229 protein-coding genes, 9 tRNA genes, 12 pseudogenes and 2 riboswitches (1 of these 252 cut by a window edge) are annotated in these 230686 nt (G+C 46.0%); of the genes and pseudogenes, 170 read left to right on the top strand and 80 right to left on the bottom strand.

What is annotated here, in order from left to right; genetic code table 11:
- The 4 genes from srfAB to ACWHAR_RS16100 all read left to right on the top strand — a co-directional run.
- Positions 1-7141 carry the 3' portion of a surfactin non-ribosomal peptide synthetase SrfAB gene (srfAB, locus tag ACWHAR_RS16115; protein ID WP_057766253.1) on the top strand. 3620 nt of this gene lie to the left of the window's left edge, so the window shows 7141 of its 10761 coding nt (coding positions 3621-10761); its start codon lies off the left edge, out of view; its stop codon occupies positions 7139-7141.
- A 34-nt stretch (positions 7142-7175) separates the two neighbouring features.
- Positions 7176-11012 (top strand): surfactin non-ribosomal peptide synthetase SrfAC, encoded by a 3837-nt coding sequence (gene srfAC / locus ACWHAR_RS16110; RefSeq protein ID WP_032872840.1) that lies wholly within the window; start codon positions 7176-7178, stop codon positions 11010-11012.
- 19 nt (positions 11013-11031) lie between these two features.
- On the top strand, positions 11032-11763 hold the full coding sequence (gene srfAD, locus ACWHAR_RS16105) for a surfactin biosynthesis thioesterase SrfAD (protein ID WP_007609310.1): 732 nt from the start codon (positions 11032-11034) through the stop codon (positions 11761-11763).
- A 121-nt stretch (positions 11764-11884) separates the two neighbouring features.
- Positions 11885-13195: an aminotransferase class I/II-fold pyridoxal phosphate-dependent enzyme gene (locus tag ACWHAR_RS16100; protein WP_032872843.1), complete on the top strand. Its 1311-nt coding sequence runs from the start codon at positions 11885-11887 to the stop codon at positions 13193-13195.
- A 35-nt stretch (positions 13196-13230) separates the two neighbouring features.
- Here the strand turns inward: ACWHAR_RS16100 and ACWHAR_RS16095 are convergent, their stop codons facing one another.
- The 6 genes and pseudogenes from ACWHAR_RS16095 to ACWHAR_RS16070 form a co-directional block, all read right to left on the bottom strand.
- Entirely contained in the window at positions 13231-13905 is a 675-nt protein-coding gene (locus tag ACWHAR_RS16095; protein ID WP_007410244.1) for a 4'-phosphopantetheinyl transferase family protein, read from the bottom strand.
- 98 nt (positions 13906-14003) lie between these two features.
- On the bottom strand, positions 14004-14651 hold the full coding sequence (locus ACWHAR_RS16090) for a YczE/YyaS/YitT family protein (RefSeq protein WP_007609337.1): 648 nt from the start codon (positions 14649-14651) through the stop codon (positions 14004-14006).
- Positions 14652-14732: 81 nt separating this feature from the next.
- Entirely contained in the window at positions 14733-15476 is a 744-nt protein-coding gene (tcyC, locus tag ACWHAR_RS16085) for a cystine ABC transporter ATP-binding protein TcyC (protein WP_007609342.1), read from the bottom strand.
- A gap of 12 nt (positions 15477-15488) precedes the next feature.
- Entirely contained in the window at positions 15489-16193 is a 705-nt protein-coding gene (locus tag ACWHAR_RS16080; protein WP_032872846.1) for an amino acid ABC transporter permease, read from the bottom strand.
- A pseudogene (tcyA, locus tag ACWHAR_RS16075) lies at positions 16180-16976 on the bottom strand (cystine ABC transporter substrate-binding lipoprotein TcyA). Before tcyA ends, ACWHAR_RS16080 begins: the two are co-directional and overlap by 14 nt.
- Before the next feature lie 129 nt (positions 16977-17105).
- The gene (locus ACWHAR_RS16070) at positions 17106-17978 is read right to left on the bottom strand and encodes a LysR family transcriptional regulator (protein ID WP_032872848.1); all 873 of its coding nucleotides are present in this window, start codon (positions 17976-17978) and stop codon (positions 17106-17108) included.
- Positions 17979-18071: 93 nt separating this feature from the next.
- Between ACWHAR_RS16070 and ACWHAR_RS16065 the strand changes: the two genes are divergently transcribed.
- From ACWHAR_RS16065 to ACWHAR_RS16050, 4 genes are read left to right on the top strand one after another with little or no spacing between them, the layout of a single operon-like run.
- A complete protein-coding gene (locus ACWHAR_RS16065) occupies positions 18072-18686 on the top strand; it encodes a non-oxidative hydroxyarylic acid decarboxylases subunit B (protein ID WP_087920750.1) in 615 nt (204 codons plus the stop codon).
- Positions 18687-18688: 2 nt separating this feature from the next.
- Positions 18689-20110, top strand: coding sequence for a phenolic acid decarboxylase BsdC (gene bsdC, locus ACWHAR_RS16060; protein WP_007609358.1), 1422 nt, complete (start codon positions 18689-18691; stop codon positions 20108-20110).
- Positions 20111-20127: 17 nt separating this feature from the next.
- On the top strand, positions 20128-20355 hold the full coding sequence (locus tag ACWHAR_RS16055; RefSeq protein ID WP_007410250.1) for a non-oxidative hydroxyarylic acid decarboxylases subunit D: 228 nt from the start codon (positions 20128-20130) through the stop codon (positions 20353-20355).
- Positions 20355-20816: a hypothetical protein gene (locus ACWHAR_RS16050; protein ID WP_032872850.1), complete on the top strand. Its 462-nt coding sequence runs from the start codon at positions 20355-20357 to the stop codon at positions 20814-20816. The genes ACWHAR_RS16055 and ACWHAR_RS16050 overlap by 1 nt, the downstream gene beginning before the upstream one ends.
- A 42-nt stretch (positions 20817-20858) precedes the next feature.
- Here ACWHAR_RS16050 and ACWHAR_RS16045 read toward each other — a convergent pair whose 3' ends face one another.
- The gene (locus ACWHAR_RS16045) at positions 20859-22337 is read right to left on the bottom strand and encodes a peptide MFS transporter (protein ID WP_032872853.1); all 1479 of its coding nucleotides are present in this window, start codon (positions 22335-22337) and stop codon (positions 20859-20861) included.
- Between the two features lie 278 nt (positions 22338-22615).
- Between ACWHAR_RS16045 and ACWHAR_RS16040 the strand changes: the two genes are divergently transcribed.
- Positions 22616-24361: a right-handed parallel beta-helix repeat-containing protein gene (locus ACWHAR_RS16040; protein WP_032872855.1), complete on the top strand. Its 1746-nt coding sequence runs from the start codon at positions 22616-22618 to the stop codon at positions 24359-24361.
- A gap of 92 nt (positions 24362-24453) precedes the next feature.
- Here the strand turns inward: ACWHAR_RS16040 and ACWHAR_RS16035 are convergent, their stop codons facing one another.
- On the bottom strand, positions 24454-24675 hold the full coding sequence (locus tag ACWHAR_RS16035; RefSeq protein WP_032872857.1) for a hypothetical protein: 222 nt from the start codon (positions 24673-24675) through the stop codon (positions 24454-24456).
- 121 nt (positions 24676-24796) lie between these two features.
- Between ACWHAR_RS16035 and gerKA the strand changes: the two genes are divergently transcribed.
- From gerKA to ACWHAR_RS15985, 10 genes are all read left to right on the top strand, one after another.
- Complete coding sequence (gerKA, locus tag ACWHAR_RS16030) at positions 24797-26437, top strand: spore germination protein GerKA (RefSeq protein ID WP_032872859.1); 1641 nt, start codon at positions 24797-24799, stop codon at positions 26435-26437.
- Positions 26424-27650 carry a Ger(x)C family spore germination protein gene (locus ACWHAR_RS16025; RefSeq protein WP_032872862.1) on the top strand — a complete coding sequence of 409 codons (1227 nt, stop codon included), beginning with the start codon at positions 26424-26426 and terminating at the stop codon, positions 27648-27650. The genes gerKA and ACWHAR_RS16025 overlap by 14 nt, the downstream gene beginning before the upstream one ends.
- Before the next feature lie 24 nt (positions 27651-27674).
- Positions 27675-28793, top strand: coding sequence for a GerAB/ArcD/ProY family transporter (locus ACWHAR_RS16020; protein WP_032872864.1), 1119 nt, complete (start codon positions 27675-27677; stop codon positions 28791-28793).
- A 168-nt stretch (positions 28794-28961) separates the two neighbouring features.
- The gene (locus ACWHAR_RS16015; protein ID WP_029326230.1) at positions 28962-30287 is read left to right on the top strand and encodes an LLM class flavin-dependent oxidoreductase; all 1326 of its coding nucleotides are present in this window, start codon (positions 28962-28964) and stop codon (positions 30285-30287) included.
- Between the two features lie 13 nt (positions 30288-30300).
- On the top strand, positions 30301-30792 hold the full coding sequence (locus tag ACWHAR_RS16010) for a GNAT family N-acetyltransferase (protein ID WP_003156352.1): 492 nt from the start codon (positions 30301-30303) through the stop codon (positions 30790-30792).
- 28 nt (positions 30793-30820) lie between these two features.
- Complete coding sequence (locus tag ACWHAR_RS16005; RefSeq protein ID WP_032872866.1) at positions 30821-31612, top strand: amino acid ABC transporter substrate-binding protein; 792 nt, start codon at positions 30821-30823, stop codon at positions 31610-31612.
- Positions 31613-31634: 22 nt separating this feature from the next.
- Positions 31635-32309 (top strand): amino acid ABC transporter permease, encoded by a 675-nt coding sequence (locus ACWHAR_RS16000; RefSeq protein WP_007410261.1) that lies wholly within the window; start codon positions 31635-31637, stop codon positions 32307-32309.
- 13 nt (positions 32310-32322) lie between these two features.
- Complete coding sequence (locus tag ACWHAR_RS15995) at positions 32323-33072, top strand: amino acid ABC transporter ATP-binding protein (protein WP_032872867.1); 750 nt, start codon at positions 32323-32325, stop codon at positions 33070-33072.
- A gap of 17 nt (positions 33073-33089) precedes the next feature.
- Positions 33090-34241, top strand: coding sequence for a M20 peptidase aminoacylase family protein (locus ACWHAR_RS15990; RefSeq protein WP_032872869.1), 1152 nt, complete (start codon positions 33090-33092; stop codon positions 34239-34241).
- A complete protein-coding gene (locus ACWHAR_RS15985) occupies positions 34238-35584 on the top strand; it encodes an MmgE/PrpD family protein (protein WP_032872872.1) in 1347 nt (448 codons plus the stop codon). The genes ACWHAR_RS15990 and ACWHAR_RS15985 overlap by 4 nt, the downstream gene beginning before the upstream one ends.
- A gap of 103 nt (positions 35585-35687) precedes the next feature.
- On the opposite strand, the gene ACWHAR_RS15980 is transcribed toward ACWHAR_RS15985, so the two are convergent.
- Together ACWHAR_RS15980 and ACWHAR_RS15975 are read right to left on the bottom strand one after the other, a co-directional pair.
- Positions 35688-36371, bottom strand: a complete 684-nt coding sequence (locus ACWHAR_RS15980) for an ABC transporter ATP-binding protein (RefSeq protein WP_032872874.1) — start codon at positions 36369-36371, stop codon at positions 35688-35690.
- 14 nt (positions 36372-36385) lie between these two features.
- Positions 36386-37816, bottom strand: a complete 1431-nt coding sequence (locus ACWHAR_RS15975) for an ABC transporter permease (protein ID WP_032872876.1) — start codon at positions 37814-37816, stop codon at positions 36386-36388.
- A 212-nt stretch (positions 37817-38028) separates the two neighbouring features.
- On the opposite strand from ACWHAR_RS15975, the gene ACWHAR_RS15970 reads away from it, so the two are divergent.
- The 4 genes from ACWHAR_RS15970 to ACWHAR_RS15955 all read left to right on the top strand — a co-directional run bounded on the left by ACWHAR_RS15970 (position 38029) and on the right by ACWHAR_RS15955 (position 41536).
- Positions 38029-38712: a response regulator transcription factor gene (locus ACWHAR_RS15970; RefSeq protein WP_032872879.1), complete on the top strand. Its 684-nt coding sequence runs from the start codon at positions 38029-38031 to the stop codon at positions 38710-38712.
- Positions 38699-40132, top strand: coding sequence for a sensor histidine kinase (locus tag ACWHAR_RS15965; RefSeq protein ID WP_161503657.1), 1434 nt, complete (start codon positions 38699-38701; stop codon positions 40130-40132). Before ACWHAR_RS15970 ends, ACWHAR_RS15965 begins: the two co-directional genes overlap by 14 nt.
- 152 nt (positions 40133-40284) lie before the next feature.
- On the top strand, positions 40285-41433 hold the full coding sequence (locus ACWHAR_RS15960; protein WP_007410270.1) for a Rap family tetratricopeptide repeat protein: 1149 nt from the start codon (positions 40285-40287) through the stop codon (positions 41431-41433).
- Positions 41417-41536 carry a PhrC/PhrF family phosphatase-inhibitory pheromone gene (locus ACWHAR_RS15955; protein WP_003156334.1) on the top strand — a complete coding sequence of 40 codons (120 nt, stop codon included), beginning with the start codon at positions 41417-41419 and terminating at the stop codon, positions 41534-41536. The genes ACWHAR_RS15960 and ACWHAR_RS15955 overlap by 17 nt, the downstream gene beginning before the upstream one ends.
- 150 nt (positions 41537-41686) lie before the next feature.
- On the opposite strand, the gene ACWHAR_RS15950 is transcribed toward ACWHAR_RS15955, so the two are convergent.
- The gene (locus ACWHAR_RS15950; protein ID WP_369878517.1) at positions 41687-41797 is read right to left on the bottom strand and encodes a YjcZ family sporulation protein; all 111 of its coding nucleotides are present in this window, start codon (positions 41795-41797) and stop codon (positions 41687-41689) included.
- 79 nt (positions 41798-41876) lie between these two features.
- On the bottom strand, positions 41877-43241 hold the full coding sequence (locus ACWHAR_RS15945; protein ID WP_007609394.1) for an aspartate kinase: 1365 nt from the start codon (positions 43239-43241) through the stop codon (positions 41877-41879).
- 413 nt (positions 43242-43654) lie between these two features.
- Between ACWHAR_RS15945 and ACWHAR_RS15940 the strand changes: the two genes are divergently transcribed.
- From ACWHAR_RS15940 to ACWHAR_RS15925, 4 genes are read left to right on the top strand one after another with little or no spacing between them, the layout of a single operon-like run.
- Positions 43655-44608, top strand: a complete 954-nt coding sequence (locus tag ACWHAR_RS15940) for an ABC transporter permease (protein ID WP_032872883.1) — start codon at positions 43655-43657, stop codon at positions 44606-44608.
- Complete coding sequence (locus tag ACWHAR_RS15935; RefSeq protein ID WP_014416905.1) at positions 44598-45545, top strand: iron chelate uptake ABC transporter family permease subunit; 948 nt, start codon at positions 44598-44600, stop codon at positions 45543-45545. Before ACWHAR_RS15940 ends, ACWHAR_RS15935 begins: the two co-directional genes overlap by 11 nt.
- The gene (locus tag ACWHAR_RS15930; RefSeq protein ID WP_007609404.1) at positions 45539-46297 is read left to right on the top strand and encodes an iron ABC transporter ATP-binding protein; all 759 of its coding nucleotides are present in this window, start codon (positions 45539-45541) and stop codon (positions 46295-46297) included. The genes ACWHAR_RS15935 and ACWHAR_RS15930 overlap by 7 nt, the downstream gene beginning before the upstream one ends.
- A 21-nt stretch (positions 46298-46318) precedes the next feature.
- The gene (locus tag ACWHAR_RS15925; protein ID WP_003156329.1) at positions 46319-47263 is read left to right on the top strand and encodes a siderophore ABC transporter substrate-binding protein; all 945 of its coding nucleotides are present in this window, start codon (positions 46319-46321) and stop codon (positions 47261-47263) included.
- Between the two features lie 41 nt (positions 47264-47304).
- Here the strand turns inward: ACWHAR_RS15925 and ACWHAR_RS15920 are convergent, their stop codons facing one another.
- The 4 genes from ACWHAR_RS15920 to ACWHAR_RS15905 form a co-directional block, all read right to left on the bottom strand.
- Complete coding sequence (locus tag ACWHAR_RS15920; protein WP_045555063.1) at positions 47305-48729, bottom strand: MDR family MFS transporter; 1425 nt, start codon at positions 48727-48729, stop codon at positions 47305-47307.
- 17 nt (positions 48730-48746) lie between these two features.
- A complete protein-coding gene (locus tag ACWHAR_RS15915; RefSeq protein WP_032872887.1) occupies positions 48747-49622 on the bottom strand; it encodes a TetR/AcrR family transcriptional regulator in 876 nt (291 codons plus the stop codon).
- A 160-nt stretch (positions 49623-49782) separates the two neighbouring features.
- Positions 49783-50529 carry an oxygen-insensitive NADPH nitroreductase gene (gene nfsA / locus ACWHAR_RS15910; RefSeq protein ID WP_032872890.1) on the bottom strand — a complete coding sequence of 249 codons (747 nt, stop codon included), beginning with the start codon at positions 50527-50529 and terminating at the stop codon, positions 49783-49785.
- A gap of 16 nt (positions 50530-50545) precedes the next feature.
- Positions 50546-50833, bottom strand: a complete 288-nt coding sequence (locus ACWHAR_RS15905; RefSeq protein ID WP_032872892.1) for a putative quinol monooxygenase — start codon at positions 50831-50833, stop codon at positions 50546-50548.
- A 141-nt stretch (positions 50834-50974) separates the two neighbouring features.
- Here ACWHAR_RS15905 and ACWHAR_RS15900 point away from each other — a divergent pair, with 141 nt between their 5' ends.
- Positions 50975-51289: an ArsR/SmtB family transcription factor gene (locus ACWHAR_RS15900; protein ID WP_032872895.1), complete on the top strand. Its 315-nt coding sequence runs from the start codon at positions 50975-50977 to the stop codon at positions 51287-51289.
- A 27-nt stretch (positions 51290-51316) separates the two neighbouring features.
- Here the strand turns inward: ACWHAR_RS15900 and gabR are convergent, their stop codons facing one another.
- Positions 51317-52726: a MocR-like transcriptional regulator GabR gene (gene gabR, locus ACWHAR_RS15895; protein WP_032872897.1), complete on the bottom strand. Its 1410-nt coding sequence runs from the start codon at positions 52724-52726 to the stop codon at positions 51317-51319.
- A 107-nt stretch (positions 52727-52833) separates the two neighbouring features.
- Here gabR and gabT point away from each other — a divergent pair, with 107 nt between their 5' ends.
- From gabT to gdh, 4 genes are all read left to right on the top strand, one after another.
- Positions 52834-54141, top strand: coding sequence for a 4-aminobutyrate--2-oxoglutarate transaminase (gene gabT / locus ACWHAR_RS15890; protein WP_032872899.1), 1308 nt, complete (start codon positions 52834-52836; stop codon positions 54139-54141).
- A gap of 104 nt (positions 54142-54245) precedes the next feature.
- Positions 54246-55634, top strand: coding sequence for a succinate-semialdehyde dehydrogenase (gene gabD / locus ACWHAR_RS15885; protein WP_032872902.1), 1389 nt, complete (start codon positions 54246-54248; stop codon positions 55632-55634).
- Between the two features lie 154 nt (positions 55635-55788).
- A complete protein-coding gene (locus tag ACWHAR_RS15880) occupies positions 55789-56652 on the top strand; it encodes a RhaT/GlcU family sugar-proton symporter (protein WP_003156317.1) in 864 nt (287 codons plus the stop codon).
- Between the two features lie 20 nt (positions 56653-56672).
- Complete coding sequence (gene gdh / locus ACWHAR_RS15875; RefSeq protein ID WP_007609424.1) at positions 56673-57458, top strand: glucose 1-dehydrogenase; 786 nt, start codon at positions 56673-56675, stop codon at positions 57456-57458.
- A gap of 45 nt (positions 57459-57503) precedes the next feature.
- On the opposite strand, the gene ACWHAR_RS15870 is transcribed toward gdh, so the two are convergent.
- From ACWHAR_RS15870 to ACWHAR_RS15860, 3 genes are read right to left on the bottom strand one after another with little or no spacing between them, the layout of a single operon-like run.
- Positions 57504-58115: a YcnI family copper-binding membrane protein gene (locus tag ACWHAR_RS15870; RefSeq protein ID WP_007410287.1), complete on the bottom strand. Its 612-nt coding sequence runs from the start codon at positions 58113-58115 to the stop codon at positions 57504-57506.
- 12 nt (positions 58116-58127) lie between these two features.
- Entirely contained in the window at positions 58128-59756 is a 1629-nt protein-coding gene (locus tag ACWHAR_RS15865; RefSeq protein ID WP_032873155.1) for a copper resistance CopC/CopD family protein, read from the bottom strand.
- 32 nt (positions 59757-59788) lie between these two features.
- Positions 59789-60361 carry a DeoR family transcriptional regulator gene (locus ACWHAR_RS15860; protein ID WP_007609432.1) on the bottom strand — a complete coding sequence of 191 codons (573 nt, stop codon included), beginning with the start codon at positions 60359-60361 and terminating at the stop codon, positions 59789-59791.
- Positions 60362-60536: 175 nt separating this feature from the next.
- On the opposite strand from ACWHAR_RS15860, the gene ACWHAR_RS15855 reads away from it, so the two are divergent.
- From ACWHAR_RS15855 to ACWHAR_RS15835, 5 genes are all read left to right on the top strand, one after another.
- Positions 60537-60878 (top strand): hypothetical protein, encoded by a 342-nt coding sequence (locus tag ACWHAR_RS15855; RefSeq protein ID WP_007609433.1) that lies wholly within the window; start codon positions 60537-60539, stop codon positions 60876-60878.
- Positions 60879-61052: 174 nt separating this feature from the next.
- Complete coding sequence (locus tag ACWHAR_RS15850) at positions 61053-62492, top strand: PTS mannitol transporter subunit IICB (protein WP_014720723.1); 1440 nt, start codon at positions 61053-61055, stop codon at positions 62490-62492.
- A 25-nt stretch (positions 62493-62517) separates the two neighbouring features.
- Positions 62518-62949, top strand: coding sequence for a PTS sugar transporter subunit IIA (locus ACWHAR_RS15845; protein WP_012116817.1), 432 nt, complete (start codon positions 62518-62520; stop codon positions 62947-62949).
- Between the two features lies 1 nt (position 62950).
- A complete protein-coding gene (locus ACWHAR_RS15840) occupies positions 62951-64072 on the top strand; it encodes a mannitol-1-phosphate 5-dehydrogenase (protein ID WP_032872904.1) in 1122 nt (373 codons plus the stop codon).
- Positions 64073-64140: 68 nt separating this feature from the next.
- Positions 64141-64536, top strand: coding sequence for a 3-hydroxyacyl-ACP dehydratase FabZ family protein (locus tag ACWHAR_RS15835; protein ID WP_032872906.1), 396 nt, complete (start codon positions 64141-64143; stop codon positions 64534-64536).
- Positions 64537-64574: 38 nt separating this feature from the next.
- Here ACWHAR_RS15835 and ACWHAR_RS15830 read toward each other — a convergent pair whose 3' ends face one another.
- Positions 64575-64739: a hypothetical protein gene (locus ACWHAR_RS15830; protein ID WP_003156294.1), complete on the bottom strand. Its 165-nt coding sequence runs from the start codon at positions 64737-64739 to the stop codon at positions 64575-64577.
- A gap of 127 nt (positions 64740-64866) precedes the next feature.
- On the opposite strand from ACWHAR_RS15830, the gene ACWHAR_RS15825 reads away from it, so the two are divergent.
- From ACWHAR_RS15825 to ACWHAR_RS15785, 9 genes are all read left to right on the top strand, one after another.
- The gene (locus ACWHAR_RS15825) at positions 64867-65616 is read left to right on the top strand and encodes a Cof-type HAD-IIB family hydrolase (protein WP_032872909.1); all 750 of its coding nucleotides are present in this window, start codon (positions 64867-64869) and stop codon (positions 65614-65616) included.
- Positions 65617-65822: 206 nt separating this feature from the next.
- Positions 65823-66587, top strand: coding sequence for a 5-oxoprolinase subunit PxpA (locus tag ACWHAR_RS15820; protein WP_032872912.1), 765 nt, complete (start codon positions 65823-65825; stop codon positions 66585-66587).
- A gap of 22 nt (positions 66588-66609) precedes the next feature.
- Entirely contained in the window at positions 66610-67824 is a 1215-nt protein-coding gene (locus tag ACWHAR_RS15815; RefSeq protein ID WP_029326223.1) for an NRAMP family divalent metal transporter, read from the top strand.
- A gap of 4 nt (positions 67825-67828) precedes the next feature.
- Positions 67829-68623 (top strand): putative hydro-lyase, encoded by a 795-nt coding sequence (locus tag ACWHAR_RS15810; protein ID WP_032872915.1) that lies wholly within the window; start codon positions 67829-67831, stop codon positions 68621-68623.
- Positions 68624-68652: 29 nt separating this feature from the next.
- Complete coding sequence (gene pxpB / locus ACWHAR_RS15805) at positions 68653-69384, top strand: 5-oxoprolinase subunit PxpB (protein ID WP_032872918.1); 732 nt, start codon at positions 68653-68655, stop codon at positions 69382-69384.
- 2 nt (positions 69385-69386) lie between these two features.
- Positions 69387-70394 carry a 5-oxoprolinase subunit C family protein gene (locus ACWHAR_RS15800; protein WP_014720726.1) on the top strand — a complete coding sequence of 336 codons (1008 nt, stop codon included), beginning with the start codon at positions 69387-69389 and terminating at the stop codon, positions 70392-70394.
- Between the two features lie 17 nt (positions 70395-70411).
- Positions 70412-71161, top strand: a complete 750-nt coding sequence (locus ACWHAR_RS15795) for an IclR family transcriptional regulator (RefSeq protein ID WP_032872921.1) — start codon at positions 70412-70414, stop codon at positions 71159-71161.
- 64 nt (positions 71162-71225) lie between these two features.
- Entirely contained in the window at positions 71226-71867 is a 642-nt protein-coding gene (locus tag ACWHAR_RS15790) for a GDSL-type esterase/lipase family protein (RefSeq protein ID WP_032872923.1), read from the top strand.
- 195 nt (positions 71868-72062) lie between these two features.
- Complete coding sequence (locus ACWHAR_RS15785; RefSeq protein ID WP_369719110.1) at positions 72063-72278, top strand: YczI family protein; 216 nt, start codon at positions 72063-72065, stop codon at positions 72276-72278.
- Here ACWHAR_RS15785 and ACWHAR_RS15780 read toward each other — a convergent pair.
- Positions 72249-72569, bottom strand: a complete 321-nt coding sequence (locus tag ACWHAR_RS15780; RefSeq protein ID WP_003156282.1) for an antibiotic biosynthesis monooxygenase family protein — start codon at positions 72567-72569, stop codon at positions 72249-72251. The genes ACWHAR_RS15785 and ACWHAR_RS15780 overlap by 30 nt on opposite strands.
- Positions 72570-72725: 156 nt before the next feature.
- Here ACWHAR_RS15780 and ACWHAR_RS15775 point away from each other — a divergent pair, with 156 nt between their 5' ends.
- The 9 genes from ACWHAR_RS15775 to ACWHAR_RS15735 all read left to right on the top strand — a co-directional run bounded on the left by ACWHAR_RS15775 (position 72726) and on the right by ACWHAR_RS15735 (position 83850).
- Positions 72726-74729: a penicillin-binding transpeptidase domain-containing protein gene (locus tag ACWHAR_RS15775; protein ID WP_032872925.1), complete on the top strand. Its 2004-nt coding sequence runs from the start codon at positions 72726-72728 to the stop codon at positions 74727-74729.
- Positions 74730-74843: 114 nt separating this feature from the next.
- Positions 74844-75746 (top strand): aldo/keto reductase, encoded by a 903-nt coding sequence (locus ACWHAR_RS15770; RefSeq protein ID WP_014416927.1) that lies wholly within the window; start codon positions 74844-74846, stop codon positions 75744-75746.
- A 299-nt stretch (positions 75747-76045) separates the two neighbouring features.
- Positions 76046-78130, top strand: coding sequence for a BglG family transcription antiterminator (locus ACWHAR_RS15765; RefSeq protein WP_032872927.1), 2085 nt, complete (start codon positions 76046-76048; stop codon positions 78128-78130).
- Positions 78131-78352: 222 nt separating this feature from the next.
- Positions 78353-79867: a class I adenylate-forming enzyme family protein gene (locus tag ACWHAR_RS15760; protein ID WP_032872929.1), complete on the top strand. Its 1515-nt coding sequence runs from the start codon at positions 78353-78355 to the stop codon at positions 79865-79867.
- Between the two features lie 158 nt (positions 79868-80025).
- Entirely contained in the window at positions 80026-80886 is an 861-nt protein-coding gene (locus ACWHAR_RS15755; RefSeq protein WP_023356711.1) for an SDR family oxidoreductase, read from the top strand.
- Positions 80887-80898: 12 nt separating this feature from the next.
- On the top strand, positions 80899-81402 hold the full coding sequence (locus ACWHAR_RS15750; protein WP_032872931.1) for a D-lyxose/D-mannose family sugar isomerase: 504 nt from the start codon (positions 80899-80901) through the stop codon (positions 81400-81402).
- A gap of 87 nt (positions 81403-81489) precedes the next feature.
- On the top strand, positions 81490-82113 hold the full coding sequence (locus ACWHAR_RS15745; RefSeq protein WP_032872933.1) for a GNAT family N-acetyltransferase: 624 nt from the start codon (positions 81490-81492) through the stop codon (positions 82111-82113).
- Between the two features lie 6 nt (positions 82114-82119).
- A complete protein-coding gene (locus ACWHAR_RS15740; RefSeq protein WP_003156270.1) occupies positions 82120-82542 on the top strand; it encodes a pyridoxamine 5'-phosphate oxidase family protein in 423 nt (140 codons plus the stop codon).
- Between the two features lie 498 nt (positions 82543-83040).
- Positions 83041-83850 carry a lipid II flippase Amj family protein gene (locus ACWHAR_RS15735; protein WP_032872935.1) on the top strand — a complete coding sequence of 270 codons (810 nt, stop codon included), beginning with the start codon at positions 83041-83043 and terminating at the stop codon, positions 83848-83850.
- A 37-nt stretch (positions 83851-83887) separates the two neighbouring features.
- Here the strand turns inward: ACWHAR_RS15735 and ACWHAR_RS15730 are convergent, their stop codons facing one another.
- Positions 83888-84178 carry a DUF3817 domain-containing protein gene (locus ACWHAR_RS15730; RefSeq protein WP_003156265.1) on the bottom strand — a complete coding sequence of 97 codons (291 nt, stop codon included), beginning with the start codon at positions 84176-84178 and terminating at the stop codon, positions 83888-83890.
- 175 nt (positions 84179-84353) lie between these two features.
- On the opposite strand from ACWHAR_RS15730, the gene ACWHAR_RS15725 reads away from it, so the two are divergent.
- From ACWHAR_RS15725 to ACWHAR_RS15675, 11 genes and pseudogenes are all read left to right on the top strand, one after another.
- A complete protein-coding gene (locus ACWHAR_RS15725; protein WP_003156263.1) occupies positions 84354-84788 on the top strand; it encodes an Lrp/AsnC family transcriptional regulator in 435 nt (144 codons plus the stop codon).
- A 63-nt stretch (positions 84789-84851) separates the two neighbouring features.
- On the top strand, positions 84852-87038 hold the full coding sequence (locus tag ACWHAR_RS15720) for a DNA topoisomerase III (protein ID WP_029326219.1): 2187 nt from the start codon (positions 84852-84854) through the stop codon (positions 87036-87038).
- 233 nt (positions 87039-87271) lie between these two features.
- Positions 87272-88357 carry a hypothetical protein gene (locus ACWHAR_RS15715; RefSeq protein WP_032872937.1) on the top strand — a complete coding sequence of 362 codons (1086 nt, stop codon included), beginning with the start codon at positions 87272-87274 and terminating at the stop codon, positions 88355-88357.
- Positions 88338-89186, top strand: coding sequence for a diguanylate cyclase domain-containing protein (locus ACWHAR_RS15710; protein WP_032872939.1), 849 nt, complete (start codon positions 88338-88340; stop codon positions 89184-89186). Before ACWHAR_RS15715 ends, ACWHAR_RS15710 begins: the two co-directional genes overlap by 20 nt.
- Positions 89176-90903 carry a DUF2334 domain-containing protein gene (locus tag ACWHAR_RS15705; RefSeq protein WP_032872941.1) on the top strand — a complete coding sequence of 576 codons (1728 nt, stop codon included), beginning with the start codon at positions 89176-89178 and terminating at the stop codon, positions 90901-90903. The genes ACWHAR_RS15710 and ACWHAR_RS15705 overlap by 11 nt, the downstream gene beginning before the upstream one ends.
- Complete coding sequence (locus ACWHAR_RS15700; RefSeq protein WP_032872943.1) at positions 90896-92158, top strand: glycosyltransferase family 2 protein; 1263 nt, start codon at positions 90896-90898, stop codon at positions 92156-92158. Before ACWHAR_RS15705 ends, ACWHAR_RS15700 begins: the two co-directional genes overlap by 8 nt.
- Before the next feature lie 5 nt (positions 92159-92163).
- Positions 92164-94269, top strand: a complete 2106-nt coding sequence (locus tag ACWHAR_RS15695) for a cellulose biosynthesis cyclic di-GMP-binding regulatory protein BcsB (RefSeq protein ID WP_032872945.1) — start codon at positions 92164-92166, stop codon at positions 94267-94269.
- Between the two features lie 134 nt (positions 94270-94403).
- A riboswitch (cyclic di-AMP (ydaO/yuaA leader) is annotated at positions 94404-94550 on the top strand.
- 156 nt (positions 94551-94706) lie between these two features.
- Positions 94707-96527: an APC family permease gene (locus ACWHAR_RS15690; RefSeq protein ID WP_032872947.1), complete on the top strand. Its 1821-nt coding sequence runs from the start codon at positions 94707-94709 to the stop codon at positions 96525-96527.
- A 53-nt stretch (positions 96528-96580) separates the two neighbouring features.
- Positions 96581-97025: pseudogene (locus ACWHAR_RS15685) on the top strand (NUDIX hydrolase).
- Positions 97026-97082: 57 nt separating this feature from the next.
- Positions 97083-98804, top strand: a complete 1722-nt coding sequence (locus ACWHAR_RS15680; RefSeq protein ID WP_014304370.1) for a pyruvate oxidase — start codon at positions 97083-97085, stop codon at positions 98802-98804.
- Positions 98805-99217: 413 nt separating this feature from the next.
- Positions 99218-99478: pseudogene (locus tag ACWHAR_RS15675) on the top strand (peptidoglycan-binding domain-containing protein); the annotation flags it as partial.
- A 35-nt stretch (positions 99479-99513) separates the two neighbouring features.
- On the opposite strand, the gene ACWHAR_RS15670 reads toward ACWHAR_RS15675, so the two are convergent.
- Together ACWHAR_RS15670 and ACWHAR_RS15665 are read right to left on the bottom strand one after the other, a co-directional pair.
- Positions 99514-100071 (bottom strand): hypothetical protein, encoded by a 558-nt coding sequence (locus ACWHAR_RS15670; protein WP_032872951.1) that lies wholly within the window; start codon positions 100069-100071, stop codon positions 99514-99516.
- A 63-nt stretch (positions 100072-100134) separates the two neighbouring features.
- A complete protein-coding gene (locus ACWHAR_RS15665; RefSeq protein WP_049589365.1) occupies positions 100135-100584 on the bottom strand; it encodes a hypothetical protein in 450 nt (149 codons plus the stop codon).
- 663 nt (positions 100585-101247) lie between these two features.
- Between ACWHAR_RS15665 and ACWHAR_RS15660 the strand changes: the two genes are divergently transcribed.
- Both ACWHAR_RS15660 and ACWHAR_RS15655 read left to right on the top strand, forming a co-directional pair.
- Positions 101248-102378, top strand: a complete 1131-nt coding sequence (locus ACWHAR_RS15660) for a Rap family tetratricopeptide repeat protein (protein ID WP_032872953.1) — start codon at positions 101248-101250, stop codon at positions 102376-102378.
- On the top strand, positions 102378-102512 hold the full coding sequence (locus ACWHAR_RS15655) for a hypothetical protein (protein ID WP_255322095.1): 135 nt from the start codon (positions 102378-102380) through the stop codon (positions 102510-102512). Before ACWHAR_RS15660 ends, ACWHAR_RS15655 begins: the two co-directional genes overlap by 1 nt.
- A gap of 392 nt (positions 102513-102904) precedes the next feature.
- Here the strand turns inward: ACWHAR_RS15655 and ACWHAR_RS15650 are convergent, their stop codons facing one another.
- The 5 genes from ACWHAR_RS15650 to ACWHAR_RS15630 all read right to left on the bottom strand — a co-directional run bounded on the left by ACWHAR_RS15650 (position 102905) and on the right by ACWHAR_RS15630 (position 106620).
- A complete protein-coding gene (locus tag ACWHAR_RS15650) occupies positions 102905-103135 on the bottom strand; it encodes a hypothetical protein (protein ID WP_032872955.1) in 231 nt (76 codons plus the stop codon).
- A gap of 380 nt (positions 103136-103515) precedes the next feature.
- Positions 103516-104073 carry a hypothetical protein gene (locus ACWHAR_RS15645; protein WP_032872960.1) on the bottom strand — a complete coding sequence of 186 codons (558 nt, stop codon included), beginning with the start codon at positions 104071-104073 and terminating at the stop codon, positions 103516-103518.
- 95 nt (positions 104074-104168) lie between these two features.
- Positions 104169-104747 (bottom strand): hypothetical protein, encoded by a 579-nt coding sequence (locus tag ACWHAR_RS15640; RefSeq protein WP_171006740.1) that lies wholly within the window; start codon positions 104745-104747, stop codon positions 104169-104171.
- Positions 104748-104970: 223 nt separating this feature from the next.
- Positions 104971-105237, bottom strand: a complete 267-nt coding sequence (locus tag ACWHAR_RS15635; protein ID WP_007609521.1) for a hypothetical protein — start codon at positions 105235-105237, stop codon at positions 104971-104973.
- A 105-nt stretch (positions 105238-105342) separates the two neighbouring features.
- Positions 105343-106620, bottom strand: a complete 1278-nt coding sequence (locus ACWHAR_RS15630) for an Nramp family divalent metal transporter (protein ID WP_087920751.1) — start codon at positions 106618-106620, stop codon at positions 105343-105345.
- A gap of 656 nt (positions 106621-107276) precedes the next feature.
- Here ACWHAR_RS15630 and ACWHAR_RS15625 point away from each other — a divergent pair.
- Positions 107277-107630, top strand: a complete 354-nt coding sequence (locus ACWHAR_RS15625; protein WP_038457007.1) for a hypothetical protein — start codon at positions 107277-107279, stop codon at positions 107628-107630.
- A 58-nt stretch (positions 107631-107688) separates the two neighbouring features.
- Here the strand turns inward: ACWHAR_RS15625 and ACWHAR_RS15620 are convergent.
- The 3 genes and pseudogenes from ACWHAR_RS15620 to ACWHAR_RS15610 all read right to left on the bottom strand — a co-directional run.
- A pseudogene (locus ACWHAR_RS15620) lies at positions 107689-107904 on the bottom strand (DUF2188 domain-containing protein); the annotation flags it as partial.
- Between the two features lie 57 nt (positions 107905-107961).
- The gene (locus tag ACWHAR_RS15615; RefSeq protein ID WP_032872965.1) at positions 107962-108369 is read right to left on the bottom strand and encodes a DUF5360 family protein; all 408 of its coding nucleotides are present in this window, start codon (positions 108367-108369) and stop codon (positions 107962-107964) included.
- Entirely contained in the window at positions 108366-108731 is a 366-nt protein-coding gene (locus tag ACWHAR_RS15610) for a DMT family transporter (RefSeq protein WP_007609539.1), read from the bottom strand. The genes ACWHAR_RS15615 and ACWHAR_RS15610 overlap by 4 nt, the downstream gene beginning before the upstream one ends.
- Before the next feature lie 166 nt (positions 108732-108897).
- Between ACWHAR_RS15610 and ACWHAR_RS15605 the strand changes: the two genes are divergently transcribed.
- The 4 genes from ACWHAR_RS15605 (at position 108898) to ACWHAR_RS15590 (ending at position 111004) form a co-directional block, all read left to right on the top strand.
- Positions 108898-109704 carry an EcsC family protein gene (locus ACWHAR_RS15605; RefSeq protein WP_032872967.1) on the top strand — a complete coding sequence of 269 codons (807 nt, stop codon included), beginning with the start codon at positions 108898-108900 and terminating at the stop codon, positions 109702-109704.
- A 99-nt stretch (positions 109705-109803) separates the two neighbouring features.
- The gene (gene gsiB, locus ACWHAR_RS15600; RefSeq protein ID WP_007609544.1) at positions 109804-110175 is read left to right on the top strand and encodes a glucose starvation-inducible protein GsiB; all 372 of its coding nucleotides are present in this window, start codon (positions 109804-109806) and stop codon (positions 110173-110175) included.
- Between the two features lie 134 nt (positions 110176-110309).
- Positions 110310-110651, top strand: a complete 342-nt coding sequence (locus ACWHAR_RS15595; RefSeq protein ID WP_014304387.1) for a cupin domain-containing protein — start codon at positions 110310-110312, stop codon at positions 110649-110651.
- On the top strand, positions 110645-111004 hold the full coding sequence (locus ACWHAR_RS15590; protein ID WP_032872968.1) for a DUF4937 domain-containing protein: 360 nt from the start codon (positions 110645-110647) through the stop codon (positions 111002-111004). The genes ACWHAR_RS15595 and ACWHAR_RS15590 overlap by 7 nt, the downstream gene beginning before the upstream one ends.
- A 35-nt stretch (positions 111005-111039) precedes the next feature.
- Here ACWHAR_RS15590 and ACWHAR_RS15585 read toward each other — a convergent pair whose 3' ends face one another.
- Positions 111040-111861 carry a manganese catalase family protein gene (locus ACWHAR_RS15585; RefSeq protein WP_014416954.1) on the bottom strand — a complete coding sequence of 274 codons (822 nt, stop codon included), beginning with the start codon at positions 111859-111861 and terminating at the stop codon, positions 111040-111042.
- A gap of 83 nt (positions 111862-111944) precedes the next feature.
- On the bottom strand, positions 111945-112997 hold the full coding sequence (locus ACWHAR_RS15580) for a TRAP transporter substrate-binding protein (RefSeq protein WP_032872970.1): 1053 nt from the start codon (positions 112995-112997) through the stop codon (positions 111945-111947).
- An 80-nt stretch (positions 112998-113077) separates the two neighbouring features.
- On the opposite strand from ACWHAR_RS15580, the gene ACWHAR_RS15575 reads away from it, so the two are divergent.
- From ACWHAR_RS15575 to ACWHAR_RS15540, 8 genes are all read left to right on the top strand, one after another.
- Positions 113078-114700, top strand: a complete 1623-nt coding sequence (locus ACWHAR_RS15575; RefSeq protein ID WP_032872971.1) for an ATP-binding protein — start codon at positions 113078-113080, stop codon at positions 114698-114700.
- A complete protein-coding gene (locus ACWHAR_RS15570) occupies positions 114675-115346 on the top strand; it encodes a response regulator (RefSeq protein WP_003156219.1) in 672 nt (223 codons plus the stop codon). Before ACWHAR_RS15575 ends, ACWHAR_RS15570 begins: the two co-directional genes overlap by 26 nt.
- 108 nt (positions 115347-115454) lie before the next feature.
- Positions 115455-116711, top strand: a complete 1257-nt coding sequence (dctP, locus tag ACWHAR_RS15565) for a C4-dicarboxylate transporter DctP (RefSeq protein WP_032872974.1) — start codon at positions 115455-115457, stop codon at positions 116709-116711.
- Positions 116712-116896: 185 nt separating this feature from the next.
- Positions 116897-117946, top strand: coding sequence for an AI-2E family transporter (locus ACWHAR_RS15560; RefSeq protein ID WP_007410215.1), 1050 nt, complete (start codon positions 116897-116899; stop codon positions 117944-117946).
- A gap of 101 nt (positions 117947-118047) precedes the next feature.
- On the top strand, positions 118048-118974 hold the full coding sequence (locus ACWHAR_RS15555; RefSeq protein WP_032872976.1) for an ABC transporter ATP-binding protein: 927 nt from the start codon (positions 118048-118050) through the stop codon (positions 118972-118974).
- Positions 118967-119734: an ABC transporter permease gene (locus ACWHAR_RS15550; protein ID WP_032872978.1), complete on the top strand. Its 768-nt coding sequence runs from the start codon at positions 118967-118969 to the stop codon at positions 119732-119734. The genes ACWHAR_RS15555 and ACWHAR_RS15550 overlap by 8 nt, the downstream gene beginning before the upstream one ends.
- Positions 119735-119828: 94 nt before the next feature.
- Positions 119829-120164 carry a hypothetical protein gene (locus ACWHAR_RS15545; RefSeq protein ID WP_032872980.1) on the top strand — a complete coding sequence of 112 codons (336 nt, stop codon included), beginning with the start codon at positions 119829-119831 and terminating at the stop codon, positions 120162-120164.
- 114 nt (positions 120165-120278) lie between these two features.
- Positions 120279-121424 carry an acyl-CoA dehydrogenase family protein gene (locus tag ACWHAR_RS15540; protein WP_032872982.1) on the top strand — a complete coding sequence of 382 codons (1146 nt, stop codon included), beginning with the start codon at positions 120279-120281 and terminating at the stop codon, positions 121422-121424.
- Positions 121425-121450: 26 nt separating this feature from the next.
- Here the strand turns inward: ACWHAR_RS15540 and fbpB are convergent, their stop codons facing one another.
- Together fbpB and ACWHAR_RS15530 are read right to left on the bottom strand one after the other, a co-directional pair.
- The gene (fbpB, locus tag ACWHAR_RS15535) at positions 121451-121597 is read right to left on the bottom strand and encodes a Fur-regulated basic protein FbpB (protein ID WP_003156206.1); all 147 of its coding nucleotides are present in this window, start codon (positions 121595-121597) and stop codon (positions 121451-121453) included.
- Entirely contained in the window at positions 121584-121763 is a 180-nt protein-coding gene (locus ACWHAR_RS15530) for a Fur-regulated basic protein FbpA (RefSeq protein WP_032872984.1), read from the bottom strand. Before ACWHAR_RS15530 ends, fbpB begins: the two co-directional genes overlap by 14 nt.
- Positions 121764-121978: 215 nt before the next feature.
- Here ACWHAR_RS15530 and ACWHAR_RS15525 point away from each other — a divergent pair, with 215 nt between their 5' ends.
- Positions 121979-122872: a cation diffusion facilitator family transporter gene (locus ACWHAR_RS15525; protein WP_032872987.1), complete on the top strand. Its 894-nt coding sequence runs from the start codon at positions 121979-121981 to the stop codon at positions 122870-122872.
- Here the strand turns inward: ACWHAR_RS15525 and ACWHAR_RS15520 are convergent.
- Positions 122869-123186 carry a thioredoxin family protein gene (locus ACWHAR_RS15520; protein ID WP_003156200.1) on the bottom strand — a complete coding sequence of 106 codons (318 nt, stop codon included), beginning with the start codon at positions 123184-123186 and terminating at the stop codon, positions 122869-122871. The two genes, ACWHAR_RS15525 and ACWHAR_RS15520, sit on opposite strands and share 4 nt — an antisense overlap.
- A 153-nt stretch (positions 123187-123339) precedes the next feature.
- On the opposite strand from ACWHAR_RS15520, the gene ACWHAR_RS15515 reads away from it, so the two are divergent.
- From ACWHAR_RS15515 to ACWHAR_RS15495, 5 genes are all read left to right on the top strand, one after another.
- Positions 123340-124425 carry a D-alanine--D-alanine ligase gene (locus ACWHAR_RS15515; protein ID WP_032872989.1) on the top strand — a complete coding sequence of 362 codons (1086 nt, stop codon included), beginning with the start codon at positions 123340-123342 and terminating at the stop codon, positions 124423-124425.
- A gap of 76 nt (positions 124426-124501) precedes the next feature.
- On the top strand, positions 124502-125872 hold the full coding sequence (locus ACWHAR_RS15510) for a UDP-N-acetylmuramoyl-tripeptide--D-alanyl-D-alanine ligase (protein WP_032872991.1): 1371 nt from the start codon (positions 124502-124504) through the stop codon (positions 125870-125872).
- A gap of 330 nt (positions 125873-126202) precedes the next feature.
- Positions 126203-127687: a degradosome RNA helicase CshA gene (gene cshA, locus ACWHAR_RS15505; protein ID WP_032872993.1), complete on the top strand. Its 1485-nt coding sequence runs from the start codon at positions 126203-126205 to the stop codon at positions 127685-127687.
- A gap of 115 nt (positions 127688-127802) precedes the next feature.
- On the top strand, positions 127803-128282 hold the full coding sequence (locus ACWHAR_RS15500) for a PH domain-containing protein (protein WP_032873159.1): 480 nt from the start codon (positions 127803-127805) through the stop codon (positions 128280-128282).
- Entirely contained in the window at positions 128272-129738 is a 1467-nt protein-coding gene (locus ACWHAR_RS15495) for a PH domain-containing protein (RefSeq protein ID WP_032872995.1), read from the top strand. The genes ACWHAR_RS15500 and ACWHAR_RS15495 overlap by 11 nt, the downstream gene beginning before the upstream one ends.
- Here the strand turns inward: ACWHAR_RS15495 and ACWHAR_RS15490 are convergent.
- Complete coding sequence (locus tag ACWHAR_RS15490) at positions 129735-130334, bottom strand: rhomboid family intramembrane serine protease (protein WP_032872997.1); 600 nt, start codon at positions 130332-130334, stop codon at positions 129735-129737. The genes ACWHAR_RS15495 and ACWHAR_RS15490 overlap by 4 nt on opposite strands.
- Positions 130335-130426: 92 nt before the next feature.
- Here ACWHAR_RS15490 and acpS point away from each other — a divergent pair, with 92 nt between their 5' ends.
- From acpS to ACWHAR_RS15420, 14 genes are all read left to right on the top strand, one after another.
- Positions 130427-130792: a holo-ACP synthase gene (gene acpS, locus ACWHAR_RS15485; RefSeq protein ID WP_007609580.1), complete on the top strand. Its 366-nt coding sequence runs from the start codon at positions 130427-130429 to the stop codon at positions 130790-130792.
- Between the two features lie 164 nt (positions 130793-130956).
- Positions 130957-131964 (top strand): LolA family protein, encoded by a 1008-nt coding sequence (locus ACWHAR_RS15480; protein WP_032872999.1) that lies wholly within the window; start codon positions 130957-130959, stop codon positions 131962-131964.
- 116 nt (positions 131965-132080) lie between these two features.
- A complete protein-coding gene (alr, locus tag ACWHAR_RS15475; protein ID WP_032873001.1) occupies positions 132081-133250 on the top strand; it encodes an alanine racemase in 1170 nt (389 codons plus the stop codon).
- 119 nt (positions 133251-133369) lie between these two features.
- Positions 133370-133651 (top strand): type II toxin-antitoxin system antitoxin EndoAI, encoded by a 282-nt coding sequence (gene endB, locus ACWHAR_RS15470; protein WP_003156188.1) that lies wholly within the window; start codon positions 133370-133372, stop codon positions 133649-133651.
- 5 nt (positions 133652-133656) lie between these two features.
- Complete coding sequence (gene ndoA, locus ACWHAR_RS15465; protein WP_003156187.1) at positions 133657-134007, top strand: type II toxin-antitoxin system endoribonuclease NdoA; 351 nt, start codon at positions 133657-133659, stop codon at positions 134005-134007.
- Between the two features lie 117 nt (positions 134008-134124).
- Entirely contained in the window at positions 134125-134946 is an 822-nt protein-coding gene (locus ACWHAR_RS15460; protein WP_003156182.1) for an STAS domain-containing protein, read from the top strand.
- 4 nt (positions 134947-134950) lie between these two features.
- The gene (gene rsbS, locus ACWHAR_RS15455) at positions 134951-135316 is read left to right on the top strand and encodes an RsbT antagonist protein RsbS (RefSeq protein WP_003156180.1); all 366 of its coding nucleotides are present in this window, start codon (positions 134951-134953) and stop codon (positions 135314-135316) included.
- A 2-nt stretch (positions 135317-135318) separates the two neighbouring features.
- Entirely contained in the window at positions 135319-135720 is a 402-nt protein-coding gene (locus ACWHAR_RS15450) for an anti-sigma regulatory factor (protein ID WP_003156178.1), read from the top strand.
- Positions 135721-135731: 11 nt separating this feature from the next.
- On the top strand, positions 135732-136739 hold the full coding sequence (locus tag ACWHAR_RS15445) for a PP2C family protein-serine/threonine phosphatase (RefSeq protein ID WP_007609589.1): 1008 nt from the start codon (positions 135732-135734) through the stop codon (positions 136737-136739).
- 63 nt (positions 136740-136802) lie between these two features.
- Positions 136803-137132 (top strand): anti-sigma factor antagonist RsbV, encoded by a 330-nt coding sequence (rsbV, locus tag ACWHAR_RS15440; RefSeq protein WP_003156176.1) that lies wholly within the window; start codon positions 136803-136805, stop codon positions 137130-137132.
- Positions 137129-137611 (top strand): anti-sigma B factor RsbW, encoded by a 483-nt coding sequence (gene rsbW, locus ACWHAR_RS15435; protein ID WP_007609591.1) that lies wholly within the window; start codon positions 137129-137131, stop codon positions 137609-137611. Before rsbV ends, rsbW begins: the two co-directional genes overlap by 4 nt.
- Positions 137577-138365 (top strand): RNA polymerase sigma factor SigB, encoded by a 789-nt coding sequence (sigB, locus tag ACWHAR_RS15430; protein WP_032873003.1) that lies wholly within the window; start codon positions 137577-137579, stop codon positions 138363-138365. Before rsbW ends, sigB begins: the two co-directional genes overlap by 35 nt.
- Positions 138365-138967, top strand: a complete 603-nt coding sequence (locus ACWHAR_RS15425; protein ID WP_007410234.1) for a PP2C family serine/threonine-protein phosphatase — start codon at positions 138365-138367, stop codon at positions 138965-138967. The genes sigB and ACWHAR_RS15425 overlap by 1 nt, the downstream gene beginning before the upstream one ends.
- Positions 138968-139039: 72 nt before the next feature.
- Positions 139040-141199: a Tex family protein gene (locus tag ACWHAR_RS15420; RefSeq protein ID WP_032873005.1), complete on the top strand. Its 2160-nt coding sequence runs from the start codon at positions 139040-139042 to the stop codon at positions 141197-141199.
- A gap of 9 nt (positions 141200-141208) precedes the next feature.
- Here ACWHAR_RS15420 and cmpA read toward each other — a convergent pair whose 3' ends face one another.
- Positions 141209-141322 carry a cortex morphogenetic protein CmpA gene (cmpA, locus tag ACWHAR_RS15415; protein ID WP_003156164.1) on the bottom strand — a complete coding sequence of 38 codons (114 nt, stop codon included), beginning with the start codon at positions 141320-141322 and terminating at the stop codon, positions 141209-141211.
- 99 nt (positions 141323-141421) lie between these two features.
- Between cmpA and ACWHAR_RS15410 the strand changes: the two genes are divergently transcribed.
- The 10 genes from ACWHAR_RS15410 (at position 141422) to ACWHAR_RS15365 (ending at position 145193) form a co-directional block, all read left to right on the top strand.
- On the top strand, positions 141422-141871 hold the full coding sequence (locus ACWHAR_RS15410) for a SprT family protein (protein WP_029326211.1): 450 nt from the start codon (positions 141422-141424) through the stop codon (positions 141869-141871).
- 135 nt (positions 141872-142006) lie between these two features.
- Positions 142007-142081, top strand: a tRNA-Asn gene (locus ACWHAR_RS15405).
- A 3-nt stretch (positions 142082-142084) separates the two neighbouring features.
- Positions 142085-142175, top strand: a tRNA-Ser gene (locus ACWHAR_RS15400).
- A 19-nt stretch (positions 142176-142194) separates the two neighbouring features.
- Positions 142195-142269: transfer RNA gene (locus ACWHAR_RS15395), tRNA-Glu, on the top strand.
- An 11-nt stretch (positions 142270-142280) separates the two neighbouring features.
- Positions 142281-142355 (top strand) — tRNA-Gln (locus ACWHAR_RS15390).
- 33 nt (positions 142356-142388) lie between these two features.
- A tRNA-Lys gene (locus ACWHAR_RS15385) sits at positions 142389-142464 on the top strand.
- Positions 142465-142472: 8 nt separating this feature from the next.
- Positions 142473-142554 (top strand) — tRNA-Leu (locus ACWHAR_RS15380).
- Positions 142555-142622: 68 nt separating this feature from the next.
- A tRNA-Leu gene (locus ACWHAR_RS15375) sits at positions 142623-142706 on the top strand.
- 230 nt (positions 142707-142936) lie between these two features.
- Positions 142937-143695 (top strand): hypothetical protein, encoded by a 759-nt coding sequence (locus ACWHAR_RS15370; RefSeq protein WP_032873007.1) that lies wholly within the window; start codon positions 142937-142939, stop codon positions 143693-143695.
- Complete coding sequence (locus ACWHAR_RS15365) at positions 143688-145193, top strand: P-loop NTPase family protein (RefSeq protein ID WP_032873009.1); 1506 nt, start codon at positions 143688-143690, stop codon at positions 145191-145193. Before ACWHAR_RS15370 ends, ACWHAR_RS15365 begins: the two co-directional genes overlap by 8 nt.
- Positions 145194-145522: 329 nt before the next feature.
- Here ACWHAR_RS15365 and ACWHAR_RS15360 read toward each other — a convergent pair whose 3' ends face one another.
- Positions 145523-146041: a hypothetical protein gene (locus tag ACWHAR_RS15360; protein WP_032873014.1), complete on the bottom strand. Its 519-nt coding sequence runs from the start codon at positions 146039-146041 to the stop codon at positions 145523-145525.
- A gap of 11 nt (positions 146042-146052) precedes the next feature.
- A complete protein-coding gene (locus ACWHAR_RS15355; protein ID WP_032873017.1) occupies positions 146053-147774 on the bottom strand; it encodes a ribonuclease YeeF family protein in 1722 nt (573 codons plus the stop codon).
- 516 nt (positions 147775-148290) lie between these two features.
- Between ACWHAR_RS15355 and ACWHAR_RS15350 the strand changes: the two are divergent.
- From ACWHAR_RS15350 to ACWHAR_RS15315, 8 genes and pseudogenes are all read left to right on the top strand, one after another.
- Positions 148291-148446 (top strand): annotated as a pseudogene (locus ACWHAR_RS15350) (tetratricopeptide repeat protein); the annotation flags it as partial.
- A pseudogene (locus ACWHAR_RS15345) lies at positions 148424-148488 on the top strand (phosphatase RapI inhibitor PhrI); the annotation flags it as partial. The pseudogenes ACWHAR_RS15350 and ACWHAR_RS15345, both read left to right, overlap by 23 nt.
- Positions 148485-148625 (top strand): annotated as a pseudogene (locus ACWHAR_RS15340) (IS1595 family transposase); the annotation flags it as partial. The pseudogenes ACWHAR_RS15345 and ACWHAR_RS15340, both read left to right, overlap by 4 nt.
- A gap of 673 nt (positions 148626-149298) precedes the next feature.
- A pseudogene (locus ACWHAR_RS15335) lies at positions 149299-149708 on the top strand (BCCT family transporter); the annotation flags it as partial.
- Positions 149709-149746: 38 nt separating this feature from the next.
- Positions 149747-151150 (top strand): MFS transporter, encoded by a 1404-nt coding sequence (locus tag ACWHAR_RS15330; RefSeq protein WP_032873021.1) that lies wholly within the window; start codon positions 149747-149749, stop codon positions 151148-151150.
- Positions 151151-151489: 339 nt separating this feature from the next.
- Entirely contained in the window at positions 151490-151804 is a 315-nt protein-coding gene (locus ACWHAR_RS15325; protein ID WP_072588824.1) for a MarR family winged helix-turn-helix transcriptional regulator, read from the top strand.
- A 160-nt stretch (positions 151805-151964) separates the two neighbouring features.
- Positions 151965-152316, top strand: a pseudogene (locus ACWHAR_RS15320) (cystatin-like fold lipoprotein); the annotation flags it as partial.
- A 125-nt stretch (positions 152317-152441) separates the two neighbouring features.
- The gene (locus ACWHAR_RS15315; protein WP_032873026.1) at positions 152442-152867 is read left to right on the top strand and encodes a MaoC family dehydratase; all 426 of its coding nucleotides are present in this window, start codon (positions 152442-152444) and stop codon (positions 152865-152867) included.
- A gap of 262 nt (positions 152868-153129) precedes the next feature.
- On the opposite strand, the gene ACWHAR_RS15310 is transcribed toward ACWHAR_RS15315, so the two are convergent.
- From ACWHAR_RS15310 to ACWHAR_RS15300, 3 genes are all read right to left on the bottom strand, one after another.
- Positions 153130-153471, bottom strand: a complete 342-nt coding sequence (locus ACWHAR_RS15310; protein WP_012116882.1) for an MmcQ/YjbR family DNA-binding protein — start codon at positions 153469-153471, stop codon at positions 153130-153132.
- 54 nt (positions 153472-153525) lie between these two features.
- Positions 153526-153720 carry an AAA family ATPase gene (locus ACWHAR_RS15305; protein ID WP_045555027.1) on the bottom strand — a complete coding sequence of 65 codons (195 nt, stop codon included), beginning with the start codon at positions 153718-153720 and terminating at the stop codon, positions 153526-153528.
- 93 nt (positions 153721-153813) lie between these two features.
- Complete coding sequence (locus tag ACWHAR_RS15300; RefSeq protein WP_015239220.1) at positions 153814-154257, bottom strand: Rrf2 family transcriptional regulator; 444 nt, start codon at positions 154255-154257, stop codon at positions 153814-153816.
- A 197-nt stretch (positions 154258-154454) separates the two neighbouring features.
- Between ACWHAR_RS15300 and ACWHAR_RS15295 the strand changes: the two genes are divergently transcribed.
- Positions 154455-155093, top strand: coding sequence for an NAD(P)-dependent oxidoreductase (locus tag ACWHAR_RS15295; RefSeq protein ID WP_014416975.1), 639 nt, complete (start codon positions 154455-154457; stop codon positions 155091-155093).
- A gap of 605 nt (positions 155094-155698) precedes the next feature.
- Here the strand turns inward: ACWHAR_RS15295 and ACWHAR_RS15290 are convergent.
- Positions 155699-156694 (bottom strand): fatty acid desaturase, encoded by a 996-nt coding sequence (locus tag ACWHAR_RS15290; protein WP_202596927.1) that lies wholly within the window; start codon positions 156692-156694, stop codon positions 155699-155701.
- Between the two features lie 184 nt (positions 156695-156878).
- Between ACWHAR_RS15290 and ACWHAR_RS15285 the strand changes: the two genes are divergently transcribed.
- Entirely contained in the window at positions 156879-156977 is a 99-nt protein-coding gene (locus ACWHAR_RS15285; protein WP_074534332.1) for a molecular chaperone TorD family protein, read from the top strand.
- Between the two features lie 446 nt (positions 156978-157423).
- Positions 157424-157627: a cold shock protein CspC gene (gene cspC / locus ACWHAR_RS15280; protein WP_003156143.1), complete on the top strand. Its 204-nt coding sequence runs from the start codon at positions 157424-157426 to the stop codon at positions 157625-157627.
- Between the two features lie 632 nt (positions 157628-158259).
- Here the strand turns inward: cspC and ACWHAR_RS15275 are convergent.
- Complete coding sequence (locus tag ACWHAR_RS15275) at positions 158260-158721, bottom strand: CarD family transcriptional regulator (RefSeq protein ID WP_032873030.1); 462 nt, start codon at positions 158719-158721, stop codon at positions 158260-158262.
- A gap of 488 nt (positions 158722-159209) precedes the next feature.
- Here ACWHAR_RS15275 and ACWHAR_RS15270 point away from each other — a divergent pair, with 488 nt between their 5' ends.
- The 8 genes and pseudogenes from ACWHAR_RS15270 to ACWHAR_RS15235 all read left to right on the top strand — a co-directional run bounded on the left by ACWHAR_RS15270 (position 159210) and on the right by ACWHAR_RS15235 (position 164460).
- Positions 159210-159470: a metal-sensitive transcriptional regulator gene (locus tag ACWHAR_RS15270; protein ID WP_014416981.1), complete on the top strand. Its 261-nt coding sequence runs from the start codon at positions 159210-159212 to the stop codon at positions 159468-159470.
- 161 nt (positions 159471-159631) lie between these two features.
- Positions 159632-160114, top strand: coding sequence for a DsrE/DsrF/DrsH-like family protein (locus ACWHAR_RS15265; RefSeq protein ID WP_032873032.1), 483 nt, complete (start codon positions 159632-159634; stop codon positions 160112-160114).
- Between the two features lie 44 nt (positions 160115-160158).
- On the top strand, positions 160159-160527 hold the full coding sequence (locus ACWHAR_RS15260; protein WP_014416982.1) for a rhodanese-like domain-containing protein: 369 nt from the start codon (positions 160159-160161) through the stop codon (positions 160525-160527).
- Positions 160528-160592: 65 nt separating this feature from the next.
- Complete coding sequence (locus ACWHAR_RS15255; RefSeq protein WP_032873034.1) at positions 160593-161162, top strand: sulfurtransferase TusA family protein; 570 nt, start codon at positions 160593-160595, stop codon at positions 161160-161162.
- A pseudogene (locus tag ACWHAR_RS15250) lies at positions 161128-162292 on the top strand (MBL fold metallo-hydrolase). Before ACWHAR_RS15255 ends, ACWHAR_RS15250 begins: the two are co-directional and overlap by 35 nt.
- A gap of 33 nt (positions 162293-162325) precedes the next feature.
- Positions 162326-162553 (top strand): sulfurtransferase TusA family protein, encoded by a 228-nt coding sequence (locus tag ACWHAR_RS15245; protein WP_003156135.1) that lies wholly within the window; start codon positions 162326-162328, stop codon positions 162551-162553.
- A gap of 59 nt (positions 162554-162612) precedes the next feature.
- On the top strand, positions 162613-163389 hold the full coding sequence (locus ACWHAR_RS15240) for a sulfite exporter TauE/SafE family protein (protein ID WP_029974195.1): 777 nt from the start codon (positions 162613-162615) through the stop codon (positions 163387-163389).
- 390 nt (positions 163390-163779) lie between these two features.
- Positions 163780-164460 carry an aspartate/glutamate racemase family protein gene (locus ACWHAR_RS15235; RefSeq protein ID WP_032873039.1) on the top strand — a complete coding sequence of 227 codons (681 nt, stop codon included), beginning with the start codon at positions 163780-163782 and terminating at the stop codon, positions 164458-164460.
- A 104-nt stretch (positions 164461-164564) separates the two neighbouring features.
- On the opposite strand, the gene ACWHAR_RS15230 is transcribed toward ACWHAR_RS15235, so the two are convergent.
- The 3 genes from ACWHAR_RS15230 to cotR all read right to left on the bottom strand — a co-directional run bounded on the left by ACWHAR_RS15230 (position 164565) and on the right by cotR (position 166760).
- Entirely contained in the window at positions 164565-165134 is a 570-nt protein-coding gene (locus tag ACWHAR_RS15230; protein ID WP_032873041.1) for a DUF2812 domain-containing protein, read from the bottom strand.
- Positions 165121-165438, bottom strand: a complete 318-nt coding sequence (locus ACWHAR_RS15225) for a PadR family transcriptional regulator (protein WP_012116900.1) — start codon at positions 165436-165438, stop codon at positions 165121-165123. The genes ACWHAR_RS15230 and ACWHAR_RS15225 overlap by 14 nt, the downstream gene beginning before the upstream one ends.
- 356 nt (positions 165439-165794) lie before the next feature.
- Positions 165795-166760: a sporulation hydrolase CotR gene (gene cotR / locus ACWHAR_RS15220; RefSeq protein ID WP_032873043.1), complete on the bottom strand. Its 966-nt coding sequence runs from the start codon at positions 166758-166760 to the stop codon at positions 165795-165797.
- Between the two features lie 190 nt (positions 166761-166950).
- Here cotR and ACWHAR_RS15215 point away from each other — a divergent pair, with 190 nt between their 5' ends.
- From ACWHAR_RS15215 to ACWHAR_RS15195, 5 genes are all read left to right on the top strand, one after another.
- Entirely contained in the window at positions 166951-167427 is a 477-nt protein-coding gene (locus ACWHAR_RS15215; protein ID WP_007609648.1) for a DinB family protein, read from the top strand.
- Between the two features lie 35 nt (positions 167428-167462).
- On the top strand, positions 167463-167828 hold the full coding sequence (locus ACWHAR_RS15210; protein ID WP_017419204.1) for a cupin domain-containing protein: 366 nt from the start codon (positions 167463-167465) through the stop codon (positions 167826-167828).
- Between the two features lie 162 nt (positions 167829-167990).
- The gene (locus tag ACWHAR_RS15205; protein ID WP_017419203.1) at positions 167991-168176 is read left to right on the top strand and encodes a hypothetical protein; all 186 of its coding nucleotides are present in this window, start codon (positions 167991-167993) and stop codon (positions 168174-168176) included.
- 250 nt (positions 168177-168426) lie between these two features.
- The gene (locus ACWHAR_RS15200) at positions 168427-168726 is read left to right on the top strand and encodes a hypothetical protein (protein WP_032873045.1); all 300 of its coding nucleotides are present in this window, start codon (positions 168427-168429) and stop codon (positions 168724-168726) included.
- Between the two features lie 399 nt (positions 168727-169125).
- The gene (locus ACWHAR_RS15195) at positions 169126-170472 is read left to right on the top strand and encodes an FAD-binding oxidoreductase (protein ID WP_032873047.1); all 1347 of its coding nucleotides are present in this window, start codon (positions 169126-169128) and stop codon (positions 170470-170472) included.
- A 106-nt stretch (positions 170473-170578) separates the two neighbouring features.
- Here ACWHAR_RS15195 and ACWHAR_RS15190 read toward each other — a convergent pair.
- Positions 170579-170986, bottom strand: a pseudogene (locus ACWHAR_RS15190) (VOC family protein).
- 192 nt (positions 170987-171178) lie between these two features.
- On the opposite strand from ACWHAR_RS15190, the gene ACWHAR_RS15185 reads away from it, so the two are divergent.
- Both ACWHAR_RS15185 and ACWHAR_RS15180 read left to right on the top strand, forming a co-directional pair.
- Entirely contained in the window at positions 171179-172120 is a 942-nt protein-coding gene (locus tag ACWHAR_RS15185) for a cation diffusion facilitator family transporter (protein WP_032873049.1), read from the top strand.
- A 55-nt stretch (positions 172121-172175) separates the two neighbouring features.
- Entirely contained in the window at positions 172176-173213 is a 1038-nt protein-coding gene (locus tag ACWHAR_RS15180) for a flavin-containing monooxygenase (RefSeq protein WP_032873051.1), read from the top strand.
- A 98-nt stretch (positions 173214-173311) separates the two neighbouring features.
- Here ACWHAR_RS15180 and ACWHAR_RS15175 read toward each other — a convergent pair whose 3' ends face one another.
- Entirely contained in the window at positions 173312-174013 is a 702-nt protein-coding gene (locus tag ACWHAR_RS15175; protein WP_223204431.1) for a hypothetical protein, read from the bottom strand.
- Positions 174014-174417: 404 nt separating this feature from the next.
- On the opposite strand from ACWHAR_RS15175, the gene ACWHAR_RS15170 reads away from it, so the two are divergent.
- Positions 174418-174951: a cupin domain-containing protein gene (locus ACWHAR_RS15170; protein WP_032873054.1), complete on the top strand. Its 534-nt coding sequence runs from the start codon at positions 174418-174420 to the stop codon at positions 174949-174951.
- A 258-nt stretch (positions 174952-175209) separates the two neighbouring features.
- Here ACWHAR_RS15170 and ACWHAR_RS15165 read toward each other — a convergent pair whose 3' ends face one another.
- Complete coding sequence (locus ACWHAR_RS15165; RefSeq protein ID WP_370465914.1) at positions 175210-175704, bottom strand: DinB family protein; 495 nt, start codon at positions 175702-175704, stop codon at positions 175210-175212.
- A 247-nt stretch (positions 175705-175951) separates the two neighbouring features.
- On the opposite strand from ACWHAR_RS15165, the pseudogene ACWHAR_RS15160 reads away from it, so the two are divergent.
- From ACWHAR_RS15160 to ACWHAR_RS15140, 5 genes and pseudogenes are all read left to right on the top strand, one after another.
- Positions 175952-176746: pseudogene (locus ACWHAR_RS15160) on the top strand (dihydrodipicolinate synthase family protein).
- Positions 176747-176889: 143 nt separating this feature from the next.
- Complete coding sequence (locus tag ACWHAR_RS15155; RefSeq protein WP_108017287.1) at positions 176890-177087, top strand: hypothetical protein; 198 nt, start codon at positions 176890-176892, stop codon at positions 177085-177087.
- A 155-nt stretch (positions 177088-177242) separates the two neighbouring features.
- On the top strand, positions 177243-178292 hold the full coding sequence (locus ACWHAR_RS15150) for a Cfr family 23S rRNA (adenine(2503)-C(8))-methyltransferase (protein ID WP_032873058.1): 1050 nt from the start codon (positions 177243-177245) through the stop codon (positions 178290-178292).
- A 110-nt stretch (positions 178293-178402) separates the two neighbouring features.
- On the top strand, positions 178403-178786 hold the full coding sequence (locus tag ACWHAR_RS15145) for a hypothetical protein (protein ID WP_032873060.1): 384 nt from the start codon (positions 178403-178405) through the stop codon (positions 178784-178786).
- A 114-nt stretch (positions 178787-178900) separates the two neighbouring features.
- Complete coding sequence (locus ACWHAR_RS15140; protein WP_032873063.1) at positions 178901-179863, top strand: arsenic resistance protein; 963 nt, start codon at positions 178901-178903, stop codon at positions 179861-179863.
- A gap of 58 nt (positions 179864-179921) precedes the next feature.
- Here the strand turns inward: ACWHAR_RS15140 and ACWHAR_RS15135 are convergent, their stop codons facing one another.
- Positions 179922-180971 carry an NAD(P)-dependent alcohol dehydrogenase gene (locus ACWHAR_RS15135; protein ID WP_032873065.1) on the bottom strand — a complete coding sequence of 350 codons (1050 nt, stop codon included), beginning with the start codon at positions 180969-180971 and terminating at the stop codon, positions 179922-179924.
- 159 nt (positions 180972-181130) lie between these two features.
- Here ACWHAR_RS15135 and ACWHAR_RS15130 point away from each other — a divergent pair, with 159 nt between their 5' ends.
- Positions 181131-181535, top strand: a complete 405-nt coding sequence (locus ACWHAR_RS15130) for a MerR family transcriptional regulator (RefSeq protein WP_032873067.1) — start codon at positions 181131-181133, stop codon at positions 181533-181535.
- 224 nt (positions 181536-181759) lie between these two features.
- Entirely contained in the window at positions 181760-183049 is a 1290-nt protein-coding gene (locus ACWHAR_RS15125) for a Na+/H+ antiporter NhaC family protein (RefSeq protein WP_032873069.1), read from the top strand.
- A 30-nt stretch (positions 183050-183079) separates the two neighbouring features.
- On the opposite strand, the gene pdxR (ACWHAR_RS15120) is transcribed toward ACWHAR_RS15125, so the two are convergent.
- Positions 183080-184462, bottom strand: coding sequence for a MocR-like pyridoxine biosynthesis transcription factor PdxR (gene pdxR / locus ACWHAR_RS15120; RefSeq protein WP_032873071.1), 1383 nt, complete (start codon positions 184460-184462; stop codon positions 183080-183082).
- A gap of 118 nt (positions 184463-184580) precedes the next feature.
- On the opposite strand from pdxR (ACWHAR_RS15120), the gene ACWHAR_RS15115 reads away from it, so the two are divergent.
- Positions 184581-185201 carry an FMN-binding negative transcriptional regulator gene (locus tag ACWHAR_RS15115; protein ID WP_007609692.1) on the top strand — a complete coding sequence of 207 codons (621 nt, stop codon included), beginning with the start codon at positions 184581-184583 and terminating at the stop codon, positions 185199-185201.
- Between the two features lie 47 nt (positions 185202-185248).
- Here ACWHAR_RS15115 and ACWHAR_RS15110 read toward each other — a convergent pair whose 3' ends face one another.
- Positions 185249-185611 carry a hypothetical protein gene (locus ACWHAR_RS15110; protein WP_032873073.1) on the bottom strand — a complete coding sequence of 121 codons (363 nt, stop codon included), beginning with the start codon at positions 185609-185611 and terminating at the stop codon, positions 185249-185251.
- A gap of 214 nt (positions 185612-185825) precedes the next feature.
- A complete protein-coding gene (locus ACWHAR_RS15105; protein WP_032873076.1) occupies positions 185826-187016 on the bottom strand; it encodes an MFS transporter in 1191 nt (396 codons plus the stop codon).
- A 258-nt stretch (positions 187017-187274) separates the two neighbouring features.
- Between ACWHAR_RS15105 and ACWHAR_RS15100 the strand changes: the two genes are divergently transcribed.
- Positions 187275-187853: a TetR/AcrR family transcriptional regulator gene (locus ACWHAR_RS15100; protein WP_007409331.1), complete on the top strand. Its 579-nt coding sequence runs from the start codon at positions 187275-187277 to the stop codon at positions 187851-187853.
- Between the two features lie 77 nt (positions 187854-187930).
- Here ACWHAR_RS15100 and ACWHAR_RS15095 read toward each other — a convergent pair whose 3' ends face one another.
- Positions 187931-188815 carry a DMT family transporter gene (locus tag ACWHAR_RS15095; RefSeq protein ID WP_032873078.1) on the bottom strand — a complete coding sequence of 295 codons (885 nt, stop codon included), beginning with the start codon at positions 188813-188815 and terminating at the stop codon, positions 187931-187933.
- A gap of 128 nt (positions 188816-188943) precedes the next feature.
- Here ACWHAR_RS15095 and pdxR (ACWHAR_RS15090) point away from each other — a divergent pair, with 128 nt between their 5' ends.
- On the top strand, positions 188944-190332 hold the full coding sequence (gene pdxR / locus ACWHAR_RS15090) for a MocR-like pyridoxine biosynthesis transcription factor PdxR (protein ID WP_032873080.1): 1389 nt from the start codon (positions 188944-188946) through the stop codon (positions 190330-190332).
- A 65-nt stretch (positions 190333-190397) separates the two neighbouring features.
- Here the strand turns inward: pdxR (ACWHAR_RS15090) and ACWHAR_RS15085 are convergent, their stop codons facing one another.
- The 5 genes from ACWHAR_RS15085 to ACWHAR_RS15065 are packed head-to-tail and all read right to left on the bottom strand — an operon-like array spanning position 190398 to position 192715.
- Positions 190398-190697 (bottom strand): spore coat protein, encoded by a 300-nt coding sequence (locus ACWHAR_RS15085; RefSeq protein WP_014417026.1) that lies wholly within the window; start codon positions 190695-190697, stop codon positions 190398-190400.
- Between the two features lie 15 nt (positions 190698-190712).
- A complete protein-coding gene (locus ACWHAR_RS15080; protein ID WP_029974162.1) occupies positions 190713-190910 on the bottom strand; it encodes a hypothetical protein in 198 nt (65 codons plus the stop codon).
- 18 nt (positions 190911-190928) lie between these two features.
- Positions 190929-192065, bottom strand: a complete 1137-nt coding sequence (locus tag ACWHAR_RS15075) for a zinc-dependent alcohol dehydrogenase (protein ID WP_014417028.1) — start codon at positions 192063-192065, stop codon at positions 190929-190931.
- Positions 192066-192083: 18 nt separating this feature from the next.
- The gene (locus tag ACWHAR_RS15070) at positions 192084-192452 is read right to left on the bottom strand and encodes a spore coat protein (protein ID WP_032873082.1); all 369 of its coding nucleotides are present in this window, start codon (positions 192450-192452) and stop codon (positions 192084-192086) included.
- A gap of 17 nt (positions 192453-192469) precedes the next feature.
- Positions 192470-192715 carry a hypothetical protein gene (locus ACWHAR_RS15065; protein WP_032873084.1) on the bottom strand — a complete coding sequence of 82 codons (246 nt, stop codon included), beginning with the start codon at positions 192713-192715 and terminating at the stop codon, positions 192470-192472.
- Between the two features lie 412 nt (positions 192716-193127).
- Here ACWHAR_RS15065 and ACWHAR_RS15060 point away from each other — a divergent pair, with 412 nt between their 5' ends.
- From ACWHAR_RS15060 to ACWHAR_RS15050, 3 genes are all read left to right on the top strand, one after another.
- Positions 193128-194345, top strand: coding sequence for a sensor histidine kinase (locus ACWHAR_RS15060; RefSeq protein WP_032873086.1), 1218 nt, complete (start codon positions 193128-193130; stop codon positions 194343-194345).
- Complete coding sequence (locus ACWHAR_RS15055) at positions 194338-194973, top strand: response regulator transcription factor (RefSeq protein ID WP_032873088.1); 636 nt, start codon at positions 194338-194340, stop codon at positions 194971-194973. The genes ACWHAR_RS15060 and ACWHAR_RS15055 overlap by 8 nt, the downstream gene beginning before the upstream one ends.
- A gap of 98 nt (positions 194974-195071) precedes the next feature.
- Positions 195072-197225, top strand: coding sequence for an MMPL family transporter (locus ACWHAR_RS15050; RefSeq protein WP_032873090.1), 2154 nt, complete (start codon positions 195072-195074; stop codon positions 197223-197225).
- Positions 197226-197258: 33 nt separating this feature from the next.
- Here the strand turns inward: ACWHAR_RS15050 and ACWHAR_RS15045 are convergent, their stop codons facing one another.
- The 4 genes from ACWHAR_RS15045 to ACWHAR_RS15030 all read right to left on the bottom strand — a co-directional run bounded on the left by ACWHAR_RS15045 (position 197259) and on the right by ACWHAR_RS15030 (position 201520).
- Positions 197259-197981: a gamma-glutamyl-gamma-aminobutyrate hydrolase family protein gene (locus ACWHAR_RS15045; RefSeq protein ID WP_032873092.1), complete on the bottom strand. Its 723-nt coding sequence runs from the start codon at positions 197979-197981 to the stop codon at positions 197259-197261.
- A gap of 126 nt (positions 197982-198107) precedes the next feature.
- Entirely contained in the window at positions 198108-199736 is a 1629-nt protein-coding gene (abc-f, locus tag ACWHAR_RS15040) for a ribosomal protection-like ABC-F family protein (protein WP_032873094.1), read from the bottom strand.
- 276 nt (positions 199737-200012) lie between these two features.
- Positions 200013-200540 carry a GNAT family N-acetyltransferase gene (locus ACWHAR_RS15035; RefSeq protein WP_032873096.1) on the bottom strand — a complete coding sequence of 176 codons (528 nt, stop codon included), beginning with the start codon at positions 200538-200540 and terminating at the stop codon, positions 200013-200015.
- 125 nt (positions 200541-200665) lie between these two features.
- Complete coding sequence (locus ACWHAR_RS15030) at positions 200666-201520, bottom strand: YitT family protein (protein ID WP_032873098.1); 855 nt, start codon at positions 201518-201520, stop codon at positions 200666-200668.
- A gap of 282 nt (positions 201521-201802) precedes the next feature.
- On the opposite strand from ACWHAR_RS15030, the gene ACWHAR_RS15025 reads away from it, so the two are divergent.
- Both ACWHAR_RS15025 and ACWHAR_RS15020 read left to right on the top strand, forming a co-directional pair.
- Entirely contained in the window at positions 201803-202936 is a 1134-nt protein-coding gene (locus tag ACWHAR_RS15025; RefSeq protein ID WP_014304447.1) for a glycerol dehydrogenase, read from the top strand.
- Between the two features lie 146 nt (positions 202937-203082).
- Positions 203083-204294: a Bcr/CflA family efflux MFS transporter gene (locus ACWHAR_RS15020; protein ID WP_032873100.1), complete on the top strand. Its 1212-nt coding sequence runs from the start codon at positions 203083-203085 to the stop codon at positions 204292-204294.
- Positions 204295-204322: 28 nt separating this feature from the next.
- On the opposite strand, the gene fabF is transcribed toward ACWHAR_RS15020, so the two are convergent.
- Complete coding sequence (fabF, locus tag ACWHAR_RS15015) at positions 204323-205558, bottom strand: beta-ketoacyl-ACP synthase II (RefSeq protein WP_032873102.1); 1236 nt, start codon at positions 205556-205558, stop codon at positions 204323-204325.
- Between the two features lie 108 nt (positions 205559-205666).
- On the opposite strand from fabF, the gene ACWHAR_RS15010 reads away from it, so the two are divergent.
- On the top strand, positions 205667-206506 hold the full coding sequence (locus tag ACWHAR_RS15010) for a helix-turn-helix transcriptional regulator (RefSeq protein WP_032873104.1): 840 nt from the start codon (positions 205667-205669) through the stop codon (positions 206504-206506).
- Between the two features lie 41 nt (positions 206507-206547).
- On the opposite strand, the gene ACWHAR_RS15005 is transcribed toward ACWHAR_RS15010, so the two are convergent.
- Both ACWHAR_RS15005 and ACWHAR_RS15000 read right to left on the bottom strand, forming a co-directional pair.
- A complete protein-coding gene (locus ACWHAR_RS15005; RefSeq protein WP_032873106.1) occupies positions 206548-207291 on the bottom strand; it encodes a sulfite exporter TauE/SafE family protein in 744 nt (247 codons plus the stop codon).
- A 151-nt stretch (positions 207292-207442) separates the two neighbouring features.
- Positions 207443-207901, bottom strand: coding sequence for a GNAT family N-acetyltransferase (locus tag ACWHAR_RS15000; RefSeq protein WP_032873108.1), 459 nt, complete (start codon positions 207899-207901; stop codon positions 207443-207445).
- Between the two features lie 121 nt (positions 207902-208022).
- Between ACWHAR_RS15000 and ACWHAR_RS14995 the strand changes: the two genes are divergently transcribed.
- The 4 genes from ACWHAR_RS14995 (at position 208023) to ACWHAR_RS14980 (ending at position 211542) form a co-directional block, all read left to right on the top strand.
- The gene (locus ACWHAR_RS14995; RefSeq protein ID WP_032873110.1) at positions 208023-208844 is read left to right on the top strand and encodes a MerR family transcriptional regulator; all 822 of its coding nucleotides are present in this window, start codon (positions 208023-208025) and stop codon (positions 208842-208844) included.
- Between the two features lie 214 nt (positions 208845-209058).
- A complete protein-coding gene (locus ACWHAR_RS14990; RefSeq protein ID WP_032873112.1) occupies positions 209059-209931 on the top strand; it encodes a DMT family transporter in 873 nt (290 codons plus the stop codon).
- 175 nt (positions 209932-210106) lie between these two features.
- The gene (locus ACWHAR_RS14985; protein WP_032873114.1) at positions 210107-210724 is read left to right on the top strand and encodes an NUDIX hydrolase; all 618 of its coding nucleotides are present in this window, start codon (positions 210107-210109) and stop codon (positions 210722-210724) included.
- Positions 210725-210759: 35 nt separating this feature from the next.
- On the top strand, positions 210760-211542 hold the full coding sequence (locus ACWHAR_RS14980) for a class I SAM-dependent methyltransferase (protein ID WP_032873116.1): 783 nt from the start codon (positions 210760-210762) through the stop codon (positions 211540-211542).
- A gap of 47 nt (positions 211543-211589) precedes the next feature.
- Here the strand turns inward: ACWHAR_RS14980 and ACWHAR_RS14975 are convergent, their stop codons facing one another.
- Positions 211590-212648: a tartrate dehydrogenase gene (locus ACWHAR_RS14975; protein WP_032873118.1), complete on the bottom strand. Its 1059-nt coding sequence runs from the start codon at positions 212646-212648 to the stop codon at positions 211590-211592.
- A 182-nt stretch (positions 212649-212830) separates the two neighbouring features.
- Between ACWHAR_RS14975 and ACWHAR_RS14970 the strand changes: the two genes are divergently transcribed.
- Complete coding sequence (locus ACWHAR_RS14970; protein ID WP_032873120.1) at positions 212831-213517, top strand: GntR family transcriptional regulator; 687 nt, start codon at positions 212831-212833, stop codon at positions 213515-213517.
- Positions 213518-213658: 141 nt separating this feature from the next.
- On the top strand, positions 213659-214852 hold the full coding sequence (locus ACWHAR_RS14965; RefSeq protein WP_032873121.1) for a macrolide family glycosyltransferase: 1194 nt from the start codon (positions 213659-213661) through the stop codon (positions 214850-214852).
- Between the two features lie 57 nt (positions 214853-214909).
- On the opposite strand, the gene ACWHAR_RS14960 is transcribed toward ACWHAR_RS14965, so the two are convergent.
- Positions 214910-215164, bottom strand: coding sequence for a hypothetical protein (locus ACWHAR_RS14960; RefSeq protein WP_032873123.1), 255 nt, complete (start codon positions 215162-215164; stop codon positions 214910-214912).
- 231 nt (positions 215165-215395) lie between these two features.
- Between ACWHAR_RS14960 and ACWHAR_RS14955 the strand changes: the two genes are divergently transcribed.
- Both ACWHAR_RS14955 and ACWHAR_RS14950 read left to right on the top strand, forming a co-directional pair.
- Positions 215396-215665 (top strand): hypothetical protein, encoded by a 270-nt coding sequence (locus ACWHAR_RS14955; RefSeq protein WP_032873126.1) that lies wholly within the window; start codon positions 215396-215398, stop codon positions 215663-215665.
- 136 nt (positions 215666-215801) lie between these two features.
- Positions 215802-217160 (top strand): serine hydrolase, encoded by a 1359-nt coding sequence (locus tag ACWHAR_RS14950; protein WP_032873129.1) that lies wholly within the window; start codon positions 215802-215804, stop codon positions 217158-217160.
- A 52-nt stretch (positions 217161-217212) separates the two neighbouring features.
- On the opposite strand, the gene ACWHAR_RS14945 is transcribed toward ACWHAR_RS14950, so the two are convergent.
- Entirely contained in the window at positions 217213-217386 is a 174-nt protein-coding gene (locus ACWHAR_RS14945) for a hypothetical protein (RefSeq protein WP_007409301.1), read from the bottom strand.
- A 196-nt stretch (positions 217387-217582) separates the two neighbouring features.
- Here ACWHAR_RS14945 and ACWHAR_RS14940 point away from each other — a divergent pair, with 196 nt between their 5' ends.
- Positions 217583-218149 carry a YdhK family protein gene (locus ACWHAR_RS14940; protein ID WP_032873132.1) on the top strand — a complete coding sequence of 189 codons (567 nt, stop codon included), beginning with the start codon at positions 217583-217585 and terminating at the stop codon, positions 218147-218149.
- Between the two features lie 51 nt (positions 218150-218200).
- On the opposite strand, the gene ACWHAR_RS14935 is transcribed toward ACWHAR_RS14940, so the two are convergent.
- The gene (locus tag ACWHAR_RS14935; RefSeq protein WP_032873135.1) at positions 218201-219361 is read right to left on the bottom strand and encodes an MFS transporter; all 1161 of its coding nucleotides are present in this window, start codon (positions 219359-219361) and stop codon (positions 218201-218203) included.
- 54 nt (positions 219362-219415) lie between these two features.
- A riboswitch (purine riboswitch) is annotated at positions 219416-219515 on the bottom strand.
- 178 nt (positions 219516-219693) lie between these two features.
- On the opposite strand from ACWHAR_RS14935, the gene ACWHAR_RS14930 reads away from it, so the two are divergent.
- The 3 genes from ACWHAR_RS14930 to ACWHAR_RS14920 all read left to right on the top strand — a co-directional run bounded on the left by ACWHAR_RS14930 (position 219694) and on the right by ACWHAR_RS14920 (position 222422).
- Positions 219694-220410 carry a GntR family transcriptional regulator gene (locus tag ACWHAR_RS14930; protein ID WP_007409298.1) on the top strand — a complete coding sequence of 239 codons (717 nt, stop codon included), beginning with the start codon at positions 219694-219696 and terminating at the stop codon, positions 220408-220410.
- 121 nt (positions 220411-220531) lie between these two features.
- Positions 220532-221218: a FadR/GntR family transcriptional regulator gene (locus tag ACWHAR_RS14925; RefSeq protein ID WP_032873138.1), complete on the top strand. Its 687-nt coding sequence runs from the start codon at positions 220532-220534 to the stop codon at positions 221216-221218.
- On the top strand, positions 221208-222422 hold the full coding sequence (locus ACWHAR_RS14920; protein ID WP_012116961.1) for a CynX/NimT family MFS transporter: 1215 nt from the start codon (positions 221208-221210) through the stop codon (positions 222420-222422). Before ACWHAR_RS14925 ends, ACWHAR_RS14920 begins: the two co-directional genes overlap by 11 nt.
- A 59-nt stretch (positions 222423-222481) precedes the next feature.
- Here ACWHAR_RS14920 and ACWHAR_RS14915 read toward each other — a convergent pair whose 3' ends face one another.
- The 6 genes from ACWHAR_RS14915 to ACWHAR_RS14890 form a co-directional block, all read right to left on the bottom strand.
- A complete protein-coding gene (locus tag ACWHAR_RS14915) occupies positions 222482-222796 on the bottom strand; it encodes a DMT family transporter (protein WP_032873141.1) in 315 nt (104 codons plus the stop codon).
- A complete protein-coding gene (locus ACWHAR_RS14910; RefSeq protein ID WP_003156023.1) occupies positions 222796-223125 on the bottom strand; it encodes a DMT family transporter in 330 nt (109 codons plus the stop codon). Before ACWHAR_RS14910 ends, ACWHAR_RS14915 begins: the two co-directional genes overlap by 1 nt.
- 76 nt (positions 223126-223201) lie before the next feature.
- Complete coding sequence (locus ACWHAR_RS14905; protein ID WP_007409294.1) at positions 223202-223783, bottom strand: TetR family transcriptional regulator; 582 nt, start codon at positions 223781-223783, stop codon at positions 223202-223204.
- A gap of 116 nt (positions 223784-223899) precedes the next feature.
- Entirely contained in the window at positions 223900-225462 is a 1563-nt protein-coding gene (locus ACWHAR_RS14900; RefSeq protein ID WP_007409293.1) for an APC family permease, read from the bottom strand.
- Between the two features lie 237 nt (positions 225463-225699).
- The gene (locus ACWHAR_RS14895) at positions 225700-226554 is read right to left on the bottom strand and encodes a manganese catalase family protein (RefSeq protein WP_032873144.1); all 855 of its coding nucleotides are present in this window, start codon (positions 226552-226554) and stop codon (positions 225700-225702) included.
- Between the two features lie 111 nt (positions 226555-226665).
- Entirely contained in the window at positions 226666-227133 is a 468-nt protein-coding gene (locus ACWHAR_RS14890; RefSeq protein WP_032873147.1) for an SRPBCC family protein, read from the bottom strand.
- Between the two features lie 127 nt (positions 227134-227260).
- On the opposite strand from ACWHAR_RS14890, the gene ACWHAR_RS14885 reads away from it, so the two are divergent.
- The 4 genes from ACWHAR_RS14885 (at position 227261) to ACWHAR_RS14870 (ending at position 230572) form a co-directional block, all read left to right on the top strand.
- On the top strand, positions 227261-228262 hold the full coding sequence (locus ACWHAR_RS14885) for an NADPH:quinone oxidoreductase family protein (RefSeq protein ID WP_032873150.1): 1002 nt from the start codon (positions 227261-227263) through the stop codon (positions 228260-228262).
- Between the two features lie 429 nt (positions 228263-228691).
- Positions 228692-230110, top strand: coding sequence for a sugar porter family MFS transporter (locus tag ACWHAR_RS14880; protein ID WP_032873152.1), 1419 nt, complete (start codon positions 228692-228694; stop codon positions 230108-230110).
- A 303-nt stretch (positions 230111-230413) separates the two neighbouring features.
- A tRNA-Arg gene (locus ACWHAR_RS14875) sits at positions 230414-230490 on the top strand.
- Positions 230491-230498: 8 nt separating this feature from the next.
- Positions 230499-230572, top strand: a tRNA-Gly gene (locus ACWHAR_RS14870).
- The last annotated feature ends 114 nt before the right edge of the window (positions 230573-230686 follow it).

Raw genomic sequence — 230686 nt, 5'->3', positions numbered from 1 at the left:
GCTGCCAAAGATTCATTATAAGGATTTTTCAGTCTGGCAGCGTGAAAAAGCAAATCTCGATCAGCACGAAGCCTACTGGCTTGAGACGTTCAAAGGCGATCTGCCGGTGCTGGATCTGCCGCTTGATTTCCCGCGTCCTGCCGAGCGCAGTTTTGAAGGGGAACGCGTCATCTTCGGGCTTGATAAACAGGTGACGGCGCAGATTAAGAAGCTGCTGGCTGATACGGATACGACGATGTACATGTTCTTGTTAGCCGCTTTTCAAGTGCTGCTGTCCAAATATTCGGGGCAGGAAGACATCATAGTCGGGTCTCCGGCGGCCGGTAGACAGCATCCTGATCTCCAAGACGTGCCGGGCATGTTTGTCAACACAGTTGCGCTTCGGTCGCATCCTGCCGGCAAAAAAACGTTCAAACAATTTCTGGATGAGGTGAAAACAGCGAGCCTTCAAGCTTTTGAGCATCAAAGCTATCCGCTTGAAGAATTAATTGAAAAACTGCCGTTAATGAGGGACACAAGCCGGAGTCCGCTGTTCAGCGTGTTATTTAATATGCAGAACATGGAGATCCCGGCCCTGCGGCTCGGAGATTTGGAGATTTCTTCATACTCCATGCATCATCATGTCGCTAAATTTGATCTTTCCTTAGAAGCGGCTGAACGCGGAGAAGAGGTCGGATTGAGCTTTGATTACGTGAAAGCCTTATTTGCGGACGAAACCATCCGCCGCTGGAGTGCTCATTTTGTCAATCTGATTAAAGCCTGCGCTGAAAATCCGGATATTCAGCTGGCCGACGCAAGCCTGCTGTCCGCTCCTGAACGGGAAGCGCTCCTTTCTGATGAAAAACGTACGGAAGCGGATCTGCCTGAGGGCACTTTTGTTTCGCTGTTTGAACGGCAAGCGCAAAAAACGCCTGATCTCACGGCGGTTGCGGGCGGAACAAGTCTGACATATCGTGAGCTTGATGAACGCTCGAACCGGTTTGCCCGCCACCTTCAGGCTTGCGGAACGGGCAGTGAGGACATCGTGGCCATTATGATGGATCGTTCGGCCGACTTGATTACCGCGATTCTCGGCGTCATGAAAGCCGGAGCGGCATTTCTCCCGATTGATCCGGAGACTCCTGAAGAGAGAATCCGCTACTCTCTCGAAGACAGCGGAACGAAGCTTCTGGTCGTCAATGAGAGAAACATGACCGCGGCCGCCGTTTATAAAGGAAAAACGGTCGTAATGGAAGACGGAGAATGGCAGAACGAAAGCGCCGACCGGCTTGAAACGAAGCCCGGCGCCGACCAGCTTGCATATATCATTTATACTTCGGGAACAACGGGCAAACCGAAAGGCGTCCAGCTGGAGCACCGCAATCTAATCAATTATGTCACATGGTTCAGCCGTGAAGCCGGTTTGACCGAAGCTGACAAATCCGTGCTGCTGTCTTCTTACGCATTTGATCTCGGCTATACGGCTATATTCCCTATTCTTCAGGCGGGCGGCGAGCTGCACATTGTGCCGAAAGAGACGTACACCGCGCCTGATCAGCTTGGTGAGTATATACAGAAAAACGGCATTACGTATATGAAACTGACGCCGTCATTGTTCCATATGATCGTCAATACAGCCCGTTTTGCGGCAGAACGCCGTTTCAGCCCGCTTCGTTTAGTGGTGCTCGGCGGAGAAAAGATCATCACGTCCGATGTCCGCAAGTTTCATGACGTATACGCCCATACCGACTTCATCAATCACTACGGGCCGACGGAAACGACGATCGGCGCCATTGCCGGACGGATCAATATGGAGCGCCTTGATCAATATGAGCAGCGTCCCGTCATCGGCCGCCCGATCGCGAATACCGGCGCGCTTGTATTGGACGGAGCAATGCAGCTCGTTCCTCCGGGCGCAAGCGGCGAGCTTTATATTACCGGGAAGGGGCTTGCAAGAGGATATCTTCACCGTCCGCAGCTGACGGCGGAGAAATTTCTCTCAAATCCTTTTTCACCGGACAGCCTGATGTACAAAACGGGAGATGTCGTCCGCAGGCTTCCTGACGGGACGATTGAATTTATCGGCCGTGCGGATGATCAGGTGAAAATCCGGGGCTACCGCATTGAATTAAAAGAGATTGAAACCGTGCTGTTAAGCGTAAACGGCATTCAGGAGGCGGTCGTTCTCGCAGTCAGCGAAGGCGGGCTGCCGGAACTGTGCGCGTACTATAAAGCCGGCAGCGAGCTGAAAGGCTCTGAGCTTCGTAAACAGCTTTCCGAAACACTGCCGTCTCATATGCTTCCGGCCTATTTCGTGCAGGTAGACCGCATTCCGCTCACAGCCAACGGAAAAACTGATAAAAACGCCCTGCCGAAACCGGGCGTCAGCCAAACGGCGCAAACAGTTTCAGCCTTGCCGGAAACGGAATTGGAGGAAAAGCTGTGCCGCATTTGGAAACAGACACTCGGTACGGATACGCTCGGCATCGACGATAATTTCTTCGATTACGGCGGGCACTCTTTAAAAGGCATGATGCTCCTCGCCAATATTCAGGCTGAACTGGACAAAACGGTTCCGTTAAAAGCGCTGTTCGAACAGCCGACTGTCCGCCTGCTTGCCGCATATATCGAAAAATCGGCGGTATCTGAGGGATATCGGGTGATCACACCGGCAGACAGTGCAGACGCGTACCCGTTATCATCCGCCCAAAAACGGATGTACGTCCTGAACCAGCTTGACCGGGAGACAATCAGCTATAATATGCCGTCCGTTCTTCTGATGGAAGGAGAAGTCAATATTTCAAGGCTTCAGGAAGCCCTCAATCAGATGATCAATCGCCACGAGTCTTTGCGGACGTCCTTTATCGATCAAAACGGCCGCCCGATGCAGCAGATCGCAGAACAGGCTGACATCGACCTGCACATCTTTGAAGCAGCGGACGAGGAGAAAGCGGATCTTATCATTCAGGCATTCATTAAGCCGTTTGATCTGAGCGCGGCTCCGCTCATTCGGACCGCTCTTGTCAGACTGAATGAAAAGAAACATCTGCTGCTGCTGGATATGCATCATATTATTGCCGACGGCGTGTCCAGAAGCATGCTGGTCAAAGAGCTCGCTCACCTTTATAAAGGGGGAAGTCTGCCGTCGCCGAACCTGCACTATAAAGACTTCGCCGTCTGGCAGAATGAACCTGAGCAGGCCGAACGGATGAAAGACAATGAGCGTTATTGGCTCTCCGCATTTTCCGGCGAGCTTCCTGAATTGAATCTGCCGACCGATTTCCCCCGTCCGCCGGTCCAAAGTTTTAAAGGACAATCCGTCCGTTTCAGAGCGGGGTGTGAAACGGAAAAAGCGGTGCGTGAATTAATGGAATCATCGGGAGCGACTCTTCATATGGTGCTTCACGCCGCGTTCCATGTCTTTTTGAGCAAAATCACGGGGCAGCGCGACATCATTATCGGCTCGGTGACCGCCGGAAGAACGAGCGCCGAAGTTCAGGAAATGCCGGGGATGTTTGTCAATACGCTTGCGCTTCGCAATGAAACGCGCAAAGAGCAAACCTTCGCCGGGCTGCTCGAACAGGTGAAACAAACCAATCTCGACGCGCTGGCGCATCAGGATTATCCGTTTGAGGATCTGATCGGAAAGCTTGACCTGCCGAGAGACATGAGCCGCAACCCGTTGTTCCAGGTGATGGTGACGACAGAAGATCCGGATAAAGAAACACTGGAACTGGAGAACCTGCGCATCACTCCGTATGAGTCGAACCAAGGCACGGCGAAATTCGATCTGACACTCGGCGGGTTTACGGATCAAGAAGGCCTCGGCCTTCAGTTTGAATATGCGGCTGATCTGTTTAAAAAAGAAACAATTGAAAAGTGGAGCGCCGGGTTCCTGCGGATTCTGAAGCAAGCGGCAGAAAGCCCGGACAGAAAGCTGCCTGAGATTTCACTGATCAGCGATGCTGAAAAACAAGCTCTCCTTGATGCATGGAAAGGAAAAACAATTTCTGTGCCGCGGGACAAAACGGTTCACCGTCTCTTTGAAGAAACGGCCGCCCGCTACGCGAACCGGCCGGCCGCGGCATACAACGGCGCGAAATGGACGTACGGCGAGCTGAACGCAAGGGCGAACCGCATCGCACGCATTCTCATGGACTGCGGCGTCACGGCTGACAAACGTGTCGGCATTTTGACGAAACCGTCCTTGGAAATGGCCGCGGGTGTACTCGGCGTCCTGAAAGCGGGCGCGGCATTTGTGCCGATTGACCCCGACTACCCGGAAGAGCGCATCAGCTACATTCTGCAGGACAGCGGCGCCAAGCTCCTTCTCACACAGGAAGCGCTGGACGTACCGGAAAGCTACAACGGAGAAACGATTCTGCTTGACGGCGGACGCTCCATTCTGAGCCTGCCGCTTGATGAAAACGATGAAGCGAACCCGCAGACGGAAACAACGGCGGATCATCTCGCTTATATGATTTACACGTCAGGAACGACCGGGCAGCCGAAGGGTGTCATGGTCGAACACCATGCGCTGGTGAACCTGTGCTTCTGGCATCACGACGCATTCGCCATGACGGCGGATGATAAAAGCGCCAAATACGCGGGCTTCGGTTTTGACGCCTCCATCTGGGAAATGTTCCCGGCATGGACCATCGGCGCGGAGCTTCACGTCATTGACGAAGCGATCCGGCTGGATATCACCCGCTTAAATCACTATTTCGAGGAGAACGGCGTGACCATCACCTTCCTGCCGACGCAGCTGGCCGAACAATTTATGGAGCTGGAAAATACCTCTCTCCGCATGCTTCTCGTCGGCGGCGACAAGCTGAAGCGGGCGGTGAAACAGCCGTACACGATCGTCAACAACTACGGACCGACGGAAAACACCGTCGTCGCGACAAGCGGCGTCATCAATCCGGAGGAAGGATCGCTTTCGATCGGACGGGCGATTGCCAATACGAGAGTTTATATTCTCGGCGACGGCGATCAGGTGCAGCCGGAAGGCATTGCCGGTGAATTGTGTGTGGCCGGCCGCGGTCTGGCGCGCGGATACCTGAACCGTGAAGAAGAAACGGCGAAGCGGTTTACCGCAGATCCGTTCGTGCCCGGCGAGCGCATGTACCGGACCGGCGACCTCGTCAAATGGAACGCGCAGTGCGGCATTGAATACATCGGCCGTATCGACCAGCAGGTCAAAGTGAGGGGCTACCGGATCGAGCTTTCAGAAATCGAAGTCCGCCTCGCCCAGCTTGCGGACGTTCACGACGCAGCGGTGACGGCCGTGGAAGACAAAGCGGGCAATACCGCGCTTTGCGCCTATGTCGCGCCTCGGCAGGACGATATTGAAGCGCTCAAATCCGCGCTGAAAGACACGCTGCCTGACTACATGGTGCCGGCGTTCTGGGTGGAGATGGACGAGCTTCCGGTCACCGCAAACGGAAAGATTGACAAAAAAGCCCTGCCGGCACCGGACATTGAAGCGGGAAGCGCCGCTTACAAAGCGCCGGAAACGGAGATGGAGACGCTGCTTTCTGACATTTGGCAGGAAGTGCTCGGTCTTGACCAGATCGGCGTAAGCGATAATTTCTTCACGCTCGGCGGCGATTCGATCAAAGGCATCCAAATGGCGAGCCGTCTGAACCAGCATGGCTACAAGCTGGAGATGAAGGATCTCTTCCAGCATCCGACCATCGAAGAGCTCGTCTCTTATGTGGAGCGGACGGAAGGCAAGCAGGCCGACCAGGGACCTGTCGAAGGCGAAGCGGAGTTAACGCCGATCCAGCGCTGGTTCTTTGAACGAAACTTTACCGACAAACACCACTGGAACCAATCCGTCATGCTTCACGCGAAAGACGGCTTTGATCCGGACCTGGTGGAAAAAACCCTGCAAGCATTGATTGAACACCATGATGCGCTCCGCATGGTTTACCGTGAAGAAAGGGAAGGCATCATTCAGACATACCTCCCTGTCACAGAATGCAAGGCAAGCTTTGACATCGTTGATCTGTACGGAACTGACGAGGATATGCTGAAAAGCCAGATTCAGCGGCTTGCCGATCATCTTCAGGGAAGTCTGGATCTGGAGAACGGTCCGCTGTTAAAAGCGGAGCAATACCGGACAGAACTAGGCGATCATCTGTTAATCGCGATTCACCATCTCGTCGTGGACGGGGTTTCATGGAGAATTCTGCTTGAGGATTTCGCTTCAGGTTATAAACAGGCGCAGCAGCAAAACAGCATCGTCTTCCCGCAGAAAACCCACTCCTTTAAAGATTGGGCGGAGGCGCTGAACACATTTGCGCAATCAGAAGAGCTGAAAAAGCAGGCGGATTATTGGGCGCAGGCAGATGCGGAAGAACTCCAGCCGCTGCCGAAAGATCATGATCCGAACAAACGGCTCGTCAAACATACGGCGGCCGTGAAATGTGAATTGACTGAGGAAGAAACGGCGCAGCTGCTCACAGATGTTCATCATCCGTACGGAACGGAAATCAACGACATTCTGCTCAGCGCGCTCGGCTTAACGATCGGTGAATGGACGGAAAACGGCAAAGTCGGCATCAACTTAGAAGGACACGGCCGGGAAGAAATCATACCGAATGTCAATATTTCACGGACGGTCGGCTGGTTTACGGCCCAATATCCTTTGATTCTGCAGATCAGCAAGGAAGACGGCGTCTCTTCCGTCATTAAAACGGTAAAAGAGACGGTGCGGCGCGTTCCTGATAAAGGTGTAGGATACGGGATTCTCCGGTATCTGTCATCCGATAAAACAGAAAGAGGCGTCACGCCTGAAATCAGTTTTAACTACTTGGGGCAGTTTGACAATGAAGTGAAAACGGAATGGTTTGAGCCGTCTCCATACGATATGGGACGTCAAGTCAGCGAAGAGTCAGAGGCGTTATACGCACTGAGCTTCAGCGGGATGGTTACAGGCGGCCGCTTCGTCATTTCTTGCTCATACAATCAGGAAGAATATGAAAGAAGCACCGTCGAAACACAGATGCAGCGGTTTAAAGACAATCTCTTAATGATCATCCGCCATTGCACGGCCAAAGAGGAGAAAGAATTTACGCCGAGCGATTTCAGCGCGCAGGATCTTGAGATGGATGAAATGGGAGACATCTTTGACATGCTTGAGGAGAATTTAACGTGACAAAAACAGATCACAGAAGGGGGGAGCGGAGCAGATGAGCCAGTTCAAAAAAGATCAAGTTCAGGACATGTATTATTTGTCGCCGATGCAGGAGGGAATGCTGTTTCATACTCTCCTGAATCCCGGCCAAAGTTTTTACATCGAACAAATGACAATGAAAGTAAAAGGCAGCTTGAATATCAAATGCCTTGAAGAAAGCATGAATGTGATTATGGACCGGTACGATGTATTTCGTACCGTGTTCATTCACGAAAAAGTAAAAAGGCCGGTCCAAGTCGTATTGAAAAAACGGCAGTTTCAGATAGAAGAAATCGATCTGACACATGTAACGGACAGCGAGCAAACAGCCAAAATCAATGAATACAAAGAACAGGATAAGATCAAGGGCTTTGATTTGACGCGGGATATTCCGATGCGGGCAGCCATTTTTAAAAAATCGGAAGAAAGCTTTGAATGGGTGTGGAGCTACCACCACATCATTTTGGACGGCTGGTGCTTCGGCATCGTCGTGCAGGATCTGTTTAAGGTATACAATGCCCTGCGCGAACAAAAGCCGTACAGCCTGCCGCCGGTCAAACCGTATAAAGACTATATCAAGTGGCTTGAAAAGCAGGATAAACAAGCATCACTGCATTACTGGCGCGGGTACTTAGAAGATTTTGAAGGACAAACGACATTTGCGGAGCAAAGAAAGAAACAAAAGGACGGCTATGAGCCGAATGAGCTGCTCTTCTCACTGCCGGAGGAGGAAACAAAAGCATTTACCGAGCTTGCAAAATCGCAGCATACCACTTTGAGTACGGCGCTGCAGGCGGTTTGGAGTGTATTAATCAGCCGCTACCAGCAGTCCGGCGATTTGATCTTCGGCACAGTCGTTTCCGGGCGTCCCGCAGAAATCAAAGGCGTTGAACATATGGTCGGGCTGTTTATCAATGCTGTTCCGAGGCGGGTGAAGCTGTCTGGGGATACCACATTTACCGGCTTGCTCAAGCAGCTGCAGGAGCAATCGCTGCAGTCTGAGCCGCATCAATATGTGCCGCTCTATGACATCCAAAGCCAAGCCGATCAGCCAAAGCTGATTGACCACATCATTGTGTTTGAAAATTATCCGCTTCAGGATGCAAAAAATGAAGAGAACAGTGAAAACGGCTTTGATATGGAGGATGTACACGTTTTTGAGAAATCGAATTATGATCTCAACCTGTTGGCTTCTCCAGGTGATGAGATGCTGATTAAGCTTGCCTATAACGGGAATGTGTTTGATGAGGCGTTTATCCTGCGCTTAAAATCTCAGCTTCTCACAGCGATTCAGCAGCTCATCCAGAAGCCGGATCAGCCTGTCAATACGATCAGACTTGTTGATGAAAAGGAAAGAGAGCTTCTGCTTACCGGCTTAAACCCGCCGGCTCAGACTCATCAGGCGAAGCCTCTGACGGATTGGTTCAAGGAAGCGGTGAATGTAAATCCTGATGCGCCGGCGCTTACGTATTCCGGCCAGACTCTTTCCTACCGTGAATTAGATGAGGAAGCGAACCGTCTTGCGCGCCGTTTGCAAAAGCAAGGTGCGGGCAAAGGCTCCGTTGTCGCGTTGTACACGAAGCGCTCGCTTGAACTGGTGATCGGCATTCTCGGCGTATTAAAAGCGGGAGCGGCTTATCTGCCGGTTGATCCGAAGCTGCCGGAAGACCGAATCTCGTATATGCTGGCTGACAGTGCGGCAGCCTGTCTGCTGACACATCAGGAGATGAAAGAAAAAGCGGCTCAGCTGCCGTATACAGGAACAACACTCATCATCGATGATCAAGCACGGTTTGAGGAACAGGCAAGCGATCCTGCAGCCGCAATTGATCCCGATGATCCGGCGTATATTATGTATACATCCGGCACAACCGGAAAGCCGAAGGGCAATATCACCACTCATGCCAATATTCAAGGATTGGTCAAGCATGTAGATTACATGGCATTTTCTGAAAAAGATACGTTCTTATCTGTTTCCAATTACGCCTTTGACGCATTTACCTTTGATTTCTACGCATCAATACTGAATGCGGCACGGCTCATTATCGCAGATGAACATACACTGCTTGATACAGAACGGCTCACTGATCTGATCCGGCAGGAGAATGTCAATGTCATGTTTGCGACAACCGCACTTTTTAATCTTCTCACCGATGCGGGAGAGGAGTGGCTGAAGGGGCTTCGCTGTGTGTTATTCGGGGGTGAGCGCGCGTCTGTGCCTCACGTCAGAAAGGCGCTTGAGATCATGGGGCCTGGTAAGCTGATTAATTGCTACGGGCCGACTGAGGGAACGGTGTTTGCGACAGCTCACGTCGTGCATGATATCCCGGATTCCATTTCCTCATTGCCGATCGGAAAGCCGATCAGCAATGCAAGTGTTTATATTCTTAACGGGCAAAATCAGCTTCAGCCATTTGGAGCTGTCGGTGAACTGTGCATCAGCGGAATGGGTGTATCAAAAGGGTATCTGAACCGTCATGACCTGACGAAGCAAACGTTTATTCCAAATCCGTTCAAGCCGGGAGAAACGCTTTACCGCACAGGGGATTTAGCACGCTGGCTGCCGGATGGAACAATTGAATACGCCGGGCGTATTGACGACCAGGTCAAAATACGCGGACACCGGATTGAGCTTGAAGAAATCGAAAAGCAGCTGCAGGAATACCCGGGTGTGAAAGATGCGGTCGTTGTTGCGGACCGCCATGAGTCCGGAGATGCATCAATCAACGCCTACCTCGTGAACCGGACGCCGCTTTCAGCTGAAGACGTAAAGAGGCACTTGAAAAAACAGCTTCCTGCTTACATGGTGCCGCAAACCTTTACTTTCTTAGAGGAGCTTCCGTTAACGACAAACGGGAAGGTCAATAAACGGCAGCTGCCGAAACCGGATCAGACTCAGGCGGCGAAAGAATGGATCGGGCCTCGAAATGCGACGGAAGAAACAATTGCGCACATCTGGTCCGACATTCTCGGCAGACAGCAGATTGGGATTCATGATGATTTCTTCGCGCTCGGAGGCCATTCCTTAAAAGCGATGACAGCAGCGTCGCGCATTAAAAAAGAGCTAGGTACGGACATTCCGGTGCAGCTGTTATTCGAAGCGACGACAATCGCAGACATTGCCGGTTATCTGCTTCACGGTGAAGAAAAAGGTATGAAAGATCTCACCATCATGAATAAAAATCAGTCTGACACACTGTTTACGTTCCCGCCGGTTCTCGGTTACGGGCTGATGTACCAGCCGCTGGCAAAACAGCTGTCCGGCTATCGAATCTGTGCGTTTGATTTTATCGAGGAAGACAACCGCATCGAACGCTACACAGAGCTGATCAATCAGCTCCAGCCGGAAGGACCGGTCAAGATGTTCGGATACTCGGCAGGCTGTACGCTCGCCTTTGAAACGGCCAAACGGCTTGAAGCCGAAGGACGTAAAGTGGAGCGGCTGATCATGGTTGATTCTTATAAAAAACAAGGCATCAGCGACTTAGAAGGCCGCACCGTAGAAAGTGATGTCCAGGCGCTGATGAAGGTAAACAGGGACAATGAAGCGCTGAATAACGAAGCCGTCAAAGAAGGGCTCGCCAAAAAAACAAACGCGTTTTATTCTTATTTCGTGCATACCGTCAGCACCGGCACGGTCAAAGCGGATATAGATCTATTAACGTCAGAACCGGACTTTGCGATGCCGCCGTGGCTCGCTTCGTGGGAGGAAGCCACGACAGGTGAATACCGTGTGAAAAAAGGCTGCGGCACGCACGCAGAAATGCTTCAGGGAGAATGTCTCGAAAGGAATGCGGCATATTTGCTCGAATTCCTAAGGAAGGAACATCTGAAGCTGACAACTTCACGATAGAAAAGGAGGAAGCCCGCCAATGGTCCAGCTCTTTAAATCGTTCGATACCACAGAAAAAACGCAGCTTATCTGTTTTCCGTTCGCAGGAGGCTATTCCGCATCATTCCGCCCGCTCCACACCTATCTTCAAGGTGAGTGTGAGATGCTTGCCGCGGAACCGCCGGGACACGGAACAAATCAAATGTCCCCCGTTGAGGATTTTGAACAGCTTGTCAGTTTATACAAGCAGGAGTTGAATCTCCATCCTGACCGCCCGTTTGTGCTGTTCGGCCACAGTATGGGAGGCATGGTCGCTTTCAGGCTGGCGCAAAAGCTGGAGCGGGAGGGCATTTACCCGCAGGCCGTGATCATCTCAGCCATTCAGCCGCCGCATGTGGAAAGGAAAAAAGTGTCTCATCTTGATGATGAAAAATTTCTCGCCCATATTATCGAGCTTGGCGGAATGCCGCAGGAGTTAGTGGAGAATAAGGAGGTCATGTCATTTTTCCTGCCTTCTTTCAGATCCGACTACCGCGCGCTTGAAAGCTTCCGTCCGTCTGATTCTCACATGATTCAATCACCCGTCCATATTTTTAACGGGCGGAAAGATAAAAAATGTATCAAAGATGCGGACGGATGGAAAAAATGGGCCGACAATCCCGTATTTCATGAGTTTTCGGACGGCCACATGTTCATATTAAGTGAAACTGAAAAAGTGGCGGAACGAATCTATGAGATTATTAACAGGAGCACGGCAGGCCAATTGTTATAGGATATGACAGACAGCATTTGCTGTCTGTTTTTTGTAACAAAATCCGCCCGCGCGTTTTCTCATTTATCAAAAATTTTATGTTATGATTTGATGGAATATAATTTTGAAGGGATTGTCGTACATGAATGATGCAGCAAAAGAGCTGAACAGAACATTATCTGAAGAAAACCCGCACGTGCTTCATATGCTTTCTGATTTGGGCAGAGAGTTGTTTTATCCGAAAGGGGTGCTGACACAATCGGCTGAAGCGAAAGCCAGGGCCGGAAAGTATAATGCCACGATCGGGATTGCCACCTCACAAGGCGAGTCCATGCACTTTTCCCATATTCAAGAGACACTGTCCGCCTATAACCCCGATGATATCTACGATTATGCTCCGCCGCAGGGAAAAGAGCCGCTCAGACAGGAATGGCTGAAAAAAATGCGTCTCGAAAATCCTTCATTAGCCGGCAAAGACATCAGCACGCCGATCGTGACAAACGCTTTAACACACGGGCTGAGCATCGCCGCCGACTTGTTCGTCAATGAAGGGGATACACTGCTTCTGCCTGATAAATATTGGGGAAATTACAATTTCATTTTCGGTGTCCGGCGCAAGGCATCCATTGAGACATACCCGCTTTTTCAGCAGGATGGGCGTTTTAATGCGGCGGGGCTGTCCGAGCTGCTGAAAAAGCAGGAAGAAAAGGCGATTGTTGTGCTGAATTTCCCGAATAATCCGACAGGCTATACGCCGGGGGAAGAGGAAGCGTCAGAAATCGTCAGCGTGATCTTGGAGGCGGCGGAGGCCGGCAAAGAGATTGTCGTGCTCGTAGACGATGCGTATTACAATCTGTTTTACGATGAAACTGCCATTCAGGAATCCATCTTCAGCAAACTCGCCCAAGTGCACGACCGGGTGCTTTGCGTGAAAATAGACGGCGCGACGAAGGAAAATTACGCGTGGGGCTTCCGCGTCGGTTTTATTACGTACAGCACAAAAAGCGAAAAAGCGCTGCGCGTGCTCGAGGAAAAAACAAAAGGGATTATCAGGGGGACGATTTCAAGCGCCCCGCATCCGTCCCAAACGTTTATGCTGCGGGCGATGCAGTCACCGGAATACGAGAAAGAAAAATCGCTGAAATATAACATCATGAAAAAACGGGCTGACAAAGTGAAAGCCGTTCTTGCAGAAAACAAGCACTATGATGACGTATGGACGCCTTACCCGTTTAACTCTGGTTATTTCATGTGTGTCCGGCTGAAAGACATAAACGCCGGCGAATTGAGATTGTCGTTGCTTGAAAAGAGAGGAATCGGGACGATATCCATTAATGAAACCGATTTGCGAATCGCATTTTCATGTGTTGAAGAGGAACACATCGCGGATCTGTTCGAAGAAATTTATCAGGAAGCAAAGCAGCTGCAGAAACAGGCGGAAATATCAGGCTGACAAAAAAGGAGGGGGACACCCTCCTTTTTCTATGCTTACAGCAGCTCTTCATACGTTTTCATCTCAATCCCGTCACAAAAATCGGGATGCGCCGCACAAACGGCCAGCTTATACTCCTCGTCAGCCTCATATGTGCGGATGAAACAAGGTTCATGTCCGTCCGGGAGCTCAATGGACACATGGCCGTCGTCTTTGAGGCGGACGCTGAATGAATCAAGCGGCAGGGAAAGCCCTTTTCCGGCCTGTTTGATAAAGCTTTCTTTCATCGACCACAGGTGGTAAAAATAATCGGTCTGCTGATCGGGGTGTTTCGCTTGCAGATCACTGTATTCCGTCGGCGAAAAAAACCGTTTGGCGATATCAATCGTGCCGGGCTTCATTTTTTCAATATCAATGCCGATCGGTTTTGAATCAACGGCGCACACGATCCAGCGACCGGAGTGGGAAATATTAAAGTGCATGTCCGGAAGCGCGGGGATGTACGGCTTTCCGTATTCCTGAACGCTGAATGAAATCCCGGCCGGATCAAGTCCGTAAGCCTTCGCCGCAGCGGTGCGGATCAGCATGTCGCCGATCAAGGTGCGGTGAGCATCCTCCTTATGGTAAAAGCGCCGGCATTTTTCCCGCTTTTCGGCGGACACGGCCGCCATCATCCGATCCTCTTCCCCTGCAGAAAGCGGGCGGTCCATATATACTCCGTAAATCTTCATGTCCAGATCCTCCGTCTGAAAATATTGTCAAAACCATCCTATCATATCAGACGAAAGCTGTCCGAAAATAAAAAAACAAAACCGTTTCGGCTTTGTTTTTAATGAACGGACGTTGCCCGCCCGGAGATCGCGTATGTTAACAGTTTAGAGGATTGCGGCAAAGAAAAACGCAGAATCAGCCCCGTCAAAACAGCCGTAATAATGGTTCCGGCGCCGATCGGTCCGCCCATCATCCAGGCTGCGGCAAGAATCGTCAGCTCAATGCCGTTCCGCACCCATTGCACGTTCCAGCCCGTTTTTTCAGATATCAGCATCATCAGAGAGTCCCGGGGGCCCGCGCCGAGCCCTGCTGATACGTAAATACCGACGCCGCACCCGATCAGCAGCAATCCGATAGAAAAACACACGGCCGCTAAGGAAAAAGCGTGCGTCTCAGGAAGCAGAAACGAAAAGAAATCAATAAACATTCCCATCAGCACCATGTTTAAGATAGCGCCGATTTTCGGGAGTGTCCTCGTGAACAGGCAGGTTAAAGCCACAATGACCGCGCCGACCACGATGGACCATTGGCCGACAGAAAGACCGAAATGCTGAAAAAGCCCATAATGAAAGGCATCCCAAGGGCTGATGCCGAGAGCTTTTCCTTTAATGGTTAACGATACCCCGAAAGACAAAATCAACAGACCAGCAAAATAAAACGTCCAGCGCATCAAGAATTCCCGCTTCAAAGAGGTCCCTTCTTTCATAAAATTTCATTAATTGTCATTGTAGCATAACCGCCAAAAAAAAGAAGAAGCGAAATCAGTGTTTCGCTTCTTCTCCCGCTCCTACAAAGGATTCAGTATACGATTTAAAAACCGCTGCGTGCGTTCTTCTTTCGGCGCGGAAAAGATGTGGGCCGGCGGTCCTTGTTCCACAATGACGCCGCCGTCAATGAAGATGACTTCATCGGCCACTTCCTGCGCGAATTTGATTTCATGGGTGACGACGACCATCGTCCAGCCTTCGTTCGCCAGATCCTTAATCACTTTGAGCACCTCGCCGACCAGCTCCGGATCGAGCGCTGACGTCGGTTCGTCAAACAGCATCAGCTCGGGCTGAATCGCAAGCGCGCGGGCGATGCCGACACGCTGCTGCTGACCGCCGGAAAGCTGGAACGGATATAAATCCATTTTGTCTTTCAGTCCGACTTTTTCCAGAAGCTCGATCGCTTCTTTTCTGACTTGCTCCTTGTCGCGCTTTTGCACTTGAACGGGTCCTTCCATGACGTTTTCAAGCGCCGTGCGGTGAGGAAACAGATGATACGCCTGAAAGACCATGCCTGATTTGCGGCGGAGGCGAAGAATATCAGCCTGCTTCACTTTTTTGGAGAAATCTATTGAAAAATCGGAGAATGCCAGCTCGCCGCGATTGGGGATCTCAAGCGCGTTCAGACAGCGCAGAAGCGTCGTTTTTCCTGAACCGGACGGCCCCAGAATGGCGATGACTTTCCCTTTTTCTATCTCCATATCTATCTTTTTTAAAATTTCATTCTGTCCGAATGATTTATTTAATCCTTTGACGGAAAGCATATCGAAACCTCCTTATTTGGCCACATAACGGTCGAGACGCCGTTCGATCACGTGCTGTACGATTGACAGCAAGAAGCAGATGATCCAATAAATAAAGGCGGCTTCAATATAGATGACCAAGATTTGATCAAGGTTTTGCGCGCCGATTTCCTGCGCTTTTCTGAACAGCTCCGCGACGAGAATCTGTGAGGCGAGAGATGTATCCTTGATCAGGCTGATAAATGTATTTGATAATGGCGGAATGGACACGCGAAACGCCTGCGGCAGGATCACGCGGAACAATGTCTTGCGATAGGTCATGCCGATCGTATAACCGGCTTCCCATTGCCCTTTCGGCACGGATGAAATAGATGCCCGGATGATTTCAGAAGCGTAGGCGCCCACGTTTAATGAAAACGCGATGACTGCGCTTGGGAAAGGGTCCAGCGTAATATTAAATGTCGGGAACAGATAAAAAATGATGAACAATTGAACGAGAAGAGGAGTGCCGCGCACCGCTGATACGTATACGCTGAACACCCATCTCAATGGTTTCATATTTGACATTCTGGCGAGCGCCGTCATCAGCGCGATGATCATTCCGAAAATAAAGGAAAGAATGGTAAGGGGAATCGAGTAATAGATTCCCCCGGAAAGAATCGGCCAGAATGACTGCTGCACCAAATCCCAAGGAATGGCTGTTGCAATCACGGGCTCCGGCAAGTTACTTAGAAACATCTTCGCCGAACCATTTTTTGGCTATTTTAGAAAGAGTCCCGTCCTCTTTCATTTCTTTTAACGCCTTGTTGACGTGAGTCACAAGTTCGCCGCTTCCTTTTCGGAATGCGAAATACGTTTGCTGCGGCTGGCCTGCTTCAAACGCGATTTTCACGTTTTTATTGCCGGACGTTTTTAAGTAGTTCAGTACGGCAAGCTTATCGTTGTAAGTCAGATCAGCGCGGCCCTGCTGAATGAGCTGAAGGGATTGCGCATGCCTTCAACGCCTTCAATTTTCGCGCCGGCTTCTTTCGCTAATTTATTGTAATTGCTTGTTAATGACTGAGCCGCTGTTTTTCCTTTGACATCAGCCTCTTTCGCAATCGTGCTGTCTTTTTTCGTCACGACGACTGCATTTGACGTTGTGTATTTATCAGAAAAATCATATTGGTTCTCACGGCCTGTTTTGCCGACTTGGTTGGCGACGACGTCAAACCGTTTCGCGTTTAAACCGGCAAACATGCTGTCCCATTGTGTTTCTTTAAAGTCAGCTTTCAGACCGAGGCGTTTCGCCACTTCTTGAATCACTTCAACATCATATCCGGTCAGTTTGTCAGTCTTTTTATCATGGAAGGTAAACGGTTCGTACGTTCCTTCTGTACCGACGGTCAGTACGCCTTTTTTCTTGACAGAAGCCCAAAGATCGCCGTCTTTTGACTTAGATCCGCTGTCCTGTGAGTTTCCGCAGGCTGCAAGCATTGCGATGCTGACCATCATGAACAAAGCGAATAATGCTTTTTTCATCTTCTTTATTCCCCACTTTTCTGAGTAGTTTTATTGAGAAAAAATAGCTCCCAATTGTAAAGGATAACTTTTTTTTAGTATGAGTCAAGTAATTGGTTTTCATGAGCGGGAATTCTTCGTGTTCCGGGATCAAAATAATTCCAAAAACTGTCTGACAGGCTTCGGCAGGTAGCTGTCTTTCCTCCAGATGACGGCCGGTGTCATGACAAACGGGTTGTCTTCGATGATAACCGTTTTGACATGCGAGCGCATATGGACGGGAATCATCGTCAAAGGCAGAATTGTGGCGCCGAACCCTGATGATACGAGGCTCAAGAGCGTCGCGGAGTCATGGCATTCACAGACAACCTGGAGGTCGAGACCGTACTGTTCACAAACTTGGAGGACTTGGTCATACACACCTCTTCCATTGACGGTGCGCAAAAGGATCAGAGGCAAAGAGGCGATGTCATTCAGTTTAATCGTTTCTCCGCACATTCGTTTTGAATGCTCGGACAGCACCAATACACACGGAATGTCTTCAAGCTCCTTCGATTCAATGCCGTCGTTTTTAATCAAGGTGGTGGTGACGGCGGCGTCAATCTGCCGGGTTTCCAGAAGCTCAAGCAGTGAGACGGGTTCATCTTCCCAAATGTTAAAGGTGAGATGCGGAAACCGCTCTTTCATCTGTGACACTTTCTCAAGCATGAGCGCTGCGCAGTAAATGGTTGACCCGACGGCAAGTGTCCCGGCCACTTCTTCCTTCAGCTCTTGTACCTCGATAATGGCATCCTCAAACTTATGAAGAATCTCTTTCGCTCTTTTCAAAAAGACATTTCCTTCATATGTAAGGGTCATTTGTTTCTTTTTATTGCGGTCAAACAGAATGACGCCCAATTCTTCTTCGAGCTGTTTCAGCTGTCTGCTTAAAGGCGGCTGTGCCATATGGAGCTTTTTGGCGGCCGTCGTGATTTTCTGCTCTTGGGCAATGGTGATGAAATAACGCAATTGCCGGATATCCATGAGAACGCTCGCTCCTTTCTTTTATACCTTTAAGGTATGATACATAGATTTAACGAATATTTTTCATATGGATATATCAGGAGTATGATGGTTTTGACACCACATTTCAAGCGTAAAGGAGGGGTCAATATGAAGCTCGTCATCGGAATGACCGGGGCAACGGGAGCCATATTCGGGATCAGGCTTTTAGAATATTTAAAAGCCGCGGAGATCGAAACCCATCTTGTCGTTTCTCCTTGGGCAAATGTCACCATTACACATGAAACCGATTATACGTTAAAAGATGTCGAGAAACTCGCATCCTATACGTATTCTCACAAAGACCAGGCAGCGGCGATTTCAAGCGGTTCGTTTGAAACGGACGGGATGATCATCGCTCCGTGCAGCATGAAATCACTGGCAAGCATCCGCACCGGAATGGCTGACAATCTGCTGACAAGGTCGGCTGACGTCATCCTGAAGGAGCGGAAAAAACTTGTGCTGCTGACAAGAGAAACACCGCTCAGCCAAATTCATTTAGAAAATATGCTAGCGCTTACAAAAATGGGTTCCGTCATTCTTCCGCCGATGCCGGCATTTTATAACAAGCCGGCTGACATGGATGAATTGATCGACCATATTGTGTTCCGGACGCTCGATCAGTTCGGTATCCGTCTGCCGGAAGCGAAACGGTGGTACGGAATTGAAAAACAAAAAGGAGGAATCTGATAATGGCCTATCAGGATTTTAGGGAATTTCTCGCCGCTCTTGAAAAAGAAGGGCAGCTCTTAACAGTAAACGAAGAGGTGAAACCGGAGCCGGATCTGGGCGCCGCAGCGCGTGCAGCCAGCAATCTCGGGGATAAAACCCCTGCGCTTTTGTTTAACAATATTTACGGACATCACCATGCGCAGGTGGCTCTGAATGTCATCGGCTCGTGGCCGAATCACGCGATGATGCTCGGCATGCCGAAAGATACGCCTGTAAAAGAACAATTCTTTGAGTTTGCCAAACGGTACGATGCATTTCCGGTGCCGGTCAAACGGGAAGAAACCGCGCCGTTTCATGAAAATGAAATAACGGAAGATATCAATCTATTTGACATCCTTCCGCTATTCAGAATCAACCAGGGGGACGGCGGCTACTATTTGGATAAAGCGTGTGTCATTTCCCGCGATCTTGAAGATCCGGACAATTTCGGCAAGCAAAATGTCGGCATTTACAGAATGCAGGTAAAGGGAAAAGACCGTCTCGGCATTCAGCCCGTGCCTCAGCATGATATTGCGATTCATCTTCGCCAAGCTGAAGAACGCGGCGTGAATCTTCCCGTTACGATCGCGCTTGGCTGTGAGCCGGTGATTACGACGGCTGCGTCAACTCCGCTGTTATACGATCAATCCGAGTATGAAATGGCCGGCGCGATTCAAGGGGAGCCCTACAGAATCGTCAAATCTAAATTGTCTGATTTAGACATCCCTTGGGGCGCTGAAGTCGTTCTGGAAGGAGAGATCCTTGCGGGAAAACGGGAATACGAAGGACCTTTCGGTGAGTTCACGGGCCATTATTCAGGCGGCCGCAGCATGCCGGTGATCAAAATCAAACGGGTATATCATAGAAACAATCCGATTTTTGAACATTTATACTTAGGCATGCCGTGGACGGAGTGCGATTATATGATCGGCATTAATACGTGCGTGCCGCTTTACCAGCAGCTCAAGGAAGCTTATCCGAACGAAATTGTCGCCGTGAATGCGATGTATACGCACGGGCTGATCGCCATTATTTCCACGAAAACGCGCTACGGCGGATTTGCCAAGGCGGTCGGCATGCGCGCCCTGACCACGCCGCACGGACTCGGCTACTGCAAAATGGTCATTGTCGTGGATGAAGATGTCGATCCGTTTAACCTGCCGCAAGTCATGTGGGCGCTCTCAACGAAAATGCATCCGAAACACGATGCAGTCATCATTCCTGACCTGTCCGTCCTTCCGCTTGACCCGGGGTCTGATCCGGCAGGGATGACACACAAAATGATTCTTGACGCCACAACGCCTGTCGCGCCGGAAACAAGAGGCCATTATTCGCAGCCGCTTGATTCTCCGCTGACAACGAAAGAGTGGGAACAAAAACTGATGGACTTAATGAATCAATAAGAAAGGATGAGGTTGCAATGAAAACATGCCCGCGCTGTGAATCGAAAAAAGGAGAAACCGTCAGCCAATCGCCGGTCAAAGGCGCTTGGGAAATTTACCAATGCCAAACCTGCTTTTTCACATGGAGATCCTGTGAACCGGAAAGCATCACGAATCCGGCGGCATTCAACCCGGCATTTAAAATTGATCCGAAAGAAACGGAGACGGCCGCACATGTTCCCGCTGTCCCGGAAAGAAAAGCGTAATGCTGACGGAGCACTTGCCGAAGGCGCTTTACACGCTTTTAGACGGGATGGAGCTTGAAAAAAAGCAGCACGACGCGTTTGTGCTGCAATCTGTGACAAAAGAAGGCCGTCCGCACGCGGCTATGATCAGCGCCGGTGAAATCGTGGCTGTGAGCAGAACAAATCTCCGGCTCGCCTTATGGAAAAACACGACGACCGTAAAAAGCCTGCTGCATTCGGGACAAGCTCTTTTCATCGCCTGGCACGGAGGAGCCGCATATTACGTCACATTGGAATGTGAGGCGCTTCCGCCGCTGAAAGAGGCGAAACACGAGCGGGAACGGTTCAGCTGCCGCGTGATCACCGTCAAGGAAGATCGGGCGAAATACGCGGATCTGACATCCGGACCGGCCATCCAGCTCCACGAACCGGAAGATGTCTTGAAGAGATGGAGAGAAACACTTGAGGAGTTAAAACGATAGACGCATAAAAAAAGCCTGCGGACGATTCCGCAGGCTTTTTTTTTATTGTACGCCTTTCATCGCCCGTTTAATAACGGGAGATAGAAGAATCAAAATAATACCAAGAATGATCGAAATAAGACCGATTGAGCCGAAGTAGGCCGCTTCAGAAATCTTATCAAACAAACCGACTACTTTTGCGTTCAGGGCTTGACCGCAGGCGTTTGTTAAAAACCACATGCTCATCGTCTGCGCTGAGAAAGCGGCAGGCGCAAGTTTCGTTGTGACGGATAAACCGACCGGTGAAAGGCAAAGCTCACCAAGCACAACCAAAAGGAAGCTGAGCACAAGCCAAAGCGGGCTCACAAGCTCGCCGCTTCCGCCCATAACCGGAAGCACCATGACTAAAAATGATAATCCGGCAAGGATAATGCCGATCGCGAATTTAATCGGTGTTGAAGGCTGGCGTTTGCCGAGCTTCATCCAGATCCACGCGAACACCGGCGCGAAAATAACGATGAATAACGGGTTCAGAGACTGGAACCATGAAGACTCAAGATGCATGCCCGCAAAGGAAAGTCTCGTGCGCTGATCCGCATATAAAGCAAGAATCGTCGCGCCCTGCTCCTGAATCGCCCAGAACATTGCGGCTGCAATAAACAGCGGAACATAAGCCGCAAGCCGTGATTTTTCCGTTTTCGTCGCTTTTTTGCTCGTGAACATCACGATAAAGTAAATAACCGGAATGACAATGCCGAGGATACTGACGGTGTCAATCACACGCTGGATCGTCAGCCAGCCGGTTTGAATCAGAACGACGATAACGGCTGCTGCGATGACCACTCCGATTCCCGTGCCGATCACTGATGATTTAGAAATCGGATTCGGTACATTGGAGCCTGCTTTGCCGAGGTATTTCTTTCTCGTAAGAGCGAAAACAATCAGTCCGAGGAACATACCGGCCGCGGCGCATCCGAAGCCTAAGTGGTAGTTGTACTTCTGTCCGAGTGTTCCGACAATTAGCGGCGCAAGCAATCCGCCGAGGTTGATCCCCATGTAAAAGATGCTGAAACCTGAGTCGCGGCGCTCGTCTTCCTTCGTATATAAATCTCCGACAACGCTGGATACGTTTGGTTTAAGCAGGCCGGTTCCGATAATGATCAGAGCCATGCTGGTAAAAAACGCCGCCGTGCTGCCAGGGAAGGCAAGAGCGATGTGCCCGAACATAATTAAAATTCCGCCGTAAAATACGGTGTTTGCCGTGCCGAATACCCGGTCGGCCAGCCATCCGCCGATGACGCTCGACATGTATACGAGAGACCCGTATATGGACATGATGGCAACTGCGGTCGTTTTATCAAAGCCGAGACCGCCATGAGCGACTTCCGTGTATAAATAGTAAAGCAATATGGCTCTCATACCATAGTAGGAGAAACGCTCCCAAAATTCGGTGAAAAACAGTGTAAACAAGCCGCGGGGATGACCGAAAAAGCCTCTTTGCGGCACAGTTTCTGTTATAGAGTCCTTATCAATAGATGCCACCTGAGCCAACCCTTTCTTAAAAAAGTGTATTACAAAAATCATATTCTTATATAATACTTGTGTCAATATAATTTATACTGAATTCAAAAAATTCCAGAATGAAAAGATATTAAAACGTTGAATATAGACGAATCTTCCTAATTCCAATGACTTATTTTGTTATATTATCTGACGAAACTATCTTTATAAACTTTTTTAATAAAATTTAAAGTATGTACAGGCGGAGCGGGATATGGCGGAATAAGATGACAATAAGAGAGGAAGGAGGAGATTATTACTTGCCGAATTGTATATTGGATATTACGGATTGCGGTGTGGCGGCAGACGGAAAAACCGACGTGACGGTAGCCATCAATCAATGCTTGGCCAGGGCCGTAAGCGAAGGCTGTCATACAGTGTTTTTTCCGCCCGGAACGTATAAAATCAACGGCACGCTTGGCGGGGACAGAAGCCAGCCGTTTCGGAACGCCGGGATTAACGTGCCGAGCCATCTCACCATCGTTTTAGATCCGGAATGCACGATTAAAGTGGCGCCGAACAGCTCCTGGGGCTACTCGGCTTTCTATATAGGCAGGCGTGAAAATGTCACCATCACCGGCGGCCGGATCATCGGGGAACGGGATGAACACACGTATACCAATGTCCCTTTGCGGTCGACCCATGAATGGGGGTTTGGAATCTGTATTGAAGGCAGCAGCAATGTGCTGATCGAAAATGTGAAGATTTCGGATTTTACGGGAGACGGCATAATTGTCAGCCCGCTCGGGTTAAAAACAAACAGTGATTACGAAACTTCAGAACAGGTGACCATCCGCCGCTGTGAGGTCAGGCAGTCAAGGCGGAACAACATTTCAATCACCGGCTGCAATACCGTTACGGTGGAAGAATGCGTGATTGAAGACGCCGGGCAAGGGAACGGAACGGCTCCGAAATTCGGAATCGATATTGAATCGTACGGAGAAGGCGATATTGATTATGAGGAAGCTCTTCATATTACGGTCCGCAACAACTTCTTCTCCGGAAACGCCGCAAGCTCAGTCACCAATTTTAACGGATATAATGTGTTAATTGAAGGAAATCATTCCGATAACACAATCAGCTACGGGTATGGGGCACATACCGTCATTTCGGGGAATGTCTTCTTTCGGTCAGACGGCGGCTCAAGAACCGCAGTCGCCGGACAAGGTGTGTCACAGGGACAGGACAGCAGCAATGCCGTCATTTCCAACAATCTGATTACCGGTTTTTCCACCGGAATAGATGTAAGGGGAAAAAGCGTCCTCGTCACCCACAACAAAATCAATCAATTTGAAAATACGGGCATCTCCGTCTATCAGGCAGAAGATGTGACCGTTGACGGCAATGTCATTGAAAACGGACGTTCCGAAACGAGACGAAGCACGGGGATGCGGGCGACGCTGTCGGAAAACGCCGTTTTTACGAATAACACTCTGAATCAGGTGACAGACGGAATCAGCATGTCGGCCGGCAATATCACCGTAAAACAAAATGTGCTGAAATCGTTCAGCCGGGGCATATGGGTCACAGGCGGAAATGCCGTTATTGAAGGAAATACGCTCATTCCGAATGCGTATCAGGGCGCCGCGGAGTCCTATGCCGTATCTGTAACAAATGAAGCCAGGGCTGTCATCAAAGGCAATCTCTTTAAGAACTATAAAAACTATCCCGTATTCAGTTCAACATCCTTGGGAACCTCTGTCATCAGCAACCGCTTTGAATCATCACCGCTCGTCGTTACCGTGTATCTGAACTCAGGCACGCATGAAGTCATAGACAATACGCTCACGATCAACCGAACGGCGGGCAGCCCGATCGGCATCTATCTGAACGGAGCCTCCAATTCCCTCGTGTCGGGCAATACCATCAACAACCTTTCCGCCGCTTCTGCTTCCGCCATCCAAACCAATTCCTCCGCAAGCACCAAAATCATCGGCAACCGCATAATCAGAGGCGTCATTGTGAAACACACGACAGATACGGAAAGCGGAAATATCGTCATCTGAAAACAATCTGCGCCGGAAAAATAAAAAGAACACATGAACTCCGAGAGAAGGAGGGATGTGTTCTTTTTTGACACAATACAGCCGTGCGCCTGTCAGGCATCTTTTTTACCTGATTTATATAAAGCGATCATTTCTCTGATTAAAAAGAGGGCGAATAAAAACAGCATCAGCCATTCTGAGAAGGTGGTCAATTTAAAAGCGGACAGGTTGTTTTGGACCGCTCCATAGAAACTGAAACCTTGTAGCATATCCATCGCGAGTGAAATCACCAGCAAGGCAGCCAGCAAAAAAAATGAAACTCCCAATATTTTCATGAGCAACACTCTCCCTTTTTATCCTTTTCGATTACGCAAAATTTATACAGACTTTCCGCCGTGCATAATCTTTTGCCGTACAGGAAGAATATGAAAAAAACGAGGAAAGGTTTTTTGCGATATGCCGCCATTTTTTAAGCAGAAGAAACAAAAAAAAGCCGATCAAAACGACCGTGACAATGAAGACAGAAAAGAAGCGGCCAGCCAGCCGGACAAAGAGCGGGATGAGCCGATCTCCCTCAGCTTAAAGCAAAATATGAAGAAGCTGTCTGAGAGGTTCGGCAACAGTGCCGATGTCGTCATCCGCCGGCTGAAAATCGGAAAAGAAGAGCTTCCGGCCGCAATTGTGTATATCGCCGGTTTGGTAGACGAACAGCTTGTCAGCCAATCCCTTCTGGAGGATTTAATCGACATCCCGTCCGTTCAGCCGGAACAAGCGGTCTGCCTGATATACGATAAAACGCTTGCGATCGGCGGGGTGAAAGAGGAGGAAAAATGGAAAAGTCTTTATGCCGGGCTGGTGGCGGGCAGCACGCTCATTTTTGTCGACGGGGCTGACAAGGCGCTGATCGCCAGCACGGAAGGGGGAGAGCACCGGTCCATTCAAGAGCCGAGCACTCAGGTCTCTTTCCGCGGCCCGCGGCAGGGATTCACTGAATCTCTGCAAACCAATATTTCCATGATCCGCAGGTATGTAAAAACGCCTGATGTATGGGTTGAAAAAATGGAGATCGGACACGAAACGAATACGGATGTCGCGCTGATGTATATTAACGGAATTTGCGATAAAAAGCTGATTAAGGAAGTCCGCAAGCGGCTGAAGCACATTGACATCGACAGCATTCTGGAATCCGGCTACATTGAACAGCTCATTGAAGACGCGCCGTTTTCTGTGTTCCCCACCGTATATCATACGGAGCGGCCGGACGTTGTGGCGGGGAATCTGCTGGAAGGACGATTTGCGATTATAGTGGACGGAACGCCGTTCGTTCTCCTCGCGCCGGCCTTATTTATTCAATTTTTTCAATCGGTTGAGGATTATTATTCACGATTTGATATCGCCACCAGCATCAGGGTGCTGCGGGTTTTGATCTTCTTCATTTCACTGGTGGCGCCGGGGATTTATGTGGCGGCGACGACCTTTCACCAGGAAATGATTCCGACGCAGCTGCTGATTGTCATCGCGGCCCAGCGGGAGACGGTGCCGTTCCCGGCCGTGATTGAAGCGCTGACGATGGAAGTGGCCTTTGAGATTCTCAGGGAGGCGGGTGTCCGGCTTCCGAGAGTTGTCGGCTCCGCCGTTTCCATAGTCGGAGCGCTTGTCATCGGCCAGGCCGCCGTACAGGCCGGCATTGTTTCCCCGGCCATGGTTATCGTCGTCGCCCTGACGGCGATTGCCAGCTTTGCGACCCCGGCTTTTGACATGGCGATATCTGCGCGGCTGATCCGGTTTCTCTTTATTCTGTCGGCGGCGGTCATGGGATTTTACGGGCTGATTCTGGGCATTATCATGATGTTTGTCCATCTGTGCGGCCTGCGTTCATTCGGATTTCCGTATATGTCCCCGCTCGCTCCTTTAACCCCGGGCGGACTGAAGGATTCCCTCCTCCGCGCTCCGTTATGGGCGGATGAAAAAAGGCCGGGACTGCTCGTGCAGGAAAACAACAGGCGCCAAGGGGAACATCAAAGACCGAAACCGGAGACATCCAGAGGAATGGTTAATAAAGATGTAGAAGAGGGCGACGGTAATGAAAAGACGTAAATGGATGCTTATCCTTTGTACGATGGTTTCCCTTATGTTTGTATCCGGATGCTGGGATAAAAGGGAGCTGACCGATTTAGCGGTGATCTCCGCCATCGGTATTGACCGGACCGAAACGGGAAAGTACGTCCTTCACTTTCAAATTATCAATCCGGGAAACGTGGCCGGCGGTCTGCAGGGCGGCGGAGCGGGAGACCGGCCTCCGGTTTCCGTCTATTCGGTGTCCGGAGACAATTTGACGGAAGCTTTGAGAAAAGGCTCGATGAAAGTGTCCAGGAGGCTCTATTTTGCGCATACAAATCTCGTGGTGTTCAGTGAAAAACTGGCGAAAGAGGAAGGGCTCAGTTTTATTCTGGACAATCTTGACCGCGACACCGAATTCAGGACGACCGCAACCGTTGTGATTGCGCATAATTCCAAGGCGGAAGACATTATTAAAGTGCTGACGCCGATTGATAAAATCCCTTCCAATAAAGTGAACAAGACGCTCAGCTTCACGCAGGAACAATACGGCAGAGTCATTAAAACCAGCCTTCAGGACGTTCTGATTGATCTCGCTTCTCCGACCGGGTCGCCGTTTATTCCTGGTTATGAAATGCACGGAGACGATAAAGCCGGTCCTACGATGGAAAATACGCAGACAACTGAACCGAAAGCAGTGCTGTCAGCGGACGGACTGGCGGTGTTCAAAAAGGATGGGAGGCTGGATTACTGGATTGAGGATGACGACAGTGTGGGGGCTGTATGGCTGCTCAATAGGATCAAGCATACGTTCATCAATGCGGATTGGAAGAACGTGAAGCATGCAATCAGTCTGCAGGTCACCCGCCAGAATACAAAGGTGACGGCCACTTTTCCGAACGGAAAACCGCATATTCACGTGCATGCTCAGGTCGAGGGGCTGGTGGACGCTGTCAGATACCCTTTCCATCTGTCTGATCCGCAAGTGCTGATGACGATGCAAAAGGCGCTCAGCGTGCAGCTTGAGAAAGATATCACCAAATCGATTGAAGATATAAAAGCCCATAAGAATGACTTCGTCGGCTTCGGAGACCTGATCTATCGGAAGCATCCGGACAAATGGAAAAAGTTCAAAGGGAAGTGGGATGAAGAATATTTCCCAAATCTCCCCGTAGATGTCAAAACGGAAGTCATTATCAGAAGAACGGGCTTGCGGAATAATCCTCTCTCAGACAAGCTTGAGCATGATTGATTTGAGGAGAAAGGAGCGAAGCGTATGGAAAATGCGAAAATCGGCACGCGTCAGCTGTTTATTATGATCATTTTGTTTGAATTGGGCAGTTCGTTATTGATCCCGCCGGGCACGATGGCCGGGCGGGATGCGTGGCTGTCCGTGCTTCTCGGGTGCGTTACCGGTCTCGGACTTTTCTACGTTTATCAGGCGCTGTATCAATTTTTTCCTGAGTCTTCTCCGAGAGATTACATGAACGAACTGATCGGCAGACATCTGAGCTGGGCGGTCTCCCTTCTTTATATTCTCTATTTTGCTTATATCGCCGCCCGCGTATTGCGGGATTTTGGCGAAATGCTTGTCACCTTCGCCTATCAGGACACGCCGATTTTAATTGTGAATGCCATGCTGATGATCGCCGCGATATTTGCGGTCAGAAAGGGAATTGAAGTGATAGCGAGAGCCGGCGAGCTGCTGTTTGGCATTATGTATTTCCTGACAGCCGTCGGGCTGATCCTCATTATCAGCTCAGGCACGATAAACCTCAGATTTCTCCAGCCCGTTTTAGCGGAGGGTGCAGGAACGGTCATTTATTCCGTGTTTAAACAGACGATGTTCATCCCGTTCGGTGAATTAATCGTGTTTGTCATGATTTTCCCTTATTTAAAAGATCGGAAAAAGGTGAAGAAAACCGGATTTATGGCGATTATCATCAGCGGGCTGTTTTTGGCGATGTCAGTGGCGATTAATATTTGTGTGCTGGACGTCAACTTAATGCTCCGCTCTCAATTTCCGCTGCTGAGCACCATACAGACAATTAAAGTGGAAGAGTTTTTAGACCGGCTGGATGTCTTTTTCATGCTCGTGCTCGTCATCGGCGGTTTTTTCAAAGTCAGCCTTTTTACATATGCGGTTGTCGTGGGCGTGTCCACGCTGTTTAAAGAAAAAAATCCGTCCCAGCTGGCCTTCCCGGTCGGATTGGGGGTGCTGATTCTCTCCATCAGCATCGCAAGCAATTTTTCGGAACACATGAATGAAGGCTTAAACATTGTGCCGATCTATATTCATCTTCCGTTTCAAGTGCTGTTCCCCGTTTTGCTGCTTATCATTGCCGTTATTAAGAAAAAGGTCAAAGGGACCGTCTATACAGTTTCGAAGAAATAACCCGGCCGGTGCGCCGGGTTATTTTAAATATCATGATTTTTGTCTTAATGCATTGACAAACTTGCCTGACAATTGTACATTTTGATTTATTCTTATAAAATTACTAGGAAATATAGGTTTAGTGGTGTTAATGTTTTCCGAACCGTATTTCAGAATAGAAGGAGATCCATCATGACAAAGAAAAAAGAAATCAAACTCGGTGTGTTTCTCGCGGGCACCGGCCATCATGTCGCTTCTTGGAGACATCCTCAGGCACCGGCGGACGCGAGCATGAATTTGGATTATTTCAAAGAACTGGCGAAAACAGCTGAGCGGGGGAAATTGGACATGCTGTTTTTGGCGGACAGTTTATCAATAGACGGCAAATCACATCCGAATGTGCTGACGCGCTTTGAGCCGTTTACGCTGCTGTCGGCGCTCGCTCAGGTCACATCCCGCATCGGTCTGACGGCGACCGCATCTACCACATACAGCGAACCGTTCCATATCGCGAGACAATTTGCATCGCTTGATCATCTTTCCAACGGCCGTGCGGGCTGGAATGTCGTCACATCTTCGATTGAATCGACCGCGCTTAATTTCAGCGGCGAAAAGCATCTTGAGCACCATCTCAGATATCAGCGCGCGGAAGAATTCGTTGAAGTCGTCAAAGGATTATGGGATTCGTGGGAGGAAGACGCCTTTATCCGTGACAAAGAATCAGGAGCATTTTTCGATAAAGACAAAATGCATGAATTGAACCATAAAGGAACATATTTCTCCGTGAGAGGGCCGTTAAATGTCGCCCGCACACCACAAGGGCGCCCAGTCATTATTCAGGCCGGATCATCAGGAGACGGAAAAGCGCTGGCAGCCAAAACGGCGGAAGTCATTTTCACCGCGCAAAATCATTTGGAGTCCGCGCAGGAATTCTATCAATCTATTAAAGAACAAGCGGCTTCTTTCGGCCGTGATCCTGAAAAAATCGCGATCATGCCGGGAATTTTTCCCGTTATTGCCGATACCGAAGAAGAAGCGCAGGCAAAATATGAAGAGCTCCAAGACCTCATCATTCCGTCTGTCGGCCTGAACATTCTGCAAAACTATCTGGGCGGCGTCGACCTTTCCGCCTGCCCGCTTGACGGCCCGCTGCCTGAATTGGATGCGGATGCGTCGAATGCCGTTAAAAGCCGGTTCAAGCTCGTTCAGGAGATGGCCAAACGCGATAACATGACCATCCGCGAGCTGTACAAATATGTGGCGGGTTCAAGAGGCCATCATATCTTTGTCGGAACGCCGGAACAGCTTGCCGATAAGATGGAAGAATGGGTCGGAAAACAAGCTTGTGACGGTTTCAACATCATGCCGCCGCTTTTGCCTGAAGGTCTCACTCTTTTTGTAGACAAAGTGATTCCAATTTTACAAGAACGGGGCGTGTTCAGAAAAGAGTATGAAGGAACGACGCTCAGAGAACATTTCGGACTGGAAAAACCGGCAAACCGATATGCCGACTAAAGGAGGGCTCATCATGTCAAGACAATACCGGCTCGCAACGGAGGCAGACGCTGATGAGCTGCTTTCACTGACACTGCGGGCGTATGAACCGATCCGCAAGCTCGGCATCAACTTTGCCGCAGCAACGGCGGATAAGGAGCTCGTTTTGAATAACATACAAAAAAACGCCTGTTACGTTTTGGAGGAAGACGGACGGATTCTGGCGACGATTTCTCTGCGGATGCCGTGGGGGCCGAATCCCGGGCCGTACGGTGTCCCTCATATTTGGTGGTTCGCCGTCGATCCTGAAACCGGAAAAAAAGGGACGGGCTCAGACATGCTGGAGTGGCTGGAGAATACAGTGCTCCGCGATACATTAAAAGCGCCTTTCGTGTCACTAGGCACAGCGGACAAGCATCCGTGGCTGATCGGCATGTACGAGCGGAAAGGCTACGTCCGTGCAGGCGAAAAGGATTTAGGAAAAGGGCACATCACCATTTATTTAAAAAAACAATTGCAGGATTAACATTTTAATAGGAAAAGGCGGGATTTCAATGAAGAAGAAAACATGGGCTTTGCTGCTGTCTGCCGCGCTTTTGGCGGTCTTAACAGCATGCGGAAACGGAAACGAAAGCGAAGGCGGCGATAACGTACTGCATGTAGGCGCCACGGGGCAAAGCTATCCGTTCGCATATAAAGAAAACGGCAAGCTGACCGGCTTTGACGTGGATGTCATGGAAGCCGTCGCGAAAAAAATCAACATGAAACTGGACTGGAAGCTGCTTGAATTCAGCGGTCTGATGGGAGAGCTCCAGACCGGCAAACTCGACACCATCTCAAACCAGGTCGCTGTCACGGACGAACGCAAGAAAACGTATAACTTCACAGAACCGTATTCGTATGCGGGCACTCAAATCGTCGTCAAAAACGATAACAAAGACATCAAATCAGTCAACGATCTAAAAGGAAAAACAGTGGCGGCCGTTCTGGGCTCAAACCACGCGAAAAACCTTGAGAGCAAGGACCCGGATAAAAAAATCAACATTAAAACGTATGAAACACAAGAAGGTACGCTGAAAGACGTGGCTTACGGACGGGTTGACGCTTATGTGAACAGCCGCAGCGTCCTGATCGCCCAGATCAAAAAGACAGGTCTGCCTCTGAAATTAGCAGGAGACCCGATTGTCTATGAAAAAGTCGCTTTCCCGTTTGCGAAAGATGCGGCTCACGATAAAATCCGCAAAAAAGTAAACAAAGCCATTGAAGACCTGCGAAAAGACGGCACGCTGAAAAAGCTGTCTGAAAAGTATTTTAAAGAAGACATCACAACGGAAGCAAAGCATTAAGAAACGGCGGTGAAAATCGAGAATGAACAGCATTGATTGGGGATTTATGTTTTCAGCTTTTCCCGCGTTAATCGAAGCCTTGCCGATCACATTACTAATGGCCGTCGCGGCCATGGTATTTGCCGTGATCGGCGGCCTTATATTAGCGCTTATCACAAAAAATCGTGTTCCTGTGCTTCACCAGCTGTCAAAGGTGTATATTTCATTTTTCCGGGGCGTGCCGACGCTCGTGCAGCTTTTCTTAATTTATTACGGCCTGCCCCAGCTCTTTCCCGGAATGAGCAAGATGACGGCGTTAACTGCGGCGATTATCGGGTTAAGCCTGAAGAATGCCGCCTACTTGGCTGAAATCTTCCGCGCGGCGCTCAACTCAGTCGATGAGGGGCAGCTTGAAGCCTGTCTGTCTGTCGGAATGACAAAATCCCAGGCGTACAGACGGATCATTTTCCCGCAAGCCGTCAGAAACGCGCTTCCCGCGACGGGAAATACGTTTATCGGCCTGTTAAAGGAAACATCGCTCGCCTTTACATTAGGAGTGATGGAAATGTTCGCCCAAGGAAAAATGTACGCATCAGGCAACCTCAAATATTTTGAGACGTATTTAGCCGTCGCGGTCATGTACTGGATTCTTACGATTATTTACAGTGTGCTGCAGGATCTGCTCGAACGGGCGATCAGCAAGCCTTATCGCACATAGGAGGAGGCTCAGGATGATACAAGTCAGACATATTCGAAAAGCATTTAAAGACCTTACCGTACTTGACGGGATCGATCTTGAGATCAAAAGCGGCGAAGTCACGGCCATCATCGGCCCGTCAGGCTCGGGAAAATCAACGCTCCTCCGTTGTTTGAATCTGCTGGAGCGCCCGGATGACGGCATCATTGAAATCGGTGATGCAAAACTGAATGCAGCGTCCTATTCGCGCAAAGACGTTCATAAGCTTCGCCAGCAGACGGCGATGGTGTTTCAGAATTACAACCTGTTCAAAAACAAAACCGCCCTGCAAAATGTGACAGAGGCGCTGATCACCGCGCAAAAGAAACCGAAAAAAGAAGCGGAACAGATCGGTATGGATCTGCTGCGGCAAGTCGGTTTAGAACACAAAGCGGACAGCTACCCGATTACGATGTCGGGCGGGCAGCAGCAGCGGATCGGGATTGCGCGCGCCTTGGCCGTTGATCCTCACGCGATTTTACTGGATGAACCGACTTCGGCCCTTGACCCTGAGCTTGTAGCCGGGGTGCTCCAAGTCATCAAATCAATTGCCGAAAAACAGACAACCATGATCATCGTCACGCATGAGATGACTTTTGCTCGTGAAGTGGCCGACAAAGTTATTTTTATGGCAGACGGACGCATCATCGAACAGGGAACGCCGGAAGAGCTGTTTGACAATCCGCAGAACGAACGGACGAAAAAATTCATTAAGCAAGTGGGAGAGCCCGCCGAACTTGTCTAAGAAGGGAAGAAGAAGAAATGGCAAATGAAACGTATGAATCATTAAACAAACGTTTAATCAATATCCGCCGCGACCTTCATGAACACCCTGAGCTGTCAGGCGAGGAATACGAAACGACGAATAAAATCCGCCGCTGGCTGGAGGAAGAAGGAATCACGGTTCTTGATATGCCGAAACTTCAAACCGGAGTGATCGCTGAAATCAAAGGAGACAAAAGCGGCCCCGTCATCGCCGTCAGAGCGGACATCGACGCATTGCCGATCGAAGAGAAAACAAACCTTCCGTTTGCTTCGCGCAACAGCGGCGTGATGCACGCCTGCGGCCATGATTTCCATACGGCATCTATCCTCGGCACGGCTTTTTTATTAAAAGAGAGAAAGCATGAGCTGAAAGGAACGGTGCGGTTTATTTTTCAGCCCGCGGAAGAAATCGCCGCCGGAGCAAGACAGGTCATTGAAGCCGGCGCGCTTGACGGTGTATCGGCGATATTCGGCATGCATAACAAACCTGACCTCCCCGTCGGTACGGTCGGTCTGAAAGAAGGCCCGCTGATGGCGAGTGTCGACCGCTTTGAAATCACCGTTAAAGGAAAAGGCGGCCACGCCGGAATCCCTGATAACAGCATTGATCCGATTCAGGCGGCAGGGCAGATTACCGGCGGCCTGCAATCAGTTGTCAGCAGAAATATCAGCTCGCTTCACAATGCCGTCGTCAGCATCACAAGAGTTCAAGGCGGCAGCTCTTGGAATGTCATCCCGGACCATGTTGAAATGGAAGGCACCGTCCGGACGTTTCAAAAGGATGCGCGTGACGCTGTTCCGAAACATATGAAGCGGGTTGCCGAAGGAATCGCAGCCGGGTTCGGGGCAGAAGCCGAATTCCGTTGGTATCCTTACCTTCCGACAGTGATGAACGACGCCCGTTTCATCCAGGCGGCGGAACAAACGGCTGAAGATCTCGGGCTTCAGACCGTTCGGGCAGAACAGTCGCCCGGCGGCGAAGACTTCGCGTTATATCAAGAAAAAATCCCCGGCTTTTTCGTCTGGATGGGAACAAACGGAACAGAAGAATGGCACCATCCCGCCTTCACACTCGACGAAAAAGCGCTCCCGGCAGCGGCTGAGTTTTTCGCCCGGCTTGCCGTCAATGTATTGGAGCAGACGGAATGAATACGGAAAATCTGACGGCCGGGCTTGCTGAGGCCGTCATGTCGTCTGTGCCGGAAACATCCGCTGAAGCGATGAAAGAAGCGCGCAAAGGACTGCTTGATTTTACAGCGGCAGCTTTTGCGGGGAGACGGGATAAAGGAGTTGAAAAGCTGGTAAAACTGGCCGAAGAAGAAGGCGGGGTGCCGATAGCGCCGCTTATCGGCAGAAATCAAAAAACCACGCCGTCCCAATCCGCGCTCATTAACGGATTCATCGCACATGCGCTTGATTTTGACGATGTTCATTCTGATGTAAGAGGACATCCGAGCGCAGTCATCCTCCCGGCTTTGATTGCAGCCGCATCAGCCGGCCGTATAGACAAGGGCCGCTTTCTCGGTGCTTATGTGACGGGAATCGAAGTGATGGCGCGGATCGGCGAGTCAGCTGGAAGGCATCATTACGAGAAAGGCTGGCACAATACAGGAACGTTAGGTGCCATTGCGGCCGCATGCGCCGTCGGATTCGCGGAGAATCTGAATCAAATCCAATTGCAGAAAGCAATCGGGTTTGCGGCCGCCCGTTCCGGAGGCATGAGAGTGCAATTCGGGACAGAAATGAAGCCGCTCCACGCAGGACTGGCCGCTCAAGCCGGATTGTTCGCCGTAAAGCTTGCAAAGGCCGGTTTCGGCGGCTCAGTTCATGCGCTCGACGGGGAGAAAGGTTTTTTCGGACTGTACGGCGATCTTGAACGGGCAGAAACCCTGCTTGTAAACAGGTGGGGAAACCCTTGGCGGATTGTGAGCCCGGGACTTTGGTTTAAGGTTTATCCGTTTTGCTCGGCGGCTCATCATGCGGCGGACGCCATTCTCAAGCTGAAGGCCGAACATGGTCTCACTTTCGGCCAAACGGAACGGATCGACGTGATTTATCCGCCGGGCGGGGACGCCGCATTGACAGAACGGCGTCCGAAAACAGGCGAAGCGGGAAGATTCAGCGTGGAATATGTGATCACCTTAGCTTTGCACGGTAAGGATTTTTCAGTTGAACATTTCACATCCGAGCCGATTCCTGAATCCTTTCAAAAAGGATTTGAGCGGATTCACCGCAGCTGCGATGACCAAATTCAGCCGGCTGAAAACGCCGTTCCGAAGGGCCGTTTTACAATTGTACGGGTTACGGCTTCCGGCGGTCATGTCTATGAAACACGTATCGACTGTCCGAAGGGAGCGCCGGGAAACGGCCTTTCTGAAAAAGACATTGAAGACAAACTCCGGCTCGCTTTGCCGGGGGAAGAGGAAAAGGCGGAAGAATTGATCAAAGCAGCCGGACAATCAAATATTGACCGTTATTTACAGCTGATATAAATAAAAAGAGCGAGGGGATGCAGCCCTCGCTCTTTTTACGTTCACTTCTATTGAATAGGGGGATATAGGGTGCGCCCCTGTCTGCGCTGGCAGGGGCGCGGTATCAGGAAACGGCCGTGCCGTTTTCTTTGACCGTGAAACTTCCTCTTGATAAGCGGATGTTGATATCAGACACTTTGGCAATTTGTTCGTCGTGCGTCACCATGATGACGCATTTGCCGTCTTTATGTGCCAAGTCCTGAAAGAGCCGGACGATTTCCTTTGACGTATCCTCGTCGAGATTTCCCGTCGGCTCGTCCGCGCAAATCAAATCCGTGTCACAGCAGAAAGCCCGCGCAATTGAAACGCGCTGCTGCTGTCCGCCGCTTAATGTCAGCACTCGCTGACGGGCCTGCTGTTCGGTGATGCCGACTTTTTTCAGCATGCTGAGCGCGAACGCATCTTTGTTGTTCTCCTTAGAGCCGGTGATCTCCATCGCTGTTGTGACATTCTGGAGCGCCGTCATATACGGGATCAGATGATAAGATTGAAAGACGATAGAGACATATTGATTTCTGAATTTGGTTAATCCGATTTTGGAGATGTCTTCTCCGTTATAAAGGATGCTTCCCTCTTTAGGTGTATCAAGGCCGCCCGCCAGAGACAGAAACGTTGTTTTCCCCGTCCCGGAGGCGCCGACAATTGTATAAAACTTCCCTTTTTCAAAGCTGATCGTTATATCCTGAAACAGCGGCTGTGATTTGTCTTGGTACCAGTAGCCGGTCTGTTGAAAGGTTAATAGGCTCATTATGCTGCCTCCTCTTATTCCTGCTTGGTCAGGATCGTTTTAGGGTGAAGCCGCATGACTGATACAGACGGCAGTAATGTGGCGATGACGGCAATTGCGACGCCGATCCCGCCAAGAATCAGAAGGTCATTCAGCGAGACGTTTACCTGCATTGTACTGATGACATCCGCGCCGGATGAATGCTGACCGAACAAGCCGCCTCCCCGCGGCATTTCTCCGCCGCCCCAGCCGCTTGTTTGCTGCTGTGAATCATCGGCTGAGCTGACCTGCTGGGAAAGAAGCTGATTTCCGAGCTGATTCGCCACAAGGCTGCCCGTGACGGATGCGATCCCGATGGCAATAACGGCGACAACCAGAATTTCCGTTAAGAATTGTCCGATGAGCTTCCAGCGCTTTTCGCCGATCGCCATCAAGACACCCATTTCATACTTGCGTTCCCTGATCGACATCATCACGATCAACCCGAGAATGACCGCGCCCGCGATGGATACAAGGTATACCACGTTTTTAGAAAATGACGCGACATTTTCAATCGGACCGGCCATTTGCTGATACACCTGATCATTTGTCGTCAGCGCGTAGGTTTTATCATCTATAGATGTTTTTTTCGCAGCCGCAACGAATGAGTCAATATATTTTGCATCATCCATATAATAAACGGCTGAGCTGATTTTGTTTTTGTTATCAGACCCTTTTAACGCCGCCGCGGCGGTGTAAGGCGTGTAGATTTTATTGTCAGGATTTAAGAATGAAAAATGCTGTGCCTGATCGTCTCCTGATGATGTTGTTTTATAGATTCCCACAATTTTAAGCTTCGTTTTCAAAGAATCATCCGCTGCTGAGGAAACGGTAATGGAGCCGCCGACTTTCAGCTTATTTTGGTCTGCCAGCGTTTCATTAATCACGGCGACTTTTGCGTCCGCATCTGTTTTTGTGATAGCGCGTCCGTCAGTGATTTTTGAACTCCCGCCTGTGAAATCATCAAGCAATGCCGTAGAGAGCACGCCTTCGATCGAGATATCCGCTGAAATCATCTGTCTTCCGCCGCCTTGAAAACGGCCGGCGCCGGAACTGGCTGATTCGCCTGAGCTTTTTATCGCATCAAAGCTTTCTGCATTTGCTGACGCTGTCGTGAGGAAGTTGTAATTTTTAACATGCTGTAAAGATGTAAGCTTCTTGGCATCTGAGACGGAAATCGGCGTTGATTCAAACGTCCTCTTTTCACCGTCTTTTTGCTGCTGCGCCATTTGCTTTTGGCGGTCAGCCTGGAGTGTGACGCTCCCGCCGAGCTGCTGCCTTGCCAGTTCGCTTGATTTCTTTGCCGCTGACTGGATCGTAAGACCGGACAGGACAAAAATGCAAATCACTGAAAACACAACCAGCTGCAAAAATGTTTTTCCCTTTTTTTCCTTCATGCTCCAAAAGGCTCTTTTTATAAAGTTCATGTCTGTTCCTCCGTGTGGGTGTCAGATCTTGTAAAACCGGCCTTCTTTAGCACCGGTCATCCGATATGTATATAGTAGGAGAAATGTATGAAAAAAATATGAACAAACTATTTCCGGGTGATGAAATAAAAACTAACAATTGTGAAACCCGAAAACATCCGAGTAAAATGGTGCTATTATAAGAAAAAGCGTCAAGATAAGCGGAGGAACCAATGAAGATATTAATGATAGAAGACAATATAAGCGTATGCACCATGACGGAAATGTTCTTTTTTAAAGAAGGGTTTGAAGCCGAATTTGTCCATGACGGAGTGGAAGGCTATCAGCGGTTCACGGAAGAGGACTGGGATTTGGTCATTCTGGACATTATGCTTCCATCCATGGACGGAGTGACGATCTGCCGGAAAATAAGAGAGACGAGCAGTGTGCCGATTATTATGCTGACCGCAAAGGACACGGAGTCTGATCAGGTGATCGGGTTTGAAATGGGGGCCGACGATTATGTCACCAAGCCGTTCAGCCCGCTGACACTAGTAGCGCGGATTAAAGCGGTGATCAGAAGATACCGGGCGACGGGGCAGGCCGTAAAAAGTGACGAATTGATCGAAACGGCGTGTTTTTCAATCAATAAGAAGACGCGGGAAGTGTTTCTGCACGGAAAACCTGTCGAGAATCTGACGCCGAAGGAATTCGATCTGCTCTTTTATCTCGCACAAAATCCGCGCCAGGTCTTTTCGAGAGAGCAGCTGCTTGAGCAGGTGTGGGGCTATCAATTTTACGGCGATGAACGTACGGTTGATGTTCATATTAAACGGCTGCGCAAAAAACTGTCCAGTGAGGAAAAACCGTTTTTATACACGGTGTGGGGGGTAGGATACAAATTTGATGAGGATTAAATACTTATATCAGCTGCTGTTAAGCCATGTCAGCATTTTGATTTTGGCCTTTTTCATCATCATTTCCCTGTTTTCGCACTTTGTGAAAGATTTTGCGTATCAAAATAAAGTGGATGAGCTGTCATCTTACGCGCAGCAGATCACAAGTGAGCTGAACGGCCGCGATCTTGATCTGCGCCGCCTGTATCCGTATCAGGACATGTTAAAAACGCGCGAGACCAGGTTTATTATTTTTGATGAACATCAGCGGCCTTACTTTTTTCCTGACGATATGCCGCCGCGCGAGAAGCTGAAAAGTAAAGAGTGGCACATGCTGAAGCAAGGGAAAACCGTTCAGATCAGAGCGGAGATGAACCGTTTTAATACGGAAGGCTTAGAAGTATCGCTTGTCGCAAAGCCGCTTTTTATCAACGATCAATTTAAAGGGGCGGTGCTGTTCGTGTCTCCCGTCAGAGGTGTCGAGCAGATGATCAGCCAGGTCAACCGCTATATGATTTACGCGATCATCAGCACCCTTATCATCACGATTCTGCTGAGCTGGCTTTTATCTAAATTTCACGTCAAGCGGATTCAGACATTGAGGGATGCGACCGGAAAAGTGGCATCAGGTGATTACGATATTTCGCTCAAGAACAGCGGCGGCGATGAAATCGGCATGCTGGCGTCCGATTTCAACACCATGGCCAAAAATCTGAAGCAATCGAGAGAGCAGATTGACCGCCTTGAAAAGCGGAGGCGCCAATTTATCGCCGATGTCTCCCATGAGCTGAGAACACCTTTGACGACCATTAACGGACTTGTGGAGGGGCTTAACAGCAACACCATCCCGGAAAAAGATAAAGAGAAATGCTTCTCGCTGATCAGCGAAGAAACGAAGCGGATGCTCAGGCTCGTGAAAGAAAACCTGGATTATGAAAAAATCAGATCCCAGCAAATCAAACTGGACAAGCTCAGTCTGCCGCTCATCGAGGTGTTTGAAATTATTAAAGAGCATCTCAATCAGCAGGCGGAGAAAAAACAAAATCAGCTGCGGATTCAAGTGGAGGACGGCGTCAAAGTGTTCGCCGATTATGACAGGCTGATCCAGATTCTCGTCAACATCACGAAAAACAGCATTCAATTTACGCAAAAGGGAGACATCACGCTGCGCGGGTATGAAGGCTATAAAGAAACGGTGATTGAAATCGAAGACACCGGGATCGGCATCTCCAAAGAGGAAATTGAGCATATATGGGAGCGGTTTTATAAGGCGGACGTGTCCAGAACGAATACGGCATACGGCGAATACGGACTCGGCCTTTCCATCGTCAGGCAGCTCGTCGAAATGCACAAGGGCACGATAGATATTGACAGCGAAAAAGGAAAAGGCACGACCTTTACAATCCGCCTTCCGCTGAATACGAAAAATGAATCATCTTGAAACCGGCGGTCCCGTCTGGCCGCCGTCTGTTTTAACTCCACTCGGAAAATTGCGCTCTGCCGAAACAAAGTTTGCGTGTTTTTCGGGATGGAAAGAGACGGAAACGTGATAAAATAACTGGTAAACAGGTCTTGGATGGGGAGGGTGAAGGAATGAAGAGCGGGTTAATTCCTTCTTCAGCAGTCGGGCAGAAAATTAACGAGTGGTACCGATACATCAGAACATTCAGCGTGCCGGATGCGGAGATCTTGAAGGCCGAGATCAAACAAGAGCTTGACCATATGGAGCCTGATTCGAACTTAGTGCTTTATTATTCCCTCATGGAATTTCGCCATCAGCTGATGCTGGACTACTTGGAGCCGCTGGAAAAACTGAAGATAGAAGACCAGCCGACCCTGTCGGAAATTCTTGATAACATTGATAACAGCCAGGCCGGCCTCAAGGGGCTTCTCGATTATTACGTCAATTTTTTCAAAGGCATGTTTGAATTTGATAAAAGAGAATTTATCTCAGCGATTACATATTATAAACAAGCTGAGAAAAAACTGGCCTTCGTATCGGACCATGTGGAACGGGCGGAGTTTTATTTTAAAGTGGCCGAAGCTTATTATCATATGAAACAAACGTATTTTTCTTTGATACATATAAAAAACGCTTATGAAATTTACGTGGAGCAGGACACATATAACGTCCGGATTATTCAATGCCATTTTGTATTCGGCGTCAATTTAATGGATGAAAGGCGCTTTGAACAGGCGGCCAAACATTTTCAGCACGCTCTGCAAATGGCCGAAAAAGAACAAAAAGCGCAGCTTGTCGGGAGGGCGCTGTATAACCTCGGACTGTGCTACTACAATCAGGACCGCATCGGCGAAGCGATTCCGTACTTTGAACGGGCGGTTGATACATTTGAATCACAAAGAATCGTCAATTCTCTTCCTCAAGCATATTTTCTAATCACACTCATTTACTTTAAACTCGGAAAAAAAGAAAAAGCGTCGGAATATCACAAGCGGGGATATGAATATGCTAAAGAAACAGACGATCCCGTTTACACGGTAAAATTCGAATGGCTGCAGGCTCTGTATCAGGCGAAACCGGATGAGGAAACAATCAGCGCGTGTTTCCGTTACCTGGAAGATAAAAATTTATACGCCGATATAGAGGATTTAGCACTAGAAGCAGCTAAATATTACTATGAACAAAATTGCTTTAAGATTTCTTCTGACTATTTTCTGAAAGTCGAAGAGGCAAGGAAACAAATACAAAGGAGTGAGGGTTTGTATGAAATTGAAATCTAAATGGTTTGTTATTTGTTTAGCAGCCGCCGCGATTTTTACAGTGACAGGAGCAGGCCAGACAGATCAGGCTGAATTCCATGTAGCTGAAAGAGGAATGACGTGAGAAGAAAATAGCCTGAACAAAGGAAAAGACTGCCCCGAGAATGTTCCCGGCAGTCTTTTTTTTGCGCGGCCGGACTCGGACAGCGGCGGAAAACAAAAGAAAACGCCGCAGGTCAAAACCTGCAGCGTCCTCATATAGACGGAGCGATGCTTAGAAACCGCCAACGAAGGCAGTACCAACAATAATCAACAGGATAAATAAAACAACGATCAAAGCGAAAGAGCTGACTCCTGAATATCCTGACATGAGCTTCACCTCCATATTGTCTATACCATACAATATGTAAAAGAAGCTGCTTTGTAAGGGATATTAGTGGACAAGAGAAAAAAGAGGCGGTGTCCTATGAGAGTAAGACTCCGGCAAAAAATTCGTCATACAGTGCCCGCACCGCGTGTCTTTCCTGTTCTTCTTTCACTCCGAACATCATACTGACTTCCGATGACCCTTGATTGATCATCTCGATGTTGACGCCGGCTTCCGACAGTGCTTTGGATGCCCTGGCGGTTGTGCCGACATTATGGCGCATCGCTTCCCCGACGACCATAATCAGCGCCAGATTATGCCTGACTGTGACCTCATCTGCTTGAAGTTCCTGCTTCAGACGGGTGACGAGCCTGTGTTCCAGTTCTGAGTCCATCTGATTGTGCCGGAGGATGATCGTGATGTCGTCAATGCCGGATGGAACGTGTTCATACGTCAATCCTTCTTCCTCCAAAATGTGAAGGGCTTTGCGGCCGAAACCGATTTCCCGGTTCATTAAATATTTGCTTATGTAAATGCTGCAAAAGCCCGTGTCGCTTGCGATGCCGATGACTGGCCCGTTCGTATTGTCACGGCTGCTGACGACGCGTGTTCCTTTCGCATCCGGATTATTCGTATTCTTAATCTGAACGGGGATGCCGGCCCGAAATGCGGGAATCAGCGCTTCATCATGAAAAACGGAAAATCCGGCATAGGAGAGCTCACGCATTTCCCGATACGTCAGTTCGTTAATTTCTTTCGGATGCCGCACGATTGACGGGTTGACGGAATAGACGGCGTCCACATCAGTAAAGTTTTCGTACAGGTCGGCTTTTAAGCCGCTGGCGAGAATGGAGCCGGTAATATCAGAACCGCTCCGGGAAAACGTCACAATCTCATGTTCCTTCGTGTAACCGAAGAATCCCGGAAAAATGATCAAGCCTTCACGGTTTCTCAGGCGGTACAAATGATCATAAGACTCAGGGAGCACCTGCGCGCTTCCGGGTTCATTCGTCACAAACAGCCCCGCTTCTTTCGGACTTACATATTCCGCTTTCACGCCCTGGCGCCGGAAGTAGGCTGCGATCAGCTTCGCGTTGTTGTCCTCGCCGCTCGCCTTCACCGCATCCATATATTGTTCGGGATTGGTTTTACAGCTGTTTAAGAGAGCGAATAGGTCACTGCGAATTCTTTCTATAATAGAGAAATCCAGGTTCAGCTCACGCGCGATGGCGGCGTACCGCTCAATGACCGTTTCGGCAAGCTCGGGCGCTGCACCTTTTTGTAAATAATGCTCCGCACAGCGGATTAACAGATCCGTCACCTTTGTATCGTCCGAGAAGCGTTTTCCCGGTGCCGATACGACGACGGCTTTCCGCGCGGGATCAGCCGTCACGATTTGAAACACTTTCTCAAGCTGGGCTCCTGACGCAAGAGAGCTGCCTCCGAATTTTACAACTTTCATGATTTACATCCCCTAATATTTAAATTTTCTCACAAATTTAATTTTTATTATCTCTCTTTCAAACATGTAAATCAAGGATTTTTTCTACGTGGGGAGAACATTTGTATTTACATGGAGGAATTTTTCCTCTGTTTGTCAGATTTGTTTCCCTCAAGCGTGTCATCATGTGCAAAAAATGATAAGCAGCCAAATGAAGGTTATAGAAAATCCTGCAAATTCTTGATAGACTGATTGTAAGACAATTTAGTGTACGGCCCGCGGATGACCGCTTTTGAAAGCAAAACTGTATTGACTGCGCTTGGAAAGATGATAAGATTATAATTGTCGTTGATAATGATAATCATTACGAGTGGGATATATGGGAGTTGTTTGGCAATCAGTCATACCGTTTGTGATGGGTGCAGGGAGGCAGCATGAAGCTACGTTACTTACTTTTGCTACTGGCGGTTTTGGCGTGTACTTCTATATTTATCGGTGTAGAAGATTTGTCGCCGCTGGATATTTTTCATTTAAATAAAGAACAGGCAGGTACATTGTTTGACAGCCGGCTGCCGCGTTTGGTGAGCATTATCATCGCCGGCATGAGCCTGAGCATCTGCGGATTAATCATGCAGCAGATCAGCCGGAATAAATTTGTATCGCCGACGACTGCGGGAACGATGGACTGGGCAAGGCTCGGAATTTTGATTTCATTAATGCTTTTTACATCAGCCAGTCCGCTTGTGAAAATGTCTATCGCTTTCGTTTTCGCGTTGGCGGGAAATTTCCTGTTCATGAAAATTCTCGAGAGGATCAAGTTTAATGATGCGATTTTTATTCCTCTCGTCGGTTTAATGCTTGGGAATATCGTCAGTTCAGTCGCCACGTTTATCGCATATAAATACGACCTGATCCAAAACCTGTCGTCCTGGCTGCAGGGGGATTTCTCACTGGTCGTCAAAGGCCGGTATGAGCTTTTATATCTGAGTATCCCGCTGGTGATCATCGCTTATGTGTATGCGGATAAATTTACGGTGGCGGGAATGGGAGAGAGCTTTTCCGTCAATCTCGGCCTAAAATACAAACGCGTCGTCAATATCGGTCTGATTATCGTGTCGCTCATCGCTTCACTGGTGATCCTGACCGTCGGGATGCTGCCGTTTCTTGGTTTGATCATTCCCAATATGGTGTCGATTTACAAAGGGGACAACCTGAGGAGCAGCCTGCCTCACACCGCTCTGCTGGGCGCTGTTTTTGTGCTGTTTTGCGACATTTTGGGAAGGGTGATCATCTTCCCGTACGAAATTTCCATCGGCCTGATGGTCGGTGTTATCGGCAGCGGCATCTTCCTGTATATGCTGTTAAGGAGAAAAGCATATGAGTCATAATAAAAAAATTACGCTGCTGGCGGCGCTCGCCATGATATGTATCGGATTCTTCCTGTTCTACGGACTGGGCAATTGGGAATACTCCCTGCCGAGACGATGCTTCAAAGTGCTTGCCATGATGCTCACCGGAGGAGCGATCGCGTTTTCAACGGTCATCTTCCAGACGATTACAAATAACCGCATACTGACACCGGGCATTTTAGGCCTCGATTCCCTGTATATGCTCATTCAGACCGTCATCGTGTTCCTGTTCGGTTCAATGAATATCGTCATGATGAACAAAAATCTTAATTTCGTCATCTCCGTCGGGCTGATGGTGCTCTTGTCACTCGTTTTGTACCAGCTCATGTTTAAAGGCGAGGGGCGGAACGTGTTTTTCCTTCTGCTTGTCGGCGTCGTGTTCGGCACGCTGTTCAACAGTCTGTCATCCTTTATGCAGATGCTGATTGATCCGAATGAGTTCCAGGTTGTTCAGGACAAAATGTTTGCCAGCTTTAACAATATCAACACCGATCTTTTATGGTTTGCCGGTGCTGTCTTTCTTCTGACAGGCATTTATGTCTGGCGGTTCACGCGGTTTTTTGACGTGCTGTCCCTCGGCAGGGAGCACGCCGTCAACCTGGGGATTGATTACGATAAGCTTGTGAAACAGATGCTCATTGTCGTCGCCATTCTTGTGTCTGTCTCTACGGCTCTTGTCGGGCCGATTATGTTTTTAGGACTGCTTGTCGTCAATCTGGCGAGAGAGTTTTTAAAAACCTACAGGCACACGTATTTAATCGCGGGTTCTGTCCTGATCAGCATCGTCGCGCTCGTCGGGGGCCAGTTCGTCGTGGAGAAAGTGTTCACATTTTCCACGACGCTGAGCGTCATCATTAATTTTGCCGGCGGGATTTATTTTATCTATCTGCTGTTAAAGGAGAATAAATCATGGTAGAGGTCAGAAATGTAAGCAAACAATACGGAGGGAAAACCGTCCTTGAGAAAACGTCTCTATCCATTCAAAAGGGCAGGCTCACCTCATTTATCGGTCCGAACGGCGCGGGGAAAAGCACGCTGCTGTCTATCATGAGCCGGCTGATTAAGACGGATTCCGGGGAAATCACGGTCGACGGGCAAGAGATCGGGGCCTGCAAAAGCAACGATCTGGCAAAAAAAATCAGCATCTTGAAGCAGACGAACCAAATCAATATCAGACTGACAATTAAAGACCTGGTCAGCTTCGGCAGATTTCCGTATTCCCAAGGGAAACTGACGGATGAAGATTGGGTGCATATCAACCAGGCCCTCAGTTATATGAAGCTGGATGATTTAAAGGATAAATACCTCGATCAGCTCAGCGGAGGCCAGTGTCAGAGGGCGTTTATCGCGATGATCATCGCTCAGGATACGGACTATATTTTTCTCGATGAGCCGCTGAACAATTTAGATATGAAGCATTCCGTTGAAATGATGAAGCTGTTGAAGCGGCTTGTGGAAGACTTCGGAAAAACGGTCGTCGTAGTGATTCACGATATCAACTTCGCATCCGTGTATTCAGACCATATCGTCGCACTGAAAAACGGACGGATCGTCAAAGAAGGGCCGGCGGAGGAGATCATTGAAACCTCCGTGCTTGAAGATATTTATGATATGACCATCCCGATTCAAGAGATTGACAGTCAGCGGATCGGTGTGTACTTTTCTTAAAAACCAGATGAGGTGAAAATCATGAAAAAATTCGCATTGCTATTCATTGCGCTCGTTACGATTTTTGTTGTTTCTGCATGCGGAAACGGGGACAAAACATCAGGCAAATCAAAAGAAACAATCACAATCAAAGATGATCTGAACAAAGAAGGAGTCAAAGTGCCGAAGAATCCGAAAAAAGTCGTCGTATTCAACTTCGGAATGCTGGACACGATGGATGAACTCGGTTTACAGGATCACGTGGCGGGGCTTCCGAAACAAAACCTTCCAAAATACTTATCTTCATATAATAGTGATAAATACGCCAATACCGGCGGTTTAAAAGAACCGGATTTTGAAAAAGTCGCGGATATTGATCCGGATTTAATCATTATCGCCCACAGACAATCTGATTCTTATAAAGAGTTCTCAAAAATCGCGCCGACGATTTATCTTGATGATGACTATACAAACTACGTTGACAGATTCAAGCAAAACACCGAAGTGATCGGCAAAATCTTCAACAAAGAAAATGAAGTGAAAGATAAGCTTGCGAAAATTGACAAATCCATTGCCGATCTGAAGAAAAAGACAAGCAGCACGGATAAAAACGGGTTAGTGGTGATGGCGAACGACGGCAAAATCAGCGCGTTCGGATCTAAATCAAGATACGGCTTCATTCATGATGTGTTCGGCGTCAAACCGGCTGACAAAAACATCGAAGCCTCATTGCACGGACAAAGCATTTCCTATGAATATATCGCCAAAACAAACCCTGATTACATGTTTGTCGTTGACCGCGGAACAGCGATCGGCACAAAATCTTCAACAAAACAAGTGGTTGAAAATGATTATGTAAAATCGGTGAAAGCTGTGAAAAACAACCATGTTGTCTACCTTGATTCAGCTACATGGTATTTATCAGGAGGCGGCCTGGAATCCATGGCTCAGATGGTGAAAGAAGTAAAAGACGGAATCGAGAAGTAAAAAAAGAACCCGGTCACATACGTGATCGGGTTCTTTTTGGTTTACCGCGTAACGGCCTGCTGCTGCTCGGGCTGACGCGGTTTTTTCTTTAATGTAAAAGATAAGAGGAAGCCGGCCAGCGCGATGCAGGCGGCTACGACAAATGCCGCATTCATGCCGTGCAGGGCGGCGTTTCCCGGAGTTGACGCATTGGCGTGTGCGGCCTGGCTGCTCATCACGGAAACTAAAAGCGCCGTACCGATAGAACCCCCGACTTGGCGGACGGTATTGTTCATGGCTGTGCCGTGCGGAATTAAGTGGCGCGGCAGGGCGTTGATTCCCGCTGTCGTCACCGGCATCATAATCATGGCTGTTCCCAAAAGCCGCGCGGTATAAACGACGACAATCCAAATGAGAGACGTCGAGTCTGTCAGATTCATAAACGGAAGGGACGTGAGCAGGATGATGAAGAATCCGGTCATCGCAAGGCCTTTTCCGCCGATTCTGTCAAACACCCGGCCGATAAACGGAGACATCATTCCCATCACAATCGCGCCCGGCAAAAGCATTAATCCGGTATCAAACGCGGATACGCCCCGGACTTTTTGCGTGTAAAGCGGGAGAATGGTTTCTGTTCCGATCAGCAGCGCGAAGACAAGCGTTCCGAGCAGGGTGGTCAGGCTGAAAATCCCGAAAGAAAACACGCGGAATTCCAGCATCGGTTTTTTGAGCTTCATCTGTCTTGCGATAAAGAAAATCAGCGCGGCCGCTCCGACAAGCAGCGAAGTCAGCACTTCAGCACTGGTCCACCCTGATGAACCGGCGCTTGAGAAGCCGTAAAGCAGGCCGCCGAATCCGAGGGTCGATAAGATCACGGATAAAATATCAATCTGTGTTTCTCGTAATGTCGTGACGTTTTTCATCAGAATAATCGCTAAAAGCAAATCGATGACCGCGATCGGGAAGATAATATAAAACAAAGACCGCCAAGAGAATGCTTCGACCGCCCATCCGGAAAGCGTCGGGCCGATCGCCGGCGCGAACGAAATAACCAAGCCGACCATACCCATGGCGCGGCCGCGCTTTTCCATCGGGAAAATCGTGAGAAATACCGTCTGCATGAGAGGCAGCATAATCCCGGCGCCGGCCGCCTGAATAATCCGGGCCGTTAAGAGCACCGGAAAATTCGGGGCGAATGCGCCGACAATGGTGCCCGCCGTGAAAATACTCATGGCGGAAATCAAGAGGGTGCGGCTCGTAAATTTCTCTATTAAAAATGCGGTAATCGGAATCAAAATCCCGTTCGTCAGCATAAACGATGTTGTCAGCCATTGTGCTTTGTTGGCGTCTATATTGAAGTCATTCATAATGTGCGGCAGCGCCGTGATAAGCAGTGTCTGGTTCAAAATGGCGACGAACGCTCCCGCCAAAAGAATCCCGACAATGACAGAGCGTTTGTATGGTGCAGTTTCAATACTCTTATTCAAGCTGATTCCTTCTTTCTTTATAGTTTGAGCAATGTTTTAACGGCTGCAAGCGGCTGGTGCAGCGGTCCGGCCTGCTCCAAATAACCGATGAGCGCTTTTATAAGAAAATCCCGCGGCTGTTTGTCCGCTGATTCTTTCTCCAGCATAGCCGCCGCGGAAGCGAGTCCTGCGACGTCATATTTTTCCTCCGGAAGGACTGAGACCGCTTCTTTCAGTTCCTTCAGGCTTTCAGCCAGCAATACGGTTTTGTCTTTCGGCTCAAATGAGGAAGCGGAGGCGATATAAAGGTCAATCATCTCCTGAGGCAATGCGGTTTCGGTTGTCCTGTTTTCGACGATGAGATTGAGATGGCGGATGATAAACTCCGTGAGCGGCTCCAGGGCGAGCGGTTCTTTTTCCAGCTTAATCAGCGTGATGCATTCTCTCAGGAGCCCCTGCAGGACGATCACCAGCTCCCATACATAAGGAATAATGTCTTCGCCGTACGTCTGAATCAGTGAATCGCGATGCCAGCAGATAAAGGTGGAGCGGGCTCTGTGGATATGCCGCTTTACCCGCTCATTAATGGAAGAGGGGCTTCCGTACATCAGCATATTAAAAAACTGCTGATTGCGCCTGAAGCCTTCAAGCTCAGCCATCAGTTTTTTGGCAAACCGTTCCTCAGGGGAGAGGCTTGTTTCTTCATTCAATAATGAAGCGGCGGCTACCATCTGTTTCTGGTTAAAATCGAGCAGCTCCAGGAGCAGGTCTTCCTTTGATTCAAACAGCTTATATAAAGATGCTTTGGAGACTTTGCACTCCTCTGCGATCGCCTGCATCGAAACCGACGAAAAGCTTTTCCCGGAAAAAAGCTTCCTTGCCGCCAGCAGAATATCCGTTTTCTTATCATTCATAAGCCCAGATTCCTTCTTTCGTCACAATAGAAAACCCATCGGTTCACAGAAAACCAATGAGTATATGATGAAAATATTAACAAAAATTTTTACATAGTGTCAACGCTTTTGTTTGAGAAATAGAAAAAACCTGCCGGAGTGTTCCGGCAGGCTGATACGTTTATTTATCCGTCTTAAATCCTTGTTTTTCAAGCATTTCACGAATGTGAGGATAATAAACCTGCTTATAGTAGGAAGTGATACCTTGTGACCAGTTTCTTGTTTCCTGTCCGTCGGTGCGTTTTTTCATGTATTCGGACATCTGCTTGTCATAGGCCTCGATATGGGTTCTTAAATCTTCTTCTTGATACGTTTCATGATGCAGAACGGCTGCTTGCGGCAGACGCGGTTTTTTCGCGGAGCGGTCTGCCGGATGGCCGATGACGAGACCGGAAACCGGGAAAACGTATTTCGGAAGTTTCAGCAATTCAATGAGTTCGTCCGGCTTGCCGCGCACGGCGCCGATCGGCACAGTGCCGAGTCCCATTGATTCAGCCGCAGCCGTTGCCGTACCCAGCGCAATCCCGACATCTACGGCTCCGACTAGAACGGACTCTAAACCGTTCGTGATCTCAAGCGGTGTATCATTATATTCTTCAAGCGCAATTTTGGCGCGGTTAAAATCAGCGCAGAATAAAAGGAAAACCGGCGCTTGGTCAATCCACGGCTGGCCGCCCGCCAATTCGGATATTTTTTTCTTCCGTTCCTTATCTTTCACCGCGATAACGGTAAATTGCTGACCGTTAATGGAAGTCGGCGCTGCCTGAGCGGCTTGGATGATAAGATCCAGCTGTTCATCCGATACGGTTTCATCTGTGTAGCTGCGGATGGAACGGTGGTCTGTTAATAATTGAAGGACTTCGTTCATGTCATTCATCCTTTCGTTACTCTGACAGTTCTGTGCGGACGACGTCAAGCGGCGCACTCAGCACTTCTTTCGCTTTTGCCACGAATCCTTGGAAATGGTCAGTTGCGTTATGGAATTTCATCGCTTCTTCATCTTTCCATTGTTCAAGCATGACGAATGTATTCTCCTCACCGACTTTTTCGAAAAGATCGTATTGCACATTTCCTTCTTCCGCGCGTGAATGCTGAAGAAGTGATTGCGCTTCTCCTAAAAATTCCTCGCGTTTATCCGCTTTTACTTTCATGTAAGCCTGTAAGACGATCATTGTTATTCCTCCTGATTGGGTTAATTTGTTATAGTTCGAATATTATCGAACTAACTGTAACATGTTTCATTGCGAAAGGTAAAGGAAAAACCCTCACCGCCTAAATTGTCACCCGCCGCTTTTATGTGTTACATTTGACTCATGAACATTCCAAACCATCCTGAAACCGAACGCTTACAGCTGACAAAGGTTCTTCATGCTCTGAGTGATCCGCTCCGCTTAGAGCTGGTCAAACAATTGGCGGAAACAACAGAAAAAACGTGCGGAACCTGCGCTGATGTCCGGGTCGCTAAATCAACGCTGTCCCATCACTTCAAAGTGCTGCGGGAAGCGGGGATCGCCCAAGTGCGCATAGACGGGAAGCACCGTTATTATTCCCTGCGCAAAGATGATTTACAAGCGGTGTTTCCCGGCCTGCTGGAGGCGATTTTGCAGACAGAACCGGACCGCTGGTAAATAAGTCCCCGAATTCCGGGGGTTTTTTTATGCGCCGAAAACTGCCCGGTAAAGCCTGAGGACGCCTTCTTGAATATCGCTCTCCTTCAGACGGGCGAACCCCAGGATAAGCTGCGGTTTGTTTGAATCGCCTCCCGCTTTCAGACGGAACCGGCTCATCGCAAACAGATCGAGCTGTTCTGCATCCGCCCGTGCCAATATCTCTTTTTCTGAACGGGCGCAGTCAAACTCCGTGACAAAATGAAGCCCCGCATTGGCGCCCTTTACACTTATTCTTTCTCCGAATGTTTCTTCCAAAGCCGAAATGAGGCGTTCCCGCATGTTCTTATAATGCTGCTTCATCTTTTTAATATGTTTCTGATATTCACCTGAATCGATAAATTCTTTCAGCGCGAGCTGGGCAAGCGTACTGCACGTATGCAGGTCATACGTTCTCTCTTTGAACGTCCGCAAAAGCCCGGGCGGCAGAACCATATAGCTGATGCGCAGACCTGGGAAAAGGGATTTTGAAAAGGTCCCCATGTAGATGACATTTTGAAACCGATCAAGGCTTTGAAGCGCCGGTATCGTATCGGCGTCATATTTAAATTCACTGTCATAATCATCTTCAATGATGAAGCGGCCGTTCTGTTCGGCGGCCCAGTTTAAAAGCTGAATCCGCCGGGAAGCCGGCATGATCACGCCTGAGGGGAATTGATGGGAAGGCGTGGTGATCAATACAGAGGGCCGGCGCTTTTCGATTTCGGCCATGGACATGCCTTTCTCATCAAGGCCGATCGTTGCTGTCTTTTTCCCGAGGTTTTGCAGCAGCCGGTACATCCTCATATATCCCGGGTTCTCCATGGCGTAGAGCGCGTCTTTTGGCAGCAGTTCCGTCAGCAGCTGCACCAGCATTTGCGTGCCCGCCCCGAGCACGATTTGTTCCGGGCGGCATGTAACGCCCCTTGTCAGGGAAATAAGCCGCGAAATTGTTTCACGGACTTCATATAAACCTTGCGGATGGACGAGTTCACCGAGTGTATGAAATGAACGGGCGGCTGCTTTATGCTCACAGCGGAACCAGCTTTTCAGGGGGAAATGCGCCGTATCCACGCTCATATGAGAAAACGAAATCCAGCCGCTTTTATCCGTCTCCCGCTCTTTCAAATCATCCGGCAATAGGAGCGAAGGCGCTTCTTCATGATAAACCGTATCAATTTCCTCCACGAAAAAACCTTTTCTTTCGACCGCATATAAATAACCTTCCGAAAGCAGCTGCTGATAAGCTGAATTCACTGAATTCACGCTGACCTTCAGCGTCTCGGCAAGCTCCCGTTTAGACGGCACCTTTGTATGAGGCATCAGGCTGCGCTTCAAAACGGCCGCTTTTATGTGCTGATAGATCTGCTGATAGATATAATCCGCCGTTTCCGAATGATCAATGGAAATCGTCAGCATCCAGACCCTGCCCCTTTCTGATACCATGGATAAATTGATTTTGGTACTTTTCATCATACCAAAAAGAAGTCAGAATGATAAGAAAACAATGCAGGGGGATGGAATCTATGAGCCAAACAGCATCATCAGAAGTGACAACTGCCCAGTGGCAGCAAAAACGGGATCAATTCGTTTCCAAGGGGGTCGGCAACGGAAACCGCGGCATGGCGGTAAAAGGGGAAGGGGCGCTTTTGTACGATTTGGACGGCAGACGATTCATTGATTTTGCCGGAGCGATCGGAACGCTGAATGTCGGCCATTCCCATCCGAAAGTGGTGGAGGCCGTGAAGAAACAGGCGGAGGATCTGATTCACCCGGGTTTTAACGTTATGATGTATCCGTCTTATATTGAGCTGGCCGAAAAACTTTGCGCCCTTGCGCCGGGAGATCATGCGAAAAAAGCGATTTTTCTCAATTCGGGGGCGGAAGCGGTGGAAAACGCCGTGAAAATCGCGAGAAAATATACGAAGCGCCAGGCTGTCGTGTCATTTACAAGAGGGTTCCACGGCCGCACGAACATGACGATGAGCATGACGAGCAAGGTGAAGCCTTATAAATACGGTTTCGGCCCATTTGCCTCAGAGGTGTATCAGGCGCCGTTTCCTTACTATTATCAAAAGCCGGCCGGCATGAGCGACGAGCAGTATGACGACTTTATCATCAGCGCTTTTGAGGATTTCTTTATCGCCGCAGTTGCACCGGAAACCGTCGCCTGTGTCGTAATGGAGCCGGTTCAGGGAGAAGGCGGCTTCATCATTCCGTCAAAACGTTTCGTCCAGCACGTCGCCGCTTTTTGTAAAAAACACGGCATTGTTTTTGTAGCGGATGAGATTCAGACCGGTTTTGCCAGAACGGGAACGTATTTTGCGATTGAACATTTCGGAGCCGTTCCGGATTTGATCACCGTTTCCAAATCACTTGCGGCCGGATTGCCGCTGAGCGGCGTCATCGGCCGGGCGGAAATGCTTGATGCCGCCGCGCCGGGTGAACTCGGGGGCACATATGCGGGAAGCCCGCTCGGCTGTGCGGCTGCGCTTGCGGTCTTGGATATTATTGAAGAAGAAGGGCTGAATCAGCGTTCCGAGGAGATCGGCCGGATCATTGAGCATCAAGCGCTCGAGTGGAAAAAAGAGCATGCCTGCATCGGAGAAGTGCGCAGACTCGGCGCGATGGCGGCCATCGAAATTGTCAAAGATCCGGACACGCGGGAACCGGACAAAGCAAAAGCCGCGGCGATCGCTAAAACGGCGAACGAGAACGGGCTGCTGCTGCTGACGGCCGGCATAAATGGCAACATTATCAGATTCCTGACGCCGCTTGTCGTGACGGATGAGCAGCTCAAAGAAGGCCTTTCCATTATCGAAGCAGCTCTGTGAGTTCAATTATTGGAATGCCGGCGGATGTGTCTGCTATCATGAAAGTATAGATACATCAACAAGCATTCAATGGCTTTACTATAGCAGAGAAAGGAATGTTCAATATGCCAGAACAATTAACAGTGTACAACCCGGCAACGGGAGAGGCGATCGAAAGCATCCCCCAGCAGACGGCCGAAGATGTTGAAAAAGCGATTGAACGTTCACATCAAGCGTTTCAATCATGGTCCAAAACATCAGCGGGAGAACGTGCCTCACTTTTGAGAAAATGGTATGAGCTGATTGTTGAAAATAAAGAAGAACTTGCGGAATTAATTACGAAAGAAAACGGCAAACCGTACGAAGAAGCGGTCGGAGAAGTTTTATACGGCGCCGGCTATATTGAATGGTTCGCCGAAGAAGCAAAACGGATTTACGGCAGAACCGTACCTGCGCCGACAACGGGCAAACGGATTGTCGTCACCCGTCAGGCGGTCGGCCCGGTAGCCGCAATCACGCCGTGGAATTTCCCAAATGCGATGATTACAAGAAAAGCCGCGCCGGCTTTGGCAGCAGGCTGTACGTTCATCATCAAACCGGCGGAGGATACGCCGCTTTCCGCTTACGCCCTTGCGCGTCTCGCATATGAAGCGGGAATTCCGAAGGACGTGATGCAAGTGGTGATCGGTGACGGAGCCGAAATCGGAAACGTCTTTACCAGCAGCCCGAAAATCCGTAAAATTACCTTCACCGGCTCAACGCCTGTCGGCAAAATCCTGATGAAAAACAGCGCCGACACCGTAAAACATATGTCAATGGAGCTTGGCGGACATGCGCCGCTGATCGTGGATGAAGACGCTGATCTTGATCTGGCGGTAGCCCAAACAATGGCCTCTAAATTCAGAAACGCCGGCCAAACTTGCGTCTGTGCGAACCGGCTGATCGTACACGAATCCGTGAAAGACGAGTTTGCGAAAAAACTGAGTGAAGAAGCTGCGAAACTCAAAGTCGGAAACGGTCTTGAAAAAGGCGTAAACGTCGGCCCTGTCATCAACAAAAAAGGCTTCGATAAAATCGTCGGCCAAATTAATGACGCCGTGGAAAAAGGCGCAAAAGTGCTGACGGGCGGAACGTATGACCAAAACGATGAAAAAGGATGCTATTTCGTGACGCCGACCGTGCTTTCAAATGTAGATACATCCATGAACATCATGCATGAAGAAACATTCGGCCCGGTTGCGCCGATCGTTACGTTCTCAGATATTGATGAAGCGATCAAGCTTGCGAACGATACGCCGTTCGGGCTTGCGGCTTATTTCTTCACAGAAAACTACCGCCGCGGCATTTATATTTCTGAACAGCTTGAATACGGCATCATCGGCTGGAATGACGGCGGTCCGTCCGCGGTTCAAGCGCCGTTCGGAGGAATGAAAGAAAGCGGCATCGGCCGTGAAGGCGGTACGGAAGGCATTGAACCGTACCTGGAAACCAAATACATGTCTATCGGACTTTAATGAGCCGAAAAGAAAGCCCCGCTACTAAGCGGGGCTGTTTTTATTGAGCGGTCTGCCGGTGAATATCGCCGGCAGGCTTTTTTGATCTTGCGGGAATAATCGGTTCGATTCCAGACAAAATAACAGCAAATACGATTGAAAGAAGGTCGCCATCATGGATATATTACTGGCTCTTCTCCCGGCTTTATTTTGGGGGAGCATCGTGTTATTTAACGTTAAATTAGGCGGCGGGCCTTACAGCCAGACGCTGGGAACGACAATCGGGGCGCTCATCGTTTCGTTTGTGCTGTATCTGTTTGTCCACCCGGTGCTGTCTGGGCGCATTTTTATTGTCGGCATCATCTCGGGGCTGTTTTGGTCGCTCGGCCAAAGCAATCAGCTTAAAAGCATACAGCTGATGGGCGTTTCAAAAACGATGCCGATATCAACGGGAATGCAGCTCGTCTCGACTTCTTTGTTCGGTGTGATCGTATTCAAAGAATGGTCAACCCCGATCGCGATTACGCTGGGTATTCTCGCCCTTATTTTTATCATCATCGGGATTGTGCTCACATCTTTAGAAGATAAAAAGGGGCGGGCGGACGGAGAACCGGGAAACTTAAAAAAAGGCATTGTCATCCTGCTGATCTCCACGCTCGGTTATTTGGTCTATGTCGTCGTCGCCCGGCTGTTCGGCGTATCCGGATGGTCAGCGCTTCTGCCGCAGGCAATCGGGATGGTCATCGGCGGACTGCTCCTGACGTACAAGCATAAACCGTTTAATAAGTACGCCCTCAAGAACATTCTGCCGGGAATCATCTGGGCGCTCGGGAATATGTTTCTGTTCATCTCACAGCCGCGCGTCGGAGTTGCGACAAGTTTTTCCCTTTCTCAAATGGGAATCGTCATCAGCACGCTCGGCGGAATCTTCATTCTCCGTGAGAGCAAAACGAAGCGTCAGCTGGTCGCGATTGCCATCGGGATTATCCTGATCATTGTGGCCGCGGTATTCTTAGGCGTTGCGAAATCAAATTCATAACATATGCAGGAGGTTTGAACATGTACACGGATTTAAAGGGAAAAGTCGTTGCCATTACGGGAGCTTCATCAGGATTAGGAAAAGCGATGGCGATCCGCTTCGGACAGGAGCAGGCGAAAGTCGTGGTTAACTACTATAGTAATGAAAAAGACGCCCAAACCGTTAAAGAAGAGATTCAAAAAGCGGGAGGCGAAGCGGTCATCGTTCAAGGAGACGTCACAAAAGAAGAAGATGTCAAAAACATCGTGCAGACCGCGGTGAAGGAATTCGGCACATTGGATGTCATGATCAATAACGCCGGCATGGAAAATCCGGTTCAGTCACATGAAATGCCGCTTAAAGACTGGAACAAAGTCATCAATACCAATCTGACCGGCGCTTTCTTAGGAAGCCGCGAAGCCATTAAATATTACGTAGAGAATGATATTCAAGGAAACGTCATTAACATGTCAAGCGTACATGAAATGATTCCATGGCCGCTGTTTGTTCACTACGCGGCGAGTAAGGGCGGCATCAAATTGATGACGGAAACGCTGGCGCTTGAGTACGCGCCGAAGCGCATCCGTGTTAACAATATCGGACCGGGAGCCATCAATACGCCGATCAACGCGGAAAAATTTGCGGATCCCGTTCAGAGAAAAGATGTGGAAAGCATGATTCCGATGGGATATATCGGTGAGCCGGAAGAAATCGCGGCTGTCGCCGTCTGGCTTGCTTCGAAGGAATCAAGCTACGTGACCGGCATTACGCTGTTTGCTGACGGAGGAATGACCAAATATCCGTCATTCCAGGCAGGCCGCGGATAAGAAAAAAAGCGATCGCAGGCTCTTTAGAGCCGGATCGCTTTTTGCTTACGCGCGTTTTTTCTTTACAAGCGCCGCGATGGAAAGGATAATCGCCGCAGCTGACAGAACGATGGCCGCAATATCAAGCGCTGATACGCCGGATTTGCTTTCTTCGTTTGACTGTTCAGCTCCGTGCGCATCCGTCACGCTGGCCGATTTCGTGATTTTCGTAATCGAGTGGGGCGTGTCGGCTTTCTCATCACCCGTCCATTCTACAATGCTGCCGTCTTTGTAATATTGGTAAGCGTCCCAAGCGGCATCTCCGCTCTTTTCAGGATTTTTCGCAACGAACGTGAACTGCTGGAATTGGCCGGGCTGAATGCCGCCGTCCTTTGCTTCCCAAGTGACGGAGACCGCTTTGTCATCATGTTTGGATACGGATGTTTTCCAGCCCGGAATCGGCTGATATTGCTGAAATTCAACGCCGGCGGGCATTTTCAGCACGACTTTCGTTGTCGGCTCATTCTTTTCCACAGGCACTTTCATCGTGTATGTTTCCCAAGAACCGGCCGCGGATTCCGCGGGTTTGACTGAGACGTGGGCGCTTGCTGTCGCCGTAAAACCGACGAGTGACAGGGTCACGGCGGATATGAATAATAAAGCCTTTTTTTTCAACATGAGATACACTCCTTAGTTTGTCGTTGAGAATATTTGGTTGATTTCATTAAAATCGTTTGTCAGCCCGTGGACTTTGATCTTCCAGTTTCCCTTTTCGGTGATGGACAGGTTGGCGGCTTCAAATGTGCCTTCCTTCGTCTTCTTCAAATCAAAGGTGCTTTCATGCTGTTTGCCGCTGAAGCCCGTCTGGTAAACAGTGACCGTAAATTGCTGAATGTCTTTTACCAAGCTGCCGTTGTGATCGGTGACAATGACTTGAAATTCATTTTTACCCGGCTGGTTCGGCGTAATGTGCAAGGACAGGGTTTCCCCGTTTCCGATCGTTTCTGAGCCGTTAAAAGGCAATGGCGCAGGCGGCGGCGGACTGGGCAGGCTTGTGAAGACGGCGGTTGTAAATAACACCGCAATGCCTAGTGCCCATTCGGCCTTTATCGTTGCGCTGATGCTCCTTTTTCTGCTGAACTTCGTCATCCATACGTGAACGGCGCCGAGCACAAGCACGATGACAAACAGTCCGATTTTCAAAAGGAGCGTCTTACCGTAAGCAGTGTGAAAGAGTGAATCAAACGTGCGGATAATGAAAAATCCGTTCAGCACGCCTGAAAATAACAGCACACCGACAGAGGCGAACGCCCAAGGAGAAAACCGTCTGACCGTTTCCCAAGCGATGGTTTTATCGGGTTTTCTCCACTCTGATGAAAGAAGCAGCACAAGCGCGGCGATACCGCCCATCCATACAGACGCGGCCGATAAATGGAGAAAGTCCATCGCGATGCCGACCGCTTTTTCGTCGATAACCGCCGCATGCCCGGCGAATGCTTTTGCCAAAAGCGAAGCGAAGAAGAATAACAGCGGCGCCGTCCAGTACGCAAATGACCGGAATGCTTTCTTCTTCAACAGCGGGATCATGGACAGGGCGAGCAGGATAAATAAGCTGATCTGGATCATCCAGACGTACCCGCCTGCCGTTTTCAGAAGCGTTTCTTTTACATAGTCCGGCTGAAACGCGGCGCTCCAAGCGCCGCCCGCGTTTTCTTTCGTCTGGATCGGGAGCTGGCAGATAAGCGCGAGCCCCGTTAAACATAAAGAAATCACGAGCAGCTTTACAGTTCGTTTTGCTTTTGATGAATCTTTATTATTTCTGTACCAAAACAGATGGAAAAAAGCCGTGCCGATAAACAGGGAGAGAGCGGTGTACAAAATACCGCGGTCGATGGCCGCTTCGGGATGAAGCGCCGCTTGCGATGATGTCTGCTCCTGAAGTTCTCCGCCGGCTTTTCCGATACTGAAAGGGATGACGCCGGATACCGGATGTCCGTCGGCCGATACCGCGTTCCATTCCGCTCTGTAAATATCATGCGGCAGATTATTTTTCAATGCCGCGGTCATGATGCGGGCATTATTTTTTTGAATCACCGTTTTGCCCGCGTCAACCCGTTCGCCGGATGAATTATAGACCTTAATGGAGTGGAATCCTTCTTCAATCTGTTCATTAAACTCAATTTCAATCTGCTTCGGCGCTTGTTTTAATTCGCTGTTCTCACCCGGATTTGAGTTTGTGATGTAGGCGTGGGCGAAGCTTGTTTTCGGAATCAAAACAAGGAACAGCAAAAAGATGAGCCAGCGTTTGTTCTGTCTCATGGATGATGACACCGCCTTCCGGTTGGTTGTTGTTATGTCTTGCTGCAGGTGCATCCCTTCTGCCTGTCGTGTAAGATGATGTCCGCCGCCTCGTCAAAGGTGCAAATGACCCCGCCGAATCCTTTTTGAAACCGTTCTGCGTAATCAAGCGTTGAGAAGGGAATCGCCTGAGGCCGGCAGCAGTGAAGGTCAATATCGGCATGGACTAAAAAGTATGCGGAAGCGGCCGTCAGCGTCGTCTGGAGAAGAAAATCTTTACAAATGACATGGGACACTTCTTCCTTTTTATCCTCATACCGCAAAATCGCGCAATGAATGCAGCACATCTGCTCAACGGCTTGTGAAACGGTAATAAGCTGAACAGAATACGAATGCTGAATCGGCCGCAGGCAATAGCCGCATTGATTGGCGCTTCGTTCTGAAGCGGGAGGGAGCGTAATGCCGCCGGGTGTCCGGATAATCCGGTTTGCATCCGCCAGCTGATTGACGTCTCTGTACACGGTCATCTCGGAGACGCCGAATCTCTCGCTTATGTCAGAGATTTTCAGCGCGCCCTCTTCTTTCAGCCATTCAAGCAAGGTTTGCTGTCTGTGAATCGGAAGCAATTCTGCATCCTCCTTTTTATACGAATGAGTGATGAACCTCCCTCTAAGAGTAGATGTTTTCACAAATGCACACAAGAGCCTGATGATAAAATATGTGAAAAAATGTTGAACAATCACAATGTAAAAGACGTAGTCAGACTCTGTTATAATAGAAGAGTTGAATGGAGGAATAAACATGAAAGAAACGACCTGCCCGAACTGCGGCAAGCCGATTACAGGCGACATGGTCAGATCATCCATGATCCCGTGCCAGTTTCAGTGCGGGCATTGCCATGTGAAATTGCGTGAATATAAAGTATCCGCTCCGATTATGGCTGTGGCCATTGCGATCACGGTGCTTTTGATTTATCTTGTGCAGATGGCCAGAACCGCCGTCATGCCGATGTTTCCGGCAGCGCGGTATGTGCCGGCCGCCATTTTCGCGCTCGTATGTGCGTATCCGGTGTTTATTGTCAGTGAGCGGCTCATTGCCAAACTCGTCGTCACAAAAGGACACATTATATACAGAAAGCGTTAAGACACCTTTGATGAGGTGTCTTTTTTTGTTAAGGAGTTGTCACAGTCTCTGTGCCAAACTCCTCTTTACTTTTCATTGAATGGGGATTGTAAGCGTTTTATGATGAAGACACAGGGGAGAGAGAAACCCCGTGTCTTATTTATTTTCATCTGAAGGCAAGCAAACAGGGAGGGAATGAACATGCAGCAAGAACAGCAAGCTGGCATGAAAGTGAAGATACAGCGGTTCGGCAGTTATTTAAGCGGTATGATCATGCCGAATATCGGCGCATTTATCGCATGGGGAATTATCACCGCGCTGTTTATTCCAGCGGGATGGTTTCCGAATCCGCAGCTGAATACATTGGTAAGCCCGATGATTACGTATCTACTGCCGCTTTTAATCGCATATACGGGCGGAAAAATGATTTACGATCACCGCGGGGGAGTCGTCGGAGCGACGGCCGCCATCGGAGTCATTGTCGGAGCGGACATTCCGATGTTCTTAGGGGCAATGATTATGGGGCCTTTGGGCGGTTATCTCATTAAACAATTAGACCGTGTGTTTAAAGATAAAGTCAGACAGGGTTTTGAAATGCTGATCAACAACTTCACGGCGGGAATTATCGGAGCTGTGCTGACGATTATCGCATTTTATGCGATCGGCCCGGTCGTCCTGTCTCTTAACAAATTGCTGGCGGCAGGTGTGGAAGTCATTGTCCACGCGAATTTGCTGCCGATTGCAAGCGTTTTCGTAGAACCGGCGAAAGTCCTGTTCCTGAATAACGCGATCAACCACGGCATTTTAAGTCCGATCGGAATCGAGCAGGCCGCCAAAGCGGGTAAATCCATTCTGTTCTTAGTGGAAGCGAACCCCGGGCCGGGACTCGGTATTTTACTGGCATATATGTTCTTTGGGAAAGGCTCTTCAAGATCGACGGCTCCGGGAGCGGCGATCATTCATTTCTTCGGGGGGATTCATGAAATCTATTTCCCTTACATTTTAATGAAACCGATGTTGATCCTCGCGGCGATCGCCGGGGGAGCGAGCGGACTGCTTACATTCTCGATCTTTAACGCGGGTCTTGTCGCCGCATCATCTCCGGGAAGCATCATCGCCATTTTGGCGCTGACGCCGAAAGGAAGCTATCTCGGCGTGCTGGCGGGCGTCATCGTTGCCGCGGCCGTATCGTTTATCGTCTCGGCGCTTATTCTGAAATCGTCTAAAGCAGGCGAAGAAGATTTGACAGCCGCGGCGGAAAAAATGCAGGAAATGAAAGGCAGGAAAAGCGAAGCGGCGGCCGCATTGGCAGACAAAGAGGAAGAGCCGGAAAACAGCGCCGCTGATATTTCCGCTGACCAAGTCAGCCGCATTATCTTCGCATGCGACGCAGGTATGGGATCGAGCGCAATGGGCGCCTCTATTTTAAGAAACAAAGTGAAAAAAGCAGACCTGGATATTGATGTGACAAATACGTCGATCAATAATCTGCCGAATGACGCGGATATCGTCATTACGCATAAGGACCTGACTGACCGCGCGAAAGCGAAGCTGCCGCAGGCGGTGCACATTTCGGTTGATAATTTCTTGAACAGCCCGAAATACGATGAACTGATTGAAAAGCTCAAAAACTAATCAAACAGAAAGAGGGATCTTCATCATGGAAGTATTGGCTAAAGCGAACATCAAACTGAACCAGACGGTGAACTCAAAAGAGGATGCCATCCGCCTCGCGGGACAGACATTGATTGATAACGGCTACGTGAAGAACGGCTATGTGGAAAAAATGTTCGAACGTGAAGAAACATCATCCACGTTTATGGGGAATTTCATCGCGATCCCGCACGGCACGGAAGATGCGAAGGATGAGGTGCTTCATTCAGGCATTTCCGTCATCCAGATTCCGGATGGTGTGGAATACGGTGAAGGCAATACGGCAAAGGTCGTTTTCGGTATCGCCGGAAAAAACAATGAACACTTAGACATCCTGTCAAACATCGCCATCATCTGCTCAGAGGAAGAAAACATCGAACGGCTGATCAGTGCAAAGACGGAAGAAGAACTGGCCGCTATTTTCAGCGAGGTGAACTGACATGATTGCCCTTCATTTCGGAGCGGGAAACATCGGACGGGGCTTTATCGGCGCCCTGCTCCATCATTCCGGCTATGACGTAGTTTTCGCTGATGTGAATGAAACGATGGTCAGCCTTCTCAATGAAAGGAAGGAATATACCGTGGAGCTTGCCGACGGCGGCCGGCAGACAGAAATCATCGGCCCTGTTTCAGCCATCAACAGCGCGGTGCAAGAACAAGAGCTGTACGGGCTGATCAATGAAGCGGCGATCATTACGACGGCGGTGGGCCCGAACGTTCTCAGACTCATCGCCCCGTCCATCGCGGAAGGGCTGAAGCGCAGAACGTCTTCTGAGCCTCTCAATATCATTGCCTGTGAAAATATGATCGGCGGTAGCAGTTTTCTGAAAAAAGAAGTTTTCGGACATTTGACGGATGCGGAGCGGGAACTCGTGAACCGGACGGTCGGCTTCCCGGATTCTGCGGTAGATCGGATCGTGCCGATTCAGCACCATGAAGATCCGCTGAAAGTATCCGTAGAACCGTTTTTTGAATGGGTCATAGACAGAACCGGCTTTGCCGGCGGCCAGCCGGTACTTAAAGGCGCGTTGTTTACGGATGATCTTACGCCTTTCATCGAGAGAAAGCTGTTTACCGTCAATACCGGTCATGCCGTTACGGCGTACGTCGGCTATCAGCGCGGATTAAAAACCGTCAAAGAGGCCATCGGCCATCCGGAAATCCGGCGTGTCGTGTACGATGCACTTTCAGAAACGGGCGAGTACTTGGTGAAAGCGTACGGCTTTAAGCAATCCGAACACGAGCAGTACATGAAGAAAATCATCGGCCGCTTTGAAAATGAATACATCACGGATGATGTGACAAGAGTCGCCAGATCACCGCTCAGAAAACTCGGAGCGAATGACAGATTAGTAGGGCCGGCTAAAAAAATAAAAGAACCGAACGCGCTGGCAGAAGGCATCGCCGCCGCCCTGCGCTTTGACTATCAGGATGATCCGGAAGCGGTTGAGCTGCAAAAGCTTATCGCGGAAAAAGGCACGAGCCGCGTTCTTCAAGACATTTGCGGTATTCAGCCGCATGAACCGCTGCACGGCATCGTGCTCAAAAAGCTCAATCAATAAAAATGAACCCGCGTCGGGGGACGCGGGTTTTTTCTTGCGTTATAATGAGAGGGAAGGGAGGCTGCGTGATGAATCAGAAGCTATTGCCACATCGTTATCCGTTTCTTTTAATTGACGGCACGACGAACAGTGAAGCCGGAAAATGGGCGGCTGCTTACAAAAATATCAGTGAAAATGACTGGTTTATAACTGAATCCCAAAGAGAGATGCCATTTTCGCTCGTCGTTGAAGCAATGGCCCAAACGGCGGCTTGCGCGGGAATTACCGGCGGTGACAGCCTCGGTCTCTTATCCGCGGTGAAGAAAGCGGAAAGGTTAGGTGCCGCTTTGCCGGGAGACCGTCTGGATCTTTTGTTTGAGGTCACGCGAATCAGACGCGGTTTTGTGTTCGGCCGGGCGAAAGCGTCCGTTGCCGGGAAGCCTGTGGCGGAAGCTGAACTCAGCATATTTATCCAGCCATCGTAAAAAAAGCCGCCTCCAGCGGCGGCTTTCGGACAAGCGTGTTATTTTGTATCATAGTCTCTTTCACTTTGTGAATTGTCCCTTTGGTCATGTTTGTGTTTTTCGTCATTGGCGTTTTCCTTCAGCTCTTCCAGCGGAATCGGATCGGTTAAATCATGATGTTCAGGATTTTCATTCGGTTTGTTCTTTTGTTTTCTTTCTTTCATCCTCCATCACCTCAATATTTCTTTTCCTCAACGTTCTCCCCGCCAAACGCAGGAAGCGGTTTTTTGTTCCTGTGGGTCATATGTATTAAAATAGAGACGACTACATTATAAAAAGTGAGGTACATATATGCCGATACAAAGAGAAGACGCAGATATTAAACTGATCGCGATTGATATGGACGGAACCCTGCTCAATGACGAGCAGCTCATCCCGGAGGAAAACCGGCGGGCGATCAAGGAAGCGGAGGCGAAAGGAATTCACGTCGTCATCAGCACAGGACGCACGCTGATGACCTGCCGCGAACTGGCTGAGTCTCTCGAGCTGTCATCCTTTTTAATCACGGCAAACGGCAGCGAGATCTGGGATTCCAACTTTGAGCTGGTTGAGCGCAAGCTTCTTCATACCGATCATATTCAAAAATTATGGGATCTGAGGAATAAGCACAACACGAATTTCTGGGCCTCTACCGTCGATAGAGTGTGGAGAGGGGAATTCCCGGAAACGATTACAGATCATCAGTGGCTCAAGTTCGGATTCGAAATCGAGGATGACGAAGTGCGGAATGAGGTGCTGCAAGAGCTCAAGGAATACAAGGAGCTCGAGATCACAAACTCCAGTCCGATCAACATCGAAGTCAATGCCCTCGGTATCAACAAAGCGGCTGCGCTGGCGAAGGTATCGGAAAAACTCGGCTTCACGATGGAAAATGTGATGGCCATGGGTGACAGTCTGAATGACATTGCCATGATTGAAAAAGCGGGTGTCGGCGTCGCCATGGGGAATGCGCAGGACATTGTGAAAGAAACAGCTGACTGGGTGACTGATGTCAACACGGAAAACGGGGTCGCCAAAGCGATCCGCCACTGGGTGTTATAATAGAAAAAAGAGAGAGTCTCAGTATGAGGCTCTCTTTTTTTAGTTTTGTCAGATTTATGACTAGGTCCATGGTAGGTTTTCTGACAAAAGGATGTTCAAACCTGTCAGAATTAAATATAATGAAGAGAAATTCAACAATTCGGAATAGTCATTCCGAATAGCGGAATGATAATAATATAAAACGTTTACAATACAGGAGGGATCTTATGTTTCAGATTGACATCAATTGTGATTTAGGAGAGAGTTTCGGTGCTTATAAAATCGGACTGGATGAAGAGATTTTGGATTATGTGACATCTGCAAACATCGCCTGCGGCTTTCATGCGGGTGATCCCAGCGTGATGCGCAAAACGGTTGCGCTTGCGGCGGAAAAAGGCGTGAAAATCGGCGCTCATCCCGGGCTGTTCGATCTGCAGGGATTCGGGCGGCGGCAGATCGCGATTACACCCGAGGAAGCGTATGATCTGACGCTGTACCAAATCGGCGCGCTGTCAGGTTTTTTAAAAGCAGAAGGTGTCGAGATGCAGCATGTGAAGCCGCACGGCGCTTTATATAATATGGCCGCCGTCAATCCCGGCCTGTCAGCAGCCATCGCTCAGGCGGTCTGTCATTTTGATCCCGGGCTTATTCTTTTCGGGCTTTCCGGAAGCGAGCTGATTAAAGCGGGAGATCGAATCGGACTGAGGACGGCAAGCGAAGTGTTTGCGGACCGCACCTATCAGGAAGACGGCACGCTGACGCCGCGTTCAGAGCCGGATGCGCTGATTCAGGATGACAAAAAAGCGGTCGGTCAAGTGATTCAAATGGTGAAAGACAGCACGGTGACATCACGTAAGGGACAAGCTGTAAGCCTGAAAGCGGACACGGTCTGCATTCACGGAGACGGAGCCCACGCCCTCACATTCGCAAAAACAATCAAAAAAGAATTAAAAACGGCAGACATTCAAATCAGCGCGCTTGCAAAAGACTGAGCAGCAGAGGGAGGAAGACAGCATGGAGCAAAAGAAAAAAACAGCCGGAAAGGCTTCCGGCAAATGGTCGATTCTTTTAGGCGCGACATTTTTGATGGCGACATCATCAATCGGGCCCGGCTTTCTGACGCAAACGGCCACGTTTACCAATACATTGGCGGCAAGCTTCGGCTTTATCATTTTAATTTCTATTATTTTGGACATTTTCGCGCAAACCAATGTATGGCGGATTATCGCGGTTTCCGGAAAGCGCGGCCAAGAGATTGCCAATATGGTGCTTCCGGGCGCCGGTTATGCCATTGCTTTTCTGGTCATGCTCGGCGGACTTGCGTTTAATATCGGAAACATCGGCGGCGCGGGTCTCGGTCTTCAAGTATTATTCGGGATCAAACCGGAGATCGGCGCTTTAATCAGCGCAGCGGTCGCGGTGCTGATTTTTGTCATAAAGGAAGCCGGAAAAGTCATGGACCGTTTTATGCAGATCGCCGGCATCGTCATGATCGTATTGACGGTGTATGTTGCCGTAACGACGGCTCCGCCGGTCGGACACGCCGTTGTGAAAACTTTTATGCCTGATCATATCAGTGTGCTGGCGATCGTGACGCTTGTCGGCGGCACAGTCGGCGGGTACATTACATTTGCCGGAGGCCACCGTTTGCTTGATTCAGGCATCCAAGGGAAAGAAGTCATCCCTCAGGTTACGAAAAGCTCCATCACAGGCGTTCTGATTACATCGATTATGCGGATTGCCCTGTTTCTCGCCGTGCTCGGCGTCGTCTCAAAGGGCCTGAGCATTGATCCTGATAATCCGGCGGCTTCTGTATTCCGGCTTGCGGCGGGAAATGTAGGCTATAAAATTTTCGGCGTCATCATGTGGTCTGCCGCTATCACGTCTGTCATCGGCGCCGCCTATACATCGGTATCATTTTTCAAATCATTTTCAACAAAAATCGAAAAGCACTCACATGGCGTAATTATCGGTTTTATCATCGTATCCACTCTTATTTTTGTCACGATCGGCCAGCCTGCCAAAATTCTGGTCGCGGTCGGTTCGCTTAACGGCTTAATTCTGCCGCTTGCATTAGCGATGATTCTGTTGGGCGCTTATAAGAAAAAAATCGTCGGCGATTACAAGCATCCGATCTGGCTCACGATTGCAGGGGCGATCGTAGTAGTTGTCATGGCGGTTATGGGCATCTATACATTATTCACGCAAATGCCGCAGCTATGGAGCTGATGATATGAAAAACCATATGAGTGACATGAGCCCCGAAGAAGCCAGACAGCTGATCAGGAAAGGGCAGATGACCGGGCCGACGGTGGGGATGGCCGCTTCTTACGCACAAGCCAATCTCGTCGTTTTGCAAAAGGATCTTGCCTTTGATTTTCTCTTATTCTGCCAGCGCAATCAAAAGCCTTGTCCGGTGCTTGACGTGACGGATGCGGGTTCACCCGTTCCGGCAATAGCTGCGCAAGGAGCTGATATCCGGACGGACTTTCCGAAATACAGGATTTATCGGCATGGCGTGCTTACTGAAGAGGTAACGGATATTACGCCGTATTGGAAGGATGATGATGTCGGGTTTTTGATCGGCTGCAGTTTTTCATTCGAGCAAGCCCTTATTAATCAGCACATTCCAATCAGGCATATTGATGAAGGCGTGAACGTTCCCATGTATAAAACAAATATTGACTGTGTTCCCGCCGGCCCATTTTCAGGAAAGATGGTCGTCAGCATGAGACCGATTCCGGAAAGGCTTGCAGTCCGGGCGGCGCAGGTCACGTCACGTTTTCCCGCCGTGCACGGCGCCCCCGTCCGCATCGGAAATCCGCAAAGCATCGGTATCAGCGATTTGCAACAGCCGGATTTCGGAGATGCCGTAACGGTGCGGGAAGGTGAAGTTCCCGTATTCTGGGCCTGCGGCGTTACACCCCAGGCGGTGATCATGGAAGCAAAGCCTGATATTGTGATAACACATTCACCGGGGCACATGCTGATCACCGATATACGAAATGAATCGCTTGCTGTCCTGTAAGTGAGAAAGAATACAACGAGGTGATGACAATGATGCAGTATAGCGGAAATACAGCGCTTGATATACAGCCGTACGGTGATTCCGCCGTTATCATCCGCTTTGGCGGGCACATCAGCGAAGAGGTCAACAGCCGGGTGCATGCGGCGGCAGCCTGTATGGAAGAACGGCCGTTTCCGGGCTTCGTTGAATGTATTCCGGCATTCACAAGCTTAACGATCTTTTATGATATGTATGCCGTCTCAAACATAAAAAAAGGCGTCTCTCCTTTTGCCTTGGTCAAGAAAGAAGTGACAGAACGTCTCAGCCATATAATGACCGACCGCCAGAAAGAGCGCCGGGTGATGGAAATCCCCGTTTGTTACGGCGGTGATTTCGGTCCCGATTTAGAAGAGGTCGCTGAGATGAACGATCTGACCCCGGAAGACGTCATCCGTATTCATACTGAAGGCGAATATCTCGTTTATATGCTCGGATTTGCGCCGGGATTTCCGTTTTTAGGAGGAATGTCTGAGCGGATCAGAGCGCCGAGAAAGGCGTCACCAAGGCCGTCCATCCCGGCCGGTTCAGTAGGAATCGCGGGAATGCAGACCGGTGTGTATCCGATATCCACTCCCGGCGGCTGGCAGCTGATCGGCAGCACCCCGCTCCGGCTTTTCAGGCCGGAAGAACATCCGCCGAGTCTTTTGAGAGCGGGCGATACGGTGAAATTCGTCCGGATCACGGCAGAGGAATACAGCCGCATCAAGGAGGGAGCCGAATGAGTATGAAAGTGGTAAAGCCCGGTCTCTTGACGACGGTTCAGGACACGGGACGCACGGGGTATCAGAAATACGGTGTGCTGGGAAGCGGCGCAATGGATACGATCTCTCTGCGCATCGCCAATCTTCTTGCCGGAAATCAAGAAAAAGAGGCGGGACTGGAAATTACGCTCATGGGGCCCGGGCCTTCCTTTGAATTTTCAGAACCTGCGGTTATTGCCGTGACGGGAGCTGATTTTGCCCTTCATATTAATGGGGAGCCCGCTCCTCTGTGGAAACCGGTTTTGATAAAGGAAAACAGCGTCGTCTCATTCGGGCCGTGCAAGATGGGGAGCCGCGCATATCTCGCCGTCGCGGGGGGATTTGACGTGCCCGCCGTCATGGAAAGCAAGAGCACGTATGTCAGAGCGGGGATCGGCGGTTTTTGCGGAAGAGCGCTGCAAAAAGATGATGAGCTGCCGCTCGGCCGTATGACGCCATGTTCGGAATCAATCGCGTACCGTCTGAGCGATTCTTTCGGACAGCATGGTTTCTCAGCGCCTGATTGGTCTGTCAGCAGCAGAGGGTTTCTGCCGCTGAAAAAAAATCCGGTTATACGAGTGCTTGAAGGCGCTCAATTTCACGCTTTTACAGAAGAAGCAAAATTGCGTTTTTATCAAGAGTCATATACGGTCACGCCTCAATCCGACCGAATGGGCTACCGGCTGAAGGGCGCTCCGCTTGAATTGCGGGAGCCGCTGGAGATGGTATCTGAGGCCGTGACGTTCGGAACGGTGCAGGTGCCGCCGGACGGCAATCCGATTATTCTGCTGGCTGACAGACAGACGACGGGGGGCTATCCGCGGATGGCGCATATCATATCCGCCGATCTTCCTCTCGTCGCCCAAACGATGCCGGGGGAACATATCACGTTCCGGGCCGTTTCGCTGGAGGAAGCGGAAATGCTGCTTTTGGAGAAGGAACAGCAGCTGAAGGAGCTGAAAGCAAGGCTCAAAATGGAATGGCTGATCTGACAAAGGGGCTAAAGACCATGGAAAACTTAAACAAAACCGTCATCAAATCAATGGAACTGCTTCATTTGTTTCTGACTGAACCGAGCCTGAGCTTAAATGAACTGGTTTCTCTATCGGAGATGCCGAAGACCTCGGTTCACCGGATGGCAAGCTCGCTGGAAGAAACGGGGTTTCTCATCCGGGCGGCAGACGGCCGTTATCAGCTTGGTCTGATCTTTTTACAATTCGGCCAGCTCGTCTCTGAACGTCTGGATATCAGGAAAATAGCCAAACCGATTATGGAAGAGCTGTGCGGCGAAGTGGATGAGGCCGTTCAGCTGATCATGAGGGACGGGGATGAAGCCATTTACGTCGAGAAAATTGAAGGCACCCAAACCGTCCGCCTGTATACGGCAATCGGCCGCCGGTCTCCGCTGTACGCGGGAGCGTGCGCCAGAAGCATTCTATCGTTTCTGCCAAAAGAGGAGATTGACACATACATTCAGAAGACAAAGCTTGCCGCAATCGCCTCAGGCACGATGACGGATCGGGCTGAACTGCTTCAATCTATTGAAAGATCCTTACAATCAGGTTATACGATCAGCTATTCGGAATTAGAGGATTACACGGCGGCGATCGGAGCGCCGATTTTCAATCACGAAGGTAAGGTGGCTGCCGGAATCAGCATCGCCGGCTTCGAAGCCCGGTTTTCAGAGGACAGGCTGCCGTATTTAACCGAAAAGGTCAAAAACGCCGCACAGCATATTTCTGAGAAATTGGGTTATTGACCGAGCCAATTTTTCTTCACTCGCGTACATTACAATATCGATAGTAACGAGTGGAGGAAAGTAAATGGGACTTGTTTATACGGCGCTGGGGGATTCTTTGACGACGGGAAGGGGATCCGGGCCGTTTTCCGCCGGTTTTGTCCAGCGGTTCGGGCGCATGATGGCAGAAGATTTACAGACAAGAACCGACGTATCCATCTTTGCCAAATCAGGCCTTGAGACGGTAGAAATTCTCGGGCTTATGTCCTTGCCGTACATTCAGAGGCGGATTCAGGCTGCTGATATGATTACGATTACAGGCTGCGGCAACGATTTGATCGATTCGGTTCAGGCATATCAGCAAACATCGGACGCTTCGGTGTTCACCAGCGTGTCCAGTCACTGCCATGAGAACTTTGAAAAGATGATAGCCAAGATCGCTGCCTTAAAAGGGCCGCACCCGTCTCCTTATGAGATCCGCGTCTTTAATTTATACAATCCTTTCCCGGGCATCTCCATTGCAGAAAAATGGATATCCTCTTATAATGCGCACCTCAGCACACTCGCATCGGCGCCGCACGTCAAAATCGCCGACGTCCACAGCGCTTTCAAAGGAAAAATGAATGAATATCTCTCTCATGACCGCGTACACCCCAACAGTAAGGGATATGAAGTCATGGCATGCGTCCTGCGGGGGCTCGGATACGGAAGCCTCGCCCGCTCATAAAAGCGCGCTCCTTTTCATCGGGAGCGCGCTTTTCGTGCTCCTTAAAACAAACTTAAAATTGCCCGACTTTCGTTCTATCCGCGCAAAAAATACGCTAGAATAATGGGGGATAAAGACAGAAATAGAATTGTGTTCAAAAAATGATAACAGAAAGGATGGATTGCTTTGCTGCGCGCCTTAAAACTGTCACTCGCGATGCTGATTATTATACTTGCGGCCGCCGCATTTACGTATGCGGAACATACCTCAGTCATACAGCCGGTTATGCTCGTGTTTCTCGGTGCGGTCATGTTCATTCAGGGGCTGGAGGAAAAACGGAAAGAAAACGACGGCTCCGGGAAATTCAATATCTATACCGCCGTTTTTGTATGGTCAATCTCCTTAATCGGTTTTACGCTTCACGCGATCTGAGTCTGATAGATCCTGAAAATGCTCCACAACGGGAAATGGTGAATAAAAACGGTGCAGTAAGGCTTTCCATTCCTGATATTCCGGCGATCCGCGAAAGCCTTTTGTATGATCTTCTAATGTCTCCCATTCCACAAGCAGCAAATATTTATGCGTCTTTTCCATACATTTGGACAAGGAATGGGACAGATAACCTTTCATGCCCGCGATAATCGGCTCCGCCCGGCGGAATGCCTCTTCGAATTCCCCCTCAAGACCTTCTTTTACATAAAGCATGGCTGCTTCTCTGATCATCTGAAATTCCCCCTTTTTTTAATAGATACATTGTATAAGAATATGGCCCGTGACGGCAGGAAAAACAAAAAAATTTAAAACAATATGAGAAAAAAATCCTTGCCAGCCTGATTTGGTTTAGGAGAAAATAACAGTTGGAAGGCAGGGGAATAGACAGTGAAAAAAGGGTTATACCTATTACTTTTACTCGCAGGAATCATAGGTTTGATCGGCTGCTCGAAAACGGAATCGGCCGAAGACAGAATGAAAGATTTCGTAAAAGACTGGAACAGCGGTCATTACGATAAGATGTACCAAAGTCTCACCCAGGATGAAAAGAAAAAGCTATCCAAAAAGGATTTTGTAAAACGATATGAAACCATTTATGAACAAGCAGGGGTCAAAAATCTGAAAGTCACTGCCGAAAAACAGGACGAAGACGACAAGAAAAAAGATGACCTCCAGCACATCGATTATAAAGTCAGCATGGATACAAAAGCAGGGAAGGTCGCTTTTGAAAACACGGCCGTCCTGAAAAAAGAAAAAACAGACGATGGAGAATCATGGAACATCGACTGGAATCCTTCTTTTATTTTCAAACAGCTTTCCGATGACAAAACCGTGCAGATCGCAAATGAAGAACCGAAGCGCGGACAAATTTACGACAAAGACGGAAAAGGTCTCGCCGTGAATACCGAGGTGCCGGAAATCGGCATTATCCCTGGAAAACTCGGTAAGGATAAAGACAGCGTGATCAAAAAACTGTCTGAAAAACTGGACCTTTCTGAAGACGATATCAAAAGCAAACTGAAACAGGGCTGGGTAAAAGACGACTCCTATGTCCCGATTCAAAAAATCAGACCGGATGATGAAAGCAAGGTCAAAAGCCTGCTCGCATTAGACGGCGTGACGAAAACGAAAGTCAGCTCCCGCTACTATCCGTACGGCGAAAAAGCAGCCCATCTGACCGGCTATATTAAAACCATCACAGCGGAGCAGCTGAAAAAAGCGAAAGACGGCCAATACAGCGATACTTCCAAAATCGGCATCGCCGGCCTTGAGAATGTATATGAAGACAAGCTGCGCGGCACGGCCGGCTGGAAAATATACGTCCCGCAAACAGGTGAGGTCATTGCTGAAAAGAAAGCCGAAAGCGGGCAGGATATTCATGTAACGATTGACATGAAAACGCAGACGAAGCTGTATGATTCTATGAAAGATGACAGCGGAGCGGCAGTCGCCCTCGAACCGCAAACGGGAGAGACACTCGCGCTCGTCAGCGCACCGTCTTATGACCCGAACGGCTTTATTTTCGGCTGGAGCGGAAAAGAATGGAAAAACCTGAATGAAGATAAAAACAATCCATTTTCAGCGAAATTCAACAAACTTTATGCGCCGGGATCAACGATTAAACCGATTGCCGCGGCAGTCGGCCTGACAAACGGCACATTGAAAGCGTCGGAAAAGAAAAAAATCACCGGAAAAGAGTGGCAGAAAGATTCAAGCTGGGGCGGTTACCATGTCACACGCGTATCAGAGCGCCTGAATGAAGTGGATCTCGAAAACGCGCTGATCACATCGGACAACATCTACTTTGCGCAAAATGCCATAGATGCCGGAGCGGACGCGTTTACAAAAGGATTAAAAACATTTGGCTTTGATGAAGAGATTCCGTACCAATTTCCGATTGAAAAGTCTTCAATCGCTAACGGCAAGCTTGATTCCGAGATCCTTCTCGGAGATACGGGCTACGGCCAGGGGCAGATGATGATGTCTCCGCTGCACTTAGCGGCTGACTATACCGCATTTGTAACAGACGGAAATCTCGTCAAACCGACATTGATCAAAGACGGAGAAAAAACACCGCAAATCTGGCATAAGCAAGTGGTGTCGAAAGCCAATGCCGAAGAAATCACGAAAGGGCTGAGAGGCGTCGTTGAAGATCCGCGCGGCTCTGCATATCAGCCGGCCGTAAGCGGCATTACCGTAGCCGGAAAAACCGGTACAGCCGAGCTGAAAACGTCTAAAGAAGATAAAGACGGCAAAGAAAACGGCTGGTTTGTCGGTTACGATTATAAAAAGAAAGACCTCTTGATCGCGATGATGATTCAAGACGTCAAAAAACGCGGCGGAAGCCATTACGTCGTTGAAAAAGCGAAAAAGCAGTTTCAGAATCATTAAATGACGATTTTTGCGGGCTGAAAGGAAAATCGGCCGCCGAAGCAGAATGAAACAGCATGGGCAATTCCTGAAAACAGAGATACAAGAGGCTCTAAGAAAAAAGGGGGATTTCACATGCAGCGCATTCAATTGGCTGAAGACCTGGAATTTTCAAGAGTGATACACGGGCTTTGGCGTCTGAACGAATGGAATGTTTCAGACGGAGAGCTGCTGAATCTGATTGAATGGTGCATCAGCCAAGGCATCACCACCTTCGACCATGCCGATATATACGGCGGTTATACGTGTGAAAAGCTGTTCGGCGGCGCTTTGTCCCTTTCGCCTTCAATAAGGGAGCGAATCGAAATCGTCACAAAATGCGGGATTGTCATTGAATCACCGGAACGGCCCGGAAACAAGTCGCATCATTATAATACGTCGAAGTCTCACATTTTAGCGTCGGCGGAGCAGTCGCTTTTGAATCTGAATACGGATTATCTGGACGTGCTGCTCATTCACAGACCGGACCCGCTTATGGACCCGGAGGCTGTGGCTGAAGCGTTTCACGCGCTGAAAAGCTCGGGAAAGGTCAGATATTTCGGGGTGTCGAACTTTAAAGCGCACCAGTACAGAATGCTCGAATCCTATTTGGATGATCCGCTTATCACAAACCAAATTGAAATTTCGGCGTACGAGCTTGAAAATATTCATGACGGCACGCTGGATTTCTGTCAGGAAAAACGCATTCCGCCGATGGCGTGGTCACCGCTTGCGGGCGGGAGCGTCTTTACCGGACAATCAGATAAGGACGTCCGAATCCGTGCCGCGCTTCGTTCCGTACAGGAAGAAATCGGCGCCGCTTCCATTGACGAAGTCATGTACGCATGGCTGTTCACCCACCCGGCAGACATCATGCCGATTGTCGGCAGCGGAAAAGAGAACCGCATTTCCGCCGCGGTGCGTGCATCCGCGTACAAACTCAGCCATGATCAGTGGTTCCGGATTTATACCGGTGTCCAAGGCTGCGATATTCCATAAACAGAACAAACGCCCGGAAGCTAGCTTCCGGGCGTTTGTTTATGTGGTGTGCAATGTCTAAAAACAAGTAAGGTCACTTTGAAGTATAGCCGTGCGGATCAAGAGTAACAAGCGTCATGGCATATTATCTGACACATTTTTCTTTTTCAATACTGTCACACGGCCCAGTGCCAAATTGCCATTTGAAAATGGTTGAATAATCATTGAAAGCGTTTTATATTATAACTTACACCACTTTCCCCGGCAGCACTCCCCATATGCCATACTTCTCACAACTAGAAAATCTGGAGGCGCGTTTCATGTATATGACAGCGAGAGAACAAAAATTAATGAAACATCTTTTACTGCAGAACCGGTACGAGACAGTGCATGAACTGGCGGAAGCTTTACAAGTCAGCACAAGAACCGTTCACCGCGAGTTAAAAACAATCAAACCGATGATGGAATCATTCGGTCTGGCACTTGATAAACAGCCCGGCAAAGGACTGAAAGCGGTAGGAAACCCGGAGGACAAACAAAAACTCCTGTCAGACCTGTCCTATGAACAGTATGAATACAGCGCTGAGGAGCGGAAACTTTTAATTCTATGTTCACTATTAGAGTCTCAAGAGCCGATTAAGCTCTACAGTCTGGCGAACGAACTGCAAGTGACAAACGCGACGATCAGCTATGACCTGGATGAGCTGGAGACTTGGATTGCGCCCTTCGGCTTGACGCTGATCCGAAAAAGGGGCTTCGGCATTCAGCTGACGGGGCCGGAAAATGCGAAACGGAAAATCGTCGGCAATCTCATCGTCAACCGCCTTGATATTCAAAGCTTTTTGGAAGCGGTTGAATTGAATATTAAAGGAAAACCGGACGATGCTGAAAAAATGTTCGGCGTCGTAAATAAAGCGGAACTTTTGAAAATGGACCGGCTCTTAATTCAGCTCAAGGAAAAAATCGCGATCGCCTTATCTGACAGCTCATACATGGCGCTTGCGGTTCATTTAACCTTTGCGATGGACCGGATCAGGCTCGGAGAAACCATCACGATGGAGGATTCGGAACTAAAAGCGCTGCAGCAGACGAAGGAGTACGGCTCTGCGCTGGAAATGGCAAAAGAGCTTGAAAAAGCGTTCGGCGTTTCAATTCCGGAAGCTGAGATCGGATATATCACCATTCATTTGCGGAGCGCCAACCGCAAATACAAAACGGAATTCAAACCGGAAGACATAGAGGTTGAAACGGCCTTGCAAACGAAGCAGCTGATCGGCTTCATTTCTGAAAAAATTAAAATTGATCTGACGGAAAACGGTTCTTTATACGATGGTTTAATCGCCCATCTGGAGCCTGCGATCAACCGGGTAAAAGAAAATATCGACATGTACAATCCGATGACTGAGCAAATTAAACGCGACTACTTTCTGCTGTACATGGCCGTAGAAGAAGGAATGGAAAAATTCTTTCCGGGGCTTCTTTTCTCTGATGATGAGATCGCTTTCATCGTTCTTCACTTCGGCTCCGCTCTGGAAATCAAACGGGAAGAAGCGAAGATCAAAGCGCTGATCGTCTGTTCAAGCGGCATCGGATCGTCCAAAATGCTCGCATCCAGGCTGAAAAAAGAGCTTCCGGAAATCCGTTCCTTTGATATGTCTTCCCTCATCGAACTGAAGGATCGAGACATCACCGCGTATGACATGATCGTATCCACCGTTCCGATCCCGTATGAAAACATTGATTACGTCATGGTCAGTCCGCTTTTAAACGAAGAAGACGCTGATCAGGTCAAGCAGTACATCAAAAGAAAAATTCCGCTGATTCTTGACAAAAAAAGAAACGGTAAAAGAGAAGAGAAGCAGCCGGAGACGCCTGATATGCTGGAAGCGGCCGGCCGTATGGCGCATTACGCGGCGGTTATCCAAAGCGTGCTGCGGAACTTTTCGGTCAAATCCATTGAGTCAAACACGGCGTATGAGCTGTTTTTGAACCGTATGTTTGACATGCTGGAGCAAGAAGGATTGATTCATAATGCCCAAAAAACCGCACAGTGCCTTGCTGAGCGTGAACGACAGGGCGGACTCGGCATTCCGGGAACGGCGATGGCCCTGTACCATCTCAAAAATGAAGAAATTGTCACGCCTTTTTTCAAAATTTATGATTTGACAGCTCCATGCAGTGTCAAAGGCATGGACGGAAATTCCCTGACCGTCGACCGCGCTTTGGTGATGATGGCGCCGGCTGATATGCCTGCTGAAGGGTCGGAAATACTAAGTGCGGTCAGTTCGGCCATCATCGAGTCCGAAGACAGTATAAAAGCCTTCCAGACTGAGGATGAGGCCGATTTATACAAACGTTTAAACAAGCTGTTTTATCATTTCATTCGGGAGAAAGGACAGCGGTAAACAGGAAGCGCACACCTCATGTGGGGTGTGTTTTTTTATGCATGTATGAGGGTAAGGGGAAGGGAAGAAACTAAAAACACGGGACTATTGTATCATTCACCGATGGAATAGTTCTAAAACAAAATAGTTTTACAAGTTATATTTTTTGGTTTAAAATGGGTTGCGTGAGAAAGAAAATCTGACAGAGTTTTTTTGTGATTTATCATTATGGGAGATGAAAATATGGAGACATTACAGCATCTGATTCTGCATGACATTTCAAATAGCGAAGAGATCGAAGCTGTAAAAAGCGGTGCGCATACCCTGACCTACGCGGAATATCGAAAACGAATCAACCAGCTTGCACAAGCGCTTCTTGATAAAGGAATAAAAAAAGGCGACAGAGTGGCGATGCTTTGCAAAAACGGCCACGCGGCATCCATTGTCATGTTTGCGGCACTCGAAATCGGCGCGGTGGTTGTGCCGGTCAGCTGGCAATTAACACCTTACGAAATGAAGGGCATTTTAGCAGCCTGTGAACCGAAAGCTGTTTTTTACGGCACTGAATTTAAAGAGATCATGGAAGAAGTGCTTCCTGCGCTTGCATCTTCTCTTAAACTGAAGGTCGTAACAGGAACAGCTGCGGAGACAACGCCTCAGTTTGACGCTTTATTGACAGGCTCCGGTGAAACACCGGACGTCGAAACGGTGTCTGAAAACGATACGGCATTGCTGATGTTTACCTCAGGTACAACCGGCAATCCGAAACGCTGCATGATCACTCACGGCGGCATATACAACTACGTAAACGCGACATTGGCATACACGGGGAGAATGCAGCATGTCCGCTTCTTAGCATGCCATCCGAATTACCATACGAGCGCGATTATCTGCCAGATGGTCGGCACGATGAGCGGAACGACATTCATTATGACAGACAATCAGGACCCTGTGGAAAACCTGAAGCTCATCGAAAAAGAAAAAATACAAACCATCATGGCGCTGCCAGTCTATTTCACATACCTGCTGAAAGCATGGGAAACGCATCAGACTGACATGTCTTCTATCGTTTATATGATGACGGGAGGAACAAAGGTGCCAAGCAGTCTGATTCAGCAGTATCTCGACATCGGCATTCCGCTCATGCATGGATATGGAAGCACGGAAGCGTGGGGCATCAGCTCTTGGAATCCGCAAATGGGAATGGATAAAGCCGCTTCCGCGGGTAAACCGATGGAAGAAGTGGACGTCCGCGTTGTAGATCCGGAAACAGGTGAATTCCTTCCGCAAGGTTCAATCGGAGAAGTCGCTGTGAAAAGTCCGTTTTTATTCAAAGGCTACGAAGGTAACGAAGAAGCGACACGAAAAGTGCTGAAAGACGGCTGGTTCCATACCGGCGATTCCGGCTATGTGGATGAAGACGGATTTATCTTTATCACCGGACGTTATAAAGATGTCATCATCTACGGCGGCGATAATATTTATCCCGACCAGATTGAAGAGGTCATTCAGCAAGTGCCGGGCATTCTCGAAACGGCGGTTGTCGGTATCCCTGATCCGCTCTACGGCGAAAAGCCGAAAGCGTTCATCGTGACAAACGGCAGAGAAGGCCTGACAGAAGAAGAAGTGACCCGTTTCCTTCAAGAACGTCTTGCCGCCTTTAAAATTCCGGACATTGAGTTCGTCAGCGAACTTCCGAAAAACAACCTTGGAAAAGTGAGAAAAGACGTGCTCCGCAAACAAGCGGTCCGTTCATAATTGAAAACAAAGACCCGGCTGCGAGCCGGGTTTTTTTCTTGCGTTCCATGTGAAACATTTTACTCCGAAAACATTTTGAACTGTCTCAATCATGTTTATCCGGAAGACTGCCGAGGTAGACAAGAAATATGAGATCGAACAAGAAGGAGGAACTTGACATGGAAAACTATCCGAAGGAATTCCCGGCGGAATCACAAAACCGCCAGCCGGGCATTGAGAACGAAATGAATCCGGCGCCTGTTTACGAATACAAAGAATATAAAGGCGCTGACAAATTAAAAGGAAAAACCGCACTTATCACAGGGGGCGACAGCGGTATCGGACGCGCCGTAGCGGTTGCTTACGCGAAGGAAGGCGCAAATGTCGCGATCGTCTATTTTGATGAACACGGTGATGCGGAAGATACAAAAAAACGAGTGGAAGAAGAAGGCGTAAAATGTCTGTTAATCCCCGGCGATGTCGGTGAGGAAGACTTTTGCAATGAAGCCGTTGAAAAAACGGTTGAAGAATTCGGGCGTCTTGATATTCTCGTGAATAACGCCGCGGAACAGCATCCGAAAGAAAGCATTAAAGACATCACAAGCGAGCAGCTTCACAGAACCTTTAAAACAAACTTTTACTCACAATTTTATTTGACTAAAAAAGCGATTGATTACATGAAGCCGGGCAGCGCGATCATTAATACGACATCCATTAATCCTTACACAGGCAATCCGCAGCTGATTGACTACACGGCTACGAAAGGCGCGATTAACGGTTTTACGAGATCCATGGCGCAAGCGCTCGTCAACGACGGTATCCGTGTCAACGCCGTGGCGCCGGGACCGATCTGGACACCGCTTATTCCGGCGACATTCTCAGAAGAAACAGTCGCTTCCTTCGGTCAGACTACGCCGATGGGCCGGGCAGGCCAGCCTGTTGAACATGTCGGCTGCTATGTGCTCTTGGCCTCAGACGAATCATCTTATATGACCGGACAGACGCTGCATGTCAACGGCGGCAAATTTGTGACCACATAAGGGGGCTGAAGCATGACGATATCGAAGCATGACGTGAATGCATACTATCAAAAAGCGGGAATCGTTCTGACTGATGATGAAGTCGAAGACATTCAAATCATGGATTACGGCTTAGGCAAGCTTAAGGAAACCGGGCTTCAGCTGTTTATTTACGTGAATACCGACCGCTACTGTTCGAAAGAATTGGTGCTCTTCCCGCGCCAGACGTGTCCGGAACACCGCCATCCGCCGGTCGGCAGCGAGAAGGGAAAACAAGAGACATTCCGCTGCCGCTGGGGGAAGGTGTATCTCTACGTGGAAGGCGAAAAGACAGAGAACCCAAGCGTCCTCCCGCCGAAAGAAGACAAGGAATACTACACCGTCTGGCATGAGATTGTGCTTGAGCCGGGCGGACAATACACCATTCCGCCGGATACGAAGCATTGGTTTCAAGCGGGAGAAGAAGGGGCGGTCGTCACGGAAATGTCATCGACAAGCACGGATGATCACGATGTTTTCACCGACCCGCGCATTTAAGGATGAGGCTGCACGCCTCATCTTTTTTTGTATGGAAAAAAGTGAATTTACCTGTATAATGGCTAATAAAGGAAAGAAGGTGCGGTCGTGTTTTCCTGTCAAATCTGGGAACATCTGAAGATCAGATTGCTTGCTAAAGAAGATACGGACGAATTGTATTCTGTTATGAAGCGAAATCAAAACCATCTCAGCGAATGGCTCAGCTGGGCGGAAGAACTGGCTGATATCGATACGTACCGAGATGTGATCATCCCCGAATGGCGCTATAAATACGCGGAAGAGAATGGGTTTGACGCCGGAATTTTTGTGAAGGGCCGGTTTTGCGGCATGATCAGCATCCATAATGCCGATCCAGTCAATCAAAAAGCAGAGATCGGCTACTGGCTGGATCGAGAGCATGAAGGATTCGGCATTATCACCGCAAGCTGCCGGGCGGTCATCACCCATGCATTTCAGGATCTCGGCCTGAACCGCATCATGATCAGCGCGGCTGAAAAAAACACGAAAAGCAGGGCGGTGGCGGAACGGCTCGGATTTCAGAAAGAAGGACTGACGAGAGAAGGCATTTTCGTACAGGGCGCCTATCATGACACGGTGAACTACAGCATGCTGAAGCGGGAATGGAGCGAAGATCGGCAGAAGAGCACATTTCTTGGTTTAAATGTCTCCCCAATGTGGAAAAGTAACAGCGGAGACGTTAAAAAGGAGTGATTCTTCATGAATCAAAATGAAATCAAAGAAAAAGTGCTTGAAGTACTGGATCATCATAAAGTCGGTTCGCTTGCGACGGTAGAGCAAGGCAAACCGCATTCACGCTACATGACATTTTTCCATGACGGCTTAACGATTTACACGCCGACGAGCAAAGACACTCATAAAGCGGAAGAAATTGAAAACAATCCGAATGTTCATATTCTGTTAGGGTATGACTGTGAAGGATTCGGTGACGCTTATGTGGAAGTGGCCGGAACCGCCAAACTGAACAACTCAGCCGATTTAAAAGAAAAGCTGTGGGATCCGAAACTGGAACGCTGGTTTGACGGAAAAGACGATCCGAACCTTGTGATTCTGGAAATTGAACCGAAGCAGATCAAGCTCATGAACGCGGGTGAAAAAACGCCGGCCGAGCTGGAACTTTAATAAATCATTTGATTATTCAGGGGCAATCTGTTATACTTAATTGCTAAGTGACAACATGCAAATAAAAAAGAAAGTAAACTTCTTTTTTCTGTTTTGATATAGAAGCTTCAGGCTTCAACGGACAGCTTGAAAAAAAGCTGAGCTTATTCTTTTCCTTCTGACATTCGCCCCTAACGAAGAGATGGAAAAAAGACTTTTTGTTTTACAATTCACACCGGCGCGGCTTCGGAGCCGCAGTGACGATTGAGAGGTAGGGCTTTCGTTGTCTTGTGTTCAAGAACTTCCATGGTGTTTACTTTCGAAGAATGATTCTGTCGGAACTGTTTATACGAATCACCCGCGGGCTAAGGCGGGCAACCATATATTATTTATTTGCGTAAGAAAAGAATAAGACAAAAACCGCGCCGGACATCCGGGCGGTTTTTTTATGTAACCGGCCGAAACCTCGCCGCAGTCTGCAGAGTCTAATCAGTAGAAAAGATTTGGAGGAATCATACATTGCACGTTATTACTTCACAAGTACTGTTTATCTTCTGTTTTCTGCTGCTGATACATTCGGTTGAAACGCTTGCCTATGCAACACGGCTTTCCGGCGCGAGAGTCGGATTTATCGCGTCAGCGCTGTCATTATTTAATGTCATGGTCATCGTGTCGCGTATGTCAAACATGGTTCAGCAGCCGTTTACCGGACATCTGATTGATGCCGCCGGATCAAACGCCCTGTCTGTTGTGGGCGCTCAGTTTCGATTTTTAATATTCGGCTCCACGGTCGGAACGATACTCGGCATCTGTCTTTTGCCGACATTCGTCGCGTTATTCACCAGGGCGATTATACACTTGGCGGACGGAGGAGGCTCCGTCATGCAGGTATTTAAAAAAGGATTTTCACTGAACGGGCTGAAGCATGCGCGTTCTTATATCAGACTGCCGTCAGTCTCCTATTTAAAGGGGCTTCAATTCCGAATGATCCCGAAACGCTTGTTTGTCATTAATATGGTCATTACGTCTATTTACACGATCGGTGTTCTGTCCGCTCTGTACGCCGGCCTTCTGGCGCCTGAGCACAGCACGACCGCCGTGATGGCATCAGGCTTAATCAACGGAGTTGCGACCATGCTGTTGGCTGTGTTTGTTGATCCGAAAGTATCCGTACTGGCAGACGATGTGGCGAAGGGCAAGCGCAGCTACGTCTCCTTAAAATGGACATCATTGACGATGGTGACATCAAGGGTGGCGGGCACGCTTCTCGCCCAGCTCGTGTTCATCCCCGGCGCTTATTATATCGCCTGGGTGACGAAATGGATGTAACGCATGAAAAAAGCTCCTCTTCTGCAGAGGAGCTTTTTTATTGATAATTTCTCAGGCCGCGATCATAAATAAAATTACCGAACGGAATAAAGGCCGCGATAAAACCGGCGGCTGACCATTTCACATGCCATTTGACAGTAAACGCCGCATACGCCAGCACCGCCAGATAAATGATAAACAAACCGCCGTGAATGGAACCGGCAATGGTGACGGCGAGCGGATGATGAGCCCAATACTTCAGCGGCATCGCGATAAACAGCAGCACCAAAAGCGACATTCCTTCAATAAACCCCATCGTGCGAAGTCTGCCGATCGGCGTGTGTAACATACAGCTCCCTCCTGTCGGACATCTTTTTTCCTCTATACTATAAGCAAAGGGCAGTCCTAATATGACCATTTCGCGTCAGTTCCTAAAAAACCTTTATTAATTCAGCCTGTTGTTCTTGTCATTTTTCGGATTTCTCTTGATAATATAGCCAAAAGGGTAAGGAAGGACTACAGTCATGAAACTAGATAATGTTGATCTGAGCATCATTAAAGAGCTGCAGCGGGACAGCCGCCTGTCCATGCGGGAGCTTGGCAGAAAAATCAAATTGTCAGCCCCGTCCGTCACAGAGCGTGTCAGACAGCTTGAATCTTTCGGCGTTATTAAGCGCTATACATTGGACATTGATCAAAAAAAGATCGGGCTTCCCGTCTCCTGCATTGTTGAAGCGACAGTGAAAAACGGAAAATACGATCAATTCAAAACCTACATTCAATCCATTCCCAACATTGAATTTTGCTTTCGGGTCGCCGGCGCGGCGTGTTATATGCTGAAGATTAACGCGGACAGCCTGGAAACGATCGAACACTTCATCAACCGCACCTCTCCGTATGCCCAAACCGTGACCCACGTCATTTTCTCAGAAATTGACACAAAAAACGTCCTCGATTAGAGAGAGCGTGAGGAAGTCTGTTATAATAACAGGATGATTGTGAAAGAAAGAGAAGTGAAAAGCATGTCAAAAACAGTTGTATTAGCTGAAAAACCTTCAGTCGGCCGGGACTTGGCCCGCGTGCTGAAGTGTCATAAAAAAGGAAACGGATATCTTGAAGGCGACCGCTACATCGTCACATGGGCGCTCGGACATCTGGTAACGCTCGCTGACCCTGAAGGATACGGCAAAGAATTTCAATCATGGCGGCTTGAGGATCTGCCGATAATTCCGGAGCCTTTGAAGCTCGTCGTCATTAAAAAAACAGGAAAACAGTTCAATGCGGTCAAAGCTCAGCTTGTCCGAAAAGACGTCAGCCAGATCGTAATCGCTACAGACGCAGGACGGGAAGGGGAACTTGTGGCCCGCTGGATCATCGAAAAGGCAAACGTCCGCAAACCGATCAAGCGGCTGTGGATTTCCTCTGTGACGGATAAGGCGATTAAAGAAGGATTTCAAAAGCTCCGCAACGGCAAAGAGTACGAAAATCTGTATCATTCCGCCGTTGCCAGAGCGGAAGCGGATTGGATCGTCGGCATCAACGCGACCCGCGCGCTGACGACAAAATTTAACGCGCAGCTGTCATGCGGACGCGTCCAGACTCCGACACTGGCGATGATCGCCAAGCGTGAAGCGGACATTCAGGCGTTCAAACCCGTCCCTTATTACGGTCTCCGCGCGGCGGCTGATCAGATGACGCTGACATGGCAGGATAAAAAAACAAAGCAGACTAGAACATTCGATCAGACGGTGACCGGCCGTTTGGCAAAAGACCTGCAAGGAAAGCCGGCAGTCATTTCAGAATTGAAAAAAACGGCGAAGAAAAGCTTCGCACCCGGTCTTTACGACTTGACGGAATTGCAGCGGGACGCTCATAAGCGCTTCGGTTTCTCCGCAAAAGAGACGCTGTCCGTGCTTCAAAAGCTGTATGAACAGCATAAGCTTGTCACTTACCCGCGGACAGATTCCAGATTCCTTTCCGCAGACATCGTGCCGACTTTAAAAGACCGTTTAAACGGCATGGAAGTTAAGCCGTACGCGCAATACGTCAATCAAATACTGAAGCGGGGCGTCAAAGCGCATAAAGGATTCGTCAATGATGCGAAAGTATCGGATCACCATGCCATTATTCCGACAGAGGAGCCGCTGATCCTTTCAAGCCTCAGCGACAAAGAACGAAAGCTTTACGATCTGATCGCCAAACGTTTTCTCGCCGTGTTAATGCCGGCGTTCGAATACGAAGAAACAAAGGTCACAGCCGATATCGGCGGCGAAACATTTACCGCAAAAGGGAAAACGGTTCAATCGCCTGGCTGGAAAGCCGTGTATGATATGTACGAAGATGACGACGATCATGAGGAAGACAAAGACCAGACGCTCCCGGATCTTCAGCAGGGTCAGCGCCTCACTGTCTCATCATTGAAAGAAACGAGCGGACAGACGAAACCGCCGGCGCGCTTTAATGAAGGCACGCTGTTATCCGCAATGGAGAACCCAAGCGCCTTTATGCAGGGAGAAGAGAAGAACCTTGTGAAAACATTGGGTGAAACCGGCGGACTCGGAACAGTCGCCACCCGCGCTGATATCATTGAAAAACTGTTCAATAGTTTCTTAATCGAGAAAAAAGAAAAAGATATTTTCATCACGTCAAAAGGGAAGCAGCTCTTACAGCTCGTCCCGGAAGATTTAAAATCACCGGCCTTAACCGCTGAGTGGGAGCAAAAGCTCTCCGCCATCGCAGCGGGTAAACTGAAATCCGCCGTGTTCATTAAAGACATGAAAACATATGCGGGCAAAACGGTGAAGGAAATCAAAAACAGCAGCCAGACTTTCAGACATGACAACATTTCAGGCACCGCCTGCCCTGATTGCGGCAAAATGATGCTTAAAGTCAACGGCAAACGCGGCACGATGCTCGTGTGTCAGGATCGGGAATGCGGCAGCCGGAAAACGCTGGCGAGAAAAACAAACGCCCGCTGTCCGAACTGTCATAAGAAAATGGAGCTTCGCGGCCAGGGCGAAGGCCAAACCTTCGCATGTGTATGCGGCCACCGGGAGAAACTGTCCGTCTTTGAAAAGCGCAAGGCGAAAGATAAATCCGGACGCGCATCCAAGCGGGACATCAACTCTTATATGAAAAGCCAAAACAAAGAGGAGCCGATGAACAACGCGCTGGCAGAACAGCTGAAAAAACTCGGCCTGGATAAATAGATCAGTGAAAGGCAGCATTTGTAAAGAAATGCTGCCTTTTGTTGTGTTTTTAACTGTAATGGGAATACGATCCAGACGAAGAGGGGAAAGGTGAGCAGGCGGCGCTCCCATTTAAAATTTTCCAATGTGAAAAAATGCTAGTATTCTTTTATCGTTTCCTATATAGTAAAAATACTTTGTGAAAAAATAAGATATGGGTCTAAAAAAGGGTTTATAAAATAGGAGGATGGACTGTGAAGCAATTCGTTTTTCGTCTGATGATCCTTTTGATTTCGATCGTTCTGACGGCGGGGTGCGCGGAGGCCGGCACTGAAAAACAGGCGGCGGCCGAACCGTCCGGACCGCTTCAGCCCGCAGAGCATTTTATTTATCATAAATTGATGAACGGGCGGGGGATGATCCGGACGAACATATCCGGTGAGCCGGAATATTTATCTGAGTCTCTCGGACTATGGATGGCATTTTTGCTGAACAGGAAAGATGAACGGCAGTTTCAAGCGCAATATCAGCTTCTCACCGATTCGTTTCTGACGAAAAACGGGCTCGTGTCGTGGAAGATTGACGGGAATAAAGCGAGCGGCACCAATGCCTTAATTGATGATTTCAGAATTATGAACTGTCTGAATGAGGCCGGAACCCTGTGGGGAAACAGTGAATACGGGAAAACGTCGGTGCAGATCGGGAAGGCGCTGGAAAAATACAATACGAATGACGGGTATTTTACGGATTATTATGATGCCGCTTCAAATGCCGCGTCAAAGACCGTGACGTTGTCCTATGTCGACCCCGGCGCCTTACAGATGCTCAGAGAAAAGGGAATTATCGATGAGAAAACGGAAAACCTGAACCTTGATGTTCTCAATCTTGCGCCCCTGAAAAATGGTTTTCTGCCGAAATCGTTCAATACCGAAACTAAGGAATACAAATATGACAGCGAAGTGAATATCATCGACCAGCTGTACGCCGCCGTGAATCTGAAGCGGGGCGATGGCAAAGCCGCTGTGCTGTCGAAATGGATTATAAAGGAATTTAAGTCGCGCGGACAGCTGTACGGACGATACAGCGCAGACACGAAGGAGCCGGCGGTTCAATACGAATCACCGTCCGTTTACGCCCTGGCCGTTCTTTTTTTAGCAGAACAAAAAGCTGATCCGGCTGTCATCAAGCCGCTTTATGAAAGAATGACTTCATTTGAAACACTGGACACGCTGAAACCTGATTACGGCGGCTATATGAGCGGGGACGATACACATTCTTTCGATAACCTGCTGCCGCTTCTGGCTGAAAGGAAATTGTTTAATGAAAATATCATTCAATGAATCACAAAAACTGTGCAGCTACACAGCAGTTATGCTGGTGCTGCTGTCTTTTTTTATTTACTATGCGTCTCAGCAATCCGCAGGGCTTCTGATAACCTGCATCACATTGCTTGTCACGGGAGCCGGCATATGGTTCGGGGCAATCTACGCGCTCGTCATCACCTTACTCGTCTTATTTGTTCTCGGCAGCCTGCTCCTGTGGTTTCAGACCGGGAGCTTTATGGCGTCTGCCGGTGCCGAAAGTCTGCAGGTGCTGGTCATTTGGGGGATTGCGCTGCTGCTCTTTTCTTACATAGCGGGAAGGATTCACGAGTTGGCGAAGGGGCTTGAGCGCTCAGTGAAACAGCTGCGTGAAGAGATTACGAGCTTTGTCGCCGTCGACAGGGTGACCGGCTTTGACAACCATCTGCGGATGAAGCTGGAGCTTTCTGAGGAAATCAAGCGGGCGGAACGCTACGGCAATTCCTTCGTCTTTTTGCTGCTGCACATGCATTATTTCAAAGAATTCAAATCCCTCTACGGAGAAAAAGAGACCGATCGGCTGCTGGCGTTTATCAGCCGCCAAATCCGGTCAAGCGTTCGGGAAACAGACAAAAAATTCAGGCCGTCCGCCGAACGGTTCGGCATCGTGCTGACCCATACGCCTGAAGAAAACATGCCGGCCGTTCTGGCGAAGCTGAAAAAGGAATTGGATACGTACCGGCTGCAAAACGGTAAATACGTCTCCATCACCTTCCGTGTATGTTACTTGGCGTACCGAAAGGATTTACAAACGGCCGAGCAATTTTTAAATGAACTGGAAAACGAGATGATGATGAATGAACTCTAAATGGATACGTCTCTTACTCTCGGCGCTCTTCATGATTTCGGCGGTTTATGTTCCCCTCACGGCGGAAGCAAAAGACAAAAAGGACGGCATTCTCATTATTTATACAAGCACGGACGGCAAAGAAACCGCTGAGGTCAAAATGCTTGATCTGACCGCGGGCCATTTCTCATCCGCCGTCACCGTGAAAAGCGACGGAGACATCACAGCAGCCGATCTCAAAAAGAATCGGCGCGTCATCTATTACGGCGTCACGAAAAAAAAGCTCAGCACATCATTTGTGTCTCTGATCAGCAGTATGCCGCAGCAGCTTATCAGCATCGGCTATAACGCTGGGCAGTTCCGCCAATTTGCGGGTTTGTCCCTGGCAGAAAAAGAAACGGTATACTGCATTTACAGCAAAGAAGAAAAAACAGACATGCCGCTTGAAAAAGGGATGTCCGTGCTCGGCGTATCGGGAGTAAAAGGGGAGCCCCTTTATACATACCGGTCCGGTGACGGCAGCACCCGCCCTTTTATGTGGAAAACGGCGCGCTCTGACTATTATTTCGGTGTGACGAGCCTGTTAAATGATTCGTTTCTGACGGCGAAAGCGCTGCGCAACGCATTCGGAGAATCAGAGGACGGCACCCTCCTTTATTTGCGGCTTGAGGACATCAGTCCGATGTCAGATGAAACATTGCTTTACGAAGCGGGCGCTTACCTGCATAAAAGACACATTCCGTTTATTCTGGCGGTCATTCCGGTCTATCTCAACCCGGAAAACGGAGAAAAAGTATACCTGGCGGACAAGCCGAAAATGGTCAGCGTCCTGAAAAAACTTCAGCAAATGGGCGGCAGTATCATTATTCACGGCTACACGCACGCATACCGATACAGCGAAACGGGAGAAGGCTTTGAATTTTGGGATGCCAAAGCGGATCAGCCGATTACGTCAGAAAATGCGGATGATACTCCGGTCAAGCTTGAAAAGGAACAGGATTTTCCGAATGAAAAAGCGTACCGGGCGTATGTGAAGCCTTTCCGTGAAAAAGAAAACATCTACACAAGAACGAAGCTGGAGCAGGCGATTGACGATCTGACAGAGCTCGGCCTTTACCCGCTGTCATTCGAAGCGCCGCACTATACGATGTCTGAAGAAGGCTACAAAATCGCATCTTCTTATTTCTCCAGCATTTTCGGACAAGTGCAGCTCAGCGGCACGACGTGGAAAACCTCGGGCGCCCCTCCGTTCGTCTCAAAGCCGGCTATGCTGCACGGGATGACGCTGTACCCAGAAACAATCGGTTATGCCGATAGCTCAAAGGAAAATCCGCTCGGAGATATGGAGAATCATATTTCGCAGATGATTGATTTCGGCGGCGGAACGGCGGGCGGTTTCTACCATCCGTATCTCGGCATGAAATACCTCCCCGAGCTCGTCAATCAGATGGAGCGGATTCCCGGCGGCGAGTGGCTCGATCTGAAGAAAACGAAGCAAACGGTAACGTCGGACAGCGTCAGGATCAAAACGGACGGAGACGGAACCATTCATGTGGAAAACAAGATTCATCCGATAACGGCCTTTTTCAATCACCATCAGCAGACGCCTCTGGAAAAAGCGCTTTGGATTCTCTCCGGCGTGGTGTTATTGTTTATCATCATGTTCGCCTGCTACGTTCTATATTTGCGCGCCACATTAAAAAAACGAATCTTTAAGGAGAGAAGAACCCTTGAGTAACATTCTGTTTTTTATCTCATTAAGTTTAATATGGGTGATGCTTCTCTATCACATGTTTCTGATGCAGGGCGGATTCAGGCATTATATGACCTTCGAACGGAACATTCCGAAATGGCGCGCAATGATGGGGGAGCTCCCGAAGGTCAGCGTGCTCATTCCCGCGCATAATGAGGAGGTCGTCATCAGGCAGACGCTGAAGGCGATGGTGAACCTGTATTATCCGAAAGAAAGGCTTGAGATCATCGTCGTTAACGATAATTCCTCCGACCGGACGGGAGACATCGTCAATGAATTTTCCCGTCAGTATGACTTCATTAAAATGGTCATCACAAAGCCCCCGAACGCCGGAAAAGGAAAATCTTCGGCGCTGAACTCAGGGTTCGCGGAATCGAACGGAGACGTGATCTGCGTGTATGATGCAGACAATACGCCGGAAAAAATGGCGGTGTACTACCTGGTTCTCGGTCTGATGAATGATGAGAAAGCGGGAGCGGTTGTCGGGAAATTCCGTGTCATCAATGCGGCCAAAACGATCCTGACGAAGTTTATCAATATAGAAACCATCTGCTTTCAGTGGATGGCGCAGGGCGGCAGATGGAAATGGTTCAAAATCGCCACCATCCCGGGAACGAACTTCGCGATCAGGCGGAGCATTATCGAACAGCTCGGCGGCTGGGATGATAAGGCGCTGGCGGAGGATACCGAGCTGACCATCCGCGTGTATAATCTCGGCTACCATATCCGCTTTTTCCCGGCGGCTGTGACATGGGAGCAGGAGCCTGAGACATGGAAGGTCTGGTGGCGTCAGCGGACAAGATGGGCGCGCGGCAACCAATACGTTGTTCTCAAGTTTTTATCCCAATTTTTCAAGCTGAAACGCAAGCGGATCATCTTCGATCTGTTTTATTTCTTTTTTACGTATTTTTTGTTTTTCTTCGGTGTGATCATGTCAAACACGATTTTTATCATCAATCTTTTTTACGACCTGCATCTGGCAGTCGGGTTTTTGGCGATGATTTTGTGGATACTGGCCTTTTTCCTGTTTATGACTGAGGTCATGATTACTTTAAGCATTGAAAAAACAGAAATGAACAAACAAAACTTCTTTATCGTATTTCTGATGTACTTTACATACTCCCAGGCTTGGATCGTGCTCGTCATCTGGTCATTATTCACAGAGATTAAGCACCGCTTGTTCAAGCAGGAAGTCAAGTGGTACAAAACGGAGCGATACAATCAAAATAAAAGCGGGTGACCTTTTTGAAAAAAGCGATCATATTGATAACTGGCCTTTTGCTATTGATGTATAACGGGCAGGCGGCCGCGGCCCGGGAACTGAAAACGGACGGTTCCGCCCTCGGAACAAGCGCCGGCGCAAAAGAGCAGCAGGCGCTGACCGGCGATCTGATGACACTGTACGGGGCGAAAGACAGCGCAGAGCTGACCTATCAGATTCCTGCGGGAGCTTCGAATGCCGATCAGTCGCTTCTGATTGATTACGAGGCGTCAAACTTATTAATTGCCCCGTCTTCTTTAACCATCGCCATTGATGATGAACCCGTCAAATCCATAAAGCTTGACGGCAGTTCCAAGCGGAAAACGGTGAAGCTCAATCTCAGCAAAAGCCAATCCGCCCAAGGCTATCACAATGTATCATTACGATTTTACGGCGTATTAAAAGAGGGCGTCTGCGTCAGGCAGGATACGTCAGGCAACTGGATAAAAATTTATCCGGACAGCCGCCTTGTGCTTTCAGAAGCAAGCAAGTCAAAGGGAGCGGATCTCGGCCATTTCCCGTATCCGTTTGCCCAATCAGGCAATACGGGTGAAGAAACCGATATTATCCTTCCTGACAAACCGACCTCGGCGGAAGCTGAAGCCGCAGTCAAAACAGAAGCATATCTGAAAACGGCAGACAGCAGGCTGAAGGTATCCTATGTAAAAGAATCCGACGCCGGCAAAATCAGCAATCCGTCAATTGTCATCGGCGCTGATCAGCATTGGAACGGGAAAATAAAAGAGCTTTTCGAACGGGGGAACATCAAAGCGGAAGACAACAAACTTCTTCTCGCTGAACGGGTTCTGACATCAGGGGACAAACGGCAGCCCGTCCTGTTTGTCACGGCGCAATCAGACAAAACGCTGGCGGATAAAATCCGCGTCATCACAGACAGCGCTTATTCAAGCCAGCTGGGCGGAGATACTTTGACAATCGGCCGCCTTCAGCCCGCTGCGGAAAAGACAGGCAATAAACTGACACTAGAGGACTTCGGCGCGGGAAATGTAACGGTCGGATCAAACAAAACGGCGTCAGAGCACTTCTTTTACCCTGCGGCGGCCGCTGTTGATAAAGACGGGAAGGTCAAGTTTTCGCTCACATTAAAGACGTCGGAATCGGTCCGGACGAAGGCGGATTCAGATGATGATGCTGAGAGAGCGGAACTGAACGTCATGGTCAACGGACAGCCGAATGCGGTGCGTCTTGATGATCTCGGCAATCAAGATAAAGACGGCTTTTACCACGTCTCAATCCCGATTGATCCGAAGCTTTTGCGAAGCAGCAGGTACATTGATCTGCAATTTGTCACATCAGGTTTGAAACATAACAATCCGTGTATCGACCGTGACGAAAACAAATGGGTCTATATTGATAAAAGCAGCACGCTGACGTATCCGGTAAGCGATGCGGCGCAGAAAGCGGACTTCGGGCAATGGCCGCTCCCGTTTGCGGGCGGCGGGAAAGAGAAAACAGTGATCGTCATCCCGAATGACGTAAACATGCAGACACTGAAAGAACTTTCTCTGGTGGCGGATTCATTCGGAAACGGCTTTACCGTAAAGACGGCATCAGACATGAAGGAAGCGGATGCCAAAGGCCGGAATGTTGTGTTTATCGGAGGCCTGCCGCAAATTCCGCTTTTGAAATCAAACGCCTCTAAGCTTCTCGTGCCGTCAGACCGCAGCGGAGCTTACGATGTTTCTTCGTTTCAGATGCTGAATGAGACAACGAAACAAGTCGCGTTTACCCAGAAATCACCTTGGGACTCAGACAGCAGTATTGCTGTTTTTGCTCCGTTATCAGGAAGCGGCGCGGCTGTCACAAAAGAGCTGATCAGCTTTTTAGACAGCACAAGCGATGCGGCAACCGTCGTCAACGAAACGACAGGCAAGCAGCTGTTTTCGAACCATCAGCAAATCAAGTCAGATAACAGCAGTCCATCGGCTGATACGAAAAGCCGTTCCGCAACACTGAACGTCACGTATATCGCTGTTTTCGCGGCGCTTATGATCATTGCGGCCGGTCTGATCTGGCTGACGGCAAGAAGGAAAAAAAGAAAAACGGATCATGAAAAAAGCGAAGAGTAATGAAGGAAAAAGAGGCCGTTAACAGGCCTCTTTTTTTGTATTTTTATTTCCATTTTTGGCGGTGATTTTTTTATTTTTGAAACAGCATAAAAGCCCCTTTACAACTGAACGGGACGGGAGTATGATCTCTTTTATAATCTATATCGCTTAATCTGTAATCAGAGCGGGGGAACCAATTTGCGGCGCGTCATGCCGCTTGGGGTGAATCCTTTTTCAGGTAGGGCCAACTCTCATAAGCCCGAATCCGACAGCTAACCTCGTAAGCGTTCATGAGAGGAGATGAATGAAACCTGTGCACGATTATGGCGCAGGGGCATCCGTTTGCCTCTGTGTCTTTTTGCTGTGCTGAAATAAGGCATGCAATCAGCATTCGGAGACATCATAGCAGTAAGAGTTTGTAAATCAAACGGAAAATGAAAAAAAGGGGAAGACAACAAATGTACCATTCAATCAAAAGATTTTTGATTGGGAAACCGCTGAAATCACAGGCGGCCGGAGAGCAGAAACTCACGAAACTCAAGGCGCTCGCCATGCTTTCTTCAGACGCGCTGTCATCAGTTGCTTACGGAACGGAACAGATTCTGATCATTTTGGCTGCGGTAAGCGCGGCCGCGTTTTGGTATTCCATTCCGATCGCAGTCGGCGTTCTCATTTTGCTGCTTGCTTTGATTCTGTCCTACAGACAGATTATTTACGCTTATCCGCAAGGCGGAGGCGCTTATATGGTTTCAAAAGAAAACCTTGGTGAGAAGCCGGGCCTGATTGCGGGCGGCTCATTGCTTGTTGATTATATTCTGACGGTGGCGGTAAGCATTTCTGCCGGAACTGACGCCATTACATCGGCATTTCCGGCTTTGCACCCGCATCATTTGCTCATTGCTGTTTTGCTTGTGATTCTGATTATGATTTTAAATTTGAGAGGACTGTCAGAGTCGGCGTCCATTTTGGCGTATCCCGTCTATCTGTTTGTGGCGGCGCTTGTCCTTTTGATCGTCGTCGGACTGTTTAAGCTTATGACGGGTCAGGTTCATCCGGCCGAACACACGCCGATCGGCACACCCGTGGCGGGCATCACGCTGTTTTTGCTGCTGAAGGCCTTTTCATCCGGCTGTTCGGCACTGACCGGTGTTGAAGCCATTTCAAACGCGATCCCTGCCTTTAAAAATCCTCCGGCGAAAAACGCGGCCCGCACTTTGGCCATGATGGGGATTCTGCTGGCGATCTTATTTACGGGGATTACGGTGCTGGCGTACGGCTACGGCACGGGACCGAAGCCTGACGAGACCGTTATTTCACAAATCGCCGCGGAAACTTTCGGCCGCCATACGGTGTATTATTTCATTCAAGGCGTTACATCCTTGATTCTCGTGCTTGCGGCGAATACGGGCTTTTCCGCTTTTCCGCAGCTGGCGTTTAATTTAGCGCGCGATCAGTATATGCCGAGAATGTTTACGGTACGGGGCGACCGGTTAGGATTTTCAAACGGAATTATCTTTCTCGGTATCGCGTCCATCTTGCTCATTCTTTTATTCGGGGGCCGCACGGAACATTTAATTCCGCTTTATGCTGTCGGCGTGTTCATTCCGTTTACGCTGTCGCAAACGGGAATGTGCATCAAGTGGATCAGGCAGAAGCCGAAGGGCTGGGCGGTAAAAATGCTGATCAACTCATGCGGCGCCGCCATTTCATTTATGGTGCTGTGTATTTTATTCGCGACAAAGTTCAATCTTGTCTGGCCGGTGCTGTTATTCATGCCTGCTGTCGTCATGCTGTTTTTCGTCATTAAAAATCACTACACCGCGGTCGGCGAACAGCTGCGGGTCGTTGATCAGCAGCCTGAGGAAATCAAGGGAACTGTCGTCATCGTGCCTGTCGCCGGTGTCACCACCGTCGTCCAAAAATCGATTCAGTATGCGAAATCATTATCGGATCAGGTCATTGCGGTTCATGTTTCCTTTGACAGAGAAAACGAAAAAAAGGTGGAAAAGCGCTGGGAAGAGCTTCATAACGGCGTCCGCCTCGTCACCCTGCATTCCTCATACCGCAGTTTGGTTCACCCGTTTGATAAGTTTTTAGAAACGGTCGAACAGAAAGCGAAAAAAGAACAGTTCTCCGTGATGGTGCTGTTTCCGCAATTTATTACGAAGAAACGCTGGCAGACCATCCTTCACAACCAATCAGCCTTCTTGCTCCGCGTCCGGCTGTTTTGGAAGAAGGACATCATCGTCGCCACCCTGCCGTATCATTTTAAAAAGTAACGGCAAAGACCGCAGGCTGAAATGCCGCGGTCTTTTTTGTAAAGGAGGACGACATGGCACAAGGCGCTTTTGTCATCATACAAAATGACGGGCGGGACATATTGCTCGTAAAACGAAAACATTCCCTTATGGGATTTGCCCGGCGGCGGGATCGCAGAAGGTGAAACACCTGAAGCCGCAGCCGTCAGAGAGGCCTTCGAAGAAACCGGTTATAACGTGACCATCATAAAAAAAGCCGGTGAGTATGAAAGGCCGGCATTTGAAGATACACAGCACGTTTTCATCGGAGCCATTACCGGAGGAACTCCGCTGATGAACGGGCCGGAAACCGCCGCCTTACGCTGGTTTTCCCCAAACCGGCTGCCGCTGTTCATGGTGCCGAACAGAAAACAGCAAATAAAAGACGGACTCAATGGGGCGGCAAATCATAAGGCAGTCCTTAAAGACCGGAATCTGTTATCCATCCTTGATCTGCTAAGAAAAAAGCTGAGAGTATAGCCCGTGTTTCAACCCGTTTGAAAAAGGGGATGAATACAGGTAAAAGGAGGATGCAGTATGCCAAGTAAAACAGCAGGACACGTAATGACGGAGCTGCTTGAACAATGGGGAGTCGGTCATATATACGGCATTCCCGGAGACAGCATTAATGAATTTATCGAAGAACTGAGACATGAACGAAATAACCTGACATTCATCCAAACCCGGCACGAAGAAGTCGCAGCCCTGGCCGCCGCGGCTGAGGCAAAACTGACCGGGCAGATCGGTGTCTGTCTTTCAATCGCAGGGCCGGGGGCCGTTCATCTGCTGAACGGTTTATACGACGCCAAAGCGGACGGCGTTCCGGTGCTGGCGATTGCGGGACAGGTGGCTTCCGATGAAATCGGCCGTGACAGCTTTCAGGAAATCAAATTAGAGCAAATGTTTGAGGACGTGGCGGTGTTCAACCAGCAAGTACATACGGCAGAAGCGCTGCCCGATCTTCTGAATCAGGCGATCCGCACGGCTTACAGCAAAAAAGGCGTTGCCGTTTTAACCGTTTCTGATGATTTATTCGCGCAAAAAATCAAACGGGAGCCGGTTTATACATCGCCGATATACCTCAAAGCCGATATAGAGCCGAAAAAAGAACATCTCGTGACATGCGCGCAATATATTAACAACGCAAAAAAACCGGTCATTCTCGCCGGCCAAGGGTTAAAATCAGCAAAAGAGGAGCTGCTCGCATTCGCCGATAAAGCGGCCGCTCCAATTGTGATTACCCTTCCGGCAAAAGGCGTCGTGCCTGACAGCCATCCCCACTTTCTCGGGAATCTCGGACAAATCGGCACAAAGCCCGCCTACGAAGCCATGGAGGAATGTGATCTGCTGATTATGCTCGGCACATCGTTCCCGTACAGGGATTATCTCCCAGATGATACGCCTGCCATTCAGCTTGATTCGGATCCGGCGAAAATCGGGAAGCGCTATCCCGTCAATGCGGGAATTGTCAGTGATGCGGCTCTGGGGCTGAAAGAGCTGACGGAATACATTGAATATAAAGAAGACAGAAGATTTTTAGACGCCTGCACCGAGCACATGAAGCATTGGTGGAAGGAAATCGAAAAGGATGAAACCGAAGCGACTCATCCGCTCAAGCCGCAGCAGGTCATTGCCCGGCTTCAGGATGCCGCCGCAGAGGACGCTGTCCTGTCGGTGGATGTCGGAACGGTTACGGTGTGGATGGCCCGCCATTTTAAAATGAAGAAGCAGGACTTTATCGTCTCAAGCTGGCTCGCCACGATGGGATGCGGGCTTCCGGGAGCGATTGCCGCAAGCCTTGCCGAACCTGAGCGGCAGTCCATCGCCATTTGCGGAGACGGCGGATTTTCAATGGTGATGCAGGACCTGCCGACGGCTGTTAAATACAAACTGCCGATTACGGTTGTCGTTTTAAACAACGAAAATTTAGGCATGATTGAATATGAACAGCGGGTCAAAGGCAACATTGACTACGTCACCCAGCTGCAAAATATGGATTACGCCGCTTTTGCAGAAAGCTGCGGAGCAAAAGGCATCAAAGTGACGAAACACGAGGAATTGGCTCCCGCTTTTCATGAAGCGCTCAACTCAAATGAGCCAGTCGTCATCGACGCCGTCATCGGCGATGAGCCGCCGCTTCCGGGAAAAATCACTTACGGCCAAGCGAAGGGCTTCAGCAAATACATGCTGAAAAACTTCTTTGAAAACCAAAAAATCGAAATGCCGTCACTCAAGAAAAGCTTAAAACGGCTGTTTTAAAAAAGCCGGCGCTTACAAAAAAATAAACAGGCAGCATGCCTGTTTATTTTTTTGTTTGTTGAGGCGACTTGGCTTGCATATAGCCGTCCTAAACGGAAACGGAGATTGTGAATAACCACAGCTGGCGAGCGATGGCTGATAAAAAACTTAAGAAGGACCAGGACAGTTCATAACAAACGTGGTTCGCACATCAGCATCGCCCAGCCCTTATCAGCAAAAACAGGAACTAAGACCAGCGGGGCGACGTACACCGTCAAGAAAGGCGATGCTCTTTCTGTCATTGCACAGAAAAACGGCGTGAGCATGGCCACCCTGCAAAGGTTGAACGGCATCAAGAATCCGAATTTTATCAAAGTCGGCCAAGTATTAAAGCTGACGGATTCGGCCAGCCCCCAACAAAAGGCAAAAAATCATCTTACACGCTGCCTTCAGGCGTTTTTAAAGTGACAAGCCCCTTAACTAAGGGAACGTCCGTGAAACAGATACAGACAGCTTTGGCGGCTCTTTATTACTATCCGGACAAAGGGGCGAAGAATAACGGAATAGATGGTGCATACGGGTCGAAAACAGCAAATGCAGTCAAACGGTTCCAGTCCATGTATGGATTGACTGCTGACGGCATTTACGGGCCGAAAACGAAAGCAAGGCTTGGAGAAATGTTAAAATGGAAATAAAAAAGCAGGCTCTAAATTGCCTGCTTTTCTTTTTATTAGCCTAATTTCTCTTTTGAGATCTTATCCAAATTAGTAAAAAGTATATCCAGGCCCGAAAATAAGAAAGTTATGAAGAATGAAAGAAGAATTTCTCCACCTTGAAATATAGATATGTTTTCAATGATATTATTGGAAACATATTTAATTGAGAAGTAAACAGCAGCCCATGCAAAAATGAATTCAAGTATATAGGCTAACCAAGTAGGTAATTTAAAAATATGAGTAATTCCTTTTACAATTGCCATAAGGATTAGCATATAAATTAAAGCTAAAATACTTACGACGACAGAAAATATGTATAAGTCTGAAAGTGAACCATAGATGATATACTCTCCGAAAAAATGATTTACAGTTATAGCTACAAAATAAATAACTAGGCTAGGTACAGTTATAGCGAAGAACAGGGAGAATCCAATAAGCCCTATGAATGCTGCATGAGCTAAGTGGTTGGGTGGTGTATCCACAATCTCCTTTTTTAATAGAATCATAAAAATAAGAGATGAAATAACAAGACAGCATAGTATGGTGAGCAATACGGTAATAAAGATAGCCATGTTAACCTCCAATGAAAAAGTGCTATTAGAGTGAGTCTAACAGCACTTTAAATTTTAAATATGTTAAATCAAAGCAACAATGAATTTAGCTAAAGTGGTAGCTACATCTGTAGGAGCTCCGATAGCTTTAAAAGCTTTTGTAAATTGTTTTACACCCCAATTTTCACCTTTATCCATAATGTCGGCAACCTTTTTAGAATTTTTTCTAATCCATGCCGCAGCTTTAGGGGAGAAAGGCTTTAAGGCTTTTGATAAAAGCCATCCACCTGAACGGCAGGCAGCTCTGAAAGCCTTATAGGACCATGAAACTACACCTTGGGTTTGGTAGTCACCATTGAGAGCCGCTTTGGTTGGAATAGTGCCAGGCATTCCAGTTGGAATAGTTCCTGGTGCAGTTTTCGTTACCGGTACAGGAGTTGCGGTTCTGTTTTCAGCTGCTAAAGCACCTGAAGTACCCAAGAATGATGTAAGTAGAGTTGCGCTTAAAACTACAGGAATTACTTTCTTCTTCATATATATTTTCCTCCTAATAATTTATGAATAATAATAAAATGTTTCATCGCTAACGTTGTCCAATGAGCGAGGCTTTTAGCCTTGTCAGAAAGTCCAGACTTTTTAAGTGAAAGATAAATATCCTCTCCATGTCAGTACAACTCAAGGAAACATATTCGTTTAATAGCTTCTTTAAAACCAGTTCAAGCTAAAAGGGAAACGGCTTATCAATTATTATAAAAAATTGGTTTGGTAATTCCAGTGGCATTAGTAGTAATATCACGGTTTTCTTCAGCTAAGGATGTGGGGACAAAAGAAGTAGTTACAAGAGCTAAAGATGTGGCAAATAGAATACCATTAGCTACGGGTTTAAAGAAAAACCCTCCCTTAGGAATGTAATCTGCCAGCGGAATGCAAGACTATGTATTTAGGATAGTCCTATATTCTCCGCTTTGAATATTTTTCCACCTCCTTCAGATACCATTCTATCAATAGGTATTTTTTGGGTAAATAGTATTTTTATACAGTATTTAATGTTGAGTTATAATTTACCTGAGGCTTGTTTAAAAACAAGTTAATCAAAGTGATTATGACGCAAAAGAGAATTGCGGTTTTTTTTCGTTTTCACTTTTTGTTCAAATAGTTATAATATTACAAAAATAGTGATTAGAGGGAGAGGTATATATGGATCAAGTTTTGCCGTCGTCCCAAGTTGGTGTCAAGATCAATGAATGGTACAAAATGATTCGCCAGTTCAGTGTGCCTGATGCTGAGATTTTAAAGGCTGAAGTAGAACAGGAAATAGAGGAGATGGAAGAGGATCAGGATTTGCTTGTCTTTTATTCATTGATGTGCTTTCGTCACCAATTGATGTTAGATTCCTTGGAGCCGGAAGACAGATATAGAGATCGCCCTACAGTCGACGAACTGCTTGAAAAAATAGAAAAACCACAAAAAAGACTTACAGGCCTCTTGAAATATTACTCATTGTTTTTTCGTGGAATGTATGAATTTGATCATAAAGAGTATGTTGAAGCGATAAGCTATTATCGCAAAGCAGAGAGAGAGTTGAATGCTGTATCAGATGAAATGGAGCAAGCTGAATTTCATTACAAAATAGCTGATGCCTATTATCAAATTGATCAGCACTTTGTTTCCCTCAATCATTTAAAAAAAGCCAAGCAATTGTTTGAAAAAAGTCAACTATACAAAGTGAAAGTGATTGGCTGTAATATGATGGTCGGTGCTAACATGTACGATATGTACAGGCTGACGGAGGCAGAATCATATTATCGGGAAGCATTAAGTATCGCCCGTGGCTTGGATGAGGAAAAAGTGAAAAGAATTATCGGAGTGATCTTTCATAACTTAGGCTTAGTTTATTTAAGAGGGAAAAATTTGATTGCTGCTGAAGAGAATTTCAAAAAGGCAATAGACGTGAAAGAACATATTGATACAGTGTATGGAGTGAGATCATTATATATGATGGCGAATGTCCTGTACCAATGTGATAAAGCCAAGGAAGCACGTTTCTTTTATGAAACGGCTCTAAATCGTGCTCGGACTTCTAATGAAGAAGAATATTTGGCTAAATTAAAAATCATTAATTCATTATACGAAGAATATAATGAAACAGCAGTGAAACAAAGCTTAGGCTACTTAGAAGGGAAACGCCTTTGGTCTGATTTCGCAGAGCTGACTGAAAAATTAGGTGACTTTCATTTTGAGAAGAGAAACTATGCAGAGGGAAGAAACTTTTTAAAGAAAACCATACACGCCCAAACACAAATACTTAAGGTTACGGAGGCTATATAATGAAAAAGGTTATAATCAGCTCCGCTTTAATCGCTATTCTTTTCACTGGATTATTAAGTGTAACAAATGTTTATACTGCTGAAATGAGTGATTCTGGAACTTTCCACATCGCTGAAAAAGCTATAAATATTTAAGTATTCTCCAATTTTTGACCTCCATCTTTTAAGACTGGGGGATTTCTTTTTCTTATCCAGTAATCAACATACGCAGCCTCATAAGGTTCTTAAGCGTTACTTGTATTGCGTTCACTTTTCCGTTTTGCTGTGATGATTTCTTGAACGATGCATGCATGAGAAAGACGCCGTCCATTTTTAAGCCTTTCTTCAATCATTCAAGGAAAAACAAAGGAGCTATCGAGAAGATTTCGACCTTGATAAACAGGCTGCATGCCTGTTTATTTTTTTTGTTTGTTGAGCGACTTGGCTTGCATTTAGCCGCCCTAAACGGAAACGGAGATTGTGAAAAACCACAGCTGGCGAGCGATGGCTGATCAAGAAACTTATGAAGGACCAGTGCTCAGTGCAATTCATCTCAAGAACAGCCAGAGAGCGGTCACAACAGCGATCATAAAGTAATCTCCCTCATTCAGTGTAGTTCCATTTTTGACAAACACATGTGCCGTCCGGTTTGTCTTTGTCCCTTTCAAGGTTTTAAGCGCAATGTTCTTCCCTATATTGTAATAAACAATTTTAAATAGATAATATGCCAGCGAACAGAGTAAAAAGAGCAACATGAACTTGCCAATAAACAATATCATGTTTTATTACTCCCTTTTGCAGTTTTTTCGTATGAATATATGACGGAAAAGTCAGGATGTTATATAAAAGGAGAAGTATTTTACGGAGACTGGTGTTATTCATTAATGAATGGCTCATCGAAACATCTCCAGATCCGGAATCATTTCAAAACGAAAGAGAAGCCCGAGGATTATTAAAAAACAGTCCCTAATTTGTCCGCTTTTTTTTGAAAATATGATCCAAGATGAACATAAAGAGGGTGAATAAGAAGGACACCGTAATCATATCTATCAGAGATATATTAGAGGTTCTTTTTATTAACAGCAGCCATACCACCTGCAAAACGAAATAAATAGAAAAATAGGATATATATGTCATGATCCTCATATTTGTTACCCCCTTAGCCTAATTTCTCTTTTGTGATCTTATCCAAATTAGTGAAAAGGATATCCAATCCCGAAAATAAGAAAGTGATGAACAATGAAAGAAGAATTTCTCCGCCTTGAAATATAGATATGTTCTCAATGATATGATTGGAAACGTATTGAATTGAGAAGTAAACAGCAGCCCATGCAAAAATGAATTCAAGGATGTAGGCTGACCAAGCAGGCAATGTCAAAACATGAGTCATTCCTTTTACAATTGCCGTAAGGATAAGCATATAAACTAAAGCTAAGATACTGACGACGACAGAAAATATGTATAAGTCTGAAAGTGAACCATATATGATATATTCTCCGAAAAAATGATTTACAGTTATAGCTGCAAAATAAATAACTAGGCTGGGTACAGTTATAGCGAAGAACAGAGAGAATCCAATAAGCCCTATGAATGCTGCATGAGCTAAGCGGTTTGGCGGTGTATCCACGATCTCTTTTTTTAATAGAATCATAAAAATAAGAGATGAAATCACAAGGCAGCATAAGAAAGTGAGCAGAACAGTAAAAAAGACAGTCATGTGACATCTCCAATGAAAAAGTGCTATTAGAGTGAATCTAACAGCACTTTGCATTACTTCATACGTATTTTCCTGACGATCATTTATGAATGATTTTAAAATGCTTTCATTGCTAAAGTTGTCAATTGAGCGAGGTTTTTAGCCTGGCTGTCAGAAAGTCCGGACTTTTTAAGTGAAAGATAAAGATTCTTTTCCACGTCAGCCCAGCTTAAGGCGACATACTCGTTCAGCATTTTCTTTAAAACCGGTTCTATGTGTTCATTGAAAACGGATTCGAGTTCATTTCTTATTTTCTTTCCTGCTAATTTTTCAACAAGATTGAATAATTTTGTTTTATTTTTCAGCACTTCTCTGATTACATCTTTGACTGGTTTTGACACAGATGCATCGCTTTGTGCTTTAAGTCCGTAGGAAAATTGCGTATCAGTCTGATAAAAAAATGATTTGGCCGTTCCAGTGGCATTGGCAGTATTATTATGATTTTCTTTAGCTAAGGATGCGGGGACAAAAGCAGTAGTTACAAGGGCTAAAGATGCGGCAAACAGAATGCCTTTAGCTGCGTGTTTAATGGGAAATCCTCCTTTAGAAATGTAGTGTAGAGAGAAATGAAAGACTATGTATTTAGGCGGGACCGATATGATCCGCTTTGAACATTTTCCCCTCTCAGATACCATTCTATCAATAGGTATTTTTGGGGTAAATAGGATTTTAATACAGTATTTTTCTTATAATTCAAAATCTTCTTTAGCAGGATTCATTTTGGCTGCAGTTTCGATGATGGGACATGGGCTGAAGCCTATATAACACATGTACAGGCTGTTTGAGGCGGAATCACATTATCGGAGCGGTTTTATAATTTAGGGTTAATGAATAAAAATAAACAGGCGGCATGCCTGTTTATTTTCGTTTGCGTGAAAGAGCGAAGAAAAACGGGAAGGCAGAGCCGGCCAATAACGTACCGAATAAAAACATGCCCCCGATGAACACATGATAGTTCACCCCGCCGATCCAAAGCCCCGTAATTAAGGAAACGATGCTTAATGCGATCATGAAAAAGCCGGGAATCAGACGTTTCTTACCCGTTGTCCGATAAGCAATAAGAGAACAGAAGATGCCGATGACAATCGGCACAATCCACAGATAAAAAAGGATAAATACTGACATAAGCAAAACTCCGATTTTTCTTCTATCATACCAAAAACGCCCGGAAAAAGATACGAACGGCACCCGGCGTCAAAAGAAAAACCGGCCGCTATGGCCGGTTTTTTTCTAACGGAATGAATCGTAGATCACAAACAAATTAAGCGCGATCACTAAAACCGCAATCAGCCAGGCAAGAGCCGTCACCCATCTTCGGTTCGTCAGGGCGCCCATCAGGCGTTTATTGCTTGTAAACATAATCAGCGGCACGAGAGCAAAGGAGATGCCGAATGAAAGAACGACCTGGCTCCATACGAGCGCTTCTGTGGCGTTGACCCCTGAGATAATGATGATCATCGGGGGAATGATGGTAATGAAACGCCGCAAGTAAAGCGGGATACGGTAACGGATGAAGCCCTGCATGATAATATCGCCTGACAATGTGCCGACAGAAGAGCTTGAAAGCCCTGCGGCCAGCAGCCCGATCCCGAAGAGAATGGCTGAAGCCGGTCCGATATAGTGGCCGAATTGCTGATAAGCCACGTCTAAATCTTCTACATACAGCCCGTTCTTGAAGAAAAGCGCGGCAGCGACGATGAGCATGCTTGCGTTAATCGCCCCGGCGATCACCATCGCGATGAGAATGTCAATCGTCTCGAATCTAAAAATCTTTTTCCGCTCACTATCCGTTTTTCCGACGACACGGCGCTGTGTCAGTGCGGAATGTAAGTAAATGGCATGCGGCATCACGGTTGCGCCGAGTATCCCGGTTGCCAAGAGCACACTGTCCATTCCGTCAATTTTCGGGATAAACAGCCCTTCGAGAACGGAAGCGGCGTCAGGTTTGGCAAAGAAGGTTTGCAGAGCGAAGGCGATCACCACGACAAACAGAAGTCCGGCGATGCCCGCTTCCAGCGCCCGGTAACCCCGGCGCTGCAGCTCTAAAATCGCGAATGATCCGATCGCCGCGATAATGGCCGCTTCAACCATCGGTATGCCGAACAGCAGGTTGAGTCCGAGCGCCGCCCCGATAAATTCTGCCAGATCAGTTGCCATAATCACCAGTTCACCCTGTATCCACAGCCCGGCTGATACCCATTTCGGATACCGGTCTCTGGCGATTTCCGGAAGGTTTTTACCCGTGGCAATGCCGAGCTTCGCGGAAAGAACTTGGATTAAAAAAGCCATCAAGTTTGAAAAGAGGATGACCCACAGCAGCATATACCCAAATTTCGAACCAGCTGAGATATTCGTAGCGAAGTTTCCCGGATCAATGTAGGCAATCGCCGCGATAAAGGCTGGGCCTAAGAAAGGCAGAAGCCGCTTGAATCCCTTGCTTTTGCCGTCAAGTGCATCCTGCACGGCTTTTGCTTGCAGTGATTGTGCTGAGATGTCTTTGCTCATTATGTCTCACCTAAATTCCGATAGATTTTTAGCTAAATAACAAAAAGTTTCCTAGACGCAAATTATTTTATCTACATCATAAATCTGCTATTATGAGATGTCAAGTTCTTTATGTTCAATAAACCGGCACATAGATGCCCTGTTTTATCTATGATATGTATCCCGCCGAAGAAAGGTCCGAAAATGAAAACGGCATCGTTCCGGGAAAGAAGCGATGCCGTTCGCAAAGCGTGTTTCCGCGTCCGATCATGCGCGGATGCGTTGAGCGTTCTTTTAAAAAGATGAAAAGAGGACACTTGCTCATATAACTTCACAACTTCCTGTCCGCCCAACTGATCCTTAGAAAAAGACGCTGTATTTCCTCCGTTTTCCCGGGTAAATAGAATAATAATGTTTCTTTCCATTGGAAGATAAAACCTTTCTGTACCATTCAAATGACCTCCGGAAAAACTCGGACCGCTCTGAATAAACGTTTGAATCAACGATATATCAGTGATTCCAGTCCAATAAACCGCTGTTATTTATCAAATAAAGAATCGGCATGGTCACTTGCGAAGAAAAGAAGTTGGAGCATTAGACTTATTTCAGTCTCCCGGGCAAAAAAGTATAATAACGTCAGGAAAGCTTTCCAGCCATATGATAAAAGAGGGGGAATTTTCTTGGTACGTCGTTTGTCGATCATTTCTTTCGCCATGATTTTTGCTGTTTCTTTATTCGCTTTTGGCGGCTCTGCATCAGCAGCAGCTTTCAAACCTAAAGCTGAACCGGACGTTTCCATTTTAGCCAGCGGGGGTACAGTTGGTATTTACGGTGCTAATATGCGCTCATGCTCTAAGGTCAGCTGTTCAACGATCACAACATTCTCAAGCGGTAAAAAAATTACAGGTTCTTGGGTAACCGGAGAATATGTTCAAGGCCACTACACGAATTCTAATAAATGGCTGAAAGTCACGTATGCAGGAGCGACAGGCTACGTTTCAGTCACCACACTATCTTATTATTACGGTTTATAAGCAGAAAAACCTCGTTCTCTTGAGAGCGGGGTTTTTCCTTTATTCCGATTCAATTTCCGCGTTTCGTTTCATCATCGTGTTTCATCAGCTGATCAATTTCTTCTTTAGAAGCGTTTTTTTTCCACTCTTTCGCCTGACTTGTCGCAATGGGAATGGCCCGTCCTTCTTCATAACCCTCATCTACCATCGCATTCGCGATTTCGATCGCTTTTTTCTTCACAGGTTCCTCGAGATTCTTCAATGATTGCGGATAATCCTTCATAGACCAAGGCATGTCTATCACTCCTTTATGAAAAGTGTTTCCCGCCTGAAGAAAAAGAAAACCGCCTCATCAAAAAGAATGACAGCTATTTTTACGAGAGACCAGCAATTTCCGAATAAAATATAAAGGATAAAGAAGCAAGTACAGATTGAATGCCCACCACATAAAATCAAAATCACCGATAAATACCCAAAAGGCAATCGCTTGCAGGCCTGAACAAAAGGTCAGCACAAGTGATATTAATGCGAAAGAGCGCCATAACGCATGTTTCCGTTTATAAAGAAACAAGCTGTACAGCCCGGTTATCGAAATGAAAATATCTAAGGGAAAGAATGACCAGTTCCAGGCCATTATCATGGCGTTATCATAATCTTTAAACACCATGTTTTTTGGAATCCACTCAAAAAAAGTAACAATCCAATAAACGATAAATCCAATATCTGTGATGAGGAAGAGAACCTTTAACCCTTTCATCATCTGTTTCTGTCCGTATGAACGCTGATGCCGTTTGATGACGTTTCACTTTCAGAAATAAAGTTTAAGGAAACAACACCGATGATGATCAGAAGAACAGAGACAGCTTTTATGACAGAGAACTGTTCATGAAAGAAAAAAATTCCGATCGCGGAAATCAGCACGATCCCCATTCCCGACCAGACCGCATACGCGATGGAGACACTTATATATTTCAAAGTCAAAGTAAGAAAACAAAGGCTGCCGATATAAAACAATAATAATAAAATACTTGGGACAAGTTTTGTAAATCCATTTGATAATTTCATGCTGACCGTACCCAATACTTCAAAAATGATCGCTAAACTTAAATAAATCCATTGCATTCAACATTCTCCTTCAATCGTATTATTCAAAATTATACAATATATAGAATTTGAAGAAAATTAAACAATGGAATGTTTTCCGGATAAAAAATCCGGCCGGGTGTAAAAAGAAAACGCCATAAAGGTATACTATGAACAAAGAAATCAGAAAGGACGTGCAGGACGGGTGACAGAAGAGCGGACAGACCTGGAAAGACAACTGAGAGACATTCAAAAATGGGAAAAGGCGCAGCAGAGGGTGATGTTCTGGCAAACATTCACCCGCTTGCCGTTTCAGCTTTTGGACAAGCTGACACCGCAATTTATTCAGAGGAAAATCGGACTCATTCTCGATGAAACGGGAACGTTTATTCAGTCAGGCGGACAGTACCTTACATCAGAAAAGCGCATCATGAAAAAGTTTCAAAAACGGCTGCCGCACGGTACATGTCAAACGCTTCACGACATCCGCAATGCGCCGCTTGCCGTCATGGACGAAATCGCAGAAGCCATAGCGCGTACAAGCGTAAAGGCCGCGACGGTGCAGGGAGCCGCAACGGGAGTCGGCGGTGTATTCACGCTGGCGGCAGACATTCCGGCGATGCTCGGCCTGTCCTTAAAGACGCTGCAGGATATCGCGGTTGCTTACGGCTTTGATCCGAAAGACAAAAAAGAACGCGTGTTTATCGTCAAATTGCTCCAGCTTGCATCCAGTGACGTCATCGGAAAAAAAGCGATCCTGCAAGATTTACGGCAATATGATCAAAACGACCGCGCCTATCAGCGCGTCGCCTCGCAAATCCAAGGCTGGCGGGAAGTCGTTTACAGCTACCGCGATACGTTCGCCGCGAAAAAACTGCTGCAAATGGTTCCGGTCGCGGGCATCATCTTCGGCGCGTCCGCCAACCGTTCAGCTTTAGAAAGCATCGCGGAAACAGGCACCATGCTTTATAAAAAACGCCGGATTCTAAAACGCATGCACGATACAGAATGATAAAAACCACCCGAAAACACATTCAATGTGTTTTCTTTGTTTAGCAGTTCTGAAATCGGGAAACCAACAACCAACACCAATTAAAGGAGGAATTCAAAAATGGCACAAGATAATAACAAAATGAGCAGAGAAGAAGCAGGTAAAAAAGGCGGAGAAGCGACAAGCAATAACCATGACAAAGAATTCTATCAGGAAATTGGTCAAAAAGGCGGAGAAGCAACAAGCAAAAATCACGACAAAGAATTCTATCAGGAAATCGGTGAAAAAGGCGGAGAAGCAACAAGCAAAAATCACGACAAAGAATTCTATCAGGAAATCGGTGAAAAAGGCGGAGAAGCAACAAGCAATAACCATGACAAGGATTTCTATCAAGAAATCGGCCAAAAAGGCGGAGAAGCAACAAGCAAAAATCATGACAAAGATTTTTATAAGGAAATCGGCCAAAAAGGCGGAAACAGACGAAGCAGCTAATAAAAGCATAAAAGGCAGACAACCTGCAGATCAAAAGCGATCCGGCGCATCAGCTGGATCGCTTTTTATTTTGGGAAAATCTTGATCTGAGCCGCCGTTGCGATACAATAAAATGAAAAAGGGGTTTTTCACTCGTGTCTGACATGCTGAATTTGCTCGCTATCGCCAATAAAGTCAAAGAAAAACACGACAATTTTTCAATCGCGGAGATCAATGACCACTGTGTGCGCCTCGCAGTGTTTACGGGAGAATATGACTGGCACCATCACCCTGACTCAGATGAATGGTTCATCGTTCTGGAAGGTGAGCTGCTGATCGATTTTAAGGACAAAGAAACCGCAGTGCTCAAAGCAAATGACAGCCTGCTCATCCCGAAAGGCACGATTCACCGCACCCGCTCATACGTCAGAACCGTGAATCTCTGTGTCGAGCATACGCATGCGAAAACAGTCATCACAGAGGAACGGTCATGCTGATCAAGAAGATTGTATGTGAAACAGACGCTGCAAACGCTGAAGCATTTGCGCAAGCACAGTCAAGGTGGGGAGCATTATCATGTGTAAATGGCTTCGTCAAACAGGCCGGCGGGTGGCGGAAAAACGCAGACGGCCTGTTCATCGCAGAGATCATCAGCGTTTGGGAGAACAGACAGGCCTATGATGATTTTATGGGGAACGAACATGACCGCATATACGAAGAAATCGAGCAGAAGGCTGCGATTCTTTCAATAGAAGTGATGCTGTACGAAGAGGATGAAGCTATCATTCACGAGCTGTTACATCACCCGGACATCCGATACGAACCGGACTGGACGGTTCAGAAGGCATAATGAAAGCCCAAAACAGTTTGTTTTGGGCTTTGTCTTTACTCGCGTCCGGGAAGCGTGTTGTGGACATACGGCGGGACGGGATCCAGCTTAGCTATTTCGCCGTGCGCTTTCGGTTCCTTTTCGTATTCAAATGGTTCTCCGTCCGGCGCTGTTTCCTTCAGCCAATTTTGTTCAGCGCTTTCTGCTCCATCTGAGAAATGAATAAGCTTATGGGAGAATGACTGTTTTTCCAGCGCCTTCGGGAATGTGGAAGGAACGATCGGACCTTCCTGTTCTTCTAATTCTTTAATGGCCGCAAGCCATTGGTTTTGATGCATGGTATCGCGGGCCAATAAAAAGCTGAGCATATCTTTCACGCCTTTATCATCGGTCATTTCATACAGGCGTGCGACTTGAAGCCTTCCTTGTGATTCGGCGTTCAGATTGGCCCGGAAGTCTGCCAGAAGGTTTCCGCTTGCGACGATATAGCCTGCGCTCCACGGAACGCCCGTGCTGCTCTCCGGCATTGCGCCGAGTCCTGAGACAATTGCATGATGCGGATTCATCCCGCCTAAAATGGACCCGATGACCGGATCATCAGCCGCTTTTTCCTGCTCTGCCAGCGGGGCGTCTTCTAACAGTCTCGCAATCATCGTCGCGATCATTTCGACATGGCCGATTTCTTCCGTCGCGGTATCCATCAGAAGATCCTTATATTTTTCATTGCCCCGTGTATTCCATCCTTGGAACAAATATTGCATGGCGACGGATATCTCCCCGTATTGTCCCCCTAAAATTTCCTGCATCTTTTTTGCGAACAGCGGGTCAGGACGATCCGGTTTAGCCGGATGCTGCAGTTTTTTCGTATGTGTAAACATGTCTCCATCTCCTTTTTTGCTCTGTCCCTATTTACTTCCCCGGCGGGAAAAGGGATGAAACGGAGATGGGCGTATTGGTCCTGCTAAGGCTCGCGGCGCAAGGATAACAAATCCTGCACAAGCCCGCGGCCGATCACCTGTTCATATTGTCCGTAAATCGGGTCGAGGCGTTGCATCCATGTGTTCTTTTCCGCTTTGCTCAGCACATGAATATGAATGGATGAATTCTTCTTTATCTCTTCAAGCTGGTCTTTATTCATTTTCTCAGCGGAGGCTTCGTTCCATTCCGTCGTTTCTCTCATCGCCTCCGTTAAGATGGCTCTCGTTTTTTCTGTCTGCGAATTCCAGAAATGCTCGTCGGTCATCACGGCATAACCGAGGTACCCGTGATTGCTGATTGTCAAATAATCTTGAACATTATAAAATTTTTTAGAATAGATATTTGAAATCGTATTTTCTTCTCCGTCTACAAGATTGCTTTCCAAGAGCTGAAACGTGGAATTAAAGGAATCCTGCCGCGGGTGCGCGCCGAGCAGACGGTATTGGTCTTCGATCACGCTGCTCGGCATGATCCTGAGCGCCTGTCCTTTCAAATCGTCCGGAGTGAAGATCGGTCCTTTATTTGACGTAAGCTGCTTAAATCCGTTCGTCCAGTACGCCAGTCCTTTCAAATGATGCTTTTCTAATGAAGCGAACAGGCGTGTGCCGATTTTGCCGTTGAGGCCTTCTTGCACGGCTTTATAGTTTGTAAACGCGTACGGCAGATCCAAAACACCCCATTCGGGAGACAGTGATCCGAGCTTTGAGGTGGAGGGAGCGATGAATTGCACGTCCCCGTTTTGGAGGGCGTTTATTTCTTCATTATCTGAATAGAGGCTCCCGTTTGGAAACACCTCTACTTTAATGGTGCCGCCGGACTTTTGATAGACAAGGTCGGCAAACTTATTCGCCGCCCGCCCTTTAGGCGTGTTTTCAGCAACGACATGGCTAAATTTGAAAACGATTTGATCTTTCAGGCCTTCCTGTTCGTCATCATAATACGGTTCATCCGTTGAGAAATGATCATGAAAGCCGATGAATAAAGCGGTTCCGATACCGAGTACCATCAGGCTGAGACAAGTCAGCAAGCTTTTCATCGAAAACCCCCTCCGCCATTTTCTATAACAAGCATAATCGGGCGGGCCGTTTTCGTAAAGAGACGGAAAGGAAGAGGCCAATGACGAAAAAAAAGCTCACCATCCGCTGGAAAATCACCATACTTTCTTATATCGTCGTGCTTTTTACCTTTTTGATCGTCGGCATCGTGCTGATCGGCAATATTCAGCATACAGAGGAGCGCGAGCTAAAAAAACGGCTGATGAATACCGCGCGGACGGTATCTGAGATGACCGATGTCAAACGCGCCCTCGAGCAGAAAAAACAAAGGGATGACGTGCGCCATGCGGTCGAAGAAATAAGGATCATCAATGAAGCGGACTACATCGTCGTCATGGATATGGATCATATCCGCTATTCGCATCCCGTCAGCACAATGATCGGAAAGCGTTCAAGGGGTGAGGACGAAGCCGCGGCGTTCGCCGAGCACATTTATTTTTCCGAAGCAAAGGGAGAGATCGGCACCGCCGTCCGCGCTTTTTATCCCATCAAAGACCGGGATTTGAATCAGATCGGCGTCGTTCTGGCCGGTAAAGCGCTGCCCGGATTCGGTGAAATTCTTCTTCAGCTGAAACATGAAATACTGTTTATCGTTCTGCTGGCGCTCGGGTTCGGACTGGCCGGCTCCTTTTTACTGGCCCGCCACATCAAAAAACAAATGTTTTGGCTGGAGCCCCATGAGATCGTGAGAATGTATGAGGAACGGACCGCTACGTTTCATTCAATGAATGAGGGCGTCATCGCGATCGATAACCAGCATCACATCACCATTTTTAATGAAAAAGCGAAGCAGATATTCAATGTCAGACAAGAGACCGATGGCAGGCTGATCTGGGACGTGTTAAAAGATTCGCGGCTCCCTGAGATCGTCGAGCGGAACCGAGCCGTATACAATGAAGAAATCCAAGTCAGCGGAAAGGTGATCATGAGCAGCAGAATTCCGATCGTCATGAAAAAGAAGGTCATCGGAGCCGTCGCCATTTTTCAGGACAGGACGGAAGCGGCGAAAATGGCGGAAGAACTGACCGGTGTGAAAAATTTTGTCGATGCGCTCAGAGTTCAAAATCATGAACATATGAACAAGCTTCACACCATCGCGGGACTGATTCAGCTCGGAAAATCAGAAAAAGCGCTCCAGCTTGCTTTTAAGGAATCGTCAGAACAAGAAAGCGTCACCGATTTTCTTCATCAGGCCATTCAGAATGACGCTGCGGCGGGGCTGCTGTTAAGCAAAATCAAAAGAGGAAAAGAGCTTGGCATCTCTGTGAAAATTGATGAAAACAGCAGTTTCTCGGCATTTCCGGAGCATGTCGACCAGCATGACATTGTCGTCCTGCTCGGCAATTTAATCGAGAATGCGTTCGGCGCATTCGAAACAGCGGACACGGAGGACAAACATATTGACATCAGTATCGAGCAAAATGATGAGGTGCTTGCTATATTAATAGAAGACAACGGAAGCGGGATTTCCGATCAGCACATTCCGCGCCTTTATGACAAAGGGTTTACCGTCAATAAAACGGGAGGAACGGGATACGGCTTGTACCTCGTCAAACAAATCGTCGACAAAGGGATGGGCGTCATTGAAGTCGACACACGGCAGGGACAGGGAACGGCATTTTCTATTTTATTTCCGATGAAGGGAGAGGAATCATTCGATGGACATCAAGGTACTGCTTATTGAAGATGATCCGATGGTGCAGGAGGTGAATAAAGAATTTATCACCGGTGTTTCGGGGTTCAGCGTAATCGCCACGGCCGCTGACGGAGACGAGGGAATCAGGCTTATAAAAGATCTGCGGCCCGGGCTCGTGGTATTAGACGTATACATGCCGAAAAAAGACGGAATTAAAACGCTCCAGGAAATCAGAAAACAAAAGCTCGAAGTGGACGTCATCATCGTCTCGGCCGCAAAAGACAAAGAAACAATCCAGCTTATGCTGCAAAACGGTGCGGCCGACTATATTTTGAAGCCGTTTAAGCTGGAGCGGATGAGACAGGCGCTCGAAAACTATAAACAATATAAACGGAAAATTGAAGAGCATGACACCATGTCGCAAGAGCAGCTTGACATGCTGCTTAAAATTCCGCAAAATCCGTCCAGGGATCTGCCGAAGGGGTTAAATCATTTTACGATGAATGAAATTTTGACCTATATGAAACAGCAGACGGAGCCGCTTTCAGCTGAAGAAGCCGCCAAAGCGCTCGGGATCGCAAGGGTGACGGCGCGGCGTTATCTTGATTTTCTTGAGAAAGACGGCCAGATTAAGCTCGACATTCAATACGGGGGAGTGGGCCGGCCGGTTAACCGCTACAAATTCGTCCGCTAGCCGAGACCAAAAAGACCAAAATGTCCGTTATGATCATAAGCTTCCCCTCTTCGTATGAAAACGCTATCATTCTCGTATAGACGCAGCGAGAGGCAAGGGGGAGTAGGGATGAAAATTTTCAAAAATCTTACGGTGCAGGTCATCACGGCGGTGATCATCGGCGTCATTGTCGGACTTGTGTGGCCTGAGGCCGGGAAGCAGATGAAGCCGCTCGGCGATACATTTATCAATGCGGTAAAAATGATTATCGCACCGATCATATTCCTGACGATCGTGCTTGGCATCGCCAAGATGGGAGACATGAAAAAAGTCGGCAAAGTCGGGGGAAAAGCATTTATTTATTTTGAAGTCGTGACCACCATCGCCCTTATTATCGGACTTCTGGTCGTCAATATCATGAAACCCGGTGAGGGGCTTGATTACAGCAAGCTTGAAAAAGGGGATGTCTCTCAGTACACGCAAAACGGGGGACAGGGGATTGACTGGATTGAGTTTATCACTCACATCGTTCCGTCAAATATGGTTGACGCTTTCGCAAAAGGCGACATTCTTCAGGTCTTATTCTTTTCTGTTTTATTCGGTGTCGGCCTGGCGGCGCTCGGTGAAAGAGGCAAAAGCATTATTGATTTCTTTGATAAACTGTCGCACGTTTTTTTCAAAATCATCGGCTACATCATGCGCGCGGCGCCGATCGGCGCATTCGGGGCCATGGCCTATACGATCGGGCACTTCGGCCTTGATTCCATCAAGCCGCTGGCGAGTCTGATGCTGTCTGTATACGTTACGATGTTCCTGTTTGTATTTGTCGCTTTGAATATCATTTGCAAACTATTCGGTTTCAGCTTGTGGAACTATCTCCGTTTTATTAAAGATGAACTGCTCATCGTTCTCGGCACAAGCTCTTCTGAGTCCGTCCTTCCGCGGATGATGGATAAAATGGAGCGTTACGGCTGTTCCAAATCGGTTGTCGGCCTTGTCATTCCGACGGGATATTCTTTTAACCTGGACGGCACCTCGATTTATCTGTCCATGGCGACGGTTTTTCTGGCGCAGGTGTTCGGTGTTGACCTTACCATCGGCCAGCAGGTTACGATCATTCTCGTGCTGATGCTGACATCAAAAGGCGCGGCGGGCGTAACCGGAAGCGGATTTATCGTACTTGCCTCCACTTTATCGGCGCTTCAGGTTATCCCGCTGGAGGGACTGGCGCTGCTCCTCGGCGTTGACCGCTTTATGAGTGAAGGAAGGGCGATCGTCAACCTGATCGGAAACGGAATCGCCACCATCATCGTAGCCAAGAGCGAAAATGAGTTTGACGAAACGAAAAGCACACAGGCCGTAAAAGAAATGAAAACGGCGGTATAAAAGGAAAGGAACGGCATGCATCGGGCATGCCGTTCTTTTTTTCGGCCTCCATGAGTAAAAAAGATAAATTTGTTTAAATTTATTAGGAGGTGGACAAAGACCTTAGCGTCATTTTGTTATATAATTTACAATTAGAGAGTGAAAGATGAAATCTAAGGGCTTTTTGTCCTAGCAGGAGTGTATAAATGGCGGCTATTTTTAAATTTTTTCAGCATCCGGGTGTCAGACGTTTTTCCGTTTTTCTTGTTTTGACTGGGGTGTTAGTTGTATTCCGAAGTATGATTAATTTGATTTTGCTTACGTTTATTTTTACTTTTCTGATGGATCGGCTGGAGACTGTCATCCGGCACGTGTTGAACCATTTTTTCCGGATCAGCCAGAGGGTGGTCATCACCGTTTTATATATTGCGCTGGCTGTCGGGGCGACTGTCGGAGGCTTTGTCTTTTACCCGATTGTTGCCAAGCAGATTGAACAGCTGATTAAGCAGATCAAGCACATCGCGTATCATCCCGATGTCATTCCGTTTTATGATGAGATATCGAGCGTGTTCGGCGATATCAATATCGGTTCCTATGTAAAAGAAGGTTTTAATGTACTGTATACATACTTGGCCGATATCAGCACTTTCGGTTTGCAGGTCGTGATGTCACTGATTCTCAGCATGTTTTTCCTGTTCGAGAAAAAGCGGCTCACGGAGTTTATGAAAAAATTTCAGCACAGCAAGCTGTCTGTTTTTTACTACGAACTTGCTTATTTCGGCAGCAAATTTGCGAGAACATTCGGCAAAGTGCTTGAAGCCCAATTTATTATCGCGCTGGTGAACTGTATCCTCACCTTGATCGCATTGGCGATTCTGCATTTTCCGCAGCTGTTCGGCCTTTCAATCATGGTCTTTTTCCTCGGGCTCATTCCCGTGGCGGGTGTGGTGATTTCGCTCATTCCGCTCAGCATCATTGCGTATACGACGGGCGGCGCAGCGTATGTCATCTACATCGTGCTGGTCATTTTCGTCATCCATGCGATTGAGACGTACTTCCTTAATCCGAAACTGATGTCAGCGAAAACGGAACTGCCGATCTTTTTTACCTTTACGGTTCTGATTTTCTCGGAACATTTCTTCGGTATCTGGGGCTTGATTATCGGAATTCCGATTTTTGTGTTCCTGCTTGATATTCTGGATGTCGTCAATAATGAAGAAAAGGAAAAAAACGGACCGGTCCCGGATAAGACATAACGTCGGCTCCGGCTCTTCACGAATATATGACTAATGTTATAATGCAGACAGTGCCTATGTACGGGCACTGTTTATTTTTTGTGAAAAAGGAGGAAGGCTGTATGACTGAGCCGATTTTACATATTGAAGGCCTTGACAAAACAATAGGCAAAAAGCACATTTTAAAAAACATCAGCATGGATGTCAGGCAGGGCGAGATCATCGGTTTGCTCGGTCCGAACGGGTCGGGAAAAACCACACTTATCCGAATCATCGTCGGTATTTTAAAGAAAAACAGCGGCACGATTACAATTAACGGCTTTCAGCACGATGCTGATTTCGAAAAAGCGCTTGAATCAGTCGGAGCGATCGTGGAAAATCCTGAATTCTACCCGTACCTGACGGGGTGGGAAAATCTGAAGCACTTTGCCAACATGCACAAAAACATCAAAGAGGACAGGCTTCAGGAAGTCATCGAGCGGGTCGGGCTCACAAACGCCGTTCATGACAAAATTAAAACGTATTCCCTTGGTATGCGTCAGCGTCTCGGGATTGCGCAGGCCATTCTTCACCGTCCGAATCTGCTCATTTTAGATGAACCGACAAACGGGCTTGATCCCGGCGGAATGAAGGATTTCCGCGATCACTTAAAGGAACTCGCGGAGCTTGAAGGGACGAGCATCCTTTTTGCGACGCATTTATTGCGTGAAGTGGAGGACCTTTGCGACCGTGTCATCATCATTCAAAAAGGTGAGATCAAAACAGAGGTTGTTCTGCGCGGCGCTGAGGAAAAAGAAGAAAAAGCCGTCCTCGACATTCAGCCGGCTGACGAAGCCTTCGAATGGCTGTCCCAACAGCAATTTGCTCCGGAGAAAAACGGCGGGGGCATTACCGTCACCGTAGCGAAGAAGGACATCCCGGCATTAAACCGTGCGCTCGTCGGACAAGACTTTCTCGTGTATTCCATCATGCCGTATGCGGAATCGCTGGAGGATGAATTCATGAAAGTGACGACGGCGCTTCAAGAGGAGGGGGAGACGAATGTTTAAATTGACAGCGAATGAGCATATGAAGCTCTTTAACCGAAAAGTCTCATTAGTGGCGCTGATTCTGATGGCCGTTCTCCAATTTATTATGGCGCTTGTCATTAAACGGCTTGTCATCAGTTCCGGAACGGATGAGAATTTCATCGGCTATATGGCGTACGCGCCCGGGCTGAATATTCTGCTTGAGGCGTTAACAATCGTGATCGCGGCAACGATCATTTCCGCTGAATTTGATAAGAAAACGATCAAATTTTTGTTAATCCGCCCGGTAAAGCGGGAGCGGATTTTTGTATCTAAACTCATTACCGTATTTTTGGTCAGCTTGTACCTGTATGCGGCGTACTATGTTCTGTCTCTGCTGTTCGGCATGGCTTTCTTCGGCGTGTCGGTGACATCTGAATCAGGGACGCTTCTTATGAACACCCTGAAAGTAATCGGCACGAACTGGGTCGAGGCGTTTGCGATGGCATGTTTTGGCTTGTTGTGTTCTTCTGTATTCCGAAACAGCGCAACGGCCGTCATTTTGTCATTTATCGTGCTGTACGGCGCAAAATCACTCGTGACGATTATGTCGCTCTTCCAAAACAAATGGGGAAGTTTTCTGCTGTTCGCAAATACTGACCTGACGCAATATATGAGCGGGGCGAAACCGCTGTTTGCGGGAATGACGCCGTTATTTTCCGCAGGCATTATCATTATCCATATCGTATTCTTCTTAGCCGTCGCTTGGTGGAGCTTTTGCAAACGCGATGTTCGGGTATAAAGTAAAGGAATGACATTTTTGTGAAAAAGATCACGATAAATCAATAATTTATGCTATTTTGATTTATAATAAAGGTAATGACGGAGGTGCTCACTTGAGAAATTTTATTACCGCATTACCGATTGTGTTATTGCTTGGTTTTTCCTTTGTGTCATTCATGTTCCAATTCGAACATCTTGTTTATTTCAGACTTGCGCTGGGATTGTTTTCTACAGTGGGGCTGTTTCTCTTATATAAATTGAAGACGGGATTCCGTTATTTCATCATCTACCTGTATGCAAGCTGGATCGTGCTTGCGGCGGTTACCGCGTTTGAAGAGCCGATTTTTTCAAGCTTTTTCTTTGGCGGGCTTGTGATGACGATGGGGTATCTCACATATATGCTGATTTATCTCGGGCTCAAGCAGGACCGCGGCCCGGAAGCAGTCTGAACGCGCTATTCCATGGAATAGCGCGTTTTTTTGTACAGCCTCACAGTTGCGAAACGAGACTTGAATCTCTATAATACTTATTAACTTTATCGGAATTATAATGGGGGGATTCCAGTGTCTTTATGGATACAGAATGAACGGCAGAGGGAATGGATGGAAAAAATCGGCCTGCTTGCAGACGAATTTCAAACAACAGCCGCGCTTGATGATGAGGCGGGCCGTTTTCCCGCGGAGAAAATTCAAAGACTGCGCGACGCAGGATATACGGCGTTAACAGTACCTGAGGCATTCGGCGGTGCAGGCATTTCCGTTTATGATATGGTGCTGTTTCAGGAACGGCTGGCGCGGGGAGACGCGGCCGTGGCTCTCGGAATCGGCTGGCATTTATCCGTCATGGGTGAGCTCGGAGAAGGAAACAGCTGGGATGAAGATGTCTTTTCATTTATCACAGAAGAGGTGAAAAAGGGAGCTGTCCTGAACAGGGCAGCGACGGAACGGCAGACCGGCAGTCCGACGAGGGGAGGAAGACCCGGCACCTCCGCTGTCAAAAAAGACGGAAAATGGGTGCTGAACGGCCGAAAAACCTTTACAACCCTTTCGCTGACTTTGGATTATATGCTTGTGACGGCATGGATTGAAGAAAAACAAACGACCGGTGTTTTTCTCATTCATAAAGATCAGGCAGGCGTTTCAGTCGAAGAAACATGGGATATGATTGCCATGAAGGCGACCGGAAGCCATGATCTCCTTTTAGATCATGTCACGGTCAATGACGAGCGGCTTGTGGAGCTTATCAGCGGGCCAAGAGCGGCGAAAGTGAATGGCTGGCTGCTTCACATTCCCGCTGCTTATCTGGGTATCGCTCAAGCGGCAAGGGACTATGCCGTCCGGTTTGCATCCGAATATTCGCCGAGCAGCCTGAACGGACCGATTAAAGACGTGCCGGCTGTTCAGCAGCGTGTCGGGGAAATGGAGCTCGAATTGTTAAAAGCGAGACAGTTTCTCTTCACGGCGGCGCAAATGTATGATGACCCGAAACGCCGCCCTTTCATCAAAAGCGAGCTCGGCGCCGCAAAACATATTGTGACAAATGCCGTCCTTTCTGTTGTTGATAAAGCAATGAGAATCACTGGCGCAAAAAGCCTTGAGCGAAACAATCCGCTTCAGCGGTATTATCGGGATGCCCGGGCCGGCCTTCACAATCCGCCGATGGACGATGCGGTCATCGGCAAATTAGCGGCGGAAGCCTTTGAGCAATAAAAAAAAGAGCCTGAAAAAGGCTCTTTTTATGTATGGCTGTTGTGCCGGAGCAGTTTTTGATGCTTGCGGTCAATTCTGTCATAGATCACATTCATCAGCTTTTGATTATTCATAATGGCCGCCTTGTTTTCTTTTATCAGCTGTTCGTATGTTTTTATTTTACGTTTCGCCATAAGTCCGCACCTTCCTTACATATTTGTATTCGCTTTCTAATTCTCCGAGCGATAATTCATATAAATGCCGTTCCGACTTTTTGTATATTCCGTTATTGATCAGCAAATGGATCAGATGTTTTTTTCGTCCTTCAACTGATGATCTGAGCTGAGGAGAAGACCTCATGATTACCCTCCTAATCAAATGATATTGAGAATCATTATCAATTAATGAAAGTATACAATGGGCATATTCATATGTAAAGGAAAAATACCGCCAATTTTTCGACAAAAAGTTTCCCGGGGAATAATGCTGTCGAATTGATTTGATTCTGTCAGATCAAAGCTGCTATTTTTCCGCTTTTCCATCCATACTATGAATGAGAATGGAGGAGTCCTTACATGAATGATCAAACGGCAAACTTAAAACGGGGTGAGAAAGGCGCGATTCTTAATATCGCCGCGTACCTCATCCTTGCCGCCGTCAAACTGGTGATCGGTCTTATTTATCATTCTGAAGCGCTCAGAGCGGACGGGTTAAATAATGCCACGGATATTGCCGCATCACTGGCTGTGCTGATCGGGCTCCGGATTTCCCAGCGCCCCGCTGACACTGATCATGCCTACGGACATTATCGGGCTGAAACAATTTCTTCATTAATTGCGTCTTTTATTATGATGGCGGTCGGTATTGAAGTGCTGATCGGAGGAGCAAAGGCGATTGTCAGCGGAACGGAGGCCGAGCCGAGCCTCATTGCGGCATGGACGGCGCTCGGAAGCGCGATTGTAATGTACGGCATGTATGTATATAACAGCCGTCTTGCGGATCGGGTTAAAAGTTCTGCGCTTCATGCGGCGGCGAAAGACAGCCGTTCTGACGCCTATGTCAGTATTGGGGCGTTTATAGGCGTCTTAACGGCCCGGCTTCATCTGCCGTGGATTGATCCGGTCATTGCTTTTCTGATCGGAATCATCATCTGTAAGACGGCATGGGACATCTTCAAAGATGCTTCCCACTCATTGACGGACGGGTTTGATCTGAAAGATTTGGAGCCGTATAAACACACGGTGAAAGAAATAAAAGAGGTCAGCAGGCTGAAGGATGTGAAAGCAAGGTATTTGGGGAGAACGGTTCATGTGGAAATGGTCATTACGGTAGATCCGGGACTGTCTGTGAAAGAAGGCCATGAAGTAGCCGATGAAGTCGAATATGCAATAAAACATGAACATGATGTGACTCATGTCCATGTTCATGTAGAGCCTGAAGTCATAAACAAAGATCGTGAAACGAATTAAATATGCTGTGATAAAAACTCTGTGACTTCTTCGGGCGTTTTCGCGTTTGCGCTGTGAAGATGCGCTTTCTTTTCGCCGTTTTTAAAGATCAGAAGGCTCGGGATGCCCATTACCTGATATTTGTCGGCAAGCTCAGGGAGCTCGTCTCTGTTCAGTTCATACCAATCATTTTGATTATATTCTTCCAAAATATCGCCGATGAACATATTCATGCGCGTGCAGTCAGGGCACCAGTCAGCGAAAAATTTCACGATGATTTCCTTGTCGGATTGAATAAGTTCATTAAATTGTTCTGTTGTACTGATTTTTTTCATATGACACATCTCCTTTTCCATGCCATTTTAATATAAAATAAAAAGGAATTACATACAAATGCTTTCATATTCAGAATGCCCAAAAATAATTAGATCATTTTCTGAGGAAAGTGATAAGATAGTAAAGATGAATTGTTGTGGGGGGAATATCCATTGAAAACAAGTCTAGGATTGGTGTACGGCGGAAAGTCAGCCGAACACAATGTATCGCTGCAGACAGCATTAGCTGTAACAAAAGCGCTTAATACTGAGAAGTTTGATATACATCCGATTTACATCACTGAAAAAGGAGAATGGCAAAGAGGCCCGCTGCTGACTGAGCCGGTTTCCAACGTGAAAATGCTTCAGCTGGAACAAAACGGTGAAAGTTTTGCTCTATCAGCATTGAACCGGGAAATGTTTCCTGAAGCGTCGCCTGACGAAAAGGCGACGATCGATGTCGTATTTCCGCTTCTGCACGGACCGAACGGTGAAGACGGCACCATTCAGGGTCTGCTGGAATTGCTGAACGTTCCTTATGTCGGCAACGGAGTGCTTGCATCATCAGCCGGCATGGATAAAGTCATCATGAAGCATTTGTTCGCTCAAGCGGGGCTTCCGCAGGCGAAGTACGCCGCTTTCTTAAAAAAGGACTGGAAACAGACGCCGGACAGCTGCTTACAGCAGGTTGAAGAGGAGCTGGGATATCCGTGCTTCGTCAAACCGGCGAACCTCGGATCAAGCGTCGGAATCAGCAAATGCCGAAACCGTGAAGAGCTTGAAAAAGCCTTCGAACTGGCTTTTGAGTATGACCGGAAAATTGTGGTGGAAGAAGGAATCGCCGGAAGAGAAATCGAAATCGGCGTACTCGGAAATGACGAACCGAAATGCTCCGCCGTCGGTGAAATCGCGCCGAAAACCGACTTTTACGATTACAAGGCGAAATATGAAGACGGCGACACGGATTTAATGATTCCCGCGCAAGTGACGGATGAACAATATGCGGAAATCAGCGAAATGGCGATTAAAGCCTTCAAAGCGATTGACGGATCAGGCCTTGTCCGCGCCGATTTCTTCCTGACCAATGACGGGCAAGTGCTCATTAACGAAGTGAACACAATGCCGGGCTTTACGCCATTCAGCATGTTCCCGCTGCTTTGGAAAGAAGCAGGCGTAGATTACAGTGATCTGATCGAACAGCTGGTTGAGCTGGCAAAAGAACGCCATGCCGAAAAACAGCTGATTAAACATACATTTTAATGAAGACGGACACTGCCTGAAGGGGCAGTGTCTTTTCCCGTAACAGACAACATTTTCAGAAAGCGAGGTGCCACCTTTGATAAAGCGAACTGTAAAGCGAATCGCAGACATGGTCAAAGGCACACTGACAAATCCCGTATTTGAACAAACAATGATTGAGGGCGCCGCAACCGATACGCGGACTTTGGAAAAAAATCAGCTGTTCATTCCTTTAAAAGGCGAGCATTTTAACGGCCACACCTTTGTGCCGCAAGCATTCGAAAAAGGCGTTTCCGCGGTGTTGTGGGACCGCTCTGAACCGAATCCGCCGGAAGAGCGTGCTGTCATCCTGGTCGATGACACGCTGGAGGCGTTGCAAACATTGGCAAAAGCTTATTTGGAAGAGCTCGGCACACGGGTTATCGGGGTGACCGGGAGCAACGGAAAAACGACAACGAAAGACATGCTTCACGCCGTTCTCGGCACGCAGTACCGCGTTCACAAAACCGCCGGCAATTTCAACAATCATATCGGCCTGCCGCTGACTGTGCTTGCCATGCCTGAAGATACAGAAATCGCCGTTTTAGAAATGGGAATGAGCGCGAGGGGCGAAATTGATTTTCTGAGCCGTCTTGCTGAACCGGAAGCTGCCGTCATTACCAATATCGGCGAATCCCACATGCAGGATTTAGGCTCAAGAGAAGGAATTGCGGAGGCGAAACTTGAAATTATAAACGGACTTCGGGAAGACGGCGTTCTGTTTTATTTCGGGGATGAGCCGCTGCTCCGCCAAAAGGCGTACACTTGCCGGACAACGACATACGGCGCAGGCGCGGACAATGATCTCCGCCTGAAAGAAATAAAACAGGCGGAAGAAGGCACGTACTTTAATATCGACGGGATCGACCGTTCTTTCTTTATTCCCGTTCTCGGCAGACATAATGTGATGAATGCCATGGCCGCATACGCCGCCGGCATCTATTTCGGCATTACGCCGGAAAATGCCGCTCTGGGACTGAGCCGCCTGAAGGTGACGGGGATGAGATTGGAACTGGTCAAAACGGACAACGGCATCTCGATCGTAAACGACGCGTATAATGCGAGCCCGACGTCAATGAAAGCGGCGGTCGAATTAATTGAAACGATGAAAGGCTATCGGAAGAAAATGCTCGTGCTCGGTGATATGCTTGAACTTGGTGATGAAGAAAAAGCATTCCACGAAGAATGCGGAGCTGCGGTCAATCCGGCGGAAATCGACCATGTATTTACTTACGGCACACTCGGCGCATTCATCGCTGACGGAGCGCGCCGGCATTTTGAAGAAGGGCGCGTCAGCCATTATCTTGACAAAAAAGAACTGCTTCACGCCATACAGGAAATGGCCGCTTCCGGCGATCTCCTTCTGTTTAAAGCATCGAGAGGTATGAAGCTCGAAGAAATCGTTAAAGATTTATTAGAGAAGAACTGAAAAAATACTGATCAGCATTATAAAAATATACAAAAATGAAGAAACTAATTCAGGGTGAAATAATTCTGTCCGTATGAAAAAGAAAGACCGCCGGCTGGGAAATCCCGTCCGGCGCGGGGGCCGGCCTCGTTCGCGGGAAGAATTCGGTCAGGCCGCTTCCGGCCGCCTGACCATCTCGCCTTATTGAAAAACACATAGTGTAATGGTAAGATTAAACGTAAAGTAATTCGGGCTTTGTATACGTATGATCCTGTCCTTTGGATGAAAGGGCGGTTTTTAGTGGTAAATCACGACATTACTGAAACAGCAATTAGAAGGAGTTTGAATAATTTGACTATAACGTTTCAAGATTTTCAATTAAGTTCTGATCTCATGAAGGCAATTAATCGTATGGGGTTTGAAGAAGCAACGCCGATTCAGGCACAAACGATTCCGCTCGGACTTTCAAATAAAGACGTCATTGGACAAGCGCAAACAGGTACAGGTAAAACAGCTGCGTTTGGTATACCCCTTGTTGAAAAAATGAACCCCGAGTCTCCTAATATTCAAGCAATCGTAATCGCGCCAACCCGTGAATTAGCCATTCAAGTATCTGAAGAGTTATATAAAATCGGACAAGATAAGCGTGCGAAAGTGCTGCCTATTTATGGCGGACAGGATATCGGACGTCAGATCCGCGCATTGAAGAAAAACCCGCATATCATCGTAGGTACGCCGGGGCGTCTTCTTGACCATATCAACCGCCGTACGATCCGTTTAAACAACGTGAATACGGTTGTCATGGATGAGGCTGATGAAATGCTGAACATGGGATTCATTGATGATATTGAATCCATTCTCTCAAATGTACCGAGCGAGCACCAAACGCTCTTATTCTCAGCAACAATGCCTGCGCCGATCAAACGGATCGCAGAGCGTTTCATGACTGAGCCGGAACACGTAAAAGTAAAAGCGAAAGAAATGACTGTGTCCAACATTCAGCAGTTCTACTTGGAAGTGCAGGAACGCAAAAAATTCGATACCCTGACTCGTCTTCTTGACATTCAGTCTCCGGAACTTGCGATCGTATTCGGACGTACGAAACGCCGTGTCGATGAGCTTGCTGAAGCCCTGAACCTTCGCGGATATGCGGCCGAAGGAATTCACGGCGACTTAACGCAGGCGAAACGTATGGTTGCGCTTCGTAAATTTAAAGAAGGTGCGATCGAAGTGCTTGTAGCGACTGACGTTGCCGCCCGCGGACTTGATATCTCAGGCGTTACCCACGTTTACAACTTTGACGTGCCTCAAGATCCTGAAAGCTACGTTCACCGTATCGGAAGAACGGGACGCGCAGGAAAAACGGGTATGGCGATGACGTTTATCACACCGCGTGAGAAAAACATGCTTCGCGCGATCGAACAAACGACAAAACGCAAAATGGACCGCATGAAAGAGCCGACGCTTGACGAAGCATTAGAAGGTCAGCAGCAGATGACGGTTGACCGTCTGCGCACGGCGATCAGCGAAAACAACCTGAACTTCTACATGACGGCAGCTGCGGAATTGTTAGAAGATCATGATGCAGTGACAGTTGTGGCTGCAGCCATTAAAATGGCGACAAAAGAGCCGGACAGCACGCCTGTACGCCTCACTGATGAAGCGCCGATGGTCAGCAAACGCTATAAAAACCAGCGTACTTCTAAGCGCAGAGAAGGCCAAGGCGGCGGCTACCGCGGCGGCAAAGGGAAAACCAACAACCGTTCTTCCTACGATAAAAAACGCTCAAGCGACCGCCGTTCTTCAGGTGACAGACGCCAGAAAAAATCATACTAAGACACAGGAAGCGGACCCTTTTACGGGGTCCGCTTTTTTTGATATGCCGGAAAGTGAATCTTTTTTGCAAATCAGCCGTATTTGTATGTATGATAAAAAATGGGAGGTAGGTATGTTGAGAGCACAGCCAAAAAATCGAATCAGTCCAAGCGGCTTAAAAGTCTGGCGTCTTCAGGAAATCATCCTGTCCGCCTTCTGTCTTCTGGCCGTTATAGCAGCAGCTGTTTTAAGCCATTTCTTCCATTGGCCGTATTGGATCACCGGAGTCCTCGGCATCATTTGGATCTTCGGTTCAGTGATATCCATCTATGCCATACCGAAAATCAGGCACAGGATCTGGCGCTATGAAGTCCATGAAAATGAAATTGATATTCAATCCGGCATTTTTATTGTCAAACGGGTCATTGTGCCGATGGTGAGGGTGCAGCACGTAGATACTTCACAAGGCCCGCTCCTCAGAAGGTACCGTCTGGCCTCAGTCAAAATCTCCACGGCGGCAACCGTTCATTCCATTCCGGCGCTTGATATGGAGGAAGCTGACCGGCTGAGGGATTCCATTTCCCGTCTGGCAAGGGTGACGGAAGATGATGTCTGAGCCGAAACGTCTGCATCCGGCGGCCGTGATTTTGAACTTATTCCATACTATTATCGAAACCATTAAAAACATTATTCTGCCATTTTTTCTCGTCTATATTGTTAATTCCAACCACTTCATCCGCTTTTACGGAGGCATTGCGCTCGCCGTCCTGCTTATCTGGCTGATTACGGCTAGTGTGATCGAGTGGAGAAAATTTACATACCGGATTGAGGACGGAGAATTCAGAATTGAAGAAGGCTTGTTTTTTACGAAAAAGAGATACATCTCCATTGACCGGATTCAATCAATGAATACGAGTGCCGGCATCATTCAGCAGCTTTTTAAGCTTGTTAAGCTTCAAATCGAAACGGCCGGCGACGGGAAAAACGCCGAGGCTGTCTTATCCGCCATTACTGTGGAAGAGGCGGAACGGATCAGAGCGGCTGTTTTTCAGCAAAAAGCGGAGCAAGAAGAACGAGGGGAGACCGCAGCGGAGCAGGAGCCGATGCGCGGGGAAGATGTGCAATCCGTTTACCGCCTGTCTGTAGGTGAGCTGCTTATGGCCGCCTCAACATCCGGGGGAATCGGTGTCATCATCTCAGCGGTATTCGCCCTCTTTTCTCAGATTGATGAAGTACTTCCGATGGACTGGCTCTATGACAGGTTCTCCTTTCTCAAGCATGCGAGCATCGGCATATACGCCGTGATCATTTTCATAGGATTGTTCATCGCATGGCTGTTAAGCATCGCCGGTATGATGATCAAGCATGCCAACTTTAAGATAGAAAAAAAAGAACACGAATTGGTCATTACCAGAGGAATTATTGAAAAACATCAAGTGACGATCCCGCTCCGTAAAATCCAAGCCATTAAAATGAAAGAAAATGTGATCAGGCAATTATTCGGATACGCGACGGTTGCGATTGTCAGCGCCGGCAGTGCGGGGAATGAGAAAGAAGGAGCACAGACGATTCTGTTTCCGATCATCCGCAAATCAAAGCTCGGAGTGATGCTGAACGGTTTCACACCGGATTACGTGCTGGAAGAAAACCGGAATCATTTGCCGAAAAGGGCGCTGCGCCGGTATTTATTCCGATCCATAATCTTCTCGGTTTTCGTGATCATCCCGCTTTGTATTCTGTTTAAACCGTGGGGATATGCATCGCTCCTTGTGCTTCCCGTCGAAATGGTGCTTGGATATGCCTCGTTTAGGACAGCGTCATGGTGCATAAACGGCGGCAGGCTTCAGATCACCACGAGGCTGGTCGGGAAGACGACCACGATTATGCTGAGAAGAAGAATGCAGATGTTTGAAGTCAGCCGTTCCTTTCTGCAAAAAAGAAGGCGGCTCGCATCTGTGGCTACCGCAGTGAAATCAGCTCACCACATGGAGCATGTCATGCTGAAGGATGTCAGCGAGGAAGATGCCGAACGCATCGGGCGCTGGTATTCATATGAAAAAGCGGACGGTTAATACCGCCGCTTTTTTTGCTGCACGCATAAAAAGGAAAGCAAAAATCCGCCTGCCAGTCCGAACAAATGCGCCATAATGTTAATATTAGAGTTGATAAACGTCGACAGTACCGCGATGATAAGCAGGGTCATAATCATTTTCGACTGATCCCGGCCGATCAGCTCCTTGCGGAAAACAGTCAAAAACACATACACGCCGAAAAGTCCGAAGATCGCGCCGGATGCGCCGACATGCACATAATCAAGCGGTTCGGCAAGATACGTGCCGATATTGCCGATGATGCCCGATGCAGTGTACACAATCAGAAAACGGACTTTTCCGAGCATCTGCTCAAGCGGGGGCGCGAATAAAAAGAGAGACATGGAGTTAAACAAAAGGTGAGTGAAATTCGCGTGTAAAAACATCGGTGTCACCAGCCGCCACCATTCTCCCGAGGAAACGCCGTAATTATAGCCGGTCACAGCATCTGACCACATCATGACGGAATGAAGCGGCATACTGAAAAACAGCCACAAGAACGCCTGCAGCGCCAAAATACAGCTGACGGCCGGATAACGTCTGATAAAAGTCTGGAAATTTTCCGTTCGTATAAACATCGCAAGCCCCTTTGCATCTGATTTGTTACATATATAGTAACACGTTTATGACATAAACCGTTTTTTAGTACGGACTTTTAGGAGGAATTCACATGATTTTCGGAATCGGAATCGACATCGTTGAACTGCACAGAATTGAAAACATGCTCAGCCGGCAGGCGAGGTTTCCGCAAAGAATATTGACGGAGGCTGAATACGCTCGTTTTACATTGCTGTCGGACAAAAGGAAAATTGAATTTCTCGCGGGAAGATTTGCGGCAAAAGAAGCCTTTTCGAAAGCATACGGCACAGGTATCGGCAAAGAGCTCAGCTTTCAGGATATTGAAACCGGAAACGACACAGCGGGAAAGCCTGTGCTGGCCTGCGCCAAGCTTGACGGCGCGGCGGTTCACGTCTCCATTACCCATACAAAAGAATACGCCGCGGCACAGGTCGTGATTGAAAGGTTGTCACGCTAGTCTGCATATTAGCCGGAACCCCTTCATATATTTGATAGTGCATTAAGGGAGACAAGTTGTTTGAGGCTTTTATGGTACGCGTCCGTCCGTTCAGGGCGTACCGTTAAAGTCAAACAAGCGATTTCTTCCCTTTACATCAATTGAGAAGAAGGGGTTGAAAAAAGGTGAGAAAAAGCTTTGTTTTGCTTTTAACGGGACTGCTTGCCGTCCTTATTCTTTCGGCCTGCGGCCAAAAATCACAGGAAGATATCGTGAACGGTTTAGATAAGAAGGCGAAGGAATACACCTCGTACAAAGCGAAAGCCAAAATGACCATCGAAACGGGGAGTGATCCGCAAGTATACAATGTGGAAATCTGGCATAAAAAACCTTCCCTGTACCGGGTCTATTTGGAAAATCCGAAAAAAGACCAAAACCAAGTCATCTTACGGAACGCCAACGGAGTCTTTGTCCTCACGCCGTCTCTAAATAAGAGCTTCCGCTTCCAAAGCGACTGGCCGAATAACAGCAGCCAAGTATATTTGTTTGAGTCACTTGTAAAGGACGTGCAGCATGACAAAGACGCCGTCTATTCCGCCAAAGATAAAAAGTACACGTTTGAAACAAAAACAAACTATCAGCACAACAAAATGCTGCCGACTCAGGAAATCACTTTCAACAAAAAGGACATGAGCCCATCGCTCGTCAAAGTCATGGATACAGATCGGAAAGTGATGGTGAAAGTCGAATTCAAAAGCTTTGAATTCAACAAGCCGTTTGATAAAGACTCTTTTGACGAGAAGAAAAATATGACGCTTTCCCAGATGGACGTCGCCACAAGCGCCAAGCCGTCTGATTCATTTGCGGTCAAAACACCGCTTCAAGTGCCGGCCGGCGTCAAAAAGCTTGAAGAGAAAGATATTTCAACGGCGGACGGCAAACGGATCGTCATGACTTACGGCGGAGAAAAATCATTCACCCTTATTCAAGAAAAAGCCCATATCGCAAAAGCCGCCTCTGCCGTCACGCTGAAAGGCGAACCGGTTAATCTCGGCTTCACGGTGGCCGCATTATCTGATGCGTCTTTAACGTGGACATATGACGGAGTGGATTACCTTCTGTCATCACAGGATCTGACAAAAGATGAAATGGTGGCCGCCGCCAAAAGCATGCAGGGACAGTCGTCAAAATAACGTCAAAAAAGAGGCCGCCGCTGTCGGTCTCTTTTTTGATTCCATTTCACTTTGCAGAATAATTTTAGTATGATAATAACAATATGAATTGAAAATAATGCTAGGAAGTGTATCGAATGAACACAGCATCCTTTTACAGAGAAACGTGGGCGGAAATCAACCTGTCCGCGATTAAAGAAAATGTCACGCATATGAAAAAACACATCGGGCAAAACGTCCATCTCATGGCGGTTGTAAAGGCGAATGCTTACGGCCACGGAGATTTGGAAGTTGGGAAAGCCGCGCTTGAAGCGGGTGCCTCTTGTCTTGCCGTAGCCATACTGGATGAAGCAATTTCATTGAGGAAACGGGGCATTACAGCGCCGATTCTCGTGCTTGGCGCCGTGCCGCCCGAATATGTACAAGCAGCTGCCGAGTATGACGTAACACTCACGGGGTATTCTGTTGAATGGCTTCAGGAAGCTGCGCGCCACCTCGGAAGTAAAACAGTGCCGTTTCATCTGAAAGTCGACACCGGCATGAACAGACTCGGAGTCAAAACGGAGGAAGAAATCCAAAGCGTGTTAAAAATCCTCAGCCAAAATCCCGGTTTAGTCTGTAAAGGCGTATTCACCCACTTTGCTACCGCGGATGAGAAAAACAGAGATTATTTCCTCTTCCAGTTTAACCGCTTTAAAAAATTGATCGCTCCGCTCCCTTTAAAAGAATTGATGGTGCACTGCGCGAACAGCGCTGCCGGACTTCGTCTTAAAAAAGGCTTCTTTAACGCGGTTCGTTTCGGCATCAGTATGTACGGGCTTCGTCCTTCTGCTGACATCCAAAGCGAAATTCCGTTTCATTTAAAACCGGCTTTTGCGCTGCACTCTGTTTTATCCCATGTGAAAAAGATCCGCAAAGGGGAAAGCGTCAGCTACGGCGCAACATATACGGCAGAGAAGGATCAATGGATCGGAACGGTCCCCATCGGCTATGCGGACGGGTGGCTCCGCAAGCTGAGCGGCACGTCTGTGCTGATCGGAGGCAAACGGATGAACATCGCGGGAAGAATCTGCATGGATCAATTGATGGTCGAATTAGATCAATCTTATCCGCCGGGCACCAAAGTCACCCTGATCGGCAGCCAGAAGGAAGAAACGATCACGATGGATGAAATCGCAGGGCGGCTTGAGACGATTAATTACGAGGTCCCTTGTACCATTAGTTCCCGCGTTCCCCGTATGTTTTTGGAAAATGAGAGTATAATGGAAGTAAGAAATCCTTTACTGCAAGATAATACAAACAAGTAGCCGTCATCCGGAAAAAGAGAATTTATAAAACAGCTTTGCTTGACGTTTGAATAATGGTATCATTATGTCTGGATGGATGTATTGGTCGTATCCGTAAGTTTGGTGGAGGTGTATGTTTTTTGTCTGAATCCAGCGCAAGAACCGAAATGAAAATCAGCTTGCCTGAAAACTTAGTAGCTGAATTGGATGGTGTAGCGATGCGGGAGAAACGAAGCAGAAACGAACTGATATCACAAGCAGTGAGAGCGTATGTCAGCGAACGGACAACTCGCCATAACCGTGATTTGATGAGACGCGGGTATATGGAAATGGCGAAAATCAACTTGAATATCTCTTCTGAGGCTCACTATGCTGAGTGCGAAGCAGAAACGACCGTTGAGCGCTTAGTCAGCGGAGGATAATCATTTTGATTGTAAAGCGCGGCGATGTTTATTTTGCTGATTTATCTCCTGTTGTTGGCTCAGAGCAAGGCGGCGTACGCCCGGTTTTAGTGATCCAAAATGATATCGGAAATCGCTTTAGCCCGACTGCTATTGTTGCAGCCATAACAGCCCAAATACAGAAAGCGAAATTACCAACCCACGTCGAAATTGATGCAAAACGCTACGGTTTTGAAAGAGATTCCGTTATTTTGCTGGAGCAAATTCGGACGATTGACAAGCAAAGATTAACGGATAAAATAACTCATCTGGATGATGAAATGATGGATAAGGTTGATGAAGCCTTGCAAATCAGTTTGGCACTCATTGATTTTTAGTCATATTTTGGTTGCTCATATGGAGCAACTTTTTTTGTTTTCGAAAAACATAAGCGCTATAATAAAGAGATAATCAAACAAAATTTGTTGTTTTGTGTCGGGAGGTCAGTGAAACCCATGTCGAATCAGAAAGTGTACCAGTTCATCATTGATCAGCATGATGAACTGCTTGATACTTGGACAGCCAAACTAAAAGAAGTAGGCAATCAGGAAGACTATCAGCTTACGAATCACATATGTGAAAATATTTGTAAAGACTATATAGACATTCTTTTATTATCGACTAAAAATGACGAGGCTACGGAAGAGCAGATCAGTGAACTCGCACTGCGCGCCGTTCAGCTCGGCCTGTCACTGAAACTTCTTTCAGCCACCCTGTCAGAGTTTTGGAAACTGCTTTACGAAACGATGGTCGACCTTAATATGGCCGATCAGGACAGAGCAGATTTGATTTTGGAAATAGACAGCTTTTTCAATCCGATCAACACGGAAATTTTAAATCAGTATTCTATCTCCTGGGAAAAGACGGTTACTTTGCAAAAAATCGCGCTTCAGGAATTGTCGGCTCCGCTGATCCCGGTATTTGAGCATGTAACGGTCATGCCGCTTGTCGGGACGATTGATACGGAGCGTGCAAAGCACATTATGGAAAATCTGTTAAACGGCGTCGTAAAGCACCGTTCACAGGTTGTATTAATTGATATCACGGGCGTGCCGGTCGTTGATACGATGGTGGCGCACCATATTATTCAGGCATCGGAAGCGGTGCGGCTTGTCGGCGCGAAATGCCTGCTCGTCGGAATCCGTCCGGAAATCGCGCAGACGATCGTTAATCTGGGAATTGATTTGTCGCAGGTTATTACGAAGAATACCCTTCAAAAAGGAATTCAAACAGCGCTTGAAATGACAAATCGAAAAATCGTTTCATTGGGGGAATAACATTGTGAGACATCCAAAAATCCCGATCCTGAAACTGTATAACTGCTTATTGGTATCCATCCAATGGGAACTTGACGACCAGACAGCTTTGCATTTTCAAGAAGATCTGCTGAACAAAATCTATGAAACCGGCGCAAACGGGGTCGTCATTGACCTGACATCCGTTGACATGATCGATTCATTTATCGCGAAAGTGCTCGGCGATGTCATCACCATGTCTAAATTGATGGGCGCAAAGGTCGTATTGACGGGAATTCAGCCTGCTGTGGCGGTCACATTGATTGAACTCGGAATCTCACTTGAGGAAATTGAAACAGCGCTCGATTTAGAGCAAGGGCTTGAGACATTGAAGCGGGAATTGGGGGAATAGCGATGAACGACCAATCCTGTGTGAAAATCATGACAGAATGGGATATCGTAGCCGCCAGACAGCTTGGCCGCAACGTTGCGAAGGAATTAGGCTTCGGCACGGTGGACCAGGCCAGAATCACGACGGCTATCTCAGAATTGGCCAGAAACATTTACTTATATGCAGGCAAGGGCCAGGTCAGCATAGAACAAGTAAACGACAGAGGGAAAAAAGGCCTTAAAATTATAGCAGAAGACAAAGGACCCGGAATCCCCGACATCCGTAAAGTGATGGAAGACGGCTTTTCAACGTCAGGCGGACTGGGAGCGGGCCTTCCGGGCGTCAAAAGGCTGATGGACGAATTCAGCCTGCAATCTGTTGCAGAGGAAGGAACAGAGATTCAAGCCGTGAAATGGCTTCGGTAGGAGGTTAGAACGTGGATTTCAGGGAGGTTATAGAGCAGCGGTATCATCAGCTGCTTAGCCGATATATAGCCGAATTAACAGAAACATCTTTATATCAAGCCCAAAAATTCAGCCGAAAAACGATTGAACATCAGGTTCCTCCGGAGGAGATCATCAGCATCCACCGAAAAGTAGTAAAGGAACTGTATCCGGATCTGCCGGAAGATGTTTTTCATTCGCTGGATTTTTTAATAGAAGTCATGATTGGCTACGGGATGGCTTATCAGGAACATCAAAGTCTGAGAGATATCCAGCAGGAGCTTCGTTCAGAAATTGAAATTGCCGCAAATGTTCAGCAGACGCTGCTTGGCACAAAAATTCCTGAAGAAGAAGATCTGGATATCGGGGCGATCAGCGTCCCCGCCAAACAGATGAGCGGGGACTATTATCACTTTGTCAAAGACAAGGAATCGATTAACATCGCGATAGCCGATGTCATCGGAAAAGGAATACCCGCCGCATTGTGCATGTCGATGATCAAGTATGCCATGGACTCTCTTCCGGAGACCGGCATTCACCCCTCCCAAGTGCTGAAAAATCTTAACCGCGTTGTAGAACAGAACGTGGACTCAAGCATGTTTATCACCATGTTTTACGCAAACTACAATACGAAAAATCACCAATTTACATATGCCTCTGCGGGGCATGAACCGGGCTTCTACTACTCTGAAAAAGAAAAAAAGTTTTATGATCTGGAGGCAAAAGGATTGGTGCTGGGAATTTCTCAGGATTTTGATTACAGCCAATATGAACAGCACATGGACGAAGGAGACATGATCGTTCTTTTTTCTGACGGCGTCACCGAATGCCGTACCGAAAACGGTTTCTTAGAACGCAGTGACATTCAGCGCATGCTGGAAGAACATATGGACTGCTCCGCGCAGGATATGGTCAAAAATATTTACGACAGCCTGCTGAGACTCCAGGACTTTCAGCTTCATGACGATTTTACGTTAATTGTTTTGAAAAGAAAGGTTTAAAAAAACAGCAGCACGGGTAAAAAGCCATTAGCACGAGTAAGGATAACTTTCAGAGGTGATACGATGAATTTAACGGTAGATATGAAGGAGAATCTTTCAGATATACAAATCAATATCGCTGGAGAAATCGATGTATACTCAGCTCCGGTGGTTCGTGAAAAGCTGATGCCCCTGGCAAACGAGGGGAAGGACATGAGAATCTGCTTAAAAGATGTAAATTATATGGACAGTACGGGTTTAGGCGTTTTTGTAGGCGTGTTTAAAACGGTGAGCAAGGAAGGCGGCTCTCTCAAGCTTGAGAATCTTTCCGACCGGCTCGTCCGTCTGTTTGAAATTACGGGGCTTAAGGACATCATCGACATTTCGGCAAAGTCAGAAGGTGGCGTGCAATGAGTACATCAGTTGATTATATAGAGATGAAAATTCCGGCTGAACCGGAATATGTAGGAATCGTCAGGCTTACGTTATCAGGTGTCGCAAGCAGAATGGGCTATACCTATGATGACATTGAAGATTTAAAAATCGCTGTCAGCGAAGCTTGTACAAACGCTGTCCAGCATGCATACAATGATGAAAATAAGGGAGAAGTATCCGTGCGGTTCGGTGTGTTTGAGGATCGGCTGGAGGTCATTGTCGCCGATCAGGGAGACAGCTTTGATTTTGATCAGAAGCAGCAGGATCTCGGGCCGTACACACCTTCGCACACAGTCGATCAATTGTCAGAAGGAGGGCTCGGTCTGTATTTAATGGAAACGCTCATGGATGAAGTCAAAGTTCAAAGCAACTCTGGCGTAACCGTGGCGATGACAAAGTATTTAAATGGGGAGCGAGTTGATCATGGCACAACCATCAAAAACTACGAAACTAACTAAAGATGAAGTTGATCGGCTCATACGCGACTTTCAAACACATGATAATAAAGAAGCCCAGGAAACACTCGTCGAGGTGTATACCAATCTCGTCGAAATGCTGGCAAAGAAATATTCAAAAGGAAAAAGCTTTCATGAAGACCTCCGCCAGGTCGGGATGATCGGACTTCTCGGAGCCATTAAACGGTATGATCCCGAGGTCGGCAAATCCTTTGAAGCATTTGCGATTCCGACCATCATCGGCGAAATCAAACGCTTCCTCAGAGATAAAACATGGAGCGTACACGTCCCGAGACGGATTAAAGAACTCGGGCCGCGCATTAAAATGGCGGTGGATCAGCTGACGACAGAGACGCAGCGGTCGCCGAAAGTCGAAGAAATCGCAGCCTTTCTCGATGTGTCAGAAGAGGAAGTGCTTGAAACGATGGAGATGGGAAAAAGCTATCAGGCGCTGTCTGTCGATCACAGCATCGAAGCGGATGCGGACGGAAGCACCGTCACAATTTTAGATATCGTCGGGTCGCAGGAGGAAGGATACGAACGCGTCAACCAGCAGATGATGCTCAAAAGCGTGCTTCATGTGCTGTCCGACCGCGAAAAACAGATTATCGATCTAACATTTGTGCAAAATAAAAGCCAAAAAGAAACAGGGGACATTCTCGGAATATCTCAAATGCACGTCTCGCGCCTGCAGCGGAAAGCGGTGAAAAAACTGAGAGAGGCCTTGATTGGAGATCCCTCCATGGAGCTAATGTAATGATTCAGGTTGAAGAAAATGAACATGTTCAAACTCTTGTATACCAATTAAATAAAGAAGGCAAGTCCATATGCGGCGACAGCTTTTTTATGAAGGCGAATGAAGAAGAATTAGTTTGCGCGGTAGCGGACGGTCTCGGCAGCGGATCTCTTGCCAACGAATCCTCGTCAGCCATTAAAGACATCGTGGAAACGTATGCGGATGAGGATGTGGAAAGCATCATTGAGCGCTGCAATCAAGCGATGAAAAACAAAAGAGGGGCGACTGCCTCCATCTTAAAAATCAATTTCATCAAAAGGGAATTGACATACTGCTCGATCGGCAATGTCCGTTTCTTCCTGCACTCCCCATCAGGCGAAGTCTTTCATCCGCTGCCGATTTCGGGTTACCTCTCAGGCAAACCGCAAAGATACAAAACGTATACGTCATCATACGAAAAAGGGGCGAGGTTCATCATCTACACGGATGGGCTTGAGGTTCCGCATATCCGCACCTGCTTAAAGCAGGGACACTCAATAGAAGATATATCAAAATCACTTCATCCGTACACAACATCCAGACGTGATGATTTGACCTATATTCTAGGGCAGCTTTTATCGTAAGGCTGCTTTTTTTATGTTCCGCCGTTTTTTGATACACTAGAGAAAGAATGAAGAGATGGAGGCTTTTGTGATATGGAAACGTTAGCCCTTTTGAAAAAACAAATTGCTGAAGAAACAGCGTTATCCCAAAAACATGTCGAAAGTGTCATCCGCCTGCTGGAAGACGGCAATACCGTCCCGTTTATTGCGCGGTACCGAAAAGAGCAGACCGGCTCAATGGACGAGGTGCAGATTCAGGCAATCTCCGAGCGGTGGCAATACATACAAAACCTGACGCAGCGGAAAGAAGAAGTCATCAGATTGATCTCTGAGCAGGACAAGCTGTCGGAAGGGCTGAAGCAAAAAATCGAACAAGCGGTCAAGCTTCAGGAAGTCGAGGATTTATACCGTCCCTTCAAACAAAAACGGAAAACAAAAGCCACCGTCGCCAAAAGCAAAGGCCTTGAACCGCTTGCGGACTATATTCTTTCTCTCCCGAAAGAAAACCGCCTTCACGACATCGCTGATCAATATATCAGTGCAGAAAAAGAAGTCGCTTCAAGAGAGGAGGCCATTGAAGGCGCGAAGCACATCATAGCCGAACAAATCTCGGATGATCCTCATTTCAGAAAGTGGATTCGCCAGGAAACGTATAAAAAAGGAATTCTCACTTCCGCGGCAGGCAAGTCAGCCGCAGATGACGAGAAAAACGTCTATGAAATGTACTACGAGTACGCAGAGCCGATCCAAAAGGTCGTTCCTCACAGAGTGCTTGCGATGAACCGCGGTGAAAAAGAAGGCATTTTAAAGATTGCGATCGAACCGCCCGCCGATCAGATAAAAGCTTATTTAGAAAAGCAAATCATCAAACACCGTGAAACGCCTGTGAAAGAAACGCTGAAAGAAGCCATTGAGGACAGTTACAAACGTCTGATCCAGCCGGCTATTGAGCGCGATATCCGCAAAGAGCTGTCAGAAAAAGCAGACGCGCAGGCGATTCATATTTTCGCTGAAAACCTGCGTAAGCTCCTGCTGCAGCCGCCGATGAAGGGGAAAGTTGTGCTCGGCGTCGATCCGGCCTTCCGTACGGGGTGCAAACTGGCAGTTGTTGATGAGACGGGAAAAGTGCTGAAAATCGACGTCATTTACCCGCACGCTCCCGTAAAAAAGACAGCGGAAGCCCGGAAAAAAATCAAAGAATTGCTGGACCGGTACGAAGTCGAGGTTGTGGCGATCGGAAACGGCACGGCATCACGGGAGACAGAGCAATTCGTCGTTGATGTGCTGAAAGAAACAGAGCGGGACATTTATTATGTCATCGTCAATGAGGCCGGAGCAAGCGTGTATTCCGCGTCAGAAATCGCCCGTGAAGAATTTCCGGATTTTCAGGTCGAAGAGCGCAGCGCCGTCTCCATCGCGCGGAGGTTGCAGGACCCGCTGGCCGAGCTTGTGAAAATTGATCCTAAATCCGTCGGCGTCGGACAATACCAGCATGATGTCAGCCAAAAGCATTTAAATGAATCACTCCGTTTTGTCGTAGAGACCGTCGTCAACCAAGTCGGGGTGAATGTCAATACAGCATCAGCCGCGCTGCTTCAATATGTAGCCGGGTTATCCAAAACCGTTGCCGGTAATATCGTTAAAAAAAGGGAAGAGCTCGGAAAATTTACAAATCGCAAAGAGCTGAAAGAAATCCCGCGTCTCGGCGCAAAAACATATGAACAGTGCATCGGCTTTTTGAGAGTGCCTGGGGGACCGGAGCCGCTCGACCGCACCGGGATACACCCGGAAAGCTATAAAGAGACAAAGGCGCTGCTCAAAAAACTGCAGCTCACTGCGGATCAGATCGGAAGCGCGGACGCAAAAGAGAAAATAAGCGCACTGCCGCTGTCTGAAACGGCTGAAGAGCTTGGTATAGGGGAAATTACGCTTGCGGATATTTGCGGGCAGCTGACAAGGCCGGAGCGAGATCCTCGTGACGAAGTGCCGAAGCCTTTGCTGAAAAAAGACGTTCTGCAGCTTGAGGATTTAAAGGAAGGAATGGAATTGCAGGGCACCGTCCGCAACGTTGTAGACTTCGGAGCTTTCGTCGATATCGGCGTCAAACAGGACGGGCTTGTGCACATTTCAAAACTGAGCAATCAATACGTCAAACATCCTCTCGACGTCGTATCGGTCGGGGACATCGTCACCGTATGGGTCGAAGGGGTGGACGTGCAAAAAGGCAGAGTGTCGCTGTCTATGGTAAAATAAAAGCACTGCTTACGAGCAGTGTTTTTTTCTGTAGAAATACCAGCACTGGTTCAGCAGTTTGATTTGGTAATTGTCCTTTTCTAAAAACGCTTTTTGCATTTGTTTCATCAGCCAATTCGGCATGGCTCATTCCTCCTCAGCTTTTAGTTAGAGGTCGGTTTTAACTCATTGTATGCGAACGGTGAATTGTCCCGTTCAATGTTTTTAAAGCGGGGTGCACTTATGGATAACGAACAACTTCAAAAGCTGACGGAAGACATCTCTGCACAAGATTTCGGAAAACCGTTCCGTCACCGGGCCTTTTTCAATGACCGGCTGAAAACGACAGGCGGGCGGTACATGCTGTCTTCCCATAACATCGAATTAAACCGAAAATATCTTCTCGAACACGGGCAGAGCGAGCTGGAAGGAATCATTAAACACGAGCTGTGCCATTACCACCTTCACCTTGAAGGAAAAGGGTACAAGCACAGAGACAAGGACTTCAGAGAACTGCTTCAGAAAGTCGGAGCGCCGAGATTCTGCACGCCGCTGCAAACCAAAAAGCCACAAAAGAAAACATATATGTATAGATGCGCGGCCTGCGGCCAACAGTATATAAAGAAGCGGGCAATGAACCCGGAAAGATATGCCTGCGGAAAATGCAGAGGGAAAATCAAAAGAATTTTTTAAAAAGGCTTGACTCATTTTAATGTTCTATGTTAAATTATAAAAGTCGTTGAGAGACAACGACACTTTCTCAAAAAAATAAATGTTGCTTCTTGACACAATATGTCGCATCATTTATAATAAAGAAAGTCTGATTATTCCACAGTAGCTCAGTGGTAGAGCTATCGGCTGTTAACCGATCGGTCGCAGGTTCGAATCCTGCCTGTGGAGCCATATGGAGAAGTACTCAAGTGGCTGAAGAGGCGCCCCTGCTAAGGGTGTAGGTCGCGTAAGCGGCGCGAGGGTTCAAATCCCTCCTTCTCCGCCAGATAAGTTCTCAACCAGACGGCCCGTTGGTCAAGCGGTTAAGACACCGCCCTTTCACGGCGGTAACACGGGTTCGAATCCCGTACGGGTCACCATTTACCTTCGTTGGGCTATAGCCAAGCGGTAAGGCAACGGACTTTGACTCCGTCATGCGTTGGTTCGAATCCAGCTAGCCCAGCCATTTTATTTAAAAATTTTGATTCACTTTTAGAGCGAGCCATTAGCTCAGTTGGTAGAGCATCTGACTTTTAATCAGAGGGTCGAAGGTTCGAGTCCTTCATGGCTCACCACTTGTCACGCGGGTGTGGCGGAATTGGCAGACGCGCTAGACTTAGGATCTAGTGTCTTACGACGTGGGGGTTCGAGTCCCTTCACCCGCACTTTATTTTCAAAGTGCTGATCATCATCACTAGCTTATATGCTTAGTGGAAAGACAGCTTCATAGCACGCGGTCGTGGCGGAATGGCAGACGCGCTAGGTTGAGGGCCTAGTGGGTGAATAACCCGTGGAGGTTCAAGTCCTCTCGGCCGCATCTCAATAATACCAAGGGTTTAACTACCTTTGGTATTATTTTTTTATGTATAAAATGCAACCCTGTAGAAAATTTTATCATTAACCACATAGTAAACTTCCTTTGGAATTCGGTTATTTTGTAATAGACGATTAGAAACAAGAAGAGATAAATTAGAAATGAAGGTCATCCTCATTTAACCTCAATTGTGGTAGAATTGATCTAAAATAACATGGAGGATTTATGAAATTATGGATGATCTAGCAAGATTGATTTGTGGTGACTATGCTCAACATAAATCAATTGAAAGTCTGTATGATGTACTCTTTAATAATATAAAAAACATGGAAACAAGAATTAATGTTTTGCTAACTAATGATAGTGATGATTTGACCTTATTAGGCCCTTTTTATGCAAGAAACATATTGGAATCTTCATGTTCAGCTTTAATAGGAAGATTTGATCCTTTTAGATTGATTTACGTGCACAAAATTCAATCTTTAGATAGCTATAGTATTGGTAAGAAATCAAGTGGAGCGATAAATTGGAATGGTGATGTTTTTGAAAAAAAATCAAACGGTGCTATATGGAACCCAGATAAAGAATTTCAAAAGGTAGGGCGAGGCCTCTTTGGAGATGCATATGGTGATACATTTTGGAATCCTGCTTATCAGATGTTGATTGATGATGAGACCATTCAAGATGATGAATCATTAGATTATTACCGAAGTTCAGTTGACCCAGATAAATTCACAGAGTTTTTAAGAACACGATCGTCTAAAATTTATTCATCCCTTTCCAAGGGGGTACATAGTGAATTTTTGATTAAACCAGAAATAATATATGATAAATCAACTGTAGTCGAATTATTATTAGATGCTGTGAAATTTTGTTCTATTATTGGACTTGTTAGTCATTATATAGACTCTTGTATTTGTCGTTTGCCTTATGATAACGCTTTTGTAATCTATCAAAAATTATATAATTGGGTGGAGAATCATTATGAGTGATTTATTTGATAGCAAATTAATATTGGCAGCAGAAGATTTTCCAGATGAAGAGTTTCGTAAATATCATACTTTTTCTAAGTACGAAAATAAAATTATAAGAAAATTAATAGCTCATGGACCGGTACTTATAAGGGGAGGGCGAGGAAGTGGAAAAAGTGCATTATTAAAAGAAGCTTATTTTAGATCGAATGAAGGAGATCTCTCTGAAAATGTTCTGGGAGTTTATGTGAGCGTTAGGCACCTTCCCTTACTTAGGGCAGAAGGGAAAGATTATGAAGATATATTTTGTAAGTTACTAATAGATAAAATAAGAATTGCTATTGACAAGTATATAGATATTCCTGTTGATGATTTCAGTCCTGCTTCAGAGATCGGGACTATTCAAAGTGAACTTACGAATCTATCTGAGAAAATTGAAAAACGTATAATACTGTTTTTCGATGATGCTGCACATATAGGTAGAGAAACATCTTTAAAAGAATTTTTTGATATCTTCAGAACTTTATCAAGCAATACTATTTCATGTAAAGCGACTATTTATCCAGGTGTTACAGAGTTCGGTTCTAGATTTGATTTGCTTAATGATGCAACAGTAATAGATATTTCACGGAATGAGGAAAACCCATCTTTTACGTCATTCTTTAAGGAAATATTAGAAAGGCGGTATTCAAATTCCTCGCTTCAAGAGTTCTTAAAAGTTTCTATTGAGGATTTTTCGGGATTTGTTGGTAGAGCAGTTACGGGTAATGTTAGAGCATTTATTTATGCAATTAATCACATTATTGAAATATCGGAAGAACATGAAGTAATTGGGCTCCGTGAAATTGAAGCAACATTAAAACATTTAGCAACAGAATACTACTGGCCCTTACTTGAAGAATTAGAACCGAAGCTTGGAAAATATGAACCCTTAATAAGGCCTACTAGAGAGCTTACAGAGACGTTATATAAAGAAGTTAGTTACTTTGTGGACAGGCCGGGGTATGGTCCTTCTTGTTTAATTCATCGAGATGTAATTGAACGGCTAAAAAAACTTTTCGAAATAATGGAGTATGCTGGTTTTATTGTAAAACGAGATTCATCCAGAGCAATGAAAAGTGGTGGAAGAGGAACTAGGTATATTTTGAATTTATCAAGTTTGTTGGAAGTTATCCCGGGGAATAGACTCACGACGGATTTATTCAAAAAATGGAATAGTATAGAAAAGGAATATCCTCAAATATATAAACGAGGTGTATTAGATAATATAATTCTTCCTGAATTAAAAGGAAATGGGTCTCTAGGGATTTTAGAAAAACCAATCTCTGTGCTTAAAAAATCAAATGCATATCCGTATGGCTTAACTTCTAGAAGAATAGAAATTTTAGAGAGTAGTAACTTCAAAACAGTTGGGGATTTAGCTGACGCGAATGATGATCAAATACTAGAATTAGAGAGAATTGGAGACCACTGGTTAGGTCGAATAAAAAGTGTTGTTGGGCAAGCTATTTGGATGTAATTTATATTGGTGAGTGGGTCGGAAAACCCAACCTCTATCTTAAATATTTCCCATTTAAAAAGAAGAGTAGGCAAGTTGCTACTCTTCATCTTTTTATCCACTATCTTGTGCTATTTGTGAGAGAATAAATAACCATAAGAAAAGGCAGCTGAACAATGCCCTAAAGGGATTTTTCAGCAGAAAATTTTTGTTTTGATGGATAAAATAAGAAAATGCGTGGATGCTAACCATGAAAAAGGTTTGTTTATCAGTGACGCTTTCAGTAAGAATTGAATATTTTTTATTCTCTTCAAAGAACTTTTTCACTCCAGAGTAATTCACATTTAACCTCACATACATTTAATTTTGGTTTGCAATTCATCGATCTTATTAAGTTCATACTCATAATCACAGTTTTCTTCTAAAACAAAATTCATAGTTTCAAAGAAACTTTTCGCATTCTTTAAAAGTGATTCAAAAAAATCAAGTTTCGGTAGTAATACTTTTTGTTTTTGGTCAATTTCAAATAACAACATATCATTCGATATTGATTTCATTTTCAATAGAAGGGGTTGATCTGGAAAATAAGTTTCGCTTTTTCCCGTTTCAATAGCTTCTTCAATTAGATTTAAAAAATAAGCCCACAATTGGTCAACCAAGTCCCACATAGTGACATCAAGCAAATCTTGTTCACCATATTTTAAAATAATCGCCCCACATAAATAGTAAGAGTCTAACTGTGGTTTTATGCTCTTTAGTCCCTCTATATTGTTAAGGGGGACAAAGTAATCGTTAACATTCTTTTTTAAGACTGAAAGATCCTTTATCTTCTTATTTGGCTTGAGAATTAATGATTGTATATAAAACATTCTTACCTCTCCTATTTTTCCGGATAGAATTGACCTACTCTTCCTTTTTGAAAGCCTACAACATATTGCTGACCCTTATACGTTCCTCTAATTTGATAACTGAATTTTGTTCCTTTTTGTACTAACTCTTCACGGTTTTGTTTCATGATTGATTCTATCGCATCTGCAACATCGCTAACAGTCATCTCTTTATTGAGAAAAGATTGACGAGACTTAACTGAACCATCCCATAAACTAGGATGATGGCGCTCTAAAATATGCTTCATTCCACGTTTATCAATGAGAAATGATTGTCCTCCAAAAATGTATTTCCTGCTTTGAAAAGTCTCTAATTCGTTTACAACTTCATGCGGCTTTGCTTTTTTTATACCATGTGTAGCAGACTGGTTCTTAAAAACTTCAAGTGCAGAGTTTTTATAACTCTCCCCATCAATTGTGTTGAAAGGAAAAGTCCCTGAACCGCCAGCCATTGCATATTGTTGTTCAAAAACATTTGGTATTTTAACGTATTCAATCCCTTTTTTTATTCCTGTTTTTGAAACTTCAAGTGTCTTAATTGCAGCAAATTTTGAACCGGCTTTTGCAACTTTGGATACTTTATCAATACCCTTTGGACCAACTATTGCAAGAACAACAGTGCTGCCGACATAGGACACCCATTTTGCCCTGCTGTAGCTATCTCCATTAATCATATCACGTTGGAAAGTGTCTTCTATGTCTTTTGCTATGATCTTATAAGTATCGATTGGATGTAAGACGGCGTTCACCGTTCCAGAAAGCGTTTCAATAGGGTGCATTGCAAGTTGATAGAGACCCATCACGGTATCTTTACCTGCTTCATACATTCCAACTGCAATACCTTTTCCGATTTCGGCTTTTTGTTGAAGTTCTTCGAGCTGGCGGAAATAAACTTTTTGGTCAGGCTCCAAATTTTCGTATCCAATTTTTTCAGCAATTTTTAAATACTCGTCAGGATCTGTTACATTTACAAGCTGTTTTTTCAAATCTTTAATTTCGCGTTGTTTAGCTTCCTCTTTTTTGAGCTTTAAATAAGCTTCAGACCGCTTTTCGATATCGCCTTTTTTCTTATGTATGTCACTCTCGCGATAAGCCTTGGCATTATAATGTATAGGTGAAGCGTTTTTGCCCCTACCTGTTGACTCCTGTAACTTTTGAAAGTCTGCTTTAATAAATTGTTCGTTAGGTTCAGTCATTGCATATTCAGTTTTTAAGTTCTCGTCTGTATCGCCTATTTTCTCAATAGTTTTTTTTCGTTTGTTTTCGGCGGACGAGAGCTCATCCTTAAAAGCCTCTGTTGAAAATAAATCAAGTGGAAGAATGTCATCAATATCACTCAGTATATCTTTCATTGCTTTCTTCTGCTCGGACATAATTGCTTGTGATTTTCTATATGCGTTTGCCAGTTCGTGTTCTAAGAAGGATTCTTCGATATATGCATCAGATAAGCTGGCATCTTCCAGAATACCGGAGATGCTAGTAAGGAAAGCGATTTTCATATCAATTAAATCAATCCATTGATCAGCTACACCGGTGTGATCGTGAAAAAATGCTTTAATATTGTTTGCTCCCTTCCCAGAGAACTCACTATCATCAAGATCAGCAACTGCCGTAAAGGCTTTTCTTAAATTAATCATTTGATTTTTCAACTCTTTATAATCGTTTGCTCGGTTTTCAGCTTCAGATAACAAAGACTTTGCTTCAAATACTTTCATTGGACAATCCTTTCAGTAAGTTTATATCTAAATATTACCATGGATAGGATGTGAAGTTCGAAAAAATTGTTGAAGAAGAGGTAATGAATTGAACGTAATGAGATTTCGAGAAGTGGGGAATTAAGGGGGTTTTTTTTCTCACCAATTATTAACCATAATTCATTCAAACCTATAGAAATGATGTAATGTGGTGTTAGAAAGTGTAATGAAAACAAGCTTTCATAATCAGTGATACGGATTTACAATGTTGAGGGCCCAGCGGGTGAGTAACCCGTGGAGGTACAAGTCCTCTCGGCCGCATCTCAATGATACCAAGGGTTATAGAGATCCTTGGTATTTTTTTGTGCTTATTTTTAAATGATCTACTGCCCACAAACTGCCCGCTTACCTAAAGTAAGTCATTTGCAGTAGACATCGCACAAATATTTTCATTATTTATAGATAGTTACTAATGCCTCAAACTCCAATTTGCAAAAGCAGAGAAAGTGCTGCTAAGCATGGAAGAAAACCAAGACTTCGAGGAAAATGTTTGCTGATGTTGAAAATTTTTCGATTGAAGTCGCTGATTATTTTCATGAACGAGGAAGCTTAATGCTTTCTACGAAAATTAAAAAAGGGGAGATGATTGATGAAAATCAGCCGGTGTCTATTGGCTGCAGTGATTTTAGGTAGTGTGTTTTCAATAACTTATTGCAAAGTGATCAAAATACTCAAACTATCTGGACAATACTTTGCTTGGTCTTATTTGTCGATAGTCGCCGTAACGAAAGCACTAAACAACACATTAAAGAGATTCTTTTGATATGACGGACACATATGACAGTTTGCGATTGTCAAAATTCAATGTTTAATCTTTGTTCAACTTACCAAGTTCAGTTAAAAATTTGTTAAAATTGTGATAAATGTATGAAAGGATTAAATGTTCATATCGAAACATTTGGATTACAGGGAAAGGGAAACAAATACATGTCGATTTACCAAAAATAAAACCATTACCTAAGAAATGTTTCTTTATTTCCAGCTGGATTTAAAAAATAATTTTGTTAGGTGTCATGCAATAAATTCAATTGTCGGTGATTGGCCTGTTTAAATGCATCCATTATTTCATACCCGGTGCTACTTATTTCTGTTGTAGTCTGTATACTGATTAATAGGTAAAGAAAGTCGAAAAGGTATACGAAATTCTTCATACAAATTAAAGTTTTGAATGAAAGAGCAGGATTACTCCTGCTCTTTTTCTTTCTAATTGGGCTGGATTAAACGCAGACGGTTATTCCTTGGGAAAAACAAAAAAATTTCTTCTATCCATTGACTAGCTGGGCTTTAGCCGGGTTTCTATCACCCTGTTGGGCTTGTCAGATTTTAAAAAGATATGGTACGTTTATAGTGTTTTGTTTCACCTGATTGTGGGGTAATAAAGATAGAATCAGTAAATAATTCTAAGGAACGACCTCAATCTTATAATAAACATATTGGAAGACGGAAGAACTAAAATAAAGGTTTAGGATACTTTGAAGAAATAAAATTTTTTTTGATTGTGATAATATTCACAATAGAGCTGTATTAAGGGGAATCATTTCTCCAAATATTCTGCAGAAAATACCAACCACAGCCCACGGATATATCACTAACCGCTTTGGCTGGTATTATCTGTTGGATGTTTCTCTTTTTGTTGCTTTTTGTATTATTTTTAGTCCAATCGGCAAAAATAAGTTAAGGAAACCAGCGAAAACACTTAATTTCATCCTTCTTTCCTGGTTTACAATGTTATTTGGCTGATATGGATATTAGTCGAGTCTTTTAAGGTACAGTTGAACCAATCATCCACTATGCCGTTAGCTCTCCATCAGGTGAAACAGAAACCCCCAGACTTTTAGAGAAGCATTACGCTATACATTCTGGGACTGCGTGCTTGGACCGTTTATACGCTTGTATAATGTGGATTTGATAATTAAGGAGTCGATATTATTAAATGAAGTTTAACAAGAAAAAAATTAACGTTGTAGACATTCAAAAAGCGAAGAAAAGCGTGTTTGCTACAGGGATAGGAAACGCGATGGAATGGTTTGATTTTGCTTTATATTCTTATTTGGCAGTTATTATTAGTAAAAACTTTTTCAGTCCAGTTCAAAACGATGAATTAAAGTTAATATTTACTTTTGCTACATTTGCAATTGCCTTTTTGCTTAGACCGGTAGGCGGAATTATTTTTGGTAAAGTTGGTGACAAATTTGGTCGGAAAATAGTATTAACAATTACTATTTTAATGATGGCTTTATCTACTTTAATAATTGGTGTGCTTCCTACCTATGATCAGATTGGTGTATGGGCCCCTATATTATTACTCTTAGCTCGTATTCTGCAAGGTTTTTCTGTGGGTGGAGAGTACGCTGGTGCAATGGTATATATCGCAGAATCTTCTCCAGATAATAAGCGTATAAGGTTAGGCAGCGGTTTAGAAATCGGCACATTATCTGGTTATATAGTAGCTTCTGTTTTAGTTACAGTACTTTTCTGGACTTTATCTGATGTTCAAATGAATAGTTGGGGATGGAGAATTCCTTTCTTCTTAAGTATTCCAATAGGATTATTTGGTTTATATTTGAGAAGTCATTTAGATGAATCACCAATCTTTGAAAATGACATCTCTGAAAACCAAGAACAACAACCCGGTTTATTAGAAGTCATTAAAACATATAAAAAAGATATCTTTTTATGTATCGTATTTGTGGCGTTTTTCAATATAACCAATTACCTATTGTTAGGTTATATGCCTTCTTATTTAGATGAGAACCTTGGTATAAGTGATAATATAAGTACACCGGTTACAGCAATTGTATTGATTATTATGGTACCGTTCGCTTTAACTTTCGGTAAACTAGGAGATAAATTAGGAAATAAAAAAGTTATATCAATTGGATTAGTATTAGGAATTGTATTTTCGATTATCTCTTTTCAATTTCTTAATATGGGGAATATAACATTCTTATTTATAGGACTTTTAATGTTAGGTATTGTATTATCTGTATACGAAGGCACTATGCCAGGATCTTTACCTACGTTGTTCCATACTGACATTAGATATCGTACATTATCCTGGACATTCAACTTATCAGTTTCTATTTTTGGTGGAACAACACCTTTAGTTGCTTCTTGGTTAACCCATGTGACAAGAAACAATTTGGCGCCGGGTTTCTATTTATTAGCAGTTAGTTTAATTGGCTTAATAGTTGTGTTAACCTTATTTAAAGATACTTCAGGTAAATCTTTAAAAGGTTCTTACCCAACAGTTGCTTCTAAGGCTGAGTTTCAAGAAGCTGTTGAAAATCCAAAAGATGCACTGTGGTGGAAAATGGAACAAACAGAAAAGGAATGAAAAAAACATCCATTTAATTGACCGGCTACTCGAAATACAGACTCAGAATAAGCTGGGATTATCCGAGCAGCAAGAACTGCAGCTCTTTTATATTCTGGAGGGCTTACTGCTTTGCAAAAGCAGCGTTGCTATTCTCGATCGTCATTATTTTATTGGTTGTGTCCTAATAATAAAACATTGACGCAAGAACGAAGAGATATTAAAAGGTCCGAGCAATACAGCAAAATAAGAAGCAAGAAGCTTTGTTATGCCAGTTCTTCTCCCGAAGGAGAGCTGGCTTTTTATTTTCTATATGGGGTCCAAAGCAGAAAACGAGAACTTGTACGTTAATCACAGTATTTGGTTCTTCTTGTTTTATGGGAGAAGGAAAAAATATCTGTTAAAGGTTTAGGCGAAGAATTATATCTAGACTCCGGAACATTAACTCCAGTTTTAAAACGACTTGAGGAGCGAGGTCTTATTATAAGAGAGCGTTCAAAAGAGGACGAACGAAGTGTAATTATTACGTTAACAACTGAAGGGAATGAGTTTAAAGAAAAAGTCACAATGATACCTAATGCAGTATTTGATAAAACCGGTTGTAATGAAGAAGAAATTAAAAGTTATAACAAGGAAATTCGTAATTTACTTAACATGCTGACAACTGAGCAATAGTTTTATGAATATAGATGGCGGGCCCAGCGGGTGAATAACCCGTGGAGGTTCAAGTCCTCTCGGCCGCATCAATGATACCAAGGGTTTTGACACCCTTGGTATTTTTTGTTTATAGAAACTTATCTGTTACTGTCCACTTACTTATAGTAGGTCGTATGATTTGTCAGTCACCTTCATCCTTCTGCTGACTGCGTGCGGCGGTAGTAAATATGATAATGATTAATGAAGTGATGAAGCAGGAGAAGAAAGTCAGAAAAGAAATGCGAGCAGATTCAGATGAGCACAAAAGAGATAACGCCATAATTCGTGTATATGATGACGGGAAATATATTCAACTTGTGTTTTATCAGCCAGAAGAAAGTTCTCGTAGGCTGACTGCTTATTCTTATTATGAGAAGCTTGGAGATTCTTATGAGGAAATGGCACATATGCCGGGTGATGGTGATGGCGACCGCCTTGGTCTTTATAAGAAAACACCTGATTATAAAGAGGTTAAAGGCAAGGAAACAAAAACAATGTGCTTGTTCATTCCTGATAGGGGAACAATTGTTTTACCGTTAAGTTGTTGTGTGAGAGCCAGTATGTTAAAATGCTACGTAGATTTAATAATAAAGTTTAGATTCTAGGAGATTTATTTATGAAGTTGGATGAATTCACCATCGGGCAGGTTTTTCAAACTAAATCTTTTGAATTAACAAAAGAGAATATAATGAATTTTGCAGAAGTGTATGACCCACAATACATGCATTTAAATGAAGAAAAAGCAAAAATGGGCAGATTTAATGGAATTATTGCTTCTGGAATACAAACGTTATCTATTACTTTTAAGCTTTGGATTGAAGAAGGGCGTCATGAAGACGATATTATTGCTGGGACAGGAATGAATAATATAAAATTCCTAGCACCCGTTTACCCTAATGATAGACTGAACACTATTGTTAAGGTTATTGATAAAAAACCAAATAAAAGCCAGACGGGGATACTTACTGTATTGTTATCTACCTATAATCAGAAAGAGGAAAAAGTGTTTGAAGGTGAGTTATCAGTATTAATTAAACGCTAAATGACCTTTGTGGCATATCATCGTCACCTTTCATTTTTTATAGATGTCTGGATGAAATGAGCAATCATCTTAATTAATTGAGTGGACTTTGAGTCTGCTCTTTTTTATTTGTTCAACCCATGTCAAGAAACAAAGGACTAACAATAACGAAAAAATCATCTCGTAAATACGAATTTAAACATTGCTGCCTTGAAGTTTTTGCATATTCCTCTGTACCATTGCACCGGATGAATATCTATAATGAGCGTTCTATCCTTCGATGTTATGTTTCCTTTTTACTTTTTGGTTTTGTCAGTTCAAAGCTGTACTTTACCATGTCATGGATTTGGTGCTCTGGGAGTCCCTCATCTAAGGTAAGAGTATTCCAATGCTCCTTGTTCATATGGTATCCGGGCTTGATTTCTTCAAAAAGACCACGTAGAAAATCAGCCCTTTCAGGTTCGCATTTAAGGTTGACACATAAGTGTTCGTCGCGAGTGAAGATAAGTGCAAATATTTTCTTATTCCCTTTGTGACGAATTGCAGTCCAACCATCTCCGAAAGGATGGTCTTCATAAGAGTTTGGAAAGGTTAGGCAGTAATCTTTTATTCCATCATAATTCATTATCAATTCACCCCATACCTCATTATTTTTATATACAGAACATATTCGTTCAAACTAAGATTTGCGGTTTCTTTTATACCAATCCGAGATTTCCTCAAGTCTTTGTTTGAACTTAGCTTCTGAACCTTGAGTTGTTGGATAGTAATACTCACGCCCTATTAAAGAATCTGGCATCGTCTGCATTGTCGTTAATTTTTCCTCTGTATCATGAGCATATTTATATCCCTTACCGTAATCTAAATCTTTCATCAAAAGGAGCAGACTTTATGTCTGCTCTTTTTTTGTTCATGAAAAAGCCATTTTTTTATTCCCAGTCTGATAAAAGATTTTCTGTGAAATCATTTAGCAATTATTGGTCAATTTTTCTTTTTCAATAATATCCTTTACCACATCCTCAATTGTGATATGCCCAAGAGCTTTTTCCAAGGCAGATTGGGCGATTTCAAATATTGGACCAATTGTACTTTGAATGTTCCGGCCTACAGGACATTGAGGATTGGGATTTTCATGTATACTAAACAATTCTTTATCTTGAACAACATTAACTGCTCTATAAACATCAAGTAAGGTGATTTCAGTTAAATCCTTCGCTAATTCAGCTCCTGCAATACCTGGCCGAACATTTACTAAACCTGCTTTTTTCAGCATCCCCATAATTTTTCTTATGAAGGCGGGATTTGTATTTACACTTCCAGCTAAAAATTCAGAAGTGCTAATTCCGTCTTCATTTATTTCAATAAGAGCCAATATATGAATTCCTACAGCAAAACGGCTGCTAATAGACATGATTTCTTCACCATCCTAATTACATTACACTCTTTATAGTACACTTGTAACTGAATGTATTACAAGTTCTTTTACTCTAATATGCTCAATTAACAAGATGATAAAAGTATTGACAAATAAATAAGGTGTAACTAAAATTATTACATGTAATCAATATGGTTACATTTAAAATTTTGAATGATTAGGAGGACTTTAAATTGAAAATTGGAATCATTGGTGCAACCGGAAAAGCTGGAAGTCTTATCTTGAAAGAAGCGGTAAGCAGGGGACATGAAGTAACTGCAATTGTAAGAGATGCTGCAAAACTTAAAGAGGAAAAGATTTCAATCATTGAAAAAAATATAATTGATCTTACATCGGATGATCTAAAAAAGTTAGATGTAATAGTTAATGCCTTCGGTGCTCCATTAGGAGAAGAACAGGCACATGTAGATGCTGGCCGGGCATTAATTAGGGCATTAAAAGGAACGGGTACAAGAGCTGTAATTGTAGGTGGAGCAGGGAGTCTTTATGTAGACGAAAATAAAACTGTCAGTGTAATGGATACACCTGATTTCCCGGAGATTTTTATTCCAACAGCTAAAGGGCAAGGTCGTAACTTGCAAGAACTAAAGGAAACTTCTGATATTAACTGGACATTTATCAGTCCTTCAGCGGTATTTGACCCAGACGGGAAAAGAACTGGATTTTATCAGTCGGGAAAAGATCATCTTCTTGTGAATTCGAAAGGCGAAAGTTATATCAGCTATGCAGACTATGCAATTGCAGTATTGGATGAAATCGAAAATCCAAAACATATAAATGAACGCTTTACAGTGGTTGGAGAAGCTGAATAAGTGATTGAGTAGAAACAAAGGGGTACCATTAGTGTCATCGCTAATGGTATTTTCCTTCTAAGAATGTACGGAGACATTGAAAACTTTGCAATCAGAGTAGCGGATTACTTTTATGAAAAAGGGGTATCACGTTTAGAGCTTTTGTAAACCCACTCGTTTTCGTGAGTGGGCTTTTTAAAAATACACCTATCAACATGATTTTTATTATTAAGTACGGTAAGGGGTCAGTCAAAACTTCATAATGTCACTTTCGAATAATATCGATTAAACTTGATTGAATAGATCAAGACATAAATAACGATTAGTGCGGCAAATGTGTTTAGAACAATGGTTTTATAACAGAAAACACAGTTTCACTTTATTGAGGGCCCAGCGGGTGAATAACCCGTGGAGGTTCAAGTCCTCTCGGCCGCATCCCAATGATACCAAGGGTTTTGACACCTTTGGTATTTTTTGTTGTAAGTGCATGTGGCATTAAAAAAGTGCTGACCTCTGCACAAAATCTTTGCGCGAGTCTGCACTTTTATTCTGCAAGATACACTGCCCATTATCATCGATTATGGGCGTTTATTTAATCCGTTCTTACCCGAGCTGATACCTGGCTTTTAGGAAGTTTTTTTTAAGTGGGTAAAACCAACAAATTTTTTGCCTTCTTCATCCCATAGGCGGAACTTTAACGACTTAATACTTGTTGCCAGTGTGATGGTCGGAACGTTTTGCAATGGTTCAGTGTTATTATGCACGATTTCAAGCTTATAGTTTGGGACTCTTGGGCTTAAATGATGAACATGATGGAAACCGATATTGCCTGTTAACCATTGCATGACTTTTGGAAGCTTATAAAAAGAGCTTCCTTCAACGGCTGCTTTTACATATTCCCAATGCTCATCTTCTTCGAAATATGAATCCTCAAACGTATGCTGAATATAAAACATCCAAATTCCGAGGGATCCCGATATCATAAAAATTGGCGTCTGGACCAGCAGAAAGTTTTGCCAGCCGATAGCCCAACATAAAAGTGCTGCCAAAGCGACAATCCCCAGGTTGGTTACATATGTATTCATCCGTTCTTTGCGTTTTGCCCCTTTACGATTAAAACGATTGGTAATCCCGAAGACGTAAATCGGTCCGATAATAAACATAACAAACGGATTTCTGTACAAACGGTACATTATTTTTGTCTTAGTTGAGGCTTCTTTATATTCCTCAACAGTCAGTACCCAAATATCGCCCGTACCGCGTTTGTCCAGGTTGCTGCTTGTCGCATGATGGACAGAATGATCGTGTGCCCAATGATCAAACGGATGCAGAGTCAGAATTCCTGTAATTGTTCCAAGGATTCGATTCGCCTTTCGGTTCTTAAAAAAGGAATAGTGGCAGCAATCATGAAAGATAATGAAGGTTCTCACTAAAAAACCTGCTGCAACGACAGAAATCGCTAATGTAAGGATATAAGAAATCGACAAGCTCTTATAGGCCAAACACCATAACAGGAAAAACGGCACCAATGTGTTAATGATTTGATAAATACTTTTTTGTAAATCGGACTTTTCATAAGGGGTAACCAGTTTTCTCAAAGTCCTTAGGTTTTGTTCATTCATTTTTAAAAGCTTCCCCTTCCCTGATGTTCTTAATCTGCGTATAGAAAACGTTTTATTGCCTTTGAAGTCCCAGCTGTTATACCCCATGTATAATAAGTATCTTTCCTAATCCTGTGTAAAATTATTGAAGGTCAGAAAATGATCTCCATCTCAATTAAATCTTTATTAGCAAGGGCCAGCCGGGATACAAAAAGCGTATGAAGATTATACCCAGCTCTTTATCGGGCCAAACTCTCTCCATGCTCCCCTATGTGAATCAGTTTATTTAGACCGTAAACTTTGATTGTTTGAGGAACAAACATGACAAGTTAATACCGTTAAAATAGGGGTATACCTGAGTGATCGTTTGGAAACATGTGCAGAAACAAAGCTATACCAGTGAACAGCCAAGAATATTTTGTGCTTGAACAAGAAACAGCTGAGCTTTTTAAAGAAACCTTTAACAATCAATATGAAGTACTGGGTTTGAAGGCACTCGTGATTCATTTTCACGGTGTTTTCAAACCATAGCTATTAATAGGCATCTTATTTTGCACTGGTATCGACAGGTTTAACAAATAAAACATGAATGAACACATTATTAATTTGCAGTTATTTCCGTTTCGTGATATGATAAAGGAGAATTATTTTTGTTCGTGTAAAGGATAGTATGAATATCGACTTTTCGTCTTGATGATACTTTGGGCAAGGATAGTAATACAATGTGTAACACACTAGGAGGCAACAAAAATGGAACAAGGTACAGTTAAATGGTTTAATGCAGAAAAAGGTTTTGGATTTATCGAACGTGAAAATGGAGACGATGTATTCGTACACTTTTCTGCAATCCAAAGTGACGGATTCAAATCTTTAGACGAAGGTCAAAAAGTAACGTTTGACGTTGAGCAAGGTGCTCGTGGAGCTCAAGCTGCTAACGTTCAAAAAACTGCTTAATCTTCAATCGTTTATACAAACAGGCTCTTTATATAGGGCCTGTTTTTTTATGTTCTCTGTATCATACTGAATAAAAAAACCCTACTCAACGTTCGAGTAGGGACAGTTGCTACAAGGTAAGAAAAAGGTTTAAAACCTCAAAGGATTGTTTACAGTATAACATACCGGATTGACGATATGTGGAATATATATAAATGATTTGTTTTTATGTTCTCAAGATAACTGTATGTTATTCTTTGTTACAATTCGCATATCTCTTTTATGAAAAGAAGATAAACAACTGCTATTCACTGTGGAAGCAGATGTAAGAAATTTTTAAAGATAAAGAGGGGAGTGGTTGTTTTTTCTTCTGGAAATAATCACTTAGACCTAAAACAATGAAAGCCCTGCCTCTCTTCCATCCTTACGGCTCCTTGTCCGTGCCAGTGTGAATCAGGATTACAAAAATCAAGTGACTATTTCATCGAGAATTCAAGTGTTCGTTGAAGAAAAAAATAAAACAGATTAGATTGTAGGAGTAATAAAAGCGGTTAATGTTTTAAAAGTAAGTTGGAGAAGTTGAACGTCTAATCGTAATATTCAGAAAACTTTCGAATGCTTTTTGGAATGCAAAACATTATTTAAAATTAACCTTAGCAGAAACTTTTTATTTGTTTTTCAGTGATTCCTTTAATGACTTCCAGTTCACTAATCAAAAATTCATATGCATTATCCAACATTTTTTTTTCGCTTGAATTAAGTGCTTTTTCTTTCTTCATTCGCATTAAATCACGTACAACTTCAGCGCCTTCTTGTATTTCACCCGTTTTTATTTTGTTCGTGTTTACTACATACCTTTGCTTCCATGGCAGTAACCTATCTGATTCACCATGCTGAAAAATGTGTATAATGTGTTTTAATGCACGTATATCAGTAACTGGCCGTATACTTGAACTCAATATTTTACGCGTTGGAATCATAACTGTCATATTACTGATTGACATTCTTATGACATAATACTGTTGTTTTTCCTCTAAGAATTGTTTTTCTTCTATGGCTTCAATTGTACCTGCTCCGTGCATTGGATAAACAATGTTATCGCCAATTTGAAACATATAATCCACCTCCATATATGGGAACTTAACTTAAGGTTACCATATATGGAGTGAGATATCAAATTTTTAATGATAACATGGTCATTTATTGGTGTCAATAACTTTTTTTAAAAAACAACATCAAAATAAGAGGGAACCTGTGGGATTCCTAAAAAAGGAAAGGTCAATTGGTCCGTGTATATCTTGGAATCTCGACTAATTAACAGAGATCAGTTTTTCGTTGAAAATGAGTTATTAAATCTCCTTTAGGAGTTCATGCCTTGACATCAATTGTGATTAATCTTTTGGGTTTAACGTAAAACAGGGGATACTAATATTAACTCTTTATAATCATTCTCATGCCGTCTTGAAAATTGACAGTATACCTGTAAGGGTATAATATTGATTCACAAACATTATCTAGTTAATAATGTAGTGTGATAAAGCAGAGTATGAAGTGATAGTTGATAACATGCAAATATATAAATTTCAAAGAAGGAGTTCAACGCATGGAATATGATCAAAAGATTAAAAATCGCTTACGCCGGATAGAAGGACAGATAAAAGGTGTATTGACCATGATGGAACAAGGAAAAGATTGCAGAGAGGTTGTGACCCAATTAGCTGCTTCACGTAATGCGATCGATCGAGCAATGGGTTTGATTGTGAGCACAAACCTTGAACATTGTGTTCGTGAAAGTTTAGAAAAGGGAGAAGACACACAACACTTAGTAAAAGAAGCGGTCGAATTATTGGTAAAGAGCCGATAAAAAAATTCATCAACCTATCATCTTTAAGGTTGACGAATTTTTTTATTTATTATAATATACCCCTACCGGTATTTTGGATTGAATAATAGGAGATCTTTCGAAAAAAATTTTAATTCTAATATACCCCCAGGGGTAATAGTGATTTAGTCAGGAGAATAAACATGACAAAACAAACAAAACGCACAACAATTGTTTTATTTAGCGGCGAATATGACAAAGCAATGGCAGCCTATATTATTGCAAATGGTGCAGCTGCCTACGATCATGAAGTGACGATCTTCCATACGTTTTGGGGATTAAACGCTTTACGTAAAGAAGAGCTGATTCCAGTGAAAAAAGGATTTCTTGAAAAAATGTTTGGAAAGATAATGCCTCGCGGTGCTAATAAGTTGGGTTTATCTAAAATGAACTTTGCAGGTATAGGCCCTAAAATGATTAAAAATGTGATGAAAAAGCATAATGCACTTACGTTGCCTCAGTTGATTGAGATGGCTCAAGAACAAGGTGTAAAGCTCGTAGCTTGTACGATGACAATGGATCTTCTTGGTTTACAGGAAAAAGAACTATTAGATGATATCGACTATGCTGGTGTAGCTGCTTATTTGGCAGATGCTGAAGAAGGCAATGTCAACTTATTTATCTAATGTTATCCATTGCAAATTGAATAAGTGAAGGGGGTTATAACACTATGAATAGCGGAGTAATGTTCAATACTTTACTCATTTTATTTTTACTTTGGATCGTATTTCGACGTTTTTTCCCATTGCATGGTGTTAAACAAATAACAACTGCTGATTTAAAGTCAGAGCTGAAAAATAAAGACAAACAGTTTATAGATGTACGAACACCTTATGAGTTCCGCACAAGGCATATTAAAGGGTTCAAAAATATTCCTTTGTCTATCTTGCCTCGTCAAACTCATCAGCTTTCGAAAGACAAAGACGTCTTTGTGATCTGCCAAAGCGGAATGAGAAGTATAAAGGCAAGTAAAATATTGAAGAAACAAGGGTTTAAAAATATCACAAATATAAAAGGTGGTATGAATACATGGTATTAACATCCAGAGAGTAACTTTTTGCATATTTATATACCCCCACCCCTATATAAGAAAAGGAGGAAAAAATCGTGAAAGCAAATATTGTATTAGACGCTAAAGGCTTGTCATGCCCAATGCCTATCGTAAAAACAAAGAAGAAAATAAAAGAATTAAAAGCTGGTGACATATTAGAAATTCAAGCAACAGATAAAGGATCGGCGACAGATCTGCAAGCATGGGCAAAAAGCTCAGGCCATGAATATCTAGGTACTGAAACAGAGGGAGAAGTCCTTCGTCACTTTCTTCGAAAAGGAGGAGAGCATTCATCAGAAAATGCATCTTCAATTCCTGAGATTTCATTAGAAGCTTTCACACAGAAAGTGGATCGTGATGAGTCTCTTCACATTTTAGATGTACGAGAGATCGAGGAGTATGAAGAAGCCCATATCCCCGGAGCGGTGCATATCCCTCTTGGCGAAGTGGAAAAGCGCTCTAACGCATTAAACAAAAATGATGAAATTTATATTATTTGCCATTCAGGAAGAAGAAGTGAAATGGCAGCTCACACCATGAAAAAACAAGGTTTTAAAAAGGTTATTAATGTTATTCCCGGTATGCGGGATTGGACAGGCAAAACAGAAAAAGGAGGTATGTAAACATGACCGTGCAAGCACTTACCGCAAAAGAAGTCACACAAAAAATCTTTCACAAAGAATCTTTATTTATTTTGGATGTGCGTAATGAAAATGATTTTAGCGATTGGAAGATTGAAGGACATTATTTTGACCATTTAAATGTACCGTATTTCGATCTTTTAGATGGCGTAGAAGATATCTTGGAGAAAATTCCTTCTGATAAAGAAGTGCTGGTCGTTTGTGCAAAAGAAGGTTCATCTGTCATGGTATCCGAAATGCTTTCTGAAGCAGGTCATTCTGTATCCTATCTTAAGGGCGGAATGAAAGCATGGAGCGAACATTTAGAGCCGGTAAAAGTCGGGGATTTAAAAGATGGCGGTGAGATGTATCAGTTTGTTCGAATCGGTAAAGGCTGCCTGTCATACATGGTCATCTCCAATGGTGAAGCAGCGATTATTGATGCGACACGTATGGCGGATATTTTTATAGACTTTGCGAAAGAGAAGGGTGCGGAGATTACTCACGTATTTGATACACATCTTCACGCAGACCATATTTCAGGCGGCAGAGTCATAGCTGAAAAAACAAAAGCAACCTACTGGTTACCACCGAAGGATGCAGAAGAAGCGGTATTTGATTATCAGCCGCTGGAAGAAGGCAACGATATTGTCATTGGAAACACAAAGATTGGCATTCAACCGATTTATTCACCGGGGCACACGATTGGTTCCACTTCTTTCATTGTCGATGATCAGTATCTTCTTTCAGGTGATATCTTGTTTATTGATTCAATCGGAAGACCAGACTTAGCCGGTATGGCAGAAGATTGGGCGGAAGATTTAAGAACAACGCTTTATAGCCGTTACAACGCGTTATCACAGGATTTAATTGTATTACCGGCACACTTTATGATCATTGACGAGCTAAATGATGATGGAAGTGTTGGTAAAAAACTAAGTACATTATTTAGCGAGAACCATGGTTTGAACATTGCGGATGAAAGAGAATTTAGACACCTAGTAACAGATCATTTGCCTCCGCAGCCAAATGCATACCAAGAGATTCGGAAAACAAACATGGGGAAAATCAGCCCGGATGAAGAAAAACAGCGTGAAATGGAGATTGGTCCAAACCGCTGTGCAATACGGTAACACAAGTTTCTATTAAAAAGAGGAGAGATGAACATGAAATCAGATAAAGTATTAGACGCAAAAGGCCTGGCATGCCCAATGCCAATCGTCAGAACAAAGAAAGCGATGAATGAACTGGAATCAGGTCAAATATTAGAAGTGCATGCAACAGATAAGGGAGCTAAAAATGATCTTGCAGCTTGGTCTAAATCAGGCGGGCATGACCTTTTAGAGCAAACTGATGAAGGCGATGTATTGAAATTCTGGATTAAAAAAGGCTAATGAATGTGAAAGGGTATCGAATACAAAGATGCCCTTTTTCTTTGAAAGGAGGAACTAAAATGGATATTGCCTTTATCACAACTCTTTTCATTATAGGGTTTATTGGTGCCTTTATTTCCGGAATGATGGGTATTGGCGGATCAGTTATTAATTATCCAATGCTATTATACATTCCTTCTTTAGTGGGAGTGATGTCATTAACTGCCCATGAAGTTTCAGGGATAGGGGCTATTCAAGTTTTCTTTGCGACACTTGGCGGTGTTTGGGCTTATCGTAAAAGTGGTTTTTTAAATAAAGCGTTAATTATGTACATGGGAAGCAGCATCCTTTTAGGGAGTGTATTGGGGAGTTACTTTTCTCATTATATATCTGAAAAAGGAATTAACTTTATCTACGGAATTCTGGCTATACTAGCAGTTGTTTTAATGTTTATACCTAAAAAAGGACAAGAACATAGCGAAGACGAAGAAGTGATATTTAATAAATGGTTGGCTTCGTCCCTAGCGTTTATCATTGGTGGCGTATCAGGTATTTTAGGAGCTGGCGGCGCTTTTATCCTAGTCCCCATTATGTTATCGATTTTAAATATCCCTGTTAGAATCACAGTCGCTTCATCTCTTGCGATTACATTTCTTTCATCTATTGGCGCAACAGTTGGAAAAGTAATCACGGGCCAGGTTCTTTTTGCACCGGCTCTGGTTCTTATGATTGTCAGTTTAATTGCTTCTCCTATTGGCGCATCAGTTGGGCAAAAAGTAAATACAAAATTCCTGCAATGGATTTTAGCGCTATTAATAAGTGCGACAGCTATTAAAATTTGGTTAGAGCTCCTTTGATATGAGTCAGCGGGTAAAATGAAAGATTAAAAGATTCATCACTCCTTATAAACAAACACTAATATATAAAGGTTTTGTAATAGAAAGCACAGTTTCACTTTATTGAGGGCCCAGCGGGTGAATAACCTCTGGAGGTTCAAGACCTCTCAGCCGCATCACAATGATACCAAGGGTTCTGACACTTTTGGTATTTTTTGTTTACAGCTGCCCCGTTACTTATAGCAAGTCGTCTGGTTTGCCAGCTATCTTTTTTAAAGACCCTTTTTCGATTAATGAAATGATAAAATAGGAGAAGACAGCCAAAATGAAATGAGAGCAGATTCAGATGAGAAACACAAGAATAACTCATCGTGATCGTATTCGTACACATTTTTACAGAGGAGGACAATTATGATTGGAATACTGGCAGGAATGGGGGCAAAATCTACTGGGCCATTTGTAGATAAGGTAGTAGACGAGTGCCAAAAAATATATGGAGCAATACATGACATGGATTTCCCTCATATGATGATTTATTCTTGTCCGACTCCTTTCTATATGAATAAACCTCTCAATCATACGGACATGGAAAAGGCAATTATTGAGGGAGCTGTAAAGCTTGAAAAAACGGGTGTTGATTTTATTGCCATCCCATGTAATACCGCACATATCTATTTTAATCAAATAAAAAAATCGCTTTCAGTCCCTTTACTAAACATGGTTGATGAAACCATAAAAAAAATATCTAAAGGTTCAAAAAAAGCAGCTCTTTTAGCCACCGTTCCTACGGTTCAATCTGGAATATTTCAAGAAGCGTTAAACAGAGAAGGTTATGATTTTTTACATCAAGATAGTTGGCAAATCTATGTCGATCACATAATAGAAAAGATTAAACAAGGTCAAATCAATGAGGCTGGTACATTATATGATGAATTACACCGTGACTTAGCAGAAAAGGTTGATACTGTTATCATTGCATGTACGGATTTAAATATGGTCACGGATCAAAAAAGCAGCGAACTCAACATTGTTGATTCATCAGCTTGTCTCGCTCAAGCCATTGTAAATAAGTATGTATCATTAACAAAATAAGCCGTCTGATTTATCAGCAAATTCAGGGCGCTTTTTTCCGTTAAAGCGCCCGGCTTCGGCAGATATATAATCCTCGATTACTTCTTGAATGTAACTTCCCCGCGTTATTGTTCCTTTAACATTGAATATTTTCGATACGCTTTATAGTAACTGATGCCGAAGACAACAGCCATAAGAGCGGGAAGCGACCTTAAAAGGGCAAATGGAGTTTCAAATAAAAATGCTTTCCAAAACATTGCGCCTTCCATACTCCACAGACCTTCAGCTAAATACAAACCTGAATCCTTGTAAATCAAATAAGAATAAAATAAGCAAAGTAAACCAAAACAAGATGAATAACTCATTAGTCTTTTATAATAACTACTCTTTGATTGGCGATCCGAGAAGATTTCATTTTGACCATCATCTTCTTTCTGCCAATATCGAGTTCCGCTAAGCCATGGGCTGTTTATATAACTCCAGCCGAAGTCTTCATAGATCTCTCTGTAGTCTTTGAACTTTTTCTTTGATAAATAATCATGATAATCCAGTCTCATCACATATCTCTTGTCGGTTTTTTCGAAAGTGTATATTCCTAATCCGCTGATATTTGTACAGCGATAGCCTTTTTGCAATTGCTCGTTCAGCCATTGCTCCTCTTTTTCAATATCAAAAAACATCTTAAATGTCTTCATTCGATTCACTTCCTTCGTACAGGGATAAAATATGCAGTAACCTGTTTTGTTCCATTTTCAAAATGGCGCTTCCTTCCGCAGTTATCATATAAACTTTTCTCCGGCCCGACTCTCCAACAGGTTCAATCCAGCCATGCTTATTCAAGTTTTCAATCGCGCCGTATAATGTGCCGGCTGCTAAAATAACAGTTCCGTTACTCATCTTTTCGATCTTCTGCATGGCGGCATAGCCATGAAGCGGCTCCCGCAAAGCTAATAAAATATAATGCATGGTTTCAGACAGCGGTAATAATTTATGTTTCATATCCTCATCCTCTATTCAGTCTGACTATATAGTTAAACTTAATACAGTCCAACTGAATAGTCAATGGTCTTTTCAAAATTTGTCAAAGGAACTTGAAAATCAAATCTAAAAAGTCGCTTTTCTTACGTAATGGGAAGCGGCTTCTGAGTAGTCCTATTCAATTAAATGGCCCGATTGTTGGGTGTAATGCTTAACTTCAGTGCTTGAAATGCCGGGCGGTAATAAGCTTTCACTTTATCAAATGCCCAGCGTATAATTAACCCGTGAAGGTCCAAACCCTCTCAGCCGCATTAAAAATACCAAGGGTTTTGAGTCCCTTGGTATTTTTTGTTCATTGTTTTAAGATGTGAATTTCCTTAGTGGCTGTCGTTCCAGTTTTTCTCTATAAATGTATTCGCAGGCTGTAAGTTGGTTTTGTTCGCAATTTCAATGACAGCGGGAACCACGGAAGGGTCTGTTTTGGAGAAGTTAGGAATCCGCGGATCTAACCGGAAAAAGCGGTCTCCCAGAAGGTTCGCGCTGACCATAGATTCATAGTAGCCATTTCCGCCGGCGATCATCTGAAGAAATGGCAGTAAAGGTTCATTAGGCGACCTGTCCAAAAGAACTCCCCAATTTGGAGGAAGGTTCTTCAGGTTTTCGGGACGTATGTTATCCGCACTTACCATTCCCCACCCTCTCGTATCTCTTCTTAACCGAGTCGGGGCTTCACCTGTACCGATGGATAGCGCCGCAATTTGATCCAATGGCACGTTGGCTTTACCAACCGCAAACGCGATACTGGCCGTACTGGGGTTCGTTGCCACTACATATCCGTCCACGTAGTTTTGATAGGCTCGCTGCGTCGCGGGGGCACCGCTGCTCCGCAGTATGACATCACTCACTTTCTCATTTAAATAGGGAGAGCCGGGAAAGTTGTGAAATAATACGGGCGTCCAACGATCCAGTGCGGGGGAGTATAATTTGAATGAAGGGACAACAATTCGTTTTCTTACATCTTTAAGACGAAGGCCTGGCGGGAAAAAGTTTCGTACCGCTTTAATAAAACCGGAGTATGGTAATTGCTGATTGAAAACAGGTCCGCCCGGCCGGGAAGTGCTGAATGCGGGCAGGATTTCATCCTCAAAATACTGAAGTGTTTCCTTCGGAGATCTTCCGCTTGCTAATGCAAGGGCAGTAAATGAACCGATTGAGTTTCCCGCAAATACATGGGTTCGGCTTATTAATGCTGGATTTTCTTCAGCCAGTCTGTTCAATAGTTGTAAACTTAAAGCACCTAAGGTACCGCCCCCGTCAAAGGTCATGATCCGATATTTTGCCAAAGCTGATTTCTCCTTTCTGATGAAAACTATCATTCAGTATATGTTCAGCCAGAGTCTATTGTATGGATGAATGAATATCTTCTTATCTTAAATTACCAATCCAGCGAGTCGGGAAAGAATACGTTTTTTATTTAAAGAGGTTTTTTCCGGGAAGAAGGAGAATTATTTAAAAATAAAAGGGGGAAAACACTTGAATACGATTGACCTTATTATTTTAAATTTTGAAGAAGTAAGACGGCGAAGCATCAAGTTATGGACAGCTATACCTGAGGAAAAAATGGACTGGCGCCCGGATTCCGAAGCAATGTCGTGTAAGGAAATGATAAGACATGTATTAGAAGCGGAATTTCTTTATCATCACATTTTACTAAAACAAATGAATGAGTCTTCAGAGGAATCTAAAAACCCATATGAATCAAAAACGTTTACCACAGTAACCGAAGAATTAGAATTTGCAAAACCGTATCGGGCCGAGTTTTTGACATTCATCAAATCGTTAAACGAAACAGATTTAACAAATATAAAGATTGACAGGTCTGATGTTGGATATATTCGCGAACTAGGAGACATGTTATTAAGAATCGCTTACCATGAGTCCGTACATACCGGTCAGCTTTTAGACTATCTCAGAACTGCTGAAGTGGACAGGCCTTTAATTTGGGACTAGTTAAATGATTGTGTTTTACACGGGAAGGGGAAAGAATGGAATATAAACCGATTAATTTCCAAGAGAAATTAGCTGCGTTCCAAGATCAATGGTCTCCAAAAGTAATCGCTGAAATGAATGATTATCAATTTAAACTTGTTAAGGTACAAGGGGATTTTGTTTGGCATAAGCATGACGAAACAGATGAAGTCTTCATTGTCATTAAGGGTAATTTAATCATTGAATTTCGTGATGGAGAAGTAAAATTAAATGAAGGTGAAATGTTTGTCATTCCGAAAAATGTTGAACATAAACCTTATGCAGAATCAGAGTGTCACATTTTGCTTGCAGAACCTAAAGGTGTTGTGAATACCGGGCAGGAAATAACTGATCAAACAGCTGAAAATGATGTCTGGGTCTAGCCTGTAACAAAAAACGATCAAAACTCCGAAAGATTGAATGACGATTAGAGAAAATGATCAGGAAAACCAATTAAGAATGATTTAAGGTTAAATATTGAAAAATTTTGTTAATATTATAATACATTGTTTGGAAATGTAATCATTTTATAAGGAGTTTTCTAATTGCGTTGGAGTAAATGGTTCAATATTTTTTGCATAGCAGCATTGGGATCAATATATGGCTATAAATTGTTTACTAACCAAGAAGTCAGTACGGCTCGTTTGATCATAGCTGCTGCAATTATCTTGTGGAACATTGTCGGACTTTTTAGCAAAGAACCAGTAAAACAAACACAGCAAGCAAACTAAAAGTCAAAAACACAAAAAGTTGGTACAGAAGGATGCTGCAGCGCGCAGCATCCTTTTTCGTAGTCTCCCTTTTACGCTGCTTATAATAATCGTCAAAAAGCATTCAAGTTTCATCAAGCATCCAGAATCTGTTGCATCGATAAATGGAAATTGCCCTAAAATGTGCCGGTTCATCAAAATACCAGTCCAAGCTGCAGTTATTTATTTACATAGTATGTAAAGATTGAAAAATGAGAGAAGGAGTGGCGTAATGTATTATAACGAAGGTGAAGATCAACAGTACGTTCAGAAGAAAAAGCCATACAACGAAGCCTGTGACCTTGGCCATGATTTTGATATGGCGGACGATGAAGCAAGAGCGGAAGCAGCAAGAGAAGCAGAAGCGAGAGCCAGAGCGGAAGAGGCAATAGCAAGAGCGGAAGAAGCAAGAGCCAGAGCAGCAGAAGCAAAGGTAGAAGCGGCAAAATTAGCAGCAAAAGCGAAATGTAAAAAACGTCATAAGAAAGAGAAAAAACAGGATTGCAAACGTAAGCACAAGAAGAAAAAATAAGAGCTTTTCATCATGTAAAAGATAAGATTCAATGTGTATTGATGTTATCCGTACAGGGGTGCAAAAACGATAAAGAATAAGATTCTTGTCGGGGGATCAAGCAGAAAGATTGCTCAGCCGGTGTCTCAGCAGAACCACGCATGGCAGGGCAAACATAATTTTCTATGGACTTCCATAGTTTGGTCGGGATATCACGTCAATAAATGTAAGTGCCTATCATGATAAAAAAGGCAGGAGAGACAAGAGTTTCGGCAGCTTGCCGCTCTTGTCTTTTTTTGTTTTCAAATCATCTTCGCGTATATGTGTCTATTTATAAGTTTGCAGAACATCTGTCTAAGAATTTGTCCAATTCCTACATATACTGGTATCGGAATCAAATGCTTATTGGGAGTGAAATAGATGGGATCAGCACAGTTAACGGGACGCGTCATCTTCAAAGGGGACCCCGGCTATACACAGGCGGTTAAGAATTGGAACCCTTATGTTGATGTCTGTCCGCTTGTCTTTGTTTTTGCACAAAATTCATACGATGTAAGTAATGCTATTAAATGGGCTCGTGAGAAGAATGTGCCTATGCGTGTCAGAAGCGGCCGCCATGCTCTGGATAAAAATCTTTCCACGGTAAGTGATGGGATTGTTATTGATGTGAGTGACATGAATAAAGTTTTCTTAGATGAAAAAAACGCGGTAGCAACCGTTCAAACCGGCATTCACGTCGGCCCGCTTGTAAAAGGTTTAGCTCGGGAAGGTTTTATGGCCCCGTTCGGAGACAGTCCAACCGTCGGAATCGGAGGAATCACAATGGGAGGCGGATTTGGAGTGCTTTCCCGATCGATCGGCCTGATAAGCGATAACCTTCTCGCATTGAAAATGGTAGATGCCAAAGGCAGGATTATTCAAGCAAATCAATCCCGCAATGAAGATTTACTGTGGGCTTCCAGAGGCGGCGGGGGAGGCAATTTCGGATATAACACCCAATATACGTTCAAAGTTCACCGTGCCCCTAAAACCGCAACCGTCTTTAATATTATATGGCCGTGGGAACAGTTAGAAACGGTATTTAAAGCGTGGCAAAAATGGGCGCCGTTTACAGACGAACGATTAGGATGCTACCTTGAGATTTACAGCAAAGTAAATGGCTTGTGCCATGTGGAAGGATTGTTCCTCGGTTCAAAACCAGAGCTGGTTCAATTATTAAAACCTTTATTAAATGCCGGAACGCCGGCACAAACAGTAATCAAAACACTATACTACCCGGATTGTATAGATTTCTTAGATCCTGACGAACCGATTCCCGGCAGATCGGATCAGAGTGTTAAATTCTCCTCGGCGTGGGCGCTCAATCTTTGGCCGGAAGAACCTATTGCAGTAATGAGACAATTTTTAGAAAAAGCGACCGGGACAGAAACCAATTTCTTTTTTATCAATTGGGGCGGCGCGATAAGCAGAGTTCCAAGCAGTGAAACAGCCTTCTATTGGCGCCGGCCATTGTTTTATACGGAATGGACGGCCAGTTGGAAAAATAAATCACAAGAAGCTTCGAATCTTGCATCAGTTGAAAGAGTGCGTCAGCTGATGAAACCATATGTAACAGGTTCATATGTGAATGTTCCGGATCAAAATATCGAGAACTTCGGGAAAGCATATTATGGCTCAAACTTTGCAAGGCTTCAAAGAATAAAGGCGAAATACGATCCCGAAAATGTATTCCGTTTTCCGCAAAGCATCCCGCCATCGTATAAATAGTTTGATCGTTTTGGGAAACAAAATAAAATGCTGCGTTTGCATTCTGTTGGAACACACCAGAACATTCAGGTGTGTTTTTATTGTTGCTTTCATTTCTGAAATGTGGTTATTCACTTATACCCCAGTGCGGATTCCAAACGATTTCCCATAAGTGTCCATCGGGGTCTTGGAAGTGACCGGCATATCCGCCTCAAAAAGTATCATGAGCGGGATCAGTTATCGTTGCTCCTGCCTGTTATGACTTTATCGCCTTCAGCTTTACTGATGACGTTATGTCCTCATGTAAATTCCGCAGTACTGGGAGCAGTTAACGTAACGTTTGATTCATGTGCGATGTTTTTGCGGTCCCAAAGGGCAAGTCCCGTTTGCAAGTCAAAAAAAGCAGCTGTGCGCCATGTTCAAATTCTGTACAGGCTATTCCTTCTGTAGGCAGACCCAAGCCATCCTGATAGAAGTGCAGCGATTTTTCTAAAGTGTCTGCGCCTAAAGTAATTACTGTAATCCGCGGCTTCATACCAATCATTGATTAAGAGCAATATAAAGTATTGGACATTTTCATCAAAAATATTTTGACATTTCAGTAAAGAACCTATATATTCATATATGAGCATATAATCATATATGGTTATTTTTGTGTCCATGTTAGAATGCTTCATAACAGAAAAGAAATAATAAATGCAGTGTATGAGATAAGGAGGAGATTTTTATGGGTCATAATCACAAACACGCTGGCAGATCTAATAAGAAGGTTTTATTGATCTCTTTTATCGTGATTACAGGTTATATGATAATAGAAGCGATAGGCGGATTTTTAACCAATAGTTTAGCGCTTTTATCAGATGCAGGCCATATGCTGAGTGATTCAATCTCATTAATGGTTGCTCTGATTGCTTTTAAATTGGCCGAAAAAAAGGCAAGTCATCATAAGACATTCGGCTACAAACGATTTGAGATTCTTGCAGCTGTGATAAACGGTGTTGCATTAATATTGATTTCCCTTTATATCATTTATGAAGCAATCAAACGTTTCTCTCATCCGCCGGAGGTAGCAACAACCGGAATGCTGACGATTAGTATCATCGGGTTAGCTGTAAATATATTGGTCGCTTGGATTATGCTGAACGGCGGAGATACAAAGAATAACCTGAACATAAGAGGGGCTTACTTACATGTGATAAGTGACATGCTCGGATCTGTAGGTGCCATACTGGCTGCGATCCTTATCATCTTCTTCGGGTGGAGCTGGGCAGATCCAGCGGCCAGTGTCATTGTGGCTATTCTTGTTCTGAGAAGCGGTTACCATGTGACGAAAGACTCCATTCACGTATTAATGGAAGGAACTCCGGAAAATATCGATGTCACTGACATCATTCATACAATTGAAGAGACAGAAGGAATTCAAAGCATTCATGATTTGCACATATGGTCTATCACAAGCGGATTGAATGCTCTTTCCTGCCACGCTGTTGTTAACGATCAACTGACCATTTCAGAAAGCGAAAGTATTTTACGCAAAATTGAACATGAACTTGGAGATAAAGGCATTACACATGTAACCATTCAAATGGAAACAGCAGCGCATAATCACGACAATACGATTCTTTGTCAGGCTCAAACTGAGAATCCGCATGACCATCATCATCATTAATAGGGGACTCACTTTGTCTTCTGACAATTAAGATAAAACCGCGGGGGGGATTCATATGTACGACACAATAGTAATCGGAGCTGGTCAGGCAGGAATCTCAGTAGGATATTATCTAAAGAAGTCGAAACAAAAGTTTATCATTTTGGATAAAAGTCATGAAGTGGGAGAAAGCTGGAAAAACCGGTATGACTCGTTGGTTTTATTTACTTCTCGAATGTACAGCTCTTTGCCTGGAATGCAGCTTGAAGGAGACAAGCATGGACTCCCTTCAAAAAATGAAATTGCTGCTTATTTGAAAAAATATGTTGAAAGATTTGAAATCCCGATCCAATTACGAACAGAAGTAATAAGTGTCCAAAAATTAAAGAACGATTTCTTAATAAGAACAAGCTGGGAAGAATATCAAACGAAGAATCTTGTGATGGCCGCAGGTCCTTTTCATACCCCTAACATTCCATCAATATCAAGGGATGTAGCCGATCATATTCATCAATTACATTCTTCACAATATAAACATTCAAAACAACTGGCGCCTGGGAATGTACTGGTCGTCGGCGGCGGGAATAGCGGGGCTCAGATAGCTGTTGAATTATCCAAAGAAAGAGTTACATATTTGGCTTGCAGTAATAAACCGGCTTATTTCCCTTTATGGATTGGAAAAAGAAGCATCTTTTGGTGGTTTGATAAATTAGGAGTTTTACGTGCAAGTCATACATCAATATTAGGCAAGTTCATTCAAAAGAAAGGCGACCCCATATTTGGGTATGAATTAAAACATGCGATAAGACAGAAGAAGATCATCTTAAAACAAAGAGTCATAGCCGGAAAGCAAAATGAAATCATTTTTAAAGACTCATCTTCATTAGAAGTAAACAATATCATTTGGGCAACTGGTTTTAAGAATCCGCTTTGTTGGATGAAAATAGAAGGTGTTTTGGATAAGGAAGGCCGAATTATACATCACCGGGGTGTTTCAGCTGTGGAAGGATTGTATTTTATTGGTTTGCCTTGGCAGCATAGGCGAGGTTCAGCGCTGCTTCAAGGTGTAGGAAATGATGCTGAATACATTGTAAAACAAATGAACGGTGGATAGACTGAGGAGAGCAGTAACTTACGGGTTTACTGCTCTTTTTTGTGTTGAATAAGTCCGGTTATATGACTGTGTAAAGCCGAAAAAATCTTTTGGCTTAATTAATAAGAAGATCCCTGACTCATTGATTGTGCAACATTCTGACGTACTTCCCGAGCTAACTGCGCGGCACGTAAGGAAGCCTGCCAAATAGCCGGACTCACTGCAGATTGACTGATGGATAATGCCTGTTGTGTAGCTGGAACCATTGGTCTTAGGAGATTTTCCGCCTCGTCTACAGATGACGCGTATTGGTGACCGGCTGCTCTTCGCAGGTCTGCTATCGCTGCGGGGAAGTTTGACCATAGACGAAGTATTGAATTCATGCAGCCAACCATAAGAGGAAAATGAGGAGCACGGCCTTGTCCGGAGGCGAGAAGCTCTGCCGCGCCTAAAGCGGAATAAACGTGATAGCTCAACGGAGTAAGGTATTTCGCGTGTACAATATGAAGTTCTCGTAATCCCCAAGTGTCTGGAAGAAATCTGAATTCTGAACTCATACCGCATCCCAGAGCGAGTGCTCTGCTGACAGCCTGCAAGTGTTTCACTACTGCAGCCATTGATTGTTGAAAGGAGGATGAGTGTATTGGAATTTGTTGAATCGCAGATAAATGGCTTCGCATTTTATGATTTGCCTGACTTAAATCAGGCTGCTGTCTGTAATCATATACATAATACGGATAATAATAATACATATCTAAACTCCCTTTATGAATGACTTTTAGGAGCAGGATATGCACCCAGATTGTTTTTGATAAGGGCATGTGCCTAAATTATCCATCAGTGCAACTATTTTAGTTCGCGCATATTCAGTTTGAACTAAATGGATTCACATGGAGAGCGTGCCTTTACTCCTCGTTCAGACTCACTAATTTAATTCTTTCAAGCAAAAGTCGAAATAGCCCAAATAACAAGCCAGAAAACACACTATCTCTGGTTGTCGGACTGGTGAGTGCATACCCCGGGCAGGTTCAAGTTTCTCGGCTGTAACAGTGTTACCAAGAGTTGCAGACCTTTGGTATTTTTTATGCAAACGGATTTTGTGGCCAAAACGTTTCTGCTAACTTAAGTCTTTTAGGCTGAACAAGGGAATATCTTAGTGTGGCACACTCTCATTACAAAAAGCATAGGATAATATCACAAAAATTTAAAATTGCGGGGATGAAAAATGTATTATATACCTTTTTCGCATCAATGTTATTATTGTGCGAATGTACCGATGTATAGCGATGGAAGATCTGTTTATTGGACTGTTCCAAATAACTATGATCCTTCATACGAAGATAGAAACCTTCTTTTGAAAGATTATGGACCAAAACCATTTGTTGTGAATATCAATAAAGCCGCAAAACAAAACAATACGTTCCGTACGGCCCTATGGACAGGAGAGCATTTTCAAATTACTTTGATGAGTCTTGGTATTGGAGAAGATATCGGTTTGGAGATCCATCCTCACGTAGATCAATTCTTACGGATTGAGCAAGGCCGAGGGATAGTTAAAATGGGCAAGAGTAAAAATAATTTAAGTTTCCGAAGAAATGTCTATGATGATTATGCCATTGTTGTCCCTGCCGGCACTTGGCACAATGTTATTAATACGGGTAATACGCCGTTAAAACTATATTCAATTTATGCTCCTCCCAACCATCCGTTCGGTACAGTTCATGTGACAAAGGCAGATGCAGCGGCTGCGGAAGATTAGTATAGGATTCCAGAGGACTTTGCTGCTGCAAAGACTATAGAAAAAATGGTATTGGGACAGCATGATGAAATGGCTGAAACACAAAATATTAACGTTTCAGCTTGTCATAGTGCAGTTGATGCGATGCTTTATTCCACAACTTTTCAACAGCAAATGTGGTTTTTTGTCTGACCATTTTAATTGATTGGCAGTCAGTGAAAATAGACAATCCGCAGGGAATATGTAATAAATTTATCCTTGCTCCTCCTAATAAGCGGCTTAACTGCGAAGTTTCTGTTCCTCTTCAAACCATTTGCGAAGCTGATGAATATGAGCTTGATGATATCTATTATGGTCTGCCATATGCCATATTCCCCATTGAATGGTTGCTTGTTTTTCTGCTTCATAATCTACTGTATGATTCAGCTGATCGTCAGTTAACTGATAACAAACAGACTTAAACATGCTGAATACTTCTTCATAATCAGTGAGAATTTGTTTTAATGAAACACCGGAAATGAAAGGGATCTTATTGTTCTGATCTAACATTGGTCCATACTTCTCTTCAAGCTGCTTTGGTATCGGTTCACCCTTTATTCTGAATATCCAGTTGAGATCAACATATGCTAAGTGCCTTATTAGCTGAGCTGCACTATTGTATGTTTGATTTGGTCCTTTATAATCGATCTCCTGCTTGTAATTTTCATTAACGGCAGAATACAGCATTCCCACAAGATGATCCATGTGCGTTTCACCTTTTAAATCTAAAATCATTAACCCTACCTCATTAGCATAATTTTTATATTCAGTTTGCCTTATTACTCATATTTGTCAAGTAATCCAGGGAATGGGCCGCTGTAAGACGAAGCTATGAAGCAGGCTCTCTTTGCCTGCTTTTTTTTGTGTGTCGGTCTTTACATCTGACATGCTGAATTATCTGAAACTGTACCTTTTTAAATGTCAGACAGTGTTATATGATACTCTGCAGATATTCAAGAATATGTACTTGGAGGACATTCTCATGCGAAATTTTAATGTTGCTATCCCTACGCCTTTTCATGAAGATGAAAGTTTATATTTAGAAGGATTTGATGCTATTGTCGAACATTTGAAAAACAGCGGTATCCATTCGTTACTCATATGCGGCACGACTGGTGAACAGCATTCACTCAGCATAGATGAGCGTCTTCAGATCATTGAGTATGTTAATCAGCGAAATTTGAAGATGTTGAACTGATGTTCGGTGTTTCAGCCGTAAGAACCAGTGATGCCGTCAAACTGATGAAACACATCGAGAAAACCAATATTGATTCTGTACTGATTGGTTTTCCTCCTTATATAAGACCGACACAGCAGCAAGCCGTTTATTACGTTGACGAACTTCTCAGTCATACCTCTAAAGAGGCTGTGCTTTATAATAACCCCCGGCCGGACCGGTTTTAATCTGAGTGAGAAAGCGCTTAAAGACTTAATAAGCCGGCATCCCGGGATAAGGGGGCTGAAAGAAGGAGGAGACGTTCTGCGTCATAAACAAACAGAGTTCCCTGATCACTTTATTTTGTTTGCGGAAGGAGACGTTGAATTTCCGAAGATGCTGAGTAACGGGTGTAACGGCCTGTCAAGCATGGCCGGAAATGTCTATCCTGAAGAAATCAGAGAAAGCTTCAGCAGCTTATCAGAAAATAAACCGATTAATCTGGATCGAATAAACGATCTGATTGCTGAAGTGACAAATCATCATACTGTCATGAATATAAAAAATCACTATAGGAAGATTGGGATTCAAGCAGGCAGCTGCCGGTCACCCATTATATAAGAAATGTTCCGTCGCGGATAAGTGAAAAATGTGATCAGCGTGCTTTCTGTACTTGGATTAGGCTTAATAAGCAAGTTATATAATACTGTCATTAGCGGGGGCGTAAGCATTTGTTTAGCTTTACATAAGGGAAACCTTATGATATGGTGATTATTGCTAATATTGACAAGAAAGAGGTGAAAGCGATGATAACGATTTATGGAATTTTGTATGGTAAAAACGCAAAAATTGGAAACGTCTTGGCGGATAAAGGGAGCAGTCTGTCCTTTTTTAAGCCAAATCACCATACAAAAACAGTTATCGGTGCTTTTTCTCTATGTCAAATAAACGTAATCCAATGACATAATGTCCTTGTTTATTTGTGCATGATGTTATTTAAGCGTAACACCGATAATTGTGTCGGTGTTTTTTTGTGCCTGATTTTAAAAAAAGGTTAGATGATCACTCCCTTCTATTTACTCAAACAAACCAGAGTATTATGGAAGGATGAGAAAACATGCAACAAAAAAACAAGTATATAAGAATTCAAGAGTTCCTGAAGCAAAAAAAATTTCCTGATTTTAGAATGAATCAAATCAAAAATGCTGTATTCCAAGGGAGAATAAATCATTTCAATGAAATAACGGTTCTTCCTAAATCCTTGAGAAAATTGTTAATAGAGGAGTTCGGAGAGTCAATTTTAAATATTGCTCCTTTAAAAGTGCAGCATTCTGAGCAAGTTACAAAAGTCTTATTTGAAATTTCAGGAGACGAAAAAATAGAAACGGTTAATATGAAATATAAAGCCGGTTGGGAGTCATTTTGTATATCCTCGCAGTGCGGCTGTCATTTCGGCTGTAAATTTTGTGCAACAGGAGATATTGGTTTGAAACGCAATTTAACGTCAGATGAAATGACTGACCAAATTTTGTACTTTCACTTAAAAGGACATTCAATTGACAGTATTTCTTTTATGGGAATGGGAGAAGCATTAGCGAATGTACAAGTTTTTGATGCTTTACATGTGCTTACAAATCCGGAGTTGTTTGCTTTAAGCCCTCGCAGGTTATCTATTTCGACCATAGGTATTATTCCGGGCATAAAAAAAATCACACAGGATTATCCGCAGGTCAACCTGACGTTTTCATTACATTCTCCTTTTAATGAACAGCGAAGCAAGTTAATGCCGATTAATGAACGCTTCCCGTTATTGGAGGTAATGGACACATTAGATGAGCATATACGTGTGACCTCAAGAAAAGTTTATATTGCTTATATTATGCTGCCGGGAGTTAATGATTCTATTGATCATGCGAATGAAGTAGTAAATCTTTTAAGAAGCAGATATAAGAGAGGGAACTTGTTCCATGTAAACATCATTAGATATAACCCGACTGTTAGTTCACCTATGAGATTTGAAGAAGTAAATGAGAAACAAGTTGTAAACTTCTATAAAAAATTAAAGTCAGCAGGAATTAACGTGACCGTCAGAAGTCAATTTGGCATTGATATAGATGCTGCTTGCGGACAATTATATGGAAATTATCAAAAAAATAAGAACCAATAAATCAGGTGCAGAACTCGGTTTGACTTCATATTATTTCATTTGATAACGTAAAATGGTTATCGTGATTTTAAAAAAAGATAACCGTTTTTATAAAAAAAGGAGTCATAACGTTGCTGAAAAGGTTTTTTCTTGTTTTTCTTACGCTGATAATGTCTATATTTGCTGTATTCGCGGCTGCTGAAGAGTCTCCCGGCGATCGTGTCATTTCCTTTGACGAGCCTATGATTTTATTGATCTCGCTCGGAATCATCTTATGTTTGTTCATTCCGCCATTCGTCATGTCCTTTTTTGGCAGTTTGGTTGTGAGAATCATATCCGGAGTCTATCAATGTTTTATCGTCCTCACGTTTGCGGGGCTCGTTCCGATTGGATTTCTGATTCCCAATGGCTTTTTGACAATTCTTGCTGCCGTCCTGGGAACTTTGGTCAGTTCAGCCAGTGTTGCGGCCACCTTATTCGTTGGCAGGACAGAGAACATAAGTAAACTTTCATAAGCGGTTTTGACAACAATAACACGCGTTCCAAAAACACCAAGTGTCACAGACCCTTGGTGTTTTTTAATTCCGGCAGAAAAGAAGGTATAATGGGCGGGGAAGAGGTGTCAGCCAATGAAAATAACCAGAGAGACATTAGAAAAACAGCAAATTTGGATATATGGTGTGACTCTTGTGATCGGAGGAATAGCGGGGATCGCCGGGAAAGATTCAGGACTTCGCTGGGGATGGACGATATCACCGCTTATCGCTGTTCTCATGTATGCCATGTTTGCCCAAATCCCATTCTTGAAGCTGAGGGAAGCCATGTCAAACCTCAAGTTTATGGCGGCTTTACTGATCGGTAATTTCTTAGCTGTACCTGTCGTTGTATGGGTGTTAACCGCCATTTTTCCTCAATCTCCTCCTATATTATTAGGGGTTTGTTTGGTATTACTTACACCTTGTATTGATTACGTCATCGTCTTTACTCAGCTCGGCAAAGGAAATGAGAGATTAATACTGGCTTCCACGCCGGTTTTGTTCGCTCTTCAGATGGTATTGCTTCCGTTATACCTGTGGCTGTTTATCGGGAAAGAAGTGATAGGAGCTGTTCATGCAGAACCGTTTCTGGAAGCATTCTTATGTTTAATAGCGGTGCCGCTGCTCGCGGCGGTGATGACTCAATTATGGGCTGATAAGAAGCCGGCGGGAGAAAAGATGTTAGAGTGGACGGCGTGGCTGCCTGTTCCTTTTATGGCTCTGGTCTTACTGGCGGTCGTCGCCACACAAATCGGCAAGGTCATCAGTGATGCTGACATCATTATACGTGTGATCCCAATCTATCTGTTATTCCTGCTCATTATGCCGTTTGTTTCCCGGTTTATCGCATATGCGTTCCGTCTGGATACAGGCGAAGGAAGAGCATTGATCTTCAGCACGGGCACAAGAAATTCTCTCGCAGTCCTTCCGTTAGCGCTGGCTTTGCCGGATGCTTGGGCCTCATTAGCCGTCGCTGTTATCGTCACACAGACGATTGTTGAGCTGATAGGCGAATTGGTTTATATAAAAGCGGTGCCCGGATGGCTGCTGAAATAAAAAATAATCTGAACAGGAAAAAACATACCAACAAATATTGGTATGTTTTTTATATCGATTATAAAGTTGAAATATCAATGACGAAACGGTAGCGGACATCGCTTCGGAGAACCCGTTCGTACGCTTCGTCGACTTGATTGGCGGGTATCACTTCAATTTTAGGAGCAATGCCGTGCTCGGCGGCGAAATCAAGCATCTCCTGAGTCTGCGGAATACCGCCGACGAGTGAACCCGCAATGCTGCGGCGGCCCGTGATTAAGGAGAACACACTGTATGAGTCCGGCTTAGCTGGCGCTCCCACATTTACCAATGTACCGTCAATTCGAAGCAGAGATAAGTAGGCATCTACGTCAAGGTTCGCGGATACTGTATTTAAAATAAGATCAAAACGTCCGCCCAGTTCAGTAAATGTATCCGGATCGCTTGTTGCAAAGTAATGATCGGCTCCAAATTCAAGCGCTTCGTCTTTTTTGTTCATTGAGCGGCTGAGGACGGTGACCTCTGCGCCTAAAGCGTGCGCGAATTGAACGGCTAAATGTCCGAGCCCGCCCATTCCGACAATCGCCACTTTTTTGCCGGGGCCGGCATTCCAGTGTTTCAGCGGAGAATAGGTGGTAATGCCCGCGCACAATAGCGGGCTGGCAGCATCCAAATCCAGCTGATCCGGAATCCGGACAACGAATCTGTCAGTGACAACTATTTTCTGGCTGTAGCCGCCGTACGTAGGGTTTCCGTCGTAGTCCAGGTTATTATAAGTTTGAACAACGCCTTTTGTGCAATATTGTTCGTCTCCGTTAAGGCAGTATTCACATTCCCCGCAGGAGTCTACAAAACAGCCGACACCCACACGGTCGCCGACGGCAAATGTGGTGACTTCTTCACCCACGGCTTCCACAACTCCGGCAATTTCGTGCCCGGGAACCATCGGAAAGATTCCGCCGCCCCATTCATCGAATGCGCTGTGGATGTCTGAGTGACAAATCCCGCTGTACTTAATATCAATCAGGATATCGTGCGGCCGTAATGCTCTTCTCTCAATCATCGTCCGCTCAAATTTAGCTTTTGCATGCGGAGCGCTTAATACACGAGTCGGATGACTATTACACATGGTTATCTTCCTTTCCAAGATAAAGTGATGAATCCTCTGTTCGATTTTACTTTAAATGTTAAAGCGGACTTTAAGTCAAGGAGTTTGGTTTATTTTTTTATGAAATGATATCCTATAATGGCACGCTTATGAAAGGTATGAAGGACGGGTGGTAAGAATATGAAGATTGTGCAGGCTGCAAAGCAGGTTGAGTTATCAGCCGCAACGCTTAGGTATTATGAAAGTATAGGACTGATTCCTCCGGTAAAACGCGATGAAAGCGGCATCCGCGTTTATGACGAAGATGATGTGAATTGGATTCAATTTATAAAATGCATGAGAAGTGCCGGGCTGTCGATTGAGGCGCTGATTGAATATACCGCTTTATTTATTGAAGGAGCCGATCATACGATCGAACCCCGAAAAAACATCCTGATAAATGAAAGGAAAAGGCTGACGGAGAAACAGAGGGAAATTGATGAAACCATAAAACGATTAAACAGGAAGATTGAGGATTACGAAGATATCCTTGAAAATGAAGCGAAACTTAAAAACAGATTGAAAGCTGAATGTATTTCTGAATGAAGAGAAGGTGTCCCGGACGCCGGGCCGCATGAAATGTACCAAGGGAAACGAGCCTTGGTTTTTTTTATTTTCTAAAGAGAGGAAACAAAACAGCTTTTTCTATCTTATCAATCATTACTTATCCTTTTTTCAGCTTGACTTTTTTACTGCAGACTTTTAAAGTGTGAAATGTTGCTTAGACTGTGATTAGCGACTTTAATGCTGAAAAGAGGTGGTTTACCCAGATGAACAATAAAAAGAACCCTTGGGCGTTATTGCCTTTAGTCTTATTCGTAGGGCTTTTTGTCGGCTCTGGTCTGGTGACCGGAGATTTTTATAAATTGCCGATCTTGATTGCCGCGATCATTGCGTCAGCTTTTGCGCTGTTATTTAACCGGAAGAAATCGCTCAATCAAAAAATAGAATGGTTCGCTTCCGGTGCGGGACATCCTGATATTATCATTATGGTTATGATTTTTATATTGGCAGGTGCCTTTGCTTCAGCGGCTGAAGCGATGGGGGCGGTGCATTCAACTGTCAATCTTGCTTTGAGCGTTATTCCGCAGCAGTTTTTGCTGCCGGGGCTGTTTATCATTGCTTGTTTTATTTCTATATCGATGGGAACATCAATGGGCACGATTGCGGCGGTTGCGCCGATCAGCGCGGGCTTGAGCGGAGAGCTTGGCATCTCCGGCGCGATTACGATGGCGGCTGTGGTCGGCGGAGCTATGTTCGGAGATAATCTTTCTTTTATTTCCGATACGACCATCGCGTCAGTCCGGACGCAAAAAACACAAATGATGGATAAATTCAAAACAAACTTTCTGATTGTTTTGCCTGCTGCCATTGTGACTGTTATTATCTTATTTTTTATTCCGGCAGGCCACGCCGGCCATACGGGTGCTGAATCTTACAACTGGATTAAGGTGCTTCCTTATGTCGCCGTGCTAGTTTTTGCGTTAATAGGTATTAATGTGATGGCTGTCATATTCGGCGGATTGGTTTTGACGGGAATCATCGGATTAGCGGGCGGGAGCCTGACGCTTGACTCTTATTTTAAGGCGATTACGGATGGAATTGCCGGAATGAGCGATCTGATCATCCTGTCCATGCTGATCGGCGGGATGGTCGGCGTGATGAAACAAAACGGCGGGATCGACTTTTTACTGGAGTTCATCACGAAACGAATCCGTTCGAAAAAAGGCGCCGAGGCCGGCATTGCCGGACTGGTCAGCGTGACGAATCTGGCTGCGGCCAATAATACGATCTCGATTATCGCAGCCGGGCCGATTGCAAAGAATATCGCTGATAAATTCAACATCGACAACAGAAAATCGGCAAGTATTCTGGATATCTTTTCTTGCATGATTCAAGGATTGATTCCTTACGGCGCGCAGCTGTTATCAGCCGGGAAATTCGGGAATATTTCACCCGTCAGCATCCTGCCATACTCTTTCTATCCCGTTTTAATCGGAATCTGCGGCATCGCCGCCATCATATTTGGACTGCCGAAATTCACAAGAAATAATAGATAACAAAAGGCGCCGTTCGGCGCCTTTTTTCTTTCATGACAGCCAAGCATTTCTCAAAAGCTGTACGCCCTGTGTGATCTGATCCGTATCGAGATGGGCGAAACCTAGCTTTATGATCGGCGGTTCGGGTTTTTCGGCAACGAAATAAACGGCGGTAGGATATACCTTCACTCCGTACTGAAAAGCGCGTTCGATTAATGTTTCTTCTGTATAATTCAGGTGAACTCTCACCAATATATACAATCCCGACTGCTCGCCGATGATCGTCACATGATCGCCGAACTGCTGCTTTACATGTGAAATCAAGTGCTGCATTTTTCGCCTGTAAACAATGCGCATGCGCTTAATATGGCGGGTCCATTCACCGGCCTTCATCAATTCAGCCATGGTCAGCTGGTTAAGCGAAGAAGCGGTGCTTTCGAAATGAATAAACCGTTTTTTATACCGGTGCAAAAGGCGCTGCGGCAAAACCATATAGCTTATGCGGATGCCCGGAAGAAAGGATTTTGAGAAATTCCCTAAATAAATCACCCGGTCTGATTGAATGGAAGCAAGAGCGGGAAACGGCTGCTGTGTGTAACGGAATTCACTGTCATAATCATCCTCAAGAATATAACCCTCTCTATGATTCACCCAATTGATCAGAGTTTGGCGCTGCTGAATGGACATGCTTACGCCGTAAGGGCTGTGATGGGAGGGGGTCACATAGATTAATTTTTCTTTCATTGCATGTAATTGAGAAAAATCAGCTCCGTTTTCATAGACAGGCATCGTTTCCAGAGAAAGCCCGTGAAATTGAAATGCCGCTCTGGCACCGTCAAATCCGGGGTCTTCAACGATCATTCCCGAAAAATCCTCTTTCAGAATCCGGCTGAGATATATCAGCAACTGCTGGGTGCTGCTGCCGATGATAATGGAATCCGCATCTGTTTTCACTCCGCGGGATTCCAAGAGATAAGCGGCAATTTGTTCACGCAGGTCTCTCTCGCCGAACGGTTCACCGTACAGGAAGCTTTTCTCTGATGTCAAAACTTGATTGTATAATTTTCTCCATGTTTTCAGAGGAAAATGCTTTTGATCGACGGCTCCGGCGCGAAAATCAATCAGAACCGGCTGAGTTGATTCGGATTTTTCAGCGTAAACAACATCGTTTTCTTTTTGAAATATAGAAGGTTCTACTTCATTTACAAAATAACCTTTGCGTGTTTCTCCGCGAATGTATCCCTCCGCTAAAAGAAGATCATAAGCCATCAGCGTTGTATTACGGCTTACCCGCAGGGAATCTGCCAGTTCCCGAATCGAAGGCAGCCGCTCATCTGCCTGAATATTTCCCTGCTCAATCAATGTTTTAAATTGCTCGTAAATTTGTTTGTATTTCGGGGTGTCGCTTCCGAAAGCGAAAATCATATTTTTCATCAGATGTTCTCCTCTGACATGTATATTTATTCAAAACTGTACCTTTTTAAATGTCAGTTGATATCTTATTATAGCGGAAAGCGCTTTATCAATCCATGTTCAGAGAGGAGAGTTTTGTATGTATATTCCCGCTCCATTTCAGCTGAGTGAAGCTGAAGCGTGCGATGTAATCAAAGAGTATGGTTTCGCAGCATTGTTTTCAACAGCGGAAGGCATGCCGTATGCGACCCACCTGCCATTGATGATGAGTAAGAATAACGAATGCTTATACGGTCATTTTGCATTGCCGAACCCCCAATGGAAAGAGATTGATGGCCAAAACGTGTTAGCCGTTTTTCAAGGGCCTCATTGTTATATCTCGCCTAAATGGTATGAGACGAATCAGGCTGTACCCACTTGGAATTATGTGGCGGTTCATGTTTACGGAGAGGCGGAGCTTTTGGATGAGGAAGAAACCGTGCAGTCGATGAGTGATCTCGTATTGAAATACGAAAGCCCCGATAGCCCGTACAAATTAGAGGATGTCGATGCGAAATTGCTGGCAGGCATGAACAAAGGGGTAAAAGGCTTTAAAATCAAAGTCAGCAAAATAGAGGGGAAAGCAAAGCTGAGTCAAAATCATTCAGCTGCAAGACAAGGGCTGGTCGTACAACAGCTCAAACAGATTCCTCATACAAACGAACAGCTCATTTCCGGCTTGATGGAAGAAAACATCAAACGGATCACTGCGAACAACTGACAAGCATATTAAAAACATACCGGCAGCATGCGGTATGTTTTTTCAGGTTATGAAGCTTTTCTCAGGATGAATAACGACTCAAACAGCACATAAATCAACGGCGCCATTAAAATGAAGAAAGAATGAAAAATAGCATATGGTATGAGTAAGTAAACGATAAGTTTCAATAGAATGGTAGACGGTTTATTGAATGTCCAGCGGTTCTTCAAGATATCAGTCATACAAGCTAAAACAAGGCCGACCGTCAAATATCCGGCTGCTATGTACAGATAAATAAAAAGGTAAAACGGGTAAGAAGACAACGGCGGTGTGTCCTCTTGTGTCATTTTTAAACTCACGTAAAAGACTAATAAAAAGCAAACGGACGAAACGAAAGCTAACAAAAGGTGTTTATATAAATACTTCTTCATGTGTTCACCTGCCTATGGCGCAATTATTTCTTAACATATTATGACATGGTTTTACCGCTGCTGAAAGAATTGGAAGTCCGGCTATATGAGCGGGGCGTAAAGAATCAATATTATCTTTTCATGAATCCGGATTTTTTGTTCGGATGGATGTAAAGAAGAATACACCAAAAAAAGCTGTCAGCTTGGTCCTGACGGCTTATTTTTGGGGAAAGGCTTATTTCTCCGTGGTGAAATAAAGCAATGCTATGACCGGAAAAGCGATTCCAATCCATAATGTGATACTCCACCCGCCTGAGGCGTATGCCCATCCTCCGATTGATGATCCTATAGCACCGCCCAGAAAGAAGATTGCCATAAATAATCCGTTTAATCGGCTGCGAAATTCAGGTGCCAACGAAAAAATGGCACGCTGACTGAGTACGAGATTGGCAGATACCCCCATATCCAACAGGATAGCTGCGGCCACCAGAACTGCTATTCCGACGGGGGAGCTGCTCTGAATTATGAGCGGGAGTAATAAAGAAATGATGACAACACCGAGAGCGATTCCGGTGGCAAGCCGGGTCAAGCCGCGATCAGCCAGACGGCCGCCTATCGGTGCAGCCGCTGCACCCGCAATGCCCGCTAATGCATACAGCGCGATTGCCTTTTGAGAAAAATGAAAAGCAGGACCGGACAATAATAAAGGCACAGTCGTCCAGAATAAGCTGAAAGCTCCAAATACAAACGCATGATAAATGGCACGGCGGCGTAAGACCGGAGTCGTGCGCAGCAGCTTCCACATTGAACCGAGTAAGACGGTGTAGCTTGTGTTTGCTGTTGGTTTTCTGGCAGGAAGCACTTTTGATAAGATGATTGCCAGGACAACACTTAACGCGGCGGATAAAGCAAATATGGCATTCCACCCCCATATATCAGCGACCAGGCTGGATATCGGACGGGAAAGCATAATACCGAGCAGCAGGCCGCTCATCACATTGCCGACAACCCGGCCGCGTGCGGCATCTGGTGCAAGGTATGATGCGAACGGAACTAGCACTTGGGCCGCGATTGATCCCAGTCCGATGAAAAACGCAGCAGCTAAAAACAGTGTTCCATGCTTCACAAATGCTGTCAGTGTCAAAGCGGCTGCGCTTAGAAGGAGCGATACAACGACAAGTTTTTTGTTTTCGATAATGTCTCCCAAAGGGACGAGAAACAGTAAGCCGGCAACGTATCCGATTTGAGTCAGCGTGACAATTAATCCGGCGCTGCTTGGAGAAAGCCCGATTGCCGCACTAATGAATCCTGCCAAGGGCTGTGCATAATAAAGATTAGCGACAATGATACCGCATGCCGTTGCGAGAAGAAGGGTTAAACCAGGTGAAATTCCCTGATCTGCTGTTTGTTTGTTTTCTTTAGCCATATGAATGAACTCCTTTTTAAGTGGTTTTTATGATGCTTGATAAATGATTTGCTGATTCATCTCCTTTACGCAGAGGCTTTTGGAGTCTGTGTTTCATCAAGATTTCCCTCAAGTTATTTTGTAAACTAAACGTTTAGTTTTATTATAAGCAAATGATATACTAAACGTTCAGTTTTGTAAATGGGTTTCTGTTTTCTTTTTTTATACAGGTTAAGTATACTGAACGTATCGTTTATAATTCGGGAAGGAATGATTCATGTGCAGAGTAAACGAGGGCGGCCGCGCGATGAAGGAACACATAAGGCAATTCTTTCTGCAGCGTATGACCTATTGTTGGAAAATGGCTTTGACGCGGTGACAGTCGATAAAATTGCTGAGCGTGCCAAAGTGAGTAAGGCAACGATTTATAAATGGTGGTCAAACAAGGCTGCCGTTATCATGGACAGCTTTCTTTCGACCGCTACGGACAGACTGCCTGTGCCCGATACAGGATCAACAGTGCAAGATATATTGACCCACGCCACGAATTTAGCAAGGTTTTTGACGAGCCGGGAAGGAACCGTTATTAAGGAATTAATCGGTGCGGGGCAGCTGGATGCAAAATTGGCGGAAGAATATCGCACGCGATTTTTCAAGCCCCGCCGCCTCCAAGCGAAAGGCCTTCTGGAAAAGGGAATTCAAAAAGGTGAATTAAGAGAGAATCTTGATATTGACGTTAGCATCGATCTCATTTACGGACCGATTTTCTATCGTCTGCTTATTACAGGTGATGAGGTGAATGATTCTTATGTGCATGATCTGGTGATGAGTGCGTTTAAGGGAGTTCAGCCTGCCTGAAAAATACCCGGATCATGTGAAAGAGATGCAGACTTTTGCTGCCTATGGGCGGAACATAATCAAAAGGCCGAACAAGTTCATTGTTCGGCCTTTTCTGATTGATTTGCGAACCGCCGGGCGGCCGCCACGCAAGCGATAACGCCGGCATTCACCGCCGCAAGTTCCCATCCTGCTTTTTCATGGAGAATCATGGCGGCCAGTAACAGTCCGAAGAAAGGCTGCAGAAGCTGCAGCTGTCCGACCGCGGCGATGCCTCCCTGGGCGAGTCCGCGATACCAGAATACGAAGCCGATCAGCATGCTGAATATTGAGACATATGCAAGACTGAGCAGTGCGGGCGCGCCGATGTTTGACCATGAGTCCGGCATGAAGCAGAAAGACAGGATGAACATAAGGGGAAGCGATAAAACGAGTGCCCAAGAGATTACCTGCCAGTTGCCAAGCCGCCGGGAGAGGCGGGCGCCTTCGGCATAACCGAGACCGCACACGATAATCGAAGCGATCATGTACGTATCACCGAGCGGAGAGGATTCTCCTCCTTGCAGCAGAGCATATCCGGCTACGAGGATGCTGCCGGCAGCCGAGAAAATCCAAAAGACCGGCCTGGGCCGTTCGCCTCCGCGCAGGACGCCGAAGATCGCCGTCGCAAGCGGAAGAAGCCCGATGTAGACAATGGCATGAGCGGATGTGACATGCTGAAGCGCTAATGCTGTAAGCAGCGGGAAACCGATCACGACGCCGAGCGCTACTGTTATTAGTGAAATGATGTCGCTTTTGGCAGGGCGTTTCTCCTGAAAAATGAGGAGCAGAGCGCCTGCCAATATACCGGCTATCGCGGCGCGGCATACGGTGAGAAATACCGGATCAAAGTCCGCTACAGCCAAGCGGGTCGCGGGAAGCGAGCCGCTGAAAATGAGCACGCCGATAAACCCGTTAATCCAGCCGTTTGTAGCTTTATTCATTTTCCAATCACTCCAATATATATTTCTAAACCCATTTTCAAAGTTTATAATGACTATAAACTGAAATTGACCTTATACAAATGGCCAGTTTTTATAAAAAGAAGAATGCCAGTTTGGAGGGAGTAAAAATGGATATCACGCCATTTTTAAATAGAGATCTGGATATTCCGCTTTATCAGCAGCTTTATCGGCATTTTAAGGAAAATATGCATCAGGGCCGTCTTCCTAAAGGACTGAAGCTTCCTTCAAAAAGGCTTTTGTCAAGTCAGCTTTCCGTCAGTCAGACGACTGTGGAGCGTGCCTATGAACAGCTTGCCGCCGAAGGCTATATTGTCAGTAAGCCGAGAAGCGGATGGTTTGCCGATTATGACTCGGACGCCGTCTATGTGAAAAAGCCGGGCGCTTCGCCTGTTCAAACAAAGGCGAAGGAAGACCGCCAATGGATTGATTTTCACTACGGCACTGTGGATGCCGCTCATTTTCCTTTTTCGGCATGGCGCAAAAGCATGGTTGCAAGCTTAGATCAATACGGGCATGAGCTTTATCGGCCCGGGGATGATTTGGGCGAGCTTGAACTGAGAACGCTCATTTCAGAGTACTTATATCAGTCGCGCGGCGTGAATTGTCTTCCTGAACAAGTGATAGTCGGCGCCGGGAACCCTGCTCTTTTGCAAATGCTGTGCAAAATATTTGAAGCAAATCTATCCATCGGATATGAAGATCCGGGTTATCCGAGAGCGAGGGAGATTTTTAAAGCCAATCACATGAAGATCATTCCGATACCCGTCGATGATGAAGGAGTCTGTATCCGGAAGCTGAATGAAGAGCGGCCGCGTCTTGTATATGTCACGCCTTCTCATCAATTTACGTTAGGAACGATTATGCCGGTAAACAGAAGGATTCAGCTGCTGAAATGGGCGAAGGAACATCAATCGTTCATTATAGAAGATGATTATGACGGAGAATTCAGATACACCGGCCAGCCGATCCCATCATTGCAGGGGCTTGATCAGCATCACCGTGTCATTTATATGGGAACGTTTTCCCAATCTCTGCTTCCTTCGCTGCGCATCAGCTATATGATTCTTCCTTTGCCGCTTATCGAAAAAGGCAGGGAAATCGCTTCTTTATATAAACAGACCGTCTCCTGCCACAGTCAGCTGACGCTGGCTCAATTTATCAAAAGCGGAGAGTGGCAGAAACATATTAACAGAATGAGAAAGCTGTACCGGAAAAAAAGAGCGGTATTATTAGAGGCCGTGCGGCGCGAGCTGGGACAATACGTCAGGATTCGCGGAGAAAATTCCGGGCTGCGGATTTTACTTGACGTTCATCTGCCTTTCAGCGAAAAAGAGCTGATTGAAAAGGCGGAGGAACAAGGCGTCAAAATCTATCCCGTGTCTCTTACCTATCAAAAACAGGTCCCTGAAAAAACAGTTTCCCTCGGATTCGCGGGGGTTTCTGAAACCGATATACAAGAAGGCATAAAAAAACTGAGAGCTGCCTGGGTGCTGTAAAAGGCAGCTCTCAGTTTGAAATACTGAAGCTTGAGTCAGGGGTGCTGTCTCAGCAGCAAAACGATTTATAGGACGGGCAGGCGGAGCGCAGTATCAATATTTTGCAAATTGAGCCGGACTTGTTCATTTGTGTTCCACGGGTGATACCAGCCTTTTTCCATCATATAGCGTGAGATTTGCTCGTGCATGTCAAGGGCTTCTTCTAAGTGCCGGGTGAGGATCGCTTTCACTTCAGGCGTTCCGGCTTCCGTCGCCGCCATCGCATAGTTCCTGACACCGCTTTTTGCCGAATTCAATAAATCCATTGCGACAATTTGGTCTGTCAGCGCATTCATTCCCGTCAAGTATTCAATAATCGGATTCATTCGTCATTCATCTCCTCATTCATGCTGTGCATCAGATAAAATTGAGGCAAATTCCTGCAATTGCCTTGTTGATGTATCCACATCCTGCTGCATGATTTCTTTCAGCTGCGGATCGGATACGAGCGCTTTCATGGTTTTAGATTTCGTCAGACAAAGTGACTTAAAAGAAGCCATCTCCTGAATTTCGAGTAATTCATGTAAGGCGCTGGTCATTTCTGTAGCCTCCGTTCTTTAAGGTTTGAGTACAACTTTAATACAATCATCTGTTTTCGTGTCAAACATCTCATAGCCGTGCTTCGCTTCACTAAGCGGAATGACATGGCTTACAACATCGCCCGGATCAATTTTGCCGGTTGACACCAGTTCAAACATATACGGCATATAGTGGATGACCGGAGCTTGTCCTGATCGGATATTGACGTTTCGCTGCATGATATCGCCAAGGGGAAACCCGTTGTATCTGCCGCCGTACACACCCGTAATCTGGATCGTTCCGCCTTTTCGCACCGCTTGGGACGCGATGACCAATGCGCTCATCGCCCCGCCCTGAAGTTTTAATCCGCTGGCGAGGAACTCAAGATCCGTCATTTTTCCGTCCATGCCGACGGCGTCAATGACCACATCAGCGCCGCCTTTGGTGATTTCCTTCAGGTAGCTGCCCGTATTTTCGTGGTCTTCGAAGTTCACGATTTCCACTTTATTCGTCCGTTTCGCATGCTGGAGACGGTAGTTGACATAGTCTACGGCTATTACGCGTTTCGCTCCCTTTAACCAGCAGAATTTTTGAGCGAAAAGGCCCACGGGCCCGCAGCCGAGAACGATAACTGTATCGCCTTCTTTTACGCCGGCATTGTCAACGCTCCAAAAGCCGGTTGTCATCGCATCGGAAATAACACTCAGTTTCTCATCCGGTTCTTCGCATGTTTCGGGAACTTTAAAATGAGTAAAGTTCGCAAATGGAACGCGCAAATACTCCGCCTGGCCTCCCGGATAGCCGCCGGCATTTCCTGAATAGCCGAAATAAGCGCCTATATCGCCGTTCTCATTTGATTGATCACATTGGCTTTCCAGGTGATTTTTACAATAAACGCATTCTCCGCAGGCGATATTAAAAGGAATAATGACGCGGTCGCCTTTTTTGACTTTCGTCACGCCGGGACCGGTTTCTTCCACGATGCCCATCGGTTCATGGCCGATGATGTAGTCTTCCTGCAAATTCGGGATGAGTCCGTGGATTAAATGTAAATCTGATCCGCAAATTGCCGTACTTGTGACTTTTATAATCATGTCATCGTGTTTTTCAATCTTCGGATCAGGCACGTCTTTGACAACGACGTTTTTCACTCCTTGATACGTTACGGCCTTCATGCTGTAATACCTCCAGTGTTAGTGTTCATCAGGTGTGCGGTCAAACATCCCTTTTCTGTTTGTTTCAACGGGAAACAGGTTCATGCTTCCGACCATGAGGGTATTTTTCGCAGAGAGCTGATCCAATTTATACTGTTCGCTCAGATCATGCGGGTGAAACCACTTTTTGCTGACCATCAAGTCTGTTATCTCCTGATGCATCGCGATTCCCTGCATGAGCTGTTTGCGCAGCAAAGCTCTTACATCAGGTGAAGCGGTTTCTGTTAAAGCGACGGCGGTATTTCTGACGCCTTCTTTTGCCCGTAAAAGAAAATCCATTGCGAATGTCATATCTGCGAGTTCAGGGACGTGTAATGAATTGATTGGATCTAAATGGTCATGATTCAACGATGCTTACCTTCCTTTCAATTGATGATCGAAGTCGGCCGGTTTTGAGGAACAGGAGCCTGAAAAGATGCCCGTTCATAAACCGCCTGCAGATCAGCCAGGTCTTGCGAGGCTTGCTGAACATCTTTCTCCATTAACGTTTTCAGATCCTGATCAAACACAAGCCCTTGCATGAGCTTGGATTTCGCGACACAAAGCGTCTTGAAGTTAATGATTTCATGTAAGTCCAACGACTCGTGAGCCGCTAATTCACGCTTATCCATAATCGTCTGAAACCTCCCTTTGTAGAAATACGTAGTTAATTTCCCCTGAGAAAAGAGGTCTAGTCTTACAAATTTTGTTTATCAGAAAAGCGGAGAAAAAGCCTGACGGTGCATCAAAAAAGGAGGAAGCACAATCGCTTCCTCTTGTTCACATGGAATGGCTGTTGGTGTCATGAACGTTTTTCTGATGCGCGGGCGGTTTTGCCGCGCGGGAGACGAGACCGCTGAAACCCGGAAAAGGTCATAAAAAAGATATGAACAAAAGCAGCTTGCGCACAATCCCGCAGGCTGTTTTTTCTTTCACCCGTCATGCAGGAACAGAAGGGGAAGGTGAGAAGCAGGCACTTATGGTATGATGACAAATAGAATAAAACCTCGTGAGGCCGGTCGGCTAAAAGGAAGTGAACAGAGATTGTTTGGTACAAAACATCAAGAAGACTATGTCTCCCGTGACAGACGCTCATTGCATATGCTTGCGCTTCGGGTGCCCGGTCTGGCGTTTATTTTTATGGTATATGCCGCATCAGTCTCTTTGCAGTACATTTATGAAAGCTGGACGGTTTTTTTGCTGCTGTTATTCACGATATTGATCGTCATTTTTACCGTGCTGCATTGGCATTCCCATCGCTGGGTCAAGAAAAAAACGTTTCTTTATTTCATCATACAGGGATTTATCATATATACATCGGCTAACTTGATGGCCGGCGGTTATATCGCGGTAGTCGTCGGTCTCTATGCCTTTTTAATCGGGCAGATTATCGGAATGGCGGATAAGGGAAAAACGCTGCTCATACTCTATCTTTTCATTTTAATGTCCATAGCAGCCCTGCACCAGGAGCATCCGCATCATCTGCTGCGTTTCATCGTTATCGCCGCTCCCATCATGATCGTGATTATCACGTATGCGGCAACATTTTTCGCGCAAGTTGATGAAAAAATAAAAACACAGGTGACGCTTGAAAAATTAGAGCTCGCTCACCGGCAAGTGAAACAGCTGACGCTTCAAAACGAAAGGCAGCGGATGGCGAGAGACTTGCACGATACGCTTGCACAAGGGCTGGTCAGCTTGCATATGCAGCTTGAAGCGGTGCAAGTTCATCTTTCGAAAGATAACACTGACAGAGCGAAAGACATCATCAGCCAGTCAATGGACAGAGTGAAGGGCACATTGGCTGATGCGCGCTCGGCCATTGACAACCTTCGCAGCAAATCAGAAGAGATCGGGTTCTTAAAAGAAAGCATCACTGAACAAATCAACCATTTTACAGAAGCCTCCGGGCTGTCTTGTTTTTTAGAGTACAGCGTGCATCATGTGCTTGACGTTCATACGGCGGAGAATTGCCATTACATGATCGGAGAAGGCCTGACAAACGCCGCCAAGCATGCAGAAGCAAAGAATGTCTGGGTATCCGTTCAGGAAGAAGAGGGACAGGTCCGCATAACCGTCAAAGATGACGGGAAAGGCTTTGATGCCGGAACAGAAATGAGAAAAAGCGGACATTACGGGCTGCTTGGGATACAAGAACGCGTCAATATGATGAACGGCATTTTCCGTATAACAAGCGCCAGATCAGCGGGGACTCAAATTGAGATCATCATACCAATTCAAGGAGAGGCAGAACATGTATAAAGTGTTAATAGCAGATGACCATCTTGTCGTCAGAGAAGGTCTGAAGCTTTTGATAGAAACAAATGAACATTACACCATAACGGGAGAGGCGGAAAACGGGAAAACCGCCGTCCGCCTCGCAGAGGAACTAAAGCCCGATGTCATTCTCATGGATCTGTACATGCCGGAAATGAGCGGGCTGGAAGCCATTAAACAGATAAAAGAGCATTCTGATGTGCCGATCATTATTCTGACGACCTATAATGAAGATCATCTGATGATAGAAGGCATCGAATCAGGCGCAAACGGTTATCTGCTGAAAGACACAAGCTCAGAAACCTTATTTCATACGATGGATGCGGCGGTCAGGGGAGAAGTGCTTCTGCAGCCGGACATCTTGCGCCGTTTCCGGGAAATGAAAATGGAACGGGCAAATGCCAATGAAACACAGCTGACGGAAAAGGAAATCATAGTTCTAGAAGCCGTTGCGAAAGGACATAAAAGCAAAGCGATCGCCTTCGATTTAGGAATCTCAGAGCGGACGGTAAAAGCGAGATTAACATCGATTTATAACAAATTAGGCGCTGATTCGCGGACGGAAGCCGTCACCATTGCCATGCAAAAAGGCATTCTGAAACTGAATATATAATGAAAAACTGCCCAAACGTACATGCCCCTATGTACGTTTTTTTTATGTGAATGTGAACTACAATTAGGCAGAAAGTAATGATTGGAGAGGAGTATTCGATGTCTGGATTTTTATATAAATTAGGGGGATGGTCTGCCCGCAACCGATTAAAAATGATCAGTGCGTGGCTCGTGATACTGATCGCTTCGGTTGTGATCGCCATCTCGTTAAAACCTGCTTTTTCTGATGATATGTCAATACCTGACACACCTTCTGAAAAGGCAATGGATATGATTCAAAAAGAATTTTCAAAGGGTCCCGATAAAGGAAGCATACGGGTTATTTTCGGTGCTGAAGATGGGAAAAAACTGACGTCAAAATCAGAAAAACAAGCGATCGAAGAGACATTAAAGAAGATCAAAACAGATCATTCAGTCGCTTCGATTGCAAGTCCTTTTGAGACAGGAACCATTTCTAAAGACGGATCAGTGGCATATGCCGATATTACGTATAAAAAAGCGGCGGATGACATTTCGGCCGCGTCTGTTTCACATATCAAACACAGTCTGTCTGCCGCAGGAGACAAGGGCCTGCAGACGGAGCTCAGCGGTGATGTGCCGGGGGCCGGTGTTGAAGTCGGCGGTGTATCAGAAATTATCGGCGTTGTGCTGGCATTCGTCGTACTGGCTATTACGTTTGGTTCATTAGTCATAGCGGGGCTGCCGATTGTCACGGCCCTGATCGGATTAGGCGTAAGCGTCGCGCTGACGTTAATCGGGACACAGTTCTTTACGATAGCCTCGGTCAGTCTCTCATTATCCGGAATGATCGGCCTGGCCGTCGGGATTGATTATGCGCTGTTTATCTTTACGAAGCATCGTCAGTTTTTGGGCGAAGGTGTACAAAAAAATGAATCGATCGCTAAAGCCGCGGGAACGGCAGGCAGCGCCGTCGTTTTTGCGGGACTGACCGTGATCGTCGCGCTTTGCGGATTGACCGTTGTCGGCATTCCGTTCATGTCTGCGATGGGGTTGACAGCGGCACTCAGTGTGCTGATGGCTGTATTGGCATCAGTAACGCTGGTGCCCGCAGTGTTATCGGTCGCAGAAAAACGGATGATTCCGACATCAAATAAGAAGAAAGAAAAGAAAAGCGCCGACACGAATGCCTGGGGGCGCTTTGTTACAAAGAGGCCTATTCTGTTAAGCATTTTCAGCATTATTCTTTTAGCCGTCATCAGTCTGCCGGCCATGCATTTAGAGCTGGGGCTGCCTGATGCGGGAATGAAAGCGAAAGACAGCCCGGATCGCCGCGCCTATGATCTGTTGTCTAAAGGATTCGGCGAAGGCTTTAACGGCAAGCTGACAATTGTTGCCGATGCAAAAGATGTTAAGGGCAATAAAAATGAAGCATTCCAAGACGCCGTGAAAGAAATGAAGGACTTGCATAATGTGGCGAGCGTCACCCCTGCCATGCCGAACGAAAAAGGGGACTATGCCATCATTACGGCAGTGCCTGAAACCGGGCCGAACGATACGGCAACGAAAGAGTTAGTGCAGGATATACGGAAACTGTCAGACAAAAACGGCATCCGTCTGCTCGTCACCGGGTCAACCGCGGTGAACATTGATATTTCAGATCGGTTAAACGATGCCATTCCGGAATTCGCCATTCTTATTGTCGGGTTTGCATTTGTATTGCTGACCGTCGTTTTCCGTTCTCTTCTCGTGCCGCTTGCGGCCGTTCTTGGCTTTTTGCTGACAATGACCGCAACACTCGGGTTATCGGTATTCGTCCTGCAGGATGGGAATTTCACCGGCTTGCTGAGCATTCCGGAAAAAGGCCCGATTCTTGCCTTCCTGCCTATTTTAGCAATCGGTATTCTTTTCGGACTGGCGATGGATTATCAAGTATTCCTTGTCAGCAGAATGAGAGAAGAATATGTCAAAACAAAAAATCCGGTACAAGCCATCCATGCCGGATTGAAGCATAGCGGGCCTGTCGTAACAGCGGCGGGGCTGATCATGATTTTCGTCTTCGCGGGATTTGTCTTCGCTGGGGACTCTATGATCAAATCCATGGGATTAGCAATGACCTTCGGTGTTCTTTTCGATGCGTTCATTGTAAGAATGACCATCATTCCGAGTGTCATGAAGCTGATGGGACATGCGGCCTGGTACTTGCCGAGGTGGCTGGATAAAATCATTCCGAACGTGGATATCGAAGGCCATAAGCTGACACAAGGCAAAACACCGGAGAAACCGGAAGAATAAAATGAAAAAGCAGATCGTTTTGATCTGCTTTTTTTATGTGCTGACCGCATCCATGAAAAGAGAAAAAAGCTTTTTCATGTCCTCATGTTTTTTTGTCAGCATTTCGGGATGCCATTGCACGCCGACGACAAATAATTCACCCGTCCGTTCAATCGCTTCAATGGCCCCGTCTTTCGCATAAGCCGCGGCTTTAAACGAAGGCGCCGTCTCTTTTATGATCTGGTGATGGAATGAATTCACCCGCGCAGAATCGCCAAACAAAGAATGGAGACGTGTCCCTTTTTCAAAAGAAACATGATGGGTTTTTAACGGCGGATCTTTTTCTTGATCGTGCTTGATTTCAGCAAATGAAGCGTGTGTCAGATCCTGATATAAAGTTCCCCCGTAAGTGACATTTAACATATGCATCCCCCGGCAGATTGCCAGAATCGGCTTCTCTAATGCAACCGCCGTGAGAATCAGCTCCTTCTCGTAGGCGTCCCGATCAGGAAAGGTCTTTCTTAAAGCCTGTAAAGGTTCTTCGCCGTAAAACAGCGGGTCTATATCCTGACCGCCGGACAGAATGATCCCGTCAACATGAGAGACCTGTTCCTTTAAAAGCGCCGTCTCTTGAATCACCGGCAATATAAACGGCACACCGCCGGCCTCAGAAACAGACTGAATATAATCATTATTGACATATGCCCGATTATAACCCGGGAAAGGACCGGATTGATCAGCCATAATGTTTCCCGTAATTCCGATGCGTTTGGCCATTCTTCGTCCCCCTGAACTATGCTCATAATAAATCTGAACGTAGGTTGTACAAATCAGTTTGAAATTATTCTTCATGATACGTGAGCTTTCCAAAACAAAACCCGTGACAATCACGGGTTTTTACATTCATTTCAATTTCTTGATTTCTTCCGTCAGCTCTTTGAATTTTTGATCAAGCTCACGATATTGTTTATCAGCCGGAGTCATGAAGCTGAGTTTTCCGAGGACTTCCTGCCGTTCGGTTTCAAGCTTTAATCGCAGTTCTTCAGCATCGTCCCTGACGGAGGGAGATTCTTTCCATTGTTTTCGGACGCTGCCGTTTGAGATATCAAGCCGGATGTCCGTCGTTTTTTCGACAAAGTAACGATCATGAGATACGATGATGAGCGTTCCGTCGTATCGGGCCAAAGTGTCTTCAAGCTGCTCGCGTGACGGCAGATCAAGGTGGTTTGTCGGCTCATCCAGAATCAGCACATCTTTCTCTTCCAGAATAAACGCCATCAGTTTGCATTTGACCCGCTCTCCCATGCTCATCTTGCCGATGGGTTCCGTCCATTGCGCTGCGGTAAATCCTAAATGCTTCATGAGGGATTGAACATTTCCCCTTGCTTCGAACGTTTCTTTGTAAAAAAGCTGTTCGGGGGTTTTATCAAGCGGAAGGTCGAATACTTCCTGGGTTAAATATCCCACGTTTGCAGACGGAGAAATCCATATGCCGCCCTGCGCTTTTTCCTGACCGAGGATGACCTTCAATAATGTTGTTTTCCCGCTGCCGTTCGGGCCTGTAATCGCGATCTTTTCACCGTGCATCACAGTGAAATTCACATTTTTGAAAAGCGTTCGGCCGTCATATGACTTTGTGACATCACTTACTTCTAAAAAACGCTTTCCCGCTTTTTTGCGATGCTCAATGGAAAAACGGACTTCATACTCCGCTTCAACCGGTTCTGCTTTCGCTTTTTCAAGCTCTTTTTCAAGACGCTTCTGCTTTGATTTAATCTGGGCGTCCGTGCGTTTTGCTTTTACGCGATGGTATTCTTTAAATCCTTCTATTTTCGTTGATTGGGCATGGGCTTTTTTTGACCAGGCGCTCAGCTCGTTCATTTGAGCTTCAATCCGTCTGATCATATGCTGCTGATTCTCATATTCCCGCTGCTGTGTCAGCCTTCTCTGTTTGCGGACCTCCATATAGCTTGAATAATTCCCTTTATGCTCAATGAGTTTCTTTCCTTCGATGGCCCAGATTTTTGTCGCCGCTGCATCTATAAAAGCACGATCATGCGAAACGAAAATAATGGTGCCTTTGTAATTCTTGATCTGATTTAGCAGTATTTCTAAACTGTGCTGATCGAGGTGGTTCGTCGGCTCATCTAATAACAAAAGGCTGCTTGAGGAGGAGAAACCTTTGGCAAGACGGGCTTTCAATTTTTCTCCGCCGCTTAATTGCGAAAAGGCGCGTGCGGGCACGTTCCACTTTTCTAACAAGGCTGCCTCCGCAGGCTCCGGATGGCCGGAATCATAAGCTTCCGTTTCTTGTTCCACCATATATATGTTCACATCTTGCATCATCTGGATCTGTCCTTGTGACGGCGCTTTTTGATTGCAGATCAATTGCAGCAATAACGATTTGCCGGCGCCGTTTTTGCCGATAACGCCGATGATGTCACCTTGCTGAACGCTCGCGCTGATCTGTTCAAAAAGGGGAACGCTGTTGATTTCATAACTGATGCCGCTTAACTTTAACATTTCTTTCATATGTCAATCCCTCGCTTTTAAGGGAGGACAAAAAAATCCTCCCAATTGATTTGGAAGGATTAGCCGTACCTGTGCATGATCAAATAAGCTATTTTTACATAGCTTTCGTATCGTATAGAAAATGGGCAGACTAATCCTATTTTTTCTGATTTGAAATATTTGATTTCAAACGGTCAAAATAAGATTAGTTAATCATTGTCCACCCATCATCCCTTCGTATTTGTTACGAACAGTGTAGCACACACTTATCTGTAAAAGCAAAGGGTATAAGCCTTTTTATTCCAGATTGGAGACTTCCCACTCTTCTTCTAAAACGGCATAATAATATTCATCCCACCATTCATTATCATGGGGGATGCATTTTTTAAAAAAGCCTTCCCGTCTCATCCCGATCTTTTCCATCACCCGGTGCGAAGCCGTGTTTTCCGGCTGACATGTCGCAATGATCCGATGTAATTTCATCTTGTTAAACCCGAATGCCAGCACGGCGCGCGCCGCCTCTGAAGCATATCCTTTGCCCTGGTATTCCGGGTGAAACACCCAGCCGATTTCATACGTATGATCGCCAAAATACTGAAAAAAAACAATGTGGCCAATGACCGTTTCCTCATCCTTCAATAAAACGGGAAACTTCCCGGCATGTTCACCCCTGTTTTCAGTAACGAATTTCCTGGCATCATCTTCGGTAAAGACACCCTCTGGTATATATTTCATGACATTCGGATTTGAGGTGTACGCATAGACATCCTGCCAATCTTCCGGTTCAAATGTGCGAATGACGAGCCTGTCAGTTTTGATATTCATTTTTTATGTTCCTCCATCAAAAAAGGTTTCATTTACTACTTCTACTACTTCGATTGAAAGGTGTAAAAACCTTTGAGCGGGGAAGAGCCGAATAAAAAAAGCCTGCAGCTATACACTGCAGGCGGTTATTTTTCATTTGCGGCGGGCAGGTTTGTAAACCCGAATTGCCCTCCGACAGCTTCTTTTACTTCATGAATAACGATAAATGATTTCGGATCAATTTTTTGAACATGTTTTTTGATTTTCAGCAATTCGTTCTTTTTAATGACGACATAGATAATGCGCTTGTCTTTGCTGCCGTAATACCCGTATCCGTAAAAAATCGTCGCCGCGTTGCCGTACTCGGAGGTGATGGCTTTGGCGATTTCTTCGTATTGGTCAGACATAATGGTGAGGGCTTTTTTATTATGGAAACCCTCAATGACAATATCGACGATTTTGGCGCATAGATAAACGAAGATAAACGTATACAGCATATGATTGAGGCCGATCGCTAAAACGGATGCGAAAATGATGACACAATCCATGTAAAACATGCTTTTCGAGATGTTAAAGCCCTTTGTGTAATTTAATAAATACGCCAAAAGCGTGGTTCCGCCGGTAGATCCGTCAGCGATAAAGATCAATGCCAGCCCCGCTCCCATCAGCAGAGCGCCGAATACAATCCCGAGCACCATGTCGTGCACGCCGAACGGAATAAAGCTGACGATGCTGAGAAAAACAGAAGTCATTCCCGTCCCGAGTATCGTGTATAAAATCGTTTTTTTCGTTAAAAATTTATAAGCCAGCCCGATAAAAATCAAATTTACAACCAGAGTCGTAATACTTGCAGGTATATGAAAAAGATAATATAACACGAGAGCGATTCCCACGGTGCTGCCGTCCCCTAAATGATTCGGGATGACGAAAAATTCCACGGACGCCGCGATAAGAAAGGCTCCGGCCATAATCATCAGTATATCCTTGCAAATGTTCTTCATGTGCAAACCTCCTCCGCAGTCAAAAATATATAAAAAACAAAAACGCCTCAAAAATTATCCAGAAGAACTAAATAATTTTTAAGACGAATCATTCACAATCTCGTTTGTTCATTCAGTAAAGAATGATCAGCTTCAATATCGAAGATTATATAGACACCTTCACATCTTGTCAATGCCGTGAAAATTGATTTTTCTGCAGTGTATATGAGGTTTAAATCAAGTTGAAACGAGGAATTATATCAGAAGAGTTTTCATTTCTGCTCTATCAATAAGAGAAATGTAATGAGAGACAACGAAGAAGGGATGATGACATTGGAACGAATTTTTATCAGTCCGGCCAAATACGTGCAGGGAAAAAACGCAATTGAAACGATCGGCGGACATCTGGAGGGCGTTGGTGAAAAAGCCGTCGTCATCGCGGACAAAACCGTATGGGATATCGCGGGCCACAAGGTGACGGCTGAATTAAAGAAAAGCAATATTTCTTCTGAAGAGGCGGTTTTCAACGGCGAAGCCTCCCAGGAAGAAATGAAAAGAATTGCCGGCATCGCAGAAAAAGCAGGCGCGACTATTGTCATCGGAGTCGGCGGCGGTAAAACGCTTGATACGGCCAAAGCCGTATCAGATGAAATAAACGGCTATACCGTTATCGTGCCGACGGCCGCTTCAACGGATGCTCCGACAAGCGGGCTGTCTGTCGTGTATTCTGAACAAGGCGCGTTCGAAAACTATCGTTTCTATCATAAGAATCCTGACCTGGTTCTGGTCGATACGAAAATCGTCGCGGAAGCTCCGCCGCGCTTTTTAGCATCAGGGATTGCCGATGCGATGGCGACGTGGATAGAGGCGCGCAGTGTCATCGCCAATGGCGGTAAAACGATGGCGGGCGGAATTCCGACAATCGCCGGAGAGGCTATCGCGGAAAAATGTGAAGCGGTATTATTCAAATACGGCCGTCTCGCTTATGAGTCTGTGAAAGCGAAAGCCGTTACGCCCGCATTGGAAGCGGTGGTTGAAGCCAATACACTTCTGAGCGGACTGGGATTTGAAAGCGGCGGCTTAGCTGCGGCGCATGCCATTCATAACGGATTTACCGCGCTTGAAGGTGAAATCCATCACTTGACCCACGGTGAAAAAGTGGCATTCGGCACGCTCGTTCAATTGGCGCTGGAAAAACGCTCGCTTGAGGAAATTGAGCGGTATATCGCGTTTTATATCAGCTTGGGGCTGCCTGTCACACTTGAAGACATCAAATTGAAAGACGCATCTAAAGAGGACATTATGAAAGTGGCAGAAGCCGCGACGATTGAAGAAGAAACAATTCATGCCGCTTTTGACGTGACGGCTGACGACGTGGCGGATGCCATTATAGCGGCTGATCAATACGCAAAAGCATTTAAAGAAAAACACGCGTAAAACCTTTTACCGCGTGACCCGGAACCAAGGGCTGTTACAGCTCTTGGTTTTTTTTATGCCCTTTGAAAACTTTTAAAAATAAAGAAAAAATTATGATACAATATACAAATGTTTTGAGAGATTGACAAAGGAAAGGTGGGAACGATATGCTGCATAATCCGACCGGTAAGGAGCGGCTTGCGCTGGCTTTTCTTCTCGGAATGCTTGCGATACTGGGGCCGCTCAATATAGATATGTATCTGCCGAGTTTCCCTGAAATCGCTGAAGATTTAAGCGCCCGCGCATCGCTTGTCCAACTCAGTTTAACCGCTTGTCTGATCGGACTGACAATCGGACAGGTTGTTGTCGGCCCGTTAAGTGACGCGAAGGGAAGAAGAAAACCGTTATTACTATGTATTTTTTTATTTGCGTTGTTTTCTCTGTTTTGCGCGCTTGCACCGAACATTGTAACATTAGTGATTGCCCGTTTTCTTCAAGGATTCACCGCTTCGGCAGGACTCGTTTTATCCCGTGCAATCGTCAGAGATGTGTTTACGGGAAGAGAGCTTTCTAAATTTTTCTCGCTGCTGATGGTCATTACCGCCGTAGCGCCGATGGTGGCGCCGATGACGGGAGGCGCGATTTTACTGCTTCCGTTTGCATCATGGCATACGATTTTTCTCTTTTTAACGTTTATCGGTTTTTTGCTTGTGTTCATCATTGCGCTCAAGCTGACAGAAACCCTGCCGCCGGAAAAGCGGATTCCGAGCTCCATCGGAAATTCCGTGCGGACAATGGGAAGCCTGCTGAAGGATCGGTCATTTATCGGCTATGCGCTGACGGTCGGTTTTATTCACGGCGGGAGCTTTGCGTATGTCTCCGGAACGCCTTTCGTGTATCAGGATATTTACGGAGTATCGCCTCAGGTATTCAGTGTTTTATTCGGCATAAACGGTCTGGCGATCATTACCGGAAGCTTTATCATCGGGCGTTTCGGCGGGATCATTCACGAAAAAAGCCTGCTGAGAATCGGCGTGATTACAGCGATGGCGGCGACTGCCGTTCTGCTCGTCATGACGAGCATTCACGGGCCGCTTGCGGCACTGGTGATTTCAATTTTTATTTATATGATTACGATCGGCATGACGCTGACAAGCACCTTTACATTGGCGATGGAAAAGCAGGGACACCGCGCGGGAAGCGCAAGCGCACTGCTCGGCATGCTTCCGCTTCTTCTCGGTTCCATCGTGTCGCCGCTTGTGGGGATGAATGAAGCGACGGCCGTGCCGATGGGGGCAATTATGTTCACGACATCCGTTATCGGTTCCATCGCTTTTTTCGCCTTAACAACAAAACCGGAGAAAGCAAAAAAGGAGTGAAATGATTCACTCCTTTTTTTGATGCCCGCTATTCATATTTCTTCAGCACGATCGCCGAATTATGTCCGCCAAAGCCGAATGAGTTGGAAAGGCCGATCGTTAACGATTGCTGGCGGGGCCCGTCTGCTACATAGTCCAAATCACATGCCGAATCAGGGCGCTGCAGATTGATCGTCGGCGGAATGATGCCGTGTCTCAAGCTTTCTGTCAGAGCGATGGCTTCAACGCCGCCTGCCGCGCCAAGCATGTGGCCGAGCATTGATTTGTTGGCCGTGACCGGAATGTCATAGGCAAGCTCCCCGAATAATGTCTTGATGGCCAACGTTTCAGAAAGATCTCCGGCTTTTGTGCTTGTCGCATGAGCGCTTACGACATCAATGTCTTCCGCTGAAACGTTCGCCTTTTTCAAAGCGTTTTTCATCGCCAGGTATGCGCCCGTTCCTTCCGGATGGGAGGCCACCATATGATAGGCGTCAGAGCTCGCGCCATAGCCGAGCACCTCACAAAGGATCGGGGCATTTCTGCCGATTGCGCTATCCAATGATTCCAATACTAAGATGCCCGCGCCTTCACTCATGACAAACCCATCGCGATCCGCGTCAAACGGCCGGCTTGCCGCGGCGGGGTCTTCGTTTCTCGCTGACAGCGCGTGGGCATTGCCGAAGCTGGCTAATGACAAATTCGTAATCGCCGCTTCCGCTCCCCCGGCAAACATGATATCTGCGTCATCATTCCGAATGGCGTTGAATGCTTCCCCGATCGACGTATTGCCGATGGAACACGCGGTGACGGGAGAAAGTGAGGGGCCGAGCGCGCCTAATCTGATGCTGATTTGAGCGGCGGCCGCGTTTGAGATCATCATGGCGACAAGGCTCGGGCTCACTTTTCGCGCTCCCCGTTCATTTAAAGTATGAACGTTCTCAATCAAAGTCGTGATGCCGCCGATTCCCGAGCCGACGTACACGCCGAGGCGTTCACGGTCAATCTGATCGAGCTGAATCCCGGAGCTTTCAAGCGCCTGTTCCGCTGCCGCTAGAGCAAACTGGCTGAAACGGTCAAGCCGTCTCGCTTCTTTTCTGCCCCATCTTTCTTCTGCGTCAAAATCACGGACGGTACCGGCTATTTTTGTCTTTGAGCCGGAGACATCAAACGAATCGATGAAAGAGATTCCCGATTTTCCTTCCGTCAGGTGTTTCCAAAATGTATGCACATCATTGCCGAGAGGTGAAATCACTCCCATTCCGGTGATCACAACTCTTTTCATGGTCATTCCTCCTTCGGTATGTATTTATTGTAACTCGCAATTATCCTATTACAAGTTGTAGATTATCCTAGTATAATGAATACCAGGGTAAGAGAGGAGAGATTCGGTATGATACCAGAAGGAAGATTGCAGGCGCTCTCAGAGTTTTTAAAAACGCAGCGGGCCAAAATTTCTCCGCAGATGGCCGGGCTGCCGATGGGCACACGGAGAAGAACGCCCGGACTCCGAAGAGAAGAGGTCGCGCAATTAGCCGGCGTAAGCACCACGTGGTATACGTGGCTGGAGCAGGGCAGAGACATTAAAGTGTCCGCAGCCGTATTGGACGCCGTTTCCGATGCCCTGCAGCTCAACAAAGATGAGAGAAATTATTTATACGCGCTTGCCATTGAGGAGGGCGTGAAGCAGCCGTTTACCGCGGAGGAAGAAGCGGTTATCAGCCCGTCGCTTTCAAAAATCCTGCAGGAGCTCCGTTATTGCCCCACCATTATCTCGGACAGGCGGTGTCATATCGTGGGATGGAACCAGGCCGCGGCTCACGTGTTTTTAGATTTTGAACAAATTCCTCTTGAAAAGCGGAATCTCATAGAGCTATTGTTTTCCAGAAAAGAATTAAGAAGTTTAGCCGTGAACTGGGAGCACTTTGTGAAAGGATTCATCGCCATTTTCAGAACGTATTACGGCCAGTATGTAGCTGATACGTGGTATTCTCAGTTTATAGAAGAAATGGAGAAAACGTATTCGGAATTTCATACGCTGTGGAATGAGAGCGAAGTCAGCTCGGCACCCGAAGTATTAATTGAGTTCCGCCACGCGAAGGCGGGAAAAATGGTCTTTAACCTGACTTCATTTCAGGTTCAGGGCAACAGTGATCTGCGCTGCAGTGTGTATACGCCGGTAGATCATACCGAAACGGAAGCAAAGCTGAAAAAGCTCTTCGAAAACAGGTGAAGAACAGAAAAAAACGGGAGGCGGCTGCCTCCCGTTTCAGTTTAAAATAAAAGCATGAGACCGGCGATGGCCGGTGTTAAAAAAATGGCTGATTTCAGAATGACTTTCGGCACGAGGTTGGTGAATTTCGCGCCGACATATGCGCCGCACATCGTTCCGATCAGCACTTTGACCAACAGCATATAATCGACAAATCCTTCCGTCACATAACCGAGTCCTCCGCCGACCGCAAGCGGAATAATGACAAGCATGGTGGTGCCGACCGACTGGCGGATGGATAAGCGCAAAAGAATCATTAAGCCGATTTGAATAAAAGGGGCAGAACCGATCCCGAATGTTCCGGACAAGATTCCTGCGATGACACCGAGTACAACGGCTTTCACCCATATGTTCAGATTGCTTTGCCGTCCGGAATCTTCTTGTGTTTCTTTTACAATAAATAACCGGACTAAAATAAGCAGAGCAGATAAAAACAGCATGCCCGCCGTCAAGTAATGCAGCAAATCTGCGGGGATAAGGGAAGTAAGCCTTGCCCCGAAAAACGAACCGAATGCCGCAAAAACGCCGACGATGAGACCGATTTTCATCTGAATATTGCCTTCACGGTAGTGGCTGAAAGCCCCAGATAAACTTGTGAAAGCCATTCCGGCAAGGGAGGTGCCCAACGCCGTATGAATCGGTACGTGAAACAGTATAGTTAAAAGTGCAATGACAAAACCGGCTCCCCCGGCGCCGATAAACCCGAGAATAATCCCGAGAAGAAACATAACGAGTATAATAAACACAATCTTCTCCTCCATTTAGATGCCTGATCACCATGTTCCGCTCCGCTGTATCAGGCTTTTAACAATCGACCGTCGACCGTCGTCTAATATCTTTATGTTACCTCAAATTTAATGTATTGGCAAGAAGCCGAATCGCTTTTATACAGAGGGTTTACAGCTCTTTCACCATCACTTTTTCCCCGTTTGAGTCCAGCTCTCCATTGAATAAGAAGCCGAATTTTTGATAAAGCCGCAATGCGTGCACGTTATCTTCAAACAGGCTTAAATAAATCCGTCTGCAATCATATATTCGAACGAGATGGCGGATAAGGGCATCAAGCAACAGCTTGCCCAATCCCCGTCCCTGATAGCGTTCATCAATAAAAAAACGATCAAGCCACACTCTGCCGTTTTCATTTTCCTCATCATATTCCGGAAACCATCCGTACATGGAAAAGCCGACCAATTCCCCGTTAACATAAAGACCGGCCGGCTGATAATGCCGGCAATCCTCAGCATCTTGTAAGCACTCTTCCGCGGTTTCAATAAATGAAGTCTGGCTTTCCCTTACATGAAGCGCCAGTATATCGGCACGGTTTTTTTCCGTGACTGCTCTGATTTCAATCGTCATACTTGATACTCCTCTTCCGCTTTTTTTGAGACGGTAAAGCTTGCAGTGCGTAAGCCATTTGTGAATCAGCCTTCTCTGATCATCATAAAGGATATGGTTACCGTATAGTCAAGGAGGCATTATGAGCGAAGACGTCAGAAAATACTTCACAACGGGTGAATTTGCAAAACTGTGCCACGTAAAAAAACAAACCCTGTTCCATTATGACGAGATCGGCCTGCTTTCTCCGGAAATCAAAAAAGCGAATGGATACAGATACTATTCCTATCATCAATTCGAACTGTTCCAGGTCATCGGTCTGTTTAAGGAGGCCGGCGTGCCCTTGAAGCAGATCAAACCGCTCTTAACAGACAAAACCCCTGAGGGTATCATCACGCTTTTAAAAGAGAGATCTTCAGAAATCGAAAGCAAAATCAAAAAGCTGGAGCACCTGCAAGGGATGATTCAGACAAAGGTGAAGCTGACCGAACAAGCCTTGGAGACAGACTTTTCCTCCGTCTCATTGCAGCGATTAGATGAAGAGACACTTATGATAGGACGACCCGTACTCCATTTGCCAGAACGGCAATATACTGCCGCCATTTCCGAATTGATCCGCTATATGCGGGTACATGGGCTCGATCAGGGGCATCCGGTCGGCGGACTGTTTGCGCGGGAGCAGATTCTGAAAAAAGAATTCTACAACTACACCCATTTTTATATGAAGACAGATGAAGGCATCGAGAATAGAGACCTCCATATCAAGCCGAAAGGGCTTTATGCCGTCGGGTACCAAATAGGGGATGAAGCGGAAGCGGCTTACCGCAGCATCATGCAGTTTATTGAAGAGTATGGGCTGGAAATGGGCGATTATGCATATGAAGAATATATGCTTGATGAGGTTGTGGCGGACGGGTTTGACAATCAGATCACAAGAATCCAGCTGCAAGTCCGCAATCCATAAAGCCGATGCCGCCGTTCATTTACGTCTTTTAACAAACCTTGTATAATGAGAAAATCAGATTGCAATTGAGGTGAAACACGATATGTTTCTAGCGCCCTTATTTGAACATGATGTACCGGCAGCACTTCTCCGCCCTTAATGGAGGAAAGTGACTGCGCTTCTCTCCGTTAGGGCATATAACGTGACCTAATATGATAACGGAGGGTGCATCAAATTGAAAAATACATTGTTCGGTTCGATTTATTTGGCATTGGCCGCCAGTATCTGGGGCGGTATGTATGTCGTTGTAAAAGTTGTGGTAGCGGTCATTCCGCCGCTTGAACTGGTATGGCTGAGATATGCGGTGGCGCTTCTTTCGCTTTTGATTCTCAGTTTGTTTACACACCAATCCTGGAAAGTTCATAAACGTGATTTATTACTGATCGCTGCGATCGGATTGATCGGCAACACGATTTCGATCGTCACGCAGGAAATCGGCACGAAATTATCAACCGCGCAGATGGGTGCGATTATTACGGCATCCACTCCCGCATTTATGGTTGTATTTGCCCGGCTGATGTTGAAAGAGCGGTTAACGCTGAAAAAAGGAATATCGACAGGGCTGGCGACGATCGGAGTATTGCTCATTGTGGGGAACGGAGATCTCGATATGTCGAGCCAGCTCGGCGGTCTCTCGCTTCTGGCTGCGGCGCTGACATGGGCTTTGATGTCTGTGCTGATGAAACGGGTTCCCGGCCATTACTCACCGCTTGTGGTCACAACGTATTCCATTTGCGTCGCATTTGTCATCCTGACCCCGTTTACAGCGGGCCCGCTTCAGGAGATTCCTTTGTCTCAGCTTGCCCGGCCTGAGATATGGGGCGGACTTTTATATTTGGGTGTGATCTCAACCGCCTGCGCGTTCATGCTTTGGAATCGCGGATTGCAATTGCTGAATGCGGCAAGCGGCGGTCTGTTTTTCTTCTTTCAGCCGCTTTCCGGAACATTGCTCGGCTGGCTGCTGCTGGGAGAGACGATCGGAGGAACCTTCTGGATCGGAGCGGCTCTTATTGTTTCAGGCGTCGTTCTTGTCATGAAAGAAAAATAGAAAATGAAAAAAAGCCATTCAGCAAATGAATGGCTTTTTTCTGTTTTCCCGGCAGGATTCGCCCCTCCATAAACAGAAAACAAGGAGCAGAAACGGATCATGGGCACCGGTACTCTCAAGGTGCAATACCCGGACCCTCAGGGTTTCGTCAATTAACATAACGGGCGGTGAAAAAATGGAGCCAAAATGGCTAGATTGGGCAAAACAGCTTCAATCCGCGGCGCAAGCGGGGCTGGCTTATTCCAAAGACATATATGATATTGAGAGATTTGAAGAAATAAGAAAAATAAGTGTGGATATCATGGCGCATCATACCGGCATCGACAAAAGGGTCATAAAAGACGTATTCGCCGGTGACACGGGCTACCCCACTCCGAAAGTTGATATCAGAGCGGCAGTTTTTAAAGATCAGAGCATATTAATGGTAAGAGAGAAAAGCGACGGCAGATGGGCGCTGCCGGGCGGATGGGCTGATATCGGGTTTTCTCCGGGCGAGACCGCTGTCAAAGAAGTAAAAGAGGAGTCGGGAATCGACGTAAAGCCCGTTAAACTGTTAGCTGTAATGGATAAGAAATGCCATTCGCATCCGCCGTCCGCCGTCCACGTTTACAAAGTGTTTATCAAATGCGAGATCATCGGCGGCCGGCTCAGGGAGGGAACGGAAACAAGCGCGGCAGGCTTTTTTGCGGAGACGGAACTGCCGCCGCTATCTGAAGCCCGCAATACGGAAAGTCAGATTGAAAGGATGTTTGCATATCTCAAACATCCGGACGAACCCGTTTATTTTGATTAAGACAGCAATCAGAAAGAAAAGGGGGTCCGAGTATAATGAAGGATTCAATTAAACAGCAGGCGCAGCGGCAATTTGCCAAAAACGCCGCGAAATATGTGACTAGTCCAGGACACACTGCAGGAGAGGATTTGGCGTATCTCGTTTCAGCTTCCGGTGCCGAAAAGCATATGGACGTGCTGGATATCGCGACGGGAGGCGGACATACGGCTAACGCTCTCGCTCCTCTCGTACGATCTGTTATCGCATATGACCTCACGGAAGAAATGTTAGCCGCCGCTGAAGCATTTATAACCGGAAACGGATGGACGAACGTGTCATTCGAAAAAGGCGATGCTGAAAAGATGCCGTTTTCCGATGCTGCTTTCGATATCGTCACATGCAGAATCGCGGCGCATCATTTTCCCGATGTCAGAGCCTTTGTTCATGAAGCGTTTCGGGTTGTCAAACCGGGCGGCAGACTGCTTCTCATTGACAATACCGCACCTGAAAAGGATGAATATGACCATTTTTATAATGACATTGAAAAGAAACGGGATCAGAGCCACTTTCGGGCGTGGAAAAAAACAGAATGGCTCCGTTTTCTGGAGACAGCCGGCTTCCGGATTGAATCCGCTGTCTGCTTTTTGAAACCATTTCAATTTACCGTCTGGTGTGAACGGGCAGGCCTGACTGAAGAGAAAGCCGCATTACTGGAAAAACAGATGCTGGATGCTCCTCGTGATATACAGCGGTTTTTTTCTGTAGAAAAGAATCAATCAGGCCGTATTGCGGGCTTCACAGGTGAATCGGCCTGTTTCTGCGCGGTCCGTCCCGTCTGAGACGAAAAAAACCGCTGTGCAGTTTTCCTGCCCGCGGTTTTTTCGTATTATCTGTTCTTGATTTGAGAAATAACAGCGGAAGTGACGTCTTCCGCTGAATGTTTTCCGCCGACATCAGGAGTCAGAATGCCGCTGTTTGTGACCGTTTCAATAGATTGTAAGAGGAGATGGCCCAGTTCCTCTTCTCCGAATGAATCGAGCATTAATTTCGCCGTCCATATTTGGCCTATAGGATTGGCAATTCCTTTTCCGACAATATCCGGGGCGGAGCCGTGAACAGGCTCAAACATGGAAGGATATTTGCCGTTTACATTGATGTTGGCTGCGAGAGCGATTCCGATGCTTCCCATAATCGCCGCGCCGATATCTGTCAGCACATCTCCGAACAGATTCGAAGCGACAATGACATCAAAGCGTTCCGGCTGCGTGACAAAGAAGGCCGCCAGTGCATCGATATGCTGGGAATCCGTCTCAATCCCGGCGTACTCCCGGCTGACCTCTTTAAAGATGTCATCCCAGAACGGCATCGAGTGAATAATACCGTTTGATTTCGTCGCGCTTGTGACGTGTTTCCGCCGACTTGCCGCCAGTTCGAAAGCATACCGCATCACTCTTTCCGTACCCCGGCGGGAAAAGACCGCGTTTTGTATGGCGATTTCGTCCTCACCCTGATAGATTCTGCCGCCGACAGAGCTGTACTCGCCCTCACTGTTTTCGCGGACGACTATCAGATCAAAATCCTTCGGGTTAACGAGGGGGGAAGTGATTCCCGGCAGGAGCTTTGCCGGCCGCACATTAATCACCTGTTCAAATTCCCGGCGTATCTTGATGAGCAGCCCCCACAGCGAAACATGATCGGGGACGAGTTTTTGATTCCCCACCGCTCCCAAAAACAAAGCATCAAAGTGCTGTAACGTTTCTAATCCATCATCCGGCATCATAGTCCCGTGCTCCAAATAATACTCGCAGCTCCATGGAAAAGAAGTGAAATCAAAGGCAATGCCTCCATGTAATTCGGCGATTGCGTTCAACACCCGTTCCGCTTGCGGAACTGTTTCTTTCCCTACACCGTCCCCCGGTATGCTGGCAATCTTGTATGTTTTCATGTTTCCGTCACCTCTGAATGAATTGTTTTCGGTTTACGGCAGACCGTCGACTGTCGTTCATCATAATTCCATATTACGCCACATCCGATATGCTGACAAGCTCGGGAATGTTGCTTCCATAGATAAACTGTTATATGATCTTGGTAACAATAAGGCCTAAATTGTATGAAGAGGTAGGAAAGATGGATAATTTTAAATTAGATAAGCCAATCCCGTATTATCTGCAATTTTATTCCCAATTGAAAAAAATGATATTTGACGGGATTTTTAAACCGGGTGAACGGCTGAATGAGACTCAGCTGGCCAAGGATTTCGGAGTCAGCCGGTCGCCGGTCAGAGAAGCCATGCGGCTCCTTGAAAAGGACGGGCTTTTGACGGCAGACGATCGAAACGGCTTTGTCATTTATTCTTTGTCCGTTAAGGATGTTGAAGAGATTTATAAAATCAGAATGTCACTTGAATCACTGGCGGTCGAACTGGTTATTGATGAAGCGGCTGAGAGTGAAATTGACCTCATTGAAAAACAGCTGCGGGAAACGGAAGAAGCCATCAATAAAGGCGTCAAAGAGACTGAGATTATTTCCTTAAACGAGTCGTTTCATCGGCTCCTTGTGGATTTCAGCCGCAACAGCCGGCTGGCCATGCTGCTTGAGCATGTCAATGTGCTGATTCATTTTTGCAGAGTTCTTAATTTTAAAGGCGATGACCGTGCGGAGGTTATCCTGCATGAGCACCGGAAAGTCTTTGAAGAAATAAAAAAGGGCGACAAAACAAAAGCCGTGCAATATATGACGGAGCATCTCAAGCATGATGAAGAACATCTGAAAGGCGTGCTCAAAGAGGGAGAAACAGACGAATCATCACGATAGACAAGGTGAAAAGCCTTGTCTTTTTTTTGCCGATGTCATCGAACCGTCATAAAGACCTGACGGATGTTCCTTGCATGATTTTTTCCGCGTCATTTATGATGGATATGGAAGAGACGCAAAAAAGGTAAAGGAGTTTGAAAAATGGCGAAACATATACTGATGATCAATTTTCCCGCAGAAGGACACGTAAACCCGACTTTGGGTATGACAAAGGCCTTCAGCGAACGGGGCGATCACGTTCATTATATCTCAACGGAAAAATACAAAAGCAGACTGGAAGGAGTAGGGGCGAAAGTTCATCTTCACAGCGATCTGCTCAGAATGACACCCATTGATCCCGGCAGTCCGTCCGGCATACTTGCATTTTTAAAGGTTCATATCAAAACGTCACTGGAGATTTTACATATTGTGCAGCGGCTGGCAGAGGACATTCAATTCGACGCCGTCTATTATGATAAATTCGGTGCGGGAGAGCTGGTGCGGGATTATCTCAACATTCCCGGCATCTCTTCTTCAGCATCCTTCCTGTTCAATGAAGACCGTCTGAAAATACTGCCGCTCCACCCGGAATCGGGCGTGCCGTTTCAGCCGGACAGGGAATGTGAAGAGCTGTTGGCCGAGATGAAAGACAAATACGGTGTCGCCCCTGACAGCATGGTTCAATTTATGAACAACACAGGTGAATTGAACGTCGTCTATACAAGCAGATATTTTCAGCCCGAAAGTGAGACATTCGGAGATGATTATTTATTTATCGGCCCGAGTTTTCCGAAGAGAAAAGGGCGCGTCGACTTCCCGATTGACTCATTAAAGAATGAAAAAGTCATTTATATCTCAATGGGAACGGTGCTCGGGGACACAGAAGCGTTTTTCAATCTGTGCATAGACGCGTTCTCAGATTTTGAAGGAAAAGTAGTCATTGCCGCCGGGGAAAAAGCCGATCTGTCGAAAATCAAACAGGCGCCGGAAAACTTTATCATCGCTCCATACGTGCCGCAGCTTGAAGTGCTGGAGCAGGCCGACGTGTTTGTCACGCATGGCGGAATGAACAGTGTAAATGAAGGCATTCATTATCAAGTGCCGCTGGTGGTCATCCCGCACGATAAAGACCAGCCGATGGTTGCGCGCCGCCTGACTGAATTGGATGCAGGCTATACAGTGCAAAAAGATGAAGTAAGCGCTGAAAAGGTAAGGCTTGCCGCGGAAGAAGTGCTGCATAACGGAAAATACAAACAAGGCATTCAAGCCATTAATGAAAGCTTTAAAGAATGTACGGACATGAAGGATGTCCTTGCCCGGATCGACCGGTTTATTGAACAAAAACATGCTCAATAATACATGGAAAAAGCCTGTTTCCTCTGCCAAAGGGAAACAGGCTTTTTATAATGGCTTTTAGATGATGTGATGTTCTTCATTTGCAAGTTTCACAAGAGTCAGAAGAGATTCTGCCTCACGTGCGTCGAGTGTTTTTGCCAGACGGTTTTTTTCAAAGATCTGCTGGCCGAAGACATTCACTGACGCCTGGTCAACCGCCGTGTGCCAGTTCTTTTGTGAATGATTCTCAGAAAAAGAGAAAACGAACACGGCAAAGACCGCTATAAGCATCGCCATGACCCAAAATTTTTGCCGATTTCCTGCTGCTGACATAGGCCGCCTCCTAAACATTTTACTGGTATTAGATCATATATGAGCTGTTTTTAACAGAGTAAAGAAGTCATTTTTTCATGTAGTCCAAATGAAACGGAGTACAGCCGAAAGCCCGCCAGTCAGGCCGATGAGCCAATTCATATTTTGTTCATATTTTATTAAAAGTTTATCCAAGCCTGTCCTTTACAGTAGATATAACCACAAAATGCTGCTGAAAGGAGCCTTTAAAAAATGCATATTCATATGATCAACAAAAACCAGTTTGAGAGTGACTTGGAGGCGGCCGGCTTCAGCCCTCAGGCAGATGATATTATCGGCAAAATGAAAGAGTACGTAACGGAATACGCGGCTTCATCCGAACGGTTCCTGATTGAAATTCAAACCGTCATGAACGAATACAAAGCCGTCGTCTGCGCGATGTTTTCGACCATGGAAATTGCCGGTGCAAATAAAGACGAGAAGCATGTTGAATTTGAAGCCTGCACAGTATTTTGTGAATAAAAGACATTCATCAAACCTCCGCGGCTGCCTGAACGGCAGTATAACGACTGGTGTTTCGAGAAGGGAAAATATTGAAACTTCTAAAGCGGCCGTTCGTATAAAAGAGTAAATCAGCTTGTATATGGAGGTTCGTGAAATGAACGATAAGAAAAAACAAGCGTTTGAACAGCTTTTCAGCACTTTAGACGAAAGACATGAAATAAACGGCGCTGTATTGGCAGCGGAAAACGGCCGCATCTTATACCAGGGTTCATTCGGCGCTGCAGAACTGAAAACAAAGAGGATGCTGAATGACCAATCGGTCTTTGAATTGGCCTCAGTATCGAAGCCGTTTACAGCTTTGGGCGTTATCATTTTAGAGCAGCAAGGGAAGCTGCGTTATGACGATATGATAGAGCGGTGGCTTCCTGATTTTCCTTATCCGGGCATTACCATTCGGCATTTACTCCATCATACGTCAGGATTGCCGGACTATATGGAGTTGTTCTTAACACATTGGGACCGGGACAGAATTGCCGTTAATCAAGATGTGATCAATATGCTTAAGCAGCATAAGCCGGATGCTTATTTCCCGCCTGGCAAGGAGTGGCTTTACAGTAATACGGGGTATGTGGTGTTAGCGGTTATTATAGAAATTGTATCAGGCATGAGTTTTGCTGAATTTATGAAACAAGCCGTATTTCATCCGCTTCGTATGCACGATACGCGCATTTATAACAGAAGGCTGAGTAAAGAAAACATCCCGAACTATGCATATGGCTATGTGTATGATGTTCATTCCGGAGAATATGTGCTGCCGGATGAACTTGAGGAAACCGATTATGTCGTCTTTCTTGACGGGATTCAAGGTGACGGAACCGTTAACTCCGCTATAAGAGATTTATATCTGTTTGATCAGGCTCTTTATACAGAAGAAATCATCAGCAAAGAGTCTAAAGATCAAGCGTTTACACCGGGCTATTGGAATGAAGAAGAGCAATTCGGATACGGATTTGGCTGGATGATTCAAAACAGCCGGCAAAAAGGGAAGGTTATCAGTCACGACGGAGGCTGGCCGGGCTATTCAACTCTGATGATCCGGTATATTGACCAGAATAAAACATTGATTTATCTAAGCAATATGGAACAATCGTATCAATTTGAACAAGCCGTAATTGCCGCGGCTGTAAACATCTTATTTGATCAGCCATACGTGATTCCGAAACGTCCGGCAGATCAGAAAAAAGCAGATATCGATCCTGCGAATTACAGCAGATTTACCGGCAATTACTCATTTCAGGATGACACACATGCATCGGTGGCGGTAAAAGAAAACCGATTGTATCTTACAATAGACGGGCAGACACCATTCGAATTATTCCCAATGACGGAAACCCGTTATTTTGTCAGGGCGCTGCCGCTTGAAATTGAATTTGCAGGTGATAAAGCACACAGAGCCCCGCATTTTGTTTTATATCAGGACGGCACAGAAGAAACGGCTGTGCGGATAGATTGAGTGACATGCAAAACAAAACCGCCGTCCTGAGAAGACGGCGGTAATAGAAAAGTCAAACCCCTTTGATGACGCGAAATTTTCTTTTCGGCTCTGACATAAATATAGAAGAAAAAATCATAGCTCCGAGCATTGTGATGTATTCCATATAAAGCGAAACTTCTGCCAAAACCAACCCCGCAATCATTAAAACAGCGCCCAATACCACCGCAAAAACCTTCGTTTTCATGATGAGTTCCCCCTATTATCTGATAATTGAATTATACTGCATCTCCATTAATGTGTACATTTTGTGAACAATTTCACCTGATGAAAGGCAATAAAGAGAGATTTGAAGAATTAGGAGAAATGACAGGCCATCTTTTTGTTTTACTGAAGAAACGAAAGGGAAAGTGAAAAATCAAAAAGGCAAAGGAGTTCTTGAAATGAAAGCGAGACTATTTTTATTCAGCATGTTTCTCCTGATCCCCGTTCTGGCGCTTGCCGGATGCAACAGCCAATCTTCAGGAGGAAGCGAAAAAGCGAAAGACAAAGAAACGCACTCTCACGAAGACATGAATCACTCAGGTTCATCCGAGGTGCCGAAAGGTTTAAAGAAGGCCGAAAATCCGACTTATAAAGTCGGCAGTGACGTCATGATTTTAGCTTCTCATATGAAAGGCATGAAAAATGCACAAGGAACCGTAAAAGGTGCTTATGATACAACGGTTTACAGTGTATCTTACACTCCGAAAACGGGAGGAAAGCGCGTCGAAGATCATAAATGGGTCATTCAGGAAGAGCTGAAGGGCGCCGGTGATAAAACGTTAAAACCGGGTGACAAGGCCGTGATCGAGGCATCCCATATGAAAGGCATGAAGGGCGCCGAAGCCGTTATTGATTCAGCCAAAAAGACAACCGTGTATATGGTCGACTATACACCGACTGACGGCGGCCAAAAAGTAACCAATCATAAATGGGTGACAGAAGACGAGCTTGCTGCCGCAAAATAAAAAGACCGCAAAAGCCGAAGGAACTCCTTTGGCTTTTTTGCGGTCTCACATTTATGCGGATTTTCTTTTCAAAGCGGGTCTCGTTAAAGAGAATACAGCTAACGCGACAGCGATAATGACAATCAAACCGCCGCACCAGGCTGTTGCTGTGACAGAACCGGTTTGTCCGATCACTCCGCCGCCGATGGCTGACCCGAGCGCGATGCCGATCTGCAAAGCGGACGTGTTGAAGCTTTGCTGAATATCGGAAGACTCAGGCGCAATTTTGATTAAATAGCTTTGCTGCGCCGGCGCAAGGCTCCAGCTGAGCAATCCCCAGATCACCATCGCAGGCAGGAAAATGATTAAAGAAACCGTTGTCAGCGGAAGAATAAACAGGATCAGAGCGAAAGAAACGGTCACAAGCATGATGCTTTTAAATGCCCCTAAACGGTCATACAGCCAGCCTCCGAACGGGCCGCCGCATACCGCTGACAGACCGAACAAAAAGTAGCATACACTGACCCAAACGGAACTCAAATGAAGCGTTCTTTCCAAAAAAGGCGCAAAGTAGGCATAGAGTGTGTAATGCCCCGCCAATGTAAACAAGGTGACAAGATGTGCGCTGGCAATTTTGGCGGACCCGATCGTCTTGATCTGCTCACGAAACGGAATCATTTTTTCAGCAGGTATTTTTTCAAAAAAGACGCTGATAATCAGCATGGAAATGAGAGATAATACGCCGATTCCCAAGAACAGAACGCGCCATCCGAAGGCATTGCTGATGATAATGCCGACAGGCACGCCTAAAGCGATTGCGGAGCTGAACCCCATGAAAATGATGCCGATCGCCCGCGCTCTGTATTCAGGCGCCACGATTTTAGGAGCAATCGTTAAAGAAAGGACGACAATCAGCCCTGTGCTCATGGAAGCGAGCACCCGTGACACCATAAGTACGGCGAAATTGGGACTGAAATAAGCGACCAGATTACTTAGGAAGAAAATAAACAGTGCGATTAAATAAAGACGCTTTCGTTCAGCCTTTGCCGTCACTGCCAAAAGCAGCGGGCCGGATACCGCGTAACCGAGCGCAAACACGCTGATCAGCTGCCCCGCGCTGACGATGGATATATCTAAGTCGGAAGCGATTTGCGGAAGAATACCGCCCACAATTAATTCAACCAATCCGACTGCGATGGTAGATGCTGCAAGCAGAAATACTTTGAAATTCATGTACAGATACTCCTTTTTTTATTTTTTAGAAAATAAAAAATCCTGATTACAAAAAGTGTACGGGACAATTTTTGTAATCAGGATTTTACGGTTCCTGGTAGACACCCTCAAACCATATCATTGAGGTTATACAATGTATGCAATATTCGGTTGTGTCCGTTTCTGCAAAAAATTCTACCATAATAGTGAGGGATATTCCATAGAAAATTCGAGGAAATCCTTTCAAATTTCAATATCGGCGGCTGTAACGTCATTGATGAAGCAGGGAAAAAAATTTATGATAACCGTAAGGAGTCTATACAGATCAAACATTATACAGCCGGAGGAAACCGATGAATAAGTACGAAAAAATCGCCAACGAAATGAGAAAGAGGATTAAAAGCAGTGTATATGACATAGATCAGCCGATCCCGGATGAAAAGACGCTCGCTGCGGAGTTCGGGTGCAGCCGGATGACGATGAAGCGGGCGCTTGATACACTTGCGGCTGAAGGGATGCTTTTCAGAAAAAGAGGGCACGGCACGTTTATCATTCAATCAGCCATGCAGGATGAGCACGTTCACGTAGTCAGCAACGAAATTCTCGGCCTGAGCAATTTGTTAAAAGGAAAGAATATCAAGAGCAAAGTCATCCGGTTTGAAGTGCAGTTTCCGTCTCAAGATGTCGCCGCACATTTGGCCATCGATGAAAAGACTCCCGTCTATTATGTAGTAAGGCTCAGAATTGTTGAGGGCGAACCGTACGTTCTTGAAAAAACGTACATGCCGGCGAGCCTTATACCCGGCATTAATGACGAGGTGCTCAACCATTCCATCTATGATCATATTACGCGGGAACTGCAGCTCAAAATCGCAGGCTCACACAGAAAAATCAGAGCGTGCAAGTCGGATGATATGGATCAGCAATATCTCGGCTGCCGGCCGGATGACCCGATACTTGAAGTCGAGCATGTAGGCTTTTTGGACAACGGCACTCCCTTTGAATATTCATTTTCCCGCCACCGTCATGACAAGTTTGTCGTGACCTCAGTCAATATAAAACGTTCATAAAAGCGCCGAAGAGTGAGAGAAAAACTCACTCTTTTTTTGTTGCCGCTGATTTACATCTTCGCTTCTTTTATGTTATATTACCCAATGATAGAATCATCCTACAAATTTCAGAGGTGTTTTGATGGAGATATCCAAAACAAGCAGACTGTCGCTCGTAGAACAAGTGGTGACGCAAATTGAATCGTTAATTCAATCGGATAAATGGCCGGTCGGGACGCGCATTCCCCCTGAGCTGGATTTAATGAAGCAATTTGATGTGAGCCGAAACACATTGCGTGAGGCTATTCGGGCGCTCGTACATGCCGGCCTGCTTCAGACAAGGCAGGGGAGCGGTACGTATGTCAGCTCATCCAGTGTTCTCGGCGCGGCATTTTACCGCCATATTAAAAAATCAAATTTGCTTGAAACATTAGAAGTCAGATACGCACTCGAAAGAGAAGCTGCACGATTGGCGGCGGAAAGGCGTAATGACGAAGACCTGAAAGCACTGAAGGCATGCTTGGATGAATGTGAAGCGGCCTTGCAAAATGAAGATCGAAAACGGTATGCCGAAGCCGACATTAAGCTGCACAAAACCATTGTACAGGCGGCCCATAACAACATGCTTTCTGATCTTTACGAGCATATGACGGAGGCGCTTTGTGCGTCAGTCCATAACCTGTTGGAAATCACCCCTGCTATCCGGATCCACACCCAGCTTGCCGCCGCGATTATCGGACAGAAACCGGATCAGGCCATGGAGGCCGTCAACCAATACATCAGAGTATTTAAAGATACAATACACATGGAGGATGAACATGAAAATTAAAGACGAACATCAAATTCTGCAAGCAAGTCAGCGTAAAAAACTGATATTGCTGGTCATCGGAGTCATATTGATAGGGGCCAACCTCAGAGCGCCTCTGACATCGGTCGGACCGCTCGTTTCCTCAATTCGGGACAGCCTTGGCATGACCAATGCGGCTGCCGGCACCATTACGACAGTGCCGCTTTTGGCCTTTGCATGTCTGTCGCCGTTTGTTCCTTTATTGTCCCGGCGCTTCGGGACCGAGATTGTCTTACTGTCATCATTAATTGTCCTGACAGCCGGAACTCTGCTGCGCTCCATCGCCGGAATCGGCACTCTCTTTTTCGGAACGATCCTGTTGGGATTGTCGATCGCCGTATGCAACGTCCTGCTGCCGAGTCTCATTAAACATAAGTTTCCCGGAAATTTAGGCATCATGACCGGCGTCTACTCGGTTTCTATGAATCTGTGCGGCGCGATTGCATCCGGCATCAGCGTGCCGATCGCCTCTTCAGCGGGGTTAGGCTGGAAAGGCGCGCTCGGCTGCTGGGCTATCCTTTCTTTCATTGCGTTTGTCATGTGGATTCCGCAAATGCGAGGACGCGAACTGCCCGTCCGCACGACTGGGACAAACGGAGAGAAGAAAAGCAGTCTGCTGCGGTCTCCGCTTGCTTGGAAGGTGACGATGTTCATGGGGCTGCAATCCCTTATTTTTTACACCGTCATCGCTTGGCTGCCGGAAATTCTTCAGCAGAATGGACTCAGCTCAAGTAAGGCGGGATGGATGCTTTCATTAATGCAATTCTCAGTCCTGCCGATTACTTTTATCGTGCCGATCGCTGCCGCTAAAATGAAAAATCAGCGCGCACTCGCCGGACTGACGGCTTTATTTTTCCTTATCGGCATTGCCGGCGTTCTTTTCGGAAGCCCGGCTCTCACTCCGCTATGGGTCATTTTGATCGGAATTGCGGGAGGATGTGCATTCAGCTTGGCGATGATGTTCTTCAGTCTGCGGACCCGGCATGTTCATGAAGCCGCGGCGCTTTCCGGCATGGCCCAGTCATTCGGATACCTGCTTGCCGCGTTCGGGCCGCTCGTATTCGGTTTGCTGCATGACATCACGCACGGCTGGACGGTTCCGTTATTCATGCTGATCGCAGTCTCCGTTCTGATCTTCATTTTCGGAGTCGGAGCGGGAAAAGCGGAACAGATCAAAACAGCATAAAAAAACAAAGGGCCCGCTTAGGGTCCTTTGTTTTTTATTTGAAAAGCTGTCTCAGGCCGTCACGCTGTCAGTTTTAAGCCGATGACACCGATGAGGATAAGCCCCAGAGACACCAATTGTGACAGATTGAATTTTTCTTTAAACCAAAGTATGCTCACGGCCGAAACGCCGATGCTTCCCATGCCGGTCCAAGCCGCATACGCGACACCTGTGGGAAGAACCTGCATCGCTCCGGAAAGGCAAAAGAATGAAAGCATAAAGCCTGTTACCATGACAATCAGCGGCCACTTTTTTTTAAAACCGTCAATATGTTTCATGGCAACGGCCGCTACAACTTCCTCCGCTCCGGCAATAAATAACAGCAGCCATGCCATTAATGTTCACCCCTTGTTTCAGTTTCTTTCGTAAATACCTTCATTCCTAAAATGCCGGACAACAGCAAAGCCAAAAAGAATATTTGCCCGATTGAAAACGATTCGCCTAAAATGACGCCCGTTACATATGTGCCGACGGTGCCTATTCCGACAAAAACGGTATATGCGGCAGCCATCGGAATTTTTTTATAAGAGCGGATCAGCATCAGAAAGCTGACGGCAATCAGAAGGAAAATACCAATCCAATCAAAAAGCGAATCCGCATGCTTCAGGGCGGACGCCCAAACTACTTCTAACAGTCCGGCTATCAATACAAGCAGCCAATACATGATACAGTCACCTCAGTTAGTTATGAATGAATGTCAGTCATTTTTGCAGCGGTCAAAAATGATCGGTCTCCGCCAATCATTTCTGCAAGCTTCTTTTGAGAAAGCTGAATATTTCTTTTTTATATACTTCAAGATCGACATCCTGTTCACAGCCGATATAAAACCGTTCAGCCGCGTTCTCGACAACGTTGATAATCGTTCTGGCCGTCCATCTGACATGAATGCCGCTGTGGACCTCACCCTGTTCAATGGCCGTATTGATCACGCCTTCCAGCCAGGAATAATAAGGCTGATAAATGGCTTCCCATTTCTCCATCGAATGATCGATGGCAAGACCGGAATAACAGAGAACGATAATATCTTTATGAAGCCGGGTGATGTGAAATGTCTCATCTACCAAAATGTCCAGCAACGTCCAAAAATCTTCAGAACCGTCCGTTTTCCCTTTTATCCTGTCCAGCGTAGTGTCGAGCAGGTTTTCTGCAATCGCGGATATCAGTGCGTTTTTAGAAGAAAAATATAAGTAAAACGTCCCTTGGGCCGTTCCGGCTTTTTTGACGATTTCTGAAATGGATGCTTTGTCTAATCCTTTTTCAGAAATGACTTCAATCGCGGCTTGCAGGATCTTTTCGTATTTTCCCGAGCTTTGTTTTGCCAATAGAGGGGTTCCTCCTTTTATGAATGACTGTCATTCATTTTATCGCACATTCGCTTTTTTGTCATCCCTTAAAATAAAAATACCGGAAAGAAGACCATACTTCTTTCCGGCATTCGTCATTTATCACTGTCGATCATAGCCTTCGGCAGTCCCGTATATTTTGCCCAGTAATAAATACCGAGCGAACCGATGGCGATCAGAATCAGGTCAAGCGGATTGCTGATAATGCCCAATCCGTGGCCGAACGAGCCGAGATAGGAGAAAATCAGCATCATGACATAAAAGCCGACAATCCACCATGCTGATTTCAGCTGCTGGCGTATGCTGACATCATCTTTGGGAGCATATTTACTGAAACAAAGATAGATCAGAAACATGACAATTTGAGAACCGAGAAGCCAGGATACGGTGCGCCATCCGGACCAATATACAATATAAGAGGTAAAAATAAACGACAGCGGTCCGATGATGCTCATCCCTTTTAAATAAAACGGTCTGTTAATATTCTTCGCGTTGACTCTCAGCGCCGCAGAAGAAATCGGCGCAATCGCATAAGACAGAATCAATGCGACGGAGCATACGTTGACAAGAGCGTTCCAAGAAGGGAACGGAAGCGTCCAAAAAACAGCCAGACCGAACGAAAGCCAAAGGGAGGCACGCGGTGTCCCGGTTTCTTTATTGACTTTAGAAAAAATGCTGAATAATGTTCCGTTTCTGGCCCAGGCATAGACGAGACGTGAAGTCGTATTCATAAAGATATTTCCGTTACCGCCCGGTGATAAAATCGCATCTAAAATGACCAATGTCGCCAGCCACCCCAAACCGAGCAAAACGGCGATATCTTTGAACGGAAGGGAGAATTCAGTCCCGATAGCCGGCCATCCGTGCTTCAGGGTATCCGCCGGGATCGCCCCGATAAAAGTGAGCTGCAGCACGGTGTAAATAATAGTAGAAACGATAATACAGACAATCAATGCGATCGGAATGTTTCGCTTCGGATTCTGAACTTCACTCGCGACAGCCACAATCGGATGCAGCCCAAGGTATGCAAACATGACGCCGCCTGTGGAAATCGCGGCCTGAATTCCAGTGAAACCAAAAGGCGCGAATCCGTGAACGGTCATATTGCCCGGGTGAAAATGAAAAATCAGTACCACAATTACCGTAATCGGTACGACATATTTAAAAATCGAAATAATGAAGTTTGCTTTCGCAAAGGTTTTGACACTCCAGTAATTGAGGAGGAAGAACAGGCAGAGCAGCGCAAATTGCAATATCCACCCGGCAATTGTCGGAGAATCGGAGCCTTTTACGGTCAAACCGGGAAACCAATACGCCACGTATTGGCGGACGGCCGTGACTTCTATAGAAATAAGACTCGTGTATGCCACAATGGTGACAAAGGAAATTAAATATCCGACGAGGTGTCCGTGTGAATATACGGGATACCGGATAATTCCCCCGGTCCGCGGCAGCGCGGCGCCCAGTTCCGCATAAACCAAGCCGATCAATAAGATGATTCCCCCGCCGATCAGCCAGGAAAAAACGCCTGATGGGCCCGCTTTAGAGGCGACGTTACTGACGGCAAACAGCCATGCCGAACCGAATATGGCTCCCATGCCGATTAAAATAAGATCAAAAAGTGACATAGTTTTCTGGAAGTTTCCTTGCTTAGACATTCGCTGCCTCCTTAGAAAAGACATTGTTCTCTTTACATAATTCCCATTATCATTCAAACATACCCAGCCGGCCGGCTGGAAAATTAGGACAACTTTCGAAACGAAGTATGTACAGCAATGTGCTCACATTATAATAACGGCCGTATGGCAAGATCTCCCGGCTTATATTCCCCGTTTTAAACACATTCAAACCTCATATTCAGAAAAACAAAAAACGCCCGAAACAGGCGTTTTTTGTTACAAGTTCATATCTTTCAGTCCGGGGCTGTGCTCATTCGGAAGTTCAGGAAGTTCCGGCACGGGGAAACCTTTAGGAGGCTCGGAGACACTTAATTCGCCGCCGTTTCGGCTCGGCGTCGTTCCCTGCAGAATTTCTCCGATCCGTGTCGGATCCAGTCTGAAATTAAATTGGGTATTATGATAACCCATCTCAACGAATTTCCGGCATTCCGGGTATTTTTCAATATCATAATTCGGCACGGGAAATAATTTGCCCCATTCGACACCCAGTGTTTCCAACGCTTTTGTAAATGCATTTTGATGGGCGTTGTCACGGACGATCAGAAAACCGAGTGTTTCTCTGAACGTCTGATTTGAACTCATTTCATAAATGCGCGTCTTTTGCAGCACGCCGGTTGATTCCAGCACGACATTGTCCAATAAATCGGAAATCAGGTTCCCGTGGTTGTATACCCAAGACCCGTTCCATGGATTGCCGCCGGCGTCTACAGGAAGAGAACTTTGCGCCCCGATGATAAAATGGTGCGGATTGGCGTGTTTCACTGCTTCGTCAAGCGGCGCCTGATCTGCTGCCTGATTTCCAGGGCCCTCAGCGCCGCTTTCATCTAGCAGCGCATTGATCGTACTTTGGACGAGTTCAACGTGTGCGATCTCTTCTAAAAATACACCGCGAAGCAGGTCACGGAACTGTTTTTCTTTTCCTCTGAAATTAGAGCTTTGGAAAAAGTATTGCATCATCGTCCGCATTTCTCCGTAGTGCCCGCCTAAAATTTCCTGAAGCACCTTGGCTGCGGCCGGGTCCGGCTTGTCCGGTTTAATGATATTGATCAGCTCTTCTTTGTAATAATACATAAACAGCGCCCCCTGAAAGAAGTTTTCGGTTCTTCTGTTAGTGTCTTTGCAAAGTCAGTTTTTATGTATCGGCATCAAAAAAAGGACGGAAACCGTGTCCGTCCTTTTGTGTTAAGCCTCAACCGTCCCGCGAAGTTTCGTGTTGACAAGCCCGTTCCATCCTTGATCCATCGTACTGTGAATCTCGGAGCTTTTCCGATTGACTTTATTGATAACGGCTTCCGGCTCTTTCCATCCGCCGTGAATGAGAGTGAATTCCGTATCTCCGCTTTCCGTTTCCTTTAAGACAAAAGAAACGATCCAGCCTTCCGTATCCCACGAAAAAGAAAGGCGGTACGGCGCTTCAATATCCAGCAGCTTGCAAGGAGACGGACCGAACGGAGATTCCAGCTGAAACTCACTGTCTTCTTGAGGTGTGAAATCATTCGGCATAAACCAGAGAGACAGGCCGTCCGCAGTGGAGACCGTATCCCAGACAACTTGTATCGGCGCCTTGAAAACGGCGGTATGAATAATGTCCGGTAATGGCTGATTGCTGCTGTTGTTGTTTTTGTTATCTTTGTTTTGTTTATCAGACATGCTGCGTAACCACTCTTTCGCTGTTTTTACTTTTGATCATACTACACGGGGCAGGACATTTGAAATCAAATCAAACTTATTCTATGCTTTTCCAAAGCCATTCAATTCATTTTAAGGAGACGTAGTGATGACAGATCAATTTAAAGCGTTAGTAGTCGATCAACGTGAAGACCGGTTTTCAGTCAGCGTACGGGAGCTGGCGGTTCAGGACCTTCCCGAGGGTGAAGTGCTGATTAAGGTTTGCTATTCAGGGGTGAATTATAAAGACAGCTTGGCTGCCATTCCTGACGGCAAGATTGTAACGTCGTATCCTTTCGTGCCGGGAATTGATTTAGCGGGAATCGTCGTTTCCTCAGATGACGCCCGTTTCAAAGAGGGGGACAAAGTCATTGCGACAAGCTACGGCATAGGTGTTTCCCGCTTTGGCGGTTATAGCGGGATGGCCCGCATTCCGGCAGATTGGATTGTGCCGCTGCCTGAAGGTCTGACACTTAAAGAAGCCATGACGATCGGAACCGCCGGCTTCACTGCCGCATTGTCCGTTCAGCGTCTTGAAGAAAACCATGCCGCTCCTGAAAAAGGGAAGGTGCTGGTCACGGGAGCGACAGGCGGCGTCGGAAGCTTTGCCGTCTCCATTCTTTCAACCTTAGGTTACGAGGTTGAGGCCAGTACGGGAAAAGAAGACGAAAGCGGCTATTTGAAGAGCCTCGGAGCAAAGACGGTCATTCACCGTGATGAAGTGTATAACGGCACGTTAAAACCAATGCAAAAGCAAAAATGGGCAGCGGCCGTCGATCCGGTCGGAGGTGAGCCGCTTGCTTCAGTTCTCAGCCAGATTCAGTACGGCGGATCAGTTGCTGTGAGCGGACTGACAGCGGGAACGAAACTCCCGGCTACAGTCTTTCCGTTTATATTGCGCGGCGTCAGTCTCTTGGGAATCGATTCCGTATTCTGTCCGATGGAGACAAGAAAGAAAACATGGCAGCGTTTAGCTGATGACTTCAAGCCTGCAGATCTGGAGGCCTTTATTCAAAAGGAAATTACACTTGAAGAGCTGCCGAATACGCTTCCTGCCCTTTTAAAAGGAGAAGCGAGAGGAAGAACGATCGTTACAATAAACGAAGAATAAATCAAAAACCCCCAATCAGCAGTTGGGGGTTTTCAATATATAATCAATTATTGATTACAATCGGGGTAATTCGTTGAGCGTGTTACGAAAATGCATTAATGGAAAACGTAAATTGATTATGTGTGGGTATAATATAGGTAAGTTATAAAATTTTCTGAAATATTTATTGACTGAAAGCGCTTTTAAAATTATGATAATAACATAAGTGCCAATAATATCATTATAACTTTACTAAAAAGTAACTATAAAGTAACAATTTGGCGAGAGGGGAGAGCGAATAATCACTATAAATGATAACGCTTTCGGAGTATTTTCTTCTTATATAACTGTTTTGGACAGTCAGAAATTGTATGCAGACGTTATAGGTGTAAACATTGATAACTGAATATTCCGATATTATCTCTGTGTAAAAACTAGGAGGATTTGAAGATGAATAAAAATAGCAGCCAGCATTCATTTTTGAGAACCATCATTTTAGTATCGACATTCGGGGGACTTCTTTTCGGCTACGATACCGGTGTAATTAATGGGGCGCTGCCGTTTATGGCGGAAGCTGACCAGCTTAATCTTACCGCTTTGACTGAAGGGATGGTGGCGAGCTCCTTGCTCTTGGGGGCTGCGATCGGCGCGGTTTTCGGAGGGAGATTGTCGGACTATAACGGCAGACGTAAAAATATCCTTATCCTTGCCGTTTTGTTCTTTGCAGCAACGCTTGGATGTACACTGGCGCCTAACGTATCGGTTATGATCATCTCCCGTTTTCTGCTGGGGCTTGCCGTCGGGGGAGCATCCGTAACCGTTCCGGCATATTTGGCTGAAATGTCGCCGGCGGAAAGCCGAGGGAGAATGGTTACCCAAAATGAATTGATGATTGTAACGGGCCAGCTGCTTGCCTTCACGTGTAATGCTATCATCGGCAATGTGCTTGGTGATACCTCTCACGCTTGGCGTTATATGCTCGTTATCGCGGCCCTTCCGGCGTTATTCTTGTTTTTCGGTATGCTGAAAGTTCCTGAAAGTCCGCGCTGGTTGGTTTCTAAAGGAAGAAAAGAAGATGCTCTGCACGTTCTCCGGCGAATAAGGAATGAAGAGAAAGCGAAGTCTGAGCTCGCTGAGATTGAATCTGCCTTTCATAAGGAAGCTGAGATGGAGCAGGCGACTTTTAAGGATCTTGCCGTTCCGTGGGTGCGCCGCATTGTGTTTATCGGGATCGGAATTGCGGTAGTGCAGCAGCTCACCGGCGTGAATTCAATTATGTATTATGGAACTCAAATTTTAAAAGATGCCGGTTTCGAGACAAAAGCCGCATTAATCGGCAATATCGCTAACGGTGTGATTTCGGTGCTCGCGACTTTTGTGGGAATATGGCTTCTCGGTAAAGTCGGCCGCCGTCCGATGCTGGTGACGGGGCTGATCGGAACGACTGCGGTGCTGCTTTTGATCGGAGTTCTGTCTGTCGTGCTGAAAGGATCGCCTGCTCTTCCTTATGTGGTTCTTTCATTAACAGTCACTTTCCTTGCGTTTCAGCAGGGGGCTGTCTCTCCGGTGACCTGGCTGATGCTGTCGGAGATATTCCCGCTTCGATTGCGGGGACTTGGTATGGGGGTCACTGTCTTCTGCCTCTGGATCGTGAACTTCCTTGTGGGTTTAACTTTTCCGATCCTGCTCGCAAACATCGGATTGTCTGCAACCTTCTTCATTTTTGTCCTGTTAGGGGTAGCGTCCGTTATATTTGTGAAAAGGTTTCTTCCGGAAACGAAAGGTCTGTCGCTCGAACAGCTTGAACAAAACTTCCGTGCTTATGAAAAAACAGATCGTAATAGCGCAGAAGCTGAGGTGAGCGGGTAATCTGAATAGACGCGGGGTTCCTAGGAATCCTGCTTTTTTATTTATTATATAGAAGGGAATAATAAGTGAGAAAAAAGTTTCGTAAAAGTGTTGACCTAATTTGAAGTGCATGGTATATTATTAAACGTCGCTGATGAACAAAGCGATAACGACAAATGAGAAAATGATCTTTTAAAAAAAGACTTTACAAATTCTCAAAAGCGTGTATAATAAATAAGGTCGAGAAAAAGACTTCGAAAAGAAATAAAAAAAACACTTGACATCATAACTGATTGGTAGTATGATAGTTAAGTCGCCTGATAAGCGCCCGTAGCTCAATTGGATAGAGCGTTTGACTACGGATCAAAAGGTTAGGGGTTCGACTCCTCTCGGGCGCGCCAATTCAAATGCGGGTGTAGTTTAGTGGTAAAACCTCAGCCTTCCAAGCTGATGTCGTGAGTTCGATTCTCATCACCCGCTCCATTATAATGATCTTTGAAAACTAAACAAGACAAAACGTACCTGTTAATTCAAAGTTTTAAATAAATCGCACAGCGATGTGCGTAGTCAGTCAAACTACTTTATCGGAGAGTTTGA

Source organism: Bacillus sp. LR--39 (genome assembly GCF_053613335.1).
The sequence above is the reverse complement of the archived record's forward strand: the minus strand, read 5'-3'. Positions and strand labels throughout refer to the sequence as shown.

Coding starts and splice junctions, on each gene's coding strand:
- srfAC (WP_032872840.1), top strand. CDS start 7,176: ATGAGCCAGTTCAAAAAAGATCAAGTTCAGGACATGTATTATTTGTCG.
- srfAD (WP_007609310.1), top strand. CDS start 11,032: ATGGTCCAGCTCTTTAAATCGTTCGATACCACAGAAAAAACGCAGCTT.
- ACWHAR_RS16100 (WP_032872843.1), top strand. CDS start 11,885: ATGAATGATGCAGCAAAAGAGCTGAACAGAACATTATCTGAAGAAAAC.
- ACWHAR_RS16095 (WP_007410244.1), bottom strand. CDS start 13,905: ATGAAGATTTACGGAGTATATATGGACCGCCCGCTTTCTGCAGGGGAA.
- ACWHAR_RS16090 (WP_007609337.1), bottom strand. CDS start 14,651: ATGAAAGAAGGGACCTCTTTGAAGCGGGAATTCTTGATGCGCTGGACG.
- tcyC (WP_007609342.1), bottom strand. CDS start 15,476: ATGCTTTCCGTCAAAGGATTAAATAAATCATTCGGACAGAATGAAATT.
- ACWHAR_RS16080 (WP_032872846.1), bottom strand. CDS start 16,193: ATGTTTCTAAGTAACTTGCCGGAGCCCGTGATTGCAACAGCCATTCCT.
- ACWHAR_RS16070 (WP_032872848.1), bottom strand. CDS start 17,978: ATGGATATCCGGCAATTGCGTTATTTCATCACCATTGCCCAAGAGCAG.
- bsdC (WP_007609358.1), top strand. CDS start 18,689: ATGGCCTATCAGGATTTTAGGGAATTTCTCGCCGCTCTTGAAAAAGAA.
- ACWHAR_RS16055 (WP_007410250.1), top strand. CDS start 20,128: ATGAAAACATGCCCGCGCTGTGAATCGAAAAAAGGAGAAACCGTCAGC.
- ACWHAR_RS16050 (WP_032872850.1), top strand. CDS start 20,355: ATGCTGACGGAGCACTTGCCGAAGGCGCTTTACACGCTTTTAGACGGG.
- ACWHAR_RS16035 (WP_032872857.1), bottom strand. CDS start 24,675: ATGAAAATATTGGGAGTTTCATTTTTTTTGCTGGCTGCCTTGCTGGTG.
- gerKA (WP_032872859.1), top strand. CDS start 24,797: ATGCCGCCATTTTTTAAGCAGAAGAAACAAAAAAAAGCCGATCAAAAC.
- ACWHAR_RS16025 (WP_032872862.1), top strand. CDS start 26,424: ATGAAAAGACGTAAATGGATGCTTATCCTTTGTACGATGGTTTCCCTT.
- ACWHAR_RS16020 (WP_032872864.1), top strand. CDS start 27,675: ATGGAAAATGCGAAAATCGGCACGCGTCAGCTGTTTATTATGATCATT.
- ACWHAR_RS16010 (WP_003156352.1), top strand. CDS start 30,301: ATGTCAAGACAATACCGGCTCGCAACGGAGGCAGACGCTGATGAGCTG.
- ACWHAR_RS16005 (WP_032872866.1), top strand. CDS start 30,821: ATGAAGAAGAAAACATGGGCTTTGCTGCTGTCTGCCGCGCTTTTGGCG.
- ACWHAR_RS16000 (WP_007410261.1), top strand. CDS start 31,635: ATGAACAGCATTGATTGGGGATTTATGTTTTCAGCTTTTCCCGCGTTA.
- ACWHAR_RS15995 (WP_032872867.1), top strand. CDS start 32,323: ATGATACAAGTCAGACATATTCGAAAAGCATTTAAAGACCTTACCGTA.
- ACWHAR_RS15990 (WP_032872869.1), top strand. CDS start 33,090: ATGGCAAATGAAACGTATGAATCATTAAACAAACGTTTAATCAATATC.
- ACWHAR_RS15985 (WP_032872872.1), top strand. CDS start 34,238: ATGAATACGGAAAATCTGACGGCCGGGCTTGCTGAGGCCGTCATGTCG.
- ACWHAR_RS15980 (WP_032872874.1), bottom strand. CDS start 36,371: ATGAGCCTATTAACCTTTCAACAGACCGGCTACTGGTACCAAGACAAA.
- ACWHAR_RS15975 (WP_032872876.1), bottom strand. CDS start 37,816: ATGAACTTTATAAAAAGAGCCTTTTGGAGCATGAAGGAAAAAAAGGGA.
- ACWHAR_RS15970 (WP_032872879.1), top strand. CDS start 38,029: ATGAAGATATTAATGATAGAAGACAATATAAGCGTATGCACCATGACG.
- ACWHAR_RS15960 (WP_007410270.1), top strand. CDS start 40,285: ATGAAGAGCGGGTTAATTCCTTCTTCAGCAGTCGGGCAGAAAATTAAC.
- ACWHAR_RS15955 (WP_003156334.1), top strand. CDS start 41,417: ATGAAATTGAAATCTAAATGGTTTGTTATTTGTTTAGCAGCCGCCGCG.
- ACWHAR_RS15950 (WP_369878517.1), bottom strand. CDS start 41,797: ATGGAGGTGAAGCTCATGTCAGGATATTCAGGAGTCAGCTCTTTCGCT.
- ACWHAR_RS15945 (WP_007609394.1), bottom strand. CDS start 43,241: ATGAAAGTTGTAAAATTCGGAGGCAGCTCTCTTGCGTCAGGAGCCCAG.
- ACWHAR_RS15940 (WP_032872883.1), top strand. CDS start 43,655: ATGAAGCTACGTTACTTACTTTTGCTACTGGCGGTTTTGGCGTGTACT.
- ACWHAR_RS15935 (WP_014416905.1), top strand. CDS start 44,598: ATGAGTCATAATAAAAAAATTACGCTGCTGGCGGCGCTCGCCATGATA.
- ACWHAR_RS15930 (WP_007609404.1), top strand. CDS start 45,539: ATGGTAGAGGTCAGAAATGTAAGCAAACAATACGGAGGGAAAACCGTC.
- ACWHAR_RS15925 (WP_003156329.1), top strand. CDS start 46,319: ATGAAAAAATTCGCATTGCTATTCATTGCGCTCGTTACGATTTTTGTT.
- ACWHAR_RS15915 (WP_032872887.1), bottom strand. CDS start 49,622: ATGAATGATAAGAAAACGGATATTCTGCTGGCGGCAAGGAAGCTTTTT.
- nfsA (WP_032872890.1), bottom strand. CDS start 50,529: ATGAACGAAGTCCTTCAATTATTAACAGACCACCGTTCCATCCGCAGC.
- ACWHAR_RS15905 (WP_032872892.1), bottom strand. CDS start 50,833: ATGATCGTCTTACAGGCTTACATGAAAGTAAAAGCGGATAAACGCGAG.
- ACWHAR_RS15900 (WP_032872895.1), top strand. CDS start 50,975: ATGAACATTCCAAACCATCCTGAAACCGAACGCTTACAGCTGACAAAG.
- gabR (WP_032872897.1), bottom strand. CDS start 52,726: ATGCTGACGATTTCCATTGATCATTCGGAAACGGCGGATTATATCTAT.
- gabT (WP_032872899.1), top strand. CDS start 52,834: ATGAGCCAAACAGCATCATCAGAAGTGACAACTGCCCAGTGGCAGCAA.
- gabD (WP_032872902.1), top strand. CDS start 54,246: ATGCCAGAACAATTAACAGTGTACAACCCGGCAACGGGAGAGGCGATC.
- ACWHAR_RS15880 (WP_003156317.1), top strand. CDS start 55,789: ATGGATATATTACTGGCTCTTCTCCCGGCTTTATTTTGGGGGAGCATC.
- gdh (WP_007609424.1), top strand. CDS start 56,673: ATGTACACGGATTTAAAGGGAAAAGTCGTTGCCATTACGGGAGCTTCA.
- ACWHAR_RS15870 (WP_007410287.1), bottom strand. CDS start 58,115: ATGTTGAAAAAAAAGGCTTTATTATTCATATCCGCCGTGACCCTGTCA.
- ACWHAR_RS15865 (WP_032873155.1), bottom strand. CDS start 59,756: ATGAGACAGAACAAACGCTGGCTCATCTTTTTGCTGTTCCTTGTTTTG.
- ACWHAR_RS15855 (WP_007609433.1), top strand. CDS start 60,537: ATGAAAGAAACGACCTGCCCGAACTGCGGCAAGCCGATTACAGGCGAC.
- ACWHAR_RS15850 (WP_014720723.1), top strand. CDS start 61,053: ATGAACATGCAGCAAGAACAGCAAGCTGGCATGAAAGTGAAGATACAG.
- ACWHAR_RS15845 (WP_012116817.1), top strand. CDS start 62,518: ATGGAAGTATTGGCTAAAGCGAACATCAAACTGAACCAGACGGTGAAC.
- ACWHAR_RS15840 (WP_032872904.1), top strand. CDS start 62,951: ATGATTGCCCTTCATTTCGGAGCGGGAAACATCGGACGGGGCTTTATC.
- ACWHAR_RS15835 (WP_032872906.1), top strand. CDS start 64,141: ATGAATCAGAAGCTATTGCCACATCGTTATCCGTTTCTTTTAATTGAC.
- ACWHAR_RS15830 (WP_003156294.1), bottom strand. CDS start 64,739: ATGAAAGAAAGAAAACAAAAGAACAAACCGAATGAAAATCCTGAACAT.
- ACWHAR_RS15825 (WP_032872909.1), top strand. CDS start 64,867: ATGCCGATACAAAGAGAAGACGCAGATATTAAACTGATCGCGATTGAT.
- ACWHAR_RS15820 (WP_032872912.1), top strand. CDS start 65,823: ATGTTTCAGATTGACATCAATTGTGATTTAGGAGAGAGTTTCGGTGCT.
- ACWHAR_RS15815 (WP_029326223.1), top strand. CDS start 66,610: ATGGAGCAAAAGAAAAAAACAGCCGGAAAGGCTTCCGGCAAATGGTCG.
- ACWHAR_RS15810 (WP_032872915.1), top strand. CDS start 67,829: ATGAAAAACCATATGAGTGACATGAGCCCCGAAGAAGCCAGACAGCTG.
- pxpB (WP_032872918.1), top strand. CDS start 68,653: ATGATGCAGTATAGCGGAAATACAGCGCTTGATATACAGCCGTACGGT.
- ACWHAR_RS15800 (WP_014720726.1), top strand. CDS start 69,387: ATGAAAGTGGTAAAGCCCGGTCTCTTGACGACGGTTCAGGACACGGGA.
- ACWHAR_RS15795 (WP_032872921.1), top strand. CDS start 70,412: ATGGAAAACTTAAACAAAACCGTCATCAAATCAATGGAACTGCTTCAT.
- ACWHAR_RS15790 (WP_032872923.1), top strand. CDS start 71,226: ATGGGACTTGTTTATACGGCGCTGGGGGATTCTTTGACGACGGGAAGG.
- ACWHAR_RS15785 (WP_369719110.1), top strand. CDS start 72,063: ATGCTGATTATTATACTTGCGGCCGCCGCATTTACGTATGCGGAACAT.
- ACWHAR_RS15780 (WP_003156282.1), bottom strand. CDS start 72,569: ATGATCAGAGAAGCAGCCATGCTTTATGTAAAAGAAGGTCTTGAGGGG.
- ACWHAR_RS15770 (WP_014416927.1), top strand. CDS start 74,844: ATGCAGCGCATTCAATTGGCTGAAGACCTGGAATTTTCAAGAGTGATA.
- ACWHAR_RS15765 (WP_032872927.1), top strand. CDS start 76,046: ATGTATATGACAGCGAGAGAACAAAAATTAATGAAACATCTTTTACTG.
- ACWHAR_RS15760 (WP_032872929.1), top strand. CDS start 78,353: ATGGAGACATTACAGCATCTGATTCTGCATGACATTTCAAATAGCGAA.
- ACWHAR_RS15755 (WP_023356711.1), top strand. CDS start 80,026: ATGGAAAACTATCCGAAGGAATTCCCGGCGGAATCACAAAACCGCCAG.
- ACWHAR_RS15750 (WP_032872931.1), top strand. CDS start 80,899: ATGACGATATCGAAGCATGACGTGAATGCATACTATCAAAAAGCGGGA.
- ACWHAR_RS15740 (WP_003156270.1), top strand. CDS start 82,120: ATGAATCAAAATGAAATCAAAGAAAAAGTGCTTGAAGTACTGGATCAT.
- ACWHAR_RS15730 (WP_003156265.1), bottom strand. CDS start 84,178: ATGTTACACACGCCGATCGGCAGACTTCGCACGATGGGGTTTATTGAA.
- ACWHAR_RS15725 (WP_003156263.1), top strand. CDS start 84,354: ATGAAACTAGATAATGTTGATCTGAGCATCATTAAAGAGCTGCAGCGG.
- ACWHAR_RS15720 (WP_029326219.1), top strand. CDS start 84,852: ATGTCAAAAACAGTTGTATTAGCTGAAAAACCTTCAGTCGGCCGGGAC.
- ACWHAR_RS15710 (WP_032872939.1), top strand. CDS start 88,338: ATGAAAATATCATTCAATGAATCACAAAAACTGTGCAGCTACACAGCA.
- ACWHAR_RS15705 (WP_032872941.1), top strand. CDS start 89,176: ATGAACTCTAAATGGATACGTCTCTTACTCTCGGCGCTCTTCATGATT.
- ACWHAR_RS15690 (WP_032872947.1), top strand. CDS start 94,707: ATGTACCATTCAATCAAAAGATTTTTGATTGGGAAACCGCTGAAATCA.
- ACWHAR_RS15680 (WP_014304370.1), top strand. CDS start 97,083: ATGCCAAGTAAAACAGCAGGACACGTAATGACGGAGCTGCTTGAACAA.
- ACWHAR_RS15670 (WP_032872951.1), bottom strand. CDS start 100,071: ATGGCTATCTTTATTACCGTATTGCTCACCATACTATGCTGTCTTGTT.
- ACWHAR_RS15665 (WP_049589365.1), bottom strand. CDS start 100,584: ATGAAGAAGAAAGTAATTCCTGTAGTTTTAAGCGCAACTCTACTTACA.
- ACWHAR_RS15660 (WP_032872953.1), top strand. CDS start 101,248: ATGGATCAAGTTTTGCCGTCGTCCCAAGTTGGTGTCAAGATCAATGAA.
- ACWHAR_RS15655 (WP_255322095.1), top strand. CDS start 102,378: ATGAAAAAGGTTATAATCAGCTCCGCTTTAATCGCTATTCTTTTCACT.
- ACWHAR_RS15650 (WP_032872955.1), bottom strand. CDS start 103,135: ATGATATTGTTTATTGGCAAGTTCATGTTGCTCTTTTTACTCTGTTCG.
- ACWHAR_RS15645 (WP_032872960.1), bottom strand. CDS start 104,073: ATGACTGTCTTTTTTACTGTTCTGCTCACTTTCTTATGCTGCCTTGTG.
- ACWHAR_RS15640 (WP_171006740.1), bottom strand. CDS start 104,747: ATGGTATCTGAGAGGGGAAAATGTTCAAAGCGGATCATATCGGTCCCG.
- ACWHAR_RS15635 (WP_007609521.1), bottom strand. CDS start 105,237: ATGTCAGTATTTATCCTTTTTTATCTGTGGATTGTGCCGATTGTCATC.
- ACWHAR_RS15615 (WP_032872965.1), bottom strand. CDS start 108,369: ATGATGAAAGGGTTAAAGGTTCTCTTCCTCATCACAGATATTGGATTT.
- ACWHAR_RS15610 (WP_007609539.1), bottom strand. CDS start 108,731: ATGCAATGGATTTATTTAAGTTTAGCGATCATTTTTGAAGTATTGGGT.
- gsiB (WP_007609544.1), top strand. CDS start 109,804: ATGGCACAAGATAATAACAAAATGAGCAGAGAAGAAGCAGGTAAAAAA.
- ACWHAR_RS15590 (WP_032872968.1), top strand. CDS start 110,645: ATGCTGATCAAGAAGATTGTATGTGAAACAGACGCTGCAAACGCTGAA.
- ACWHAR_RS15585 (WP_014416954.1), bottom strand. CDS start 111,861: ATGTTTACACATACGAAAAAACTGCAGCATCCGGCTAAACCGGATCGT.
- ACWHAR_RS15580 (WP_032872970.1), bottom strand. CDS start 112,997: ATGAAAAGCTTGCTGACTTGTCTCAGCCTGATGGTACTCGGTATCGGA.
- ACWHAR_RS15575 (WP_032872971.1), top strand. CDS start 113,078: ATGACGAAAAAAAAGCTCACCATCCGCTGGAAAATCACCATACTTTCT.
- ACWHAR_RS15570 (WP_003156219.1), top strand. CDS start 114,675: ATGGACATCAAGGTACTGCTTATTGAAGATGATCCGATGGTGCAGGAG.
- dctP (WP_032872974.1), top strand. CDS start 115,455: ATGAAAATTTTCAAAAATCTTACGGTGCAGGTCATCACGGCGGTGATC.
- ACWHAR_RS15560 (WP_007410215.1), top strand. CDS start 116,897: ATGGCGGCTATTTTTAAATTTTTTCAGCATCCGGGTGTCAGACGTTTT.
- ACWHAR_RS15555 (WP_032872976.1), top strand. CDS start 118,048: ATGACTGAGCCGATTTTACATATTGAAGGCCTTGACAAAACAATAGGC.
- ACWHAR_RS15550 (WP_032872978.1), top strand. CDS start 118,967: ATGTTTAAATTGACAGCGAATGAGCATATGAAGCTCTTTAACCGAAAA.
- fbpB (WP_003156206.1), bottom strand. CDS start 121,597: ATGGCGAAACGTAAAATAAAAACATACGAACAGCTGATAAAAGAAAAC.
- ACWHAR_RS15530 (WP_032872984.1), bottom strand. CDS start 121,763: ATGAGGTCTTCTCCTCAGCTCAGATCATCAGTTGAAGGACGAAAAAAA.
- ACWHAR_RS15525 (WP_032872987.1), top strand. CDS start 121,979: ATGAATGATCAAACGGCAAACTTAAAACGGGGTGAGAAAGGCGCGATT.
- ACWHAR_RS15520 (WP_003156200.1), bottom strand. CDS start 123,186: ATGAAAAAAATCAGTACAACAGAACAATTTAATGAACTTATTCAATCC.
- ACWHAR_RS15495 (WP_032872995.1), top strand. CDS start 128,272: ATGATGTCTGAGCCGAAACGTCTGCATCCGGCGGCCGTGATTTTGAAC.
- ACWHAR_RS15490 (WP_032872997.1), bottom strand. CDS start 130,334: ATGTTTATACGAACGGAAAATTTCCAGACTTTTATCAGACGTTATCCG.
- acpS (WP_007609580.1), top strand. CDS start 130,427: ATGATTTTCGGAATCGGAATCGACATCGTTGAACTGCACAGAATTGAA.
- alr (WP_032873001.1), top strand. CDS start 132,081: ATGAACACAGCATCCTTTTACAGAGAAACGTGGGCGGAAATCAACCTG.
- ACWHAR_RS15460 (WP_003156182.1), top strand. CDS start 134,125: ATGTCGAATCAGAAAGTGTACCAGTTCATCATTGATCAGCATGATGAA.
- ACWHAR_RS15450 (WP_003156178.1), top strand. CDS start 135,319: ATGAACGACCAATCCTGTGTGAAAATCATGACAGAATGGGATATCGTA.
- rsbV (WP_003156176.1), top strand. CDS start 136,803: ATGAATTTAACGGTAGATATGAAGGAGAATCTTTCAGATATACAAATC.
- rsbW (WP_007609591.1), top strand. CDS start 137,129: ATGAGTACATCAGTTGATTATATAGAGATGAAAATTCCGGCTGAACCG.
- sigB (WP_032873003.1), top strand. CDS start 137,577: ATGGCACAACCATCAAAAACTACGAAACTAACTAAAGATGAAGTTGAT.
- ACWHAR_RS15425 (WP_007410234.1), top strand. CDS start 138,365: ATGATTCAGGTTGAAGAAAATGAACATGTTCAAACTCTTGTATACCAA.
- ACWHAR_RS15420 (WP_032873005.1), top strand. CDS start 139,040: ATGGAAACGTTAGCCCTTTTGAAAAAACAAATTGCTGAAGAAACAGCG.
- cmpA (WP_003156164.1), bottom strand. CDS start 141,322: ATGCCGAATTGGCTGATGAAACAAATGCAAAAAGCGTTTTTAGAAAAG.
- ACWHAR_RS15410 (WP_029326211.1), top strand. CDS start 141,422: ATGGATAACGAACAACTTCAAAAGCTGACGGAAGACATCTCTGCACAA.
- ACWHAR_RS15370 (WP_032873007.1), top strand. CDS start 142,937: ATGGATGATCTAGCAAGATTGATTTGTGGTGACTATGCTCAACATAAA.
- ACWHAR_RS15365 (WP_032873009.1), top strand. CDS start 143,688: ATGAGTGATTTATTTGATAGCAAATTAATATTGGCAGCAGAAGATTTT.
- ACWHAR_RS15360 (WP_032873014.1), bottom strand. CDS start 146,041: ATGTTTTATATACAATCATTAATTCTCAAGCCAAATAAGAAGATAAAG.
- ACWHAR_RS15355 (WP_032873017.1), bottom strand. CDS start 147,774: ATGAAAGTATTTGAAGCAAAGTCTTTGTTATCTGAAGCTGAAAACCGA.
- ACWHAR_RS15330 (WP_032873021.1), top strand. CDS start 149,747: ATGAAGTTTAACAAGAAAAAAATTAACGTTGTAGACATTCAAAAAGCG.
- ACWHAR_RS15315 (WP_032873026.1), top strand. CDS start 152,442: ATGAAGTTGGATGAATTCACCATCGGGCAGGTTTTTCAAACTAAATCT.
- ACWHAR_RS15310 (WP_012116882.1), bottom strand. CDS start 153,471: ATGAATTATGATGGAATAAAAGATTACTGCCTAACCTTTCCAAACTCT.
- ACWHAR_RS15305 (WP_045555027.1), bottom strand. CDS start 153,720: ATGAAAGATTTAGATTACGGTAAGGGATATAAATATGCTCATGATACA.
- ACWHAR_RS15300 (WP_015239220.1), bottom strand. CDS start 154,257: ATGTCTATTAGCAGCCGTTTTGCTGTAGGAATTCATATATTGGCTCTT.
- ACWHAR_RS15290 (WP_202596927.1), bottom strand. CDS start 156,694: ATGAATGAACAAAACCTAAGGACTTTGAGAAAACTGGTTACCCCTTAT.
- cspC (WP_003156143.1), top strand. CDS start 157,424: ATGGAACAAGGTACAGTTAAATGGTTTAATGCAGAAAAAGGTTTTGGA.
- ACWHAR_RS15275 (WP_032873030.1), bottom strand. CDS start 158,721: ATGTTTCAAATTGGCGATAACATTGTTTATCCAATGCACGGAGCAGGT.
- ACWHAR_RS15270 (WP_014416981.1), top strand. CDS start 159,210: ATGGAATATGATCAAAAGATTAAAAATCGCTTACGCCGGATAGAAGGA.
- ACWHAR_RS15265 (WP_032873032.1), top strand. CDS start 159,632: ATGACAAAACAAACAAAACGCACAACAATTGTTTTATTTAGCGGCGAA.
- ACWHAR_RS15260 (WP_014416982.1), top strand. CDS start 160,159: ATGAATAGCGGAGTAATGTTCAATACTTTACTCATTTTATTTTTACTT.
- ACWHAR_RS15245 (WP_003156135.1), top strand. CDS start 162,326: ATGAAATCAGATAAAGTATTAGACGCAAAAGGCCTGGCATGCCCAATG.
- ACWHAR_RS15240 (WP_029974195.1), top strand. CDS start 162,613: ATGGATATTGCCTTTATCACAACTCTTTTCATTATAGGGTTTATTGGT.
- ACWHAR_RS15235 (WP_032873039.1), top strand. CDS start 163,780: ATGATTGGAATACTGGCAGGAATGGGGGCAAAATCTACTGGGCCATTT.
- ACWHAR_RS15230 (WP_032873041.1), bottom strand. CDS start 165,134: ATGAAGACATTTAAGATGTTTTTTGATATTGAAAAAGAGGAGCAATGG.
- ACWHAR_RS15225 (WP_012116900.1), bottom strand. CDS start 165,438: ATGAAACATAAATTATTACCGCTGTCTGAAACCATGCATTATATTTTA.
- ACWHAR_RS15210 (WP_017419204.1), top strand. CDS start 167,463: ATGGAATATAAACCGATTAATTTCCAAGAGAAATTAGCTGCGTTCCAA.
- ACWHAR_RS15200 (WP_032873045.1), top strand. CDS start 168,427: ATGTATTATAACGAAGGTGAAGATCAACAGTACGTTCAGAAGAAAAAG.
- ACWHAR_RS15195 (WP_032873047.1), top strand. CDS start 169,126: ATGGGATCAGCACAGTTAACGGGACGCGTCATCTTCAAAGGGGACCCC.
- ACWHAR_RS15185 (WP_032873049.1), top strand. CDS start 171,179: ATGGGTCATAATCACAAACACGCTGGCAGATCTAATAAGAAGGTTTTA.
- ACWHAR_RS15180 (WP_032873051.1), top strand. CDS start 172,176: ATGTACGACACAATAGTAATCGGAGCTGGTCAGGCAGGAATCTCAGTA.
- ACWHAR_RS15175 (WP_223204431.1), bottom strand. CDS start 174,013: ATGCCCTTATCAAAAACAATCTGGGTGCATATCCTGCTCCTAAAAGTC.
- ACWHAR_RS15170 (WP_032873054.1), top strand. CDS start 174,418: ATGTATTATATACCTTTTTCGCATCAATGTTATTATTGTGCGAATGTA.
- ACWHAR_RS15165 (WP_370465914.1), bottom strand. CDS start 175,704: ATGATTTTAGATTTAAAAGGTGAAACGCACATGGATCATCTTGTGGGA.
- ACWHAR_RS15155 (WP_108017287.1), top strand. CDS start 176,890: ATGGTGATTATTGCTAATATTGACAAGAAAGAGGTGAAAGCGATGATA.
- ACWHAR_RS15150 (WP_032873058.1), top strand. CDS start 177,243: ATGCAACAAAAAAACAAGTATATAAGAATTCAAGAGTTCCTGAAGCAA.
- ACWHAR_RS15140 (WP_032873063.1), top strand. CDS start 178,901: ATGAAAATAACCAGAGAGACATTAGAAAAACAGCAAATTTGGATATAT.
- ACWHAR_RS15135 (WP_032873065.1), bottom strand. CDS start 180,971: ATGTGTAATAGTCATCCGACTCGTGTATTAAGCGCTCCGCATGCAAAA.
- ACWHAR_RS15130 (WP_032873067.1), top strand. CDS start 181,131: ATGAAGATTGTGCAGGCTGCAAAGCAGGTTGAGTTATCAGCCGCAACG.
- ACWHAR_RS15125 (WP_032873069.1), top strand. CDS start 181,760: ATGAACAATAAAAAGAACCCTTGGGCGTTATTGCCTTTAGTCTTATTC.
- pdxR (WP_032873071.1), bottom strand. CDS start 184,462: ATGAAAAATATGATTTTCGCTTTCGGAAGCGACACCCCGAAATACAAA.
- ACWHAR_RS15115 (WP_007609692.1), top strand. CDS start 184,581: ATGTATATTCCCGCTCCATTTCAGCTGAGTGAAGCTGAAGCGTGCGAT.
- ACWHAR_RS15110 (WP_032873073.1), bottom strand. CDS start 185,611: ATGAAGAAGTATTTATATAAACACCTTTTGTTAGCTTTCGTTTCGTCC.
- ACWHAR_RS15105 (WP_032873076.1), bottom strand. CDS start 187,016: ATGGCTAAAGAAAACAAACAAACAGCAGATCAGGGAATTTCACCTGGT.
- ACWHAR_RS15095 (WP_032873078.1), bottom strand. CDS start 188,815: ATGAATAAAGCTACAAACGGCTGGATTAACGGGTTTATCGGCGTGCTC.
- pdxR (WP_032873080.1), top strand. CDS start 188,944: ATGGATATCACGCCATTTTTAAATAGAGATCTGGATATTCCGCTTTAT.
- ACWHAR_RS15085 (WP_014417026.1), bottom strand. CDS start 190,697: ATGAATCCGATTATTGAATACTTGACGGGAATGAATGCGCTGACAGAC.
- ACWHAR_RS15080 (WP_029974162.1), bottom strand. CDS start 190,910: ATGACCAGCGCCTTACATGAATTACTCGAAATTCAGGAGATGGCTTCT.
- ACWHAR_RS15075 (WP_014417028.1), bottom strand. CDS start 192,065: ATGAAGGCCGTAACGTATCAAGGAGTGAAAAACGTCGTTGTCAAAGAC.
- ACWHAR_RS15065 (WP_032873084.1), bottom strand. CDS start 192,715: ATGGATAAGCGTGAATTAGCGGCTCACGAGTCGTTGGACTTACATGAA.
- ACWHAR_RS15055 (WP_032873088.1), top strand. CDS start 194,338: ATGTATAAAGTGTTAATAGCAGATGACCATCTTGTCGTCAGAGAAGGT.
- ACWHAR_RS15050 (WP_032873090.1), top strand. CDS start 195,072: ATGTCTGGATTTTTATATAAATTAGGGGGATGGTCTGCCCGCAACCGA.
- ACWHAR_RS15045 (WP_032873092.1), bottom strand. CDS start 197,981: ATGGCCAAACGCATCGGAATTACGGGAAACATTATGGCTGATCAATCC.
- abc-f (WP_032873094.1), bottom strand. CDS start 199,736: ATGAAAGAAATGTTAAAGTTAAGCGGCATCAGTTATGAAATCAACAGC.
- ACWHAR_RS15035 (WP_032873096.1), bottom strand. CDS start 200,540: ATGAATATCAAAACTGACAGGCTCGTCATTCGCACATTTGAACCGGAA.
- ACWHAR_RS15030 (WP_032873098.1), bottom strand. CDS start 201,520: ATGAAGAACATTTGCAAGGATATACTGATGATTATGGCCGGAGCCTTT.
- ACWHAR_RS15025 (WP_014304447.1), top strand. CDS start 201,803: ATGAGAGACAACGAAGAAGGGATGATGACATTGGAACGAATTTTTATC.
- ACWHAR_RS15020 (WP_032873100.1), top strand. CDS start 203,083: ATGCTGCATAATCCGACCGGTAAGGAGCGGCTTGCGCTGGCTTTTCTT.
- fabF (WP_032873102.1), bottom strand. CDS start 205,558: ATGAAAAGAGTTGTGATCACCGGAATGGGAGTGATTTCACCTCTCGGC.
- ACWHAR_RS15010 (WP_032873104.1), top strand. CDS start 205,667: ATGATACCAGAAGGAAGATTGCAGGCGCTCTCAGAGTTTTTAAAAACG.
- ACWHAR_RS15000 (WP_032873108.1), bottom strand. CDS start 207,901: ATGACGATTGAAATCAGAGCAGTCACGGAAAAAAACCGTGCCGATATA.
- ACWHAR_RS14995 (WP_032873110.1), top strand. CDS start 208,023: ATGAGCGAAGACGTCAGAAAATACTTCACAACGGGTGAATTTGCAAAA.
- ACWHAR_RS14985 (WP_032873114.1), top strand. CDS start 210,107: ATGGAGCCAAAATGGCTAGATTGGGCAAAACAGCTTCAATCCGCGGCG.
- ACWHAR_RS14980 (WP_032873116.1), top strand. CDS start 210,760: ATGAAGGATTCAATTAAACAGCAGGCGCAGCGGCAATTTGCCAAAAAC.
- ACWHAR_RS14975 (WP_032873118.1), bottom strand. CDS start 212,648: ATGAAAACATACAAGATTGCCAGCATACCGGGGGACGGTGTAGGGAAA.
- ACWHAR_RS14970 (WP_032873120.1), top strand. CDS start 212,831: ATGGATAATTTTAAATTAGATAAGCCAATCCCGTATTATCTGCAATTT.
- ACWHAR_RS14965 (WP_032873121.1), top strand. CDS start 213,659: ATGGCGAAACATATACTGATGATCAATTTTCCCGCAGAAGGACACGTA.
- ACWHAR_RS14960 (WP_032873123.1), bottom strand. CDS start 215,164: ATGTCAGCAGCAGGAAATCGGCAAAAATTTTGGGTCATGGCGATGCTT.
- ACWHAR_RS14955 (WP_032873126.1), top strand. CDS start 215,396: ATGCATATTCATATGATCAACAAAAACCAGTTTGAGAGTGACTTGGAG.
- ACWHAR_RS14950 (WP_032873129.1), top strand. CDS start 215,802: ATGAACGATAAGAAAAAACAAGCGTTTGAACAGCTTTTCAGCACTTTA.
- ACWHAR_RS14945 (WP_007409301.1), bottom strand. CDS start 217,386: ATGAAAACGAAGGTTTTTGCGGTGGTATTGGGCGCTGTTTTAATGATT.
- ACWHAR_RS14940 (WP_032873132.1), top strand. CDS start 217,583: ATGAAAGCGAGACTATTTTTATTCAGCATGTTTCTCCTGATCCCCGTT.
- ACWHAR_RS14935 (WP_032873135.1), bottom strand. CDS start 219,361: ATGAATTTCAAAGTATTTCTGCTTGCAGCATCTACCATCGCAGTCGGA.
- ACWHAR_RS14930 (WP_007409298.1), top strand. CDS start 219,694: ATGAATAAGTACGAAAAAATCGCCAACGAAATGAGAAAGAGGATTAAA.
- ACWHAR_RS14925 (WP_032873138.1), top strand. CDS start 220,532: ATGGAGATATCCAAAACAAGCAGACTGTCGCTCGTAGAACAAGTGGTG.
- ACWHAR_RS14920 (WP_012116961.1), top strand. CDS start 221,208: ATGAAAATTAAAGACGAACATCAAATTCTGCAAGCAAGTCAGCGTAAA.
- ACWHAR_RS14915 (WP_032873141.1), bottom strand. CDS start 222,796: ATGGCATGGCTGCTGTTATTTATTGCCGGAGCGGAGGAAGTTGTAGCG.
- ACWHAR_RS14910 (WP_003156023.1), bottom strand. CDS start 223,125: ATGTATTGGCTGCTTGTATTGATAGCCGGACTGTTAGAAGTAGTTTGG.
- ACWHAR_RS14900 (WP_007409293.1), bottom strand. CDS start 225,462: ATGTCTAAGCAAGGAAACTTCCAGAAAACTATGTCACTTTTTGATCTT.
- ACWHAR_RS14895 (WP_032873144.1), bottom strand. CDS start 226,554: ATGTATTATTACAAAGAAGAGCTGATCAATATCATTAAACCGGACAAG.
- ACWHAR_RS14890 (WP_032873147.1), bottom strand. CDS start 227,133: ATGTCTGATAAACAAAACAAAGATAACAAAAACAACAACAGCAGCAAT.
- ACWHAR_RS14885 (WP_032873150.1), top strand. CDS start 227,261: ATGACAGATCAATTTAAAGCGTTAGTAGTCGATCAACGTGAAGACCGG.
- ACWHAR_RS14880 (WP_032873152.1), top strand. CDS start 228,692: ATGAATAAAAATAGCAGCCAGCATTCATTTTTGAGAACCATCATTTTA.